The sequence below is a fragment of the Mesorhizobium sp. 113-3-3 genome (genome assembly GCF_016756495.1).
Lineage (GTDB): Bacteria > Pseudomonadota > Alphaproteobacteria > Rhizobiales > Rhizobiaceae > Mesorhizobium.
On record NZ_AP023243.1, the window covers coordinates 1,802,501 to 2,027,626 of the forward strand.

Annotated in this window: 226 protein-coding genes, 2 tRNA genes and 2 rRNA genes (2 of these 230 only partly in view); 109 read left to right on the forward strand and 121 right to left on the reverse strand. The window is 64.0% G+C overall.

Translation table 11 applies throughout. The annotated features are described in order from the left end of the window. The 3 genes from JG746_RS08735 to JG746_RS08745 all read left to right on the forward strand — a co-directional run. Window positions 1–1,322: ribosomal RNA gene (locus JG746_RS08735) — 23S ribosomal RNA — on the forward strand (it extends 1,476 nt beyond the left edge of the window). 147 nt (window positions 1,323–1,469) lie between these two features. Further along, a 5S ribosomal RNA gene (rrf, locus tag JG746_RS08740) occupies window positions 1,470–1,584 on the forward strand. 288 nt (window positions 1,585–1,872) lie between these two features. After that, window positions 1,873–1,949: transfer RNA gene (locus JG746_RS08745), tRNA-Met, on the forward strand. A gap of 218 nt (window positions 1,950–2,167) precedes the next feature. Here the strand turns inward: JG746_RS08745 and JG746_RS08750 are convergent. Next, window positions 2,168–2,995 (reverse strand): alpha/beta fold hydrolase, encoded by an 828-nt coding sequence (locus JG746_RS08750; RefSeq protein WP_202357769.1) that lies wholly within the window; start codon window positions 2,993–2,995, stop codon window positions 2,168–2,170. Between the two features lie 175 nt (window positions 2,996–3,170). Here JG746_RS08750 and JG746_RS08755 point away from each other — a divergent pair, with 175 nt between their 5' ends. Next, on the forward strand, window positions 3,171–3,908 hold the full coding sequence (locus JG746_RS08755) for a TetR/AcrR family transcriptional regulator (protein ID WP_202357770.1): 738 nt from the start codon (window positions 3,171–3,173) through the stop codon (window positions 3,906–3,908). A gap of 28 nt (window positions 3,909–3,936) precedes the next feature. On the opposite strand, the gene JG746_RS08760 is transcribed toward JG746_RS08755, so the two are convergent. Then, a complete protein-coding gene (locus JG746_RS08760) occupies window positions 3,937–4,854 on the reverse strand; it encodes a LysR family transcriptional regulator (RefSeq protein ID WP_202357771.1) in 918 nt (305 codons plus the stop codon). 126 nt (window positions 4,855–4,980) lie between these two features. On the opposite strand from JG746_RS08760, the gene JG746_RS08765 reads away from it, so the two are divergent. From JG746_RS08765 to JG746_RS08775, 3 genes are all read left to right on the forward strand, one after another. Then, window positions 4,981–5,631, forward strand: coding sequence for a DsbA family protein (locus tag JG746_RS08765; RefSeq protein ID WP_244730711.1), 651 nt, complete (start codon window positions 4,981–4,983; stop codon window positions 5,629–5,631). A 38-nt stretch (window positions 5,632–5,669) separates the two neighbouring features. Beyond that, entirely contained in the window at window positions 5,670–6,281 is a 612-nt protein-coding gene (locus tag JG746_RS08770; RefSeq protein ID WP_202357772.1) for an NAD(P)-dependent oxidoreductase, read from the forward strand. A gap of 179 nt (window positions 6,282–6,460) precedes the next feature. Further along, window positions 6,461–7,243 (forward strand): DeoR/GlpR family DNA-binding transcription regulator, encoded by a 783-nt coding sequence (locus JG746_RS08775; RefSeq protein ID WP_202357773.1) that lies wholly within the window; start codon window positions 6,461–6,463, stop codon window positions 7,241–7,243. A 17-nt stretch (window positions 7,244–7,260) separates the two neighbouring features. On the opposite strand, the gene JG746_RS08780 is transcribed toward JG746_RS08775, so the two are convergent. Both JG746_RS08780 and JG746_RS08785 read right to left on the reverse strand, forming a co-directional pair. After that, entirely contained in the window at window positions 7,261–8,706 is a 1,446-nt protein-coding gene (locus JG746_RS08780) for an ROK family protein (protein ID WP_244730713.1), read from the reverse strand. An 85-nt stretch (window positions 8,707–8,791) separates the two neighbouring features. Continuing rightward, window positions 8,792–9,700, reverse strand: coding sequence for a tagatose-bisphosphate aldolase (locus tag JG746_RS08785; RefSeq protein ID WP_202357775.1), 909 nt, complete (start codon window positions 9,698–9,700; stop codon window positions 8,792–8,794). A 272-nt stretch (window positions 9,701–9,972) separates the two neighbouring features. On the opposite strand from JG746_RS08785, the gene JG746_RS08790 reads away from it, so the two are divergent. From JG746_RS08790 to JG746_RS08805, 4 genes are all read left to right on the forward strand, one after another. Then, entirely contained in the window at window positions 9,973–10,872 is a 900-nt protein-coding gene (locus tag JG746_RS08790) for a sugar-binding transcriptional regulator (protein WP_202357776.1), read from the forward strand. Between the two features lie 411 nt (window positions 10,873–11,283). Then, complete coding sequence (locus tag JG746_RS08795) at window positions 11,284–12,261, forward strand: ABC transporter substrate-binding protein (protein ID WP_202357777.1); 978 nt, start codon at window positions 11,284–11,286, stop codon at window positions 12,259–12,261. Between the two features lie 93 nt (window positions 12,262–12,354). Beyond that, window positions 12,355–13,416, forward strand: coding sequence for an ABC transporter permease subunit (locus JG746_RS08800; protein ID WP_202357778.1), 1,062 nt, complete (start codon window positions 12,355–12,357; stop codon window positions 13,414–13,416). Next, window positions 13,409–14,164: an ATP-binding cassette domain-containing protein gene (locus tag JG746_RS08805; RefSeq protein WP_096450415.1), complete on the forward strand. Its 756-nt coding sequence runs from the start codon at window positions 13,409–13,411 to the stop codon at window positions 14,162–14,164. Before JG746_RS08800 ends, JG746_RS08805 begins: the two co-directional genes overlap by 8 nt. A gap of 75 nt (window positions 14,165–14,239) precedes the next feature. On the opposite strand, the gene JG746_RS08810 is transcribed toward JG746_RS08805, so the two are convergent. The 6 genes from JG746_RS08810 to JG746_RS08835 all read right to left on the reverse strand — a co-directional run bounded on the left by JG746_RS08810 (window position 14,240) and on the right by JG746_RS08835 (window position 19,985). Further along, window positions 14,240–14,746 carry an L-2-amino-thiazoline-4-carboxylic acid hydrolase gene (locus JG746_RS08810; RefSeq protein ID WP_202357779.1) on the reverse strand — a complete coding sequence of 169 codons (507 nt, stop codon included), beginning with the start codon at window positions 14,744–14,746 and terminating at the stop codon, window positions 14,240–14,242. Next, window positions 14,743–15,528, reverse strand: coding sequence for an ATP-binding cassette domain-containing protein (locus tag JG746_RS08815; protein WP_202357780.1), 786 nt, complete (start codon window positions 15,526–15,528; stop codon window positions 14,743–14,745). Before JG746_RS08815 ends, JG746_RS08810 begins: the two co-directional genes overlap by 4 nt. Continuing rightward, on the reverse strand, window positions 15,525–16,322 hold the full coding sequence (locus JG746_RS08820; RefSeq protein ID WP_202357781.1) for an ABC transporter ATP-binding protein: 798 nt from the start codon (window positions 16,320–16,322) through the stop codon (window positions 15,525–15,527). The genes JG746_RS08815 and JG746_RS08820 overlap by 4 nt, the downstream gene beginning before the upstream one ends. Then, on the reverse strand, window positions 16,319–17,149 hold the full coding sequence (locus tag JG746_RS08825) for an ABC transporter permease (RefSeq protein ID WP_202357782.1): 831 nt from the start codon (window positions 17,147–17,149) through the stop codon (window positions 16,319–16,321). Before JG746_RS08825 ends, JG746_RS08820 begins: the two co-directional genes overlap by 4 nt. Beyond that, window positions 17,146–18,132 (reverse strand): ABC transporter permease, encoded by a 987-nt coding sequence (locus JG746_RS08830; protein ID WP_202357783.1) that lies wholly within the window; start codon window positions 18,130–18,132, stop codon window positions 17,146–17,148. Before JG746_RS08830 ends, JG746_RS08825 begins: the two co-directional genes overlap by 4 nt. 242 nt (window positions 18,133–18,374) lie before the next feature. Then, a complete protein-coding gene (locus JG746_RS08835) occupies window positions 18,375–19,985 on the reverse strand; it encodes an ABC transporter substrate-binding protein (protein WP_202357784.1) in 1,611 nt (536 codons plus the stop codon). A 367-nt stretch (window positions 19,986–20,352) separates the two neighbouring features. On the opposite strand from JG746_RS08835, the gene JG746_RS08840 reads away from it, so the two are divergent. Then, window positions 20,353–21,705: a M24 family metallopeptidase gene (locus JG746_RS08840; RefSeq protein WP_244730714.1), complete on the forward strand. Its 1,353-nt coding sequence runs from the start codon at window positions 20,353–20,355 to the stop codon at window positions 21,703–21,705. Window positions 21,706–21,740: 35 nt separating this feature from the next. Here the strand turns inward: JG746_RS08840 and JG746_RS08845 are convergent, their stop codons facing one another. Genes JG746_RS08845 through JG746_RS08855 form a run of 3 tightly spaced genes read right to left on the reverse strand, consistent with a single transcriptional unit; the run spans window position 21,741 to window position 24,235 of the window. Then, complete coding sequence (locus JG746_RS08845) at window positions 21,741–22,157, reverse strand: cupin domain-containing protein (protein WP_202357785.1); 417 nt, start codon at window positions 22,155–22,157, stop codon at window positions 21,741–21,743. Between the two features lie 4 nt (window positions 22,158–22,161). Then, window positions 22,162–23,028: a phosphoenolpyruvate hydrolase family protein gene (locus JG746_RS08850; protein WP_202357786.1), complete on the reverse strand. Its 867-nt coding sequence runs from the start codon at window positions 23,026–23,028 to the stop codon at window positions 22,162–22,164. A 10-nt stretch (window positions 23,029–23,038) separates the two neighbouring features. Further along, window positions 23,039–24,235, reverse strand: coding sequence for a Tm-1-like ATP-binding domain-containing protein (locus tag JG746_RS08855; RefSeq protein WP_202357787.1), 1,197 nt, complete (start codon window positions 24,233–24,235; stop codon window positions 23,039–23,041). Between the two features lie 52 nt (window positions 24,236–24,287). Between JG746_RS08855 and JG746_RS08860 the strand changes: the two genes are divergently transcribed. The 7 genes from JG746_RS08860 (at window position 24,288) to JG746_RS08890 (ending at window position 31,001) form a co-directional block, all read left to right on the forward strand. Continuing rightward, the gene (locus tag JG746_RS08860) at window positions 24,288–24,983 is read left to right on the forward strand and encodes a TetR/AcrR family transcriptional regulator (protein ID WP_202357788.1); all 696 of its coding nucleotides are present in this window, start codon (window positions 24,288–24,290) and stop codon (window positions 24,981–24,983) included. A 359-nt stretch (window positions 24,984–25,342) separates the two neighbouring features. Continuing rightward, a complete protein-coding gene (locus JG746_RS08865) occupies window positions 25,343–26,659 on the forward strand; it encodes an ABC transporter substrate-binding protein (RefSeq protein WP_202357789.1) in 1,317 nt (438 codons plus the stop codon). Window positions 26,660–26,728: 69 nt separating this feature from the next. After that, a complete protein-coding gene (locus JG746_RS08870) occupies window positions 26,729–27,634 on the forward strand; it encodes a carbohydrate ABC transporter permease (RefSeq protein ID WP_202357790.1) in 906 nt (301 codons plus the stop codon). Between the two features lies 1 nt (window position 27,635). Beyond that, window positions 27,636–28,595: a carbohydrate ABC transporter permease gene (locus tag JG746_RS08875; protein ID WP_013892904.1), complete on the forward strand. Its 960-nt coding sequence runs from the start codon at window positions 27,636–27,638 to the stop codon at window positions 28,593–28,595. Then, complete coding sequence (locus JG746_RS08880) at window positions 28,592–28,816, forward strand: hypothetical protein (protein WP_140890314.1); 225 nt, start codon at window positions 28,592–28,594, stop codon at window positions 28,814–28,816. The genes JG746_RS08875 and JG746_RS08880 overlap by 4 nt, the downstream gene beginning before the upstream one ends. Beyond that, a complete protein-coding gene (locus tag JG746_RS08885) occupies window positions 28,813–29,916 on the forward strand; it encodes an ABC transporter ATP-binding protein (RefSeq protein ID WP_202357791.1) in 1,104 nt (367 codons plus the stop codon). The genes JG746_RS08880 and JG746_RS08885 overlap by 4 nt, the downstream gene beginning before the upstream one ends. Further along, window positions 29,916–31,001 carry an ABC transporter ATP-binding protein gene (locus tag JG746_RS08890; RefSeq protein WP_202357792.1) on the forward strand — a complete coding sequence of 362 codons (1,086 nt, stop codon included), beginning with the start codon at window positions 29,916–29,918 and terminating at the stop codon, window positions 30,999–31,001. Before JG746_RS08885 ends, JG746_RS08890 begins: the two co-directional genes overlap by 1 nt. A gap of 48 nt (window positions 31,002–31,049) precedes the next feature. On the opposite strand, the gene JG746_RS08895 is transcribed toward JG746_RS08890, so the two are convergent. The 3 genes from JG746_RS08895 to JG746_RS08905 form a co-directional block, all read right to left on the reverse strand. Then, a complete protein-coding gene (locus JG746_RS08895) occupies window positions 31,050–31,481 on the reverse strand; it encodes a DUF4437 domain-containing protein (protein ID WP_202357793.1) in 432 nt (143 codons plus the stop codon). A gap of 133 nt (window positions 31,482–31,614) precedes the next feature. Continuing rightward, a complete protein-coding gene (locus tag JG746_RS08900; RefSeq protein ID WP_202357794.1) occupies window positions 31,615–32,583 on the reverse strand; it encodes an AraC family transcriptional regulator in 969 nt (322 codons plus the stop codon). A 47-nt stretch (window positions 32,584–32,630) separates the two neighbouring features. After that, window positions 32,631–33,617 carry an AraC family transcriptional regulator gene (locus JG746_RS08905; RefSeq protein ID WP_202357795.1) on the reverse strand — a complete coding sequence of 329 codons (987 nt, stop codon included), beginning with the start codon at window positions 33,615–33,617 and terminating at the stop codon, window positions 32,631–32,633. 182 nt (window positions 33,618–33,799) lie between these two features. Between JG746_RS08905 and JG746_RS08910 the strand changes: the two genes are divergently transcribed. Continuing rightward, window positions 33,800–35,014, forward strand: a complete 1,215-nt coding sequence (locus JG746_RS08910; protein WP_202357796.1) for an MFS transporter — start codon at window positions 33,800–33,802, stop codon at window positions 35,012–35,014. Window positions 35,015–35,029: 15 nt separating this feature from the next. Here the strand turns inward: JG746_RS08910 and JG746_RS08915 are convergent, their stop codons facing one another. Beyond that, complete coding sequence (locus JG746_RS08915) at window positions 35,030–35,626, reverse strand: TetR/AcrR family transcriptional regulator (protein ID WP_244730715.1); 597 nt, start codon at window positions 35,624–35,626, stop codon at window positions 35,030–35,032. A 98-nt stretch (window positions 35,627–35,724) separates the two neighbouring features. Between JG746_RS08915 and JG746_RS08920 the strand changes: the two genes are divergently transcribed. Continuing rightward, entirely contained in the window at window positions 35,725–36,633 is a 909-nt protein-coding gene (locus JG746_RS08920; protein ID WP_202357798.1) for an SDR family oxidoreductase, read from the forward strand. Window positions 36,634–36,642: 9 nt separating this feature from the next. Here JG746_RS08920 and JG746_RS08925 read toward each other — a convergent pair whose 3' ends face one another. Next, window positions 36,643–36,990: a GFA family protein gene (locus JG746_RS08925; RefSeq protein WP_202357799.1), complete on the reverse strand. Its 348-nt coding sequence runs from the start codon at window positions 36,988–36,990 to the stop codon at window positions 36,643–36,645. A gap of 170 nt (window positions 36,991–37,160) precedes the next feature. On the opposite strand from JG746_RS08925, the gene JG746_RS08930 reads away from it, so the two are divergent. Beyond that, window positions 37,161–38,459: an amidase gene (locus JG746_RS08930; RefSeq protein WP_202357800.1), complete on the forward strand. Its 1,299-nt coding sequence runs from the start codon at window positions 37,161–37,163 to the stop codon at window positions 38,457–38,459. Between the two features lie 15 nt (window positions 38,460–38,474). Here JG746_RS08930 and JG746_RS08935 read toward each other — a convergent pair whose 3' ends face one another. From JG746_RS08935 to JG746_RS08955, 5 genes are read right to left on the reverse strand one after another with little or no spacing between them, the layout of a single operon-like run. Beyond that, window positions 38,475–38,864 (reverse strand): hypothetical protein, encoded by a 390-nt coding sequence (locus JG746_RS08935; RefSeq protein WP_202357801.1) that lies wholly within the window; start codon window positions 38,862–38,864, stop codon window positions 38,475–38,477. Between the two features lie 40 nt (window positions 38,865–38,904). Next, entirely contained in the window at window positions 38,905–39,897 is a 993-nt protein-coding gene (locus JG746_RS08940) for a hydroxyacid dehydrogenase (protein WP_446721193.1), read from the reverse strand. A gap of 2 nt (window positions 39,898–39,899) precedes the next feature. Then, window positions 39,900–40,619, reverse strand: coding sequence for a FadR/GntR family transcriptional regulator (locus tag JG746_RS08945; protein ID WP_202357802.1), 720 nt, complete (start codon window positions 40,617–40,619; stop codon window positions 39,900–39,902). Between the two features lie 2 nt (window positions 40,620–40,621). Further along, a complete protein-coding gene (locus tag JG746_RS08950) occupies window positions 40,622–41,791 on the reverse strand; it encodes a mandelate racemase/muconate lactonizing enzyme family protein (protein WP_202357803.1) in 1,170 nt (389 codons plus the stop codon). Between the two features lie 60 nt (window positions 41,792–41,851). Beyond that, window positions 41,852–42,739, reverse strand: a complete 888-nt coding sequence (locus tag JG746_RS08955; protein WP_150832139.1) for a sugar phosphate isomerase/epimerase family protein — start codon at window positions 42,737–42,739, stop codon at window positions 41,852–41,854. 401 nt (window positions 42,740–43,140) lie between these two features. On the opposite strand from JG746_RS08955, the gene JG746_RS08960 reads away from it, so the two are divergent. From JG746_RS08960 to JG746_RS08970, 3 genes are all read left to right on the forward strand, one after another. Further along, window positions 43,141–44,196, forward strand: a complete 1,056-nt coding sequence (locus tag JG746_RS08960) for a sugar phosphate isomerase/epimerase family protein (RefSeq protein WP_202357804.1) — start codon at window positions 43,141–43,143, stop codon at window positions 44,194–44,196. Window positions 44,197–44,250: 54 nt separating this feature from the next. Continuing rightward, window positions 44,251–45,438 (forward strand): Gfo/Idh/MocA family protein, encoded by a 1,188-nt coding sequence (locus JG746_RS08965; protein WP_202357805.1) that lies wholly within the window; start codon window positions 44,251–44,253, stop codon window positions 45,436–45,438. Between the two features lie 209 nt (window positions 45,439–45,647). Further along, a complete protein-coding gene (locus JG746_RS08970) occupies window positions 45,648–46,499 on the forward strand; it encodes a sugar phosphate isomerase/epimerase family protein (protein WP_096450366.1) in 852 nt (283 codons plus the stop codon). Between the two features lie 152 nt (window positions 46,500–46,651). On the opposite strand, the gene phnE (JG746_RS08975) is transcribed toward JG746_RS08970, so the two are convergent. From phnE (JG746_RS08975) to phnG, 13 genes are all read right to left on the reverse strand, one after another. Continuing rightward, window positions 46,652–48,019: a phosphonate ABC transporter, permease protein PhnE gene (phnE, locus tag JG746_RS08975; RefSeq protein WP_202357806.1), complete on the reverse strand. Its 1,368-nt coding sequence runs from the start codon at window positions 48,017–48,019 to the stop codon at window positions 46,652–46,654. 3 nt (window positions 48,020–48,022) lie between these two features. Beyond that, a complete protein-coding gene (gene phnE, locus JG746_RS08980; protein ID WP_202357807.1) occupies window positions 48,023–48,994 on the reverse strand; it encodes a phosphonate ABC transporter, permease protein PhnE in 972 nt (323 codons plus the stop codon). A 57-nt stretch (window positions 48,995–49,051) separates the two neighbouring features. Further along, window positions 49,052–49,960 carry a phosphonate ABC transporter substrate-binding protein gene (gene phnD, locus JG746_RS08985; protein WP_202357808.1) on the reverse strand — a complete coding sequence of 303 codons (909 nt, stop codon included), beginning with the start codon at window positions 49,958–49,960 and terminating at the stop codon, window positions 49,052–49,054. Between the two features lie 92 nt (window positions 49,961–50,052). Next, window positions 50,053–50,910: a phosphonate ABC transporter ATP-binding protein gene (gene phnC, locus JG746_RS08990; RefSeq protein WP_202357809.1), complete on the reverse strand. Its 858-nt coding sequence runs from the start codon at window positions 50,908–50,910 to the stop codon at window positions 50,053–50,055. Between the two features lie 233 nt (window positions 50,911–51,143). Beyond that, on the reverse strand, window positions 51,144–51,854 hold the full coding sequence (locus JG746_RS08995; RefSeq protein WP_202357810.1) for a DUF1868 domain-containing protein: 711 nt from the start codon (window positions 51,852–51,854) through the stop codon (window positions 51,144–51,146). 86 nt (window positions 51,855–51,940) lie between these two features. Continuing rightward, on the reverse strand, window positions 51,941–52,558 hold the full coding sequence (locus JG746_RS09000; protein ID WP_202357811.1) for a DapH/DapD/GlmU-related protein: 618 nt from the start codon (window positions 52,556–52,558) through the stop codon (window positions 51,941–51,943). Then, a complete protein-coding gene (gene phnL / locus JG746_RS09005; protein ID WP_202357812.1) occupies window positions 52,555–53,262 on the reverse strand; it encodes a phosphonate C-P lyase system protein PhnL in 708 nt (235 codons plus the stop codon). Before phnL ends, JG746_RS09000 begins: the two co-directional genes overlap by 4 nt. Before the next feature lie 2 nt (window positions 53,263–53,264). Then, on the reverse strand, window positions 53,265–54,041 hold the full coding sequence (phnK, locus tag JG746_RS09010) for a phosphonate C-P lyase system protein PhnK (protein ID WP_202357813.1): 777 nt from the start codon (window positions 54,039–54,041) through the stop codon (window positions 53,265–53,267). Next, the gene (locus tag JG746_RS09015; protein ID WP_202357814.1) at window positions 54,038–54,937 is read right to left on the reverse strand and encodes an alpha-D-ribose 1-methylphosphonate 5-phosphate C-P-lyase PhnJ; all 900 of its coding nucleotides are present in this window, start codon (window positions 54,935–54,937) and stop codon (window positions 54,038–54,040) included. Before JG746_RS09015 ends, phnK begins: the two co-directional genes overlap by 4 nt. Then, window positions 54,934–55,353, reverse strand: a complete 420-nt coding sequence (gene fosX, locus JG746_RS09020; protein ID WP_210383692.1) for a FosX/FosE/FosI family fosfomycin resistance hydrolase — start codon at window positions 55,351–55,353, stop codon at window positions 54,934–54,936. Before fosX ends, JG746_RS09015 begins: the two co-directional genes overlap by 4 nt. After that, window positions 55,350–56,462 (reverse strand): carbon-phosphorus lyase complex subunit PhnI, encoded by a 1,113-nt coding sequence (locus JG746_RS09025; RefSeq protein ID WP_202357815.1) that lies wholly within the window; start codon window positions 56,460–56,462, stop codon window positions 55,350–55,352. Before JG746_RS09025 ends, fosX begins: the two co-directional genes overlap by 4 nt. Window position 56,463: 1 nt before the next feature. Then, window positions 56,464–57,075: a phosphonate C-P lyase system protein PhnH gene (gene phnH / locus JG746_RS09030; protein WP_202357816.1), complete on the reverse strand. Its 612-nt coding sequence runs from the start codon at window positions 57,073–57,075 to the stop codon at window positions 56,464–56,466. After that, a complete protein-coding gene (gene phnG, locus JG746_RS09035; protein WP_202357817.1) occupies window positions 57,075–57,536 on the reverse strand; it encodes a phosphonate C-P lyase system protein PhnG in 462 nt (153 codons plus the stop codon). The genes phnH and phnG overlap by 1 nt, the downstream gene beginning before the upstream one ends. Before the next feature lie 121 nt (window positions 57,537–57,657). Between phnG and phnF the strand changes: the two genes are divergently transcribed. Beyond that, window positions 57,658–58,407: a phosphonate metabolism transcriptional regulator PhnF gene (gene phnF / locus JG746_RS09040; RefSeq protein WP_202357818.1), complete on the forward strand. Its 750-nt coding sequence runs from the start codon at window positions 57,658–57,660 to the stop codon at window positions 58,405–58,407. Between the two features lie 15 nt (window positions 58,408–58,422). Here phnF and JG746_RS09045 read toward each other — a convergent pair whose 3' ends face one another. From JG746_RS09045 to JG746_RS09070, 6 genes are all read right to left on the reverse strand, one after another. Next, complete coding sequence (locus tag JG746_RS09045) at window positions 58,423–59,439, reverse strand: zinc-binding alcohol dehydrogenase family protein (protein WP_202357819.1); 1,017 nt, start codon at window positions 59,437–59,439, stop codon at window positions 58,423–58,425. 64 nt (window positions 59,440–59,503) lie between these two features. Beyond that, complete coding sequence (locus JG746_RS09050) at window positions 59,504–60,472, reverse strand: ABC transporter permease (protein WP_019861267.1); 969 nt, start codon at window positions 60,470–60,472, stop codon at window positions 59,504–59,506. Continuing rightward, window positions 60,469–62,022 (reverse strand): sugar ABC transporter ATP-binding protein, encoded by a 1,554-nt coding sequence (locus tag JG746_RS09055; protein ID WP_202357820.1) that lies wholly within the window; start codon window positions 62,020–62,022, stop codon window positions 60,469–60,471. The genes JG746_RS09050 and JG746_RS09055 overlap by 4 nt, the downstream gene beginning before the upstream one ends. Before the next feature lie 152 nt (window positions 62,023–62,174). Further along, window positions 62,175–63,170: an ABC transporter substrate-binding protein gene (locus JG746_RS09060; RefSeq protein WP_202357821.1), complete on the reverse strand. Its 996-nt coding sequence runs from the start codon at window positions 63,168–63,170 to the stop codon at window positions 62,175–62,177. Between the two features lie 328 nt (window positions 63,171–63,498). Further along, a complete protein-coding gene (locus JG746_RS09065) occupies window positions 63,499–64,497 on the reverse strand; it encodes an aldo/keto reductase (protein ID WP_202357822.1) in 999 nt (332 codons plus the stop codon). 62 nt (window positions 64,498–64,559) lie between these two features. Further along, on the reverse strand, window positions 64,560–66,065 hold the full coding sequence (locus JG746_RS09070) for a UxaA family hydrolase (RefSeq protein WP_202357823.1): 1,506 nt from the start codon (window positions 66,063–66,065) through the stop codon (window positions 64,560–64,562). 254 nt (window positions 66,066–66,319) lie between these two features. Between JG746_RS09070 and JG746_RS09075 the strand changes: the two genes are divergently transcribed. The 6 genes from JG746_RS09075 (at window position 66,320) to gndA (ending at window position 72,179) form a co-directional block, all read left to right on the forward strand. Beyond that, the gene (locus JG746_RS09075; RefSeq protein ID WP_202357824.1) at window positions 66,320–67,222 is read left to right on the forward strand and encodes a GntR family transcriptional regulator; all 903 of its coding nucleotides are present in this window, start codon (window positions 66,320–66,322) and stop codon (window positions 67,220–67,222) included. A gap of 122 nt (window positions 67,223–67,344) precedes the next feature. Beyond that, complete coding sequence (locus JG746_RS09080; RefSeq protein ID WP_202357825.1) at window positions 67,345–67,701, forward strand: DUF2946 family protein; 357 nt, start codon at window positions 67,345–67,347, stop codon at window positions 67,699–67,701. Between the two features lie 97 nt (window positions 67,702–67,798). Beyond that, entirely contained in the window at window positions 67,799–68,338 is a 540-nt protein-coding gene (locus JG746_RS09085; RefSeq protein WP_202357826.1) for a copper chaperone PCu(A)C, read from the forward strand. A gap of 39 nt (window positions 68,339–68,377) precedes the next feature. After that, window positions 68,378–68,896: a YcnI family copper-binding membrane protein gene (locus JG746_RS09090; RefSeq protein WP_202357827.1), complete on the forward strand. Its 519-nt coding sequence runs from the start codon at window positions 68,378–68,380 to the stop codon at window positions 68,894–68,896. 55 nt (window positions 68,897–68,951) lie between these two features. Beyond that, entirely contained in the window at window positions 68,952–70,586 is a 1,635-nt protein-coding gene (locus JG746_RS09095; protein WP_244730716.1) for a copper resistance CopC/CopD family protein, read from the forward strand. A gap of 165 nt (window positions 70,587–70,751) precedes the next feature. Continuing rightward, window positions 70,752–72,179, forward strand: a complete 1,428-nt coding sequence (gene gndA, locus JG746_RS09100; protein ID WP_202357828.1) for an NADP-dependent phosphogluconate dehydrogenase — start codon at window positions 70,752–70,754, stop codon at window positions 72,177–72,179. Here gndA and JG746_RS09105 read toward each other — a convergent pair. After that, on the reverse strand, window positions 72,176–73,228 hold the full coding sequence (locus tag JG746_RS09105; protein ID WP_202357829.1) for a LacI family DNA-binding transcriptional regulator: 1,053 nt from the start codon (window positions 73,226–73,228) through the stop codon (window positions 72,176–72,178). The genes gndA and JG746_RS09105 overlap by 4 nt on opposite strands. Window positions 73,229–73,637: 409 nt before the next feature. On the opposite strand from JG746_RS09105, the gene JG746_RS09110 reads away from it, so the two are divergent. The 7 genes from JG746_RS09110 (at window position 73,638) to mgrA (ending at window position 81,043) form a co-directional block, all read left to right on the forward strand. Next, window positions 73,638–74,876, forward strand: a complete 1,239-nt coding sequence (locus tag JG746_RS09110) for an ABC transporter substrate-binding protein (RefSeq protein WP_202357830.1) — start codon at window positions 73,638–73,640, stop codon at window positions 74,874–74,876. An 87-nt stretch (window positions 74,877–74,963) separates the two neighbouring features. Further along, on the forward strand, window positions 74,964–75,857 hold the full coding sequence (locus JG746_RS09115; protein ID WP_202357831.1) for a carbohydrate ABC transporter permease: 894 nt from the start codon (window positions 74,964–74,966) through the stop codon (window positions 75,855–75,857). Beyond that, window positions 75,850–76,785, forward strand: coding sequence for a carbohydrate ABC transporter permease (locus JG746_RS09120; protein ID WP_202357832.1), 936 nt, complete (start codon window positions 75,850–75,852; stop codon window positions 76,783–76,785). The genes JG746_RS09115 and JG746_RS09120 overlap by 8 nt, the downstream gene beginning before the upstream one ends. A gap of 2 nt (window positions 76,786–76,787) precedes the next feature. Next, complete coding sequence (locus JG746_RS09125; protein ID WP_244730876.1) at window positions 76,788–77,891, forward strand: ABC transporter ATP-binding protein; 1,104 nt, start codon at window positions 76,788–76,790, stop codon at window positions 77,889–77,891. Between the two features lie 55 nt (window positions 77,892–77,946). Further along, window positions 77,947–78,693 (forward strand): sugar phosphate isomerase/epimerase family protein, encoded by a 747-nt coding sequence (locus tag JG746_RS09130; protein WP_202357833.1) that lies wholly within the window; start codon window positions 77,947–77,949, stop codon window positions 78,691–78,693. A gap of 11 nt (window positions 78,694–78,704) precedes the next feature. Further along, window positions 78,705–79,862 carry a Gfo/Idh/MocA family protein gene (locus JG746_RS09135; RefSeq protein WP_202357834.1) on the forward strand — a complete coding sequence of 386 codons (1,158 nt, stop codon included), beginning with the start codon at window positions 78,705–78,707 and terminating at the stop codon, window positions 79,860–79,862. A 134-nt stretch (window positions 79,863–79,996) separates the two neighbouring features. Next, window positions 79,997–81,043, forward strand: a complete 1,047-nt coding sequence (gene mgrA / locus JG746_RS09140) for an L-glyceraldehyde 3-phosphate reductase (RefSeq protein WP_202357835.1) — start codon at window positions 79,997–79,999, stop codon at window positions 81,041–81,043. 81 nt (window positions 81,044–81,124) lie between these two features. On the opposite strand, the gene JG746_RS09145 is transcribed toward mgrA, so the two are convergent. Then, a complete protein-coding gene (locus JG746_RS09145; RefSeq protein WP_202357836.1) occupies window positions 81,125–82,222 on the reverse strand; it encodes a S1 family serine peptidase in 1,098 nt (365 codons plus the stop codon). 402 nt (window positions 82,223–82,624) lie between these two features. On the opposite strand from JG746_RS09145, the gene JG746_RS09150 reads away from it, so the two are divergent. After that, window positions 82,625–83,719 (forward strand): trypsin-like serine peptidase, encoded by a 1,095-nt coding sequence (locus tag JG746_RS09150; protein ID WP_202357837.1) that lies wholly within the window; start codon window positions 82,625–82,627, stop codon window positions 83,717–83,719. 193 nt (window positions 83,720–83,912) lie between these two features. Then, the gene (locus JG746_RS09155; RefSeq protein WP_244730717.1) at window positions 83,913–85,697 is read left to right on the forward strand and encodes an MORN repeat-containing protein; all 1,785 of its coding nucleotides are present in this window, start codon (window positions 83,913–83,915) and stop codon (window positions 85,695–85,697) included. A gap of 60 nt (window positions 85,698–85,757) precedes the next feature. Here the strand turns inward: JG746_RS09155 and amrB are convergent, their stop codons facing one another. The 5 genes from amrB to JG746_RS09180 all read right to left on the reverse strand — a co-directional run bounded on the left by amrB (window position 85,758) and on the right by JG746_RS09180 (window position 93,881). Beyond that, window positions 85,758–87,443 carry an AmmeMemoRadiSam system protein B gene (gene amrB, locus JG746_RS09160; protein WP_202357839.1) on the reverse strand — a complete coding sequence of 562 codons (1,686 nt, stop codon included), beginning with the start codon at window positions 87,441–87,443 and terminating at the stop codon, window positions 85,758–85,760. Continuing rightward, complete coding sequence (locus tag JG746_RS09165) at window positions 87,440–90,418, reverse strand: caspase family protein (protein WP_244730718.1); 2,979 nt, start codon at window positions 90,416–90,418, stop codon at window positions 87,440–87,442. The genes amrB and JG746_RS09165 overlap by 4 nt, the downstream gene beginning before the upstream one ends. 56 nt (window positions 90,419–90,474) lie before the next feature. Further along, the gene (locus JG746_RS09170) at window positions 90,475–91,182 is read right to left on the reverse strand and encodes a DUF4760 domain-containing protein (RefSeq protein ID WP_202357841.1); all 708 of its coding nucleotides are present in this window, start codon (window positions 91,180–91,182) and stop codon (window positions 90,475–90,477) included. Further along, entirely contained in the window at window positions 91,179–91,559 is a 381-nt protein-coding gene (locus tag JG746_RS09175) for a hypothetical protein (RefSeq protein ID WP_202357842.1), read from the reverse strand. The genes JG746_RS09170 and JG746_RS09175 overlap by 4 nt, the downstream gene beginning before the upstream one ends. Before the next feature lie 120 nt (window positions 91,560–91,679). Beyond that, a complete protein-coding gene (locus JG746_RS09180; RefSeq protein WP_202357843.1) occupies window positions 91,680–93,881 on the reverse strand; it encodes a caspase family protein in 2,202 nt (733 codons plus the stop codon). Between the two features lie 245 nt (window positions 93,882–94,126). Here JG746_RS09180 and JG746_RS09185 point away from each other — a divergent pair, with 245 nt between their 5' ends. Then, window positions 94,127–94,531: a Fur family transcriptional regulator gene (locus tag JG746_RS09185; protein ID WP_202357844.1), complete on the forward strand. Its 405-nt coding sequence runs from the start codon at window positions 94,127–94,129 to the stop codon at window positions 94,529–94,531. A 178-nt stretch (window positions 94,532–94,709) separates the two neighbouring features. Here JG746_RS09185 and polA read toward each other — a convergent pair whose 3' ends face one another. After that, window positions 94,710–97,655: a DNA polymerase I gene (gene polA, locus JG746_RS09190; protein ID WP_202359300.1), complete on the reverse strand. Its 2,946-nt coding sequence runs from the start codon at window positions 97,653–97,655 to the stop codon at window positions 94,710–94,712. Between the two features lie 421 nt (window positions 97,656–98,076). Here polA and JG746_RS09195 point away from each other — a divergent pair, with 421 nt between their 5' ends. From JG746_RS09195 to JG746_RS09235, 9 genes are all read left to right on the forward strand, one after another. Next, the gene (locus tag JG746_RS09195; protein ID WP_202357845.1) at window positions 98,077–99,462 is read left to right on the forward strand and encodes a M20/M25/M40 family metallo-hydrolase; all 1,386 of its coding nucleotides are present in this window, start codon (window positions 98,077–98,079) and stop codon (window positions 99,460–99,462) included. A 78-nt stretch (window positions 99,463–99,540) separates the two neighbouring features. After that, window positions 99,541–100,161 (forward strand): ribonuclease D, encoded by a 621-nt coding sequence (locus tag JG746_RS09200; RefSeq protein ID WP_202357846.1) that lies wholly within the window; start codon window positions 99,541–99,543, stop codon window positions 100,159–100,161. 79 nt (window positions 100,162–100,240) lie between these two features. Then, on the forward strand, window positions 100,241–100,444 hold the full coding sequence (locus tag JG746_RS09205; RefSeq protein ID WP_202357847.1) for a hypothetical protein: 204 nt from the start codon (window positions 100,241–100,243) through the stop codon (window positions 100,442–100,444). 109 nt (window positions 100,445–100,553) lie between these two features. Beyond that, complete coding sequence (locus JG746_RS09210) at window positions 100,554–100,808, forward strand: GlsB/YeaQ/YmgE family stress response membrane protein (protein WP_095199549.1); 255 nt, start codon at window positions 100,554–100,556, stop codon at window positions 100,806–100,808. Window positions 100,809–100,833: 25 nt separating this feature from the next. Next, the gene (locus JG746_RS09215; protein ID WP_082525739.1) at window positions 100,834–100,980 is read left to right on the forward strand and encodes a hypothetical protein; all 147 of its coding nucleotides are present in this window, start codon (window positions 100,834–100,836) and stop codon (window positions 100,978–100,980) included. 93 nt (window positions 100,981–101,073) lie between these two features. Next, window positions 101,074–102,210, forward strand: coding sequence for a hypothetical protein (locus JG746_RS09220; RefSeq protein ID WP_244730719.1), 1,137 nt, complete (start codon window positions 101,074–101,076; stop codon window positions 102,208–102,210). Window positions 102,211–102,323: 113 nt separating this feature from the next. Beyond that, window positions 102,324–102,704 (forward strand): hypothetical protein, encoded by a 381-nt coding sequence (locus JG746_RS09225; RefSeq protein ID WP_202357848.1) that lies wholly within the window; start codon window positions 102,324–102,326, stop codon window positions 102,702–102,704. 307 nt (window positions 102,705–103,011) lie between these two features. Next, the gene (locus JG746_RS09230; RefSeq protein WP_202357849.1) at window positions 103,012–105,282 is read left to right on the forward strand and encodes a transglycosylase domain-containing protein; all 2,271 of its coding nucleotides are present in this window, start codon (window positions 103,012–103,014) and stop codon (window positions 105,280–105,282) included. A 90-nt stretch (window positions 105,283–105,372) separates the two neighbouring features. Continuing rightward, window positions 105,373–106,125, forward strand: a complete 753-nt coding sequence (locus tag JG746_RS09235) for an SDR family NAD(P)-dependent oxidoreductase (RefSeq protein WP_202357850.1) — start codon at window positions 105,373–105,375, stop codon at window positions 106,123–106,125. 9 nt (window positions 106,126–106,134) lie between these two features. Here the strand turns inward: JG746_RS09235 and JG746_RS09240 are convergent, their stop codons facing one another. Continuing rightward, on the reverse strand, window positions 106,135–107,055 hold the full coding sequence (locus JG746_RS09240) for a zinc-binding dehydrogenase (protein ID WP_202357851.1): 921 nt from the start codon (window positions 107,053–107,055) through the stop codon (window positions 106,135–106,137). Window positions 107,056–107,155: 100 nt separating this feature from the next. Here JG746_RS09240 and JG746_RS09245 point away from each other — a divergent pair, with 100 nt between their 5' ends. Beyond that, a complete protein-coding gene (locus JG746_RS09245) occupies window positions 107,156–107,962 on the forward strand; it encodes an AraC family transcriptional regulator (RefSeq protein WP_202357852.1) in 807 nt (268 codons plus the stop codon). On the opposite strand, the gene JG746_RS09250 is transcribed toward JG746_RS09245, so the two are convergent. The 3 genes from JG746_RS09250 to JG746_RS09260 form a co-directional block, all read right to left on the reverse strand. Continuing rightward, complete coding sequence (locus tag JG746_RS09250) at window positions 107,963–109,747, reverse strand: cation:proton antiporter domain-containing protein (protein WP_202357853.1); 1,785 nt, start codon at window positions 109,745–109,747, stop codon at window positions 107,963–107,965. A 214-nt stretch (window positions 109,748–109,961) separates the two neighbouring features. Continuing rightward, complete coding sequence (locus JG746_RS09255; RefSeq protein WP_202357854.1) at window positions 109,962–110,411, reverse strand: baeRF12 domain-containing protein; 450 nt, start codon at window positions 110,409–110,411, stop codon at window positions 109,962–109,964. A gap of 140 nt (window positions 110,412–110,551) precedes the next feature. Next, entirely contained in the window at window positions 110,552–110,809 is a 258-nt protein-coding gene (locus tag JG746_RS09260) for a hypothetical protein (protein ID WP_202357855.1), read from the reverse strand. Here JG746_RS09260 and cysG point away from each other — a divergent pair. From cysG to JG746_RS09295, 7 genes are all read left to right on the forward strand, one after another. Further along, entirely contained in the window at window positions 110,784–112,235 is a 1,452-nt protein-coding gene (cysG, locus tag JG746_RS09265; protein WP_202357856.1) for a siroheme synthase CysG, read from the forward strand. The genes JG746_RS09260 and cysG overlap by 26 nt on opposite strands. Further along, entirely contained in the window at window positions 112,232–112,525 is a 294-nt protein-coding gene (locus JG746_RS09270; RefSeq protein ID WP_032931682.1) for a DUF2849 domain-containing protein, read from the forward strand. Before cysG ends, JG746_RS09270 begins: the two co-directional genes overlap by 4 nt. 45 nt (window positions 112,526–112,570) lie before the next feature. Next, the gene (locus JG746_RS09275) at window positions 112,571–114,241 is read left to right on the forward strand and encodes a nitrite/sulfite reductase (RefSeq protein ID WP_202357857.1); all 1,671 of its coding nucleotides are present in this window, start codon (window positions 112,571–112,573) and stop codon (window positions 114,239–114,241) included. Beyond that, entirely contained in the window at window positions 114,216–114,980 is a 765-nt protein-coding gene (locus JG746_RS09280; protein WP_202357858.1) for a phosphoadenylyl-sulfate reductase, read from the forward strand. Before JG746_RS09275 ends, JG746_RS09280 begins: the two co-directional genes overlap by 26 nt. Window positions 114,981–115,152: 172 nt before the next feature. Continuing rightward, a complete protein-coding gene (locus tag JG746_RS09285) occupies window positions 115,153–115,686 on the forward strand; it encodes a DUF934 domain-containing protein (RefSeq protein ID WP_202357859.1) in 534 nt (177 codons plus the stop codon). Between the two features lie 95 nt (window positions 115,687–115,781). After that, window positions 115,782–117,389 carry a GMC family oxidoreductase gene (locus tag JG746_RS09290; RefSeq protein WP_202357860.1) on the forward strand — a complete coding sequence of 536 codons (1,608 nt, stop codon included), beginning with the start codon at window positions 115,782–115,784 and terminating at the stop codon, window positions 117,387–117,389. Window positions 117,390–117,573: 184 nt separating this feature from the next. Further along, on the forward strand, window positions 117,574–118,194 hold the full coding sequence (locus JG746_RS09295; RefSeq protein ID WP_202357861.1) for a DJ-1/PfpI family protein: 621 nt from the start codon (window positions 117,574–117,576) through the stop codon (window positions 118,192–118,194). A 49-nt stretch (window positions 118,195–118,243) separates the two neighbouring features. Here JG746_RS09295 and JG746_RS09300 read toward each other — a convergent pair whose 3' ends face one another. Beyond that, window positions 118,244–119,266, reverse strand: coding sequence for a fatty acid desaturase (locus JG746_RS09300; protein WP_202357862.1), 1,023 nt, complete (start codon window positions 119,264–119,266; stop codon window positions 118,244–118,246). A 90-nt stretch (window positions 119,267–119,356) separates the two neighbouring features. Next, on the reverse strand, window positions 119,357–119,557 hold the full coding sequence (locus JG746_RS09305; RefSeq protein WP_202357863.1) for a hypothetical protein: 201 nt from the start codon (window positions 119,555–119,557) through the stop codon (window positions 119,357–119,359). A gap of 237 nt (window positions 119,558–119,794) precedes the next feature. Here JG746_RS09305 and grpE point away from each other — a divergent pair, with 237 nt between their 5' ends. Further along, window positions 119,795–120,427, forward strand: a complete 633-nt coding sequence (grpE, locus tag JG746_RS09310) for a nucleotide exchange factor GrpE (protein WP_202357864.1) — start codon at window positions 119,795–119,797, stop codon at window positions 120,425–120,427. Between the two features lie 113 nt (window positions 120,428–120,540). Beyond that, entirely contained in the window at window positions 120,541–121,173 is a 633-nt protein-coding gene (locus JG746_RS09315) for a trimeric intracellular cation channel family protein (RefSeq protein WP_202357865.1), read from the forward strand. Between the two features lie 147 nt (window positions 121,174–121,320). Here the strand turns inward: JG746_RS09315 and JG746_RS09320 are convergent, their stop codons facing one another. The 6 genes from JG746_RS09320 to JG746_RS09345 form a co-directional block, all read right to left on the reverse strand. Further along, entirely contained in the window at window positions 121,321–122,196 is an 876-nt protein-coding gene (locus tag JG746_RS09320) for a GNAT family N-acetyltransferase (RefSeq protein ID WP_244730877.1), read from the reverse strand. Between the two features lie 286 nt (window positions 122,197–122,482). Beyond that, complete coding sequence (locus tag JG746_RS09325) at window positions 122,483–124,765, reverse strand: PAS domain-containing hybrid sensor histidine kinase/response regulator (RefSeq protein WP_202357867.1); 2,283 nt, start codon at window positions 124,763–124,765, stop codon at window positions 122,483–122,485. 141 nt (window positions 124,766–124,906) lie between these two features. After that, window positions 124,907–125,896, reverse strand: coding sequence for an acrylyl-CoA reductase (NADPH) (gene acuI, locus JG746_RS09330; protein WP_202357868.1), 990 nt, complete (start codon window positions 125,894–125,896; stop codon window positions 124,907–124,909). A gap of 58 nt (window positions 125,897–125,954) precedes the next feature. After that, window positions 125,955–126,452, reverse strand: a complete 498-nt coding sequence (gene lspA, locus JG746_RS09335; protein WP_202357869.1) for a signal peptidase II — start codon at window positions 126,450–126,452, stop codon at window positions 125,955–125,957. A gap of 13 nt (window positions 126,453–126,465) precedes the next feature. After that, on the reverse strand, window positions 126,466–127,323 hold the full coding sequence (locus JG746_RS09340; protein WP_202357870.1) for a TrmH family RNA methyltransferase: 858 nt from the start codon (window positions 127,321–127,323) through the stop codon (window positions 126,466–126,468). A 17-nt stretch (window positions 127,324–127,340) separates the two neighbouring features. Further along, the gene (locus JG746_RS09345; protein ID WP_202357871.1) at window positions 127,341–128,426 is read right to left on the reverse strand and encodes a class I SAM-dependent rRNA methyltransferase; all 1,086 of its coding nucleotides are present in this window, start codon (window positions 128,424–128,426) and stop codon (window positions 127,341–127,343) included. Window positions 128,427–128,560: 134 nt separating this feature from the next. Here JG746_RS09345 and JG746_RS09350 point away from each other — a divergent pair, with 134 nt between their 5' ends. From JG746_RS09350 to JG746_RS09360, 3 genes are all read left to right on the forward strand, one after another. Then, entirely contained in the window at window positions 128,561–129,250 is a 690-nt protein-coding gene (locus tag JG746_RS09350) for a helix-turn-helix transcriptional regulator (RefSeq protein WP_202357872.1), read from the forward strand. 77 nt (window positions 129,251–129,327) lie between these two features. Further along, window positions 129,328–129,723: a VOC family protein gene (locus JG746_RS09355; RefSeq protein WP_202357873.1), complete on the forward strand. Its 396-nt coding sequence runs from the start codon at window positions 129,328–129,330 to the stop codon at window positions 129,721–129,723. Beyond that, window positions 129,720–130,151 (forward strand): EVE domain-containing protein, encoded by a 432-nt coding sequence (locus JG746_RS09360; RefSeq protein ID WP_202357874.1) that lies wholly within the window; start codon window positions 129,720–129,722, stop codon window positions 130,149–130,151. The genes JG746_RS09355 and JG746_RS09360 overlap by 4 nt, the downstream gene beginning before the upstream one ends. Here the strand turns inward: JG746_RS09360 and JG746_RS09365 are convergent. The 4 genes from JG746_RS09365 to sppA all read right to left on the reverse strand — a co-directional run bounded on the left by JG746_RS09365 (window position 130,148) and on the right by sppA (window position 132,865). Further along, window positions 130,148–131,113: an ornithine cyclodeaminase family protein gene (locus tag JG746_RS09365; RefSeq protein ID WP_202357875.1), complete on the reverse strand. Its 966-nt coding sequence runs from the start codon at window positions 131,111–131,113 to the stop codon at window positions 130,148–130,150. The genes JG746_RS09360 and JG746_RS09365 overlap by 4 nt on opposite strands. 37 nt (window positions 131,114–131,150) lie before the next feature. Further along, window positions 131,151–131,507, reverse strand: a complete 357-nt coding sequence (locus tag JG746_RS09370; RefSeq protein ID WP_202357876.1) for a DUF1049 domain-containing protein — start codon at window positions 131,505–131,507, stop codon at window positions 131,151–131,153. A gap of 36 nt (window positions 131,508–131,543) precedes the next feature. Continuing rightward, window positions 131,544–131,828, reverse strand: coding sequence for an integration host factor subunit beta (locus JG746_RS09375; protein ID WP_006200394.1), 285 nt, complete (start codon window positions 131,826–131,828; stop codon window positions 131,544–131,546). 80 nt (window positions 131,829–131,908) lie between these two features. Continuing rightward, window positions 131,909–132,865, reverse strand: coding sequence for a signal peptide peptidase SppA (gene sppA, locus JG746_RS09380; protein WP_202357877.1), 957 nt, complete (start codon window positions 132,863–132,865; stop codon window positions 131,909–131,911). Between the two features lie 358 nt (window positions 132,866–133,223). On the opposite strand from sppA, the gene lptC reads away from it, so the two are divergent. The 6 genes from lptC (at window position 133,224) to ptsN (ending at window position 138,501) form a co-directional block, all read left to right on the forward strand. Beyond that, window positions 133,224–133,937 (forward strand): LPS export ABC transporter periplasmic protein LptC, encoded by a 714-nt coding sequence (gene lptC / locus JG746_RS09385; protein WP_202357878.1) that lies wholly within the window; start codon window positions 133,224–133,226, stop codon window positions 133,935–133,937. Next, window positions 133,924–134,526, forward strand: coding sequence for an LptA/OstA family protein (locus JG746_RS09390; protein ID WP_202357879.1), 603 nt, complete (start codon window positions 133,924–133,926; stop codon window positions 134,524–134,526). The genes lptC and JG746_RS09390 overlap by 14 nt, the downstream gene beginning before the upstream one ends. Then, window positions 134,526–135,344, forward strand: coding sequence for an LPS export ABC transporter ATP-binding protein (lptB, locus tag JG746_RS09395; RefSeq protein ID WP_019861197.1), 819 nt, complete (start codon window positions 134,526–134,528; stop codon window positions 135,342–135,344). Before JG746_RS09390 ends, lptB begins: the two co-directional genes overlap by 1 nt. Window positions 135,345–135,597: 253 nt before the next feature. Next, entirely contained in the window at window positions 135,598–137,124 is a 1,527-nt protein-coding gene (rpoN, locus tag JG746_RS09400; protein WP_202357880.1) for an RNA polymerase factor sigma-54, read from the forward strand. A 267-nt stretch (window positions 137,125–137,391) separates the two neighbouring features. Beyond that, the gene (hpf, locus tag JG746_RS09405) at window positions 137,392–137,976 is read left to right on the forward strand and encodes a ribosome hibernation-promoting factor, HPF/YfiA family (RefSeq protein WP_010911487.1); all 585 of its coding nucleotides are present in this window, start codon (window positions 137,392–137,394) and stop codon (window positions 137,974–137,976) included. Window positions 137,977–138,036: 60 nt separating this feature from the next. After that, window positions 138,037–138,501 carry a PTS IIA-like nitrogen regulatory protein PtsN gene (gene ptsN, locus JG746_RS09410; protein WP_010911486.1) on the forward strand — a complete coding sequence of 155 codons (465 nt, stop codon included), beginning with the start codon at window positions 138,037–138,039 and terminating at the stop codon, window positions 138,499–138,501. A gap of 69 nt (window positions 138,502–138,570) precedes the next feature. Here the strand turns inward: ptsN and JG746_RS09415 are convergent, their stop codons facing one another. Beyond that, window positions 138,571–138,825, reverse strand: a complete 255-nt coding sequence (locus tag JG746_RS09415; RefSeq protein ID WP_202357881.1) for a BQ00720 family protein — start codon at window positions 138,823–138,825, stop codon at window positions 138,571–138,573. A 64-nt stretch (window positions 138,826–138,889) separates the two neighbouring features. Further along, on the reverse strand, window positions 138,890–139,315 hold the full coding sequence (locus JG746_RS09420; RefSeq protein ID WP_202357882.1) for an Hsp20 family protein: 426 nt from the start codon (window positions 139,313–139,315) through the stop codon (window positions 138,890–138,892). 255 nt (window positions 139,316–139,570) lie between these two features. Between JG746_RS09420 and JG746_RS09425 the strand changes: the two genes are divergently transcribed. Beyond that, complete coding sequence (locus JG746_RS09425; RefSeq protein ID WP_202357883.1) at window positions 139,571–140,512, forward strand: nucleoside hydrolase; 942 nt, start codon at window positions 139,571–139,573, stop codon at window positions 140,510–140,512. 56 nt (window positions 140,513–140,568) lie between these two features. On the opposite strand, the gene JG746_RS09430 is transcribed toward JG746_RS09425, so the two are convergent. From JG746_RS09430 to JG746_RS09470, 9 genes are all read right to left on the reverse strand, one after another. Further along, on the reverse strand, window positions 140,569–140,892 hold the full coding sequence (locus tag JG746_RS09430) for a hypothetical protein (protein ID WP_202357884.1): 324 nt from the start codon (window positions 140,890–140,892) through the stop codon (window positions 140,569–140,571). A 104-nt stretch (window positions 140,893–140,996) separates the two neighbouring features. Next, complete coding sequence (locus JG746_RS09435) at window positions 140,997–141,611, reverse strand: LysE family translocator (protein ID WP_096450214.1); 615 nt, start codon at window positions 141,609–141,611, stop codon at window positions 140,997–140,999. 102 nt (window positions 141,612–141,713) lie between these two features. After that, window positions 141,714–143,159: an amidase gene (locus JG746_RS09440; RefSeq protein ID WP_202357885.1), complete on the reverse strand. Its 1,446-nt coding sequence runs from the start codon at window positions 143,157–143,159 to the stop codon at window positions 141,714–141,716. Between the two features lies 1 nt (window position 143,160). Beyond that, window positions 143,161–144,066, reverse strand: coding sequence for a ribokinase (locus JG746_RS09445; RefSeq protein WP_202357886.1), 906 nt, complete (start codon window positions 144,064–144,066; stop codon window positions 143,161–143,163). A gap of 185 nt (window positions 144,067–144,251) precedes the next feature. After that, window positions 144,252–144,734, reverse strand: a complete 483-nt coding sequence (locus JG746_RS09450; protein WP_202357887.1) for a hypothetical protein — start codon at window positions 144,732–144,734, stop codon at window positions 144,252–144,254. Next, window positions 144,709–145,236, reverse strand: coding sequence for a hypothetical protein (locus JG746_RS09455; protein ID WP_202357888.1), 528 nt, complete (start codon window positions 145,234–145,236; stop codon window positions 144,709–144,711). The genes JG746_RS09450 and JG746_RS09455 overlap by 26 nt, the downstream gene beginning before the upstream one ends. Beyond that, a complete protein-coding gene (locus JG746_RS09460; RefSeq protein ID WP_446721207.1) occupies window positions 145,203–145,523 on the reverse strand; it encodes a hypothetical protein in 321 nt (106 codons plus the stop codon). Before JG746_RS09460 ends, JG746_RS09455 begins: the two co-directional genes overlap by 34 nt. A 92-nt stretch (window positions 145,524–145,615) precedes the next feature. Next, the gene (locus JG746_RS09465) at window positions 145,616–146,086 is read right to left on the reverse strand and encodes a hypothetical protein (protein ID WP_202357890.1); all 471 of its coding nucleotides are present in this window, start codon (window positions 146,084–146,086) and stop codon (window positions 145,616–145,618) included. Between the two features lie 220 nt (window positions 146,087–146,306). Continuing rightward, the gene (locus tag JG746_RS09470; protein ID WP_202357891.1) at window positions 146,307–147,185 is read right to left on the reverse strand and encodes a methylated-DNA--[protein]-cysteine S-methyltransferase; all 879 of its coding nucleotides are present in this window, start codon (window positions 147,183–147,185) and stop codon (window positions 146,307–146,309) included. Between the two features lie 115 nt (window positions 147,186–147,300). Between JG746_RS09470 and JG746_RS09475 the strand changes: the two genes are divergently transcribed. After that, entirely contained in the window at window positions 147,301–148,116 is an 816-nt protein-coding gene (locus tag JG746_RS09475) for a class I SAM-dependent methyltransferase (protein WP_202357892.1), read from the forward strand. 2 nt (window positions 148,117–148,118) lie between these two features. On the opposite strand, the gene JG746_RS09480 is transcribed toward JG746_RS09475, so the two are convergent. Next, complete coding sequence (locus JG746_RS09480) at window positions 148,119–148,613, reverse strand: DUF2244 domain-containing protein (protein ID WP_202357893.1); 495 nt, start codon at window positions 148,611–148,613, stop codon at window positions 148,119–148,121. Window positions 148,614–148,635: 22 nt separating this feature from the next. On the opposite strand from JG746_RS09480, the gene nth reads away from it, so the two are divergent. After that, a complete protein-coding gene (nth, locus tag JG746_RS09485) occupies window positions 148,636–149,448 on the forward strand; it encodes an endonuclease III (RefSeq protein ID WP_202357894.1) in 813 nt (270 codons plus the stop codon). Window positions 149,449–149,455: 7 nt separating this feature from the next. Here the strand turns inward: nth and JG746_RS09490 are convergent, their stop codons facing one another. From JG746_RS09490 to JG746_RS09505, 4 genes are all read right to left on the reverse strand, one after another. Next, the gene (locus JG746_RS09490) at window positions 149,456–150,964 is read right to left on the reverse strand and encodes a tripartite tricarboxylate transporter permease (protein WP_202357895.1); all 1,509 of its coding nucleotides are present in this window, start codon (window positions 150,962–150,964) and stop codon (window positions 149,456–149,458) included. Window positions 150,965–150,973: 9 nt separating this feature from the next. Next, window positions 150,974–151,447: a tripartite tricarboxylate transporter TctB family protein gene (locus JG746_RS09495; protein WP_202357896.1), complete on the reverse strand. Its 474-nt coding sequence runs from the start codon at window positions 151,445–151,447 to the stop codon at window positions 150,974–150,976. An 87-nt stretch (window positions 151,448–151,534) separates the two neighbouring features. Continuing rightward, a complete protein-coding gene (locus JG746_RS09500) occupies window positions 151,535–152,506 on the reverse strand; it encodes a tripartite tricarboxylate transporter substrate-binding protein (protein ID WP_202357897.1) in 972 nt (323 codons plus the stop codon). A gap of 252 nt (window positions 152,507–152,758) precedes the next feature. Next, window positions 152,759–153,214: a DUF2214 family protein gene (locus tag JG746_RS09505; protein WP_202357898.1), complete on the reverse strand. Its 456-nt coding sequence runs from the start codon at window positions 153,212–153,214 to the stop codon at window positions 152,759–152,761. Between the two features lie 171 nt (window positions 153,215–153,385). Here JG746_RS09505 and JG746_RS09510 point away from each other — a divergent pair, with 171 nt between their 5' ends. Beyond that, a complete protein-coding gene (locus JG746_RS09510) occupies window positions 153,386–153,616 on the forward strand; it encodes a YdeI/OmpD-associated family protein (protein WP_202357899.1) in 231 nt (76 codons plus the stop codon). Between the two features lie 125 nt (window positions 153,617–153,741). After that, window positions 153,742–154,281 carry a GNAT family N-acetyltransferase gene (locus tag JG746_RS09515; RefSeq protein ID WP_202357900.1) on the forward strand — a complete coding sequence of 180 codons (540 nt, stop codon included), beginning with the start codon at window positions 153,742–153,744 and terminating at the stop codon, window positions 154,279–154,281. Window positions 154,282–154,304: 23 nt separating this feature from the next. Here JG746_RS09515 and JG746_RS09520 read toward each other — a convergent pair whose 3' ends face one another. Together JG746_RS09520 and JG746_RS09525 are read right to left on the reverse strand one after the other, a co-directional pair. After that, on the reverse strand, window positions 154,305–156,803 hold the full coding sequence (locus JG746_RS09520; protein ID WP_202357901.1) for an EAL domain-containing protein: 2,499 nt from the start codon (window positions 156,801–156,803) through the stop codon (window positions 154,305–154,307). 260 nt (window positions 156,804–157,063) lie between these two features. Further along, complete coding sequence (locus JG746_RS09525) at window positions 157,064–157,834, reverse strand: IclR family transcriptional regulator (protein WP_202357902.1); 771 nt, start codon at window positions 157,832–157,834, stop codon at window positions 157,064–157,066. 185 nt (window positions 157,835–158,019) lie between these two features. Between JG746_RS09525 and JG746_RS09530 the strand changes: the two genes are divergently transcribed. The 5 genes from JG746_RS09530 to JG746_RS09550 all read left to right on the forward strand — a co-directional run bounded on the left by JG746_RS09530 (window position 158,020) and on the right by JG746_RS09550 (window position 163,265). Further along, window positions 158,020–158,997: a Bug family tripartite tricarboxylate transporter substrate binding protein gene (locus tag JG746_RS09530; RefSeq protein WP_202357903.1), complete on the forward strand. Its 978-nt coding sequence runs from the start codon at window positions 158,020–158,022 to the stop codon at window positions 158,995–158,997. A 155-nt stretch (window positions 158,998–159,152) separates the two neighbouring features. Then, complete coding sequence (locus tag JG746_RS09535; protein WP_202357904.1) at window positions 159,153–159,689, forward strand: tripartite tricarboxylate transporter TctB family protein; 537 nt, start codon at window positions 159,153–159,155, stop codon at window positions 159,687–159,689. 4 nt (window positions 159,690–159,693) lie between these two features. Continuing rightward, window positions 159,694–161,217: a tripartite tricarboxylate transporter permease gene (locus JG746_RS09540; RefSeq protein ID WP_202357905.1), complete on the forward strand. Its 1,524-nt coding sequence runs from the start codon at window positions 159,694–159,696 to the stop codon at window positions 161,215–161,217. A 15-nt stretch (window positions 161,218–161,232) separates the two neighbouring features. Further along, window positions 161,233–162,417, forward strand: coding sequence for a CaiB/BaiF CoA transferase family protein (locus JG746_RS09545; RefSeq protein WP_202357906.1), 1,185 nt, complete (start codon window positions 161,233–161,235; stop codon window positions 162,415–162,417). Next, the gene (locus tag JG746_RS09550) at window positions 162,414–163,265 is read left to right on the forward strand and encodes a citryl-CoA lyase (protein ID WP_202357907.1); all 852 of its coding nucleotides are present in this window, start codon (window positions 162,414–162,416) and stop codon (window positions 163,263–163,265) included. Before JG746_RS09545 ends, JG746_RS09550 begins: the two co-directional genes overlap by 4 nt. 2 nt (window positions 163,266–163,267) lie before the next feature. Here the strand turns inward: JG746_RS09550 and JG746_RS09555 are convergent, their stop codons facing one another. After that, the gene (locus JG746_RS09555; protein WP_202357908.1) at window positions 163,268–163,744 is read right to left on the reverse strand and encodes an NUDIX hydrolase; all 477 of its coding nucleotides are present in this window, start codon (window positions 163,742–163,744) and stop codon (window positions 163,268–163,270) included. A gap of 124 nt (window positions 163,745–163,868) precedes the next feature. Next, entirely contained in the window at window positions 163,869–164,177 is a 309-nt protein-coding gene (locus tag JG746_RS09560; protein WP_244730721.1) for a hypothetical protein, read from the reverse strand. Between the two features lie 474 nt (window positions 164,178–164,651). Here JG746_RS09560 and JG746_RS09565 point away from each other — a divergent pair, with 474 nt between their 5' ends. Continuing rightward, on the forward strand, window positions 164,652–165,230 hold the full coding sequence (locus JG746_RS09565; RefSeq protein ID WP_096450172.1) for an invasion associated locus B family protein: 579 nt from the start codon (window positions 164,652–164,654) through the stop codon (window positions 165,228–165,230). A 64-nt stretch (window positions 165,231–165,294) separates the two neighbouring features. On the opposite strand, the gene coaBC is transcribed toward JG746_RS09565, so the two are convergent. From coaBC to ubiE, 5 genes are all read right to left on the reverse strand, one after another. Beyond that, window positions 165,295–166,527 carry a bifunctional phosphopantothenoylcysteine decarboxylase/phosphopantothenate--cysteine ligase CoaBC gene (gene coaBC / locus JG746_RS09570; protein WP_202357909.1) on the reverse strand — a complete coding sequence of 411 codons (1,233 nt, stop codon included), beginning with the start codon at window positions 166,525–166,527 and terminating at the stop codon, window positions 165,295–165,297. Beyond that, window positions 166,524–166,946 carry a type II toxin-antitoxin system VapC family toxin gene (locus tag JG746_RS09575; protein ID WP_202357910.1) on the reverse strand — a complete coding sequence of 141 codons (423 nt, stop codon included), beginning with the start codon at window positions 166,944–166,946 and terminating at the stop codon, window positions 166,524–166,526. The genes coaBC and JG746_RS09575 overlap by 4 nt, the downstream gene beginning before the upstream one ends. Before the next feature lie 2 nt (window positions 166,947–166,948). After that, the gene (locus JG746_RS09580; RefSeq protein WP_202357911.1) at window positions 166,949–167,206 is read right to left on the reverse strand and encodes a FitA-like ribbon-helix-helix domain-containing protein; all 258 of its coding nucleotides are present in this window, start codon (window positions 167,204–167,206) and stop codon (window positions 166,949–166,951) included. Window positions 167,207–167,289: 83 nt separating this feature from the next. Further along, window positions 167,290–168,864: a 2-polyprenylphenol 6-hydroxylase gene (ubiB, locus tag JG746_RS09585; protein WP_202357912.1), complete on the reverse strand. Its 1,575-nt coding sequence runs from the start codon at window positions 168,862–168,864 to the stop codon at window positions 167,290–167,292. A 67-nt stretch (window positions 168,865–168,931) separates the two neighbouring features. After that, complete coding sequence (gene ubiE / locus JG746_RS09590; RefSeq protein ID WP_202357913.1) at window positions 168,932–169,708, reverse strand: bifunctional demethylmenaquinone methyltransferase/2-methoxy-6-polyprenyl-1,4-benzoquinol methylase UbiE; 777 nt, start codon at window positions 169,706–169,708, stop codon at window positions 168,932–168,934. Window positions 169,709–169,842: 134 nt separating this feature from the next. Between ubiE and JG746_RS09595 the strand changes: the two genes are divergently transcribed. The 3 genes from JG746_RS09595 to JG746_RS09605 all read left to right on the forward strand — a co-directional run bounded on the left by JG746_RS09595 (window position 169,843) and on the right by JG746_RS09605 (window position 172,252). After that, the gene (locus JG746_RS09595) at window positions 169,843–170,817 is read left to right on the forward strand and encodes an adenosine deaminase (protein ID WP_202357914.1); all 975 of its coding nucleotides are present in this window, start codon (window positions 169,843–169,845) and stop codon (window positions 170,815–170,817) included. A 125-nt stretch (window positions 170,818–170,942) separates the two neighbouring features. Next, on the forward strand, window positions 170,943–171,572 hold the full coding sequence (gene upp / locus JG746_RS09600; protein ID WP_095199484.1) for a uracil phosphoribosyltransferase: 630 nt from the start codon (window positions 170,943–170,945) through the stop codon (window positions 171,570–171,572). Between the two features lie 116 nt (window positions 171,573–171,688). Next, window positions 171,689–172,252 carry a TIGR02281 family clan AA aspartic protease gene (locus JG746_RS09605; protein ID WP_202357915.1) on the forward strand — a complete coding sequence of 188 codons (564 nt, stop codon included), beginning with the start codon at window positions 171,689–171,691 and terminating at the stop codon, window positions 172,250–172,252. Here the strand turns inward: JG746_RS09605 and deoA are convergent, their stop codons facing one another. From deoA to JG746_RS09635, 6 genes are all read right to left on the reverse strand, one after another. Then, window positions 172,253–173,572: a thymidine phosphorylase gene (deoA, locus tag JG746_RS09610; RefSeq protein WP_202357916.1), complete on the reverse strand. Its 1,320-nt coding sequence runs from the start codon at window positions 173,570–173,572 to the stop codon at window positions 172,253–172,255. It lies immediately after the preceding gene. Further along, window positions 173,572–174,381, reverse strand: a complete 810-nt coding sequence (locus JG746_RS09615; RefSeq protein WP_202357917.1) for a purine-nucleoside phosphorylase — start codon at window positions 174,379–174,381, stop codon at window positions 173,572–173,574. Before JG746_RS09615 ends, deoA begins: the two co-directional genes overlap by 1 nt. A gap of 30 nt (window positions 174,382–174,411) precedes the next feature. Continuing rightward, complete coding sequence (gene cdd, locus JG746_RS09620) at window positions 174,412–174,804, reverse strand: cytidine deaminase (protein WP_202357918.1); 393 nt, start codon at window positions 174,802–174,804, stop codon at window positions 174,412–174,414. 61 nt (window positions 174,805–174,865) lie between these two features. Continuing rightward, complete coding sequence (locus JG746_RS09625) at window positions 174,866–175,837, reverse strand: ABC transporter permease (protein WP_202357919.1); 972 nt, start codon at window positions 175,835–175,837, stop codon at window positions 174,866–174,868. A 1-nt stretch (window position 175,838) separates the two neighbouring features. Further along, on the reverse strand, window positions 175,839–176,978 hold the full coding sequence (locus JG746_RS09630; RefSeq protein ID WP_202357920.1) for an ABC transporter permease: 1,140 nt from the start codon (window positions 176,976–176,978) through the stop codon (window positions 175,839–175,841). Next, the gene (locus JG746_RS09635; RefSeq protein ID WP_202357921.1) at window positions 176,975–178,507 is read right to left on the reverse strand and encodes an ABC transporter ATP-binding protein; all 1,533 of its coding nucleotides are present in this window, start codon (window positions 178,505–178,507) and stop codon (window positions 176,975–176,977) included. The genes JG746_RS09630 and JG746_RS09635 overlap by 4 nt, the downstream gene beginning before the upstream one ends. Window positions 178,508–178,724: 217 nt before the next feature. On the opposite strand from JG746_RS09635, the gene JG746_RS09640 reads away from it, so the two are divergent. Together JG746_RS09640 and JG746_RS09645 are read left to right on the forward strand one after the other, a co-directional pair. Beyond that, the gene (locus JG746_RS09640; RefSeq protein WP_202359303.1) at window positions 178,725–178,931 is read left to right on the forward strand and encodes a SlyX family protein; all 207 of its coding nucleotides are present in this window, start codon (window positions 178,725–178,727) and stop codon (window positions 178,929–178,931) included. Window positions 178,932–178,953: 22 nt separating this feature from the next. After that, window positions 178,954–179,346 carry a hypothetical protein gene (locus JG746_RS09645; protein WP_202357922.1) on the forward strand — a complete coding sequence of 131 codons (393 nt, stop codon included), beginning with the start codon at window positions 178,954–178,956 and terminating at the stop codon, window positions 179,344–179,346. A 64-nt stretch (window positions 179,347–179,410) separates the two neighbouring features. On the opposite strand, the gene JG746_RS09650 is transcribed toward JG746_RS09645, so the two are convergent. From JG746_RS09650 to JG746_RS09660, 3 genes are all read right to left on the reverse strand, one after another. Beyond that, a complete protein-coding gene (locus tag JG746_RS09650) occupies window positions 179,411–180,400 on the reverse strand; it encodes a BMP family lipoprotein (RefSeq protein ID WP_202357923.1) in 990 nt (329 codons plus the stop codon). A gap of 218 nt (window positions 180,401–180,618) precedes the next feature. Beyond that, window positions 180,619–180,942 (reverse strand): hypothetical protein, encoded by a 324-nt coding sequence (locus JG746_RS09655; RefSeq protein WP_202357924.1) that lies wholly within the window; start codon window positions 180,940–180,942, stop codon window positions 180,619–180,621. Between the two features lie 132 nt (window positions 180,943–181,074). Beyond that, on the reverse strand, window positions 181,075–181,791 hold the full coding sequence (locus JG746_RS09660) for a hypothetical protein (protein ID WP_244730723.1): 717 nt from the start codon (window positions 181,789–181,791) through the stop codon (window positions 181,075–181,077). 367 nt (window positions 181,792–182,158) lie between these two features. On the opposite strand from JG746_RS09660, the gene JG746_RS09665 reads away from it, so the two are divergent. Then, window positions 182,159–182,248 (forward strand) — tRNA-Ser (locus JG746_RS09665). 69 nt (window positions 182,249–182,317) lie between these two features. Here the strand turns inward: JG746_RS09665 and JG746_RS09670 are convergent. Next, window positions 182,318–183,820: a winged helix-turn-helix domain-containing tetratricopeptide repeat protein gene (locus JG746_RS09670; RefSeq protein ID WP_202357925.1), complete on the reverse strand. Its 1,503-nt coding sequence runs from the start codon at window positions 183,818–183,820 to the stop codon at window positions 182,318–182,320. A 930-nt stretch (window positions 183,821–184,750) separates the two neighbouring features. Here JG746_RS09670 and JG746_RS09675 point away from each other — a divergent pair. Then, on the forward strand, window positions 184,751–185,053 hold the full coding sequence (locus tag JG746_RS09675) for a DUF982 domain-containing protein (protein WP_202357926.1): 303 nt from the start codon (window positions 184,751–184,753) through the stop codon (window positions 185,051–185,053). A 150-nt stretch (window positions 185,054–185,203) separates the two neighbouring features. On the opposite strand, the gene JG746_RS09680 is transcribed toward JG746_RS09675, so the two are convergent. Beyond that, window positions 185,204–185,401, reverse strand: coding sequence for a hypothetical protein (locus JG746_RS09680; RefSeq protein WP_202357927.1), 198 nt, complete (start codon window positions 185,399–185,401; stop codon window positions 185,204–185,206). A 154-nt stretch (window positions 185,402–185,555) separates the two neighbouring features. Continuing rightward, window positions 185,556–185,792, reverse strand: a complete 237-nt coding sequence (locus tag JG746_RS09685; RefSeq protein WP_202357928.1) for a DUF6894 family protein — start codon at window positions 185,790–185,792, stop codon at window positions 185,556–185,558. A 223-nt stretch (window positions 185,793–186,015) separates the two neighbouring features. Between JG746_RS09685 and JG746_RS09690 the strand changes: the two genes are divergently transcribed. Beyond that, window positions 186,016–186,735, forward strand: coding sequence for a Crp/Fnr family transcriptional regulator (locus tag JG746_RS09690; protein WP_202357929.1), 720 nt, complete (start codon window positions 186,016–186,018; stop codon window positions 186,733–186,735). A gap of 78 nt (window positions 186,736–186,813) precedes the next feature. Here JG746_RS09690 and JG746_RS09695 read toward each other — a convergent pair whose 3' ends face one another. Further along, entirely contained in the window at window positions 186,814–187,311 is a 498-nt protein-coding gene (locus tag JG746_RS09695) for a YciE/YciF ferroxidase family protein (protein WP_202357930.1), read from the reverse strand. 431 nt (window positions 187,312–187,742) lie between these two features. Between JG746_RS09695 and kdpF the strand changes: the two genes are divergently transcribed. From kdpF to JG746_RS09730, 7 genes are read left to right on the forward strand one after another with little or no spacing between them, the layout of a single operon-like run. Then, a complete protein-coding gene (gene kdpF / locus JG746_RS09700; protein WP_019861144.1) occupies window positions 187,743–187,832 on the forward strand; it encodes a K(+)-transporting ATPase subunit F in 90 nt (29 codons plus the stop codon). A gap of 21 nt (window positions 187,833–187,853) precedes the next feature. Then, window positions 187,854–189,557 (forward strand): potassium-transporting ATPase subunit KdpA, encoded by a 1,704-nt coding sequence (gene kdpA / locus JG746_RS09705; protein WP_202357931.1) that lies wholly within the window; start codon window positions 187,854–187,856, stop codon window positions 189,555–189,557. A gap of 7 nt (window positions 189,558–189,564) precedes the next feature. Then, window positions 189,565–189,774 (forward strand): hypothetical protein, encoded by a 210-nt coding sequence (locus tag JG746_RS09710; RefSeq protein ID WP_202357932.1) that lies wholly within the window; start codon window positions 189,565–189,567, stop codon window positions 189,772–189,774. Continuing rightward, window positions 189,771–191,864 (forward strand): potassium-transporting ATPase subunit KdpB, encoded by a 2,094-nt coding sequence (gene kdpB / locus JG746_RS09715; RefSeq protein WP_202357933.1) that lies wholly within the window; start codon window positions 189,771–189,773, stop codon window positions 191,862–191,864. The genes JG746_RS09710 and kdpB overlap by 4 nt, the downstream gene beginning before the upstream one ends. Window positions 191,865–191,875: 11 nt before the next feature. Further along, a complete protein-coding gene (gene kdpC, locus JG746_RS09720) occupies window positions 191,876–192,439 on the forward strand; it encodes a potassium-transporting ATPase subunit KdpC (protein ID WP_202357934.1) in 564 nt (187 codons plus the stop codon). Between the two features lie 57 nt (window positions 192,440–192,496). Then, window positions 192,497–195,229 (forward strand): sensor histidine kinase, encoded by a 2,733-nt coding sequence (locus JG746_RS09725; protein ID WP_202357935.1) that lies wholly within the window; start codon window positions 192,497–192,499, stop codon window positions 195,227–195,229. Continuing rightward, window positions 195,226–195,915, forward strand: coding sequence for a response regulator transcription factor (locus JG746_RS09730; protein WP_202357936.1), 690 nt, complete (start codon window positions 195,226–195,228; stop codon window positions 195,913–195,915). Before JG746_RS09725 ends, JG746_RS09730 begins: the two co-directional genes overlap by 4 nt. A gap of 19 nt (window positions 195,916–195,934) precedes the next feature. Here JG746_RS09730 and JG746_RS09735 read toward each other — a convergent pair whose 3' ends face one another. The 8 genes from JG746_RS09735 to JG746_RS09770 form a co-directional block, all read right to left on the reverse strand. After that, a complete protein-coding gene (locus JG746_RS09735) occupies window positions 195,935–197,371 on the reverse strand; it encodes an MFS transporter (protein ID WP_202357937.1) in 1,437 nt (478 codons plus the stop codon). 180 nt (window positions 197,372–197,551) lie between these two features. Next, window positions 197,552–198,043 carry a DUF992 domain-containing protein gene (locus tag JG746_RS09740; RefSeq protein WP_202357938.1) on the reverse strand — a complete coding sequence of 164 codons (492 nt, stop codon included), beginning with the start codon at window positions 198,041–198,043 and terminating at the stop codon, window positions 197,552–197,554. Window positions 198,044–198,130: 87 nt separating this feature from the next. Further along, on the reverse strand, window positions 198,131–198,607 hold the full coding sequence (locus JG746_RS09745; RefSeq protein WP_202357939.1) for a DUF992 domain-containing protein: 477 nt from the start codon (window positions 198,605–198,607) through the stop codon (window positions 198,131–198,133). A gap of 209 nt (window positions 198,608–198,816) precedes the next feature. Then, window positions 198,817–199,671 carry a tetratricopeptide repeat protein gene (locus JG746_RS09750; protein ID WP_202357940.1) on the reverse strand — a complete coding sequence of 285 codons (855 nt, stop codon included), beginning with the start codon at window positions 199,669–199,671 and terminating at the stop codon, window positions 198,817–198,819. Window positions 199,672–199,814: 143 nt separating this feature from the next. Next, window positions 199,815–200,081 (reverse strand): 30S ribosomal protein S21, encoded by a 267-nt coding sequence (gene rpsU / locus JG746_RS09755; protein WP_010911429.1) that lies wholly within the window; start codon window positions 200,079–200,081, stop codon window positions 199,815–199,817. A 176-nt stretch (window positions 200,082–200,257) separates the two neighbouring features. After that, entirely contained in the window at window positions 200,258–200,644 is a 387-nt protein-coding gene (locus JG746_RS09760; protein ID WP_064981678.1) for an SET domain-containing protein, read from the reverse strand. Window positions 200,645–200,755: 111 nt separating this feature from the next. Continuing rightward, the gene (locus JG746_RS09765) at window positions 200,756–201,514 is read right to left on the reverse strand and encodes an SDR family oxidoreductase (RefSeq protein WP_202357941.1); all 759 of its coding nucleotides are present in this window, start codon (window positions 201,512–201,514) and stop codon (window positions 200,756–200,758) included. Between the two features lie 105 nt (window positions 201,515–201,619). Next, a complete protein-coding gene (locus JG746_RS09770; protein WP_202357942.1) occupies window positions 201,620–201,988 on the reverse strand; it encodes a DUF2568 domain-containing protein in 369 nt (122 codons plus the stop codon). Between the two features lie 215 nt (window positions 201,989–202,203). On the opposite strand from JG746_RS09770, the gene JG746_RS09775 reads away from it, so the two are divergent. The 7 genes from JG746_RS09775 (at window position 202,204) to JG746_RS09805 (ending at window position 209,618) form a co-directional block, all read left to right on the forward strand. Further along, on the forward strand, window positions 202,204–203,457 hold the full coding sequence (locus JG746_RS09775; protein ID WP_202357943.1) for a sarcosine oxidase subunit beta: 1,254 nt from the start codon (window positions 202,204–202,206) through the stop codon (window positions 203,455–203,457). Between the two features lie 64 nt (window positions 203,458–203,521). Beyond that, window positions 203,522–203,833: a sarcosine oxidase subunit delta gene (locus JG746_RS09780; protein ID WP_202357944.1), complete on the forward strand. Its 312-nt coding sequence runs from the start codon at window positions 203,522–203,524 to the stop codon at window positions 203,831–203,833. After that, a complete protein-coding gene (locus tag JG746_RS09785; protein WP_202357945.1) occupies window positions 203,830–206,823 on the forward strand; it encodes a sarcosine oxidase subunit alpha in 2,994 nt (997 codons plus the stop codon). Before JG746_RS09780 ends, JG746_RS09785 begins: the two co-directional genes overlap by 4 nt. Next, a complete protein-coding gene (locus tag JG746_RS09790; RefSeq protein WP_202357946.1) occupies window positions 206,816–207,400 on the forward strand; it encodes a sarcosine oxidase subunit gamma in 585 nt (194 codons plus the stop codon). Before JG746_RS09785 ends, JG746_RS09790 begins: the two co-directional genes overlap by 8 nt. Before the next feature lie 57 nt (window positions 207,401–207,457). Then, window positions 207,458–207,688, forward strand: coding sequence for a hypothetical protein (locus JG746_RS09795; protein WP_202357947.1), 231 nt, complete (start codon window positions 207,458–207,460; stop codon window positions 207,686–207,688). A gap of 78 nt (window positions 207,689–207,766) precedes the next feature. After that, entirely contained in the window at window positions 207,767–208,552 is a 786-nt protein-coding gene (locus tag JG746_RS09800; RefSeq protein ID WP_202357948.1) for a ThuA domain-containing protein, read from the forward strand. Between the two features lie 16 nt (window positions 208,553–208,568). Then, on the forward strand, window positions 208,569–209,618 hold the full coding sequence (locus JG746_RS09805) for a Gfo/Idh/MocA family protein (RefSeq protein ID WP_202357949.1): 1,050 nt from the start codon (window positions 208,569–208,571) through the stop codon (window positions 209,616–209,618). A gap of 50 nt (window positions 209,619–209,668) precedes the next feature. Here JG746_RS09805 and JG746_RS09810 read toward each other — a convergent pair whose 3' ends face one another. The 6 genes from JG746_RS09810 to JG746_RS09835 all read right to left on the reverse strand — a co-directional run bounded on the left by JG746_RS09810 (window position 209,669) and on the right by JG746_RS09835 (window position 214,025). Beyond that, window positions 209,669–209,917, reverse strand: coding sequence for a DUF680 domain-containing protein (locus JG746_RS09810; protein ID WP_202357950.1), 249 nt, complete (start codon window positions 209,915–209,917; stop codon window positions 209,669–209,671). 188 nt (window positions 209,918–210,105) lie between these two features. Beyond that, on the reverse strand, window positions 210,106–210,750 hold the full coding sequence (locus JG746_RS09815; RefSeq protein WP_202357951.1) for a TetR/AcrR family transcriptional regulator: 645 nt from the start codon (window positions 210,748–210,750) through the stop codon (window positions 210,106–210,108). Between the two features lie 114 nt (window positions 210,751–210,864). Then, complete coding sequence (locus JG746_RS09820) at window positions 210,865–211,641, reverse strand: SDR family NAD(P)-dependent oxidoreductase (protein ID WP_202357952.1); 777 nt, start codon at window positions 211,639–211,641, stop codon at window positions 210,865–210,867. Window positions 211,642–211,653: 12 nt separating this feature from the next. After that, window positions 211,654–212,688, reverse strand: a complete 1,035-nt coding sequence (locus JG746_RS09825) for a phosphotransferase (protein WP_202357953.1) — start codon at window positions 212,686–212,688, stop codon at window positions 211,654–211,656. Further along, on the reverse strand, window positions 212,685–213,170 hold the full coding sequence (locus JG746_RS09830; RefSeq protein WP_019861112.1) for a MaoC family dehydratase: 486 nt from the start codon (window positions 213,168–213,170) through the stop codon (window positions 212,685–212,687). The genes JG746_RS09825 and JG746_RS09830 overlap by 4 nt, the downstream gene beginning before the upstream one ends. Before the next feature lie 39 nt (window positions 213,171–213,209). Then, complete coding sequence (locus JG746_RS09835) at window positions 213,210–214,025, reverse strand: SDR family oxidoreductase (protein ID WP_202357954.1); 816 nt, start codon at window positions 214,023–214,025, stop codon at window positions 213,210–213,212. 114 nt (window positions 214,026–214,139) lie between these two features. Between JG746_RS09835 and JG746_RS09840 the strand changes: the two genes are divergently transcribed. From JG746_RS09840 to JG746_RS09865, 6 genes are all read left to right on the forward strand, one after another. Then, window positions 214,140–215,381, forward strand: a complete 1,242-nt coding sequence (locus JG746_RS09840) for an acyl-CoA dehydrogenase family protein (RefSeq protein ID WP_202357955.1) — start codon at window positions 214,140–214,142, stop codon at window positions 215,379–215,381. Window positions 215,382–215,433: 52 nt separating this feature from the next. Beyond that, window positions 215,434–216,471, forward strand: a complete 1,038-nt coding sequence (locus tag JG746_RS09845) for a zinc-binding dehydrogenase (protein ID WP_202357956.1) — start codon at window positions 215,434–215,436, stop codon at window positions 216,469–216,471. A 216-nt stretch (window positions 216,472–216,687) separates the two neighbouring features. Continuing rightward, window positions 216,688–217,869 (forward strand): glycosyltransferase family 87 protein, encoded by a 1,182-nt coding sequence (locus tag JG746_RS09850; RefSeq protein ID WP_202357957.1) that lies wholly within the window; start codon window positions 216,688–216,690, stop codon window positions 217,867–217,869. Next, window positions 217,862–218,845, forward strand: a complete 984-nt coding sequence (locus tag JG746_RS09855; protein WP_202357958.1) for a glycosyltransferase family 2 protein — start codon at window positions 217,862–217,864, stop codon at window positions 218,843–218,845. The genes JG746_RS09850 and JG746_RS09855 overlap by 8 nt, the downstream gene beginning before the upstream one ends. After that, the gene (locus tag JG746_RS09860; protein WP_202357959.1) at window positions 218,842–219,660 is read left to right on the forward strand and encodes a ChbG/HpnK family deacetylase; all 819 of its coding nucleotides are present in this window, start codon (window positions 218,842–218,844) and stop codon (window positions 219,658–219,660) included. Before JG746_RS09855 ends, JG746_RS09860 begins: the two co-directional genes overlap by 4 nt. Continuing rightward, window positions 219,657–220,067 (forward strand): GtrA family protein, encoded by a 411-nt coding sequence (locus JG746_RS09865; protein ID WP_202357960.1) that lies wholly within the window; start codon window positions 219,657–219,659, stop codon window positions 220,065–220,067. The genes JG746_RS09860 and JG746_RS09865 overlap by 4 nt, the downstream gene beginning before the upstream one ends. Window positions 220,068–220,070: 3 nt before the next feature. On the opposite strand, the gene JG746_RS09870 is transcribed toward JG746_RS09865, so the two are convergent. The 3 genes from JG746_RS09870 to JG746_RS09880 form a co-directional block, all read right to left on the reverse strand. Then, complete coding sequence (locus JG746_RS09870) at window positions 220,071–223,202, reverse strand: efflux RND transporter permease subunit (RefSeq protein WP_202357961.1); 3,132 nt, start codon at window positions 223,200–223,202, stop codon at window positions 220,071–220,073. Next, a complete protein-coding gene (locus tag JG746_RS09875) occupies window positions 223,199–224,359 on the reverse strand; it encodes an efflux RND transporter periplasmic adaptor subunit (RefSeq protein WP_202357962.1) in 1,161 nt (386 codons plus the stop codon). Before JG746_RS09875 ends, JG746_RS09870 begins: the two co-directional genes overlap by 4 nt. A 202-nt stretch (window positions 224,360–224,561) precedes the next feature. Next, window positions 224,562–225,126, reverse strand: partial view of a MurR/RpiR family transcriptional regulator gene (locus JG746_RS09880; protein ID WP_202357963.1) — the 3' portion only. Its footprint extends 263 nt past the window's final position; the window shows 565 of its 828 coding nt (coding positions 264–828); its start codon lies beyond the right edge, outside the window; the stop codon is at window positions 224,562–224,564.

Sequence of the window (225,126 nt, forward strand, 5' to 3'; positions counted from 1 at the left end):
CAATCTTATCGGATTGAACGGGCTGCTGCGTGGTTCCAGGAAATAGCTCCTCCTTATAAACCGTACCCGAAACCGACACTGGTGGTCTGGTAGAGTATACCAAGGCGCTTGAGAGAACTATGCTGAAGGAACTCGGCAAATTGCACGCGTAACTTCGGAAGAAGCGTGACCCTTTTCTGCGCAAGCAGAGGAGGGTGGCACAGACCAGGGGGTAGCGACTGTTTATCAAAAACACAGGGCTCTGCGAAGTCGCAAGACGACGTATAGGGTCTGACGCCTGCCCGGTGCTGGAAGGTTAAGAGGAGGGGTGCAAGCTCTGAATCGAAGCCCCAGTAAACGGCGGCCGTAACTATAACGGTCCTAAGGTAGCGAAATTCCTTGTCGGGTAAGTTCCGACCTGCACGAATGGCGTAACGACTTCCCCGCTGTCTCCAGCATAGACTCAGTGAAATTGAATTCCCCGTGAAGATGCGGGGTTCCTGCGGTTAGACGGAAAGACCCCGTGCACCTTTACTATAGCTTTACATTGGCATTCGTAGTGGCATGTGTAGGATAGGTGGTAGGCTTTGAAACCTGGGCGCCAGCTCAGGTGGAGCCACCCTTGAAATACCACCCTTATTACTATGGATGTCTAACCGCGGCCCGTTATCCGGGTCCGGGACAATGTATGGTGGGTAGTTTGACTGGGGCGGTCGCCTCCTAAAGAGTAACGGAGGCGCGCGATGGTGGGCTCAGAACGGTCGGAAATCGTTCGCTGAGTGCAATGGCATAAGCCTGCCTGACTGCGAGACTGACAAGTCGAGCAGAGACGAAAGTCGGTCATAGTGATCCGGTGGTCCCGCGTGGAAGGGCCATCGCTCAACGGATAAAAGGTACGCCGGGGATAACAGGCTGATGACCCCCAAGAGTCCATATCGACGGGGTTGTTTGGCACCTCGATGTCGACTCATCGCATCCTGGGGCTGGAGCAGGTCCCAAGGGTATGGCTGTTCGCCATTTAAAGCGGTACGTGAGTTGGGTTCAGAACGTCGTGAGACAGTTCGGTCCCTATCTGCCGTGGGTGTAGGAATATTGAAAGGATCTGTCCCTAGTACGAGAGGACCGGGATGGACGGATCTCTGGTGGACCTGTTGTGGCGCCAGCCGCATAGCAGGGTAGCTATATCCGGACGGGATAACCGCTGAAGGCATCTAAGCGGGAAACCCACCTTAAAACGAGTATTCCCTGAGAACCGTGGAAGACGACCACGTTGATAGGCCGGGTGTGGAAGAGCGGCAACGCTTGAAGCTTACCGGTACTAATAGTTCGATCGGCTTGATCGTTCTCATTCCTTATGCTCATCGTGAAATACGATGGATGGCACAACAAAGACCAGCGAACAGCCCGAGAGGCAACCCGACAGCGCTGCTGCCGATGTCTCTCTATGCTCCTTCGCTCAAAAGCTTCTCGAACAACGTGCGTTTTGCCGACCTGGTGGTTATGGCGGAGCGGCTGCACCCGATCCCATTCCGAACTCGGCCGTGAAACGCTCCAGCGCTGATGGTACTTCGTCTCAAGACGCGGGAGAGTAGGTCGCTGCCAGGTCTGCTAAACGCACGTTGAACTCACATCCAAGCGGATGTCAGTGAAATCTTCTCTCTACGACAAGGCCCGCCAAGGGACCACGGGCCGCGTAAGCGGCCCTTTCATTTGGTGAGCCATCTACCTATTTGTAGGCCAGCGTCGTCGTAGGCGTGCGCTTACGTCCAAAGCAAGCAAACGTTTGCCTAGTTCGGCAAGCAGGCGCTTGCCTGGTTCAGCAAGCAAATGCTTGCTTAGTTCGGCAAGCAAGCGCTTGCCTAGTTCGGCAAGCAAGCGCTTGCCGAGAGGTGACGCGGGGTGGAGCAGCCCGGTAGCTCGTCAGGCTCATAACCTGAAGGTCACAGGTTCAAATCCTGTCCCCGCAACCAACATTCAACGGCCCGCTAGGCTCAGCCAGCGGGCCGTTTTTGTATCCAGATCACAATGCTCGGCGATTTGCTCCGGCGCAGGCGCCCGCAAGGAGCCGAAGCCCCCGCAGGACAAAAACGCAAAGCCACTTAGTAAGTCATTGCTGACTGACTAATTGAAGCGGCTACCCGGCTTTTGCTGCGCTTTTTGCGCAGCAATGTTTGTCTCACCCTTCTGATCAGCGCTGCGAGAAGAACGGTCGCAAAATGTCGGCGACTCGCTCGGGCTGGCCGACATCGTCCGCCGCCAGATGACCAAGGCCAGGGAGTTCGATGCGCTTGGCGTTGGGCAAAACGCCGGCCAGCGCGTCCAGTGCTGGAGCCAGATAGGCGGCGCTTCGATCACCTCCGAGCAGAAGGATTTCCGTGTGTGCCGCTTTGAAGGTCTCGACGGTGTCGGCGATTTCCGCTGCCAGGCGAATATCGAAGTGAACGGAGCGGATGAGGACGTCCAGCGGGACGTTTCCGATTTTCCCGTCGCTCGCGCTGGTCCGGATCGCCAGCCGCATCAACAGGACCAAGATGAAACGCGGCACCTTGATTGTCGCGATATCACCGGTCCCCTCCATGCAGGAAACCATGGCAGCCGCCAGATCGCCCAGCGCCAGTTCCCTTTCGTAGCGCGGCGCCCAGGCCATGGGTGACGTTACGCCGGCGACCGCCAATGGCGGTTCGTAAAGCGCGACCTTGCGCAGGGTGGGCAGGAAGAGCGTTGCCTGGAGCGCGATCAGGGCGCCGGAGCTCAGGCCGAAGACGTCTTGCGCGCCGGTGCCAACCACGAGCGCCTGAAGATCCTGGAGCTCCTTCTCCATTCCGTGCTGGTAGCCAAATGGTCCGCTCATGCCACGCCCGCGCCGATCGGGGACATAGACAGTGAAGCTGTTTGAAAGCGCCGTCGCGAGCCGCATGAAACTCTGCGCGGCCTGCATGGCGCCATGCAGCAGGATCAGACCCGGGCCACGGCCGATCTGCCGATAGCCGATGGTGGTGCCATCGCGCGATGTCACGGAGCCGGTCGTGTAAGCTTTCGCGGTTGCGGTATTCATGGGCAGCGCTCCTGGTCCACGAACAATCATCCGCACAGGGCCGGCCAATGAGTTGGCCGGCCTATGAAACTCGGATACGATGTTCGCAGTATTGTTTCTGTAGAATATGCGAACGGTGTTCGCAATAGGTAGGCGCATGGCTTCAGGTGACAAGGCCCCGTCGGTGATCTGGATGCGGCCGTCGCGCGGCGCGCGCGGGCCCGAGCCCTCGCATGACCGCGAGGCGATCGCCCGGATAGCCATCGAGATTGCCGACCGTGAGGGGCTCGACGCCGTCTCCATGCGCCGCATCGCGACGGCGATCGGCAGCGGCACCAGCTCCCTCTATCGTTATTTCGCGCGCAAGGATGATCTGTTGAACCTGATGGTCGATGGCGCGCTGGGGCCGGGAACCTTTAGCGCTTCCGGCGATTGGCGCGCCGACTTCAGCGCCATCGGCTTGGCCACGCGGCAAACCTTCCTGGCTCATCGCTGGATGGTGACGGCGTTGGCCGGACGGCCAACGCTTGGACCCAACCGGTTGAAGCGACTCGAGGCAACGCTTGGCCTGTTGGAGGAGCATGGCCTGTCGGCGCGGGAGCGCCTCATCCTTATCGACACGCTGATCTCCTATGTGCGCGGCTTCGTCGCGTCCGAGATCGCCGACGACATCGCTATCGGCACTTCAGGGCTGTCCGCCGAGCAGTGGCGAGCGGACCAGGCTGCCTATGCCGCTTCTATCACCGGCTCCGGAGCCTATCCGCGGACCTCCGCATTGTTCGAGGAAAGGCGCGAAGGCGACGGAGACGCAATCCAGGATCAAAGCTTTGCAGCGGGCCTCGAACTGATCCTGGACGGCATTGCGGCCAAGCTGGCTCGGCTGCAGCCGGCATAATTGCGTCCGAGCCTGAGGGGGATCGGCTTCATCCCCTGGCGTTGCCACGCGTCCGCTTTCTCTCGGCCGCCGCGAGCAATTCGACGAAGGCGCGCACCTTGGCGGGCCGGAAGCGGGCTGGCGGGAACACCGCGTGGATACCACCGGTCGGCAAGGTCCACTTGTCGAATATCCGCACAAGCCGACCTGCGGCGATATCCTCATCGACCGCGTAGTCGGGGAATATGCCCAGGCCGATACCGGCGAGCACGCACGCGTAGGCGGCCGGGCTTTTGTCACAGACGACGACGGGATTGAGTTCGGTCAGCACCGTCTCGCCGTCCCTGGAAAACAGCCATTGGCCGACGCCGCGCAATTGGGTATTGCCGACCCAGGGCAGCGCTCGCGCCTGGTTCGGGTTCGCATCCGCGGGCAGGCTTGCCGCGAGAGCCGGACTGGCAACGACGATCTGCCGAATCGTGCCGAGGCGCCGCGCCTGGTTGGAGGAATCGGTAAGCCAGCCGACACGGATGCCGAGATCGATCTGCTCGTCGACCAGATCGCTCACCGCATCGTCGAAAATCGCTTCGACGCGCATCTGCGGATAGGCCTTCAGATATGCCGCCATGACCGGGGCCACCACCCTGGTGCCGTAGTCGAGCGGCGCGGTCAGCTTCAGCGTTCCGCTCGGCTCGGTCGCAGCGCGCGAGATCTCGCCATAGGCCGATTCCGCCTCGCGCAGGATGATCATCGCGCGATCATAAAAGAGCCGGCCCTCCTCGGTCGGGGTGACGCGCCGCGTCGTGCGCTGCAGCAGCGTCGCGCCCAGCTCCTCTTCAAGCCTGCCGACCTGATGGCTGACCACGGCCTTGGCGACGCCAAGCCGGTCTGCTGCTGATGTGAACGAGCCGGTTTCCATCACGGTGGTGAAGTAGACGAGCCGGTTGAGGTTGAGAAGGTCGGCCAAGGTAATTGCTTTTGTCTGATTTGATCAGACAGTTTGTATTATTGGGCACTATTTATCGCAAGACCTCCGCTTGCCACATACGGCCAAGAGATTTGGTGGCCTTTCAGCCGACAGGACGTACCAACAATGGTGGCGATCGTGAGCAATTCAGACGTGACTTACCTTTTTGATCCGCTCTGCGGCTGGTGCTATGGCGCCACGCCGATGCTGGACAGGCTGTCGGCCAGCGGCGTGCGCATCGAGCTGCTGCCGACCGGCCTGTTCTCCGGCACCGGTGCGCGGCCGATGGATGAAGGCTTTGCCGCCCACGCCTGGGCGAACGACCAGCGCATCGAGCGTCTGACCGGGCAGACGTTCACGCAGGCTTACCGAAACAATGTCCTCAATGTTCGCGGCACCCTGCTCGACTCGCATGCCGCCGCCCTCGGCATCAGCGCCGCCGGTCTGCAAGACCCCAGCTGCAGGCTCACCGCGCTTAAAGCGATCCAGCGTGCGCGCTATGTCGACGGCCGCGATATCGTGACTGTCGAAGGCGTGGCCGCCGTGCTCGCAGACGCCGGCATGGCGGGCGCCGCCGCAATGCTGAAGAAGCCGAGCGAAACCGTGCTGACGGCTCACCGCGAGTTGGTCGGTCGTGGCCGAGCGCTGTTCCAGCGCTTGCATGCCAACGGCGTGCCTTCGCTTGCGGTCGTCCGCAACGATGCGCCGCGCCTCATCGGATCGAACGCATTGTTCGGCAGCTTCGACAATCTCGTCGCCCATATCGCGGCGGCGTGATCTCCCCAACTGACCCCCAACAAGGACTGGAAAAAGACATGGCAAAAGTCGCTCTCATCGGCGCATCGGGCGCTGTCGGTTCGCGCCTGCTCAAGGAACTCTCCGACCGTGGCCATACCGTCACCGGTATCGCCCGCAACCCCGAAAAGATTGCCGCTCTGCCCGGCGTGACGGCCAGGAAGGGCGATGTCTTCGACAGGCAAGGCCTCGCCGATCTGATCCGTGGCCATGATGTGGTGATCAGCGCCGTGCATTTCCTGGACAGCGATCCCGACACGTTGATCGCCGCCGTGCGTGCTTCCGGCGTGAAGCGCTATCTCATTGTCGGCGGCGCGGGCAGCCTTGAGGTCGCGCCCGGCAAAAGACTGGTCGACACGCCCGAATTCCCGGCGATCTACAAGCCCGAGGCACAGAAGGGCGCCGACTTCCTCGACACGTTGAAGACGGTGGGCGATCTCGAATGGACGTTCCTGTCGCCCTCCGCCATGTTCGTCCCGGGCGAGCGCACCGGCAAATTCCGCCTCGGCAAGGATACGCTTCTCGCCTCGGACAAGGGCAGCAGCATCTCCTTCGAAGACTACGCCATCGTCATGGCCGACGAGATCGAGAAGCCGGCCCACATCAGGCAGCGTTTCACCGTCGGCTATTGATCAGACGGCGGCGGCCGTGCCTCGATCGAGGCCGGCCTACGCCAGCCGCATCAGGGCTTCGCGGACGCCGACGTGCCGATAGGTTTTGTGACCAGACCGTCCTGCCGAAGCGCCTTGCGAGACTCCTTCCCCATCAACGTCGGTATCGCTAATGTTCCAGGCTTCCTGGAGGACAGATCATGGAGCAGAGCCGGCTGTCGAAGAAGGAGCGGCATGAGCTCATCCTGTCGGAAGTGCGCCGCTCGGCCTCGATCCGTGTTTCCAGGCTCGCCCTGCGCCTTGGCGTCGCCGGCGAAACGATCCGGCGCGACCTTATCGAGCTCGGCGATGCGGGGTTGCTCAACCGAACCTATGGCGGCGCGACGATCTCGCTGATGACATCCGAGCCGGTGATTGCCGAGCGCAGCCAGACCATGATCGAAGAGCGGGCCCGGATCGGGCGTGGTGCGGCCGGACTGGTCGAGAAAGGCCAGATCGTGATGATCGATGGCGGCTCGACGACCTATGAGGTGGCGCGCAGCCTCTCGCAGATGAAGCGGGAGCTGACGATCATCACCAATTCCATCGGCGTCGCCTCGGTGGCCGGTGCCAGTCCGACCTTCCGGGTCATCCTGTGCCCCGGCACCTACGACAGCCGAGAAGCCAGCGTGGTCGGTGAGGATACGGTTGAATTCGTCAGGCGCTACAATGCCGACATTGCCATCATCGGCGCCTCGAGCCTCTCGGCGGACGGGCCGAGCGACATGATCTCGGGGGCGGCGGCGGTCAAGCGGGCGATGATTGCTCGCGCGCTGTCGACAGCGCTTGTGGTGACCAACGACAAGTTCGGCCGCAACAGCCTCGAACGCATCTGCGCTCTCAGCGCGCTTTCCGACATCGTCACGGATCGTGAACCGCTACCGGCGCTGCGCGCGGTCATCGCGGCGGCCGGAACGGAACTTCACGTCTGTAGTGGCGACTGACCGGGCCTTCCGGCCGTCTATGCGCCGCTGGCTATGGTCGCCCGCAGCCAGGCCGTGATGGCATCGAAGTCGATCGGCCTCGTCGTGTCGACGTCGAAGAGCGGTCCGCGCCGCAGCGGCTCGGCGCGCTTGGCGAGCTCGATCAGTTCGGGAATATAGGCGGCACCGGGATGGCCGGCGGGACGCTGGTCAAGCCGGGCGCCGTAGCGCTCGGCAAGGACTTCGCCGGGCGCGTGGCACCAGATTTCGAAAGTCTGCTCGACGCCAGCCTTTCGCAGATGATCCTCGAGAACCTCGCGCGGCTGGAAGCCGAACCAGGCATCGACGATGAAAGTGGTGCCGGCAGGAGCTTCGCCGACCACCGACCAGATCGCCTGGTAGCTGGCGCGGCCGAGCGTGCGGTTGAACAGGCGGTCGCCGCCGCCGAGCACTTCGAGAAAGGGATTCTTGATCGTATCGAGCGCCAGCAGCGGCCAGCCCATGCGATCGGCGATGCCGCGCGAGACGGTGCTCTTGCCGCTGGCGGGGATGCCGTTGACCAGCACGGCGCGCCTGGCGTGACCTGATGGCGCCGAGGATGCAACCGGAACGGCGTGTGGTTCCGCCGCCAGGGCCTGCAGGCCGGCGCCGATCACCCCGGCGTCGTCGCCGAGCTGCGCTGCTTCGACCTGGCATTGGTACCAGGGCGCCAGAGCCGGGGCTCGGTCGAGTGCTGCATGTGCCGCGCGGCCAAGGCCGCCGCCAAGCAGCACGAGATCGGGAGCGAGCATTGCAACGGCGGTGTCGATGGCGGCCCGCAGCGGTTTCGCCCAGGCGTCCAGTATGCCGCGCGCCTGGACGTCGCCGGCGGCATCGAGGGCAAAGAGCTGGTCGACCGAAATGTCGGCGCCGAGCCCGGCGCGCGCAATGTGACGGCCGAGCGCCGTGCCCGAACTGGTGGTCTCCACGCAGCCGCGCCGGCCGCAGGCGCAGACCTCGCCATTGACGTCGACGGTGATGTGGCCGAGCTGGCCCGCCGTTGCCGAACCACGCGTGATCCGCCGATCCTGGGCGACGGCGCCGCCAATGCCGGTGCCGATGGTGAACATGACGATGTTGCCATGGCCGCGCCCGGCGCCGAGCGCCATCTCGGCGGCCAGCGCCATGTTGCAGTCATTGTCGATGATGACAGGCTTGCCTGTCATGTCTTCCAGGCGCTGCGCCAGCGCAACCGAGGCGAGGTTGACATAGCCGCCCGACAGGACAGCGCCGCGCCGCGCATCGACGCGGCCGGGTACGCCGACGCCGATGGCCTTCACGTCAGGGGTGTCGAGAAGGCGCACCATGTCGGCGATGCGGCCCAGCACCAACTCCGGGTCAGGCGCGCTTTTTTCGGAAACGCGCTTGAGGATTTCACCGGTGCCGGAAATGCGGGCGGCACGCAGATTGGTACCGCCAATGTCGATTCCTATGCTGAGAGGCATGGCATCCTGCATTCGTTTTCACGCAATTCCGGACGCAAAACCGCTTCACACTTTTGCTGGAATGGCTCTAGTCCAAATTCGACTATCAGGCAGCAGCTTTCTGCCGGTAGTGTCCGATCACGGCCTGGATCTCACGCAATCGCGGCACTGCGATGGTCTTAAGCCTTTCGCGCTGGATGTCACGATCGAGCGAGATGCAGTCCTTCCACAGCGAACGGCCGGCGATGACACCCGAGGCGCCGTTCTGCATGGCGATCTCGACCTGGCCAAGGAAGGTGGCGTGGTTGACACCGGCCGAAAGCACCGCCCACGGCACATCGCCGGCCATTGCGGTGATGTTGGCGCAGGCCTCCGGCGTGCCGGGGTAGGGGAGCTTCAGCACCTTGGCGCCGCACTCGAGCGAAATCCTGGTACCTTCCTCGACAAGCCATGGCGTCTTGGCCGCATAGTCCTCGGGGCTTTCCCCGTCGAGCTGATAGGTCAGGAATTCGACGACCAGCAGCAGGTCCTCCTGCCCGAAATCAGCGATGCAATGGCGCAGGATGGCGATGTTGTGCTCGTTGGCCGCAGGCTTGTCGGCTCTGAGATACACCATGATCTTGCCGCCGGTGCCGCCCAGCGCGCGCACGCGGCGCGCGTCGATGCCGGGGACGAGGCGCGACAGGCGGTAGCCCTCGGGCGAGACGTCGAAACCGGAAGCGTCGAGGCCGATCAGCAGAGCCGTATCGCGGTTCAAGACCCCTTCATCGACAATGCGCGGCACCGCGCAGAGAGGGTCGAGCAACACGCAGGATGCCGCACTGGCGAGGTAACGCGTGATGTCGGCCTTGGTGTCGCCGAGCATGTCGTTGGTGATCCTGGCCTGTTCGTCCGGGTCCGACGCCAGCAAGGTCCGCATGCCGCCGCGCTGGTCACAGGCGATGGCGACCATGGCCCCGTCCTTGCCGCATATCTGCTGGTAGCCGCGCAGTTCCGCGGTGGTCATCTTGGTCATGGTCTCAATCCGATGTTGGCGCTCTCCAGACGAAGGGCGCGGATCCCGTGGAAACAACGATGTTCAGTTCTGCCCGCCTGCCGGCAGGACGCCGAGACGCGCCATCGCCCTCGAAGAATGCTCCTCGCCGACCTCGCGGCCTGGAACCGCAGGTTGCGGGTTGGCCGGATTTGCGCGATAACTCCCGTCGGCGTATACGTGTGTAACACGTTGCTGAAAGGAATTGCAAGCTGTCTGTTCCCCCCATCCAGGATGCGACCGCATCGCGGACGATGCTGCATACGGTGGCCAAGCTGCATTATGTGGAGGAGATGTCGCAGGTCGATATCGCCCGGCGGCTCGGAGTCTCCACCGCGACGATTTCGCGGCTGCTGCAGCGGGCGCGAACCGAGGGCATTGTCCGCATCGAGGTCCTCGACCTGGCAACGCCGGAGGACATCACCCGGCAGCTGATCGACGGCTTGAAATTGCGCGATGCCGCCGTGGTCGAGACGCCGGCGGCGGGCACGTTGGCAGCGCTCGCGGCACCGCTTGGCGGGCTGCTCAGGCAGGCGCAACTGGTGGCGGGCTCCGTCGTCGTCATCGGCTGGGGACGCGCCGTGCGCGAAGTCATCCGGGCCGGCCTGCCGCGCATGCCCGGCGTGCTGACCGTGGCCGCCACCGGCGGCATGCAGCAGCAGGCGGCGCATTTTCAGGTCAACGAATTCGTGCGGCTTGCCGCCGAGGAGTTCGGCGGCACACCGCATTTCATCCATGCGCCCTATTTGCCGTCTACCGAGTTGCGCGAGGTCTTCCTGCGCGACGCCGCCATTCGCGATGCCGTCGCTATGTGGGAGAGGACCGATGTCGCGATCGTCGGCATCGGCCTGCCGCATGCCATCAATGCTCCAGAGGCCAGTGCCGCCACGCCGAGCGAGCAGGCGCTGGTTCATGCCGCCGGCGACGTGCTTCGCCACTACTTCGATGCCGAGGGCACGCTGATCGCCTGGGAAGGCGAGAGCCGGATGATCGCCATGTCGCCGGCGCAGCTGCGCGCCGTGCCGCTGGTCATCGGCCTTGCCGCGTCGCCGGAAAAAGCGACGGCGATCATTGCCGCCGTTCGTGCCCGCCTCATCAACACGCTGGTGACGGACACCAAGACGGCGCAGGCCATCCTCGCGGCGCTCGCCTAGCCTTAGAACGGGCAGGACGCAGCAACGAAAACCAGTTGTGCCGCCGAAAGGCCCCGGTGATAGTTGACCGGGGCTCGGCGGAGCAATCGGATGTCGTACGGTGTGAAAAGCCCGGCGTTGCCGGCTCGGAAAAACCGAGTTGCAATTTATTTCTGCAAAGTGTTACAAGTTCGAACGCCCGTCGGCAAGGCGAGGCGGTTGGGCACAGTTTGCCGAACCTCGCGGAGGCCGAGGAACGGGGCTGTGGCCAGGTGCGCCGGCGACTGACCGGCCGACATATCGACTGGAGGGCGCTTGGGAGGAGCTGCCCGCGAAAGGCAAACAGGCGTTTCCGGCCGTCGCATCCGCAGGGATGACGGCCATTCCAATGTCACTTGCAACGGCAGATCTGCCAACAATGAGGAGGATGTCATGAAGAAGATTGTTGCCGCGCTCGCGGCGCTTGCCGTCAGTGCGACGGTGCTGATCGCGCCTGCGCAGGCGCAGGACAAGAAATACACCATTGCGCTCATTCCGGGCCTGACCACCGACGGCTTCTACATCACCATGCGCAAGGGCGCGCAGGCGGCAGCCGACGCGCTTGGCGTTAATCTGGTTTTCCAGGGTGCGCCGGACTTCAACCCGGTCACCCAGGTGCCGGTGCTCGACGCGGTCATTGCCAAGAAGCCGGACGCGATCCTGATCGCGCCGACCGACAAGGTCCAGCTGGTCGAGCCGCTGCGCAAGGCCAATGATGCCGGCATCCCGGTCATCACCGTCGACACCTTCATCGGCAGCGGCGTCTACCAGACCGGCGCCGGCGATGCCGACTTCCCACTGTCGTATATCGCGTCGGACAATGTGCTCGGCGGCGAAATTGCCGCGCGCGCGCTGGCCACCGCCATTGGCGACAAGGGCAAGGTCTACGTCTCGAACGTCAAGCCCGGCATCTCGACCACCGACCAGCGCGAGGAAGGCTTCAAGAAGGAGATGGCCAAGCATACGGGCATCACCGTGCTGGAAACCCAGTTCAATGACGACGACGCCAACAAGGCGGCTTCGCAGCTGCAGGCGGTGTTCGCCCGCAATCCCGACCTGGTCGGCGTGTTCGGCGCCAATCTGTTCTCCGCACTGGGTGCCGCCAATGGCGTCAAGCAGGCCGGACAGAGCGGCACCGTCAAGGTCGTTGCCTTCGATGCTCCGACCAGCATCGTCGACAACATCAACACCGGCCTGGTCGACGTGGCGATCGCCCAGCATCCGGCCGAAATCGGCTATTACGGCGTCGTTTCGGCCTATGCCCACCTGACCGGCCATTCGATCCCGGTCACCATCGGCACCGGCTTCACGATCATGGACAAGTCCAACATCGCGGACCCGAACATCTCGAAGTATCTCTACTCCGAGTAAGTCCAGACCAGCTTGGCTCCTCCCGGTCCGCCGGGAGGAGCCTGCATTGGGTCCTCGCCAATCGAGGCCTGTTGAAGGCGCCCCGGAGTATCCATGACCTCGACATCACCAGCCCAGCCTGCCGAGAAGCATGTCGCCCCTCAGGCCGATCACGGCGATCCGGCCAGGAGCCTGGTCGCACGCATCGCCGAAGGGCGCGCCTGGCTGTTCCTGGCCGGCCTGCTGATCTGTTTCGAAATCTGGTCGCGGCTCGCCTTCGGCGCGACCTTCGTGCTCAATCCGTTCAACCTGCAGTCCATCGCCATCTTCGCCGTGGCGCCGCTGCTGCTGGCGACCGGGCAGACCTTCGTCATCATTTCCGGCGGCATTGACCTGTCGCTCGGCTTCATCATGGGCCTGGCCGCCGTCATCGCCGCGCATGCCACCAACATGGCGGGTGCCGCCATTCCCCTGCCGCTGGCCATGCTGGCCGGCATCCTCGCCTCGGTGATCGTTGCCGGTGTGCCGGGCATCATCAACGGCCTGCTGATCTCGCGGCTCAAGGTGCCGCCCTTCATCGGCACGCTCGGCATGTTCGGCGTCGCGCGCGGCGCCGCCTTCCTGCTTGCCGGCGGCACCACCGTGCCGGTGCAGAATTCCTGGTTCGCGCTACTCGGCAACGGCAAGTTCTACGGCGTGCCCTATCTGGTGCTGATCACCGCTGTCTTCGTCATCGTCATGCACTATCTGCTCAGCCAGACCCGGTTCGGCCAGCACAATTATGCCATCGGCGCCAATGTGCAGGCGGCGCGGCGCGCCGGCATCGATATCAGAGGCCACATATTGCGGCTCTACGTGCTGTCGGCGATGTGCGCCGGCCTCGGTGGCGCGCTCTATGCGGCGCGCTTCACCGCGGGCGCCGCGCAGGCCGGCGAGCCCTTGCTGCTCGACAGCGTCGCGGCGGTGGTCATTGGCGGCGCCAGCCTTTTCGGTGGCTCCGGAACCATCTTCGGCACGGTGGCTGGCGCGCTGGTGATCGCGGTCATCCAGTACGGGCTGGTCTTCGTCAATGTCGAGCCGTTCTGGCAGTTCATCGCCGTCGGCGTCGTCATCATCATTTCCGTCCTTATCGACCAGGCGCAGCGCCGGTTCAGTGGAGCCCGTCAGGATGAATAGCACCAACCAGAACGGCCCCTTGCTGGAAGTCCGCAACCTGTCGAAGCACTTCGGTGCCGTGCGTGCGCTCAACGACTTTTCCATGGCCGTGCGGCCGGGCGAAGTCGTGGCGCTGGCGGGCGACAACGGCGCCGGCAAGACGACCCTGATCAAGGCGATATCGGGCGTGTTCCAGCCCACCGGCGGCGAAATCCTGCTCAGGGGTCAGCCGGTGACGTTCGCGACGCCGCAGGAGGCGCGCGAAAAGGGCATCGAGACGATCTACCAGGATCTGGCTTTAGCCGACAATCTGTCGATCGGCGCCAACATTTTCCTTGGCCGCGAACCGATGCGCAAGGCGTTCGGCTTCCTGCCGGTGCTGGACCGCAAGGCCATGGCCGAGGCGGCCAAGGCGACGATGGGGCGGCTCGACTTCCATGTCAGCCGGCTCGAGGCCCCGGTCAGCAATTTCTCCGGCGGCCAGCGCCAGGCGGTTGCCATCGGCCGCGCCGTCTATTGGGATGCGCAGATCCTGATCATGGACGAGCCGACGGCCGCCCTTGGCGTGCCGGAGCAGCGCAAGGTGATTTCGCTGATCCATCAGCTCAAGGCGCAAGGGCGCGGCGTGATCTTCATCTCGCACAATCTGCAGGACATCTTCGCCGTTTCGGACCGCATCGTCGTGCTGCGGCGTGGCGTCCAGGCCGGCGAGCGCAAGATCTCCGAGACCAACCATGATGAAGTCGTCAAGCTGATGGTCGGCGGCTAAGGCGTATTGATATTCAGCCGGCCTGCAAACCCTCGGCCTGGCCTGAACCTCAACACACCTTCAACTCCGAATTGCTTAGCTGGCATCGCGATTGGTCAATTCGATGTGGCAGCAGCCGGAGCCGTGGCCCGGCGTCCAGGTAACGTTGTCGAAACGCACGCCGGTCGCTTCGAACAGGCCGCGGTCGAAGACGCCGGCGATGCGGCAGAGTGTGGCGAGCTTTTCGTCGCCAACGCCCGCCTCGACCCAGGCGTCCTTCAGCGGGCAGCGCTTGACCTTGAAGGCGATACGGTCATCGCCGCGTTCGACATCGGTCGGATACATCAGGCAGCCATCCGGACTGACCGCCAGGAAGGCTTCGCCGATGGCGCGTGCATCGTTGGCGCCGAAGCTGGCGAAGGCGGCAGCCGCCACTTCCTTGCCGCGCTGCTCGATGGCGCGGATCATGATCGCCTCGGCCTTTTCGGCACCCAGCTCCCCGGTCAGTTCTTCGAGCAACAGCCGGTAGAGATCGGCACGGTTGCGGAAGGCGGAATCGAGTTCGCGCGATAGTTTCTCGGCTCTGGCTTCGGCGTCGGTCATGATGCGTCCTGCGTGGTTCTTTTGAGCCTTGGTGCTGCCGCCACCAACGCTTTGCCGATGGCTGACTGCGGGGCGTCGATGACGGCACGGGCATCGCCGCTCTCGGCGATCCGTCCGGCATCGAGAAGGATGACGCGATGGGCGAGCACGCGCACGACGCCGAGATCGTGGGAAATGAAGAGATAGGCGATCCGTTCCTGGCGCTGCAGGTCGAGCAGAAGCTCGAGGATCTGTCCGCGCACCGAGACGTCGAGCGCCGAGACCGCCTCATCGAGCACGATCAGCGATGGCTTTGTCGCGATGGCGCGGGCGATGGCGACGCGCTGCCGCTGGCCGCCGGAAATTTCGTGGATGGCGCGGGGCGCGAGATCGGCCGGCAGCCCGACGCGTTCGAGCAAGGCAGCGATGCGGCGCGGGCGCTCGGTACGCGAGGCTATGCCATGGATGCGCAAGGGATCGTCGAGGACACTTGCCACCGTGGCGCGCGGGTTGAAAGCGGCCAACGGATCCTGGAACACCATTTGCAGGCGCGCCCGGCGTGCGCGCAGCGTTGCACCACTCAAGACCAGGAAATCATCGCCTTCGAATTCAATGGCGCCAGCGTCCGGCTCGATCAGGCGCAGCACCAGCCGCGCGATCGTCGATTTGCCGCTGCCGGAAGGGCCGGCCAGCGCCAGTGTTTCGCCGGGCTCTATGTGAAAAGAGACATCGTCGACGGCGATGATAGTCTTGCCGCCGCGACGGTAGCGTTTGCTGAGGTTGGACACTGTGAGCAGGCTCATGCGGGGAGCCCGGCCCGGATCAGCAGTGGCACGGCGTCGAGGCCGATATGCGCGTCGAGCAGGGTGCGGGTGTAGGGCTGGGTCGGGGCGGCGACAATCCGCGCCGTCGAGCCAAGCTCGACCAACTGGCCATGGCGGAACACGGCGACGCGTTCGGCGAGTTCGGCCGCCAGCGCGATATCGTGGCTGATGAACAGCAGCGTCATGCCGTCCTCGGCCACCAGCCGCCGGATCAGGGCGACGATCTCGGCCTGCACGATGGTATCGAGCGCGCTGGTCGCTTCGTCGGCGATCAGCAGTTTCGGCCCGGCCGCGATTGCGGCGGCTATCGCCACGCGCTGCTTCTGGCCGCCGGAGAGCTGATGCGGGAAGGCATGCAGGGCAGAGTCCGGGTCGGGCAGGTGGACGCGTTCGAGCAGGGTCCTGGCCTTGGCGTAGGCCTGGGACCAGGTGAGGCCGAGATGGGTGCGCGCGACTTCGGCGATCTGTTTGCCGACGGTCATGACCGGATCGAGGCTGGCGGATGGGTCCTGGAAGACGAAGCCGATGTCGCGGCCGAGGAGGGGAGGTTGGCCAAGGCCGGGCCATTCAATTCTTCCGCCAACCGCTGAAGAAGCCGGCAGCAGCCCCGCAATCGCCAGCGCCAGCGTGCTCTTGCCGGAGCCGCTTTCGCCGATGATGGCAAGGCGCTCGCCAGCCACGATGTCGAGGCTGATGCTCCTCAGCGCCGCAACCTCACCGCCGTCGCGGCGGTACGTCACCATCAGGTCGCTGATCGAAGCCAGCACCGTCACGACAGGCCTCTCCGGACCGCCGTCGTCTCGACGATGCCTTCGCCGGCGAGATAGACGCCGAGCACCGTCAGCACCAGCGCGATGCCCGGGATGATCGACAGGAAGGGCGCGGTGCGCAGCACGGCGCGGCCTTCGGCGATCATCCCGCCCCAGGTGACAAGGTTGGGATCGCCGAGGCCAAGGAAGGATAGCGCCGCCTCGGTGAGGATGGCGGCGGCGACGATCACCGAGGACATCGCCAGCACCGGCGGCAACGCGTTGGGCAGCACTTCGCGGAAGGCGATCTCGATCGGGTGCATGCCGATGGCGCGCGCACTGGCGACGTAATCGCGCTCGCGGATGGAGAGGACTTCGGCGCGGGTAATACGGGCCGGTCCGGTCCAGGTGCCGAGCGCGATAGCGATCACGACGATGCCGAGCGATGGGCCGACGACGCTGACGAAGGCCAGCGCCAGCAGGAAGCTTGGCACGGTCTGGAAGGCGTCGGTGATGCGCATCAGCCCCTCGTCGACGAGGCCGCCGGCAAAGCCGGCCAGCGTGCCGACCACCGAGCCGATGGCGAGTGCCGCTGCGGCTGCGGCAAGGCCGACCGCGAGCGAGGTGCGGGCACCGTGGAACAGCTCGGCCAGCACGTCGCGGCCGAGCCGGTCGGTGCCGAGCGGCAGCGACCAGTCCTGGAAGGGCGGCAGCAGCGCCGGGCCGGCGATGGCTTGCGGGTCGCCTGGAAACAGCAGCGGCGCAATGAGCGCCATCGCAATCAGCGCGGCCAGCAGGATGGCGCCGGCGACCGCCTCGGGCGTGCGCAGAAAGCGGCGCAGCGGGCTCATGCGCCGGCCTCATTGGCGCCGACGCGCGGGTCGAGGAAGGCATAGGCGATATCGACGAGCAGGTTGATGATGACGACCAGGACGGCGCTGGTGAGGATGATGCCGAGCAGCAAAGGCGTGTCGCGCGAAGCCACCGCTTCCTGCGCCAGCCGCCCGAGGCCCGGCACGGAAAAGACGCTCTCGATGACGACGCTGCCGCCAAGCATCTGCGCCGATTGCAGGCCGAGCATGGTGACCAGCGGCAAGAGCGCGTTGCGAGCGACGTGCGCCAGCACGATGCGGCGGCGCGACAGCCCCCTGGCGCGGGCGGCGAGGACAAAATCCTGCCGCCAGGCCTCGGCCATGCCGGCGCGCATCATGCGCAGATAGAGCGCGAGGTAGATGAAGCCGAGGGCGGACACCGGCAGTATGAGATGGACGGCGATGTCGGCGGCGCGGTCGAGGCCGGTCTTGTCCGAGGCGAGCGTCTCGATGCCGCCGATCGGCAGCCAGCGCAGGTCGACGGCGAAGACGACGATCAGCACCAGGCCGAGCCAGAAACCCGGCACGGCATAGAGCGCCAGCGAGCCGATCGACAGGAAGCGGTCGCGAAAGCTGCCGGGCCTGGCGCCGGCAAAGATGCCGAGGGCGGAACCGAGCCCGAAGGACAGCGCGGTGGCGCTGACCATCAGGAGCAGCGTGTTGGGCAGGCGCTCGAGGATGACATCGCGGATCGGCCGGGAGAAGGTCACCGACTGGCCGAGGTCGAGATGCAGCAGCGCCCAGAGATAGTTGGCCAGCCGCGTCAGCTCCGACTGGTCGAGGCCCCAGCGATGGCGCAGCAATTCGATCATGCCGGCGTCGCCGCCGGTCGAGACGATATAGGCATCGACGGCGTCGCCGGGAGCGGCCTCGAGCAAAAGGAAGGTGCCGATGATGACGATCAAAAGCACGAAGACGCTGCCGACGAGGCGGCGGCGGAGGAGGGCGAGGGCGCGGGTCATGGCCACCTTACCCTCCCCCTCGTGGGGAGGGTCGATCCGCGAAGCGGAGCGGGGTGGGGGTCTTCAGGCTTGTGCCAATACCCCCACCCCGACGACTGGCTGCCGCTTCGCAGCATCCATTCGTCGACCCTCCCCACAAGGGGGAGGGTGAGGTCGGCGCGGTCCGGCGGAAGGGGCGCGAAGGAACTCTCATTCTCGAAGCTGAGCACCCGGATTTGCGATGCGCAAGCCTTCGAAGAACACTAACCCGCCAGATAGGTGTCCGCCCAGTTCGATACCGCCCAGCGCGGGTTGTTGGCGATATTGCCAACCGTGTCACGCGCGACGCTGATGAAACTCCATTCGGCGACGTTGATCAGCGGCAGGTCGGCGGCGACCTCTTTCTGGAACTCCTTGTAGAGGTCGGTGCGGGCCGATGTGTCGAGCGTTTCCGAGGCTTTGGCGATCAGCGCGTCGAGCGCGTCGTTCTTGTAGCCGCCCTGGTTGGAGAACGGCACGCCGTCGGGAATGCCGCTCTGAACCAGGATGGTGGTCGAGATCGCCGGGTCGCCACGGAACACCGGCGGGCCGACGGCGAGGTCGAAGGCGTGGTCCGTGTAGACGGCCTTGATGTGCGCGGCGGAGTCGTTGTTGACGAGCTGCGCGTCGATGCCGATGGCCGCGAGCGCCTGGCGCAGATAGTCGCCGAACTGCTTGGTCTCGTTGAAATAGGGCGCCGGCAGAAGTTTGAGCGAAAAGCGCTTGCCGTCTGCACCCTTCTTGTAACCGGCTTCGTCGAGCAGCGCGTTGGCCTTGCCGACGTCGAAGGCATAGGTCGGGACGTCGGCGGTGTAGAATTGCGGATCGTTCTTCGGCACCGGGCCGGTGGCGGTCGCGGCATAGCCGAGGAACACCGTCTTGACGACGAAGTCCTTGTCGATGGCGTGCGCGACAGCCTGGCGCACTTTCAGATCGGCCAGTTCCTTGCGGCGATGGTTGATCTCGACGACGAGCTGATAGGTCAGCCCCTCATAGCCCTTGGTGATCACCTTCAGGCCCGGCACCTTGGAGATACGGTCGAGGTCGGCCAGCGGCACGGCGGAGAAGGCGGCGAGCTGGATTTCCTCGGCTTCGAGCGCGCTGGCGGCCGAGGTGCGGTCGGGCAGCACCTGGTAGATGATCTCGTCGAGATAGGGCTCGTCCTTGCCCCAGTAGTCGGTGTTCTTCGTCAGTCGGTAATATTGGCCGGCCTTGTACTCGCCGAACTTGAACGGGCCGGTGCCGATGGGCGCGGTGTTGGCCGGGTTCTCCTCGATCTTGCCGACCTCGTAGATGTGCTTCGGCACGACGCTCGACAGCGCCGGCAGCGCGTTGCGGATGAGCTGGAACGGCGTCGGCTTGGCGAATTTGAACACGGCGGTGAGATCGTCCGGCGTTTCGACGCTAGCCAGATCCTTGAACACGGTGCGGCCGAGATTCTGCAGCGGCTTCCAGATCTGCAGCGCCGAGAAGGCGACGTCGGCCGAGGTGAACGGCTTGCCATCATGCCATTTGACGCCGTCGCGCAGCTTGAACGTCGCCGACAGCCCGTCGGCGGCACCTTCCCAGCTCAGCGCCAGGCGCGGCGCGAGCCCGTCCTTGCCGTCGAAGGAGGCTTCGGCCAGCGTCTCGACGATCTTGCTGGAGATGAAGAAGACGCCGTTGGAGGCGACGATCGCCGGGTTGAGGTTGCGCGGTTCGGAATCGGCTGCAAGCACCAGCCGGCCGCCCTTCTTCGGCGTCTGCGCCCAGCCCAGTGTCGGCATGGCGGTGGAGGCCAGCAGCATCGCCGAGCCGGCAAGCATCTTGCGTCTGGAAATCGTGAAACCTGACATGATCGAACTCCGTCCTCTGCGCGACCCCGATCGGCGCGACAACACCCCTCGAATGCCGGCACCGGCATCCTTGCGGCGGCGATTATGAGCCTTGCCGAGGGTTTCGCCAGAGACGGAATTGGCGCATCCTTGCTTGGCTTTGAAATTTTCGTCCGCTGGACCAGTTTGGGAGAACGGGTTCAATTCATCCTTCTGGTAGGACCAGATTTGATGAATACTCGGCGGATGACGACTTGGTGACCACTCCGCCGTGCTGTCGGCGCGTTTCTGGCTAGACCAGAGCGGGCAAAATGGTGCAGATTTGATCCACAGCCAAGGGATTGAGAGCGGAACAGCGTCAATCCCAGGCAAATTCAGGGAGAGAGAGATGAACATTGCGCCGGGCAAGAATGCCGTCAGCAATATCCCGTTCGACGAGGCAAGGGTCGACCGGCTGATGGAGGAGGCCGGCATCGATGTGCTGCTCGCGACCTCCAAGCACAACACGCAATATCTGCTGGGCGGCTACAAATTCATCTTCTTCGCCGCCATGGATGCGATCGGCCATAGCCGTTACCTGCCCATCGTCGTCTACGAAAAGGGCGGGCCGGATCACGCGGCCTATATCGGCAACCGCATGGAGGGCGGCGAGCACCAGAACAACCCGTTCTGGACGCCGACGCTGCATGCCGCCTGCTGGGGCACGCTCGATGCCGCCAACCTTGCGGTCGAGCATCTGCAAAAGATCGGCAAGGCAGGGGCGCGCATCGGCATCGAGCCCGGATTCCTGCCGTCGGATGCCTACACGCTGATCCGCAAGGCGCTGCCGGACGCCAAGCTGTTAGACGCGACCGACATGCTGGAGCGCATGCGCGCCATCAAGACCGACGCGGAGCTGGAGAAGCTGCGCATCGCCTCCGAACTGATCACCGATTCCATGCTGGCAACCATCGCCTGGGCGCGCGAAGGAACGACCAAGGTCGAGATGATCGAGCAGTTGCGGCGCGAGGAGACCAATCGCGGCGCGCATTTCGAATATTGCCTGCTGACGCTGGGCTCGAGCCACAACCGCGCCGCCTCGCCGCAAGCGTGGAAGAAGGGCGAGGCGATGTCGATCGATTCCGGCGGCAATTATCACGGCTATATCGGCGATCTCTGCCGGATGGGCATTCTCGGTGAACCGGATGCCGAGCTGGATGATCTGCTCGCCGAGGTCGAGACGGTGCAGCAGGCGGCGTTCTCGAAGGTCAGAGCGGGCACGCTGGGCGGTGACATGATTTCGCACGCCGAAGGCGTCCTGAAGCAATCCAAGGTCGCGCCCTATACCGATTTCTTCGCCCACGGCATGGGGCTGATCACGCATGAGGCGCCGTTCCTGATGACCAACCACCCGGTGGCCTATGAAGGCACTTACGCCGCCAAGCCGCTGGAGAAGAACATGGTGCTGTCGGTCGAGACCACGATGCTCCACCCGACGCGCGGGTTCATCAAGCTTGAGGATACGCTGGCGGTGACGGAGAGTGGTTATGTGATGTTCGGGGATCGCGGGCGCGGGTGGAACAGGGGTGGGACCGCCGAGCTGGTGTCGAAGGGCGCTGCCCCCTCACCCGGATTGCCATCCGAATTGCGAAGAGCAATTCGGGGCAATCCGACCTCTCCCCCGAGGGGAGAGGAGGTACCAGCGCCGGCGCCAGTCTCTTCTCCCCCACGGGGAGAAGGTGGCCGCAAAGCGGCCGGATGAGGGGGCGTCGCCGCAAACGAGGGAGGCGACGAGGATCACTTCCCCGCTGGAATCAGCCTGAAATCCGGCAGTTCCCGCAGCACCAGCTCCGGCCCGGCCGGCGAGTAGACAACGAACAGCTGCATCGGCGCATCCCCCGTATTCAGCGTCGAATGAAATCGGCTTTCCGGCACATAGATTGTGCAGCCGGGACCAACCTTGGCGACCACCGGATTGCCTTGCTCGTCCTCGACCATCTGCTCGCCATGGCCGGAGATGACGAAGATGATTTCCTCGGCGCCCGGGTGGTTGTGGCGGGTGTGGCCTTGGCCTGACGGCAGGTCGACGACGCCGCCGGAAAAGCGCTCGGCGCCATTCACTTCAGGCGCGACCGTCAGCGACAGTTTCCCCCAATCGAAGCCGAAGGCGCTGACGTCCTTTGGATAGACAAACACTTTGCCCTTGTCGGTCATGGTCTCATCCCTTCTTTTGCTTTGGCTTGGTCTTCTCACCGCCGAGCGTCACCGCCTTGAAATCGGCTGTCTGCCTGGCGATCGCGGCTTCCGCCGGCAGCCGTTCCATCGAGCTTGCACCATAGAAACCATGCAGGCCTTTGCAGCGGTCGAGGATGTAGCGGGCGTCGTCCGGCATGGAGATCGGGCCGCCATGGCAAAGCAGGATGACGTCCTTGCGCACCGAGCGGGCGGCATCGGCGATGGCGTCGATCGCGACCACGCAGTCGTCGAGCGACTTGGCCGAGGTGGCGCCGATCGAGCCGCCGGTCGTCACGCCCATATGGGCGACGACGATGTCGGCGCCGGCCTTGGTCATGGCGCGGGCCTCGTCGGGATTGAAGACATAGGGGGTGGTGAGCAGATCGAGTTTGTGCGCTTCGGCGATCATGTCGACCTCGAGCCCGAAGCCCATGCCGGTCTCCTCGAAACTCTGCCGCATGCTGCCGTCGAACAGGCCGATGGTCGGAAAATTCTGCACGCCGGAAAAGCCCATCGTCTTCAGCTCGGCCAGAAGCAGCGGCATGATGACGAAGGGGTCGGTGCCGTTGACGCCGGCAAGCACCGGCGTGTGCCTGACCACCGGCAGCACCTCATAGGCCATTTCCTTGACGATCTCGTTGGCATTGCCATAGGCGAGCAGGCCGGCGGCCGAGCCGCGCCCGGCCATGCGGTAGCGGCCGGAATTGTAGATGATGATCAGGTCGATGCCACCGGCTTCCTCGGCTTTGGCCGACAGGCCGGTGCCGGCGCCACCGCCGACGATCGGCACGCCCTTGTCGATCATTCCCCGGAATTTCTTCAGTATGTCCTTGCGCGGTATTGCGGGCATGTCTGGGATCTCACTGTCTGGCGATGTCAAGGAAGGCGGCGGTTGCCGCTTTGGCGAATTCGGGGTCGTTGATGTGCAGCGGCAGGCGTGTGACTCGGCGCGTCGCATTCGGCTTGATGGTCTGCTCGATGGCTTCGAACAGGACGGCGTCGGCCTGCGGATCGAAGAAGGCGCCACCTTCGATGTCGAGCGCCGAGACGCCCTTTTCGGGAATGAGAAAATGCACCGGCCCCTCGCAGAGCGCGAGCCTGGCGCCGATCCATTCGCCGATCTGGCGGCATTCGTCGGCGGTGGTGCGCATCAGAGTGACGTTGGGATTGTGCTCGTAGAACAGTCTTTCTCGATATTGTTCCGGTATGGTCGAGGGCGCCCAGAAATTGACCATGTCGAGCGCGCCGACCGAGCCGACATAGGGCAACCTGCTGCGGGCGATCGCGCCGAAGCGATCTTGCGTTGCCGGCAGCACGCCGCCGAACAGGAGGTCGCAGACCTCGGTCGTGGTGATGTCGATGACACCGGACAGCAAGCCGCTGTCGGCCAGCTTTTCCATGCTGCGCCCGCCAGTGCCGGTGGCGTGGAAGACCATGCAATCATATGCGGTGCGAAGCTGGTCGGCGATGGCGGTCACGCAAGGCGTGGTGACTCCGAACATGGTCAGCCCGATCGACGGCCTGCCGTCGGGCGGCGGCGCCGGCCTTGCCGCCATGCCCGATATGGCCTGGGCGGCGTTGTGCAGGACGACCCGGGAGAGCCGATTCAGCCCGGCCATGTCGGTCACTGACGGCATCATGATGATGTCGGAAACATCGACATAAGGCGACGTGTCGCCCGAGGCGAGCGTCGAGACCATGATTTTCGGCAGGCCGAGCGGCAAGACGCGCATGCCCGATGTGATGATCGAGGTGCCGCCGCCGCCGCCAATGCCGATCATGGCGGCGATGTCTTTTCGCGACTGGACGAAGCGGCTGAAGGCGACGCCCATGGCGGCTACCGCGGCGCCACGATCATCGCCGCCGAGCACGGCCGCGTGGCCGCGAGGATGGTGGCCGGCAATCTCCTTCGCCGCAATGTCGACCGGCACCGTTGCGTCGCGCGTTCCGACATCGACGCGGCAAACGGCGGCGCCGTTGGCGGCAATGGCATCGGCCAGGAAGGCGAGCTCCTCGCCCTTGGTGTCAGCGGTGCCCACAACATAGATGCGCTTCATTGGCGCCTTCCAAGGTTATTGCAAATTTTTGAGACGCGCGTATCATATTGACATGGATGTCTCACGTCAACGATCCACTGCAAGCGGCGACGCCGAGCATGGAAGCGGCCAGGCCGCCGAGCGCGGGCCGCGGGCGCGCACGAAACGGCTGATGCTGGAGACGGCGACGCGGCTAATGCAGGCGGGGGGCACGCCGTCGGTCAGCGAGGTGGCGGAAGCCGCGGAGGTTTCGCGTGCCACCGCCTATCGCTATTTCCCCAGCCAGGCGGCATTGGTGCAGGCTGTCGTCGACGAAGGGCTCGGACCGATCCTGACCTGGCAATCGACCTCGGCGGATGCCGAGCGCCGGGTCGCGGAGCTGTTCGACACGGCCATGCCGCGCATCGAGGCGTTTGAGGCGACGTTCAAGGCGGCGCTGAAGCTGTCGCTCGATCAGTGGGCGCAACGCCAGGCCGGCACGTTGGGGGGCGAGCCTGCCTTCACGCGCGGTCATCGCATCGATCTGCTGCAGGAAGCGATCGCGCCGCTCAAGGGCCATTTGCCGCCGCGCGATTTCAAGCGCCTGGCGCAGGCGCTGTCGCTGATCTTCGGCGTCGAGGTGCTGATCGTGCTCAAGGATATATGGGGCCTGGACAGCCGCAGGACGCGGTCTGTGGCGCAATGGGCGGCTAGCGCCCTGGTGCGCGCGGCGGTGGCGGAATCGATCGATGAAGGAGGTGGCGACGGTTCAGGGCTGGTCGTTGAGTAGGACCTATCTGGTTCGACCAGATTTGCATGCCGACTACCAATAATATCTCTGACGCGGGGGAGAGTGCAACGCCTACGCGTATCATTGAATAGGAAAAACATTGGAAAACAGGCAGATAAAGCTTGATTTCCGGCGAAATGGCCAGGCTCGCTTCCCAAGAAAGGGCTTGACGTCGGTGCAGAATTGGTAATACCAGATTAGAAAAGAAAAGTGGATCAAAAGTGAGGGCTGCGATCCATTTTCCGGCAGGGCGAGGAGGCCCGAAACCGGAAAGGTGCGATCACGGGAGGAACTACCGGAGCCGGCCCCTTTGCCGGCTCGTATGACAGGGTAGAATGCGCACAAGGGAGGAAATCATTATGCGCAAGTTAGTGACCAGCGTGCTTGCTGGTATCGGCTTAACGCTTGCCTGCGGAACGTCCGTTTACGCGCAGGAAAAGTCACTCACCATCTTCTGGGCGGAATGGGATCCGGCCAATTACCTTCAGGAGCTCGGCAACGAGTACGAGAAGGAAACCGGCGTCAAGATCACGGTCGAGACCACGCCCTGGTCCGACTTCCAGACGAAGGCCTTCACCGAGTTCAACGCCCATGGCGACGCCTATGACCTGGTCGTTGGCGACTCGCAGTGGCTGGGTGCCGGCTCGACCGGTGGTCACTATGTCGACCTGACGGACTTCTTCAAGAAGCACGACCTCGGCAATGTCATGGCGCCGGCGACGGTGAAATACTACGCCGAGTATCCCGGCAACAGCGGCAAGTACTGGGCCATACCGCTCGAAGGCGACGCTGTCGGCTGGTCCTACCGCAAGGACTGGTTCGAGGATCCCAAGGAGAAGGAAGCGTTCAAGGCCAAGTATGGCTACGACCTCGACGTGCCGAAGGATTTCAAGGCGCTGCGCGACATCGCCGAGTTCTTCTATCGGCCGGACCAGAAGCGCTACGGCATCGCCATCTACACCGACAATTCCTATGACGCCATGGCGATGGGCTTCGAGAACGCGCTGTTCTCCTATGGCGGCGAACTGGGTGACTATTCGACCTACAAGGTCGATGGCCACATAAATTCCGACAAGGCTATCGCCGCGCTCGACGCCTACAAGGAACTTTACAAGTTCACGCCTCCGGGCTGGGCCAAATCGTTCTTCGTCGAGGACAACCAGGCGATCACCGAAAACCTGGCGGCGATGAGCATGAACTTCTTCGCGTTCTTCCCCTCGCTGATCAACGAGGCGTCGAACCCGAACGCCAAGAACACCGGCTTCTTCGCCAACCCTCCGGGCCCGAACGGCGACCAGTTCGCCGCTCTCGGCGGTCAGGGCATTTCCGTCATCTCTTACTCGAAGAAGCAGGAAGAGGCGATGAAGTTCCTTGAATGGTTCATCAAGGACGAGACCCAGAAGAAGTGGGCGGCGCTTGGTGGCTATACCTGCAGCGCGGCGGTGCTCAAATCGCCGGAATTCCAGAGCGCCACGCCTTACAACAAGGCCTTCTATGAGACCATGTTCAAGGTTAAGGATTTCTGGGCCGTGCCGGAATACGCCGAACTGCTGCAGCAGCTCAACCAGCGCGTCTATCCCTACATGATCGGCGGCGAAGGCACCGCCAAGCAGACGCTGGACGCTCTGGCCGCCGACTGGAACGCGACGTTCAAGAAGTACGGCCGCGTTCAGTAACAACCATGCATCACGGAGGGGGCGTTTGTGCCTCCTCCGTTTCTTTTTCTGCAAACGGGAGCAGGGGTCTTGGCGACCACGATGATCACAACACTGGAGAGGTCCTCGCGGGCGGCCGCGCGCGGCCTGAGCGACATTTCGATCCGCAACCTTTTCATTATTCCGACGGTCCTGTTCCTGATCGTCTTCAACATCTTTCCGCTGATCTATTCGCTTGGCTATTCCTTCACCGACTTCCGCGCCTCGACCAACGCGCCGGCGAATTTCGTCGGGCTGCAGAACTATCGCGACCTGCTCAACGATCCCTATGTCTGGTCCAATTTCGCCATCACCGCGAAATACGTCATCATCTCCGTCGCCGGCCAGCTGCTTGTCGGCTTCGGCGTGGCGATGCTGCTCAACCGGGACATTCCGCTCAAGGGCCTTATCACCACGCTCCTGCTGCTGCCGATGATGCTGTCGATGGCTGTCGTCGGCTTGTTCTGGAAGCTGCTCTACGACCCGTCCTGGGGCGTCATCAACTATGCGCTCGGGCTCGGCAATTTCGAGTGGCTGGCCGATCCCAAGATGGCGCGCTACGCCGTCGCGCTGACCGACATCTGGATGTGGTCGCCCTTCGTCATGCTGTTGTCGCTGGCCGGTCTCTCGGCGGTGCCGAAACATCTCTACGAGGCCGCCGCGATCGACCGCGCCGGACCGTTCTACACCTTCTTCCGCATCACGCTGCCGCTGGTGGCGCCGATCCTGATGATCGCGGTCATCTTCCGCACCATGGAAGCGTTCAAGACCTTCGACCTCGCCTACATCCTGACCAGCCAGCCGACGGCCGAGCTGATTTCGATCCGGCTCTACAAGATGGCGTTCCAGGAATGGCAGACCGGGCGGTCCTGCGCGATGGCCTATATCGTGCTGATCATGGTGCTGGCGATCACCAACATCTACGTCAAATATCTCAACAAGGTGAAGGAGCGCTGAGATGGCCGCCGTCCGCACTTCTTCCGAAATCGGCTTCAACCGCGTCGCCATCGTCGCCGTGCTGTTGGTGACCATCATCTTCCTCGCCCCGATCTACTGGATCGCCTCGACGGCGTTCAAGCCGCGCAATCTGGCCACCACCATCCCGCCGACGGTCGTCTTCCAGCCGGAAATTTCACCTTTCGTGAAGTTGTTCACCAAGCGCTCGCAATTGCGCAGCCCGCCGACGCCGGAAGAATACGCGGCGGCGCCGTGGTGGGAGCGCGTCGTTTTCGACGGCGGCGAGAAGATCGTGCGCGATGGCAAAGGCCAGGTGCAGTGGTCGGGCTATCCGAGCCGCTTCCTGAACTCGCTGATCATCGCCATCACCTCGACGGTGCTGGCGGTCGGCATGGGCACGTTCACCGCCTATGGCTTCTCGCGCTTCAAGGTGAAGGGGGAGGCGGACCTTCTCTTCTTCATCCTGTCGACGCGCATGCTGCCGCCGGTGGTGGTGGCGATCCCGATGTTCCTGATGTACCGCGCTGTCGGCCTCAACGACACCCATGTCGGCCTGATCATCCTCTACACCGCCTTCAACCTGTCCTTCTCGGTGTGGCTGATGAAGGGTTTCATGGACGAAATCCCGAAGGAGTATGAGGAAGCGGCGCTCGTCGACGGCTATACGCGCATGGAAGCCTTCTTCAAGATCGTGCTGCCGGAGGCCGCCACCGGCATCGCCGCCACCGCCGTGTTCTGCTTCATCACCGCGTGGAACGAATATGCCTTCGCGCTGATCATGACCAATCGCCGCGCCCAGACAGCGCCGCCCTTCATCCCCAGCCAGGTCGGTTCCGGCCTGCCCGACTGGACGGTGATCGCCGCCGGAACCTTCCTGTTCCTGCTGCCGGTCGCGATCTTCACCTTCCTGCTCCGCAATCATCTGTTGCGCGGCATGTCCTTCGGAGCGATCCGCAAATGAGCTTTCGTGCCATCAATCAGAAATATCTGGAGCCCGGTTCGCAAGTGCTCATGGTGCTCGGCATCGTGGCGCTCTGCCAGCCCTGGAACATGGTGCTGCACACATATGGCCTGACCATCATCCTGATCGGGCTGATCGGCTTCAACATCACCTCGAAGATCGCGCCTGAGGAGGAGGCCGGCACCGGCCATGCCGCGCGGAATCCGGGAGCACAGCATTGACCCAGATCGAGCTTCGCGGCGTCCAGAAATTCTTCGGCGCCGTCCAGGTCATCAAGGACCTCAACCTCAAAATATCGGACAATGAGTTCATCGTGCTGCTCGGCCAGTCAGGCTGCGGCAAGACGACGACGTTGCGCGCGATCGCCGGGCTGGAAACGATCGACGAGGGCGACATCCTCATCGACGGCAAACCGGTCCAGCATCTGAAGGCGGCCGACCGCGACATTGCCATGGTGTTCCAGTCGTTCTCGCTCTACCCGCATATGAGCGTCTACGAGAACATCGCCTTCCCCTTGCGCGCCACGCGCAAGAGCAAGGCGGAGATCGACAGCGAGGTGCGCTCGGTCGCCAAGACGCTGCAGATAACGGATCTGCTCGGCAAGAAGCCGTCGGCGCTGTCGGGCGGCGACATGCAGCGCGTCGCCATCGGCCGGGCGCTGGTGCGGCGGCCAAAGGCGATGCTGATGGACGAGCCGATCGGCGCGCTCGATGCCAAGCTGCGCGAGGAGATGCGCGCCGAGATCAAGCGGTTGCATATCAAGCAAGGCTCGACCACCATCTATGTCACGCACGACCAGATCGAGGCGATGAGCCTAGCGGACCGCATCGTCATCATGCATGAAGGCGTGCTGCAGCAGGTCGGCTCACCGGACGAGGTCTATTCGCGCCCGGCCAATCTGTTCGTGGCGCAATTCGTCGGCAGCCCGGTGATGAATGTCGCCGACGCGGCGGTGGCCGAGAAAGCCTCGTCCGCATCGGTGACCGTCGGCGACGCGACCACCGGCTTCGAGTTTCCGCGCGCGCTGCTGTCGAAACTCAACGGTCATGCCGGCGGCCAGCTGGCGCTCGGTATCCGGCCGGAAGGCGTGCTCATTCGCCGTGAGGCGGCGGAGGGGTTCATGGCTGTCGAGACGCAGATCGTCGAACCGCTGGGCTCCTTCGACATCGTCGACCTGAAAGTCGGCTCCAAGATGCTGCGGGCTCGCACCAAGAGCGGCTTCATCTCGGGTCCCGGCGAGAAGGTCTTTGCCCGGATCGATCCCACCCAGGCGCATTTCTTCGACAAGGCAAGCGGCAAGTCGCTTGAGGTGAGGCTCTGATGGCCCATATCCAGCTCAAGAACATCTCCAAGAGTTTCGGCAACCACACTGCATTGACCGGGCTCGATCTCGACATCGCCGATGGCGAGTTCTTCGTGCTCCTGGGCGAGACGGGCGCCGGCAAGACGACGACGCTGCGGCTGATCGCCGGTCTCGAGAAACCCAGTGAAGGCCAGGTCCTGATCGACGGCGTCGATGTCGCCGACTGGGGCGCGGCCGAGCGCGACGTGGCGCTGGTGCTGCAGCAGTACTCGCTCTATCCGCGCTACACGGTGCGCGAAAATCTCGAATTCCCGCTGAAGCCGAAGATCCGCAGGCTGCCCGATGCAGAGATCAAGGATCGCGTCGACCGCGCCGCACGTACGCTGCGCATCGAGCATCTGCTCGACCGCAAGACCGACCGCCTCTCAGGCGGCGAGATGCAGCGCGTCTCGATCGGCCGGGCGATCGTGCGCAAGCCACGCGTGTTCCTGATGGACGAGCCGCTGTCGGCGCTCGACGCCAAGCTGCGCGAGGCGCTGCGCACGGAACTGAAGAACCTGCAGATACAGCTCGGCGCCACCTTCCTGTTCGTCACCCACGACCAGATCGAGGCGATGTCGATGGGCGACAAGGTCGGCGTCTTGAACCACGGCCGCATCGTGCAGACCGGCACGCCGCACGAGATCTACAACAATCCGCGCGACACCTATGTGGCGAGCTTCGTCGGCTCGCCGCCGATGAACCTCATCGACGGCAAGCTGGTGGACGGCCGCGCGGTGATGGCGCCGCTGAATTTCGAACTGCCTTTTTCTGGGGGAGCCAAGGCGAGTGGCGCGACCGACGGTCGCCCGCTCGTCTTCGGCATCCGTCCCGAAGACGTTTATCTCGAGAGCGGCGCGCCGGTCGAAGCACGCGTCCATGATGTCGAGAACCATGGCGTCGAAAAGATCCTGACGCTGCGTGTCGGCGACACGACGCTGCGCGCCACGGTGCCGGCAAGGACCGATGTCGCCATCGAGCAGCCGGTGCGCTTTGCCTGGAACCAGGACAAGGTGGTGCTGTTCGACAAGGGCAGCGGTGTCAGCTTGCGGCACGCCAGTTAGGGCGGTTCACCGTTTCACGGAAACGGCGAACCGCTCCAGAGCGTCGGGCTATTTCGCGAAATAGGTCTCGTAGGGCGTGTCGTTGATCAGCAAGATCACGCACTCCGTTTCGGACAGGCAAGCGTCGTCATGCATCTCATTGGCCTTCTGGGTCCAGTAGGATCCCGGAGGCAATTCGACCTTGGTCGCCTCGCCGCCTTGCATCTGCCAATGCGCCCACAGCCCCTTTATGACCACTGCGCGATAGTCGGCGGTGTGCGCGTGAACAGGAGCGCGCCAGTTGCCTGGGACTTTCAGCAGCGTTCCTGCAGGGCCCTTGGCCCTTTCGCCCCACAAAGGTCCAAGGCGGTGCGGCTGATCCGGCACTTCGGCGACGTAGGGGATCTTGTCGGCCGGCAGATAGCTGTCTTCGAGGGCGAAGGCCTGGCCGCAGACCATGAGCATGACGGCGAGCGTCAGGACCTTCAGATGATTTGGCATGGCTTTTCTCCCTTGATCGGCCCGCTCCTCGCTGGCAACGGCAAGCTATTGCATGCAGCCGGCCCGGCAATGACACCGCGTCCGGAAGACTTGGCAATTCATCCAGAATCCAGCACGGCAAGCTCCGTGCGGCTCAGCGTTCCTCTGAGATGCAGTCGACGGTGCGAAAATGGCTGGGAGCCATGCCGACGATCCGCTTGAATGCCCGGCTGAACGAAGCCTCGGACTCGTAGCCCAGCCGGGCTGCCACCACGGACACCCGCATTCGGTCTTCGATCAGCCACTGTCGCGCCTGGTGCATGCGCAGCCGGGCGACATATCTCGCCGGTGTCTCGCCGACGATCGCCGTGAACCGTTCGGCGAAGGCCGAGCGTGAGGCACCCATTTCGCGGGCGAGGGCGTCGACGGTCCAGTTCCGCTCGGGCTGGCGATGAATGGCCGCCAGCACGCGGCCGATGTCGCGATCCCTGATCGCCGCTGTCCAGCCGGTGGTGCCGCCGGCGTTCTCCACCCATGAGCGGATAATGCTTGCGGCCAATACGTCGGCCAGCCGCGCCAGCATGCCGCCCGAGCCGGCGCGATTGCCGGTCACTTCGCTGGCCATGGCTTCCAGAAGGTGCGGAATGCCCGGCTCGTCCGCCATCAAGTCCCGGGCGCGCATCATGTCCGGCATCATGGCGAGCACGGGATGCGATCCACCCAGATTGAAGTGCATGCTACCGCAAAACAGCAGGGTTTTCGCACCCTGGCCGCCGTTCGAGACGGCGTAGACATTGTCCTGCAAAGGCTCGACGCTGTAGCTTTCGATCGGCACGGCAGGAATGCCAGGCGCGCTGGCAAGGATGTGTTCGGCGCCGCGCGGCAACAGCAGCGCGTCGCCGGCTTTCAGCTCCAGCCATTGCCGGGATGGCGAAAACAGCCAGCAACCGAGCCGGCCGATGAAATGGAACCGTGCCGCCTCCTGGGCCGGAAAGAACACCGCCCACGGCTCGCCAAGGTCGCAGCGGCCATAATCGACGCCGTCAAGCCGCAAACCTCGCAGCATGTCGGTCAGCGGGCCGCCGGAAGCCGACGAGACACCCTCGGATGATGTGAGATCCATACCCGGATTCTAGCGTGCAATCGGCCGCCAGTCACGGCCAAGCCGCGTTACCCGGCCCGGCGGATGTCGGCCTGTTCCTCGGCGCGCAGATGGCTGGGCGCCGATCCGATGACGCGCTTGAAGGCACGGCTGAAGGCGGCGTCCGATTCATAGCCGAGGCGGGCGGCAACGACCGAGATCTTCATCCGGTCGCGGACCAGCCATTGCCGCGCCTGATGCATTCTGACCTGCGTGACATATCTTGCCGGCGTTTCGCCGACGATGGTGGCGAAGCGCTCGGCAAAGCCCGAGCGCGAGGCACCCATCATCCGGGCCAGCGACTCGACCGTCCAGTCATGGTCGGGTTCGAGATGGATTGCGGCCAGCACGCGGCCGATGTCGCGATCCCTGACCGCGGCGATCCAGCCGGAGGAATCGCCGCAGCCACGCTCGACCCATGAGCGGATGACGGTGGCGGCAAGCACGTCAGCCAGCCGCGCCAGGATGCCGCCGGAGCCGACGCGCTCCATCGTCACTTCGCGCGCCATGGCCTCTAGGAGATGCGGAATGCCCGGCTCGTAGGCTTCCAGCTCATGCGAGCGCATCACGTCCGGCATCATGCCGAGCAGCGGATGCAGGCCATCGAGGTTGAAGTACATCGCGGCGCAGAACAGCAGCGTTCCCGGCTGGCAATTCTTGTCGCACATCTCGGCGTTCGACGTGCAATAGACGTCCTTGCAGACTTCCTCGAGCTCATAGCCATGGATCGGCCAGGCCTTCGCACCGGGTTCGCTGGCCAGCACATGGGCCTCGCCGCGCGGCAAGAGCACCGCGTCGCCGGCATTGAGCTCAACCCATTCGCCGGAGGGCTGCTTCAGCCAGCAGCCCCTGCGGCCGATGAAGTGAAACCGCGCCCCTGGCTGAGCCGGAAACTGGATGCCCCAAGGCTCTTTCATCTCGCAGCGGCCATACTCGACGCCATCGAGACGCAGACCGCGCAATATGTCCGTCAGCGGGTCACCCGTGATCGGAATTTTGGACGAATAGTTAGGCATAATGGATTTTCTAGCATGGAAACTCCAAGCGGTCACTCCCTATGTTGCACTGCAGCCAAATGTTGCGCCGCAAACAAATCGCAGACCGGCCCATAGCCAAGCCCTGACGGCAAGGCATGGAACGGGTGGAGCCTCGGGCGGTCATTCCCTATGTGGCGCTGCAAATAGATCGGAGACTGACAATGGCCGAACCCGTAACTGATGTCATCGACGCCGCACTTCTGAACCCCGCAGACAACGATGAACGAACAGAACCGGCGTGGGGCGCGGTGGTTTCACTGGCGCTTGGCGTTTTCGGTCTTGTCACCGCCGAATTCCTGCCCGCCAGCCTGCTGACGCCGATGGCGCGCGATCTCGGCGTCACCGAAGGTGTCGCGGGGCAGGCGGTGACCGCAACCGCCATCGTCGGTGCCATTGCCGCACCCACCATGGCCATCATCACGCGGCGCATGGACCGCAGGCTGGTGATGTGGATGCTGACCTCGTTCCTCATCCTGTCCAACCTTCTCGCCACCTTTGCCGCGTCGCTGCCCATGCTTCTTTTGGCCCGCGTCGTGCTCGGCGTGGCGCTGGGCGGTTTCTGGGCAATGTCGGCGGCCATGGCGCTGCGGCTGGTGCCGATGCGGCTGATGCCGCGCGCCATGTCGATCATCCTGACCGGCGTTTCGCTGGCCACGGTCACCGCCGCCCCGGTCGGCGCCTATGTCGGCGACATCTGGGGCTGGCGCACGGCGTTCATGATCGCGACCATCGTCGGCGCCCTGGCGCTGCTGGTGCAATTGGCCACCATTCCGAAGCTGCCGCCAATGGGTGTCGCGAGCTTCCGCACCTTGCTCGAGGTGCTGGAGCGGCCGTCGATCCGTGTGGCCCTGCTGGTCGTGCTGCTGGTCGCGTCGGGGCATTTTGCCGGCTTCACCTATGTGCGCCCCTTCCTCGAAAAAGTGCCGGTGCTCGACATCGAGACGATCTCGCTGGTGCTGCTGGCCTATGGCATAGGCGGTTTCTTCGGCAACATCGCCGGCGGCTTCCTGGCCGAACGCAACCTCAAGATAGCCGTGGCGCTGGCACCCCTGCTGATCGCCCTGGCGGCCGCCTCGATGCTGATCCTTGGCGCCTCGCCGATGATCGCCGCGGCTGCCGTCGCCGCCTGGGGCTTTGCCTTCGGCGCGGTGCCGGTCGGGCTGCAGAGCTGGCTGGTGCGGGCAGCGCCTGACCAGGCCGAAAGCGCCGGCGGACTGATGGTCGCGACCTTCCAGGTGGCGATTGCGCTGGGCGCCGTCTTCGGCGGCCTGCTGGTCGACCATGCCGGCGTGGCCAGCGCCTTCGCCTATTGCGGCATCGCAACGCTGCTGGCGGCCATCGTGGTGTTCCTGCGCGGCCCGAAGCAGGCCGAATAGTGGTTCATCACCAACCTATCCAGCGGCTCGGGAACCGTCATGGTTTTCGGGCCGCTGTCTTGTGATGGCGGCAACGAAGCGGTTGAGACTGTCCTCGACATAGGCAGCCACTTCGATCGTCGGATTGAAACTCCACCACAGCAACGATCCCTGCCAATGCGACGCCATCAGCGGGCCGATATCCGGCGGGCCGGGCGTTGCCGCAAAGCAAGCCGCGAGTGCATTGCACAGCGCTGTCTTCCAGGCCGCACCGCGGGCCCTGAGCAAGGGGTCGCGCAGGTCCTCGCGCAGGACGAGCAGGCCCTCGGCGTAGGATTCGATGCCGCCATAGCCTTGCGACAGCGCCACCAGCAATTCGATCGCGCCGGCTGGCGTTTTGGGAACGGCGGCCGCCAACGTGCTGGTCTTGTCGTCGAGACCGTCCCAGGCATGCAACAAGGTGCGCTGCTTCAACCGCGCCTTGTTCCCAAAGCGCTGCACCAGGGTGGCACCGGCGAGGCCGCAAGCTTTGGCCAGGCGCTCGAAGGTGAGCGCTTCCGGGCCGTGCTCGTGGATCAATCGCAATGCGGCTTCCAGCACCTGCTCGTCGGATTGGGTTTTGGGCCGGGTCATCTTGACATCCTGATATAACCGAATGATCATTTATATATGATGCGAGCGGCGCAAGCCAGCTCGGGTTTCATCGATGGTGCCGTTCTTGGGAGAGTTCAATGATTTTGCAAGGAAAAGTTGCCCTGGTCGCCGGCGGCACACGCGGTGCCGGACGCGGCATAGCGGTCGAACTCGGTGCCGCCGGCGTGACGGTCTATGTCACCGGGCGGAGCACGCGTGCCCAGCAATCCGAATATGCGCGGCCCGAAACAATCGAGGAGACGGCGGAACTGGTCACGGCGAACGGCGGCAAGGGCATCGCCGTACAGGTCGATCACCTCGTGGCCGGCGATGTACGCGGGTTGGTCGAGCGCATCCGCACTGAGCAGGGCCGCCTCGACATACTGGTCAACGACATCTGGGGCGGTGAAAAGCTGTTCGAATGGGACAAGCCGGTCTGGGACCACAATCTGGACAATGGCTTGCGCATGCTGCGTCTGGCCATCGACACCCATCTGATCACCGCCCACCATGCACTGCCCCTCATGATCGAGCGGCCCGGCGGGCTGCTGGTGGAAGTCACCGACGGCACGGCCGAATACAATGCCGAGCACTACCGGCTGTCGCCCTTCTACGACCTTGCCAAGGTCGCGGTTAACCGCATGGCCTGGGCCCACGCCAAGGACCTTGCGAAACACGGGGCCACGTCGGTCTCCTTGACGCCCGGCTGGCTGCGGTCGGAGATGATGCTGGAGGCCTTCGGGGTGCGCGAGGAGAATTGGCGCGATGCAACGGCCACGGTGCCGCATTTCATCATTTCGGAGACGCCGCGCTTTGTCGGCCGTGCCGTTGCCGCTTTGGCCGCGGATCCGGATCGTTCGCGCTGGAACGGGCAGTCGCTATCCAGCGGCGGGCTGGCGCAGGTCTATGGCTTTACCGATCTCGACGGCTCGCGGCCCGATGCCTGGCGCTATGTGCCGGAGGTCCAGGACGCCGGCAAACCCGCCGATGCAACGGGTTACCGGTAGACAATCGCTTCAGGCTGAACGCCCGTCGAAATCGAAGATCGACAGAGTGGACGGGTCGATATCGGCGACGCAATTGAGGTTGATGTAGGCGCTGCGCTCTTCGCCTTCGCGGACGTCCTCAGCGAAAGGGTGGATGCCGCAGGTGCGGCAGAAACGGTGCGCCATGGCGTGATTGCCGAACGTATAGGTTCCCAGATCATCGCCCCAGGCCAGGACCGTCAGGTCTTTATGCGGGATGGCACACAAGAGCGCGCCCTTGCGCGAACAGATCGAACAATTGCACCGCACGGCGCCCGTCAGTTCCGCCTTGAACTGGAAGGCGACCTTGCCGCAGTGGCAGCTGCCTTTGTACAGCATCAGTATCTTCCTATCGCTGGCAGGTGCAACGCTGCCCGGGTTATCCCCTCCGCAAGCCCAAGCGGCCGCGTTAAGTCATTGTTTTTTCGCAATTCCGAATGGAAAACCGCTACACACTTTTCCTGGAATTGCTTTAAAGACGTTGCATCCTGGCGGAGTCCGACATCGACATGCAATCCATCCGCGACCATCTCGAAATCATCCTGTCACGTCTTGCCAATCGTGCGGCCGACGAGAAGGTCTTCACCAAGCTCTATGCCGAGGCTGCGCGGGCCGCGGCTGACGCCAGCGACGCCCGCGCCCGAGCCAGCGTCACGCTGGGACCACTCGACGGCACAATCGTTTCGATCAAGGATCTGTTCGATGTCGCCGGCGAGGCGACCACGGCCGGCTCGCTGATGCGCAGGACCGCAGCACCCGCGCTGCGCGACGCCGCCATCGTCAGCCGGCTTCGGCAAGCCGGCGCGGTCATCATCGGCAAGACCAATATGACCGAGTTCGCCTTCACCGCGATCGGCGACAACATGCATTACGGCACGCCGGGCAATGCGGTCGACGCCAGCCGTATCCCCGGCGGTTCGTCCTCGGGCGCCGGCGTTTCCGTCGGCGAGGGGACGAGCGACATCTCGATCGGGTCCGACACTGGCGGGTCGATCCGCATTCCGGCGGCGCTCAATGGTGTCGTCGGCTTCAAGCCCACGGCGCGGCGCGTGCCGCTGACCGGCGCCTACCCATTGTCCGCGACGCTGGATTCGATCGGGCCGCTGGGTCTGAGCGTTGCGGCGTGTGCGGTTGCCGATGCCGTCATGGCCGGCGAAGAACCGCCGCCGCTGCATCTGCCGCTCCCGCTTGACGGGCTTCGTGTCGGTGTCCCGCGCGGCCTTCTTTTCGAAGACACCGAAAGCGACGTCGGCGTGGCCTTCGATCGCAGCCTTGCCGGGATCGAGCGGAAAGGGGCGCGGTTGGTGGACATATCGATCGACGACTTCATTGCCGACATGCGCGCGGCCACCAAGCGTGGCTCGATCGCTGCCATGGAAGGCGCCGAGATCCATGCCGACTGGCTGGCGACCGGGGCATCTGTGCCGGTCGACCCGCATGTCAGCGGGCCTTTGTCGCGGGCGGCGATGCTGCCGGCGCCGGCCTATATCAGGGCCTTGCGCCGCCGCGGGGCGCTCGTCGCCGCCATGGACGAACGGCTGACAGCGGTTGATGTGCTGGCGCTGCCGACCACGCCGGTGACGGCGCCGACCATTGGTTCGATGGCCGAGGATGCCGAACTGCGCGATCGCGTGGAAGGCCTGCTGCTGCGCAACACGCAGGTCGCCAACCAGTTCGATCTCTGCGCGATCTCGCTGCCGATGCCTGATATGGCGCTGCCGGCCGGACTGATGCTGGTGGCGCGCAATGGCCGTGACCGGAATCTGCTGCGGATTGCCGCCGAGGTGGAGAGGCTGCTGGTCGGCTGATCGGCGATTGGCGGATCAGGGCGACGAACAGTGCTCGCGTTCGCTGTCCCTGGCAGTGCGCACGATGCGAGTCGCGACCAGCCAGGGCAGACTGTAATCCTTGCCGGTGATGCTCTCGGTACGCTGCTCGATCGAGCCTCTGACGACAATTTTCCCGCTGTACAGCACGTCGGACTGATCCACTATCGCCTTGTCGGCCTGCGGCAGCCCGCTGGCGTCGATCGACACACCCTTGATGATCTTGCCGGTGGCAAGATCGAGCGCGCTGTTTGACGGGCAGGGCGCCTTGAAGCAGCGCAGCCCATTGTCGCAATAGACATAGCTGCTTTCGGCCGCGGCGAATGCCGGCAATGTGCAGATGGACGAGGCTGCGGCAATCAAAAATGCGAGGCGAAGACCGGACATGTCCGCACCGTCGCGGAGAATTGGGGCGAAACCGCGATTGCTATAGGTCGAGCGGAAACCGCCGCCGATAGTGATCGACCACTTCTGGATTGCGCAGATTGACCGGCAGCTTGCCGGCCAGCACCAGCAGGGCCTCGCCCGCCGCGCCGACGCCCATGCGCATCATCGATTCCTCGGTAATCCCCGCCATATGCGGGGTGATGATGACATTGTCGAAGCCGAAATAGGGATGATTGGACGGCAGCGGCTGCGTCGAGAACACGTCGAGTGCGGCGCCGCCGATGCGGCCTTCTCGCAAGGCCGCGATCAGGGCGTCGTCGTCAACGACCGGTCCTCGCGAAACGTTGATCAAGAGCGCATTCGGCTTCATGCGGGCGATGCGCTCACGGCTGATCAGGCCGCGCGTCTCCGGCGTCAGGGGACAGCACAGCACGATGATGTCACTCTGCTCGACCAGCGCATCGATCGAAAGGAAGCCGACCTTTTCGGGCGCCGGCTGCATGCTGCGCGTCGTTGCCACCACCTTCAGGTCGAAACCGTGCGCGGCGATATGGCCGACGGCCTGGCCGACCGCGCCGAGGCCGACAATGCCGATGGTCTTGCCGGCAAGCTCGATGTTGGCGTTGGCATGCTCGCGTCCGGCGAGCCAGCCTTTGGCGCGCAGGTCGCGGTCGACCCTGCGGAATTGCCGCAGCAGCGAAAGTGCGGTGAACATCACGTGTTCCGCCACCGAACGGGCATTGACCGCCGGCACGTTGGCCACCAGCACGCCGGCCGCGGTCGCCGCCTCCATCGGGATCATGTCGAGCCCGGCGCCGTGACGGATTGCCGCCCTCAGCTTCCAGGCGCCCTCGAACAGCGCCGGCGGCAGGGGTGCGCGCACGATGACGATGTCGGCGTCCTTGGCCTCCCCGGCCAAGGTGGCAGGATCGAGCGCCGATGCGATGACAAGCTGGCCGGCGCCGGCGAGCTTGGCCGAGGCGCGCGGGTGCAGCGAATGGGTCGACAGAATCTTGGGCACGGTCTGGGCCACGCTCAGGCCTTTTCGAGCGCGGGGCTTGGCGGCGCAGCCGCATTGCCGCCCTCGATCAGGCCCTTCCAGTAGCTCTCCGCCCCTTGCAGATGGGCGCTCATCAGCGCCTGGGCGAGATTGCCGTCGCGGCGCAGCAGCGCCTCGTAGATTTGCACGTGCTCGGCATGCGAACGCACGCTGCGTTCGGGGTCGTTGAAGTAGATCGGCAGGCGCTGTTCGCCCATCAGATAGTAGACGCTGCAGATGTTGTGGAAGACGCTGTTCTTGGTGGCGCGCACGATCTCCAGGTGGAATTCGCGGTCTTCCTTGGCCAGACCTTCGCCCGCGGCGATGCGATCCTCGGAAGCCTTGAGGATCTCGCGCAGCCGCTCGAAGTTTTCCTCGGTGGCGCGCGAGCAGGCAAGCTCGGCGGCCTTGATCTCGTGGATCTTACGCAGCTCGACCGTCTCGTAGATCTGCAAGGGATCGAGCGGCAAGCCGGCGCGCGCGAACAGCGCCAGCGCCTCGACGCTCGCCTGCTTGGTGTCGATGTAGATGCCGGACTTGGCGCGCCGTTCGACGATGCGCATGGCCTCCAGGATGGCCAGCGCCTCGCGGATCTGGCCGCGGCTGACGGCGAAATGCTCCGCCAGCTCACGTTCGGACGGGGTGCGGCCGCTCTCCTTGTCCGAGTGGGAGAACAGATAGGCTGCGAGTTCCGCGAGAAGGTTCTTTTCTTTCATCGTCAATTGCGTTGCGCGTGCGCCTCCAGGAATCGCTCAGAAACCGTGAAACCCAACCCCGGCTTTTCCGGGATCGCTACCATACCGTCCTGTGCTTCGACAGTCTCTTCGATCAAATCGTGGATCATCGGGTTGGCGCCGAGCGAATATTCGACGGTGAAACTCGATGGCGAGGCGGCGCATACATGCAAGCCAGCGAAGAAGCAGGGCGCGCCGGCCCACAGATGCGGCGCAAAGCGTAGATTGAAGGCGCTGGCGATGGTGCCGATCTTCATCGCCTCGCTGATGCCGCCGCAAAAGGCGGGATCGGGCTGGAAGATGTCGGCGGCCTTGAGCACGGCGAGGTCGCGGAAGGCATAGCGCGTCGCCTCGCTTTCGCCGGTGGCGATCGGCACGGCGCCGGAGGCGCGCACTTCCGCCATGCCCGGCTTGTCGTCGGCGATCACCGGTTCCTCGAACCAGGCGAGGTCGAGGTCGTTGACGAGGTGGATGAAGCGCTTGGCCTCCGCCACCGTATAGGTGCCGTGCGCGTCGACCATCAGCTCGACATCGGGGCCGAGCGCCTGGCGCGCGGCACGCACACGGGCCGCCGAGATGTGCGCCGCGCCATCCATGGCGCCGACCCGCATTTTCAGCGCCTTGAAGCCGCCCCGGGCGATGTAGGATTTCAATTGCTCGCCGATCGCATCGGCGGCGGCCCATCCGCCCGAGGCATAGGCCTGCATGCGGTCGATCTTGCGGCCGCCGAGCAGCCGCCAGACCGGCTGGCCGAGCGATTTGCCGAGGATATCCCAAAGCGCGATGTCGACGGCGCTGATGGCGGCGATGCTCATGCCCCGGCGCGCCAGTTGCGGCATGGCGTGGCCGGCGCGCGCGGCGCTGTCATGGCGCACGCCATTGTAGAGCATCTCCCAGATGATGCCGATATCGGCCGGATCACGGCCGATCAACTGCGGCCCGACCTCATGGTTCAGCATGTGGACGAGGGCGCCGTAGCTGCCGGCGCTGCCGGCTGCGTTCTTGCCTTCGCCCCAGCCGACCAGCCCGTCATCGGTTTCGATGCGCAGGATGGCGGCGTCGAAGGTCGTTACCTGGCCGAAGTCGCTGCGGTGCTGCCGAGCGGCTTCGATCGGGATGCGGACCCACCAGGCTTGGACGGTCTTGATGCGCATGTCTTTCCCCAGCCCTGCCGCCGGTCAGGGCGAAAGGGCAAATTTCCCAACGGTCGTCGACTACTTGATCAGCGGCAGCAGCGTTTCGGCGGTGATGCGCATCTGGTCGGTGTAGAATTTCTCGGTCAGCACGCTGGAGCCGTGGTCCTGGATGAACTTCAGCTGCTCAGGCGAGATGTCGACCGGATGGCGCTCGACCATGTCGGGATAGGGCGCCGCCGGGGTGCGGTCGACCGGGGCGACGAACTCGTTGGTCAGCGCGCCGTCGTAGCCCACCTCCTTCAAGGTGGCGACGATCCTCGGCCAGTCGATCTGGCCAAGGCCGGCGGCGAAGCGGTTGTTGTCGGCGACATGGAAGTCGAACAGGCGCTTTCCGACCTGACGGATGGCGTCATGGACGTTAAATTCCTCCATATGGATGTGATAGGCGTCAAGGCAGACGCCGCATTCGGGGCTGACCGCATCGGCCAGCGCCAGCGCCTGGGCGCCGCGGTTGAACAGATAGGTCTCGAAGCGGTTGAGCGGCTCGACGGCGATCTTGACGCCGACCTTCTTGGCATGGGTGAAGCATTCGCGGGTCGCGTCGACCACCCACTTCCACTCCTCTTCCTCGGTGCCGTCAGGCACCACCTTGCCGACGGTGGCGGGCACCAGCGTGATGATCTCGCCATCCAACTCGCTGACCATGGTCAGCACGTCCTTGACGTACTGAACGGAGCGCTCGCGCTGGCCCTGGTTCTTGGCGGCCAGGTTGCGTTCGCCCAGCATCAAGGTCACAGCGCCCCAGCAACGAATGCCATGCTCCTTCAACAGCGCCCGCGTCTCCTTGGTCTTGTACTGCTCGGGTTCGCCAGAAATCTCGATCGACTCATAGCCGAACTTCTTGATGCGCTTGAGCGTCGTCTCCAGCGGTTCCGCCCGCATCCAGTTGTGCGTCGAAAGATGCATGGTCTGTCCTTCCCAAATTCGTCCGTATCGTTTGCCTTCGACATGCGTCGCCGAAAGACGGCGCAAGGGTTCCTCCCCAAGGCATCCCCAGCCTTTTTCCTACAAACTGGTTCGACCAATTGGCCCTGAAGTGAGGTCTACAGCAAATTGCCTGGAACGGCAAGAAGTGCGGAAGCGCAACTTTCCGTGCGAATTATTCCGTTGATTATATTGTGATATATGCCGATCCTTCGAGCCTGCGGAGGGATTGGCCGACGCATTGTCAGGCTTGACCAAATTCCCGTATTTGGTAATACCAGAATGGCAGTGCCTGCAAAGCGCCCGATGCGAAAGACCAAAATGGCTGGCCCTGCTTCCAATCGGCGCTATGCTTGGTCGCGACACAATGAGGGAGGATGCCGATGCCGACGACAATGAAGGGCCCTGGACTGTTTTTGGCGCAGTTCGCGGGTGACGCAGCGCCGTTCAATTCGCTGGCCGCGATCACCAAATGGGCCGCCGGTCTCGGCTATAAGGGCGTGCAGATCCCGACCTGGGACGCGCGCCTGTTCGACCTCGAGAAGGCAGCCTCTTCCAAGGCCTATTGCGACGAGGTGAAGGGCATCTGTGCCGATGCCGGCGTCGAGATCACCGAATTGTCGACGCATCTGCAGGGGCAGTTGGTGGCGGTGCACCCTGCGTATGACGCCCAGATGGATGGCTTCGCGCCGGCCTCGGTCCACAACAATCCGAAAGCGCGGCAGAAATGGGCGGTCGAGCAGATGAAGTTCGGCGCCAAGGCATCGCGCAATCTCGGGCTGAATGCTTCGGTGTCGTTCACGGGCTCGCTGGCTTTCCCTTACCTCTATCCCTTCCCGCAGCGGCCGGCCGGACTGATCGAGGAGGCCTTTGGCGAACTCGGCAAACGCTGGAAGCCGATCCTCGATGTCTATGAGGACAATGGCGTCGATGTCGGCTACGAAATTCACCCCTCTGAAGACGTTTTCGACGGCGCCACCTTCGAGATGTTCCTCGACGCGGTCGGCGGCCACAAGCGCTGCAACATCAACTACGACCCGTCGCACTTCCTGCTGCAGCAGCTCGACTATCTCGAATTCATCGACATCTACCACGAGCGCATCAAGGCCTTCCACGTCAAGGACGCCGAGTTCAACCCGACCGGCCGGCAAGGCGTCTATTCCGGCTATCAGAGCTGGACCAACCGCGCCGGCCGCTTCCGCTCGCTCGGCGACGGGCAGGTGGATTTCGGCGGCATCTTCTCCAAACTGACACAGTACAATTACGATTCCTGGGCGGTGCTGGAATGGGAGTGTTGCCTGAAGCACCCCGAGGACGGCGCGGCCGAAGGGGCGCCTTTCATCCAGCATCACATTATCCGCGTGACGGAAAGGGCGTTCGACGATTTTGCCAGCGGCACCACGGACAAGAAACTGCTGCGCGCGATGATGGGAATTTGACACGACTTTCCTCCTGCGCGAGGGGAGGAGCATCCAAGACACGAGGGAGAAAACATGGTCGGCGCATCGAAGTCGGAAACGGGAGGCGGCCCGATCCGCTATGGCATGGTCGGCGGCGGGCAGGGCGCCTTCATCGGCGCGGTGCACCGCATCGCGGCGCGCCTGGACAATGAGTTCGTGCTGGTGGCCGGCGCCCTGTCGGCGAACCCGGAGCGCGCCAAGGCTTCGGCCGCCGAACTCGGGCTCGATCCGGACCGCAGCTACGCCTCCTATGCCGAGATGGCCAAGGCCGAGGCCAAGCGCCCCGACGGCATCGAGGCGGTGGCCATCGTCACGCCCAACAATGTCCACGTGCCGGCTGCCAAGGCCTTCCTCGAGGCCGGCATCCATGTGATCTGCGACAAACCGCTGGCAACGACACTGGCCGAGGCGAAAAAGCTCGCCGCGGTCGTCGAGAAGACCGGCAAGGTGTTCGTGCTGACCCACAATTACACCGCCTATCCGATGGTGCGTCAGGCACGCGAAATGGTGGCCAAGGGCGTGCTCGGCGACATCCGCATCGTGCAGTCGGAATATCCGCAGGACTGGCTGACCGAGGATCTCGCCGCCACCGGCCAGAAGCAGGCCTCATGGCGCGGCGATCCCAAGCAGGCGGGCGCCGGCGGTGCGCTGGGCGACATCGGCACCCATGCTTACAATCTCGCTCGCTTCGTCTCCGGGCTGGAACTGGATTCCCTGTCGGCCGATCTCGATGCCTTCGTGCCGGGGCGGCTGCTCGACGACAATGTCAACGTCATGCTGCGCTTCAAGCCCACCGGCAAGACGCATCCAGCCAAGGGCATGATCTGGGCCAGCCAGGTGGCGCCGGGCCATGAGAACGGGCTGAAGCTGCGCATCTATGGCTCGAAGGGTGGGCTGGAATGGGTGCAGGCTGATCCGAACTATCTCTGGTACACGCCGTTCGGCCAACCCAAGCAGCTGATCACCCGCAACGGCGCCGGGGCGCTGCCTGTGGCGGGCCGTGTCAGCCGCGTGCCGTCAGGCCACCCCGAGGGCTATCTCGAAGGCTTCGCCAACATCTACCAGGAGGCGGCGCGCGCCATCCGCGCGGCGCGCAGGAAGGGTGGCAAGCCGGCAAAGGACGTCGTCTTCCCGACCATCCAGGATGGCGTCGAAGGCATGGCCTTCATCGAAGCCTGCGTGAAATCGTCGAAGAAGAATGGGGCGTGGACGAAGCTTTAGTCGCCCCTTCAACCGGATTGCCAGTCGAATTGTGAAGGGCAATTCGGGGCAATCCGACCTCTCCCCGAGGGGAGAGGAGGTGCCGGCGCCAACGCTAAATCTCTTCTCCCCTTGGGGAGAAGGTGGCCGCGGAGCGGCCGGATGAGGGGGAGTTTGCGCGAAGCTGGTGGGACAGCCAACACGCGCCATCAAATGGGGGAGGGGCGTCGATGAAAATCGGCATGTGCATGTTCTTGTGGACGACCAGCGTCTCGAAAAAACACGAGCCGCTGCTTCGCGACATCAAGGCGACGGGCTTCGACGGTGTCGAGATACCGATTTTCGCCGGGACGCCGGACGATTACAAAAAACTCGGCGACCTGCTCGATCGCATCGGGCTGGAGCGCACCGCGGTCTCGGCGATGGGCGATCCCTCGATGAACCTGATCTCGCCGGATGCCGCGACCCGCAAGGCCGGTATCGCCTACATGAAATGGGCTGTCGATTGCGCAGATGCGCTCGGCGCCAGGACGCTCAGCGGGCCGCTGCATTCGACGCTCGGCGCCTTTTCCGGCAGCGGGCCGACGCCCGCCGAGAAGAACCGTTCCGTCGCCTCGCAGCGCGCCATCGGCGACCATGCCGGCAAGCGGAATGTGACCATCGGGCTGGAGGCTCTGAACCGCTTCGAATGTTATCTTTTCAACACGATGGCGGACCTATCGGAGCACATCGATGCCGTCGGCCGACCACACATCAAGGCGATGTACGACACCTTTCACGCCAACATCGAGGAGGCCGATCCGATCGGTGCCTATACGAAGCACCGCAGGAATGTCGTGCACATCCACATATCGGAGAACGATCGCGGCGTGCCGGGGCGCGGCAACATCCCGTGGAAAGAGACGTTCGCGGCGATCCGCAAGAGCGGCTATGACGATTGGCTGACCATTGAGTCCTTCGGACGTTCGCTTAAGGACCTGGCGGCGGCGACAAAGGTGTGGCGCGATTTCGCGGAGACGCCGGAGGCGGTTTATCGCGAGGGGTATAAGCATATCAGGAACGGCTGGAAGAAGGCCGCTTAGGGCATGTCGATATTCGGGTGAGGCCGGCCTGCAAATGAAGGGTTCCTGCGCTTCCGGTGCTCACGTACCCAAAAGTACGCTCCGCTCTCGCAACCCCGCATTTTCGACTCGGCCCGACCCGAATCTCAACATGCCCTGAGACGCTGAAATCGCTACCCCTGCTCGGCCTGGATCCTGTTGTAGTCGTGGATCGTCCGGCTCAGCCGGCGGCGCAGGAAGTTCGAGATGTTGTCGAAGATGAAGACGACCAGCAGGATCAACAGCACCATGTAGAAGACGTTGGCCCAGTTGGAATTGGTGCGCATCGCTTCCCACAATTTCAGGCCGATGCCGCCGGCGCCGACGGCGCCGATGATGGTGGCGCCGCGTGTGTTGGATTCCCACTGGTAGAGCGTCTGGCTGATGAAGACCGGAATGACTTCCGGCATCACGCCGTAGCGCTGCACCAGAAGGCCGTTGGCGCCGGTCGACAGCACACCTTCGCGCGGCTTGTCGTCGATGTTCTCCAGCGCCTCGGAGTACGTTTTGCCGAGTGTGCCGATCTCGGTGAAGAAGATCGCGGCACTGCCCGCCAGCGGACCGGGGCCGAAGGCACGGGTGAAGAACAGCGCCCAGATCAGCATGTCGACCGAGCGCATGAAATCGAAGAAGCGTTTCAGGACCTGGCTGAGCACGCCGCTCGGCGTGATGTTGCGGGCGGCGAAGAAGGCGAGCGGGAAGGCGACGATGCCGCCGAGCAGCGTGCCCAGGAACGCCATGACGATGGTCTGCAGCAGCTTTGTCCAGACGTCGCCGTGCTGCCACTGGGCGTTGTTCCAGATGTTGTCGCCGGCCAGCGCCAGGTTCGACGTGCCCGGCTTCAACTCGGGCCCGGACACGATCAGCGAGATCACCTCTCCGGCTGGTTTGCCGAAGAAGGGCGAACGTGTGTCGAAGACGAAATTCGCCCAGCCGAGGAAGCGCTTGCGAACCTTGACGCGGTCGACGGTGACGCGCACCTCGCCGACGAAGCCCATCTTGGCGACCACTTCGTCGTCATGCGCGGTGATCCAGTCCGGCACCGGACCCGTGATCACAGGCTTGCCGCTGGTCAGCGCGACAGGCACGGTCTCACCGTTGGCCGTAAGCGTTGCCTGCGCCTTGTCGAAGGTAACGGATTTCGCCGGGCCATCGATCAGCACGGTGAAGGTACCGTCCGGCTTCTTGATCACCCAGTCGGGGTTGGGGTTCTCGCCAAGCGCGGAAAAGCGCGGGTATTTTGGCGTGATCTCAGGCTGGTCGAGGCGGAATTCCGGTTGCAGGTCGTAGCTGATCCATTGTGTCAGGAACAGCGGCAGACGCTCCCAGTGCGATTCCCGCAGCACCTGCGGCAGGCTGAAGAACCACAGCACATAGATGAGGTAGGTCAGGATGCCGAGGAACAGGAAGAGCGGGGCGAAGCGCTTGTACAGAGGCCGCCGGAACACCTGCGGATAGCGCTCCTCGATCGACAGTATCTCCTCGGCGGTCATGGTCGCCATGGTTCACGCTCCCATCATAAAGGCCTGTTCGCCGACCAGCTTGCGGCGCAGCCAGGCGGAGAACTGGTCGATGATGAAGATGGTCGTGAACAAGAGCAGCACCAGCGCCAGTGTCTTGGCGCCGAAGCCGCGCGAGATGGAGAGCTTCAACTCCTCGCCGATGCCACCGCCCCCGACGGCGCCGATGATGGTCGAGGCGCGGACATTGATCTCGACGCGCAGCAGCGTGTAGGACATGAAATTGGGCAGCACCTGCGGCAGGTCCGCGAAGCGCACGCGCTCGAACCAGTTGGCTCCGACCGCCCGCAGGCCTTCCTCTGCGCGCATGTCGATGTTCTCGTTGATCTCGTAGAACAGCTTGCCGAGCGCGCCGATCGAATGCAGGCCGATGGCGATGATGGCGGCGATCGGGCCGATGGAGACGATGGCCGCGAACAAGCCGGCAATGACGATCTCGGGGAAGGCCCGCAGGAGTTCCATGAGGCGCTTGACGATGAGCCTGAGCGCCGGGTGGGGCGTCAGGTTGCGCGCGGCGATGAAAGAAAAGGGCACCGCGAAGACGAAGCCGATGAAGGTCGAGACCAGCGCAACGTTCACCGTGGTCAGCATCAGCTCGAAATATTCGGGGATGTAAAAACCACCCCAGACATAAACGCGCCCGAGCGGGAAGTTGTATTCCTGGGTGCCGGTGTCATGCGGCGAGGCAATGTCGAACAGCGCCCGCCAGACGTCGTTCCAGTCCTTGGGGACCAGCCAGCTCAGGAAATCCAGAATATGCGGCAGCCGGTCGAAGAAGTGCCCGGCATTGGCTTCGTCGGCGAACCACATGCTGGCGAACATCGCGGCCAGCAGCAGGCCGACGCCGAGCACGGTATAGAACCGGCGCAGCGACGTCTGGCGTCGCCAGGCATCGGCCATCGGGTGGGTGGCGCCGGAGGCGGCTGTCAATGAGGGGGCTGTCACGGAAAGGGTCATGATCGGAGATGCAAAAAGGGCGGTGTTTCTTGAACACCGCCCTTTCCGATTTCGCCGTTAGCCGCCGATGGCTGCCTTACGGGCTTCGACGATGACGTTGTAGAAGTCCGGCTTCACCGGAACGTAGCCGGTGAAATCGCCACCTTCCACGCCCTCGAAGCAAGCCTTGTCCTTCTTCGGCAGATCGGTGAAGAAGGCGGCGAGTTTGGCGGTCATCTCGTCGCCCAGCGCGGTGCGCACGACCAGCGGGCCGTTCGGGATCAGGCCCGAGCGCCAGACTTCGACGAAGTCGTTCGGGTCCGCGGCGCCCTTGGCGACGACCTTGTGGAAGGAGCCGGAGGTGAAGCCGTTCTTGAAGTCGCCGATGCCGGAGGAATCGTCGACTGCGACATCGACCTTGCCGTCGCGCACGGCCAGGATGTTGTTCTCATGGCCGCCATTGAACTGGGTCGAGGCGAAGAAGGTTTCGTTCGAGGCGCCGGTTTCCTTCGGAATCTGGGTCAGCGGGATCAGGTAGCCCGAGGTCGAATCCGGATCGGCATAGCCGAGCTTCTTGCCCTTGGCCGACTTGATGTCGGTGATGCCCGAGGTCTTCAGTGCCAGGCCGATCGAATAGTAACCGGTGGAACCGTCGGTCTGCTTGGTGGTGAGGATCGGGGTCACCGCCTTGGGATCCTTGAGATAGACGCTGGCATAGCCGGAGGCGCCGAGTTCGGCGAAGTCGAGCGTGCCGCCGAGCAGGCCCTGGATAACGCCGTCATAGTCGGCCGCGGGGAACAGCGAGACCTTCTCGAAGCCGAATTCGGTCTTCAGATGGTCGGCAAGGCACTGGTAGTTGCGCAGCCGGTCGGTCTCGTTTTCACCGCCCAGAATGCCGACGCGGAATTCCTTCAGATCGGCGGCGTGGGCCATGCTGGTCGCCATGGCGAGCACCGAAACGGCGCTGAAAACCATCTTCCTGAACATTTGATGTCTCTCCTGTAAGTTCCGGCCCCGCGCCGGCAGCGTTCTTGATTTTGACAGGTGCCCTTGACGCGGGCTGGCGATCCCAACTGCTCTCAGTAACCCGGGAATGCGGGTTCGAGCGGTCCGGCGGATGCTGCGATCTTCTGCTTGAAGGCAACGCTGGTGGAGGTAATGGCCTCCGATATCTCCGCGCCATTGCTGTCGGCGCCGTAGACGAGGCGCACCGCCTCACGGTTGAGCTCTTCGGGCGGGCCGTCGAAGACGACCTTGCCGGCGGCCATGCCGATGATGCGGCTGCAATAGGCGCGCGCGGTGTCGAGCGTGTGCAGATTGGTGACGACGGTGATGCCCTCGCGCAGATTGATGTCCTGCAGCGAATCCATCACCACCTTGGCGTTGAGCGGGTCGAGCGAGGCGATCGGCTCGTCGGCGAGGATCACCTTGGGCTGCTGCATCAAAGCGCGGGCGATGGCGACGCGCTGCTGCTGTCCGCCGGAAAGGGTGCCGGCGGGCTGAAGTGCCGTGCGGGCTATGTCGAGCCGCTCGAGCGCTGCGACCGCCTCGGCGCATTCGGCGCGCGAGAACATGCCGAGAAGGTTGGACAGTGTCGAACGGTGGTTCAATTTGCCGAGCAGCACGTTGGTCAGCACGTCGAGGCGCGGCACCAGGTTGAACTGCTGGAAGATCATGGCGCAGTCGCGCTGCCATCGCCGCAGCGGCGAGCCGCGCAGCTGGGAGACCTCGGCGCCGTCAAAAAAAATCGACCCTTGGCTGGGGTCGACAAGACGGTTGATCATGCGAAGAAGGGTCGATTTGCCAGCGCCCGAACGGCCGATGACGCCAACCATCTGACCCTGCGGGATCGAGATGTTGACGTCGCTGACGGCGGTGTTCTTGCCAAATCGTCGGCTGACGCCGCGGATTTCGAGTGTGGCAGAGCTTGCTGACATGAGCAGGTTCCAGTCCCGACCTTGTTGATCGTCAGGCACTCGCCTAGCGCAGCCACATGAACCTGCCGTGTCGCCAGCATGTCAGTTTTGTTACGCTCCACAGGCGCGGTGAGTGAAGCGCGTCGCGCTGAAACGAATTCATGCGACGCGCTTCAGGTCTTTGTTCTTGTGCATGTCGTTCTCCCAAAACCGAGGTCACTTTCGGGCGACATGCACCGGCGCCTGGCTGGCGATCAGCCGAGCACCAGCAATTCCTCGAAATGCTTCATGTCGCGGAAAGCGCAGAAGGCGGGCGCCTTGATCTCGATTATCGGAGCCTGTCTTGCGAAAAGCGCCAGGCAGTCGCCGAACAGCGCCTGCCACGCTGCGACACGGTCGTCGGCAAGACGCTGGATCTGGTAGGCGAAGGTGATGTGGAAGACGTAGGTGTCGTGGTCGGGGTGCCGGTAGCCGAACCGCACCGCCAGCGCATCGCGCCATTGACGCATGATGCGCACGTCCTCGTCCGTTGCACCGGCAACGGTAAGACCGGTCGGCACGATTTCAACCACCTTGATGTTGAACGGGCCGAAGCCTCTGAACCCCTTCAAGCGTTCCAGATAGAGGCGGGTCATGGCGTCGATGCTGGTGTCGAGCGGCACGTCCTGCGGCCAGAAGGGCAAGCGGCGGCGATATTCTATGATGCCCTGGAACAGCGTCATGTGCAGGCTGGAGGCGGGCGTGAAGGCGAGCCGGTCGGCGTCGGGCATGGCGAGCATGCGCTCGCGGACCTCCAGAACCACCGCTTCGGAGGGCGATCCGCTGACGAGATGGCTGACGACGGTGTTACCCGGTTCGGTCAGGAAATTGCCCGCCGTGTCGTAGCGCGTGCCGAGATGCAACGGGGGCATCGGATTGGAGCCGGCAAAGAATCCGGCGAGCGAGGGTCTGATGGTGTCGAGCATGGCGATCTCCTTGGGGGAGATGGCGTCCTGTCCGAGTCCTGTGTCAGGGATATGAACAGGCTCTCTTATAACGATGATGTGAGGACCTATCCCTCGTATTTCTCCAGGAAGGCTTCGGCTGACAGCTCGCGAAAATCATCGAGCGAGGCGCGCAGCCTGGCGTGGTCCCAGTCCCACCAGGCAAGCGCCTGGTAGCGTTCGGCGGTGCGGCGGTCGAAGCGTTCGCGGATCGGTTTGGCCGGCACGCCGGCGACGATGGTGTAGGGCGCGACATCCTTCGAGACGACCGCGCCGGCGCCGACCGCCGCGCCATCGCCGACGCTGACGCCGGGCAGGACGGTCGAGCCGTGGCCGAGCCAGGTGTCGTGGCCGATGGTGACCCGCTTGGCGCGGCGCTGGGCAAAGAACGCGCTCTCGTGCTCGGCGTCGTCCCAATAGTCCGAGGCGCGGTAGGTGAAGTGGTGCAGCGTCGGCCGCCAGGTCGGGTGGTTGGTGGCGTTGAGGCGCACGCTTGCGGCGATGTTGGCAAACTTGCCAATCGTCGCGCACCAGACCGAGCAATCCTGCATCATGTAGGAATAGTCGCCGAGTTCAGATTCCGAAACCCGGCTGCGGTCGGCGATCTCGGTCCAGCGGCCGAGCGTCGAATTGTGCACCTCCGCCGTCGGGTGGATCAGCGGCGTCTCCGACAATTTCCTGGTCATGCAGCGAGCTTTCCCGGAGCAAAAGCGGTGACGTCGATGATGCGGTCGGCCACCGCCTCGCGCACGTCGTGGTCGTGGAAGATGCCGAGCAGGGCAACGCCTGCCGCCTTCTTGGCGGCGATGAGTGCGATCACCACGTCGCGGTTGGTGGCGTCGAGCGAGGCGGTCGGTTCGTCGAGCAGCAGGATGGGGTGCTCGGTGATGAAGCCGCGCGCGATGTTGACGCGCTGCTGTTCGCCGCCGGAGAAAGTCGCCGGCGGCAGCGCCCAGAGTTTCTCCGGCAGGTTCAACTGTGCCAGCAGGGCGCGTGCCTTGCCGCGTGCAACCTCGCGCTCCTCGCCGCGTTCGATCAGCGGTTCGGCGACGACGTCGAGCGCCGAAACGCGCGGCACGGTGCGCAGGAACTGGCTGACATAGCCGATCGTTTGCCGGCGAACGGCGAGCACGGTGCGCGGGCTGGCAAGGGCGAGATCGATCAGTCCATCCTCGTGCCTGACGATGATCTGGCCTTCGTCGACGGCGTAGTTGCCGTAGAGCATCTTCAGGATCGAGCTCTTGCCGGCACCGGACGGGCCGCCGAGCACGGTGCATTCGCCGGCCTTGATCGAGAACGAGACACCGGCGACGACCGGCAGCTTGATGCCGTCGCGCAGATGCATGGTGAAGCTCTTGGCGACGTCGGAAACAACGAGGGGCGTCGGCATGATCAGACCTGCAGAATCGAGGAAACGAGAAGCTGCGTATAGGGCGCGCGCGGGTCGTCGAGCACGCGGTCGGTGAGGCCGCTTTCGACGACGCGGCCGTCCTTCATCACCATCATGCGCTGTGACAAAAGCCGCGCCACGGCGAGATCGTGCGTGACGACAATGGCCGCGAGGCCGAGATCGGTGACCAGCCCGCGCAACAGGTCGAGCAGGCGCGCCTGCACCGAGACGTCGAGGCCGCCGGTGGGCTCATCCATGAACACCAGCCGTGGACCGGTGACGAGGTTGCGGGCGATCTGCAGGCGCTGGCGCATGCCGCCGGAAAAGGCACGCGGCTCGTCGTCGATGCGGTCCTGCTCGATCTCGACGCGCGACAGCCAGTCGACGGCCGTGGCGCGGATCCTGCCGTAGTGCCGGTCGCCGACCGCCATCAGCCGCTCGCCGACATTGGCGCCGGCCGACACCGTCATGCGCAGGCCGTCGGCCGGGTTCTGGTGGACGAAGCCCCAGTCGGTGCGCATCAGGAAGCGGCGCTCGGCCTCGCTCATGCGGTAGAGCTCGCGGAACTGGCCGTCGCGCATGCGATAGCTGGCGGTGCCGGAAGACGGCAGGAGACGCGTCGACAGGCAGTTGAGCAGCGTCGTCTTGCCGGAACCGGATTCGCCAACGACTGCCAGGACTTCGCCCGGCCACAGGTCGAAGGAGACGTTGTCGCAGCCGACGCGCGAGCCGTAGAATTTGGAAAGCGCCGAGACGCGCAGCAACGGTTCGTCGGTCATTGTGCCGGCTCCATTTTTTCCGAGGCAGGATGGGTCTCGGGGGCAAGGTGGCCGCGATGGCCATCCGCCCGCCGCTTCTCGCAGTGATCGGTGTCGGAGCAGACGAACATGTGGCCGCCATGATCGTCGAGGATGACCTCGTCGAGATAGACATTCTCGGCCGCGCACAGCGCGCAGGGCTGGTCGAAGGTCTGGACCTCGAACGGATGGTCTTCGAAGTCGAGGCTGACGACATCGGTGAAGGGCGGCACCGCGTAGATGCGCTTTTCGCGACCGGCGCCGAACAGCTGCAGCGCGGGCGAGCGGTGCATCTTGGGATTGTCGAATTTCGGCGTCGGCGAGGGGTCCATCACATAGCGGCCCTCGACCTTGACCGGATAGGCATAGGTGGTGGCGATGCGGCCGTGCTTGGCGATATCCTCGTAGAGCTTGACATGCATGAGACCGTACTCTTCCAGCGCATGCATCTTGCGCGTCTCGGTCTCGCGCGGTTCGAGGAAGCGCAGCGGCTCGGGGATCGGCACCTGGTAGACCAGCACCTGGCCCGCGGTCAGCGGATGCTCGGGGATGCGGTGGCGGGTTTGGATGATGGTGGCGCTGGCGGTGTCGGTGGTGACAGCGACGTTGGCGACCTTCTTGAAGAAGGCGCGGATGGAGACCGCGTTGGTGGTGTCGTCGGCGCCCTGGTCGATGACCTTCAGCACATCGTCGGGGCCGATGATCGAGGCGGTGACCTGGACGCCGCCAGTGCCCCAGCCATAAGGCATCGGCATTTCGCGCGAGGCGAACGGCACCTGATAGCCGGGGATGGCGATGCCCTTGAGGATCGCCCGGCGGATCATCCGCTTGGTCTGTTCGTCGAGATAAGCAAAGTTGTAGGTGGCGATGTCGGTCATGATGCGACCTCAAATCCCTTGGCGTAGCGCGTCAGCCGCTCTTCGAGCGTGCCGGTGTGCAGTTCGAACATGTGGTTGTCGTCGTCGTAGAAATAGATCGAACGGCCTTCACCCTCGACGCGCGGACGCGGCGGGCGCATGTCGAGGCCTAGCCTGCCGACGCGCTCGGCATAGCGGTCGAAATCGGCGTCATCGATTTTGAAGGCGATGTGGTTGTAGCTGCGCTCCGGCAGTGCCTCGCCTTGCATGATGGCGATCCAGAGGTCACCGATCAGGAAGAATTTTTCGCGTGACAGCGAGAACTGCTCGGCGTCGCTGGCATAGACCTCGCGCGCGTCGAAAATTTCGGTCAGGATGGCGGTCATCCGGTCGAGGTCGCGGACGATGAAGGTCAGGTGGGACAGGCCTTCGATCATTCCGCTGCCTCCCGCTTCTCGTCGATCTTGGCGGGGTTTTCGCGTGCCTCGTATTCGGCGCGCATGCGCCGCACCAGGTCGAGTTCGGCCTGGAAGTCCACATAGTGCGGCAGTTTCAGATGCTCGACGAAGCCGGTCGCCTGGACGTTGTCGGAATGCGAGATGACGAATTCCTCGTCCTGGGCGGCGGCGACAATGTCCTCGCCGAGCTCGGAGGCGCGCAGGGCGCGGTCGCAAAGCGCCATGGCCATCGCCTTGCGCTCGCTCTGGCCGAAGACGAGGCCGTAGCCGCGGGTGAATTGCGGCGGCGCCTTGGCCGAGCCCTTGAACTGGTTGACCATCTGGCATTCGGTGACCCGCACCGTGCCGAGGGGGGCTGCAAAGGGCAGTTCGGGGACGTCGAGTTCCAGCTCGACCTCGCCGATGCGGATCTCGCCGACAAAGGGATGGTTGCGGGCATAGCCGCGCTGGGTGGAATAGCCGAGTGCCAGCAGGAAACCCTCATCGCCGCGCGACAGCGCCTGCAGGCGGATGTCGCGCGCCATCGGGAACTCCAGCGGCTCGCGGGTGATGTCGCCGGGAACATGATCCCCCGGCATCTCGCCGTCCGGTTCGATCAGCCCTTCGCGAGCGAGGATCGCCGAAACGCGTGGCATGGCCTGCGCTTCCGTCTCGCGCCGCAAGGGCTCGGCGACATCGGCGCCGGCGGCAAGCTCGGGGTCGAGAAGCCGGTGCGTGTAGTCGAAGGTCGGCCCAAGCAACTGGCCGCCGGGCAGATCCTTGTAGGTCGCCGAGACGCGCCGTTCGACCAGCATGGCGCCGGTGTCGATCGGCTTGGTGTAGCCGAAGCGCGGCAGCGTGGTGCGATAGGCGCGCACCAGGAAGATCGCCTCGATCATGTCGCCGCACGCCTGGACGATGGCGAGTGCTGCGAGTTCACGGTCATAGAGCGAGCCTTCGCTCATCACCCGGTCGACCCCGAGCGCCAGCTGCTCGACGATCTGGTCGAGGCGCAGTGCCGGCACCGAACGGTCGCCGCGCCGGCGGTCGGCAAGCAGGCTGTGGGCGTTGGCGATTGCGGCTTCGCCGCCTTTTACCGCGACATACATCTTACGCCCCCATCGTCTTGATGCGCGTGGTGCGCGGCAGGCAAGCTATGCCTTCCGGCGTAGCGAGGATGATGTCGACGCCGCGTGGAAAGCGCTGGATGTTCTGCTTCCACTGCTCGATGAAGTGACGCGGCATCTGCGCCGGCGCGATCGTGGCGCTGGTTTCGATGCCGGGGCCTTCGAGCAGCAGGGGAACGCCTGAAGTGAAATCGCTGACCTGCAGGATCAGGGTGGTCGAGCGGTCGGGATAATCCTGCGTTCCCTGAGAAAAGCCGTCGAGCGCCATCATCTCGGCAGGCGTGGCGACGAAGGCGAAATGCGCGTCGGCAGGCGTGTTGGCGAGCGGCGCGCCGGTGTGGAAGCCAAGCCATGAGCCGATCGCGGCGGAGGTGTGCAAGGCGGGGTCGAGCCAGAGCGGCGTGTCGTTGTCGCACAGCGCCAATGCCACGGCGCCAGCAGTTCCCGAGAGCGGCGCGGGTGGGCGGGCCAAGGCCGGCAAAGGCTGCACGCTGCCCGGCCTTGCCATCGCATCCATGACCGCGCGGAAGACTGTCTGGGCGTTGAACACCGGGTCGGCGAAGCCGCCCTCGATCGATTGCGCTGCGATATCCATCAGTCTTCTCCGCGAACCATGGTGAAGAAATCCACCTTCGTTGCCGCCGTCTCGGCGCGACGTTTTTCCTGGGCAGTGGCGAGCGCCGACCTCAAAGGCGCGATCAGCCTGGTCTCGACCTCGGCGCGTCGGGCAGGGTCCTGCCACAGCGCGTCGGCTATCGCCGCCAGCTTCGCCTTCTGCTTGTCGCGGCCAAGCGCGTAGCAATGGCCGACCTGTCCCGACGGCAACCGGACGGTAGCGCGGGTGACGGTCGCCTCACCGACATTGAACGGCGCGCCGCCGCCGCCGATGCGGCCGCGCAACGTCACCAGCCCGGTCTCGGGGCCGCGCAGCAGCTCGGCCTGCGAGGGCAGGCCGGCCTCGTTCCAGAGCCGGACGATGTCGTCGCCGCTCGCTTGCGCCAGCGTCGCCATGGCGGCCTTGCGTTCGGCCTGGTCGCGGGCTTCCTGTCCTCGCATCGGTAGCATTCCTCTTTGCTAAATTTGTCTATTGATATAGACAACTATACAAATTATACATACTACGTAGCGCGAGTCCATGACGGGTGGATGACAGGGGCCAGATGGACGGGGGCAATTCATGATCGGGCGACAGGAAGCCGACAGCATCGAGCGGCGCAGCGGCGTTTCGCTGTGGCGGCAGATTGCCGACAGGATCCTGCAGGCAATCGCCATCGGGGATTTGGCCGAGAATGCCGCGCTGCCGCCGGAGGTGGCACTGGCCGAGCGCTATGGCGTCAACCGTCACACGGTGCGCAGCGCCATATCGGCGCTTGTGCAGGAAGGGGTGCTGCGGGCCGAGCAGGGACGCGGCACCTTCGTCCTGTCGCGCAAGCGGCTGTCCTATCCGATCGGCGCGCGCACGCGCTTTTCAACGGGCCTGCAGGGACAGACCTCGGAACGCCACATCGTGCTGCTCGCCTCATCGGTCGAGCCGGCCAGCCAGCGCGTCGCCGAGGGACTTGGGCTGGTCAGGGGCGCCGAGGTGATCCGGCTGGAGACACGCGGTGAGGCCGATGGACGGCCTGTGTCACGCGCTGCCGGCTGGTTCGATGCCAGGCGCTTTTCCGGCATCGACAAGGCGATGGCGGAGACCGGCTCGATCACTGCGTCGCTGGCCCGCTTCGGCATAGACGACTATCTCAGGCAATCGACCGTGCTGTCGGCGCGCCATGCCGATGCGGCCGATCTCGTCGACCTCGACCTGCAGCCGGGCGCCATCGTGCTGGTCACGGTGGCCGTCAACACCACGCCCGACGGCCAACCGATCCAGTTTTCGGAGTCGCGCTTTCCGGCGGAACGGGTGGAGCTGAAACTGTCGGCGCTGTGAGCCGGCTTCTGCCGACTATCCGATCTCGATCACGGCCTTGATCAGGCCGGATTTCTCGTGCGCCCAGCGCGCGAGATCGCTGGGCGTGCCGGCAAGCGTGGTGCGGTGGGTGACGAGCTTGGCCAAGGGCACGGCGCCGTTGCGGATCGAGGTTGCGACATGGTCGAAATCGGCACGCAGTGCATTGCGGCTGCCGACCAGCGTCATTTCGCGCTTGTGGAATTCAGGGTCGGAGAAGACGATGTCGTCCTTGACGACGCTGACCAGCACCAGTGTGCCGCCATGCGCGACATGGGCGAAGGCCGACTGCACCGACCGGGTGTTGCCGGTGGCATCGAAGACCACGTCGAAGCCTTCGCCTGATGTCGCTTCCCTGACCAGGTCGGGCACCGCGCCACGTGACCCGTCGAGTGTCTGGAAGCCGAGTTCGGTTTCGGCGAAGGCGAGCCTTTCACTGCTCATGTCGAGCAGCGTTACGTCGAGCCCGGCGATGCGGGCGAAGATGGCGGTGCCGAGACCGATCGGGCCGGCGCCGATGACAAGCGCGCGGGCGCCGGGATCGGCGCGGGCGCGACGCACAGCGTGCGCGCCGATGGCCAGGAATTCGACGGCGGCGGCGTCGGCCAGCGACAGGCCATTGGCCGGATAGAGATTCTGCGCCGGGACAAGAATGCGTTCGCACATGGCGCCGTCGCGATGGACGCCCAGCACCTCGATCCTGACGCAGCAATTCGGTTTGCCGTGCCGGCAGGCGATGCATTTGCCGCAGGAGAGATAGGGGTTGATGACGACCGGTTCGCCAATGGCAAGGTCGACGCCCTCGCCCGTCTCGATCACGGTGCCGGAGACTTCATGGCCCATGATGCGGGGGTAGGCGAGGAACGGATGCTTGCCCTCGAAAATGTGGTAGTCGGTGCCGCAGATGCCGACATGGCTGACCGCGACCAGCGCCCAGCCGGCAGCGGGTGCGCCGGGCGCGGGGCGGTCTTCCAGGACGAGTTCCCCGGGCGAGCGGCAGACAACGGCTTTCATGTTTCAGTCCAGTTGGGTTTCCGACCCGTCTTCACGCCGGGCCGGAGATCGATTTCAGCAGTGGTCACTTGCCGCCGCGGCGGCGCAGACCGTCGAAATAGACGATGACGATGATCAGCACGCCGGTGATGATGCGCTGCCAGAAGGCGTTGACGTTGAGCAGGTTGGCGCCGTTGTTGATGGTGGCGAGAATGAAGGCGCCGAGCAGCGGGCCATGCACCGAGCCGACCGCGCCGAACAGCGAAGTACCGCCGATGACCGAGGACGCGATCGCCTGCAGTTCCCAGCCCTCGGCCTGTGTCGGGTTGCCGATGCCGATGCGCGAGGCCAGGAGCACGCCGACAAAGGCCGCGCACAGGCCCGACAGCGTGTAGGCCATGTAGATGGTGCGCTGGACATTGACGCCGGACAGGCGCGAGGCCTCGGCATTTGAGCCGACCGAGAAGAGGTAGCGGCCCCAGCGGCTGTGATGCAGGAAAATATAAGCCGGAATGCCGACCAGGATCACCATCCAGAACAGATTGGGCACGCCGAGGAAGGAGTTGCGGGAGAACTCCTGGAAGGCATCATTGTTGATGGAGATCGAGTTGCCGTTGGTCATCAGAAGGCCGATGCCGCGCAAGGACGTCAGTGTCGCCAGAGTGATGATGAAGGGCGGCAGGCCCATCTTGACGATGCCGAAGCCGTGGAACAGGCCGATCGCAACGCCGACCAGAAGCGTGATCAGGATGGCGAGGAAGACGGGTATGCCGGCATTGATCAGCATCGCGGCAATGACGGTGGCGAAGCCGACCACCGCACCGACGGACAGATCGATGCCGCCGGTGATGATGACGAAGGTCTGGCCGACCGCCAGGATGGCGATCATCGAACCCTGACGCAGAAGGTTCGAGATGTTGTTGGCCGAGGCGAAGCTCGATGTCGACAGCGACAAGATCACCCAGAGCAGCACCAGCAGCGCCAGCAGTGTCAGCCCGAACAGGGCGTTGTAATTGCGCTTGGGTTTTTCGGCAGGAATCGCCTCGGTGCTCATATCTTTCCTCCCAGCTTTTCTTGTTTCTCGGCGAGCGCCTGTGTGAGAATTTCCTCGTGATCGGCGGTGCGGAATCCGTGTGTCGCCACCAGCTTGCCGCGGCGGAACACGTGCAGCGTATCGGCCAGCTCATAGACTTCCGGCAGGTAGGACGAGATCAGGATGATGCCGGCGCCCTTCGACAGGAGCGCGCCGAACAGGCGGTAGATCTCGGCCTTGGTGCCGACATCGACGCCGACGGTCGGCTCGTCGAAGATGAACAGCTTGGCGCCATGCGCCAGCCATTTGCCGATGACGATCTTCTGCTGGTTGCCGCCCGACAGGCTGGAGGCCAGCGCATGGCGTGTCGGCGTCTTGATGCGCAGATCGGCAATCTGGCGGTCGGCCTGGGTCTTCTCCTGCGCGCCGGAGATCAACATGTTCTTGGAGATGCGCTTGTAGATCGGCAGGTTGAGATTGAGGCCGACCGGCAGGTTGAGGCAGAGACCCTGGTCGCGGCGGCTTTCCGGCGCCAGCGCCATGCCGAGCTTGATCGCGTCATGCTCCGAATTGACCTGAACCGGCTTGCCTTCCCACAGGATCTGGCCGGCCGACTTGCGGTGGCGCCCGTAGAGCGTGGTGACGAATTCGCTGCGCCCGGCGCCGATCAGCCCGTAGAGCCCGACAATCTCGCCGGCGCGGACTGTCATCGAGACATTTTCGAAGCCCTTGCCCGACAGGTTCCTGGCCTCGACGATTGTAGCGCCCGGGGTGAAATGCTCCTTGTGATAGACCTGCTCGATCGAGCGGTTGATCATCAGCTTGACCAGTTCGGCATCGTTGGTCTCGGCGATGTTTCTGGTGCCGACCAGCGTGCCGTCGCGCAGCACGGAGACGCGATCGGCCAGCTCGAAGACTTCTTCCATGCGGTGGCTGATGTAGATGATCGTCACGCCCTCCGCCTTCAGCCGGCGGATCAGAGTGAAGAGCTGGTCGGCCTCCTTGCGGGTCAGGTAGGCGGTCGGCTCATCGAAGATCAGGAATTTGGTGCCGCGCACGGTGGCGCGGGCGGCGGCGATCAGCTGCTGCTGGCCGATGGTGAGGTCGCCGAGCACGACATGCGCCGGCAGATCGAAGCCGAGATCGTCGATGATCTTCTGCGCTTCCTTGACCATGGCGCGCTGCTGCAGGATGCCGAAGCGCGAATTCTCCTCGCCAAGGAACATGTTGGCGGCAACCGTCAAATGACGGCAGAGCACGACTTCCTGGTGCACCGCGTTGATGCCGAGCGCCATCGCTTCATGCGGGGTCGCCAGCGGCGCGGGCTTGCCTTCCCAGATGACATCGCCTGATGTGCGCGGCATGACGCCGGTCAGAAGCTTGATCAGGGTGGATTTGCCGGCACCGTTCTCGCCGACAATGGCGTGGATTTCGCCCGACTTGAAGGCCAGCGTCACCGGCTTCAGTGCATGGGTGCCGGGATATTTCTTCTCGAGGCCGCGCAGTTCGAGGATCGTTCTGCCGGGCTCCAGCACGGGGGCGGGGTGCAGGTCCTGCGCCGTCGATGTCATGACAATCCTCCCTGACTGGCCTTACGATCTGGCACGCGGCAGGCTTTTAAGTGCCTGCCGGAGCAACCTAGCTCAGGCTGGCGGATTTCCAAGCGATATCGCTGTCGTTTCCGGGGCACGAGGCCCCGGAAACTGTGCCTCTCTACCGTTGCTTAGTTGAGCTTCGGATTGAGCAGTGCGTCGATCTTGGGATCCTTCATATTGGCCTTGGTGACGAGGTTGGCGCCGGTGTCGACATTGGCCTCGACCTTCTCGCCCTTGGAGGCGGCGAGCGCGGTCTTGATGCCGTCATAGCCCATCCGGTAGGGATCCTGGACGACGAGGCCGGAAATGACGCCGTCATTCAGGAACTTGATCAGCTTCTCGTCGCTGTCGAAGCCGATCAGGCCGACCTTGCCGGCAAGCTTGTTCTCGGCGATTGCCTGGCCGACGCCCTGCGCCATGATCAGGTTGGAGGCGAAGATGCCCTTCAGGTCCGGATTGGCGGTGATCAGGTCGGTGGCGATGTTGAGGCCGGTGGTGGCCTGGCCGTCGGCATATTTGTCAGCGACCAGTTCGAGGCCGGGATACTTGGCCTTGAGCTGTTCCTTGAAGCCCTGGGCGCGCTGCTCGAGCGAGCCGGCGCCGGGCAGCGCGGTGATCAGGGCAACCTTGCCTTCGACCTTGCCGCCATTGGCCGCGCCGATGGCTGCTGCAAGACCGTCCGCGGCGACGCGTCCGCCCTGGACGTTGTCGGTAGTCAGGAACGAGGTGAAAGCCTTGGAGTCGGCGCCGGAGTCGATGCCGATAACCTTGACCTTGGCCGCTGCCTCGTCGATCGGCTTGCCGAGCGCCTTGGCTTCGGTCGGCGCGATGACGACGGCGGCCGGATTGCCGGCGACAGCATTCTCGAGGATGGAGATCTGGCCGTTGACGTCGGTTTCAGCCTGGGCGCCGAGTTCCGGCACGTTGACGCCGAGATCCTTGCCGGCCTTGCGGGCGCCGGCGAGCACGATCTGCCAGTAGAAGGACGTGGTGTCCTTGACGATGATCGGAATGGTCACGTCGGCCGCCGAAACCGGCGCCGAATGCATGACGCCGGCAAGCATCGATGCTGCTGCCAGGGCCATGACGGCGCGGCGGTTGAGATTGCTGGTTACGAATTTCATAGGATTCCTCCCTAAGTCGCCCGGTGAACGTTACGGAAGCTCCGTTCGGATAGGCGTGGCCCAAACAGAACTTTATCAATAAAAAACATTTACGCTGTTTTGATAGTGCATCGATCTGGACGATGCAAGCGGTGTTTCGCACCTGATCCCATGTCAGGCACAGACACATTCACGCACCGCTCCTCCCTGGATGCAGCCGAACGCTCCCGTCTCGTCAATACATGGAATATTAATTCCATGTATTAGTCAATATGGAACATTCATTCTTTCCGCGGAGTCGCGCATTTGTGAAGTCGAGCCCTCCTGTCAAGACCGGTGAACGCCGGCTTCACGCTAGGCTTTGCACCACCGTGTAGGGGCGATATTTGGCGTATTCCATCGCCGGCACGCTGGCGTCGAGCAGTTCGAGGTTGCGTGTCAGGTTTGCCAGCTTGGCGGTGCCGGTCAGCACAGTGGCAACCGTCGGCTCATGCAGGGGAAACTGAAAGGCGGCGGCAGCCAGCGGGTAACCGCCTTCGCCGGCGATCTTCTCCATGGCGTCGACGCGATCGAGAATATCGCGGCTGGCGGGCTGGTAATCGAAATGCGCGCCTTGCACCGGCCCCGTCGCCAATATGCCGGAGTTGAAGACGCCGCCGATGACCAGCGACGTCTGCTGCGCCCGGCACAGCGGCAGCAGTTCGGCCTCGGCGCTGCGGTCGAGCAAGGAATAGCGGCTGGCAAGCAGGATGCAGTCGAGCGGCGCCCGGCGCATGACGTCGAGGCAGATCTGGACTTCGTTGACGCCGAGGCCATAGGCGGAAATCGTGCCGGCCCGCTTCAGCTCCTCGAGCGCCTTGAGCCCGCCGTCCATGAACTGGCGAAGGTGCAGTTTGGTCTTCTCGACGCCATGCGTGTAGGCGCCGATGTCATGGACATACAGGATATCGATCTTGTTCAGCCCAAGCCGCGCATAGCTGAAATCGACCGAGCGCATGATGCCGTCATAGGAATAATCGTAGTCGAGCGCGAAGGGCAGCGGATCGACATAGGAGTGGTCGGGCACCTGGTCTTCCGGCACCGGACGGAACAGGCGGCCGACCTTGGTGGACAGCACGTAGGAATCGCGCGGCTTGTAGCGCAGGAAATCGCCGAAGCGTCGTTCCGACAGGCCGAAGCCGTAGAAGGGCGCGGTGTCGAAATAGCGCAAGCCCGCCTCCCAGGCGCCTTGCAGCGTTTCCATCGCCGCCTCTCGCGAACAGGCGCGATAAAGGCCGCCGATCGCGGCGCCGCCAAAGCTGACCTCAGTGACCTCGAGCGCCGTCTTGCCGATGCGGCGTTTTTCCATGCAAACCCTCCCCGTTGCCGGGCGTTGTCCAGCCCGGCAATTCTACCACATATGCGTTGAATTCAGAGTGTCGCGCCGAGATGCCAGGGCACGAACTCGTTGTCGCCGTAGCCGAAATCCTCGCTCTTGGTCTTGCGGCCAGAAGCCGTCTCGACGATCAGTTCGAAGATCTCGCGGCCCATGCCGGCGATGGTCTTTTCGCCCGAAGCGATGACGCCGCAATTGACGTCCATGTCCTCTTCCATCTGGTGATACATGGTCGAGTTGGTGGCGACCTTGATCGACGGCGTCGGCCGGCAGCCGAAGCAGGAACCGCGCCCGGTGGTGAAGACGATGACATTGGCGCCGCCCGCGACCTGGCCGGTGGCCGAGACCGGGTCGTAGCCTGGCGTGTCCATGAACACCAGCCCGTTGCCGGTGACCTTCTCGGCATAGCCGAACACGCCATTGAGCGGCGTCTGGCCACCCTTGGCGACCGCGCCCAGCGACTTTTCCAGGATGGTGGTGAGGCCGCCGCGCTTGTTGCCCGGCGAGGGGTTGTTGTCGATCGAGGCGCCATGCTTGGCGACGTGATCTTCCCACCACTTCACATAGCCATCGAGCTTCTTGGCGATCTCGGGCGTCGCCGCGCGGTAGGCGAGCAGATGCTCGGCGCCGTAGATTTCCGTGGTCTCGGAGAGGATGCCGATGCCGCCGACGCCGGCCAATATGTCAACGGCGGCCCCCAGCGCCGGATTGGCGGTGATGCCCGACATGCCGTCGGAGCCGCCGCATTGCAAGCCGACGACAATCTCCGAGACCGGGATAGGCTCGCGCTTCAGCTGGCCGACTTCCTCGGCGATTTCCGCCAGCACGCCCATCGCCTTTTCCACCGATTTGCGCGATCCGCCGGCGTCCTGGATGTTGAAATGGCGTTTTCCAGCGGCGGCGCCCTTCTGGCCGTAGAGGGTGAGCTGGTTGACTTCGCATCCCAGGCCGACCATCAGCACGCCGCCGAAATTCGGGTGGCGGGCATAGCCGGCAAGCGTGCGGTGCAGCACCATCATACCGTCGCCAGTGCCGCTCATGCCGCAGCCCTGACCGTGGACGATCGGCACGAAACCGTCGATGCCGGGATATTTCGGCAGCAAGGTCCGGTTGGCGGTGTCGGCGATGGAATGGCAGACCGTGGCCGAGCAATTGACGCTGGCGATGATGCCGATGAAGTTGCGCGTGCCGGCGCGGCCATCGGCCCGGCGATAGCCCATGAAGGTGCGGGCGCGGTCGGCCGCCGTCGCATGCTCGGCCTCGCTCGGCGGCACCACCGGCAGGCGGCCGGCCTCGAACACCAGATTGTGCGAGTGGACATGCTCGCCGGGTGCGATGTCCTGCGTGGCGCGGCCGATCGCCTGGGCGTACTTGACCACCGCTTCACCGGCGGCAATCGGCTTGATCGCCACCTTGTGGCCGGGCTCGATGATGGCGGTGGCAAGCGCGCCGCCCGGCAGGGCCGTGCCGATCTCGATGCGGCCATTGGCAACGGCGACATTGTCGGCGGGAGACAGAAGAATGGTGTTGGAGACGTTCACGGGCGGTTTCCTGGGTGATCCTGGGATGCGCGGATTGACACGCGCTCGTTAAGAGTTAATGTCTTTTATCGTGAAAAAACAGTTTTGCGTCAATTGTTTTTTCGCAGGCGTTTCGCATGCCGCTGGCTAGCGGTGGCGCTGCAAACAATGGACCATGCCCCGAGCGAAAGCGATTCCTGCTTTTCAGGGTCATGGGAACGTCATATTGCGCTTCAAGCCGGCCGCCGCAAGCGCCGGCATGAATGGGTCAGGGGATGTCCAAGAGCAACAACGTCTACAAGGACGCCTATAACAGGTGCCTCAGGCTGCTCGACGAAACGCGCAGCCTGCCGTCGGAACCGGAGCTGGGCACGCTGCTCGGCGTCAGCCGCACCACCGTGCGAAGCATCCTGGCGCGGATGGAGGAAACCGGGCTGATCGCCTGGAACAAGCGCGCCAAGACGGTGCTTCGCGACCCGCGTCCCGATGACTTCTTCCCCGAGGAAGAGACCGACACGCTGGCCGAGATCATCGAGCGTTCATTCATGCGCAGGCTGCTCGCCGGCGGCGCCGAGGCCGGCATGCAGATCAACGAGCTCGAACTGGCGCGCGAGATCGGCGTCGGCACCACCAGCGTGCGCGAGTTCCTGATCCGCTTCTCGCGCTTCGGCCTGATCGAGAAACGCCGCAACAGCCATTGGGTGCTGAAGGGTTTTACGCGGGCTTTCGCGCTCGAATTGACCGAGATCCGCGAGATGTTCGAACTGCGCTCGGCGGCCGCCTTCGCCGCTCTGCCGCAAGACAGCCCGGTCTGGGCCGATCTCGATCGCCTGGAGGACGAACATCGCCTGCTGGCACGAGAGATCGCCACGCGCTTCAATGCGTTTTCCGAACTGGACGAGCGCTTCCATCGGCTCATCCACAGGGCCTCGCACAACCGTTTCATCGTCGATTTCTACGACGTCATCGCCATGATCTTCCATTACCATTACCAGTGGAACAAGGCGCAGGAGCGCGAGCGCAACGAAGTCGCGGTCGGCGAGCACCTTGCCTATATCGAGGCGCTCAAATCGCGCGATCTCGGCAAGGTCGACGCCGCCTGCCGCAAGCACCTGAAATCGGCGCGCCAGACGCTTTTGACCTCCATCCCTGAAAGCCGGTCCTTGCAGAAGTCCTGATCGCGCCGCGTTGCCGCAGCATCGAATTGGCGATTTTCGACCTGCCGCTGCCATGATAGGTATCCTTCCAGGAATTGCTTGAAGAGGCAGATGGCTTGAACCGCCGGGGGAGACGCTGGAGCATGCCGACCGTGCTTGTCGCGGCCTGCCTGCTGTTGCTCCAGTCGACGCTCGGCGCCTTCGCCTTCGCTACCGGGCCGAATGCCGCGCAGCTCGACGCTTTCGGCAACATCATCTGTACCCGCGACGGCGCCACCCAGCTTCCCGGCAGCGACCAGCATCCGTCCCATCTGCCGGCCTGCTGCACGCTTGGCTGCAGCATGTTTTCATCCGCCTTTGCGCCGCCGCCCGATGCCGGGCCGGCCTTGGCCAACCTTTCCTTCGAAGCGGTCGCCTTCGTCTTTCCGGCGAGCATTCATCTCGACTTCGTGCGAGAACGCTCGCCGTCGAATCCGCGCGCGCCGCCGCCGGCGGCCTGAGCCTTTTTGCCCGGCGGAACCTTTCGCGGGCGCACCCATCCAACGACCAAACGGCTCGCGACCGGCGACGGCGCGATCATCACTTCATGGAGCAACCATGTACCATTTTTCCGATGTAGCGGCGGGCACTCTGCTCAGCCGCATCCTGCCCCACGTCCGGGAGCGTCTCGGCACCGCCGCGCTGGCCTTGGCGATCATGCTCGCCGGCGCCCAGTCCGTCCTGGCGCATGAGTTCAAGGTCGGCGATATCGAGATCGGCCATCCCTGGTCACGCGCCACGCCGGCCGGGGCCAAGGTGGCCGGCGGCTATTTTACCATTGCCAACGATGGCAGCGCACCGGATCGGCTGTTGTCGATTTCCTCCGATATCTCGGACAAGGCCGAACTGCATGAGATGGGTGTCAAGGACGGCGTCATGACCATGCGGCCCGTTGTCGGCGGCCTGGAAATTCCGGCCGGCGGCAAGGTCGTTCTGGGTCCCGGCAGCTATCACGTGATGTTCATGGATTTGAAGCAGCCACCCAAGCAAGGCGAGATGTTCGCCGCCACGCTGACCTTCGAAAAGGCCGGGACGGTGACGATCAAGTTCGCCGTGCAGGCCATGGGCAGTGCGGCGCCTCAAGAGGACAACGACTGAACCGGCCATCGTACCGATCAAGATTCTAGAGGGACCATCATGAACAAGTATCTTTTGTCGGCGGCAGCACTTCTGGTGCTGGGGACAAATGCCGCCTTCGCGCACATCACGCTCGAAACCCAGGAGGCGGCGGTCGGTTCGACCTACAAGGCAGTGCTGCGGGTGCCACATGGCTGCGACGGCAAGGCAACGACCGCCGTGCGCGTGCAGATTCCCGAAGGGGTGATCGCCGTGAAGCCGATGCCGAAGGCGGGCTGGACGCTGCAGACCAAGAAGGGCAAATATGAAAAATCCTATCAGCTCTATGGCCAAGCGGTGATCGATGGCGTCAAGGAAGTCGACTGGAGCGGCGGCAATCTGCCGGATGAGTTCTACGACGAGTTCGTCTTCCGCGCGACGCTGACCGCGGATCTGCCCGTCGACCAAAAACTCTATTTCCCGGTGGTGCAGGAATGCGGCGATGCCGCCGATCGCTGGATCGAGATTCCGGCGGCGGGGCAGGATGAAGACGCGCTGGAGACCCCGGCGCCCGGCATCAAGCTCACGCCGAAGAAGTAGGTTCTCCCCTGGCGCGCTCTGCTGGCCGGAGCGCGCTGCATCCTCGTGGCATGGCATGACCGCAATATCTTCCCGGATGGTCGATACCACCAGCGAGCGCGTCGGCCGGATTGCCGGCGGGCTGCTGGCTCTGCTCATGGCGTTTGTCGTCATGGCATCGACCAGCCAGGCCTTTGCCCATGCCGCGCTGATCAAGACCGACCCGGCCGACGGTGCGGTTCTCGATCAAGCGCCGACGCAGTTTTCGCTGACCTTCAGCGAGCCGGTTTCGCCTTTGGTGATGACGCTGGTGAAGCCCGACGGCACGCCGGTTACGCTGACATCCTTCCGCCTCACCGACCAGACGCTCGAGATCGACAATCCGCAGGCGCTCAAATCCGGCACGCATGTGCTGAGCTGGCGCGTGATTTCCGCCGACGGCCATCCGGTTGGCGGCTCGCTGCTGTTTTCCGTCGGCGCACCAAGCGAACCGCCTGCCGTGTCCGAGGCGGTCGACTGGCCGTCGCGATCGGCGATCTGGATCGGCAAGGTCTTTCTCTACATTGGTCTTTTCCTCGGCGTCGGCGGCGCCTTCGCCCTTGCCTGGCTGGCTGGCGACGGACGCGCCGGTCAGCGCTTTGTCACTGTCGCGATCCTATGCGGCCTGGTGGCGGCACCCTTGTCGCTCGGCTTTCAGGGGCTCGATGCGCTTGGAGCGCCGCTCTCCCATCTGGGGCAACCGGTGATCTGGCGGACCGCGCTCGGCACCAGCTTCGGCTGGACAGTGCTGATAGCCCTGATTTCTCTCGGGCTGGGCCTGCTGTCGCTGGCTGGGCCGCGTGTGCTCGCCAGGCCGTTTGCCCTTGCCGGGCTGGCCGGGGTCGGCGTCGCGCTTGCCGCCAGCGGCCACGCCAGTGCGGCCGAACCGCAATGGCTGACACGGCCGATGGTGTTCGTGCATGGCATGGGCATCGCCTTCTGGGCCGGCGCATTGGTGCCGCTTGGTCTCGCGTTGAAGCGCCAGACAGCCGATGCCGTCGCTTTCCTGCGCCGCTTCTCCTTAGCGATCCTGCCTGTGGTGGCGATGCTTGCCGCAGCCGGCATCGTGCTCGCGGTCATCCAGGTGCAGACGCCCTCGGCGCTGGTCGGCACCGCCTATGGCCGGCTGCTGCTGGTCAAGCTGGCGTTGCTGGTCTTCCTGTTCACGCTCGCCGCCGTCAATCGCTGGAAACTCACCGCCTCGGCCGAAGCGGGATCGACGGAAGTGCAACGCAGGCTCACCCGTTCGATCGGCGTTGAAATGCTGATCGTGCTGGCGATCTTCGGCGTTGCCGCGGGCTGGCGCTTCACGCCGCCGCCACGGGCGCTGGCGATCGCGGCGGCGCAGCCGGTCTCGGTCCACATCCACGCGCTGGAGGCGATGGCCGATCTCAGCATCACGCCGGGCCATACCGGGCCTGTCGCCGCCTCGATGATCATCATGACCGGTGATTTCGGGCCGCTCGACGCCAGGGAGGTAACGCTGGTGCTGTCGAAACCCGATTCAGGCATCGAGCCCATGAAGCGCGCGGCGACCAAGCCCGGCGACGGCAGCTGGCGCGTCGACAACCTCGTCATTCCGGTTCCCGGGCGCTGGACGGTGCGCATCGACATACTGGTCTCGGATTTCAAGATGGTGAAGATCGAGGCGCCTGTGGACATCAGGCCGTAGCAGCCGGATGTGATGGTTGTCGAACGGTCTGTATTGTGCAACTGCAACACAATTCGGCGAGGCGGTTGACGCGGCGCAAAAGGCCCGTCAATCATCTCGGGAAGAACGGGCATCCCGCCAAATCGCGGGCTCCAAGCAACAAGATCCGAAAGCAGGGATGAAACGATGGAAAAAGCCGAAATCGGCCTGATCGGCCTTGGCACGATGGGCTCCAACCTGGCGCTCAACATCGCCGAACACGGGCACCGCATCGCCGTCTTCAACCGCACCCGGGCACGCACCGACGCTTTCGTCGAGAATGCCGGCGCGCTGAAGGACATGGTCGTCCCCTGCTACAGCCTGGAAGAGCTTGCCGCGGCGATCCGGCCGCCGCGCCCGATCATCATCATGGTGCTGGCCGGCAAGCCGGTCGACGAACAGATCGAAGCCTTGCGCGGCGTGCTGTCCGGCAACGACATCGTCATCGATGCCGGCAACGCCAATTTCCGCGACACGATGCGGCGCTTCTCCGAACTATCCGGCTCGGGCCTGACCTTCATCGGCATGGGCGTCTCCGGCGGCGAGGAGGGCGCGCGACACGGCCCGTCGATCATGGTCGGCGGCACGGAAGACAGCTGGAAGCGCGTCGAAAACGTGCTGACCGCCATCTCGGCAAAATTCAAGGACGAGCCCTGTGCCGCCTGGCTCGGTACCGATGGCGCCGGGCATTTCGTCAAGACCATCCACAATGGCATCGAATATGCCGACATGCAGATGATCGCCGAGATCTACGGCATCCTGCGCGATGGGCTGGGCATGGGGCCGAAGGACATCGGCACGGTGTTTTCCAACTGGAACAAGGGCCGTCTCAACTCCTACCTGATCGAGATCACGGCCAAGGTGCTCGCCGCCGACGATCCCAAGACCGGCAAGCCGGTGGTCGACATCATCCTCGACCGCGCCGGCCAGAAGGGTACTGGCAAATGGTCCGTCATCGAGGCGCAGCAGCTCGGCATTCCGGCGACCGCGATCGAGGCGGCGGTGGCGGCGCGCGTCCTGTCGTCGATCAAGGACGAGCGGCTGGCGGCGGAAAAGGCCTATGGCAACATCGGCGTGACGAAGATTTCCGGCGACAAGGATGCGCTGCTGCACGATCTCGAACTGGCGCTGTTCGCCGGCAAGATCGCGGCTTACGCACAGGGCTTCGCGGTGATGAGCGGCGCCTCGAAGGAGTTCAACTGGAACCTGCCGATGCCGACCATCGCCAGGATCTGGCGCGCCGGCTGCATCATCCGCTCGCAGATGCTGGATACGATGGCCGAGGCGTTCAGCAGCGGCGGCGCTTCGACCAATCTTTTGATGGCGCCGGCTTTCATCTCCTTGATGCTGGAGGCGCATCCGTCGCTCAGGCGTATCGTGGCAAAGGCTTCCGAAGCCGGTGCGCCGGTGCCGGCGCTGTCTTCGGCGCTGGCCTATTTCGACAGCTACCGCCAGGGTCGCGGCACCTCGAACCTGATCCAGGCGCAGCGGGATTTCTTTGGCGCGCATGGCTTCGAACGCATCGGCGAGCAAGGTGCCTTCCACGGCCCGTGGGGCAGCGGCGCTGCCGGCTAGGACACTACGCGCTTGTAGGCCAGGACCTCGCTTGGCACGCTGAGACTTTGCAGCGAGCCGGGTGCGGCGCCGCCGATCCAGCCAAGTACCGAGCGGGCGAGCTCCGAGCCCGCCAGCCGGAAGTTCTCGTTGACGATCAGCAGCTCGGGCCGGAACAGATGCAAAAGGTCCGATGATTGCTTGGAGACGATGTCGACGTCGCGGCCAAGCTTGAGGCCGGCATCCTCGATGCCGGCGACGAGCGCAAGCGTCGCGGCGGCGGCGCTGCTGACAAAGCCGTCCGGCCTGATGTCGCGGCGCATCAGCTGCGCGGTCCTCGTGCGGATCTGTTCGATCGAATGGTCGATCGATACGGTGCTGAACGGGATCTCGCTGGCGCCGACCTCGCTCAGCGCATCGGCAAAGCCGTTGACCGTGTGGCTGTAATAGGTCAGCCCAACGGGTGGCGTCAGCAAAGCGAGCTTGCGGCGTCCCAAGCCCGCAAGGCGCCGGACGGCCTCGACCGCGAAGGCGTGATTGTCGAAATCATGATAGGGGTGGACCAGCCCCATCTCTGTGCGACCATGCGTTGCAAAGGGAATGCCGTGCTCCAGCATGTAGCGGGCGCGGGGATCGTTCGGCTGCGTGCGTGAAATGATGACGCCGTCGGCCGAGCCGGTTTCGACCAGGTAGCGTATGGGGTCGAGCGGATCCTGCGAGCGCGAATAGGGCGTGACGATCAGATGGTAGGGCGTGTCGGCAATGACCTCGGAGACGCCGTAGATGATGTCGGAGACGAAACTCATGATCTCCTGCTCGGTGTTGAGCACGAGGCTGATGACATTGGTCTTGCCGGTTCTGAGCCTGACGCCGGCGCGGTTCGGGCGGTAGCCGATCTGCTTGGCGACGAGCTGGACGCGGCGCCTGGTTTCGGCGCCGATCTCAGGGGCATCCTTCAAGGCGCGCGACACGGTGGTGACGCCGAGCCCGGTCATGAAGGCAAGCGTCTTCAGCGTTGGCCGCCCTTGCGCCGACGCTTCCTCGTTCTTTTGCGTATGCCGTCTGTCCATTCGTCCCGCCCGTCAGGCGCATTAGCAGCCGCAGGCCGGGTCGGCAATCGCGGTGATTGGCGGCTTGGCATGATTTGAAGCCCGGCAACCCGTCAATATACTGAAACGTTACAGATTGCCAATCGCACTGGCTGGCCGGCGAATTCGGGGGGGCGAGATGGAGCGAATGAATTCCCTTGAGAATCCAAGGCCAAACGCTGTCCCGTGGGCGCTCTTTACCGGCTTTCATCAATCGTTTCGTATTTTGCGCTGCACTTGCTCATATTGCGACGCACAACGACTCGGTCGGTCAACAGATTTTATTCGCGGCTCGAAAAAATATCGAACGGTCGCCACGCCCGGGGTTGCGCCATCCGCGCAATTGCCGTATCGAAAATCTGTAACGTTTCAGATTCTGGGAGGAACCGAAATGCGATACAAACTTTTGACCGCTGCCCTGGCGGCCACGGCCGCGCTGCAGTTCGCCGGCCCGGCCGCCGCGACGGACCTGGAAGTCACTCATTGGTGGACTTCCGGCGGCGAGGCGGCGGCGGTCGCGGAACTCGCCAAGGCTTTCGATGCCACCGGCAACCACTGGGTCGACGGCGCCATCGCAGGCTCCGGTGGCACGGCACGGCCGATCATGATCAGTCGGATCACCGGCGGCGACCCGATGGGCGCCACCCAGTTCAATCACGGCCGGCAAGCGGAAGAGTTGGTGCAGGCCGGCCTTATGCGCGACCTGACCGATGTCGCCACCAAGGGCAAGTGGACAGAGGTCGTGCGGCCGAAGAGCCTGCTCGACAGCTGCACCATCGGCGGCAAGATCTACTGCGTGCCCGTCAACATCCACTCCTGGCAGTGGCTGTGGCTCTCGAACGACGCCTTCCAGAAGGCCGGCGTGCCGGTGCCGAAGGACTGGAATGAGTATGTGGCCGCCGCCCCGGCGCTCGAGAAGGCAGGCATCATCCCGCTGGCGGTGGGCGGGCAGGCCTGGCAGTCGTCCGGCGCCTTCGACGTGCTGCTGGCAGCGGTCGGCGGCACCGACACCTTCCTCAAGGTCTACAAGGACAAGGACGCCAAGTTCGCGGCTGGCCCGGAAGTCGCCAAGGTGTTCAAGGCGGCCGACGATGCGCGCAAGATGGCCAAGAACACCAACGTGCAGGACTGGAACCAGGCCACCAACATGGTCATCACCGGCAAGGCCGGCGGCCAGATCATGGGCGACTGGGCGCAGGGCGAGTTCCAGGTTGCCGGCAAGACCGCCGGCAAGGACTATACCTGTCTTCCCGGCCTTGGTCTGAACGAGGTGATCGCCACCGGTGGCGATGCCTTCTATTTCCCGGTGCTCAAGGACGCCGACAAGTCCAAGGCGCAGGAAGTCCTGGCCGAAACCTTGCTCGATCCCAAGACCCAGGTCGCCTTCAATCTCAAGAAGGGCTCGCTGCCGGTGCGTGGCGACGTCGACCTCAACGCCGCCAATGATTGCATGAAGAAGGGTCTCGCCATCCTGGCCAAGGGCGCCGTCATCCCATGGACGGACCAGCTGCTTTCGCAGGACAGCCAGAAGCAGAAGGAGGACTTGTTCTCCGAGTTCTTCGCCAAGCCCGAGATGACCGTGGAAGAGGCGCAGAAGCGCTTCGCCGACATCATCGCCACGGCGGACTGATACCGCCGGCAAAGTCTCTTTCCTCCCGGTCCGGTGAACTCCAGGCCGGGAGGCCGCGCCCTTACCCGATCCAGCATGGCTGCACCGATGAGCAAGAGCGAACGCCCAAGCCGATTGTTTCGCAATCTCAATGCGAAGATCGCGTCGATCCCCATGATCCTCACCGCGCTGGTGGTTTTCGTCGGCGGCACGGCGTGGACGGTGCTCTATTCCTTCACCAATTCGAAGCTGCTGCCGCGGCTGAATTTCGTCGGCCTCGACCAGTATTACAGATTGTGGGCGACCCCGCGCTGGCTGATCTCGATCGAGAACCTGCTGATCTACGGCGTGATCTCGCTGGTCTTCTCGCTGGTGATCGGTTTCGTCCTCGCTGCCCTGCTCGACCAGAAGATACGTTTCGAAGATACGTTCCGCACCATCTTTCTCTATCCCTTCGCGCTCTCCTTCATCGTCACCGGCCTTGTCTGGCAATGGCTGCTCAATCCGGACTTCGGCATCCAGGGCGTGATAAGAAACCTTGGCTGGACGAGCTTCGATTTCGATCCGCTCTACAATTCCAGCATCGTCATCTACGGCATATCGATCGCTGCGCTGTGGCAGGGCACCGGGCTGATCATGTGCCTGATGCTGGCCGGCCTGCGCGGCATAGACGAGGATATCTGGAAGGCCGCGCGGGTGGACGGGATTCCGATGTGGAAGACCTACCTGTTCATCATCATCCCGATGATGCGGCCGGTCTTCATCACCACGCTCGTCATCATCGCGTCCGGCATCGTCAAGGTCTACGACCTCGTCGTCGCCCAGACCAGCGGTGGGCCGGGCATCGCCTCGGAAGTGCCGGCAAAGTATGTCTACGACTACATGTTCTTCGCCCAGAATCTCGGCCAGGGTTTCGCGGCCTCGACCATGATGCTGCTCTCGGTGATGATTGTCATCGTGCCGTGGGCCTATCTCGAATTCGGAGGCAGGAAGCGTGTCTGACCAAGCCGTTTCCCTGTCCGTACCGTCCGGCGCCGCCCATGCCGATGCAACGGGGCCGAGTGGACCGAAGCCGCGTCACATATTCTCGCGGCGCAACATCTTCCTCTACGGCACGCTCATCGTGGCAGCGCTCTACTACCTCTTGCCGCTCTATGTGATGATTGTCACCTCGCTCAAGGGCATGCCGGAAATCCGCCTCGGCAACATCTTCTCGCCACCGCTCGAGATCACTTTCGAGCCCTGGGTCAAGGCGTGGTCGACGGCCTGCACCGGCCTCAATTGCGACGGGCTTTCACGCGGCTTCTGGAACTCCGTTCGTATCACCGTACCATCGGTGATCCTGTCGATCGCGATCGCGTCCGTAAACGGCTACGCGCTGGCCAACTGGCGCTTCAAGGGCGCCGACACATTCTTCATCATCCTGATCGTCGGTGCCTTCATCCCCTATCAGGTGATGATCTATCCGATCGTCATCATCCTGCGCGAGATCGGCCTCTATGGCAGCCTCAGCGGCCTGGTGATCGTCCATTCCATTTTCGGCATGCCGATCCTGACACTTTTGTTCCGCAACTATTTCACCTCCATGCCGGAGGAGTTGTTCCGGGCGGCGCGCGTCGACGGCGCCGGCTTCTGGGGCATCTATCTGCGCATCATGCTGCCGATGTCGCTGCCTATCTTCGTCGTCGCCGTCATCCTGCAGGTGACAGGCATCTGGAACGACTTCCTGTTCGGCGTCGTCTACACGCGCCCCGACACCTATCCGATGACGGTGCAGCTCAACAACATCGTCAATTCCGTGCAGGGCGTGAAGGAATACAACGTCAATATGGCGGCGACCATCCTGACCGGGCTGGTTCCGCTCGTTATCTATTTCATTTCCGGCAGGCTTTTTGTGCGTGGCATCGCTGCCGGCGCGGTGAAAGGGTGATGATGGCAGAAATCGCGAACCCCAGCGTATCGATCCAGAACCTGTCGCTGAACTATGGCGCGGTGTCGGTTCTGCAGACACTCAATCTCGACATCGCCGAGGGCGAGTTCATCGTGCTCCTGGGGCCCTCCGGTTGCGGCAAGTCGACCTTGCTCAACTGCATTGCCGGGCTGCTCGACATTTCGAAGGGCCGCATCTTCATCAAGGGCAAGAACGTCACCTGGGAGGAGCCCAAGGATCGCGGCATCGGCATGGTGTTCCAGTCCTATGCGCTCTATCCGCAGATGACGGTGGAGAAGAACCTGTCCTTCGGCCTGCGGGTCGCGGGCCTGCCCAAGGAAGAAATCGCCAAACGCATCGCGCGCGCCGCGGAGATCCTGCAGATCGAACCGCTGCTGCAACGCAAGCCCTCCGCACTGTCCGGCGGCCAGCGCCAGCGCGTGGCGATCGGGCGGGCGCTGGTACGCGACGTCGACGTTTTCCTGTTCGACGAACCGCTGTCCAATCTTGACGCCAAGCTGCGATCCGAACTGCGCGTCGAGATCAAGCTGCTTCATCGCAGATTGCAGAACACCATGATCTACGTCACCCACGACCAGATCGAGGCGATGACGCTCGCCGACCGGATCGCGGTGATGAAGGGCGGCGTCATCCAACAGCTCGATGCCCCGCAAACCATCTACAACCGTCCGGTCAACCGCTTTGTCGCCGGATTCCTTGGTTCGCCGGCGATGAATTTCATCGAGGGTCAACTGGAAGCCGGCGATGTCGCGGCATTCACCGCCGAGGGGGTGTCGATACCGCTCGGCCGTTATGAGTTCGACAAGGATCGCGGCAGCGTGGGCAAGCCCTGTGTGTTCGGCATCAGGCCCGAGCACGTCGCCTTTGGGGATGCGGCCAAGGCCATGCCGTTCACCGCCGAGTCAGCCGTCGAGATCGTCGAACCGATGGGCTCCGACACGCTGGTGTGGACCAAGCTCGGCGGCCGCAATTTTTCCTTCCGCGTCGAGGCGGAAAAGACGCTGCGCACCGGCGATCCAATCCGGATCGGCTTTGACCCAGCCCGTGCCTCGCTGTTCGATACCCCATCCGGCAACCGCCTATAGCTCCCAAGCGCCATCCTCCCAAGACCCACCTTACCAAGCAGAACGGACAGAGACGATGAACTGGTCATTCCAACTTTACAGCGCCCGCAATTTCCAACCCTGGGAGGGCGTGCTCGCCACGCTCGGCAAGCTCGGCTACACCGAGGTTGAAGGCTTCGGCGGCGTCTATGAGAATCCCAAGGCCTTCCGCGCGGAACTCGACAAGAACGGGCTTTCGATGCCGACCGGGCATTTCTCCATCGATGCGCTGGAGAATGATTTCGACGGTGTGCGCAGAACGGCCGAAGCGCTCGGCATCAAGCTTCTGATCTGCCCCTATCTGATGGCCGAGGACAGGCCGTCCGATGCGGCCGGTTGGCGTGGCTTCGGCGAGCGCCTGGCCAAGGTCGGTGAGGTTGCCTCGAAGGCCGGCTACGGCTTTGCCTGGCACAACCATGACTTCGAGTTCAAGGCACTCGCCGACGGGTCGGTGCCGCAGGATCACATCCTGTCTTCGGCCCCCGGTATCGGCTGGGAGATGGACCTCGCCTGGGTGGTGCGCGGCGGCGCCGATCCACTGCCCTGGATCGAAAAGCACGGCAAGCGCATCGTCGCCGTGCATGTGAAGGACATCGCCAGGCCGGGCGAAGGGCTGGATGAAGATGGCTGGTCGGATGTCGGCCACGGCACGATCGACTGGGCCGGCCTTATCAAGCTGTTGCGGGCCAAGAGCGCGGCAAAGTACTTTGTCATGGAACAGGACAACCCCAACGACATCGAGCGCTTCGCCCGCCGTTCGATCGCATCCGTTAAGGCTTACTAGGAACAATCATCATGGCAAAGAAGCTAGATACTGGGAAACTGGGTATTGGCGTCATCGGCTGCGGCAACATTTCGAAGGCGTATTTCTCGCTGGCGCCGCTGTTTCGCGGCATCGAGATGCGCGCCTGCGCCGACATCAACATGGATGCAGCCAGGGCGCGGGCGAAGGAGTTCAAGCTGCGCGCCGAGACCGTCGAGGACCTGCTCGAGGCCGACGACATCGACATCATCGTCAACCTGACGATACCGGCGGTGCATTACGAGGTGTCGAAACGTGTGCTCGATGCCGGCAAGCACGTCTATTCGGAAAAGCCGTTCGTGCTTTCGCTCGAGGAGGGCCAGGACCTCAAGGCGCGGGCAGAGAGGAAAGGGCTGCGCATCGGCTCGGCGCCCGACACCTTCCTCGGCGGCGCGCACCAGCTGGTGCGCGAACTGATCGACGAGGGCAAGCTTGGCAAGATCACCAGCGGCACCTGCCATGTCATGGGTCACGGCATGGAGCATTGGCACCCCAATCCGGATTTCTTCTTCCAGCCGGGCGCCGGACCGGTGCTCGATATCGGGCCGTATTACATCACCAATCTGATCCAGCTGATCGGGCCGGTGAAACAGGTGGCGGCCTTTGCGACAACCCCGGCCAAGGAGCGGACGATTTCATCGAAACCACGCGCGGGCGAAAAAATCCCGGTCAATACACCGACGACCATCCATGGCCTGCTGGAGTTCGAGAACGGCGCCGTGGTGACGTTGAACACCAGCTGGGATGTCTGGGCTCATGGCCACGCGCCGATGGAACTCTATGGCGAAGCGGGCACGGTGTTCGTGCCGGATCCGAACTTCTTCGGCGGCGACGTGCGTTTCACCGAAGAGGGCAAGCCGGTCAAGAAGCTGCCGAAATGGAAGCACCCGCTTGGCGAGCCCAATGAAATGCATGGCCAGGGCATGATGGCCAACTACCGCACGGCGGGTCTCGCCGACATGGCATTGGCGATAGTCGAGGGGCGGCCGCATCGTTGCTCGATGGAACTGGCGCTGCATGCCGTCGATGTCATGACCGGCATACTGCGTTCCGGCGAGACGGGAAAATTCGTCGCCATGCAGACCACTTGCGAACGGCCGGCGGCACTTGGCGTCAAGGCGGCCAAGGAATTGCTGGCCAAGAAAAAGTAAGCCGCGGAGATTATCGATAATTTTGACTTGCCCCTCTCCCCGTTCGGCCGGGGAGAGGGTAAAAGGGCGCCGGGCCGGCTCGCCGCTTTTGCGATGAAGCTGCCCGGTCTGTTCAGCTTCGAGGATATTTCCCCATGCCCTATGTCGCCGCCGAAAATCGCTACGAAAAAATGATCTACAACCGCTGTGGCCGCTCAGGCCTCAAGCTGCCGGCGATCTCGCTCGGCCTGTGGCACAATTTCGGCAATGACACGCCGCACAAGACCAAGCAGGCGATCGTGCGCAAGGCGTTCGACCTCGGCATCACCCATTTCGACCTTGCCAACAATTACGGACCGCCGCCCGGCTCGGCCGAAACCGCTTTCGGCGAAATCCTGCGCACCGATTTTTCCGCCTATCGCGACGAGCTGATCATCTCGACCAAGGCCGGCTATGAAATGTGGGCCGGCCCCTACGGTGAATGGGGCGGGCGCAAATACATGCTGGCCAGCCTCGACCAGAGCCTGAAGCGGATGGGGCTCGACTATGTCGACATTTTCTACTCGCACCGCTTCGACCCCGACACGCCGCTGGAGGAAACCATGGGTGCGCTCGACCACGCGGTGCGTTCGGGCAAAGCACTCTATGCCGGCATCTCGTCCTACAACTCGCAGCGCACCCGCGAGGCCGCCGACATCCTCAAGCGGCTCGGCACGCCCTGCATCATCCACCAGCCGAGCTATTCGATGCTGAACCGCTGGGTTGAGGAGGATGGCCTGCTCGACACGCTGGAGGGGCTTGGCGTCGGTTCGATCGTGTTTTCGCCCCTGGCTCAGGGCATGCTGACCGACAAATATCTTGGCGGTATCCCCGAGGGCAGCCGCGCCTCCCAAGGCAAGTCGCTGAAGACGGCCTTCATCAACGACCGCACCATCGCCAACATCGAGGCGCTCAACGCGATCGCCGGCAAGCGCGGCCAGACGCTGGCGCAGATGGCGCTGGCCTGGGTGCTGCGCAAGGGCAAGGTAACGTCGGCGCTGATCGGCGCCAGCCGGCCGGAGCAAGTCGAGGACTGCGTCGGCGCCCTGAAGGTTCTCGACTTCAGCGATGCCGAATTGGCTGAGATCGACAGCTACGCGCGCGAATCCGACATCAATCTGTGGGCAGCCTCGGCCGAGCGCAAAGGCCCGCCGAGGAAATAGGCGCCAGCTCATGTGATATTCGGCAAATGAAAACGGCGGGAAGATTCCCGCCGTTTTAACGTCACCGTCGAGGTCGAACTGTCAGGGCGTTTTCGGTTTCTGCGCGGTGCCCAGCCCGGCTTTCGGCTTTTCCGGCGCGGGGGCAGGGGTCTTCATCTTCGCCTCGATCCAGCCGCCGTAGTTGGCCAGCCGCGTGTAGATGCCATAGGCGTCCTTGTGGCCGCAGGCCGCGCTGCCGTCGGCCGGGCCTTCACCCCAACTGACGACGCCGACCTGGACCGGCCCGTCGGCGCCGGTCATGAACAGGGGGCCGCCGCTGTCGCCATTGCAGGCATCACGCACACCGCTGGTGGTGCCGGCGCAGATCATGTTGCCGGTCAGCGGATCGGTCATGTCGGCGGCAATCGCATTGGCGGCCGCATCGATGCCCTTTTCCGAATAGCGCATGCGATGGGACAGATCGCCGAGCGCCGCCTTGAGGTCGTGCGCGTAGATGGCCTTGATGCCACTGTTGCAGGCGCTGTTGGGCTGCAGATCGAGATCCGCGACCATCAGCGTGGTCGGGAACGTCCCGTCCTGCATCTTGCCCCAGCCGGTGACGGTGGTCTTGCCGGTGTCGGGGGTCGCCTCGCGGGCAAGCTTGATGGTCGGCGCATCGGCCGGCTCGGCAAGCCGGAGCAGGCCGAGGTCGTTGTCGAGCGTCTGCTCGCTGTAGCCCTCGTTGATGATGACCTCCACCACCTTGTGGCGCTTGCCTTCGCTGAGGTCGGTGGCGCCGGTCAGCACGGTGACCGTATCCGGCGAGATCGGCCTGCCCTTGTCGTTGAGGCAGTGCGCCGCCGTCAGCACCCATTGCGGCGCGATCAGGCTGCCGCCGCAGAATTGCGCATTGGCCTGCGAGGCCGGGTTCTCGTCCAGCCTGGCGGTGGTGAGCAGCGCGACCTGGAACGGATAGGCGCCCTTTTCGGCCTGGTTGCCGCCATAGACCCGGTCGGCGCCGTCAGGGTTCTCCGCCGCCGCCTTGGCCCTGGCCTCGGTCACCCGCTGCATCGGCGAGACCGCCGCTTCGGGCCTTGCGGTGCCTTCATCCGCCCGGCCGTGGTTGGTCGATACAAAGGCAGCGGCAATGCCAAGCAGCGATGCGGCAACGATTGGCCCGAACCGATTTGTGATGTGCACCTGAAACCTCCTCAGACAATTCTCCCGCGCGGATCGACGCCGGGCATTGTGCAAGGAGGTGTTGCCGGTTCAGCGATCCGCACGCGTACCGTATCGAAAACGGCGCGCGACCGGTCACAAAACCGAATCCCACTTTTGCTAACCGTGCCCGCGAGCAGAACCCGCACAAAATCCTATAGCCCCCCACGGGCTACGTGGAAGCGATTTGTCATTGCCAATCTTGGATTATTTTAGGCAGTATACCGCCGCAGAGTTTTTTTGGCGGGGGCCTTGAAAATGACAGCCCAGAACAACGCTCGCGGGGAATGCCGATGAGCAAACTCATTTTTCGGCGTCACCACGATCTCGACAATATTTCTGTATTTTGATCCAGTCCTTGCTGACTTTTGGGAGAGTCTCACCATGACAAAACTGACAAACGCACTCATTGCGTCCGCATTGCTTTCCACCGCAATGTGGACGGTCCCGGTTTTCGCCGCCGACCCTGGCTCCGCCAGTGCCGGCAATGGCGAAAGCATGCGGGACGTTACTTCAGGCGACTTCAAGGCCGGTCGGGCAAAGCCGATCACGACACCGACGCTTACTGACGAAGACAACCGCGCCGCGCCGCTCACCGACGAGAAGGCGGCTGTTAAATCCTATGGCATCGTCGGGCGTTCCGCCGATGGCAAGGAGATCAAGATCGAGCCGAGCGAAGCACTGCGCGAGCTCATCATCAAGGAGCTGAACGCGCCGGCCAATGGCGCGGCCGGGGCTGAGCGCAAGACCGAGGACCCGGGACTGGGCGAAGGCGAAGCAGGGCGTCAGGTTTTCGGTCCCGACGATCGCGAGCAGGTCAAGAACACCAAGACCTATCCGTTCTCGGCCATCGGCTATCTGGAGGCCAAATCGCCGAAGACGGGCAGCTATGGCAGCTGCTCGGCAACGCTGATCGGCCCGCGCACCGTGCTCACCGCGGCGCACTGCCTCTACAGCCATGAGGACAAGGACTGGCTGTCCGAATATCTGTTCGTGCCGGGCCTCAACGGCAGCACCGCGGATGACGCACCGTTCGGCGCCTTCACCTTTGAAAGCGCCTATGTGCTGCAGGGCTTCATCGACAACTACCAGGGCTATTACGGCTCGGTGATCCCGTGGGATCTGGGCATCATCACGCTGAAGCAGGATGTCGGCACCAATCTGGGTTGGCTGGGCTACGCCAATTACGACGATCTCGGCGATTTCACCGCCAACCTCGTCGGGTATCCCGGCGACAAGCCGATGGGCACGATGTGGAAGGCAAGCTGCGAAGTGCATGCCGAGAACATCGCTCCGGAATATTTCCAGTACGACTGCGATACGTTCCCGGGGTCGAGCGGCAGCTCGGTCTATGCCTATGACACCAAGTCCAAGCAGCGCATCATCACCGGCGTCAACGTGGCGGAAAGCCCCGACGCGAACACCGCCGTGCGCCTCAACGCCGCCAACGTCCAGTGGATCAACAGCCTGTACAAATAAGCGCTACGGGTTCGCAGTGAAGACAAAGGCGGCGGGTCAATCCTGCCGCCTTTTTCGTGCCGATCCTTCCGCATGGCTTCCCTTGCACGAGGCCGGCGCCCCGACTACGCTTGGCTTGCCAAGGGGGCGAGGCGTCCAGGGGGCTCAAGGGATGGGGCGGACAAGGGCAGTATTCGGGATCGCGGCGGCATCGATGCTGGCCACGCTGATGGTTTCGACGGCTTTTGCCGATCCCGCCCCTGTCGGCGGCGCCTGGGCGGAGCGCGTGCAGATCCTCTATCAGGCCGACACACGCTCGGTGTTGCGCCGGACCGTGCGTGTCTGGGATTTCCATCCTGAGAAGAACCTCGATTTCGTCTGGGAGCCGGCGGCGGGCCAGTCGCCCGACCGGACGATCGCCGAGGACGGCACCATCAACGGCAAGGGCAGGCTGGTGTGGCGGGTGCGCGGCTCGGCGAGCTATGATCCGAAGACCGTCTATTCCAGCTATTTCGGTGACATCAGGAACGGCCGGCCTGACGGGCAAGGCCGGCTCGAACTGCGTTCGGGCGAGGTTTTCGATGGACATTGGTTAGCCGGAGACCTCAACGGCAAGGGCATCCACGTCGATGCCGACGGCAACCGCTATGAGGGGGAGTTCGTCGACGGCGTTCCGAATGGCGAGGGCCGGTTGCTTTCGAAGACCGGCGAGATCTTCGCCGGCTCCTTTGTCGGCGGGCTGAAGAACGGCAAGGGCCATACCCGGCTCGCCGGCGGCACTGTCTATGAATCGCAATGGGTGATGGGTAAGGAGGTCGGCGGCTCGCGTCCCGACGTTCTGGCCGATGCCAGGGTCGGCGGCCTGCTCAAGGCGCAGGCCGGCGGCGGCGATGCCGACAAGGTCGAGATCGGCGTTATCGTCGACCAGCGCATGACCCAGCAGGCCGACATGAAATACCAGCATCTGGTGCGCGACGAGGACGTTGCGATCTATCCGGAAGACAATCTCTACAACGACGCCTGGAACGGCACCGGAACGGTCAACACGACGAATGTCTATGGCGGCGCGGACTGGGAGAACACGCCGGCCTTTGCCGAGGTCGACCTGAAGACGACAGACGAATCCAGGGTCAAGCTCGACAGCCTGGAAATGAAGGTCGCTGCCAGCGATGCCTACCGCAAGCCGATGCTGTCGATCTCGGAGCATTTCGGCTGCATCGGCTTCCGGCCGGACTTCTCGATCGTCAACAATGGCTGGGGCGACGCCAAGGACATGAAGATGTCGATCCAGTTCACCACGGTGGACGAGGAAGGCAATCCGACCGGCCAGCCAAGCCGCATGTTCACCAAGGATATCGGTGGTTTCGGCGATGGCGTCGACGTGTCGATCAAGAGCGTGCTCGACGAGGCCGGCGTCGATACGGCGAGCCTTGAGACGGGACGTTTTCCCTGCCCCTCTGTCGACAGTCTCAATGTCTGCCGCAGCCAGCTCACCAACAAGATCAAGTTCGGCGAGGTCGGCGACTATCTCGGCAATTTCAATCAGGCGATGACGCTGAATGCGATCGGCAAATTCGACTATTCCTGGGCCGACGATCAGGGCAATGTCTACCAGCAGAGCGAGCCGTTTCGCGCCCAGATGACCATGGCGGTCTTCGAGACTCCCGAATCGATGGCCGAATGCGGCGATGGCGGCGGCGGCAGTCCGGAAGCCATGCGCTACCAGAACATCGAATTCCCGATCGGCAAACACGACTACACGATCGCCATGCCGATGCGCGGCAACAAGAATGTCAGCGCCTATACGGCGCGGCTGAAAATGTGGTCGGCGATGTCGTCGATCCACAGTTTCAGCATCGCCGCGCATTTCGCGGATGGCAGCGTGCGCGAGAGCAAGCCGGTGACCTTCTTCTATTTCCGCCCGAAGCAGTCGTTGTTCGAGACCAAGACAGAACCGGCGGCGTGCTATCTGCCGCGCCAGATGATTGGCTGTGGTTAAGGTGTATTGATATTCAGGTGTGCCGGCCTGACCTGTATCTCGACACAGCCTGGGGAGTGCCTACTTTCGACCCATCTCGAAATAGTTGGGCAGAGGGATCAGCCTGACAAAGACCGTGCCCTGGGCGAAGACGCGCAATTCCAGCATCGATCCTGACGAGCGCTCGGCGCTCTGGTCGAACAGGAAATTACCGAGCGAGTAGACTTCCGCCACATCGCCGCCGGCCAGCGGGACGATCGCCTCGCTCGACACGTGCGGATGGCCGCCGACAATGGCTGAAGCGCCGCGCAATCGCATCTCATCGGCAAGCATCTCTTCGCGCGCCGACGGTTCGGTCTTGTACTCGCGGCCCCAATGGACGAAGGCGACGACCGGACGCTGCGCATCCTCGTGCAGCAGCCGGTCGAGCAAGGCAGGGGTCAACAGATCGGTGTTCCTGGAGCCATTGGTGTCGATGTCGGTCAGGCCGACAAGGTCGAGGTCGTCGAGCGCCAGCGTTTCGCCCTGGCCGAAATGCGGGATGCCGGCCTCATCCAGCGCGCGCAGCGTCTCGGCATAGCCGGATGGACCGAGATCGTAGGCGTGGTTGTTGGCGAGGCTGACGCCGGCGACATGCAGCCGCTTCAGCATGCTGGCGGCGAGGTCTTCCGGCATGGCCAGCGTCATGTCGTCGATCGCTTCGGGCACGTTGGGCAGGATGACACCTTCGAGATTGACGATGAGCGGCCGCGATCCGGTCAGCGCCAGGATGCTGTCGACGATCTTGTCGGCCACGCCGTCGCGAACCAGGACCGTCTTCATGGCGCGACCGAAATTCACGTCGCCGGCAAGATAGTAGATCCTGTCCTTTGGCCGCGCCGGGTTGTTGAAACCTGGGCCGAAGGCGCCGAACAGCGCCACGACATAGCTGGTGGTGCGCTCGACATAATCCGAGGTGTGTTCCTGCGAGTTCTCGTTGGCGACCACCAGGGGCTGGGCGCCGAACAGTTCGCGCTGCAGCCGGGTCTGGATATAGAGCGCGCCGACGGAATCGGCATGATCGGGCTGGCGCAAGGCGGCGATGCCGTCGAGCGAGCCGGCTGCCAGCATGTTCAGCGTCTGCTGGTCGAAGCGCCTGGAATCGTGCTGGGGCAGATAGTGCGAGAAGTCGGTGGATTCGACGATCAGCGTGTCCCGGTCGACGATCGGTTTCAGCGCCTCTGCCAGCCTGTCCCAGTCGCCGCGCTTCGCCTTTACCGACATCGCGATCGGCACGATCTTCGCCTCGGGGAAATAGTGGTGCAGGAAAGGCAGCATGGCACGCACACCGTGCTCCTTGTCGAACAGGCAGGATTCCTCGACCATGTCGCCATTCTTCTCCAGAAGACGCACGGCATCGGCGTCGGCAGCCACCGGGCCAAGCACGGTGTCGAAGCCGCGCGTGGTTGTGGCGTAGAGCTTGTGCGTCCTGTGGAAATGGTCCGGCGACAGGATGACGATGCGCTTGTAGCGGAAGCCGGACGCGGCATGAAAACCCAACGCCACGAGATCGGCGGCCAAGAGATGATGCGGCACGGTGATGCCTGTCAGCCGCTGGTTGGACGGCTGAACATCGGCGACGCTGGCGATGGCATCCTTGAACAGGGTGGCGTCGTCGTAGAAGGGCGGGAAGTTTTCGGTGTGGGGTGGGCAGACGATCGGGGTGGGCTGTGCCGTGCCGCAGAGAACCAGAGAGACGATGATAAGCGTCAGCAGGCGGGTTATCACGGCTCGGCCAACACGATGTTCTCCACGCCGCCGACATAGTAGAACGGCTTCTGCTTCGACGCGGTCAGCCGCACCACCTCGCGCGAGATGAAATCAGCGAGCCCGAACAGCGTCACGCCGCCATCGGAGGTTTTGGCCTTGCCGCGCAGGCCTTCGAGGATCGAATAGGTGAAGACGCCGTGGCCGAGTTCCGGCAATTCGGCGGCGGTGTTGTTGGCGGCGGTCGCTGAGAACACGACGATGCGTGCGTCCTGCGCGTCCTTTTCCAGGCGCGGGTTGAAGGCGTTGGCGGCGTGGCAGGTGTCGAGGAGCATGAAGCGCATGCCCTTGGCCCGCTCGACCGATTTCTGGATGTCACCCCAGTCGACAAGCGAGGAGCGCTTCCAGCGATCGGCATCCTGTTTGCGGCCATCGGTCGGGATGAAATAGTAATCCTCGTCGATGTTGATGCCATGGCCGGCGACGAAGACGATGGTGGTGTCGTGCTCGCCAGGCTTGTCGAGGAAATCGGCGAGCTGATCGTCGATCGTGTGCGAATCCGGTTCCATGACGGTGTCGGCGCTGGCGACCGTGTAGGTCTGCTGGGCCTTGTCGGGGCTTTCGTCGAGCGCCTCGCGGTTGACCAGCACCAGCGTCTCCATCGACGAGAACAGCGGCGATGATTTCTGCGCAATGACGTTCAGGAATTCGGTGGCATCGTCGACGGGGTAGCGCAGGTCGCAGGCGTGGCCCGAACAGGCATCGGTCAGGAACGGATATTTGTCGACGCCGATGACCGCGACATAGAGCTTGCCCTTGGCCTCGGCCTTTTCGGTCTTCCTCGCCAGCGCGGTCACGCTGCGCTCGGTCAGATAGCCATATTCGTTGGTGCCGGTGATGCGGATGGTGTTCTGGCCGTCCTCGACCGGCACTTCGACTGTTGTCTTGTCGCCATCGGCCGAGCGCGTGGCGATGTCGCCGACATTGCGGCTGTTCGACAGGATCGAGAAGCCGGCGACATCGGTTCCGGCTTCCTCGGCGCCTGTGATCTCGACGGCGACATAACCGTCGCGGACCTTGCTCTGGTCGTCGGCAAGGCGGATGCCGAATTCCGGCGGCTTGCGCTGCAGAAGCTTCTGCAACTCGTTGTCGACGCCCGGCCGCATCTCTTGGACCGCCTGCCTGGCGCTGCGCAGGATGATGGCGCGGCGCACCATTTCCGGGCTCCAGAGGTATTTCTTCAACTGGCCGGCGCGGATGAAACGGCCTTCATGGTCGCGGCCCTGGTTGACGTGCCAGCCGATCAGCTTGTCGCCCTCGTCGGAGGAGTAATAATAGCCCTGCGGCATCCAGGCGATCCATTGCGAGCCGGCAAAGAACATCGACACGATCAGCTCGTGCGTCTTCAGGTTCCACAACCTCAACGTCTGGTCGGCGCTGCCGGTGACCAGCAGACCGGCCTTCTGCGAGGCGACCATTGCGTTGATTTCGCCGGTATGGCCGATGAATTCGCCGGAGACCCTGGCGGTCGCCGCCTTGTATTCCAGCAGCGTGCCGTCATTGCCGCCGGTGATCAGCCCAAGCCCGTTGTCGATCAGCGTGAAAGCGGAATGGGCAAAGCCGTTGGTGGCGTCGTTCTCGATCGAGCGCACCACCTTGCCGCCATTGGCGATCTCCAGCACCGCGTTTTCCAGCGCGTCCTTGCCGCCCGTTTTGGCGTGCAGCGACCATTCACCGTCGGCAAGTGCTGCGCGTGCAAACGAGCCGGGCTCGGTCAGGGGCTGCGGGTCGTCGAAGAACCGCTCGGTGGTGGGCAGTTCCAGCTTCTTGTCCAGCGCGCCCAGCTGTTCCGGGCAAGCCACGCGCTCCGGGCAGGGGTTGGCATTGCCCCAGGCGATGATGCCGTTTGCCGGATCGACGCCGACAGCGGTCACCGGCTCTCCAACCCCTTGCAGCAAGGCCTTGCGTTCGCCGGTTGCCGGGTCCCAGACCTGGATGGCGTTGCGGGTGCCTCCGGCGGTCGCCACAAGCGAGCCGTCGGCATTGGCGGCGCTGGCATAGACGGTGCCGTCATGGCCGGCGTAGTCGAGCAGTTTCTCGCCGCTGTCGGTGTTCCAGACGATGGAGCGGTGCTTGTCGGCGCAGCGATAGCCGCAGGATGCGACCAGACGCTCACCCTTGGCGAAGCTCAGCGAGCCGATGAGAAAAGCCTGCTTCGGCATGGCGCGCGCCAGCGTGCCGTCGGCGGCGCGCCAGAGCTGGACCTGCCCGTCCTTGCTGCCGGTGGCGAACAGGCTGCCGTCCTGCGAGATCGCCAGCGCGAGCACGCTGACGTCCCGCAAAGGCTCGGCCTCATCGGGCAAGGCGATTTCCTCGCCCTTGGCGACATCCCACAGCCGGATGCCGTTATCGGTCGTCGTCGCCGCCAGCCGGGTTCCTCCCGCGGCAAAGGCCAGCTTGTCGATGTGCCAGGAATCGGCGTCGAGCTTCTTGTCCTGCGTCCAGCCTGACGTGGCCTTGTCGTCCTGCTTCCACAAATAGACGACGCCGTCACCGCCGCCGGCAGCCATCATCTTGCCATCAGGCGAGAAAGCGATGTCATAGATCGCGTAGTCGGCGGCCTTGAGCACGGCCTTGATCTTGCCGGTGGCGAAGTCGAACAGCCTGATGTCGCCATAGGGCGGCTTGTCGCCGAGCCCGGCGCCGAAATAGCCGCCGGCGGCGATGGTCTTGCCGTCCGGCGAAACCGCGACCGCGAAGATCTTGCCGTCGTTGCCATTGCCGAGATAGCCGCGAATGGTGCGCAGCGTCACGCCGCTCTGCCAGTCCCAGATGCGGATGGTCTTGTCATCGGATGCCGAGACGAGGTCCTCGCCACCGGGCGTGAAGGCGAGGTCGGCAATCCGCGCGGTATGGCCTGATGTATCGAGGTCGAGATGGAAATCCGGGACATCGTCAGCGCGGGCGGCAGAGGCCGTGATCAAGGCTCCAGCCATGGCCAGCCACCGGCAGGCGCGCATGAGGCGGATGCTGATCCCAGCCTCTTCCATAGCTATTTGACTTCGGCCGCCGGTTGCCCGTTGCGCACATAGGCCTCGATCGCCGTGGCAAAGGTGGGTGAGCCCGCCTTGCGCTGCTTGTCGACATAGCCGGCAAAATAGCTCCAGAAGGAGACGGCGTAGTCGTGGAAATAGGCATCGCTCACCTTGCGCGAGCACAGGCCGCCGTCGACGCAGAAGGACAGGCGGTTGAGGAAATAGACGATGCGGTCGAAATTCTCGCTGAAGTCGGCGAGCGGCATGTCGCCGCCCGAAGCGCTCATCGCCTCGATGCCGATCCGCTGGCGGAACACCTGCTCCTCGGTCGGCGAAGGGCTGGCGCTGAGCAGCTTGTCGTATTTGGCGTTGAGGGCTGCAAGACGATCCTTGAGCGCCCGTTGTGCCTGCTGGTAGTCCTTGGTTTCCCAGAGCTCGACCAGGGACATGGTCTGTTCGACGCGCTTCTGCTCCTGGTTGGCCAGGAACTGGTAGACCGAGAATGCCAGGGTGAAGATGATGGCGAAACGCACCAGCAAGCCCGACCAGGCATAGATCAGCATGCGCCAGTCGCGATCGGTGAAGGGATTGCTTTCCTTTTTGATCTCGTGGCTGCTCGGCCAGGGGAAACCTTCGGTGGTTTCCGGCAGCCTCTCCTTCGCCGCCGGTGCCTTTGCGCGCGCGGCCACCGGTATATGCTTTGTCGTGCCCCCCGGCTTCTTCATTTGCAGCTGTCCAGCTCGATGGTGGCGGAGGGATCAAGCACCACGCCGGGCGCTTCAAGCTGCTTTTTCAGGCATGCCAGCTGCGGGCGCGAAACTATGAACTGCATATCCGGCTCCGCCGGCGCCTTGTTGGGTGAGGGCAAGGCTTCAACCACGCCGCGCGAGGCGCAGCTTGAGAGATCAACCACCACCGCGTCGCTGCTGGTCTTGGCGAACTGGTCGTACTGATCGAGGAAGCACGTTGCCAGTTCCGAATTGAGGACCACCTGCTTGGCGCAAAGGCCGCATGTGTCCTGCGCCGACGCATTGGCGATCAGCAACAGGCCGCCGGCAAGTCCGGCAACCGTTGCGCGCCAGGAGAAAAAAGACTTCTTCACAATCGATCCTATCTGCTTCGTCAGCCGCTAAGCCCTTTGGCTGCGGCTGGGGATGTTGTCATATCGCGCCGATCGCGCAAGAGCCGGATATACCAGGCCGTACGACCCTGGTGCGGGAGCTCAGGCGCGCGGCACCGTCTCCATCGGGAAGATCATCACCGCCCCCTTCGGGCCGCTCTTGTCGGCAAGCCGCATCACCGAACGGGTCGGCGGCGCCATGCCGATATCGGCGAGCATGTCGGAGAAGCTGGCGGGGCCAAGCCCGCGCGTCATCGACGCGACGCCGTCCTGCGCCAGGAAGCTCAAATCTTCCTTCTCGCTTTCCGGCGGTGCCTCGGTCAGCACCGCGATCATCCGCTCCATGCCGAAGCTGGTGTCGGTGAAGGCGAGCAGCCCTTCCTCCAGCGTGGCTTTTGGGGCGAGGCGTTCGGCAACGATATGGGTGATCGAATAGTCGCTGCCGACATAGAGCACGTTGATGTCGACCAGCTGGTCGGAGCTGTTCCTGGCCAGCACATGCACCTCGTCACCCGGCGAGACGCGCGGTACCGCGGAAGCCTGCAGGGGCTCAAGCCCATCCTTGTCGCGGCGCTTGACCTGGAACTGCACGTCGACATCCTCGGGCTTGTAGTCGGAGGCGGCCGCCAGCCGCGACAGGCCGGTGGCGCGGAAGATGGTGCGCAAATTCCTGGCCGTGGCGTCGACCAGCTTCTGGCGATCGTCGGGATGGATGATGATCAGCGGCGGCTTGCTGCCGTCCTTCAGCGTCACGTCGCCCGATGCCGGCAGGAACCACAGTGCCGGCTGTTCGGACGCGTCCTTGGCCGCGCCGGCGATGGCATTCTCGCGCATCACCGCGAAGCGCAGCTCTGCGCTCTTGCCGGGATCGACCAGTTCGATGTTGAAGCCGGTTTCCTTGGCCGTGGCCAGTTCGTCGAGAACCGAATTGACCAGCTCGGTTTCCTTCTCCAGTCCCTTGGCCGGGGCCGGCCGCGCGACAGCGAGCTTGTAGTCGACGGCGATCTCCGCCACCCGCGCATAGGCGTTGGCGGGAATGTCGGTGAGGTTGAGTGCCGGCTTCTTCTCGAACTCGACCGGTTTGACGCGGCTTTCCAGGTTCTTGGCCGATTGTACCTCGAGATAGCCGACGGCGTCGGTCAGTGACGACAGCGCCGAGGGCAGGATGGCGAGCTTGCTGCCCGGCGTGAGACGATGTAGCAGGCCGGCGCCGATCGTCGCCTCGCCGTCCTTGACGCTGATGGGCCACTGCATGACTGCGTCGGTCTTGTCGGTGCCGAAGACGCGCGCGTCGAGCTCGCCCTCGAACAGCGGCGTCGGCCGGGTGCGGCTGTCGGCCGAATATTGCTGCAGCACCGCCTGGCCGAGCTGGCGATAGGTGACGTTGGGGTTTTCGGCGAGTTTCGAGAGGATGGTGAAGGTGAACAGGCCAAAGCGCGGCGCATCCGCCGTGCCCTTGGGCAGCGGCATTTCCGGCGTCGTTTCCACCGTCTGGGCGGCATAGAAGGCGACCAGCTTGCCCTTGGTGATCGGCTCGCCGCCGGTCGGCGTCAGGTTGAAGGCGGGCTTGCGCGCGCCATTCTCGTCGAGGCCGCGCGAGGCGCTTGCGACCGTATCCTCATAGGTCTTGACGGCTGCCGCCCTGGCGGCCTCGTCGCCGCCCACCAGATCGGAGAATTCGACCTTGCGCTCCAGCTCGTCATCGACCTCGACGGCGCGGGTCGCGGTGCCGGAATGGCAGCAGTCGAAGACAGCCCAGACGAAAGCGCCCTTGTTGCGGATGGCGTCCAGCGCATCGCCGATCTCATTGTCGACCAGCGCGTTCGGCACGCCGGCGTCGCGATTGATCCATTTCTCGATGTCGACTGGCAGAAAAATCTCGTCGAGCCCGTCGGTCTCGTCGCCCTTGACCCTTTCGGGCTGCTGGGCGCCGTGGCCGGACAGATGCAGGTAGACGAAATCGTCGCGCTGGACCTTGGCGGCAAGGTCGGCGAGTGCCGCCTTGATCGCCGCATGGGTCGGCAGGCCCTGGGCGCCGGGCACGTCCTTGGCGAGCAGCGTGACGTTTTCGGGCGCGAAGCGCACCGGGTCAGGCACATTCTTCAAAAGATACTCGTGCACCAGGCCGGCATCGTTCTTCGGCCCGATCAGCCAGTTCCTTTGCGGCAGGGCAGGATATTCAGTGCAGGCCACCAGCAGCGCGTGATAGGTGCGCGATGCCGCCAGTGCCCGGAACGAGAGCGTACCGGCCGCCATCAGCGCGGACGTGCCGACAAGCAGCGTCCGGCGTGTCAATTTGATCATATTGCTTCCCCAAGCCCGATCGAATTTCCCAAGCGAAACCACCCTCGTCGAGGATTTTGTCGGTATTTTGAATGTTGCTGCATCATCAAGCCTGCCGTCCTTAAATGCGCCGATACGTTATCGATCGCCCCGGGACAACAACAGAAGAGTAGCAAAGACAACGGTTCGTCGCTATCTGAATGGGATCAGGCGGTTTGCGCGGGCAAACAGGCTGGAGATGGCGCAGGACAAGTTGGAACCGGAAAATGGCGGCAAGGGATGTGCTGACGAAAAACCAGCTGTGCGTGCTCGAGAAACTCGAGACCGCCAGCGGACCGCTCAGCGCCTACACCTTGCTCGACCAGCTGCGCGAACGCGGTTTTCGTGCGCCGCTGCAGGTCTATCGCGCGCTCGACACGCTGGTGAAGTCCGGCTTCGTGCACCGGCTGGAAAGCATCAATTCCTTCGTCGCCTGCGCCGAACCGCATGACCACAGTCATTCGATGACCGCTTTCGCCATCTGCGACACGTGCGGACAGGTGACCGAAATGTCTGACCACGACGTCGACCACCGGCTGAACGAATGGGTCAATTCCACCGGCTTCGCCGCCAAGAAGGCGGTGATCGAGTTTCGCGGTGTGTGTGCGAAGTGCAGGGCCGAAGCGGCTTAAGCCTTCGCTTCGTCATACTAGGGCGAAGCAAGGAGCGAAGCGACGCGCGCAGACCCTAGTATCCATTCCGTGACACGGACGTGTTGCAGCGATGCAGAACTCAAGCTCCGCCGCGATCTTCTTGTGAGGTCCCGGCATGGATCCTCGGGTCAAGCCCGAGGATGACGAAGCCTTGGCGCTAATGCGCCTCGTCCCAGTTGTTCGCCGCTCGTGCGTCGACATGCAGCGGCACCGACATCGATACGGCCGGCATCGCCGCGTTTTCCATGACGTGGCGCACGACGGGGATCGTCGCTTCGACTTCCGCTTCCACCGTCTCAAAAATCAGTTCGTCATGCACCTGCAGCAGCATGCGCGCCGACAGCTTCGCCTTGTCCAGCGCTTCCTCCATGCGCACCATGGCGCGGCGGATGATGTCGGCTGCGGTGCCTTGCAGGCGGGCGTTGATCGAGGCGCGCTCGTTGAACGCGCGCAGCGACGGGTTCGAGGAGCGGATGTCCGGGTAGTGGATGCGGCGGCCGAAGATGGTTTCGACGAAGCCGTGCTCGCGGGCATATGCCTTGGTCTCTTCGATGTAATCGCGGATGCCGGGGAAGCGCTCGAAATATTTCTTGATGTAGTTGCTGGCTTCCTCGCGCGGGATCGACAGCTGGTTGGCGAGGCCGAAGGCGGAGATGCCGTAGATGATGCCGAAATTGATCGCCTTGGCGCGCCGGCGGATCTCGGAAGGCATGCCCTCGACGGGCACGTTGAACATTTCCGACGCGGTGATGGCGTGGATGTCGGCGCCGTCGGCAAAAGCCTGCCGCAATTGCGGGATTTCGGCGACATGGGCAAGCACGCGCAGTTCGATCTGGCTGTAGTCGGCCGAGACCAGCCGGTTGCCCTTGTCGGCGATGAAGGCGGTCCTGATCTTGCGGCCTTCGGCGGTGCGCACCGGAATGTTCTGCAGGTTCGGGTCGGAGGACGACAGCCGGCCTGTCGTCGTCGCGGCGAGCGCATAGGAGGTGTGGACGCGTTTGGTGTCCGGGTGGATGAAGCCCGGCAGCGCATCCGTGTAGGTCGATTTCAGCTTGGTCAGCTGGCGCCAGTCGACGATCTTGCGCGGCAATTCGTGGCCTTCGGCGGCGAGGTCTTCCAGCAACTGCGCCGAGGTCGACCACTGTCCGGTCTTGGTTTTCGAGCCGCCGGGAAGGCCCATGCGGCCGAACAGTATGTCGCCGAGCTGTTTGGGCGAGCCGATGTTGATGCGCTCGCCGATGAGCTGGTAGATTTCCTCTTCCAGCCGGGCAGCGCCCTGCGCCAGTTCGCCCGAGAGCCTGGACAGGATCTGCCGGTCGACGGAAATGCCGCGCTGTTCCATGCGCGCCAGCACCGGCACCAGTGGTCGTTCCAGCCGCTCATAGACCGAGACCAGCCCCTTGGCGGCAAGCCGTGGTTTCAGCACCAGCCATAGCCGCAGCGTTACATCGGCGTCCTCGGCGGCGTGCGCCGTCGCCCTGTCGATGTCGACCTGGTCGAAACCGACGGCGCTCTTGCCGGAGCCGGTCACATCCTTGAGCACGAGCGGGGTGTGGCCAAGCCATTTCTCGGCCAGCGCGTCCATGCCGTGACCATGCGGGGTGCCGGCATCGAGCACGTAGGAGATCAGCATGGTGTCGTCGAACGGCGCGACATCGATGCCGTAGCGGCTCATGATGACGAGATCATATTTCAGGTTCTGCGCGACCTTGAGGACCGATTTGTCCTCGAGCAGCGGTTTGAGCTCCGCCAGCGCCTCGCGCAGAGGTATCTGGTTTTCGAGCGTGCCGCCGCCGAGCAGGTCACCATTGCCGCTCTTGTGGGCAAAGGGAATATAGGCGGCGCGGCCGGGCGCCGTGGCGATCGCCATGCCGATCAGTTCGGCCTGCATCGGATCGCCCGATGTCGCCCTGACGTCGAAGGCGGTGATTCCGGCCTCCCGCGCCTCTGCGACCCAGGCTTTCAAGGTCGCGATATCGCGAATGCAGGCATAGGCTGATGTGTCGATCTTGCCGGTGGCCGCGCGCTCCAGCCGCAAGGCTGAGAGCAGGGAAGGGGTGTCGCCTTGCCTGGCGGTGTCCGTCGTCGCCGCTTCGTTGGCCTGGCCCGACTCGGCACCGCTCCGGGCCGGCGCTCCGGCGCCGACATCGGGGCCGTGCGCATTGTCGGCGCGCTCTACGGTCACCGCGACAGCCTGGACGTCGCCGGCCTCGGTGCTGGTCGCTTCCGCGACGCGGCGGGTCAGCGAGGTGAATTCCATGGTCTTGAGGAAGCCGATCAGCTTCGGCCCGTCCGGCGCGTGCAGGACGAAATCGTCCAGCCCCTCGGTCACCGGCACGTCGTTCTTCAGCGTCACCAATTGGCGCGAGATCAGCGCCTTGTCGGTGTTGGCGATGATCGATTCGCGCCGCTTGTCCTGCTTGATCTCGCCGGCGCGGGCCAGCAGTCCGTCAAGGTCGCCGAATTGCTCCAGCAACTGCGCCGCCGTCTTCGGCCCGATGCCGGGCACGCCGGGCACATTGTCGACCGAGTCGCCCGTCAGTGCCTGCAGGTCGACCATTTTTTCCGGCGGCACGCCCCACTTCTCGATGACCTCGGGAATGCCGATCTGGCGGTCCTTCATCGGGTCGTACATGCCGACCGTATCGCCGACCAGTTGCATCAAATCCTTGTCGGAGGAGATGATGGTGGTGTCGCCGCCGGCCTCGCAGGCCAGCCTGGCATAAGTGGCGATGAGGTCGTCGGCTTCATAACCTTCGATCTCGATGCAAGGCAGGTTGAAGGCCTTTGTCGCCTGGCGGATCAGGCCGAATTGCGGGATCAGATCTTCCGGCGGTGCCGAACGGTTGGCCTTGTATTCGGGGTAGAGGTCGTTGCGGAAGGTTTTCGAGGAATAGTCGAAAATGACCGCGAAATGCGTCGGCACAATGCCTACATCGGTGTTGCGGGCATCCTGCATCAGCTTCCACAGCATGTTGCAGAATCCGGAAACGGCACCGACAGGCAGGCCGTCGGACTTGCGGGTCAGCGGCGGCAATGCGTGGTAGGCCCGGAAGATGTAGCCGGAACCGTCGACAAGGAAGAGATGATCGCCTTTTTTCATGCCGGCAGGGATAGCGCGGCGCGACGGCTTGGTCCATGCCAAAGGCACCGAGACCCTCCGGTTCCGGCAACACCCTGACAGAACGAAGTCGATCTGGCTGATCACGCCTACGTTACAAAAGTGTAACTTTAGTGCCCTTGAATCGCCACGTTCAGAGACCCAAATACACGTCATCGGCAGTTTTCGCCGAAGTCCGGAGCAAGGCCCGTCCCCCGCCTATCCCGGACAACTGCGGCAGCCTATCCCCCCTCTCCGGGCTGCCGCATCGTTTCGAGTATGAGGCCGCCGTGGTTCCCCCTCCACCACGGCGGCCTTTTTTTGGCCTGCGGCAGCAGATCGGCGCCGTGGTCCAATCGTCCCGGGCTTTTCGTTTCGCCGCTCAGCCTTTACGGTTCCGGCACTGAATCGAAAGGCTCCAAAAATGTCCGCAGTTTCCCCCGTCCTCGACCGTCTCGACCAGAATCTCGACCAGAGTCTCGAACGCCTGTTCGGCCTGCTCAGGATCAAGTCGATCTCCACCGATCCGGCCTATGCCGCCGACTGCCGCAAGGCGGCGGAATGGCTGGTGGCGGAGCTCAAGCTGATCGGCTTCGACGCCAGCGTGCGCGACACGCCGGGACACCCGATGGTGGTGGCGCATCATGAGGGGCCGGCCGGCGCGCCGCATGTGCTGTTCTACGGCCATTACGACGTGCAGCCGGTCGATCCGATCGAATTGTGGGAGAATGATCCGTTCGCGCCGGCGGTGAAGGAGGTCGGGCCCGACCACAAGGTGATCACAGGGCGCGGTTCGGCCGACGACAAGGGCCAGTTGATGACCTTCGTCGAGGCTTGCCGCGCCTGGAAACAGGTGCATGGCAATCTGCCGTGCCGCGTGACGATCCTGTTCGAGGGCGAGGAGGAGTCGGGCTCGTCGTCGCTGATACCGTTCCTGAAGGCCAATGCCGACGAACTCAAGGCCGATTTCGCGCTGGTCTGCGATACCGGCATGTGGGACCGCAACACGCCCTCGATCTGCGTTTCGTTGCGCGGGATGGTCGGCGAGGAGATCACGGTCAAGGCCGCCGAACGCGACCTGCATTCGGGCATCTATGGCGGCGCGGCCGCCAACCCGATCCGCATCCTGGCCAAGGTGCTGGCCGACATCCATGACAAGGATGGCCACATCACCATCCCGGGCTTCTACGACGGCGTCGAGGAAACGCCGACGCAGGTGCTGAAATCCTGGGAGACGCTAGGCGAAACGGCCGAGACCTTCCTCAGGCCTGTCGGCCTGTCCATCCCGTCCGGCGAAAAGGGCCGCTCGGTGCTGGAACTGACCTGGGCGCGGCCGACCGCCGAGTTCAACGGCATCATCGGCGGCTATACCGGCAAGGGGTTCAAGACGGTGATCGCCGCGGAAGCGTCGGCCAAGGTGTCGTTCCGCCTTGTCCACAAGCAGGATCCAGCCAAGATCCGCGCGGCCTTCCAGCAATTCGTGAAGGAGCGCATTCCGGCCGACTGTTCGGTCGAATTCCATCCGCATGGCGGCTCGCCGGCAATCCAGCTCTCCTACGACTCGCCGTTCCTGGCCAAGGCCAAGACCGCGCTGTCCGACGAATGGCCGAAGCCCGCGGTGACCACCGGCAGCGGCGGCTCGATCCCCGTGGTCGGCGACTTCCAGACCTATCTCGGCATGGAATCGCTGCTGGTCGGCTTCGGCCTCGACGACGACCGCATCCACTCGCCCAATGAGAAGTATGAGCTGTCCTCCTTCCACAAGGGCCAGCGCTCCTGGGCGCGTATTCTCGATGCACTGACACGCTGAGCGGCGGAAAAGACGTTTTCCTGTTGATTTTTCACCGGATCGCGGCGAGGACGGGGAACGCCGCGACCGGAGAAGACCATGGCCGACATCCGTTTCCACAAGCATGATTTGCCCGACCTCTCGCACTACAATGTCGAGGCTGTGGCCATCGACACCGAGACGCTGGGTCTGAACCCGCATCGCGACCGGTTGTGCGTGGTGCAGATATCGCCCGGCGACGGCAGCGCTGACGTCATCCAGATCGCACCCGGCCAGAAGAAGGCGCCGAACCTCGTCAGCCTGCTGAGGAACCGCAGCGTGACGAAGCTGTTCCATTTCGGCCGGTTTGACCTTGCCGTGCTTTACAACGCGTTCGGGGTGATGCCCGAGCCGGTGTTCTGCACCAAGATCGCCTCGCGGCTGACCCGCACCTATACCGACCGGCACGGGCTGAAGGACATCTGCTTCGAGCTTCTCGGCGTCGGCCTGTCCAAGGCGCAGCAATCGTCGGACTGGGCGGCCGAAACGCTGTCGCCCGAGCAGCTCGAATACGCCGCCTCCGACGTGCTCTATCTGCACCGGCTGCGCGATGTGCTGGCCGGACGGCTGGCGCGCGAGGGGCGGACCAAGGAGGCCGATGCCTGTTTCCGCTTCCTGCCGACGCGGGCCAAGCTTGACCTGATGGGCTGGGGCGAAGAGGATATCTTCGCGCACAGCTGACCGCCTTCGCGACAATCCGTGCCGGTCGGGAACCAGATGCCAGCCGTCGCGTTCTGTGGGCTGGAAAAGGGGGGATGACATGGCCGACAGAAAGCCGATCGCAACCGCGCCGACCGACGGCTCCAAAGTCACCGTCATGTGGAAGGACGGCGACGGCGTCGTCAACGAATCCATCGGGCAATATCGCGATGGCGGCTGGTGGGTCTACACCGACAGCCACACGCAAAAGAAGGTCGAGCCGACCAGCTGGCGACCCACCGCCAGCAACGACGACGATCAGTGAGCACCGCTGGCGGGGCCAGCAGCTTTCGAATAGCTTGAAGCCGTTGATATCGGGGCCGATTCGGAGCCTTCCGCTCCGCGCTCGCCCTCTTTGCTCGGAGGAAATCGCCATGGGCGTCGAAAGCCTGCTCGTCTTCATCATCATCGGTGCCATCGCCGGCTGGCTTGCCGGTCTCATCGTTTCCGGTTTCGGCTTCGGCCTGATCGGCAACATCATCGTCGGCATCGTCGGTGCGTTTATTGCCGGCTGGCTCTTGCCGCGGATCGGCTTTTCCATCGGCGGCGGCATTCTCGCCTCCATCATCCACGCCACGATCGGCGCCATCATCCTTCTGGTGCTGGTGAAGGTCCTGAAGCGAGCGTGAGGCTCGGCAACCGAAAGAGCGCGCCATGAAGCAGAACACACTCTATCTCCTCATTGGCGCGCTCGTCGTCGTGGTCATTGCGCTCGGCATCTATGTCTATCGCGAACAGACCAAGCCGAAAGGCGTCGAGCTCAAGATCGACGACAAGGGCATTTCGATCCAGCAGAACTAGCCTGCCGTCGACCGGCGGCGGGGCGCCGGCTGGCTGCATGTGACAAGACATTAGTGAGGGTCCCCGGCCTGTGGAGGGGAATTCCGTATTATCTTGACCGTCGAGGGCACGGTCAGGCTTAGTCCACAGCATCAAACAGGGGCAACAATCGTCAATGGGCCGGGGCATCAAGACGATTCTCGATTCTCTCCGCCGTTCGATCTCCTGAGCGGAGGACGGATGATCGCGGGGATCAACTTCAAGGCCAGCGCAGCGGTGCGGGCGGCGCTTTCGGCGATCGGACGCACGGAAGATTTACGCTTTTCACCGGACAACCGATTGCTGGCAATTGCCGGCTATGCGCGCAAGCGCTTGCTGGTCCTGCGCGTCGACATCACGGCCGGACCTGATGGTGCGGACGTCACGATCCATGATCACATGGAGCTGACATCGGACGACATGGGCGAGATCCATGGTCTGGATTTCATTGATGACCGCACCCTGGCGATCGCCAACCGCGACGGGGTGGTTGCGATCTTCAGCCTGCCGCGCGAGGAACCGGTCGGCCAGAGCCGCGCGATATCGGCCATTCGCCGGATCCGGGGCAAGCGGCCCTGCAAACTGAATTCGCCGGGTTCCATTGTCGTCAGGCGCGAGTCGCGCGGCGGGATCAGCCTGCTCGTCTGCAACAACTACACGCATCTGGTCACCCGGCACGTGATCAACCGGTGGCTTGGCTATCGCGCCACCAGCAATCAGCCGCTTCTGAAACATGGCCTCGATATCCCCGACGGCATCGCAATCAGCGGCAACGGTCAATGGGTCGCCGTCAGCAGCCACGGCACCAGGGACGTAAAGCTCTACCGGATGTCGGCGTCGCCTGGACCCGACACCGAACCTGCCGGCGTCCTGCAGCACGCCGGCTATCCGCATGGCCTGCGCTTTACGGGCGATGACCGGCACATCCTCGTCGCCGACGCCGGCAGTCGGTTGGTGCATGTCTATGGCGGCGACGGTGACTGGAACGGGCATCGCATGCCCGCGCGCTCGGTGACGGTGCTCGACGAGGACACTTTCCTGCGCGGCAGGGCCAGCCCAGAGGAAGGCGGCCCGAAAGGCCTCGACATAGACCGGTCGAACAGCGTCGTGGCGGTGACCTGCGAAGAGCAGACGCTGACCTTTTTCGCGCTGTCGTCGATACTCGGCGGAGTTGAAAATTGCCGGCAAGGCGTGGCCATTGCATCGGCGTAGTGCCGGAAGCACGCTTGCCCCGACAGGGAATTAGAATGACGGATCGACGCGTCGGCGCTATGATGTCGACACAGGGCGTTTGGGGTCAACCAACCTATTGTTAGGAGGTTGTCATGAAACACCAAACACTGGACCAGCTGCATGCAGTGGCCGAGGTCAACACCCAGCCGGTAATGAGCCGAACCCAGCGTCTCATACGTTGGGCCGAGCTTCTTGAACGTGAGCCCAGCCGGCTCCTGACCGCGCTTGCCGGGACCGAATACCGTGCGCTGCCGGAGCGCGACGTCATGCGAAGCGATGGCTCGCCGATAGCGGTTGCCTTCACGGACTCCATCTTGCACGACGAGGGTCTGAAAGACGACAGCTATGGCGAAGCCAAGCGCTTCTTCGAGCTGACCGACCACCAACTGCATGAGATCGTCTGCTACTGCCATGTCGGCGAGCTTATGCAATCGTCCAGGGCTGCGCTCTCGGTTCGTGCCGCGATCGGCTGACGCATGTCCACCAGGTGATCTCACCTGGTAACGGGTGATTTTGGGGCGCGGTCGAACGCGAGGCTGCAGCCATTTGCGATCGCGCCCCAGTGCGGAACATGTCCGCGACTGGCTGGGTCGCGGCAGAGAATGGTTTGGGACTGGCGCCCCGGACTGTTTCCTCAGGGTCTCGAACAGCGTGATCACTGCCGGACCCAGGCATTTGATTATCAATCGCCTTGAATTTTTCCGACTTAACCCGCCCTTAAATCGCCGCATCTACTCTGCAACCGGAGCGCCATAGGCACCGGGGACAGCAAGCGCAGGCATGGCGAACCGCAGAGACAGCCGCATCGAGCCCAGTTTCGAGGGACCGCCACAGGCGCGATCCCAGCCGGGTCTTTCGGTGAGCGAGGAGGACCGCGTCGTGCCGAGCAACCGCAAAGCCTCCGCCAAACGCAAATCGTCGAAGGCGAAATCGTCGCGCGGCGGGCGTGGCAGGAGCCGGCGCGGACTGTTCGGCGTGCTCGGCCGACTGTTCTACTGGTGCTTCGTGCTCGCCATCTGGGGCGGCATCGCGGTTGCGGGCGTCGTCATCTATTACGGCGCCAAGATGCCGGCGGCCACGACCTGGTCGATCCCCGACCGCGCCCCCAACATCAAGATCGTTTCGGCCGATGGCCAGTTGCTCGCCAATCGCGGCATGAGCGGCGGCGAAGCTGTCGGCCTGCACGAAATGTCGCCCTACATTCCCGAAGCTGTCATCGCCATCGAGGACCGCAGGTTCTATTCGCATTTCGGCGTCGATCCGATCGGCCTGTCGCGCGCCATGGTGACCAACCTTCTGGGCGGGCATTTTTCGCAGGGCGGTTCGACGCTGACGCAGCAATTGGCGAAAAACCTGTTCCTGAAGCCCGACCGCACGCTGGAGCGCAAGGTGCAGGAGGTGCTGCTGGCGCTTTGGCTGGAGCACAAGCACACCAAGGACCAGATCCTCGAAATGTACCTCAACCGGGTCTATTTCGGCTCCGGCGCCTTTGGCGTCGAGGCGGCTTCGCGGCGCTATTTCGGCAAGAGCGCGCGCGACGTAACGCTCTCGGAAGCAGCGCTGCTTGCGGGCTTGCTTAAAGCCCCATCGCGGCTGTCGCCGGCGCGCGATCCCAAGGCCGCGGAGGAGCGTTCGCAGCTCGTGCTCGCGGCCATGCGCGAAGAGGGCAAGATCAGCGACAAGGAGCTGAAGACGGCACTCAGCGCGCCGGCGACGCGCGCGCCGTCCTACTGGACCGGCTCGGAAAACTATGTCGCCGACACCATCATGGAAGAACTGCCCGACCTGATCGGCGACGTGCGCGGCGACATCGTGATCGACTCCACCGTCGACTTGAACCTGCAGAAGCTGGCCGAACAGTCGATCCGCCGGCTGATCGACGAAAGCGGCAAGAAGCTCAACGTCACCCAGGGCGCATTGGTGTCGATCGACGATTCCGGCGCGGTGCGCGCCATGGTCGGCGGCTACGACTATTCGACCAGCCAGTTCGACCGCGCCTCGGAGGCGCGCCGCCAGCCCGGCTCGGCGTTCAAGCCGTTCGTCTACATGGCGGCACTGGAAGCCGGCCGCACGCCCGACAGCATTCGCAACGACGCGCCGATCAAGATCGGCAACTGGACGCCGGACAATTACGGCGGCAAGTATTTTGGCAAGGTGACGCTGGCGACGGCGCTGGCCAAGTCGCTGAACTCGGTCGCCGCGCAGCTGACCATGGAGGTCGGGCCGAACGCGGTGGTGGAGGCGGCGCACCGCATGGGCATCCTGTCCGAACTGCAGGCCAACACCTCGATCGCGCTCGGCACCTCGGAAGTGACGCCGCTGGAGCTGACCTCGGCCTATGTGCCGTTCGCCAATGGCGGCTACAAGCCCGACATCCACTTCATCCGCCGCATCACGACCGCCGAGGGCAAGGTGCTCTACGACAGTGGCGGCGGCAGCGCGCCGCGTGTGGTGAAACCCGAGATCGTCGGCATGATGAATTCGATGATGACCGGCACCGTCGAGGTCGGCACAGCCAAGAAGGCGGCCTTCGCCTGGCCGTCGGCCGGCAAGACCGGCACCAGCCAGAATTCGCGCGATGCCTGGTTCGTCGGCTACACCGCCAATCTCACCACCGGGGTGTGGTTCGGCAATGATGACGGCACGGCGATGAAGAAGGTCACCGGCGGCGCGCTGCCGGCGCAGGCCTGGCACGAATTCATGGTCGCCGCCCACGAGGGCGTGCCGGTGCGGCCGCTGCCTGGCACCTGGAAGTCGACACCGGCCGATACGATCGTGCCCGACGACATACCCTCGGTCGACAACAACCAGCCGGCGCCGGTTCTGTCGGTGTCAGTCGGCCAGCCGGCGCCGACCGCGCAGGCAACCCAGGCGCCCGCGCCGGCCCGCGTGGCTCGGCCTTCCCAGACCGTCGATGCCGATGGCTTCAACATGCCGGCTGATGACGGCACCACCGCTTCGGTCGGCCATCCGGTGCCGCCGGGCGATGTTGGCGGTCCGCTGAAGAAGAAGAAACAGACCTCGATCCTGGATATTCTGGGCGGCGGCTGAGGGCGGTAGCCCTGGCGGTTCGCAGCGGCGTCAATCCGCCTCTCGCCAGCGCCACGGTGTTCGGCTACACCTCCGGCCGGAGACCGCGACATGGCTGAACTCGACACCAGAAAAACCATCGTGCTGACCGGCGCCAGCCGCGGCATCGGTCATGCCACGGTCAAGCGCTTTTCGCGCGAGGGCTGGCGCGTCATCACCTGTTCGCGCCAGGCCTTTGCCGAGGATTGCCCGTGGCCGGCTGGTCCGGAAGATCATATCAAGGTCGACCTCGCCGACCAGGAAGATGTCGGCATCGCCGTCTCGGAAATCCGTCACCGGCTGGAAGCGCATGGCGGCCAGCTCAACGCGCTGGTCAACAATGCCGGCATTTCGCCCAAGCTCAAGGACGGCAACAGCCGCATGAACTCGATCGACACGCCGATGCATGTCTGGCGCGACGTGTTCCAGGTCAATTTCTTCGCGCCGATCATGCTCGCGCGGGGGTTGTTCAAAGAGTTAGCCGCGGCCAAGGGCTCGATCGTCAACGTCACCTCGATCGCCGGCACCCGCGTCCATCCTTTCGCCGGCACCGCCTATGCGACGTCGAAGGCGGCTCTCGGCTCGCTGACGCGCGAGATGGCGCATGATTTCGGGCCGCACGGCATTCGCGTGAACGCCATTGCGCCCGGCGAGATCGACACGGCGATCCTGTCGCCGGGCACGGAAAAGATCGTCGAGACGATCCCGCTGCGGCGCCTCGGCACCACGGCGGAAGTCGCCGACATCATCTTCTTCCTGTGCTCGCAGCAGGCCTCCTATGTGACCGGCTCGGAAATCCACATCAATGGCGGCCAGCACGTCTGAACCGGTTGCTTATCCAGCGATGGTGAGAACGGCCTTGCCGCTGAAGCTGCGCTGCCGCAGGGCGTCCAGGGCTTGGGCGATGTCAATCCACGGCACCGTCAAGGCGACACGGGTTTCCAGCCGGCCGGCCGCGACCAGCGCGAGCAGCGCGGCGATATCGGCGCCAATGCCTGAGCCCGACGTGTAGTAGGCGAAGGTCTGAAGCCTCGCTCCCTCATGGCCCGGAACGAACTGGCGGAAGCCGACCGGCGTGAGTTCGCCACTGCTCGAGCCGAACATGACGATGGTGCCGCCAGGCGCGACGCGTTCGATCGCGCGGGCGAGACTTTCGCCGCCGACCGATTCGGTGATCAGCGAAAACGGCCCCTCGGCCAGCTCGATCGCCTCGACGACCTGCCCGGCTCCGAGATCGCGGAGAGCCGCGGCATGCCGGGCGGCGGCGACCACTGTCACCGAGGCGCCTTGTTCGCGGGCGATCTGGATCTGGAAACGGCCGACCGCTCCGCTTGCGCCGGTGATCAGCACCTTTAGGCCGGCGAGGTTACCGCCATGGCGCAACGTCCTCAGCGCCGTCGTGCCCGCCACGGGGAGCGTGGCCGCCGAGACGAAACCGACCTCATCCGGCAGGACGGCGAGACGGTCGGTCGGGACGGCGACACGTTCGGCCCAGCCGGTCTCGTCGACCAGCGCTGCGACCCTTGTGCCCACGGCCGGTCCGGAGCCGTCGGCTGCCGCTCGTTCGACAATCCCGACGACGTCCTGGCCAGGTATCCAGCCATCCGGGCGTATGGTGAGCAGGCGCAGTTCGCCGCGGTTCAACGAGGTCGCGCGGACGGCGACCAGCGCTTCGTGCGCGCCAGGCTGTGGCTCGTCCACCTCGGTGAGTTTCAACCTGGCGGCATTGTCGGAAGAGATGGTGAGGGCGAGCATGGGTACACCTTTGCCAATTGGCGAGAACGACCCGAGCCTATCGATCTACGCGATCGAATAATCTAGATATGAAATCAATTGATCGCTAAAAGTAGTCATCATGAGGCAACCCCTTCGCTACCCTTGGCTCGACTTCGATGTCGATGACGTCCTTGCTCCTGCGATCGCCGTGCGCGTCGAGGTCACCGAAACGAAGGCCGAGGTGTCGGATCATTGGCATCGCAAAGGGCAACTCGTCTTCGCGCTCAGCGGCGGTGTCACCTGCCGCGTTCCCAGTGGCCTGTGGATGGTGCCGCCGCATTGCGGCGTTTGGGTGCCGAGCCGCATGCGGCACAGCAACATCGCGACCGCCAATGCGCGGATTTTCTTCGTCTATATCGAGCCGGGTGCTGCCGAGCTGCCGGACCGGTGCTGCACGCTTTCGATCTCACCGCTGCTGCGCGAGCTCATCATCGAACTGTCGGATTGCGCGCCTGACGACCCGAGATGCGCTTTCCTGGGAGGCGTCCTGCTGGCCGAACTGCCCGATATGCCGGTCCAGCAACTGCATCTGCCGATCTCCTCCGAGCCGCGCCTGAAGCGGATCGCGGAGGCACTGGCGAACGATCCTGCCGACCGCAGCACGCTGTCGCAGTGGGCCAATCGTGTCGCGCTCAGCGAGAGCAGTCTTGCTCGTCTCGTCGTCAAGGAAACCGGATTGAGCTTCGGCCGCTGGCGCCAGCAATTGCATTTGATCGTTGCGATAAGGGAGTTGGCTTCGGGCGCGAGCGTTCAGCGGGTTTCGGGCGATCTCGGCTATGAGTCCGTCACCGCCTTCATCACCATGTTCAAGAAGGCGCTCGGCAAGCCGCCCGCACAGTATCTCAGCAGCATCGCACGCAATGGCGGTTCCGCATTCGCGGCGTGATCAGGCGGCGGACGGTTCGGTCGCGGATGGCTTGTGACCGAGCACCTCTTCCACGATGCCGCGCGCGATTTCGCGCTCGCCCATGATCACCGTGTCGGCGCCGAGCCCCTTGAGATGCTCGACCTCCGCATCGGAATGGGCGCGGGCGACGACGTTGATGCCGGGGTTGGCGGCGCGGGCCCTGAGCACGATCTGGCCTGCCTCGAACGCGTTGGGGATGGCGAGGATCAGCCGGCTGGCGCCTTCGGGATTGGCGGCGGCGAACACTTCGGCGTTGGCCGCATTGCCGGCGACGGTTTCGACACCGTCGGCTTTCAGCCTGGCCAGCGTCTTGTCGGCGTCCTCGATGACGAGGAAGGGTAGGGCTGCCTCTTTCAGCGCCGCGCCGACGAGACCGCCGACACGGCCATAGCCGATCAGGATGGCATGGCCGGCGAGTGCCGTCTTCGGCGGCGGGCCGTCTTCCTTTTTGGCTGTGGCTGCGACCGAAGCCACCTGGCCCGGTTCGGTCGCCGGACCGACCGGTTTGGCGTCCACCGGGGGCGCCGTCCTGGCGGCGCGGGCCTCCAGCCACGGCTTCATCCAGTCGATGACCATGAACATCAGCGGGTTGAGCACGATCGACAGGATGGCGCCGGCGAGGATCAGGTCGCGGCCCTGTTCGGGCAGAAGTTTTAGCCCGACGCCAAGCTCGGCCAGGATGAAGGAGAATTCGCCGATCTGGGCAAGGCTGGCGGAAATCATCAGGGCCGTCGCCAGGGGGTAGCCGAAAGCGACGACGATGACGAACGCCGCCAGCGACTTGCCGATGACGATGATGGCCAGCGTCGCCAGGATCGGCAGGCCGTTGCTGACCAGGCTGAACGGGTCGAACAGCATGCCGACCGAGACGAAGAACAGCACCGAGAAGGCATCGCGCAGCGGCAGCGATTCTTCGGCCGCACGGTGGCTGAGTTCGGATTCGCTCATGATCATGCCGGCGAAGAAGGCGCCGAGCGCCAGCGAGACGCCGAACAGTTTCGCCGCGCCGAAAGCAACACCGAGCGCGATGGCGAGCACCGAGAGACGAAACAGTTCGCGCGACCCGGTATGGGCAACGTAGTGCAGGATCCAGGGAATGACCCTTCGACCGACCACCAGCATGACGACGACGAAGGCGGCGACCTTGGCAAGCGTAATGCCGACGACGCCCCAGATGCCGTAGCTCGCGGGCAGCGACAGCAGGCCGCTTGCGTGCGCATCCGCTTGTTCCTGGCCGCCCAGCACGCCGGCAAGGGCCGGCAGCAGCACCAGCGCCAGCACCATGGCGAGATCCTCGACGATCAGCCAGCCGACGGCGATGCGGCCGCGTTCGGTCTCGATCAGCCGGCGTTCCTGGAGCGCGCGCAGCAGCACCACGGTCGAGGCGACCGACAGCGCCAGGCCGAACACCAGGCCAGCACCCATCGACCAGCCGAGCATCCAGGCAAGCCCGACGCCGAGCAGCGTGGCAAAGCCGATCTGGACGATGGCGCCGGGCACGGCGATGGCGCGGACCGACAGCAGGTCCTTCAGCGAGAAATGCAGGCCGACGCCGAACATCAAGAGGATGACGCCGATCTCGGCCAGTTCATTGGCAAGGCCGGCATCGGCGACGAAACCGGGCGTATTCGGGCCGACCAGAACGCCGGCTACGAGATAGCCGACCAGCGGCGGAATGCGGAAACGGTTGGCGAGAGCCCCGAAGACGAAAGCCAGCCCCAGACCGGCGACGATGGTGGCGATAAGGGGCGTGTCATGCGGCATTGTCTATGGGGCGCCTTTCAAGCTGGGGATGTCGGATATGCGCCGCCCGAAGCCGCCGCCTGTTTTGCAATATGGTGGAAGGGGTGACGGTGATGCAACCCGCAAGGGTGGGAAAATCGACCGTGCGGCGGCAAAATGCTGGACCGGCGGCCGAGAGGCTGCCGGTCCGGTTTGCGCGCACTGTGGCATTGGCCCCCGATAATGGGACCAGCGGTCAGGCTGCTTGCAGCATGGCCTCGATTTCGGGAATGGCGTGGTTGGTCATGGTTTTTGGAATTTCAGCCGTCACCTTGTCACCGACCACCTTATGCAGCTTCTTGCGCATGGCGCCGAGCATCACCGGCGGGGCGACAAGCACGATGCTGTCGAACTCGCCGCCATGGGCGAGCTTGTAGAGGCGGGCCGCGATCTCCTCCGCAAAGCGTTCCTTGCCGATCCGATGCCAGTCGGTATCCTCGACGGCACTGCGGTGCACCGACGGACCGTCATTGTACCGGCCGGGGCTGTCGCTTCCCTGTTCGCGGGTGGGTGGGTTCTCCTGTTCCATCACCTGCACGACCTCGAGGTTGGGAAATTTGTTGTCGCCGGCGTTCTTGAGCAAGAGCGCTTTTTCGCCGTCGGCCACCAGGACCCAGATGCCGTGCTTCAGTTTTATTGCGTCCATGAAAGCGCTCCTTTTGATGAGTGGCTACGCTTCGGAACGCGTTTCAACCCGGCAACGTTCCAATCCCCCGACGGTGGAACGACGATGGCTGAAGACGCGATCCGTGCGTGGGTGACTTTAATCTACCGAATTGGTAGAAATTAGAAAAAACTGTTTTGCGAAACAAAGGACAGGCGGCTAAAAGGACCTGAAATCAAGGCTTGTTTCAGCGGATTGACTCCGTCCATATCCTGGATGTGGAATATTTTTCTCCTGCCTTTCGCAGTTGCGAAAAAGCGATTGCCTGCCATCGCAGGATGCGCGAGTGCTTTGCTTCTGGTTTTTCGCGCCCGGGCGTAAAACTGCGACACTGTTCCCGGATTGCTTTTTCCTATGACGCAGGCCAATGCCAAGCTCAATGCCTTTCCCGTCTTCGTGCGGGTCGAGGGCGAAGCCGTGGCCATCGTCGGCGGTGGCGACGAGGCGCTCGCCAAGGCGCGGCTGATCGGACAGTCGAGCGCGGTGCTGCGCATCATTGCCGAAAATGCCGAGCCTGAACTGCTTGCCTTCATCGCTCAGTCCGGTGCCAGCCATGTCGCGGCGGCTTATGACGCCTCGCAGTTGGAAGGCGCGGTCATGGTGTTCGCCGCCAGCGGCGACGAGACGCTCGACCGCCGTGTGGCTGAGGACGCCCGCCGTCTGGGCATTCCCGTCAATGCCGTCGACCGGCCGGAGCTCTGCGATTTCTTCACGCCGGCGCTGGTCAATCGCGCGCCGGTCGCCATCGCCATCGGCACCGAAGGCGCCGGCCCGGTGCTTGCCCAAATGTTGCGCGGCCGCATCGACCAGATGCTGTCGCCATCGCTCGGTTCGCTGGCGACGCTCGCCGCTTCGCTGCGTGGCGCGGCCGAAAAATTGCTGCCGAAGGGCAATGCCCGCCGCCGCTTCTGGAGCAGTTTTTTCCAAGGCGCGCCTGCCCATGCCGTGGAAGCTGGCCAGCTGTCGCAGGCGCATGACGCCGCCGTGGATCTTCTGCTCTCGAACGCACCGGCTTCTGGCCACATCGCCCTGGTCGGCGCGGGTCCCGGCGCCGAGGATCTGCTGACGTTGCGGGCGCATCGCCTGCTGATGGAAGCCGATGTCATCGTCCATGACGCGCTGGTGCCGGAGGCCGTCGTCGCCATGGGCCGCCGCGATGCCGAGCGCCTGCCGGTCGGCAAACGCAAGGGGTGCCATACCAAGAGCCAGGCCGAGATCAACGCGTTGCTGGTCGAACTCGGCCAGCAGGGCAAGCGCGTGGTGCGGCTGAAGTCGGGCGATCCGCTGGTGTTCGGCCGCGCCGGCGAGGAGATGGCCGCATTGCGCGATGCCGGTATTGCCTATGAAGTGGTTCCGGGCGTCACCGCGGCCTTTGCCGCCGCCGCCGATTTCGAACTGCCGCTGACCTTGCGCGGCGTGTCCTCGTCGATGGTGTTCACCACCGGCCACGACCTCAAGGGCAATTCATTGCCCGACTGGGCCAAGCTTGCCATTTCCGGGGCCACCGTCGCCGTCTATATGGGCCGCTCGGTGGCGGCTGAAGTCGCCGGCCGGCTGATCGAGGCGGGCCTGTCGCCGGACACGGCGGTGGCCGTGGTCGAGAATGCCAGCCTTGCCAACCGTCGCCGCTTCCACGGCACGCTGGCCGACCTGCCGTCGCTGGAAGCGCGGGGCGATCTTTCCGGGCCGGTCATGACCATCATCGGCGACGCCGTCGCCGGCGCCAATTTTGAACGGTCCGAGCCGCTCGCGGCACACAGGCAAGAAGGCGCGGTCAAAGCCGCCACTGAGAAGGTTGAGCCATGAAGATACTGACCGCCAACCGCCTGACCGACGGCATCGCCGTCTGGTACGCCGATGGTGGCTGGGCCGAGACGGTGGGCCAGGCTGACCTTGCCCATGACAAGGCAGCCGAGGATCGCCTGGAGGCGATCGGCGCCAAGGCCTATGCCGACAATGAAGTGGTCGATGTCAACCTGATCGACGCGGAAGTGGTCGACGGTGTCGTCGAGCCGGTGCGGTTGCGTGAAAAGATCCGCGCCGCCGGCCCGACCATTCGCGGCGATCTCGGCAAGCAGGCCGAGCGGGCGGCATAGCCAGGATTTGAGTGAAACGGGCGGACGCGCCCTGAAAGACGAAGCATGTACCGTTACGATGAGTTCGACCACGATTTTGTCCAGGCCCGCGTCGCCGAGTTCAGCGACCAGGTCCAGCGCCGGCTGTCCGGCGAGATCACAGAGGACCAGTTCCGGCCTCTGCGGCTGATGAACGGCGTCTACCTGCAGCTGCACGCCTATATGCTGCGCATCGCGGTGCCCTACGGCACGCTGAACGGCAAGCAACTGCGCATGCTCGGCCACATCGCCCGCAAATACGATAAGGGCTACGGCCACTTCACGACGCGCCAGAACATCCAGTTCAACTGGCCGGCGCTGTCGGACATTCCGGCGATCCTGGCCGATCTCGCCAGCGTCGAGATGCACGCCATCCAGACCAGCGGCAACTGCATCCGCAACGTCACCGCCGACCATTTCGCCGGTGCCGCCGCCGACGAGGTCGCCGATCCGCGCCCCTATGCGGAAATCCTGCGGCAATGGTCCTCGGTGCATCCGGAATTCTCGTTCCTGCCGAGAAAATTCAAGATCGCGGTGACGGGCGCCGAGCGCGATCGCGCCGCCATCCAGACGCATGACATCGGCCTGCACCTGAAGAAGAACGCCGCAGGCGAGCTTGGCTTTGCCGTCTATGTCGGCGGCGGCCAGGGTCGCACGCCGATGGTGGCGAGGAAGATCCGCGATTTCCTGCCGGAAGCCGACCTTCTGTCCTACTGCACGGCGATCCTGCGTGTTTACAATCTCTATGGCCGCCGCGATAACAAGTACAAGGCGCGCATCAAGATCCTGGTGCACGAGACCGGCGTCGAGGAAATCACACGCCAGGTCGAGGCCGAGTGGCAGGAATTGAAGGACGCCGAACTGAAGCTGCCGGATGCCGATATCCGCGCCATCGAAGCCTATTTCGCGCCGCCAACGCTTGCTGACCGGCCGGAAGGCGACCAGGCGGTCAAGCTGGCGCGTCTCGATTCCAAGGGCTTCTCGGAGTGGCTCGACCAGAATGTGGTGACGCACCGCCATCCCGACTATGCGGCGGTGACGATTTCGCTCAAGGGCATCGGCGAGGTGCCGGGCGATGCTTCGGACAGCCAGATGGAGGCGGTTGCCGACATCGCCGAGAAATACGCCTTCGACGAGCTGCGCGTCAGCCATGAGCAGAACCTGATCCTGCCGCATGTGGCGCGCGCCGACCTCAAGGCGGTCTATGATGCGCTGGTCGACATCGGGTTGGCGACGGCCAACTCCAATTTGATATCGGACATCATCTCGTGCCCCGGCCTCGACTATTGCGCGCTGGCCACCGCGCGCTCGATCCCGATCGCGCAGGAGATCTCGCAACGCTTTGCCTCGCTGGAGCGTCAGCGCGAGATCGGCGAACTGAAGCTGAAGATTTCCGGCTGCATCAATGCCTGCGGCCATCACCATGTCGGCCATATCGGCATCCTCGGCGTCGAGAAGAAGGGCTCCGAGCTCTATCAGGTGACGCTGGGCGGTTCGGCCGACGAGAACACGTCGGTCGGCGAAATCATCGGCCGCGGCTTCTCGTCGGAGGAGATCACCGACGCCATCGAGCAGATCGTCGAGACCTATCTCGGCCTCCGGCTCAACCCACAGGAAAAATTCATCGACGCCTACCGCCGTGTCGGTCCCGCGCCGTTCAAGGAGGCGCTCTATGCTGGCGAAACCAAGGCCGCTTGACCATATCGCCGATGTCGATGACGGCGTCGCCGCCAAGGCGGCGGGGCTCGACGCGCTCTATGGCCATCTGAAGCCGCTCGAGATCATCGAACGCTCGGCTCGCGAACTGTTTCACGACGAGATCGCAGCGGTCTCGTCCTTCGGGGCGGATTCGGCGGTGCTGCTGCATATGATCGCCGAGATCGACCGCACGCTGCCGGTCATCTTCCTCGATACCGGCAAGCATTTCGAGGAGACGCTCGGCTACCGCGACGCGCTCGTCGCCGATTTCGGCCTGACCAACATCCAGGTGATCAAGCCCGAGGAAGCCGCGCTCGCCCGGATCGACCCGACGGGCAATCTGCACCAGAGCAACACGGATGCCTGCTGCGACGTGCGCAAGGTCGAGCCGCTGGCGCGTGGCGTGGCGCCGTTCCGCGCCTGGTTCACCGGACGCAAGCGCTTCCAGGCCTCGACGCGGGCGGCCCTGCCGGTGTTCGAGGCGGTCGGCCCGCGCATCCGCATCAATCCGCTGGCGCATTGGACGACCTCGGACCAGGCCGAATACATGCGCGCGCATGCGCTGCGCGAAAATCCGCTGGTCGCCTATGGCTATCTGTCGATCGGCTGCTTTCCGTGCACGCAGCCGGTGCAGCCGGGCGAGGATGCGCGCAGCGGCCGCTGGGCCGGTCATGCCAAGACCGAGTGCGGCATCCACCTGTCGGGACTGGAGAAGTCGCTGACCGACGCATCCCTTTAGGATATGCCGATATTCAGGTGAGGCTGGCCTGCAAATGGCAGCTTCATACGCTTCCGGTGCACACGTACTTCAAGTACGCTCCGCTCCGGTTCTCGGAAGCCGCCATTTTCGGCGCAGCCTGACCTGAATCTCAACACATCCTTGGCTCGTTTAGATATTTAGGACCTTTTTTATGACCGAAACGACGACACCGGAGACCCGGCTCTGGACCCCGCAGGGTTTTCGCGAGGACGAGTGGGCTCATGCCGAAAGTGCCGACGCGCTGTCGGGCAATGGCCGCTTCATCCTGCCGCTGCAGGCGTTCCTCGACCTTGATCCGGAGGTGCGCCGGTCGGCCAAAGAGCGGCTCGGCGTGGTGCTGCAGCCCGGCGATCAGCTCGAGAAGATAGTCGACCTGCTCGACCAGCTGTCGCTGGTGGCGCTGGTCTTCCCGGCCTTCAGCGATGGGCGCTCCTTCTCCAAGGCCGAACTGCTGCGCAGCCGTTATCATTTCGAAGGCGCCGTTCGCGCCACCGGCCAGGTGCTGGTCGACCCGTTGCCGCATATGATGCGTCTTGGCTTCGACGAGTTCGAGATCTCCAATCCGGTACTGCTGAAGCGCCTGGAAGAAGGCAACACCGGCGGGCTGGGGCTCTACTACCAGCCGACCGCCGTGCCTGAGCCCAAGGGCCCGAAATATTCCTGGCGGCGGGTTCGCAACAGCTGACGCAGCGGTAATTGCGCCCGTCTTTACATCGCTTGCGATCGGGCCTTCTCTGAGCTGTCCGGACGGAAACATCCGCCGGGTGCGAGGAGGAAATCATGGATTTCGACTATGTCATCGCCGGTGGTGGGTCCGCCGGCTGCACGCTTGCCGCGCGCCTGTCGGAAGATCCATCGAAAAGGGTCTGCCTGATCGAAGCCGGCGGCGCGGGCAGCAACCTGCTTATCCGCGCGCCGGCAGGCATCATCGCACTGTTGCCGGGCCGGCCGAAGATCAACAACTGGGCGTTCGAGACGGTGCCGCAGCAGGGTCTTGGCGGTCGCAAGGGCTACCAGCCGCGCGGCAAGGCGCTGGGCGGATCCAGTGCCATCAATGCCATGCTCTATACGCGCGGGCACCGCGGCGACTATGACGAATGGGCCGACCTCGGCTGCGACGGCTGGTCGTGGGACGAGGTGCTGCCCTATTTCCGGCGGGCGGAAGGCAATCAACGCGGCGCTGATGCCCTGCATGGCGGCGATGGGCCATTGCGGGTTGCCGAGCAGCAGGAGCCACGTCCGCTCTCCCGGGCCTTTGTCGAGGCCTGCGGCGAAAACCAGATCCGCCGCAACGATGATTTCAACGGCGTCGAACAGGAAGGTGCCGGACTTTACCAGGTGACGCAATTCTGGGGCGAACGCCGCAATGGCGAGCGCTGCTCGGCGGCCGCTGCCTATCTGCAACCGGTCTTGAACAGGTCGAACCTTACCGTCATCACCGGAGCGCATGCCACGGCGGTCATTCTCGACGGCAAGCGCGCCACCGGCGTGCGGTATCGCGTGGGGAAGGGCGAAGCCCTCGCGAAAGCCAGGCGCGAGGTGATCGTCTGTGGCGGCGCCTTCGGTTCGCCTCAGCTCCTGCTGCTGTCGGGCATCGGGCCGGCTGCCGAGCTTGCCATGCATGGCATTCCGGTCATTCATGAACTGCCCGGTGTCGGCAAGAACCTGCAAGACCACCTCGATTTCATCATGGGCTGGACGTCGAGGGATGCCGACATGATGGGCATCGGCCTGCGCGGCTTGCCTGGCCTGCTGCGGCACATGCTGCGCTGGCGCAAGGATGGCGGCGGTATGATCGCCACGCCCTATGCCGAAGGCGGTGCCTTCCTCAAATCCGATCCGGCGATAGAACGGCCCGACCTGCAACTGCATTTCTGCATCGCGATCGTGGATGACCATGGCCGAAAGCTGCATATGGGATATGGCTTTTCCTGTCATGTCTGCGTGCTGCGGCCGCATTCGCGCGGCGAGGTCGGGCTGTCGACCCATGATCCCATGGCGCCGCCGCGCATCGATCCACGCTTTCTTTCGGACGAACGCGATGCCGAACTTTTGCTCAAGGGGGCCAGGATGATGCGCTCTATTCTGGAGGCGCCGGCGCTGGCCAGATATCGCCACAAGGAAATCTACACCGCCGGTGTTTCGAGCGACGCGGAGTTGATGTCCCACATCCGTGCCCGCGCCGACACGATCTATCACCCGGCCGGCACCTGCAAGATGGGCGTCGACGAGATGGCGGTGGTCGATCCGCAATTGCGGGTCCACGGGCTCAAGGCCTTGCGGGTCGTCGACGCCTCGGTGATGCCGACGCTGATCGGCGGCAACACCAACGCGCCGACCATCATGATTGCCGAGAAGGCGGCGGACATGATCAAGGCGGCCGCCTGACTGCGGTTCTGGTCGAACCAGCGAAGCTATTTTCGTTTGCCGAGAAGCGCTTTCGGTTGAGAAGGAGGAGAGCTGGTCATACCAATTTTCCGATTTGCGCTTTCCCTTTAACCGTCCTGCCCTTAGGATAGGGAACATTATTTCGTGACCCGAAATAAATATGGCCACAAGGGAGGAACCGGGAATGGCTGGCAAGAAAATATTGATGCTCGTTGGCGAGTTCAGCGAGGAGTATGAGATTTTCGTCTTTGAACAGGCCATGCATGCCGTCGGCCACACCGTGCATGTCGTCTGCCCGGACAAGAAGGCGGGCGATGTCCTGAAGACCTCGCTGCACGACTTCGAAGGCCACCAGACCTATACGGAAAAGCCCGGCCACGACTACATCCTCAACAAGACGTTCTCCGAGGTGGATCCGGCCAAGTATGACGCCGTCTACGCGGCGGGCGGGCGCGGCCCGGAATACATCCGCATCGACAAGCGGGTGCAGGCACTGGTGCGGCATTTCCACGAGACCGGCAAGCCGATCTTCACCATCTGCCACGGCGTGCAGATCCTGATCGCGGTCGACGGTGTGGTGCGGGGCAGGGAAGTGGCGGCGCTGCACTATTGCGAGCCGGAAGTGACGCTGGCCGGCGGCATCTATATCGATGTCGCGCCGACCGGCGCCCATGTCGACGGCAATCTGGTTTCAGCCAAGGGCTGGCCTGGCCTGTCCAACTTCATCCGCGAATGCCTGAAGGTGCTTGGCACCGAAATCCGCCATGGCGAAATCCTGATGCGCGACGAGCGCCAGGCCGCCTGAACAGGACTTTTGTTCCCCGCCGCCGCGCCACGGCGCGGCGGTCGTCGGGCTACATCGTCGCTCGCGCTTCGCGGAACGACACCAGCTTGCGGCGGTTCTCGTCCCACAATGCAAGTTTGACGCAGCGCAGGCTGTCGAGCAGCGTGACACGGCCGATGCCGCGCAGCTCCGGATAATCCCGCAGCACTTCCTGAAGCCGGTAGCCCGGCACCTTGGCGGAGAGGTGGTGGACGTGGTGGACGCCGATATTGCCGGTGAACCAGTTCAGCACCGGCGGCAGGTCATAATAGGACGAGCCGTGCAGCGCGGCATGCTGGAACTCCCAGTCGTCGTCCTTGGCCCATTCCGTCTCCTCGAACTGGTGCTGGACGTAGAACAGCCAGATGCCGGCGGAGCCGGCGAGAATGACGATCGGCAGATGGACGACCAGGAAAGCGCCGGGCCCGACGGCCCAGATAAGCAGCGCCGCCGCAACCGCGATGGCGAGGTTGGTGGTCATCGATGACACCCAGGGCGTCAGACCGCCGCGCATCATGCCGATGGGCAGTCTTTGCGAGAAGATGAACAGCCAGATCGGCCCAAGGCCGAACATCACCAGGGGATGGCGATAAAGGCGATAGGCGAGGCGCCCGCGCCAGGACAATTGCCGGTACTCGGCAACGGTCAAGGTCGTGATGTCACCCATGCCGCGTTCGTCGAGATTGCCGGCGCTGGCATGATGGGTCGCGTGGGCGCGCCGCCAGCAATCGTAGGGCGTCAGTGTCAGGACGCCGAGCGCCCGGCCGATCCAGTCGTCGGCGTAGCGGTTGGCGAAGAAGGAGCCATGGCCGCAATCGTGCTGGATCATGAAGATGCGTACCAGGAACCCGGCCGCCGGAAGGATCAGGATCAGCCCCCACCAATGGCCATAAGAATAGGCGGCCGAGGAGAGCGCCCAGAGCGTGGCGAACGGAATGAGGGTGATGGCGAGTTCGACGGCGCTGCGTCGCCGGTCCGGCTTCTTGTAACGCGCCAGAATCTTCAGCCAGGCGCGCTTGCTGTTGGCGGCCGCATCGGGGGAAATCATGTTCATCAGGAAGCATAGGCATGGCATGTGGCGGCCGCAAGGCGGCCATCACGCAAAATTACTGTGCGTAATTGTCGCGTAAGCGCCTGACTGGAGTTACTGCCGCCGCAATCTGGTGTCGCCGTCCTCGACCCGGTCGAGGCGGTCGAGCAATTGCCTGAAGCGGTCGTGCGTATCGGCTTCGATACGGAAAGCCGGCAAGGTACGCAGAAAACGCGTCATCGCCTCGGCGCCGAACTGGCGCCTGACTTCGGCGGCGAGCCTTTCTCCTTTTTCAGCCTTGTCGCGGGTCATCATTTCAAAATCCTGTGTCGGCTCCGAAACTCCTCCAGCAGGGGAATGGTTCCCACATCACGCTTCCGTGGCAAGCCAAGGCGACAGTCTTGGTAAAATTTGAATTAAAATCGAAGGAGCGCTATTGGTCACCGCCCAGGCCCGGCCAAAGGCCCAATGGTGGCTTACCCCTTGATTTTTGGCTGCCAAACCTCGATATCGGGCGCAAATCCATACCATTCGAGATGACGGGAAACGGCGATGAGCGACCAGGCAAAAGACGAACGCGCGCCCAGTGAAGCCGAGGCGGCCGAGGCCAATGCCGAGCGCACGGAAGGCAGCATTGACGGCGACTATGAAGCGCTTGTGCGGCTGCTGAAGGAAAATGAAGAGCTGAAGGACCGCGCGCTGCGCGTCGCGGCCGAGATGGAGAACCTGCGCCGCCGCACCGCGCGCGACGTGCACGATGCGCGCACCTATGCGGTTGCAAATTTCGCTCGCGACATGTTGTCGGTGTCGGACAATCTGCGTCGGGCACTCGACGCCATTCCGGCGGAGGCCAAGGCGTCGGGCGATGCCGGCTTCAAGGCGCTGATCGAAGGCGTCGACCTGACGGAGCGCGCCATGCTGTCGGCGCTGGAACGGCACGGGGTCAAGAAGCTCGCGCCGGAAGGCGAGAAGTTCGATCCCAATTTCCACCAGGCGATGTTCGAAGTGCCCAATCCCGATGTCCCGGCCAACACGGTGGTCCAGGTCGTGCAGCCCGGCTATTCGATTGGCGAGCGCGTGCTGCGTCCGGCCATGGTCGGCGTCGCCAAGGGCGGCCCGAAGATAGCCGTCGAGGCGCCGGTCGAGCCGGGGCCGGTGAATGAGCAGGCGGAGAAGGATGCTTGATTAAGGGAGTGGGGCAGTAGGGCAGTAGGGAAACAGAGGAGCCGTACATTCATTCGGCTCTGTGTTATTCATTCTTCCCCTATTGCCTTACTGCCCTACTCCCCTGGTCTTCAATGCATCCCATCGCCCTTCTCGACTATGCCGGCGTCGCCGTTTTTGCGGCGACCGGGGCGTTGGCTGCCTCGCGCAAACAACTCGACATTATCGGTTTCCTGTTCCTTGCCAGCGTCACCGGCATTGGCGGCGGCACGTTTCGTGATCTCATTCTCAACGTGCCGGTCTTCTGGGTGGGAAATCGCGACTATGTGCTGATCTGTGCTGTCGTGGCGGTCCTGGTCTTCTTCACTGCGCATCGCGTCGAATCCCGCTACAAGCTGCTGCTTTGGCTCGACGCGATCGGCCTTGCCGCCTTTTCGGTGATGGGCGCGGCCAAGGGCCTGGCAATCACCGGTTCGCCGGTCGTTTCGATCATCACCGGCATGCTGACCGCGACCTTCGGCGGCATATTGCGGGATCTGCTTGCAGGCGAGCCATCGGTGCTGCTGAGGCCGGAAATCTACGTCACGGCCGCCCTGGCCGGCGCGGCCATCTTCACATTGGGCGACGTCGCCGGATTGCCGCAGATCGTCTCGGGGTTGGCTGGCTTCGTCGTGGCGCTCGCCGTGCGCGGCGGTGCGCTGCGCTTCGGCTGGTCGTTTCCGTCGTACAAGAGCCGGCCTGGCCGGCGGCCTGAGGATATTCCGTGAAAGGGAGCGAATAGCGAATAAGGATGACAGACCGCAGGATTGCGGCGTAGCTCTCGCTATTCGCTATTCGCTATTCGCTATTCGCTATTCGCTATTCGCTATCCGCTATCCGCTATTCGCTATTCGCTATTCGCTATTCGCTATTCGCTATGCCGCAAAGCGCTGCGCTTCCCCGCCATAATAATTGACGTAGCGGGCGCCGATTTCCTTGACCGGCATGACGACGAACACATCGACCGTCGAGAATTCGCGGTCGATGACGCAGCCATCGCCTATGCGGGCGCCGACCCTCAGATAGCCCTTGACCAGAGGCGGCATCGCCGCGATCGCCGCCTTGGTGTTGACCGCCTCGATCGGCATCAGGTCCATGGAGCAATAGCGTCCGGACACCGCGCGCACATCCCAGGCCGAGTTGGTGCGACAGTGATGGGCGAGATAGGTGAGCGCCTCGGCATGCGCCGCCGGCACGGTGCCGTGGAAGGAAGCACAGCCGGTCATCACGCCGATTTCGTAGTGATTGATGTAGGCCCAGATGCCTTGCCACAGCGCCTCGATGGTGCGCTTCGAGCGGTATTCCGGCAAAACGCAGGAACGGCCGAGTTCGAGGAAACGCTGGCCGGGATGGCGGGCGATGAGCTTGGTCAACTCGAATTCGCCTTCGGAATAGAAGCCTCCGGCGGCGGCCGCGATTTCTTGCCGCAGCAGCCGGTAAGTGCCGACGATGCGGCGGTGTTCGGGGCCGGAAATCGAATTGTCGAAGACGAGCAGATGATCGCAGAGCGGATCGAACCGGTCGGCGTCGCGGCGATCCTGCGCCTGGAACAGATCCTTGCGGGCGCCAAGCTCGTCGTAAAATACGCGGTAGCGCACTTCCTGCGCGGCCGCGATCTCGGTCTCGTTGCGGGCGAGCCGCACTTCGAGATTGCCGATACGACCGAGCGCTGCGCCTTTTATGACGGAATCGACATTACGTCCGGCGAGCAAGGCGCTGCTGGCGTTCGGCCGAGTGTCACATTCCGGCATAACTGTATGCACGAGTGATTCTCCTTCGAGCCATCCCTCTTGGCACGGGGATACGGTGTAGGTGCAACAGGATTGTGACAGTACCGTGATAAGGCGTCGCGGGCAATACTTCGTCGGCTGGCGAAAACGGTCAACCGGCTACGCTAGGTGAAGAGGGGTACGACGCGCCTCGTTTGCACGGATCAAGTCAACGTGCCTCAACCCCTTGTTTTCATGGCTGCCGCCCTCGGCGAACCGGGCGGCTTTGGGGCGACATACGTCAGCCGCGAGGTTGGAAAAAATCAGATCAAGCCGCAACCTGGCCCTCGACGGCGTTGACAAGTGCATCCGGGTCGAGCGGCTTGGTGACGAAGCCGCTGGCGCCGTGGGCAAGCACCGCGTGGCGGGTCTTTTCCTGGCTATCGGCCGACAGCACCATGATCGGCACGGGCGGCGCCGATGTCTCTTCCTCATGGCGGCGGATCGCGGCGATGGCGTCCAGCCCGTCCATGACAGGCATATGCAGGTCCATCAGCACCACGTCGAAGCGGTGCTTGTGCGCAGCACTGGTGACGGCCTCGACCGCGGCCTTGCCATTGCCGACGACCTTGACGCGGTGCCCCGCCTTCAACAGCGTGGCGCGGGCCAGCATGGCATTGATGTCGTTGTCTTCGGCGATCAGCACGGACAGGCCCTGCTGGCGGTCGCTTGAGGCGCGGCGCGTCGGCGCGCGGCGCTCTTCCGGCTGCGGCTGGGCAAGGGCCGGCGCGTGGCTGGTCAAAAGAACACGCAAAAGTGTTCCACCGCGCACCGGCCGGGCCAGGAAAGTCGCGTAGCCGCTGGCGCGGAACTCGCCAAGCATGCCGCGGTCGGTCGGCGCGATCAACGTGATGGCTTCGCAATCGGTGAAACCGCTCTGGCGCAATCGCTTGAGCACTCTCCCGTCGCTCTCCTCCATGGCGGCGTCGACCAGAAGCACGTCGCAGCCCTCCGCCAGGGGCGCTGCCTGCGCCACGGTGGTGGCGATGCCTGCCGTGCCGCCATTGGCGCGGATGGTGCGGGCGATGGCGTCGGCCTCGACGGCGTTCCTGGACAGGATCACCGCGCGCCTGCCGGCAAGCACGTTCTGGCGGCCCTGCGGCGCTCCGGTGGCCTCCGTGGCCGGAATTTCGAAGACGAATTCCGACCCTTGGCCAAGCCGGCTGGAGACCGAAATCGTACCGCCCATGGCAGCCACCAGCCGCTTGGAGATGGCAAGCCCGAGCCCCGCCCCGCCATGTGCACGCGTCGAGGTGCCGTCGGCCTGTTCGAACTCCTCGAAGATGCGCTCCATGTCCTCTTCGCGCAGGCCGGGACCGGTGTCGGTGATGGTGAAGCAGATGCGGTCGCTGGTCTCGGTGCGGGCACGCGCGATGCTGACCAGCACGCCGCCGCCATCGGTGAATTTGATGGCGTTGCCGATCAGATTGAGCAGCACCTGCCTGACCCGGCCGGGGTCGGCTGTGATCAATTGCGGTACATCCGGCTCGACGTGGCAGCCGAGGCCAATATCCTTGGCGAAGGCGCGGGCGGCGAGCAATTCGATGATGTTGTCGGCGATCTCGCGCACCGACATGGGCTGCGGCTCCGGATCGAAGCGACCGGCCTCGATCTTGGAATAGTCAAGCAGGTCCTCGATCAGGGCGAGCAGGGCGCTGGCCGAGGTCGAAACGGCGCCGACATAGGTCTGCTGCTCCGGCGACAGGCTGGTATCGGCCAAGAGCCTCGCCATGCCCATGATGCCGTTCATCGGCGTGCGGATTTCATGGCTGACCGTGGCGAGGAAGCGCGATTTGGCCTGGCTTGCATATTCGGCGCGCTCGCGCGCGGTGATCAGCGAGGATTCGGCGCGCTTGCGGGCGGTGATGTCGCGGGCGATGGCGCGATGCGAAACCGCACCGCTGTCCTTTTCGCGCACCGACAGTTCGATCCAGGAGAACCAGCGCGGGCCGCTCGGCGTGCGGATGGCGACGTCGGTGGAACTCAGGCACTCGTGATCGGAAAAGGCGGCGTCGGGGACGATGCCGACCTCGATGCCGAGTTCGGCCAGGGTCTTGCCGGCAAGATCGCGCTGATCGGTTTCAACCAGATCGGCGAACACCTTGTTGGCATAGACGATGTAACCGTCGCGATCGCGATGGATGACGAGGTCGCCAAGCGCGTCGATGAGACCGCGAAAGCGCTCCTCGCTTTCCTGCATTTCCCACATGCGGTCTGCCAGCGTCTCGATCTCGGCGCGGCTTCGGGCGGTGGTCTCGTCCAGCAGCACCACCGTGCGGTGGACGCTGCGACTGGCATGCAGATGCATGGCAAGGCCGGCGAGGCCGGTCGCCAGCAAGGCGAGACTGATGAAAATCGGCGCCCCGGTCAGATGTGCGAGGGCCGCCAGGATCAGGATGGCAACGAAAGTGAGCAGCGGCAGGCCTTGCCGCTTGGCCAATTGCTGCTCGGGCACCAGCGGCGGCGCAGCGATGAACCGCCGCGCCGGCGCGGCAACCGCATCGACATCGTCGCCCTTGTTTGCCTGTTGGCTGTCGGATTCCGCGATCATGCGAAACCCTTGCCAGACAGAGATTATGGAAAATTGCGGCGGATCGTTCGAATTTTAGCGGATAGGGCGTTTTTGCCCTGGCAGCGGCGGATTCGCCACTGCATTTGGCGATCCGTCCCTGCCTGCGGCCCGCAGGCGGGCCTACATGTCGACGACGACGCGACCGCGGATCTTGCCATCGACGATGTCGCGCGCGGCATCGATGATGCCGTCGAAGCCGATGGTGGTGGACAGGCTGGCGAGCTTGTGCAGGTCGAGATCGGCGCCGATGCGCCGCCAGGCCTCGAGGCGCACGGCCTTCGGCGCCATCACCGAATCGACGCCAAGCAGCGAGACGCCGCGCAGGATGAAGGGGGCGACGCTCGCCGGCAGGTCCATGCCGCCAGCCAGGCCGCAGGCGGCAACCGCACCGCCATAGGAAGTCATCGACAGTACATTGGCCAGCGTGTGGCTGCCAACCGAATCGATACCGCCGGCCCAGCGTTCCTTGGCCAGCGGCTTGGTGGGCTGGCTGAGCTCGTCGCGCGAGATCACCTCGGCGGCGCCGAGATTGATCAGGTAGGGGCTTTCGGCATTGCGGCCGGTCGACGCAATGACGTGATAACCCAGACTGGACAGTATGGAGACCGCGACCGAACCGACACCGCCGGCAGCACCCGTCACCACCACCGGGCCGCGATCGGGCAGGATACCGTGCCGCTCCAGCGCCATGACGCAAAGCATGGCGGTATAACCGGCGGTGCCGACCGCCATCGCGTCATGCGCACTGATGCCTTCCGGCAGCGGGACCAGCCAGTCGCCCTTGACGCGGGCGCGCCCGGCATAGGCGCCGAAATGCGTTTCGCCGACGCCCCAGCCGTTCAGGATGACCTTGTCTCCCTTGCGCCAGTCGGGATTGGAGGACGAGATGACCGTCCCGGCGAAGTCGATGCCCGGCACCAGCGGCCAGCGGCGGACCACCGGCGCCTTGCCGGTAATCGCCAGCCCATCCTTGTAGTTCACCGTGGTCGCCTCGACCGCGACGGTGACGTCACCCTCCATCAGTTCGGTTTCGGTAAGGTCGGTCACGGCGACGGACTGTTTCTTGTCGGCATCGCGCGAGACGAGGATGGCTTTGAAGGTTTCGGACATCTTTTTCTCCGCGAACTTGCTTGGCGTCCTGGAACTGTGCGGCGAAGGCCGCGCAGGGTCAATCTTTGGAAGGCTTGGCGTCCGAAGTCTTGGGCTCGCGGCGCCAGCCGATGAGTTCGTCGAAGACGACCAGGGCAGCACCCACGGAAATGAAGGCGTCGGCGAGGTTGAAGACGGCGAACGACCAGACCGGCGTGTGGAACAGGATGTAGTCGATGACGTGGCCGTAGACGGCGCGGTCGATCAGATTGCCCAGCGCGCCGCCGATGATCAGGGCAAAGCCGGTGCGGGCGATGACATGGCCCGATGGCGTGCGGGTGGCGAGATAGAGCACGAAAGCGACGACCAGAACGGCGATGACTACCAGGCCGGTGTCGCCGAAGGAGGAGAACATCGAGAAGGCGATGCCGGTGTTGTAGGTGCGAAACAGCGCCAGGAACGGCACCAGATCGAGCTTCTCCTGGAAGGGCAGGCCGATCTCTACCAGATGCTTAATCCACTGATCGAGCGCGATGGCCGCGACGACGAGCAGCGCGTAGGGGGACAACGATCTCACGGGCGGGCAACCTTCATTGCTGGTCGGCGATTGGTTCGAGCTTCAGCGCGCCACGTCGGATCTCGAACAGCATGATGCCGGTGGCGACGGCGAGATTGAGCGAATCGGCGCGGCCCGCTTGCGGAATCCTGAGCAGACGGTCGCAACTGGCCGCCAGGCTTTCGGGCAGGCCCTGCTGCTCATTGCCCATCATCAGCAGCACCGGACCACGGGAAAAATCGACCGAGCGGTAGTCGACCGCACCCTTCAGATGCGTGCCGGCGACGAGGCCGGAAAAGCCGCCGCGCCAGGCAAGAAAGGCCTCGGTCGTTGCCTTGGCCACCGGCACGGCAAAGATCGAACCCATTGTGGCGCGCACGGTCTCGACGGAAAACGGATCCGTGGTGTCGCCGACCAGGATGACACCCTTGGCGCCGACAGCATCGACGGTGCGGATGACGGTGCCGAGATTGCCAGGGTCACGCACCCGGTCGAGCGCCACCCAGACATCGCCATTGTCGGCGCGGATATCCCTGAGGGCGAGGAATTTCTGCGAAAAAACCCCGACCACCATTTGCGGATTGTCACGGCGGGTGATGGCGACAAGCACTTTTTCCGACACTTCGAGCACCGTCCCGCCCGCGGCAACCGTGCGCGCCGCGACCTTTTCCACCGCCGGGTTGCCGCGCCCGGCCTTGGCGAACACAAGCGTCCGGATCTGCCAGCCCAAATCGAGCGCATCGATGACCAGCTTCAGTCCCTCGGCCATGAAGGCATTCTGCTGGTCGCGGAATTTCTTCAAGGCGAGCGCCTTGATGTCCTTGATCAGCGGATTGGCGAGGCTGGTGACTTCCTTCACCTGGCCGGGTGCGCCCACATGCCGTTCGTTCATTCAGGACTCCGGGGCATTCAGGCCACCCAACGCGAAAACAACGAGGTCGAAAGCGCCCTGCCGGCGGACTTTTCGCGGATGATCAGCTCACCCGATTCAACCTTGCCGCCCATGCCGGCAAAAGTGTCGCGCATCAGAGCGTGGATGGCGAAGAAGGAAGCGCGGATCGAATAGGCGGTCAGCACCACGGCAAGCGGTTTCGGAGTCAGGATCGCGCGGCAGAGATCAGTCAGGGCCGGCAGGTCCTCGAACAATTGCCAGACCTCGCCCTTGGGACCGCGGCCATAGGCCGGCGGGTCGAACAGGATGATGTCGTAGCGGCTGCCGCGGCGCTCCTCGCGCTCGGCGAATTTCACGGCGTCGTCGACGATCCAGCGGATCGGCTTGCTGCCGAGCCCGGCCATCTCCTGGTTTTCACGCGCCCAGCCGATCGCCTTCTTCGAAGCATCGACATGGGTGACCTCGGCGCCGGCGCGGGCCGCCACCAGCGAGGCGAGCCCGGTATAGCCGAACAGGTTGAGCACCTTGACCGGCCGCCTGGCCGCCGCGATCAGCCCTGCCATATGGTCCCAGTGCGAGGCCTGTTCGGGAAAGACGCCGACATGGCGAAACGAGGTGAAACGGCCGAGATAGTCGATGCCGTCATGCTTCATCGGCCAGGTTTCGCCGAGTGGCGTCTTCGGGAAACGCCAGCGGCCGATGCCTTCCTCGTCGGTGTCGCCGGTGAAGATGGCGTCGGCGCGCTCCCAATCCTTCGCCGGCAAGGCTTTCTGCCAGATCGCCTGGCCCTCGGGCCGCACGATGCGGTAGGGGCCGTATTGTTCGAGCTTCTGGCCCGCACCACTGTCGAGCAGCGCGTAGTCGGCGTTGGGCGCCACTTCGAGGATCAGCGGAAGCTGCTCGGCTGGCAAGGCGCCGTCACGGCGGGCAAGGATGCGCGGGGCTGATTTCGGTTCGGCGCGATCATCGGTTCTGGTCTCAGGCCGCTCGCGTGGCTTGGCGTCTGGCCGTGGCGCGCCACGCGGCTCGTGCGGACGCGCCTCTCCGCTTCCGCCCTTCGCGGGCGGGCGGCTGTCGCGGCGTTTGTCGCGAAAAGACTTCAAGCGGGAGCATCTCCGAGCGGCGTGCCGCTTTTGGCATAGGGCAACCGGCTTCGCAACCAAGTCCGCCGCCGCTACCCTTCCATTCATGTCGGCCAGTGATGGACCAATGTCAAAGAAACAGGCAAATCTGCTTGATGTCCCGCTCAGAACGCCTGCTCGACCTCATCCAGTGCCTGCGCCGCCATCGCCGGCCGGTGAGCGGACAGGCGTTGGCCGATGAGCTTGGGATTTCGATCCGCACGCTCTATCGCGACATCGCCACGCTGCAGGGGCAGGGCGCGCCGATCGAGGGCGAGGCGGGGCTGGGCTATCTGCTCAAACCCGGCTTCATGCTGCCGCCGCTGATGTTCACCGACGAGGAGATCGAGGCCATCGTGCTCGGTTCACGCTGGGTCGCCAAGCAGCCGGACCAGCGTCTTTCGGCCGCTGCCGCCAATGCGCTGGCCAAGATCGCGGCCGTGCTGCCGGACGATCTGCGCGAGGATCTCGATGCCTCGACCCTGCTGGTCGGGCCGCCGATGACGGCCATTGAAGGCATAGACCTCGGCGTCGTGCGGCAGGCCATCCGCAACGAGCGAAAACTCGGTTTTCTCTACCGCGATGCCGGCGGTGCTGCTTCGCAACGCGTCGTCTGGCCGTTCGCGCTCGGCTTCTTCGACAAGGTGCGGGTGGTGGTGGCGTGGTGCGAGATGCGGCAGGACTTCCGGCATTTTCGCACCGATCGCATTTCCGGCCTCAATCCTATCGATACGCGCTATCCCAGACGTCGCCAGGCACTGCTCAAGGAATGGCGAACGACGCTCGACAAGCCGCGCGGGCCATGACGGCTACTGCCAGAATCTGACAGTAGCTTACCCTATGTCAGCCAAGTCGAAACGTTGAAACAGCTTGGAGAGCAGTCATGGCACCCCCGAATTTCGTCATCCTCTATGTCGACCAGCCGCTCAAGAGCGGCGCCTTCTACAGCGCGCTGCTGGGGCGCGAGCCGGTCGAAAGCGCGCCGACCTTCGTGCTGTTCGTGCTCGAAAACGGCTTCAAGCTCGGCCTCTGGTCGCGCCATACGGTCCAGCCAGCGGCGGCAGCCGCAGGTGGCGGCGGCGAGATCGTGTTCGCGCTGGAGACGCCGGATGCGGTCGACGCGACCCATGCCGACTGGTCCGGACGCGGCTTGAAGATCCTGCAGACGCCGACCGACCTGGATTTCGGCCGCACGTTCGTTGCGCTCGATCCCGACAATCACCGTCTGCGCGTCTACTGGCTGTTTGACGGGCAACAGGCCAATGGGGAACAGAAATGAGCGCGTATTGGATCGCGGTCGCGTCGGCTGAGCATGTCCGGCGCGGCCGCAAGGGCGGCTTCATGCAGGTCAATCACGGCAAGGCGGCGCCGCTGCGCCGCGCCAAGCCGGGCGACGGCATCATCTACTATTCGCCGACCACGATTTTGGGCGAAAAGGACGGCCTGCAGGCTTTCACGGCAATCGGCACGGTACGGGAAGGAGAGCCCTATCAAGGCGAAATGGGCGGCGGCTTCACGCCGTTCCGGCGCGATGTCGATTGGATGACGGCTGAAGAAGCGCCGATCAAGCCGCTGCTCGACAGGCTGGACTTCACCGCCGGCAAGTCGAACTGGGGCTATCAGTTGCGCTTCGGCCTGTTCGAAATCACCGATCACGATTTTCGTCTCATCGCGGAGGCGATGAGTGCACAGGCGGCGGTGAGCTAGGCCTTCAGCGCGTTATAAACGGCAATGCCGGCGGCGAGGTCCTCGAGTGCCGCGCCAACCGACTTGAACAGCGTGATCTCGTCGACGACCTGGCGGCCCTTACCCTGGCCCCGCGCCAGTTCGTGCAAATCGGCGACGATGGCGTCCGGCTTCAGCACGCCGGAGGCCAAGGGCTGGACGATGTCGCCGGCCTCCTTGGTGGCGCCGGCGCGGGTGTCGACATAGACGCGGGCGCGGACGATCGCGTCGTCGTCACTTTCACGCATCGTCGGGGTGAAGCCGCCGACCAGGTCGACATGGGTGCCTGGCCGCAACAGCGCTCCCTTGATCAGCGGCGTGGTGGTGATCGTCGCCGAGGAAACGATATCGGCCTCGCCAAGTTCGGTATCGAGGTCGGTCGCGGCGCTGGCCGGGAAGCCGTCGGCGCGCAAATCGGCCGCGACTTTCTCGGCGTTGGCCGGAGTGCGGTTCCAGATGCGGATGGTCTTGATCGGCCGCACGGCCGAATGCGCCTTGGCCAGGAACGGCGACAGGGCGCCTGCGCCGACCACGAGCAGCCGCGAGGCGTCGTCGCGGGCAAGGTAGGACGCCGCCAGCGCCGAGGCGCAGGCGGTGCGCCACTGCGTCAGCCGCTGGCCGTCGATCAGGGCTTCCGGCTCGCCGGTTGCGCCATTGAGCAGGAGATAGAGCCCCATCACGGCGGGCTTGCCGATGGCGTTGTTGTCAGGCGAGACGGTGACGATCTTGACGCCGATATGGCCACCCATCGAGGTCCCGGCGGCGTTGAAATCGGTCCATGCCGGCATCAGCAGCAAGGTCGAGGCGGCGCCATCGGGCCGTTCGACCGCGTGATGATGCCTGACTGGCTGCACCGCACCCTCGCGGAATGCCGTGCGCAATGTCTCGACCAGTCCAGGAAAGGTCAGTGCATGATCGACCTCGGCGGCCGAAATGATCAGCATGAATAGCTCCGTGGAACGAAAGCCGCCGGCCGGCGGCTCAACTGGTCGGCTTTGGCAATGCCGACCCCTGGGCCGACCCCTGGGCCGGTCCTTGCGGCGCTGACGGTGCGCGGCTGACCGCCTGGCGCAGGTTTTCCGCCTCGACGCCACGCTGGCGCGCCAGCTTGCGGTAGCGGCCCTGCTTGACCCAGGTCGCCAGGCTGCCGACGATCATGCCGATGGCGAGCGCCAGGAACAGGAAGATGAACAGCGGCAAGGTGAGCGTCAGCTTCGGATTGCCGGGGTTGAACGGGTCCAGCGTGAAAGCGACGAGTTCGCGGTTTGCGACGGCCAGCGCGATCAGGACGATCGCCAGGGGCACGAAGACCACGATGAGCATGAAACGATTGAGCATTGTGTTTTCCGTCGGAAGCTGGCGCTGAAACCGCGCCTACTTGCCGCCGTTCAGCCTTTCGCGCAGTTCCTTGCCGGTCTTGAAGAACGGCACCCATTTCTCCTCGACCTCGACGGATTCGCCGGTTCGCGGGTTGCGGCCGGTGCGGGCGGGGCGGTTTTTGACCGAAAACGCCCCGAAGCCGCGCAACTCGACCCGGTTGCCTTCGGCAAGGGCGTCGGTGATCTCGTCGAAGATCGCGCCGACGATGTTTTCGACGTCGCGCAGGAAAAGATGCGGATTGCGCGTGGCAATAATCTGCACAAGTTCAGACTTGATCATCAGACGGGTCCCCGTGAAAGCAGTTCGGTCGAAATTATGAGGATGATTTTATTGGCTTTTTCAGCTGTTCCAAACGGCGCTCAAGGGTGCCAGACAGAAACGAGGCCGTCAAGAAACAAGCGGTCGGCGCCAAGTTCGTGGATGACATCGCTGCTGTAGTCCGGCAGGCCGAGCGCGCTGCCGATTGTTTTCACCATGGCTTTTGACCAAAGGAAGCCGCCGCGGCTGTCCGTATTCTTCCATTCGACCACCTTGAGCTTGGCGTCGACACCCTTGGTCGCCAGCCAGTCGATCGCCTCGGTTTCGCCGCCGACGGCGTCGATCAGCCCGTTGGCGACACCCTGGCGGCCGGTGAAGATCGATCCGTCGGCAAGCGCCAGCGCCTGTTCGCGAGTCATCTTGCGGCGTTCGGCGACGATGCCGACGAACCAGTCGTAGCTGTCGAGGATGAGCTTGCGGACCATGGCGCGCTCGTCGTCATTGGTCGGCTTGAAAGGAGAGGGCGAAGCCTTGAGCGGCGAGGATTTCACCTCTTCCAGCTTGATGCCCAGCTTGTCCATCAGGCCGCTAACGTCAGGATACTGGATCAGCACGCCGATCGAACCGACGATCGAGGTCTTGCGGGCGACAATGTGGTCGGCGGCACTTGCGATCATATAGCCCGCCGATGCGGCGAGCGTGCCGACTTCGGCCACGACCGGCTTGTCGCCGGCGACCTTGCGCACTTCCTCGTAGATCGATTCACCGCCGACGGTGGTGCCGCCGGGTGAATCGATCGCCAGGATCACGCCCTTCACCTTCGACGATTTGCGGATTTCCTCCAGCCGCTTGATCAGTTCCTCGTCCTCGGTGATCGTGCCTTCGATCCTGACCTTGGCGATATGGTCGACAGCCGAGCCGCCAATATCGTCGCGATAGAACCAGGCCGACAGCGCGATCACGCCGAGGGCCACGATGCCGAGGGCTGCAACACGCCAGAATGTCAGCTTGCGCCGCAAACGGCGGCGGTCGATCAGGTCGTCGGCTCTCAATGCCATGGTCAGCCTCACAGTCGGCGGGAAGAGACGCTTTTAGACCATGATGTCTTCGCCGGGAAGCAGTTCCGTCTTGCCCATGGCGCGGCAATCCGCCCGCGTCGATCCCGACACTGTCAGTTTTGTGACTGGCCTGCGCAAGGTACGCGCGGTAAGGGGAGAAACGGCAGTGATGAAAAAACGGCGCAGGCGTGCCCATTTCTGCTATGAAGTACCGGCTGTTGTGCCGACCTCGTTTTCGTTTGTACAACCATTGTTGTCACATTTTTGCGGTTTTCGTGGGCTTGTGCTTGCTTGAGAGTGCCGGCCCCCCACCTATAGGCGGTGTTCCCTGGCGGGCAGGGTCTGGAAGAAAGCAGTCATGTTAGCGCGATCGAATGAACCGACCAGCCCCGAGACGGAGTTGGCTCCCCCGGCGGATGGCTGGACGCGGGGCGATGCGTTCGACCGCGCCCAGCGTCATTCGCGCCGCGTGCGCGTGCTCAAATTCGCCGTACCCCTGGCCGCGGCGCTGATCGCGGTCGCCTTCCCGGTCTATTCCTATCTGGCCGCCCCCGTCTCCGTCGCGGTGCAGTCGGAAGGTGCGGCCTTTTCCAACGGCAAGCTGGTCATGGCCAATCCCAAGCTCAACGGGTTTACCAAGCAGAAGCAGCCCTATTCGATGACGGCCCTGCGGGCGATCCAGGATGTCAACACGCAAGGCATCATCGAACTCGAAGGCATAGACGCCAAGGTCCCGGTCGGGCCGGACAATATCGCCGCGATCAAAGCCTCGCACGGTATTTACGACCGCGACGGCAATACGATGAAAATGACCAGCGACGTCATGATCACCACGACCGACGGTATGCAAGCCAAGTTCAAATCGGTCTTCCTCGACATGGGCAAAGGCACTATGAAGACGGACGATCCCGTCGACGTCAGCAGTGGCGGGTCGCAGATCACAGCGGATTCCCTGTCGGTCCAGGACAATGGCAAGATCCTGGTGTTCGAGAAGAGGGTGCGCGTCAACATCGATCCCGCCAGCGTGAAGGCGGCTGAGGCAAAGGGCGAAGAAGCGAATGTGGCACAATAGTTCGACACGGCTTGCAGCCGCAACTTCGGCGCTGCTCCTGCTGGGACTTGTGCCAGCGCTGGCGCAGTCGGGTGCCAGCAGCCAGGTGTCCGGGCTCAAACTGTCCGGCGACCAGCCGATCCAGATCGAAAGCGACAAGCTGGAGGTCCGGCAGGCCGAGAGTCTCGCCGTGTTCACCGGCAACGTTACCGTCGTCCAGGGGCCAACCTTGCTCAAGGCCGGCAAGATGATGGTCTATTACGTCAAGGATCCCAACGCGGCCGCCAAGGGTACCGAAGCGGCGGGTGCCGCGATGACCGGCTCCGCCAACATCGATCACCTCGAAGTCAGCAGCAAGGTCTACATCAAGTCGAACGACCAGGTTGCGACCGGCGACAATGGCACCTTCGACATGAAGACGCAGGTGCTGGTCCTGTCCGGCAAGGAAGTGGTGCTGTCGCAGGGCCCCAACGTGCTCAAGGGCTGCAAGCTGACCGTACAAATGAAGACTGGTCTTGCCAACGTCGACGGCTGCGGCGGCCGTGTGATCATGTCGATGACGCCGCCGCCGAAGTCGGATGCGCCGAAATCGGGAGCGACGAACCCCTGATGGCCAGCCTGTCATCGCTGACGGCGCGTCTCCCGGGACGGGCCGCGGCTAAGGTTTCGGCCCCGGCCACGATCACTGTCGACAAGGCGAAGTTCAAGGGAACCTTGATCGCCAAGGGCCTGACCAAGAGCTACAAGGGCCGCAAGGTGGTCAGCGGCGTCACGCTCGGCGTGCGTGCCGGCGAGGCCGTCGGGCTGCTCGGCCCCAACGGCGCCGGCAAGACGACCTGTTTCTACATGGTCACCGGCCTGGTGCCCGTGGATGAAGGCACGATCGAGATCGACGGCTTCGACGTCACCTCGATGCCGATGTACCGCCGTGCGCGCCTCGGCATCGGCTATCTGCCGCAGGAGGCGTCGATCTTCCGCGGCCTCAATGTCGAGCAGAATATCCGCGCCGTGCTCGAAGTGGTCGAAAAGGACCGCAAGGTGCGCGAGCGCAATCTCGACGAACTGCTCGAGGAATTCCACATCAGCCATCTGCGCAAGGCGCCATCCATGTCGCTCTCCGGCGGCGAGCGGCGGCGCCTGGAGATCGCGCGTGCGCTGGCGACCCGTCCGGCCTACATGCTGCTCGACGAGCCCTTTGCCGGCATCGATCCGATCGCCGTCGCCGATATCCAGCAGCTGGTGCGCCACCTCACGGCACGTGGCATCGGTGTCCTCATCACCGACCACAATGTGCGCGAGACGCTTGGCCTGATCGACCGTGCCTACATCATCCATGCCGGTCAGGTGCTGACCCATGGCCGCGCCGACGAAGTGGTAGCGAACCCGGATGTGCGGCGGCTTTACCTCGGCGAGGGTTTTACGCTCTGACGCTTTTTTCCTGCGCGGTCGCGGCGCGGGACCGTTCCCGGGAATATGCCATAAGCGTGAAATTTGTTTCCTGACACGATTTTTTGTGTGTGACGGCCCGATTTTCGGCGATTTTGCTCCGGGATAACGCTCCGGTAAGCGGCTTTTGCTAGGGTTTGCCTTGACAAGCAAAAGCCGGGCCAGTTTCTATGCCCGGCTGCCGAATTCATTTCGGCAAGCGCGGACGCGCAGAGGAGGCGTTTGAAACCGAACCATGGCCTTGGCGGCGAAACTACAGCTCAGACAGTCGCAGTCGCTGGTGATGACGCCGCAGCTGATGCAGTCGATTCGGCTGCTGCAGTTCACCCATGTCGAGCTCGAGCATTTCATCGACGAGGAGATCGAGCGCAACCCGCTTCTGGAGCGCGCAGAGCCGCAGGATGACGCCGCGAGCGACCAGGCGCAGAAGATCGACGCGGAGCCGCAGGCGGCCGCCGACGGCGACTGGTTCGAGACCGAGGCGGGGTGGAGCGCCGAGGCGATCTCGGAAAAACTCGATACCTCGCTGGAGAACCTGTTTCCCGACGATCCCGGTACAAGCGAGCGGCTCGGGCCTGACCTGACGGCGCAATGGAAATCGGCTTCCGGCAATGGCGGCGGCTCCTCGTCCGAGGGGCTCGATGCCGGCGACATGGCAGCCAGCGCCATCACCTTGCGCGACCATGTCGGCGAGCAGATCGCGCTCGCCTTCGTCGATCCCGCGGCACGGCTGATCGCAGGAGAACTCGCCGATGGCCTGGACGAGGCCGGCTATGTCAGGGCCGATCTTGAGGAGATCGCCACGCGTCTGGGCACCGATGCGGCGAGCGTGGCCAGAGTGCTGACGGTGTGCCAGACTTTCGAGCCGACCGGTCTGTTCGCCCGCGACCTTGCCGAATGTCTTTCGCTGCAGCTTGCGGCGCGTGACCGTCTCGACCCGGCGATGAAGGCCCTGGTCGCCAATCTCGAGCTTCTGGCGCGGCGTGATTTCCAGACGCTGAAACGGATCTGCGGCGTCGACGAGGAGGATCTGCTCGACATGCTGGCAGAGATCCGGGCACTCGATCCACGTCCGGGCATGGCGTTTTCGGGCGGTGCCAGCGACGCCATCGTCGCCGATGTCGAGGTGCGCGCGGCCAATGACGGCAGCTGGACGGTCGAACTCAACGCCGAAACGTTGCCGCGCGTGCTGGTCGACCATATTTATTTCGCCCAGGTGTCGCCACATGCGAAGAACCAGGCGGAAAAGGATTTCCTGGCGGAGTGTCTGCAAAACGCCAACTGGCTGACACGCAGCCTCGACCAGCGGGCAAAGACGATCCTCAAAGTGGCCTCCGAAATCGTGCGCCAGCAGGATGCTTTCCTGGTCCATGGCGTGCGCCAGCTGAAGCCCCTCAATTTGCGCACGGTGGCCGACGCCATCGGAATGCACGAATCGACTGTCAGCCGCGTCACCGCCAACAAATACATGCTGACGCCGCGCGGCGTGTTCGAGCTGCGCTATTTCTTCACCGCCTCGATCGCCGCATCGGGCGGCGGCGACGCGCATTCCTCGGAAGCGGTGCGTGACCGCATCAAGCAGCTGATCGACGAGGAGAAACCCGTCGATGTACTTTCGGATGACGCGATCGTCGACATGCTGAAGGAAAGTGGCGTCGATATCGCCCGGCGTACGGTCGCCAAGTACCGGGAAGGCATGAATATTCCGTCTTCCGTGCAGCGCCGGCGCGAGAAGCGGGCGCTCGCCAGCGCCGGGCGTTAAGGCGCTTACGATTTTCCACAGCTTTCGAGCTTCATTGACAAGCCGCGGGGAAGTGGCTAGAAGCCCGCCCGCATGAGACGGGCCCGATGCCCGCTAGCGGATGGTCCGTCACGACAATGGCCTCGGGACGGTCAAAAAGGCGGCTTGTGATCAACCGGAAAGTTCGGATTTAAATCGGCGCGAGTGACGCCGCAAAGCTTGTGCGCACGGATCACGAGTATAAACTCGGGCGAGTTTGAAGCCTGAGCAAGGAAGGTCAGTTTTCAGATGAATCTGCGCATATCGGGAAAACACATGGATATCGGCGATGCGTTCCGCACACGCATCAACGATCGTGTCGGCGAAGCGATCGGCAAATATTTCGATCGCGGCTTTGCGGGACACGTCACCGTCATCAAATCGGGCTCGCGCTATTCGGCGGATTGCATGATCCGGCTGGATTCGGGCGCCTCGCTGCAGGCCACGGGCGATGCCCAGGATCCGACGCTGGCCTTCGAGGCCGCGGCCGATCGGCTGGAGACCCGGCTTCGGCGCTACAAGCGCCGTCTCAAATCGCACAATTCGGGCAATGGCAATGGCGATTTGACCGACATCGCCTATACGGTGATGGCGCCGCTCGCCGATGACGACGAGGAGATCCCGGAGGATTTCGCGCCGGCCATCGTCGCCGAATCAACCATGACGCTGAAGACCATGTCGGTGGCCTCGGCGGTCATCGAGCTCGATACCAAGGACAGTCCGGTGTTCGTTTTCCGCAACGCCGGAACCGATCATCTCAATATCGTCTATCGCCGGCCCGACGGAAACATTGGCTGGATCGACCCGTCCACGACCAAGGTCGCACAGGGATAAACGCCAGCCGCACGAGGGGGTGGGGACTGGTGACGGCAGGCGAACAAGGGATTTTCAAGCATGGATCTGAGCGATCTTATCAGCGTTCCGGCGATTTTGCCGGCGTTGAAGGCGAACTCCAAGAAGCAGCTTCTGCAATTGCTTTCCGAACGGGCGGCGGCGATTTCGGGCATTCCGGAGAGGGAAGTGTTCGACACCATCCTGCAGCGTGAGCGGCTGGGCTCGACGGGCGTCGGCAATGGCATCGCCATTCCGCATGGCAAGCTCGCCGGGGTGAAGCGCATCGCCGGTGTTTTCGCCCGGCTGGAAACGCCGGTCGATTTCGAGTCGCTGGACGACCAGCCTGTCGATCTGGTGTTTCTGCTCCTGGCGCCGGAAGGGGCGGGCGCCGATCACCTGAAGGCCCTGTCGCGCATCGCACGCGTGCTGCGCGACGCCGACACTGTGGCTAAGATCAGGGGGACGCGCGACGCCACGGCGATCCACGCGTTGTTGTCGGACACGCAGGCCTCGCACGCCGCCTGAAGCCGGATTTTAAAGAGATTGCCAAGGGCCGCGGCGAGCGGCCCTTTTCGTTTCAGCCGACCGGCCGCTTTAATGAATGGCGACGGTGGTCAGGTCGTTTTCCATGGCGCCGGCCAGTGCGCGGTCACGCGCGTCGGAAAGCAGGATCGGCTGGCCGTTGGCGGCAAACAGTGCCCACAGCTCCATGCCGGGCGCGATTTCACCGATGTTCGGGAAGCGGCCGAGCAGTTCGTCGCTCGAGACCTTGCGCAGATAAGCGACCGAGCCTTCGCCGAGATGGGCGAATTCGCCATTGGTCATGGTGACAGTTTCAGTTCTGGTCATTTCAAGCCTCCTTGGCGCGAGGACGCCGCTCAAGGCCATCCCGCATGAGAGCCATCGGTAAAGATTAGTCTTTCACCGATATGTTTATTTTCCGTACCAGCCGTTCGGACTCCGGCCGATCCAGGTCGATCGACAAAAGGCCGTTCTTCAGCTCCGCCGCGATCACCCGCATGCCGTCGGCCAGCACGAAACAGCGCTGGAACTGGCGTGCGGCGATGCCGCGATGAAGGAACTCGCGCTCGGTATCGTCGGTCTGACGGCCGCGCACGACCAGCTGGTTTTCCTCCGTTGTCACATCGAGATCGCTTTCGGCGAAACCGGCGACAGCGAGCGTGATGCGCAGCCTTTCGGACTTGCCGTCGGCGCCGCTGAGGCGCTCGATGTTATAGGGAGGGTAGCTGTCACCGGACTTCGCCAGGCGCTCCAAGGTCTTTTCCATGGCGTCGAAACCAAGGAGAAGCGGGCTGGAGAAAGGCGTCATTCGGCTCATGTTACACTGTCCTCTCAAGAGCGACATAAACTGGAAAAACCCAGATGGCATTTTTCCCGATGCTCTTGATATGGTCCGCCCCGCGACCAAGTTCAAGCCACCACAAGACCCGCCCAAAAAGACCAGGCCTTGGACTCACAGGAATAATCGACATGGCGCTTGAAACGACGCGCGGATGCAAGGAAAAGCGCCGGGTCGTCCTTCAGGCGCGCGATCGATCCGGTGAGCTCACGGCCTCCCAAACAAGGAATTGAAATGCCCCAACCACGCAAGATCATCATCGACACCGATCCCGGTCAGGACGATGCCGTCGCCATTCTCCTGGCGCTTGGCAGCAGCGAACTGGAGATCGTCGGCATATCAGCCGTTGCCGGCAACGTGCCGCTGAAGCTTACCGAGAAGAATGCCCGCAAGATCTGCGAACTGGCCGGCCGCCCGGAGATCAAGGTCTATGCCGGCGCCATCCGTCCTTTGGCGCGCACGCTGGTCACCGCCGAGGAAGTGCATGGCAAGACCGGCCTCAACGGGCCGCAGCTGCCCGAACCGACGATGAAACTGCAGGAGCAGTATGCCGTCGACTTCATCGTCGAGACGCTGATGAAGGAAGAGAGCGGGAGCATCACGCTCTGCCCGCTCGGACCGCTGACCAACATCGCGCTGGCGCTGATCCGCGAGCCGCGCATCGCCTCGCGCATCAAGGAAATCGTGCTGATGGGCGGTGGCTTCTTCGAGGGCGGCAACGTCACGCCCGCGGCCGAATTCAATATCTACGTCGACCCGCAGGCCGCCGATCTGGTGTTCAAGTCCGGCATCCCGATCGTGATGATGCCGCTCGACGTCACCCACAAGGCGCTGACCACCACCAAGCGCACGCAGGCCTTCCGCGCGCTCGGCACCAAGGTCGGCATCGCCACCGCCGAGATGCTGGAATTCTTCGAGCGCTACGACGAGGGCAAATACGGCACCGATGGCGGCCCGCTGCACGACCCCTGCGTCATCGCCTATCTCCTGAAGCCGGAGCTGTTCAAGGGCCGCAATTGCAATGTCAGCGTGGAGACCGCCTCTGAGCTGACCATGGGCATGACCGTGATCGACTGGTGGGGCGTGACCAAGCGGGAAAAGAACGCCATGGTGATGCGCGACATCGACCATGACGGCTTCTTCGCGCTGCTGGTGGAGCGGCTGGGGCGGCTGTAACACTTCCACCCCCGATGCAAATGGTTAGCCCAGAGCATAGAGCTTTTGGGCATGTCTCACTCGGGAAACCGGTAGAAGACGGCGCCATTGTCGCGCGTGACGCGTTCGATGCTCGCATCTGACCCAATCAGATGCGAGCGGTCGTCGTCGATGAGCACGTACGAGCCATCATTGAGAGCAAGCACATAGCGGATGTACCTACCGTCTCTCCATTGGGCACTTTTAATCGTTGCATCGATGGCACCAACTGACCGGATCGGGCTTGCGTCGTTGGCCCATTGGTTTGCCGCCAACATGAGCATAACAGCAAACGCACCGATGAAAAGGATCACGCTAGGCGCGTTCTTCTTCAAACCATCCCAAGTCCAAAAGACAGGCATGAATCCCCCGATGCAGATTCATGTGGTAGTGGGCGAGCACGGTTTCAATCGGTTGCCATTCCAGGGCGCTGCAACTCTTTGCGGCGCCGGCCTAGCGGCCGCCTTTACTTCGATCTTGAAAACGCCAGCCACAGGCCGCCGCCGACCAGGAAGCTGCCGCTGATCCTGGACATGAGCTTGATGCGGCTGGCCGACAGCAGGCGTCCGGCGCGGCTGGCAGCGAGCGCATAGCTCGAATCCGACAGGGCGGCGAAGATCATGGCGGTGAGGCCCATGACGACGATCTGCAGCGTGTAATTGCCCTGCGGCGCGATGAACTGCGGAAAGAAGGCGCCGAAGAACACCAGCGTCTTGGGATTGCTCAGCGCCACCAGCAGACCCTGCAGGAAGAAGCCGCCGCGCGGCTTCCTAGCGGTGCCGTCGGCATTCAGCGTGCCCTTGGAGCGGAACATCTGCACGCCCATCCAGATCAGGTAGGCGGCACCGATCAGCCGCACCCATTCGAACCAATGGCCCATGCCCGCGATCAGCGTGTTGAGGCCGATGCCGACGATCGCGATCATGATGGCAAGCCCGGCCTGCGTGCCGGCGACATTGGCAAGGCCGGCGCGGGCGCCATGGCGGATGCTGTTGGCGATGATCAGCGTGACGGTCGGGCCGGGCACCAGGATGATGACGATGCAGGCAAGGACATAAGCGGCGTAGAGTTCGAGCGACATGATTTTTCCCTTGGAATGCTGTCGATCCAGCAGGCGACAATCAATGCATGGCGACAGGCTCCGCGCAAGCCATGCGCGAAGCGCCGGGCCGCTACACGCGCGTCAGGCGCCGGCCTGCCAGGGCAGTGTCGCCTCATAGGCGGCCGCCGCCCTCAGCACGGCGAGGTCGCCGCGCGGCCGGCCGATCAGCTGCATGCCCATTGGCCGGCCCCTGTCGTCGAAGCCGACCGGCACGTTGACCGCCGGGCAGCCGCCCAGCGTGGCGAAGGCTGAAACCTGCATCCAGCGGTGATAGCTGTCCATCGGCCGTCCAGCGACCTCGCTTGGCCAGTGATTGCCGATCTCGAAGGGGAAGACCTGCGCGGTCGGCAGCGCGATCAGATCGAAGCGGTCGAAGATCGACAGCAGCGTGCGATGCCAGGAGGTACGGATCACCGAGGCGGCGCGGATCTGCGGCGCCGTCAGCCGCATGGCATTCTCGATCTCCCAGATCGCTTCCGGCTTCAGCAGGCCGCGCCTGGAAGGGTCGTCGTAATGGACCTTGAGGGCGCAACCGCTGCTGGCCTGGCGCAGGGTGACGAAGGCCTGCCACAGCGCCTCGAAATCGAAATCCGGGAGCAAGGGTTCAACCGTGAAGGACTGGTCCGCGAACCGGTCGAGTGCCGCCTGGCACAGATCGAGAATGCCCGCTTCGATCGGCAGATGACCGCCGAGGTCGCCGAGCCAGGCGACGCGGCCGCCAGTCGAGGGCGGTGTCAGCCCTTCGAGGAACGAGCCCGGTTTCTCATAGGACAGGGGCGCCTGCGGATGGTAGCCCGCCTGGACGTCGAGCAGCAACGCCATGTCGGCGACGTTGCGGCCCATCGGGCCCTCGACGCCCATCTGCGCATGGAAGACCTCAAGATCGGGTCCGGCGGGCACAAGCCCTTGCGACGGCCGGAAACCATAGACATTGTTCCAGCCTGCCGGATTGCGCAGCGAGCCGCCGAAGTCGCTGCCGTCGGCGACAGGCACCATGTCGAGTGCCAGCGCCACTGCCGCACCGCCGCTCGAACCCCCGGCGGTGAGCGCCGGATCGAAAGCGTTCAGCGTCGGCCCGAAGACGTTGTTGTAGGTGTTGGATCCCAGCCCGAATTCGGGGACATTGGTCTTGCCGATGATGATGGCGCCGGCGTCGCGGATGCGCTCGACGAAGAAATCATCTTCCTGCGGCACGAAATTGGCGAAGATCGGCGAGCCGAAGGAGGTCCTGAGCCCGGTGGTCGAGGCGAGGTCCTTGATGGCGATCGGCAAGCCGAAGAGTGTTCTGGTTTCAGCTTCCCGCCTGCTGTCGGCGGCATCGGCCTCATGCAGGATGTCACCGCGGTCTCGCAGCGAGACGATGGCGTTGACCAGCGGGTTGACCGCTTCGATGCGGTCGAGGAAGGCCGTCACCACCTCGCGCACGGAGAGTTTCTTGCAGCGGATCGCGCCGGCAAGCTCGATGGCGGACAGGCGGCAGATATCGCCGGCCGGCGGCACGGCATGTTTCGTCTCAGGGCGCATCATTTCAACTGACTTCCTGCAAGGCCTGGTCGACATCCCTGGCCTGCGGGATCGCCGGCTGCGCGCCGGGTTTGAGACATGCGAGTGAGCCCGCCGCACCGGCGCGCGCCAGCGCCTTGTCGAGCGCAAGGCCGGATGACAGGCCGGCCGCGAAGTAGCCGCAGAAGGTGTCGCCGGCGCCGACCGTGTCGACAGGCGTGATCTTCATGGCCGCAACGGTCAGGAAATCGCTCGGCGTCGCTGCCATGACGCCGTCGCCGCCGAGCGTGACGACGATGGTGCGGCCGGTTTTCGCGGCGAAGTCGCGCATGCGTGCCGCACGGTCGCGGCCGTTCAGCGCCAGCGCCTCGCCATAGAGGTCGAACTCGGTCTCGTTGGCGACCGCATAATCGGCCTTGCCGAGGAAAGCCGCGGCGTCGCCTTGGAAAGGGGCGGTGTTGAGCACCGTGATGGCGCCGGCGGCCCGCGCCTGGTCGAGCGCCGCATCGATGGTCGCCAGCGGAATCTCGTGCTGGAGCAGCACGACATCGCCCTTTTTCAGGAAGGTCTTGGAAAGGTCACCAGGCACTACGGAAGCATTGGCGCCGGGGACCACGGCGATGATGTTCTCGCCGTCGTTACCGACCATGATCAGCGCCGTTCCGGTCGAGGCAAAGGTTTCCGCCACGCCGGACAGATCGACCTTGGCCTCGCGCAGCAATGCCAGCGCCTCGGTGGCGAAACTATCCTTGCCGACGGCGCCGACCATGCGGACCGGGACACCGGCGCGCGCGGCGGCCAGCGCCTGGTTGGCGCCCTTGCCGCCGGGCGCCGTGGAGAAACCGGAACCGCTCACCGTTTCGCCGGGGCTCGGCAAGCGGTCTACTCTGGCGATAAGGTCGAGGTTGATCGAGCCGACGACGACTATCAAGAAAGCACCTCCCTGCCACCGCTGGCCGGAAATCAGGATCGACTTTCGGAGAGCACGATGTGGATCGAATATGGGCGAACTTGTGCATCAGTATGAATGCGCCGTCACCCCGGTTGCGCGGGAAGCTAGCGCGTCATGCGATGACTTGCCAGACCATGTGGATATCAAAGAGGCGATTTGTCGTCTCACTCGCAGCGCACGGTGACCGTGCCCTGATAGGTGCCGGCGGGAAAGATACCGCTCGACTTGGTGGCGGTGAGATCGATCTGCATGGGGTGGGTGCCGTTGACGACCCTTTGCGGCACGCTGCCATTGATGTCGGCCCCCGAGCCGTCGAGGCGGAAGACCGAGACGAAGGTAACGTTGGTGCCGCCGCCGCTTGGCGCCGACGAGAACGATGCGGGCGCCGGTGCGGACACGGAATAACAATCGAGCAGGTTGAGCAAGGTGCAAAGCAGCGAACTGGCGGTGATGGTTGCGCCCGCGCTCGATCCGCCTGCCTGCTTGGAGCCGAACACGTTAAGGCCGGGATTTGCCTTCATCGTTCCCGACGCCCCGACCACGATGGTGCAGGTGCCGATGATTGCCGCGGACGCAGGCTGGCTGAGGCCGGCAAGGGCTGCCATCGCAAGCCACGCGCGGCTATTTCCTCTTCTTTTTCTTGCCATCGCTGTTTCCGGTCCTGATGGTCCAGCCTTCGTTGGCCCATCCCGGCGATGCTGCCGCGGTGGCGGCAGCGGGAGCGCTGGTGGCCACGCTTCCCGTCGGGCCGTCGCCGCCGAGACCCATTTTGAGCAGTTTCAACTCCAGTTGCAGGCGCTGGACCTCAAGTTCGTAGAGGCGGCTGCAGTCGAGACGCGTCGGCGTACGTCCGATCGGGATCACCACCCGGCCATAGGTCGCGACGCCATTGTCCGTCTGGTTGTTGCCTCTGATGACGCCGAGATCCATATAGGCACCGGAACCGGAAACGGCGGAACGGCAAGTGGTGCCGTCCGCGGCATGGACCTCGTCCTGGCCCTGGGGCAAGGTGACACCGGGCAAATTGAAGCCGTTCTCGTTCTGGTTGAGATTGTAGATCTGGTCCTGGGCCTGGGTTGGAACGGTGCTTGTCACAGCAGCCGCGAGTGCCAGCGTCAGGATTTGCGATGTCCAAAGAACTTTCCGCATATCTGCGCCCTTATCTGCGTCTGCTGGTTGGGAAAGGGGATGCTTTCGGTACAGATACGCACTTTACGCTCGGCAGCACCGCCGAAGGGCACGACCACAAGGACAGGGCGGGAGGCCTGGGCGCCGAGTTGGAAGGCAGCCGGTGCTATCCTGGCGTCTACCGGCTGGAAATCCTGATCGTAGACGTGGATTTCGACCTGGATCTTCTGGTCGTAGGGATTGGCGGGGAAGACGCGGACAGCAAAGACGTCGGTGAAACTGTTGACCTCGCCTCGCATCGGCGACATCGACTGGGCCGCCGCGGCAGCAGGGATCAGGCCGGCGGCCAGAGCCGCCGCCAGGGTTCGAAAAAGTGTCACGGATGCCTCCTTTCCGGGCGCTACTCGCAGCGAAGCGTTACCGTTGCCTGATAGTTTCCGTTGGCGAAGCGGTTGCTGCCGCCCTTGGTGCCGGCGAGATGGACCGAGACAAGGTCGGCGCCCGGTGTGCTGATGGCGGTCGCAGAACCGGTCTCGACGATGGAGTGGGCACCGGCGGAAGAATAGGTTGGCGTCCAGGTGGTCGATGTCGTGTCGGCTGACGGCACCGTCGTTGCGGTGACCGGATCGACGCTCAGCGACACCCCGCCCGTCGTCGTCAGCGTGACGGTTCCGGCAGAGCCGCCGCTGTTGTGGGAACTGAGGGTCTGTAGGTCGGGGCTGACCGTCATCGTGCCATTGGTGGCGATGACAAGCGTGCAGGTCGGGGTGATCGTGCCATTGAAAATGACATTTTGCGTCGTAGCCAATGCAGGCTGGCCCAGACATGCGACCAGCAAGGTTGCACCGAAGGCGGTGCGAAACAACTTCATCGAGACCTCCTATTAAGTCGGATTGCCCGAATTAACAGGAGTCATGATCGCTTTATCGTGGTTAATTTAGCGTAAACTCAAATAACGTTGCCGAAATAACCCCATATAAAAACCGAAGGTTGTCCCCGGTTGTATCGCCAATTTTCCGACAAAATCCAAGTAATACTTAATACGGATAGAGTTCTGTAAATTTCTTCGCGGAAAACTGGAAAAACGATATTTACGACGACACTTGTCCCGCCTCCCAGCCAAGGATGGCGCGCTTGCGGGTCAGGCCCCAATGGTATCCGGTCAGGTCGCCGGACTTGCCGATGGCGCGGTGGCAAGGCACGACGAAGGACAGCGGGTTGGCGCCATTGGCGGCGCCGACCGCGCGGCTGGCGCTTGGCGCGCCGATGCTGGCGGCGATCGAGGAATAGGTACGGGCCTTGCCCATCGGAATCTGCAGCAGCGCCTCCCAGACGCGGACCTGGAAGTCGGTGCCGATCATGACGACATGCAGCGGCTGGTCGGGACGCCACAGCGTCGGATCGAAAATGCGCGCGGCGTAAGGACCAGTGGCAGTCATATCCTCGACATAGATGGCGTTCGGCCAGCGGCTGGACATGTCGGCGAATGACGCACGTTCCTCGCCGGGATCGCTGAAGGCGAGGCCGGCAAGGCCACGGTCGGTGGCCATGATCAGGGCGGTGCCGAAAGGCGAGGGGTGATAGCCGTAGCGGATGGTGAGGCCGGCGCCGCGCGTCTTGTAGTCGCCCGGCGACATCGCCTCATGGGTGACGAACAGGTCGTGCAGCCGGCCGGGACCGGACATGCCCAGTTCGAAGGAGGTTTCGAGCAGCGGCATGCCGGAATCGAGCAGCCGTCGCGCATGGTCGAGCGTCACCGCCTGCAGGAAGGCTTTCGGCGACAGGCCGGCCCAGCGGGTGAAGAGTTTTTGCAGCCCTGTCGGCGTCTCGCCAACCTCTTCCGCAAGCTCCTCGAGCGAAGGCTGGTCGCGATAGTCGAGGCTGATCTTCTCGATGGCGCGGCGCACGATCTCATAGTCGCTGCCTTGCGGCGTGATGTCCTTCTTGAGGACGGCTGTCTGTGTGCTCATCGAACTGTCTCCTTGGTCAGGAATATCGCCCCTTGGGGCGGCGATCGCCACCCGAAACTTGCCTTCTTGCCGCGCATACCCAGATAGACTCGGGGTTTCGTGCCAGGAGTCGCTCATGGCTGGCGAGAAAGTGCATCTGACAGGGGCAAAGGAAACCTTGCTGATGACGCTCTATGGCAAGGCGCTGGAGAGCCGGCTGGCGCATTCGCTGCTCGGGGATCATTTCGCCGATGAAGCGGTGCGCAAGATCGACTATGATTTCTCCAGGCTCAAGGTCGACGAGAATCTCGGCATCGGCCTGGCGATCCGGGCCAAGACACTGGACGTTCGTGTCGAGGACTTTCTGGTCAGGAATCCCGGCGCCATCGTGCTGCATCTGGGCTGCGGGCTCGATACGCGCATCTTCCGTGTCGATCCGCCGCCGGGCGTGGACTGGTTCGATGTCGACTATCCGCAAGTCATCGAACTCAGGCGCAAGCTCTACCCATCCCGCGACCACTACCATCTCATCGCTTCGTCGGTGACCGAGTCCGGCTGGCTGGCCGACGTGCCCCGCAACCGCCCGGCCATCGTCGTGGCGGAGGGGCTGACGCCCTATCTACCCGCCGACGAAGGGCTGCGCCTGGTTTCGCGGCTTGTCTCGCATCTTGCCGGCGGCGAGCTGATATTCGACGCCTACAGCCATTTCGGCCTGACGCTGCTCCGCCTCCATCCGTCCTTGCGGGCGACGGGCGCCGAGGTTCATTGGGCGATCGACGATCCGCACGAGCTGGAACTGGCGGTTCCGAAGCTGCGCTTCATAGAGGATATTTCGGCCTACAAGCCTGAACACGCCGCCCGCATGGGCTGGTCCGCCAAATTGTTCGTTCGCCTGTGGAAACACATCCCGGCGCTGCGCAAGATCGGCAGGCTGCTGCGCTACCGGTTCTAGATTCAGCGCGCCTTGGCGGTCGCCAGCGCTCGCGAAAAGGCGGTGGCAAAACTCTCGCGGGACTCGGGATCGAGAAAACCGCCGATCGGCACGTTCTGGCCCTGCGCTTCCACCGTCATCCGGGTGATGCCGATCTCGGCGTGACGGGCGACCGAAAACCGCGCCCAGAACGGGTTGAAGCGATGTGCTTCCGACTTTCCCGAGGGGGCTGTCTTGCGGATGTCGAGGCTGGTGTGTGAGACCGACACTTCCTCTCGGGCACGGGCGGCCCGGTAATTGGCGCGGAAGGCGATGTAGACGGCGACCACGTCGAGGCCGAAGAAGCCGAACACCGGCCAGGCGCCCCGCGATAGGAAAAACGCGCCGGTCACCAGCCAGCCGAACGACAGCGCGCCCATCAGGATCAGGAAGCCTGTCCTGCCCAGCGAACGGTGTGGGGTCAGCAATGCGTGAAAGAAGGGCTCGTCAGCCTGGAACGAGGCGTTTGTGTCGCTCATGACGGGATATTATAGGAGGGAAATGGCGAGCCCCAAGTCGAAAGATTCTTCCATGCCCAAAAATGAGCCGTTGCCGGGCCGGCGCGATGGTTCGAACGCCAAGCCGCGCCCCAGGCCGGTGCGGCGGACTTCGCGCTACAGTCCGGCCGAAGTGCACGAGATATTCCGCCGCTTTTCGGTGCAGCGGCCGGAGCCGAAGGGCGAGCTCGAACATGTCAACGCCTTCACGCTGCTGGTGGCGGTGGTGCTGTCGGCGCAGGCGACGGATGCCGGCGTCAACAAGGCGACGCGGGCGCTGTTCCAGGTTGCCGATACGCCGCTGAGGATGCTGGCGCTGGGCGAGGCCAAGGTCGGCGAGTACATCAGGACCATCGGTCTTTGGCGCAACAAGGCCAAGAACGTCATCGCGCTGTCGGAAGCGCTGATCCGCGACCATGGCGGCGCGGTGCCCGATGACCGCGACGAGTTGGTCAAACTGCCCGGCGTCGGGCGCAAGACTGCCAATGTCGTGCTCAACATGGCGTTCGGCCAGCACACGATGGCGGTCGACACCCACATTTTCCGCATCGGCAACCGGCTTGGCCTGGCGCCTGGCAAGACGCCCGAACAGGTCGAGCAAGGGCTGCTGAAGATCATCCCGGACGAATATATGCGCCATGCGCATCACTGGCTGATCCTGCATGGCCGCTATGTCTGCAAGGCGCGCAAGCCGGATTGCCCGGCCTGCGTCATTGCCGATATCTGCAAGGCTGCGGAGAAGACCACCAGCACTCCAGCACCGCTGGTGCCGATCGCTCCGCTCGATCCGGTGGACGAAATCCAGGCCCAAGCCTGACTGGGCTTCAACTCTCCTCCACGAACACCTCTTCGCGCTTCTTCTTGACCGACGGCAGGAAGACGACGACCAGCACGGCCAGTGCGACGAGCAGCAGGCCGGTGCTGATCGGACGCGTCACGAAGGTCGAGGGGTCGCCGCGCGACAGGATCATGGCGCGGCGCAAATTTTCCTCGAGCAGCGGGCCGAGCACGAAGCCAAGCAGCAGCGGTGCCGGTTCGCAGCGCAGCTTGGTCAGGACGTAGCCGAGCAGACCGAAGAAGGCGACGGCATAGAGGTCGAAAGCATTTGTGTTGACGCTGTAAACGCCGATCGAACAGAACGCCATGATGATCGGGAACAGCACGTAGTAGGGGATCGTCAGCAGCTTCACCCAAAGCCCGATCAGCGGCAGGTTGAGGATGATCAGCATCAGATTGCCGATCCACATCGAGGCGATGATGCCCCAGAACAGCTCCGGCTGTTCGGTCGCCACGTTGGGGCCGGGCACGATGCCCTGGATGATCATGGCGCCGATCATCAGCGCCATGACAGGATTGGCCGGAATGCCCAGCGTCAGCATCGGGATGAAGGAGGTCTGGGCGCCGGCATTGTTGGCCGATTCCGGTCCCGCGACGCCGGCGATGGCGCCCTTGCCGAATTCCTGCGGGTTTTTCGACACGCGCTTTTCGACCGTGTAGGAGGCAAAGGCCGCAAGCACCGCGCCGCCGCCGGGCAGGATGCCCAGCGCCGACCCTATGATGGTTCCGCGCACGATGGGCGCGGCCATTTGCTTGAAGTCGTCGCGGGTCGGCATCAGCCCGGAAACCTTGCTGATCAGCACCGAGCGCTCATGCTCGTTTTCGAGGTTGCGCAGGATTTCGGCGACGCCGAAGACGCCGACCGCCACCGCGACGAAATTCAGCCCGTCGGCATATTCGCGGATGCCCAGCGTGAAGCGCGGCACGCCGGTGTAGATGTCGGTGCCGACGATGCCTAACAGCAGGCCGAGCACGACCATCGCCAACGCCTTGACGATCGAGCCGTGGGCGAGTGCGATGGACGAGACGAGGCCGACGATCATCAGCGAAAAATACTCCGCCGCGCCGAATTGCAGGGCTATCGCCGTCAGTGGCGGCGCAAAGACGGCGACGAGGAAGGTCGACACCGTGCCGGCGAAGAACGAGCCGATCGCGGCGATCGCGAGCGCCGCCCCGGCGCGGCCCTGGCGGGCCATCTGATAGCCGTCGATGGCGGTGACGGCGGAGGATGATTCGCCGGGCATGTTGATCAGAATGGCGGTGGTCGAGCCGCCATACTGGGCGCCGTAATAAATGCCGGCGAGCATGATGAGGGAGGAAACCGGATCGCCGATCTGGAAGGTGATCGGCAGCAGCATGGCGATGGTTGCCGTGGCACCGATGCCGGGCAGGACGCCGATCAGCGTGCCGAGCAGGACGCCGATCAGGCAGAAACCGAGATTGGCCGGCGTCGAGGCCGTCGAAAAGCCGAGCGCGAGGTTGTGGAGGAGGTCCATCTCAGCGCCTCACAATGCCGGCCACCGGGGCAGCCAAGGGCCGAAGCGCTGGAACGGCAGGCCGAGCGCGTAGCTGAAGACGAGGACCGAAAACAGGGTCAGGCCTGCCGACAGCAGGAGCGCGGTCAGCGGCTTCATGCGGCTGCTGGCGAAGGCGGCGATCAGCGCCGTCAGGAAGATAGACGGCACGAAGCCGAGGCCGCGCACGGTCAGGCCGAAGAAGATCGGCGCGGGCAGGATGAACAGCATGCCACGCCACGCCATGGGGCCGATCGGCTCGCCCTCGACGCGTATCGCCTGGACGAGAATGATGGCGCCCAGCACGATCAACACGATCGCCAGGACCAGCGGGAAATAGCCCGGTCCCATGCGCAACGCTGTGCCGATTTCGAGGCTAAGCGACTGCAGCGCGAAAAACGCGCCGAAAAAGATGAACAGCGCCGCGCACAGGCCGTTTGTCCTGTCGATTGCGAAAGGTTTCATGGCGGTCCTCCCTGACCCTCGGAGCGGGCCTGCCGTTGGAAATGTGAAAAGCGAAGACGGGGCGCCAGCGGCGCCCCGTTCAAGCCATCAGTCGGCGTACTGGCCGGCGGCTTCGATGATCGGCTTCCAGCGCGTGATCTCGCTTTCCAGCTTGGCCTTCAGCGCCGCCGGTGTCGCGTCGGCCTCCGATGACGGCTTGGTGCCGAGTTCGGCGAAGCGGGCGACGACGTTCGGGTCCTTCAGCGCGACCTGGAGCGATTTCGACAGGCGGTCGGTGATCCCGGCCGGCGTGCCCTTCGGCGCATAGAGGCCGTGCCAGATGCCGACCTGCACTGCGGGGAGGCCGGCTTCGATGGTCGTCGGGACATCCTTCAGCACGTCGAGGCGCTCCGGCGCGGTGACGGCATAGGCCTTGATCGTGCCGCCCTGGATCTGCTTGGTGGTGTTGGTCGTCTGGTCGCACATGATGTCGACCTGGCCGCCGAGAAGATCGGTCATGGCCGGGCCGGTGCCCTTGTAGGGCACGGTGACCAGCGGCGTGCCGATGGCGCTCATGAACAGCATGCCGCACAGATGCGAGGCCGCGCCGATGCCGGCATTGGCGACGGTGATGCTGTCCTTGTTGGCCTTGGCGTATTCGACAAGCCCTTTGAGATCGGTCGGCTGCAGGTCCTTGCGTGCGACGATGGTCATCGGCACCTCGGTCACCAGACCGACATATTCGAAGGCGTTCAGCGTGTCGTAGGCGAGCTTTCTGTAGAGCGTGGCGCTTGTCGCCATGCCAATGTGATGGAGGAGCAGCGTATAGCCGTCGGGATCGGCATTGGCGACGCGGCCCGCGCCAAGCGTGCCGCCGGCGCCGCCGACATTCTCGACGATGACCTGCTGGCCGAGATCCTTCGACATGGCTTCGGCGACGAGGCGGGTGACCGTGTCGGTCGGGCCGCCTGCCGCAAACGGCACGACCACGGTGATGGTACGTTCGGGATAGGATTGCGCGGTGGCGGTGAACGAATAAAGCGTGACGGCGGCGGCCAGAGCGGCAACAAATTTTCGCATCGTAATTCTCCTCCCGGTATATGGATAAAACCGCTGTGCGGAACTCCTCTCAACGCCGGCCGCGGATGAAACAACAACCGGCGCAGGCCAATAGATTGCAATCGGACTCAAATGGCAAACTGAGATTACCCGCTGTGGCCGGCGTTCAACGGATAGATGTTTGAGCCCGGAGCGGGATGCAAAATGGTTAGAAGTAGACAGCTTCGGCAAATGCCGATTGCCGAGCTCTGCCCGCCTCAGGTCTATTCTGGATCAGTAGCCATAACCGCGCGCCATCGCCGCCGCGAAGACCGGGATCAACAGGAAGACGAAGGCCTCGGCGCGGATATAGGTCTTCACCGAGGCCAGTTCGTTCGAGGGCACCGCGAAGGAAGGATTGGCTCCGGCCTGCCGGTTCCAGGAAATGAAGCGCATGGTCGGGGTGATCGACAGCAGGCCGACAATGCCGAAGGCCGCCATCTTGGCCCAGAACACCCAGTTGTAGACGTAGAACTCCCAGCCCTTGAGGCCCCAGAAGACACGGCCGATGCCGACGATGATGATGAGCGCGGCGATGATGCCATAGTGGCGGTCGATGCCGGCGAGCCGCTTCAGCGTCTCGGCGGGCAGGTCGCCGCGGATCAGCACGAATTCGGCGCCGATGATCCCTGCCAGGGAAAACACCAGCAGATGATGGACAATGGCAAGCACAAGGTCGGTCGTGTCCATGCTTCTTCCCTTGGGTTTGAGCACCGGCCCGCGCCTGAAAAGGTCGCGTTGCGATGTGCTGAATCAGCCTGCCGGGAAAATAACACCGTCGGACAGAATTCCCATAGCGGAGCTCATACCTGGCCAGAGGCAGCGTTGACGCAGAGTCGTGGCAGGTTAGGATTGCAGGGCATGACCGGACTGAAACGCGCCTTGAATCCGATCCCTGACCTGATCCGCGACACCTTGGCGGAGCGTGGTCTGATGAAGGCCTATGAGGCCCGGCCGGACTACCAGAAGAACGACTATCTCGGCTGGATTGCCCGCGCCAAGCGCCCGGACACCAGGCAGAAGCGGCTCGACCAGATGCTGGACGAATTGCAACGTGGCGGTGTCTACATGAACATGGTTTGGCGCGGCTGAAGATCTGCTTCGGGTCGCTGCTGAACCTTGCACACGACGGTTCTGGATGATGCCTCGTCTTTCGCTGGCCCTTGCAGCGCAGGGGCGATTTGCTAAGCGCGGGCACCAGCAGCGAGGCAAATTCCATGAACAATAGCCGAGTGACCGTCGCCCCCGTCATCGAGACGCACCGAACCATCCTGCGGGCGCATCGGATTGAGGATTTCGACGCCTATGCCGCGATGTGGGCCGATCCGGCCGTCACCCGTTTCATCGGCGGCAAGCCGCGCACTCGCGAGGAAAGCTGGATGCGCTTCCTGCGTCATGCCGGTCTGTGGTCGTTGCTGGGCTACGGCTTCTGGGCGATCGAGGAGAAGGCGACGGGCCGCTTCGTCGGCGAGGCCGGTTTTCACGATCTGAAGCGCGACATGGAACCGTCGATCGAAGGCATTCCCGAGGCCGGATGGGCGCTGGCGCCGGCCGTGCATGGGGCGGGCCTCGCCACGGAGGTCGTCGGCCGTGTGCTGGCCTGGGGCGAAGAGACCTTCGGACGGGTGAAAACCGTCTGCATCATCGATCCCGAGAATACCGCCTCGTTGAATGTCGCCGGCAAGGTCGGCTATCGCGAAGTGTTGCGGACCACGTATCATGACGCCCCGACCGTGCTGCTGGAGCGGCTGTCCTGAACCGGGATTGCAGTTCCCGTAAACTAGCCCGCCTTGCGGCGCAGCTTCCGCGCCAGATCGGCCCATGGATCGACGCTTTCGGCGGCCGGCGTGGCGCCCCGGCCTAGCAGCACCGTCGAGGCATCGAACGGCGTCGGCCTGGCGATCCCATAGCCTTGGGCATAGTCGACGCCGATCGTTTTGAGGGCGGCGGCGATACCGTCGCTCTCGACGAACTCGGCGATGGTACGCTTGCCCATGACCTTGCCGATGTGGTGGATCATCTCGACCATGGCGCGGTCGATGCGGTCGTCGAGCATGTCCTTGACGAAGCTGCCGTCGATCTTGAGGTAGTCGACCGGCAGGTGCTTCAGATACGCGAAGGACGACATGCCGGAGCCGAAATCGTCGAGTGCGAAACGGCAGCCCAGCCCGCGCAGATCGGCAATGAAGCGCATGGCGTTGGTGAGATTGGCGATGGCGCTGGTTTCGGTGATCTCCAGGCAGATCATGGAGGGCGAAATGCCATGGATGAGGAATTGCTCTCGCAGGAAGCCGAGAAAGGTCTCGTCGCCGAAAGTCGCGCCCGAAAGATTGATGGCGCATGTCGTTATCGGCGGCATACGCGGATCGGCCTGACGAACCGCCAGGATGCGGAAGGTGTTGCGCACCACCCAGCGGTCGATCGACGGCATCAGGCCGTAACGCTCGGCCGCGGGAATGAAGCTCTGCGGGGTGACGAAGCTGTCGTCTTCGTCGGTCAGCCGCAACAGGATCTCGATATGCGCTCCCGCCTCGGCGACGTCATCGTTGAGCGGCCAGATTTCCTGGGCATGAAGCCTGAAACGATTTTGCTCCAATGCGGCGTGCAGGCGCTGCACCCAGGCCATCTCGCCGAAGCGCTCGCGCAAGGCCATGTCACCGTCGCTGTGGATCTGGACGCGGTTGCGGCCCTTTTCCTTGGCCATGTAGCAGGCGACATCGGCGGCCCGCAGCGCTTCCTCGATCGTCACTTGCGCATCGGCGATCTGCACCATGCCGATGCTGACGCTGGTGTTGAAGGGTCTGCCATCCCAGGCGAAATGCATGTCCTGCACGGCCGCGCGCAGCCGTTCGGCGATGTCGGCGGCGGTTTCGCAGTCACTGTCCACCAACAGCACACCGAATTCGTCACCGCCCAGCCTGGCCAGCACGTCGCCCGGCCGCAATTCGTGGGTCAGCAGCGCGGAGATCTGGCGCAGCAACTGGTCGCCTGCGGCATGGCCGCAGGTATCGTTGACCAGCTTGAACTGGTCGAGATCGAGATACATCAAGGCGTGCTGCCGGGGCTGGCCCTGCAATTCGACGATCGTCCTTTCCAGCCGGCTTTCGAAATCGCGCCGGTTGGCGAGCCCGGTCAACGCATCGTGCGAAGCCTGCCATGACAACCGCTCGATGTAATCCTCTTCGCGCGTCATGTCGTGGAAGGCCAGCACCGCGCCGACGACCTCGCCGGAGACGAGCAGCGGCGCGCCGGTGAGCGCGACGGGAACAACGGAGCCGTCCGGCCGCTGCAGCACTTGCGGCCGGGCACTGGAACGGCGCGCCTCGCCGGCCAGGAGACGCTCGACCAACTGCGTTTCTTCAACGCCGGTGTCCTTGTCGACGAGGCGAAACAGCGACGCGACCGGCTTGCCCCTGGCTGTGCCGAGCGGGCAGTCCAGCAGCTTCTCGGCAACCGCATTCATGTAGTCCAGCCGCCCGTCGCGACCGGTGCTGATGACGGCCTGGCCGATCGAAGCCAGTGTGACCTGCGCGCGCTCGCGCTCGGCATTGAGCGCCAGCTGGAAGGCCTGGCGCTGCGCCAGGAGCTTGCGGGTGCGCCACACGGCAAGCAGGATCAAAGATGCGGCGGTGACGAGATTGGCAAAGGTGAGCAGCATCCGGATGAAGCGCGATCCCTCGCCGAGACTGTCCGAGAAGGCCTTGGACAAGGGGGTGATCTGACGATCGAGCTGATGGATTTCCGCTTTCCAGGCGCTGATCTCTGCTGCCGATGCCGGCCCCTTGGCCAGCGTCGCATGCATCGTGTCGCCGAGCTGCTGGATGGCGAGGATCATCGCGTCAGCGGCGGTCCAGTGCCGAATAGCGGTGTCGAGGTAGATGAAGCCGCGGAAATTCTGGAACAGCCAGATCATCCCGGTCACGTCGTCAGGGTGGTTTCTGCCCTGCAGAAAGCCTGCGCGCGCCGCCTCTGTATCGGGGTCGGGCTGCTCAAGCGCCAGGCGGGCCGAGCGGTCGGCCAGCGGAACGGCGATCGCTTCGCGATACTCGCCGAAGAACTCCTCATTGCCGGTGTCGGCATAGAGGCTGAGGAAATAGATGGCGTGCTTTTGCCCCTTGGACCACTGGCTTTCGCCGCCGACATAGGCGCGAACCGCCGAAAGCGTGTAGAGGCTGAGGCTGGCGACCAGCGCCTGGACGAGAACGACGGCAATGAACGGCCAGACGAGCCCGAGAAGACGGGGGCTGGCGTTCCTCGATGACGGCTTCTTCGAATTCACGGACGTGCCATGATCCTGTCAGCGCGTCTGTCCGACTGTTTCACCCGTCGGTTGAGACGATTTTCTTCCCTCATGTCGCGCAAATGGCGACAACAACCGGGTATCACGAGGGACTTAACAGCAAATAAATAGCTGGGTTCTCTATGGAGTCTTTTCTTGATTTGGCGGTTGAATATTACGTAACGTCAAGTGATTGCTTCAAGTTGAATCAGTTTGTATTCGAAGCTTGTCGGCCTTTTTCTGGCTCGCAATCGCGTCGGCTAAGGCAACGCCTCCGCCGCAAGACTTGCCTGTTCCAGCATCGAGGCATCCTCGCCGAAGGCGCGGGTGGCGCGGGCCGCCGCCTCGAGCAATGGCCGTTTCATGCGCTCAAGGAAGGCGGCATCGACGCGCGTGCTCGGCCCGGCCAGCGTCAAGGCGCCGAGCAGGACGCGCCCAGGCCCGAATACCGGCGCCGAGATGCCCGCCGTCTCGGGATCGCGGTCGCCGACGGCGAGGCAGTTGCAGGTCCTCCGGATGGTCTCGTAGGGCTCGCCCGGCTGGCCGGAAAACGCCGCCAGCACGCGGCCGCCCGAACCGACGAGCAAAGGCAACACGTCACCCTCGCGTATGGTGTAGCGGATCGGATGCTTGGATTCGACGCGGTAGAGACAGGTGCGGACGTCGCCCGAGCGGACATAGAAGGCGACGCTCTCCCAACTGCGCTCCGAGAGGTCGCGCATGATCGGCAGCAGGATGTCGACCGCCACGACCGAGCGCTGGTAGAGCGCGCCCAGCCGGAAGGCCGCGGGCCCGACACGGTAGCGCCCATCGTCGAGACGCTCGAGCAGTTGCCCACGCAGCAGCGAATTCGCCAGCCGCAGGATCGTGCTCTTGTAGAGGCCGGTGCGCGTCGCGATTTCAGCCAGGCTGAGCGAGCGGTCTGCCGTGGTGAAGGAATCGAGGATGGCAATCGCCCGATCAAGGGCCGCAACGCCTTCGACCGAAGCGCGCCGGCTTTCCACATCAATCGATCTGCCTGGCAAGTCCATTGCAATTCCCAGTTCGGAGAATCCGGAGCGGAGCCACTCTGTCGCGCCCGTGTATCGTTCTGTCCAGCAGAATATCGTTCCCGTTGACAGAACTTGGTAACATCTGCTTGAACTCGATCACGGGTCTGTGAATGCAGGCGCGTTTGGCAGGCACCGGAGGAGGTGTCGTGATCTGGAGGAATCCCATGCTGAACAGACGCAGATTTTTGATGAGCACGGCGGCTGCAGGCGCTGCCGGCCTTGCAGGACTTCATCTCACGCCAGCTTTCGCCGAAGGCGCACCGCAGATCCAGATTTTCGTGCCGGCGGCCCCCGGGGGCGGCTGGGACCAGACAGGGCGCACGATGGATCAGGTGATGCGCGCGGAGAAGCTGATCTCCGGCTCGCAGATCACCAATGTCGGCGGCGCTGGCGGCACGGTCGGGCTGCCGCAATTCATCAGCCAGTGGAACGGCAAGGGCAATTCGCTGATGGTCGCCGGCATGGTCATGGTCGGCGCCATCATCGCCAACAAGGCCGCCAACAATCTGACGCAGGTCACGCCGATCGCCCGTCTCACCGGCGAATTCGAGGCGCTGGTGGTGCCGGCGGAATCGCCGTTCAAGACCGCCGCCGATTTCGTCGCCGCGCTCAAGGCCGATCCGACAAAGGTTCCCGTCGCCGGCGGTTCGGCCGGTGGTTCCGACCACATCCTGTTCGGCCTGATCGCCAAGACGGTCGGCGTTCCGGCGACCAATCTGTCCTATGTGCCGTTCGCAGGTGGCGGTGAAGCCTTGTCGGCACTGCTCGGCAACCAGGTGGCGGCCGGCATTTCCGGCTATGGCGAATTCTCCGAACAGGTCAAGGCGGGCGCGCTCAGGCTGCTCGCCATCTCGGCCGACAAGCGCCAGGACGGCATCGACGCGCCGACGCTGAAGGAAGCCGGCATCGATGTCGAATTGTTCAACTGGCGCGGCGTCTTCGCACCTCCCGGCGTGTCCGACGCCGACAAGGCGGCACTGATCACCATGGTCGAGACCATGGCCAAAAGCGATGCCTGGGCGGCCGAATGCAAGAACCGCAACTGGACGCCCATCCTGCTCACCGGCGACGACTACGCGAAATTCGTCGCCGAGGATTCGGCGCGCATCGAAGCCATCCTCAAGGATCTCGGCCTCGCCTGATTTTCCCCAGGGGGACCGCGCGAGCCGTCCCTCATCTTTCAGTTCCAGCCGATCGCAGAGGAGCGCGGTCTGGCAACAAGTGAAGGTGCGTGAGGCCGGCAGCGGCTGCCGGCCGCCTTGGTCGATCAACGGGCCACCTACCGGGGAGGAAATTCATGAGCACCATCCACCAGCCGGCGACGCCCTCGCGCCTTGCCGTGCCGGAGTTGCTGATCGGCATCGGCCTTCTGGCCTGTGCCGGCGCCGTTGCCTGGCAAACGTTGGCGATCCCGGTGTCGCCGCTCTATTCCAAGGTCGGCCCGACCGTCTTTCCCTATCTCACCATGGTCGGCCTGATTGTGCTTTCGCTGCTGCTCATTCTCGCCGCATTTCGCGGCGGCTGGCAGCCGGAAGAGGAAAAGGAAACGCCGACCGACTGGAAGGCGATGGGCTTCGTCGTCATTGGCCTTCTGGCCAATCTGCTGCTTATCCGTCCGCTCGGCTTCACCGCGGCATCGGTCATCATGTTCGTTCTTGTCTGCTACGGCTTCGGCAGCAGGCATACGCTGCGCGACGCGCTTACCGGCCTTATCCTGGCGCTGGCCGCCTATTTCGGTTTCGCCAGGGCACTCGGCGTCAACATCGGCGCCGGTTTCATCGAGAACCAGCTGAACACGGTGATCGATGCGATCATCGGCGCGTTTGGAGCGTGAGGCCATGAACACGCTCACACAGCTCGCCCACGGCTTCTCGGTCGCCTTCACCCCGGTCAATCTTCTGTGGTGCCTGCTCGGCACCACGCTTGGCACTGCCATCGGCGTGCTGCCTGGGCTGGGGCCAGCGCTGACCATCGCGCTGCTTCTGCCGATCACTTACCAGGTCGCGCCGGAGGCCTCCTTCATCCTGTTCGCCGGCATCTATTACGGCGCCATGTATGGCGGCTCGACGACCTCGATTCTGCTTAACACACCTGGCGAAAGCGCCACCATCGTCACCGCGCTGGAGGGCAACAAGATGGCGCGGTCCGGCCGTGGCGGAGCGGCCCTCGCCACTTCGGCGATCGGCTCCTTCGTCGCCGGCACGCTCGGCACGCTCGGCGTCGCCTTCCTGGCGCCGGTGGTGGTCAAGTTCGCGCTGGCCTTCGGTCCAGCGGAATATTTCTCGCTGATGGTGCTGGCCTTCATCACGGTCTCGGCCGTGCTCGGCTCGTCCTCGGTGCGCGGGCTCACCAGCCTGTTTGCCGGCTTCGTCATCGGCATGATCGGGGTCGATCTGCAGACCGGCCAGCCGCGCTTCACCTTCGGCTCGACCGAACTGCTCGATGGCGTCGACGTCATCATCGCCGCCGTCGGCCTGTTCGCGGTCGGCGAGACGCTCTACATGGCCTCGCGCCGCTATGCCGGCAAGGACGAGATCGTGCCGCTGAAAGGCTCGCTCTACATGACGGCCGCCGAATGGAGCCGGTCATGGAAGGCCTGGCTGCGCGGCGCCGCGATCGGCTTCCCGATCGGGGCCATGCCGGCCGGCGGCGCCGAAATCCCGACCTTCCTGTCCTACGCCATCGAGAAGAAGCTGTCGAAGCACAAGGAGGAGTTCGGCACGGTCGGCGCCATCGAGGGCGTCGCCGGCCCCGAGGCCGCCAACAATGCATCGGCCGCCGGCGTGCTGGTGCCGATGCTGACGCTCGGCCTGCCGACCTCGGCGACAGCGGCGATCATGCTGTCGGCTTTCCAGAGCTACGGCATCAACCCCGGGCCGCTGCTTCTGACGACGCAGGCCAATCTGGTCTGGGGCCTGATCGCCAGCCTGTTCATCGCCAACGTTATCCTCGTCATCCTGAATTTGCCGCTGATCGGTCTGTGGGTGCGGCTGTTGAAGATCCCGGCGCCGCAGCTTTATGCCGGCATCCTGGTGTTCGCGACCGTCGGCACCTATGGCATCTCGCAGTCGCCGATCGACCTCGTCATCCTGTATTTGCTGGGGGCGGCGGGCTTCCTGATGCGACGCTTCGATTTCCCGACCGCGCCGGTCATCATCGGCATGATCCTGGGGCCGCTCGCCGAAACCCAGTTCCGCCGGGCGATGACCATCTCGAATGGCGACTGGTCGGTGTTCTACAAGCATCCGCTGTCGCTGACGCTGCTGACGCTCGCCTTCATCGGCCTGGTCGGGCCGCATATCTGGGCCTTCATAGAGCATCGCCGGAGGCGCGGACCGGAACATGTGCCGGGCGATGCCTGACCGATTTGAGAAGACATGACTGACCTGCTTTCCGGCATCCGCGTTCTCGACCTGACCAATGTTCTGGCCGGGCCCTATTGTGCCTATCAGCTGGCGCTGCTGGGGGCAGACGTGATCAAGGTCGAGGGACCGCAAGGCGGCGACCTGGCGCGCCAGCTCGGCGGTTCGCTAGAGCTCAACCAGGCCGGCATGGGCGTCTCGTTCCTGGCGCAGAACGCCGGCAAACGATCTGTCATGCTCGACCTCAAGACAGAAGCCGATCGTGAGCGCTTCCTCGACCTGGTCGCCAGTGCCGACGCGCTGGTGGAGAATTTCCGCCCCGGCGTGATGGATCGGCTTGGCCTCGGCCATGAGGCACTGAAGGCGGTCCGCCCGGGCCTCGTCTATTGCGCGATATCGGGTTTCGGACAGACCGGGCCGATGCGGGACAATCCCGCCTACGACCAGATCATCCAGGGCCTGTCGGGCATTATGAGCATCACCGGCACGCCGGAAACGGCGCCGCTGCGTGTCGGCTATCCGGTCGCCGATACGTTGGGCGGACTGGTCGGCGCGTTCGCGATCGCATCGGCGCTGGTCAGGCAGAAGATCTCGGGCAAGGGCGCCTTTCTCGACGTCTCGATGCTCGAATGCACGCTTTCCGCGCTTGGCTGGCCGGTGTCGAACTATCTGACCGCAGGGGTCGATCCCAAGCCTATGGGAAATGAGAACATGACGGCGGCACCCTCCGGAGCGTTCCGCACCGGCGATGGGTTGCTCAACATCGCCGCCAACAAGCAGGAGCAGTTCGTGACGCTTTGCCGGCTGATCGGACGGTCGGAACTGGCGTCGGACACGCGCTTTGCCGAGCGTGAAACACGCAAGAAGAACCGCGCGGCGCTGAAAGCCGAGATCGAGGAGGCCCTGGCAGGTGCCTCTGCGGCCGTGTGGGAAGAGACGCTCAACCGCGCCGGCGTGCCGGCGGGCAGGGTGCTGACCATCCCGCAAGTGCTGGCAGAGCCGCAGGTGCTGGAACGCCAGGTGACAGCCAATTTCGATGATGTTGCCGGGATGGACAGGCCGCTGACCGTGCTGCGCGGCGGCTTCATGGTTGACGGCGTGGCGCCTTTGCCAACGAAGCCGCCACCGGCGCTCGGCGCGCATATGGACGAAGTGTTCGCCGCCCTGCCTCCGCGCGCCAGGGCAAAGGCGCGGGCATGAGCGATACGCAGAAGAAGTCAGGCCGTGAACGCGGCGAGGAATGGTGGCAGACCGGTATCATCGAGATGAGCCCCGGCGTCATCCGGCTGCGCGGCTACGAGATCCAGGACCTGATCGGCCGTGTCTCCTTCCCCGCGATGATCTGGCTGATGCTGCGTGGCGACTTACCAAGCGAGGACCAGGCGGCACTGCTCGGCATTGCTCTGGGCGCGGCGGTCGATCATGGGCCGCAAGCGCCGTCGATCGCCATTGCCCGCATGGCGGCGACCTGTGGGGTCGGCATCAACAGCGCCATGGCCTCGGCCATCAATGTGCTCGGCGACGTGCATGGCGGCGCCGGTGAGCAGGCGCTATCCTTCTACGGGGATATCGCCGTGGCGATCGATGGCGGGATGGCGCTGGGGGAAGCGGTCTCGACCTGGCTCGACCGGTTCTTCGTCGAGGAGAAGGGTTATGTGCCGGGGCTCGGCCACCGCTTTCACCCGGTCGATCCGCGTGCACCGCGCCTGCTGGAACTGACCCGCGAATTTGCCGTGCGTGGTGTCATCAATGGACGGTTCGCCGACATCGCCGAGGCAATCGAGGCGGAGGTCGCCCGCCGGAAGGGCAAGAAGATCCCGCTCAACATCGATGGCGCCACGGCCGTCATCTATGGCGAACTCGGCTTTCCGCCGCCGCTGACGCGCGGGCTCTTCGTGCTGTCGCGCTCGGTCGGCATACTGTCACATGCCTGGGAGCAGTCGCAGCAGAGCGAGCGAAACAAGGGACCGCTGCCGCGCGAATGGCTGTGGGCCTATACCGGCACGCCGCCGCGGCCGTATCCCGGAGAGGACGAGGCCGGCGATTGAGCCTATGTCGCGCTGAGCGGCATAGGCCCGGGAAGCGTCAGGGTCTTCACCAGCGTCGACAGGTCGGGTTCATCGATAAGCATCGCGGCATCGACCGGGGCCAGCCAGGCTCGCTGCCGACGCTTGGCTTCCTGCCAGTCGGCAAGCTCTTCGGTCACTTCAAGCAGGTAGACGATAACGTCGACGCGGACAAAGCGATTGGCCAGCCGTTTCCAGTAGGAATAGGTGCCGGCCGGCCGCTTCAGCGCCTTGCCAAGCACGCCGGCTTCCTCCTGCGCCTCGATCGTGGCCGCCTTGCGCCCGCTCTTGCCCTTCATCGGCCAGCCCTTGGGAACGATGAAGCGCTTGGTCGTTCTCGACGTGACCAGCATCACCTCGATGCCGCCATGCTCGTTCAGCCGAAAGGGGATCGCCGCCACCTGGCGGATCCTTTCCCCTTTCTTGGCCCGGCGTACGGCCTTTTTCTTCGTGGCTGTCATTTGCAATAGTCCAGTCGGTCAGTGCCCCATAGCGTGATGTGGCGCCTTTGAAAACCCAAACTGCCGCAGGGGCACCCTGAAGGTCCCTATCATGTAAGTCGGCTAAATAAAAGAAGCTCGCCTGTCAGCGGCAGGTGCTCACGGCCGTGGTGCCGATGATCTGCATCTGGCAGCCTGACCTGACCTGCGGCACGACCGGCGGTGGCTGCTGGACGATCACGCGGTCCTGGTCGCGATACTGCTGTTGCTGCTGCTGGAACTGCTGTCGCTGAATGCGGCTCTGCAAGGCCTGCAGATCGTTCTGCTGGATCAGCGCGTTGTTTTGAGCCGCAGGATTGAGCACTTGCGCGCAAACGGGCAGCGCAAAGCCGGCCACAAAAGTCGCGGGCAGCATCGCCGATGCAAGTTTCCTAAATAGCCGACGCGCCAGCATCGGCGCGTTCCTGCGAAAAATCCTGTTCATTCCCGCAATATAGGGTGTTTGTCCGGCGATGCCATGGCTGGTCCATCGGCCTCTTGAAATCAATCGCGCCTCAGCCCCGTCCCGGCATCCGGTCCGCGGCTGTGGATTGCCGGCGATGCCAGCGCTTGAGCCCGGCACGGACATCGCGCTCCGCGACGCCGGGGCATCCGCTCCATGGAAGGCCAGGTGGGAGTTGCCCCAATAAAGGTCGCTTCTCAGTGGCGCAGAATCTGCCCGGCAACCCCGCATTGCACTTGACGCAGGCGGTCGATTCGCCGCTCTATCGGGTCGGCGCTGGCCTCGAGCTGAATGGCGTCAATGGCGTCGGCATGCCCGTCAGGGGCAACCGCGCTTTCGGGGAACGGTCAAACAGAATGCAGTCAGCGCGTCTCTCAAGGTCAGCTTCCAGCTGGCTCGGGACGGAGCCCGGCGGGAGAGGTCTTTATGAGGAAATACGCGTATTTGGTTGCGATGCTGGGTGCGGCCTGCATCGCGGGTGTGCCGGCCGTGGCCGCGCAGACCAAGGGCGACAAGGTGGCGGCACCGCCCGCGGCCGCTGACGCGCCGCAATTGCCCGGCGGGGCATCGGCTCTGTCCGAAACCCATGGCGACTGGACGGTCAATTGCCAGATATCGGGCACGAACAAGGTCTGCAGCCTGTCGCACCAGCAGTTCAACAAGCAAAGCAACCAGCGGCTGCTGGCGATCGAACTGTCGAGCAAGACCGGCGAAGATGCGACCGGCACCCTTGCCCTGCCGTTCGGACTGGCGCTCGCCAAGGGCGTCACCCTGACCATCGACGACCAGAAGCTTGACGGCAGCCTGGCGTTCAACACCTGCCAGGTGGTCGGCTGCCTGGTGCCGGTGGCGTTCGACGCCAATGTCACGCCGCTGCTCAAGAACGGCACCACGCTGAAGATCGACGCCTTCGCGGCGGACACCGGGCAAGCGGTGAGCTTTTCCATTCCGCTCAACGGGTTCGGCGGGGCGCTCGCCCGCACGGCGGAACTCTTGTCGAACTGACCGGCTCAGATCGGAGTCTGATGCGCGGCGGCCAACGGGTGCCACGTATCTTGTCCAATGCGAGTCAAACGACTGTTGTTTTCAGCCGCTCGGCGATGAGGGCGGCGAGCCGCGCCGCCACCTCGTCCTTGGTCATCTCGGGCCATTCCTCGACGCCGGCCTTCGATACGATCCGCACCCGGTTGCGGTCGCCGCCCATGACGCCTGAAGGGCCGATGCCGCTTTCGTGCGACACGTCGTTGGCGACGATGAAATCGGCGCCCTTCTTCTTCAGCTTGGCCTCGGCATTGGCAATCAGATCCTGCGTCTCGGCGGCGAAGCCGACGACCAGGCCGGGTCGCTGGCTGTGATGGCCGACGCCGGCAAGGATGTCCGGGTTCTCGACCATGCGCAGCACCGGTGGGCCTTCGCCTGCGACCTTCTTGATCTTTTCGCCGGCCGAATTCTCAGTGCGCCAGTCGGCGACGGCGGCGACGAACACCGCGGCGTCGGCTGGCAGAAGCTGTTCGACCGCATCGCGCATTTCCTGCGCGCGCTCGACATGGATGGTCTTCACGCCGGTCGGATCGGCAATGCCGACAGGACCGGAGACGAGGCGCACATCGGCGCCAAGCCTTGCCAATGCCGCGGCGATGGCGTGGCCCTGCTTGCCCGACGAACGGTTGGCGATATAGCGCACCGGGTCGATCGGCTCGTGTGTCGGGCCGGAGGTCACGATGATCTTGCGCCCCGCCAGCGGCTTGGGGCCGGCATCGAGCAGCGCCTCGACCGCGGCGGCGATCTCCAGCGGTTCGGCCATGCGGCCTTCGCCGGCCTCATTGCTTTCCGCCATCTCGCCTTTGGCAGGGCCGACGAAAGTGACGCCGTCCTTGCCCAGGGTCGCGCGGTTGCGGCGGGTGGCCGGATGTGACCACATTTTCGGGTTCATCGCCGGCGCCATCAGCACCGGCTTGTCGGTGGCCAGCAGCACGGTCGAGGCAAGATCGTTGGCATGGCCATTGGCGAGCTTGGCCATCAAATCGGCGGTGGCGGGCGCCACCACCAGAAGATCGGCCTCGCGCGACAGCCTGATATGGCCGACATCGTGCTCGTCATTGCGGTCGAACAATTCGGTGAAGACATGGTCGGCCGAGAGCGCACCGACTGACAGGGTGGTGACAAATTCCTGTGCGGCCGCTGTCATCACCACCCGTACCGCCGCCCCGCGCTCACGCAACCGGCGGATCAGGTCGAGCGCTTTGTAGGCGGCAATACCGCCGCCGATGATGAGCAGGATGCGCTTGCCGGAGAGGCTCATGCACCCTCCCAAGGATTGACTATGTTGATATCGCAGTCGGAAAAGTCAGCAACATTTCTAGTCACTACCGCAAAGCCTCGTGAGCGAGCAACCGAAGCGATCTGTGCGTCAAATTCGCGGATAGGGCGCCCCAGAAATCGTCTCTTCGAAACAATCTCTGCGTATGCTTCGGCCTCACGGTCTCCAAACGCGAGCACTGGGGTCTTGAGCCACGTGGTGAAGAAGGCCCCGATGACACTGCCCAGTGCAGCTTTACGCTTTCCATCGGGCATGTTCGCAAGTCCGACAAGCAGCTCTGCCTTGGTCATCGCCGTGACATATGAGCGGGTCGCGAGCGAGCTATCCATCCAGGTAGCCACCCCTGCATCCGGCCGTGGTTTGAAGGTTTCGGAAATAACATTCGTATCCAGCACGAACATGGTTAGTCAAATTTCAGTGGTTCGCGCGTAGGGCCGCGCTCCGGCAACTCGATATCGAAACCGCCATGGGGCTCAACCAGCCTACGAATCGCGGCGTAAAGGGACTCGCCCCGAGGGTCTTGGTCCACACCGTCCGAAAGGACACTCTTGGCAAGAACGCTGCGCGCTTCCTCTTCCATTGAGACTCCCCTCACGGCAGCTCGCTCACGCAATTTCTGCTTCACGTTGGCATCGAGATTGCGGATGGTAAGTGTGCTCATGTTTTTGCTCCTACCCTCAACGTAGTCCATGAAAGCGTTGCTTTCAATGACAGCAATGCCTGCATTGCTGTCATTGAGGGTGCTCAGAGCAGTTTCCAGGCGATATAGATCAGCGTCAGCGCGATCACCCACAGCGCCATACGGCCGGAGCGGCTGTAGCGCGCCTCGGCCTTGCCGATGGCGCGCGCCGTGGTCTCGTCGAAGCGCAGGCCGTGCTCGGCCATCAGGTCGATCTCGCGCGACAGCCGGTCGGTGCGCGCGGCAAGCTCAGGCGCCTGGCGGGCGAGGGTCAGCAGCGCCTTGGCGCCGTCGCGCGCATCGATCATCATGCCGCGCGGGCCGAGGTTTCCGGCGATCCAGCCGCCGACCACCGGCTCGGCCGTCTTCCACATGTTGAAGGCCGGATCGAGCGTGCGCGCCACGCCCTCGACCACCACCATGGTCTTCTGCAGCAGGATCAGTTCCGGCCGCGTCGCCATGTCGAAGAGTTCGGTCACCTCGAACAGCAGCGTCAGCAGCTTGGCCATGGAAATGGTTTCGGCCGGCTGGCCGTGGATCGGCTCGCCAATGGCGCGGATCGCTTGCGCGAAGGCCGCGACATTATGCTGGCGCGGCACGTAGCCGGCCTCGAAATGCACCTCGGCGACGCGCAGGTAGTCGCGCGTGATGAAGCCGTAGAGGATTTCGGCGAGGAAGCGGCGCTCCTTCTTGCCGAGACGTCCGGCAATGCCGAGATCGACGGCGACGATGGTGCCGTTGGCTTCGACGAACAGGTTTCCCGGATGCATGTCGGCATGGAAGAAACCGTCGCGTAGCGTATGGCGCAGGAACGACTGGATGAGATTGGCGGCGATCGCCTTCAGATCATGGCCGGCCTCCTCCAGGCCTGCGATGTTGTTCATCTTGACGCCGTCGACCCATTCCATGGTCAGCACGTCGCGGCCGGTGCGCTCCCAGTCGACGGATGGCACGCGGAAGCCGGGGTCGTCCTTGGTGTTCTCCCCAAGTTCGGAGAGTGCCGCCGCCTCGAGGCGCAGATCCATCTCGATCTTGGTGGTCTGTGCCAGCGTTTCGGTCACCTCGACAGGCCGCAGCCGGCGCGAGGACGGGATGTATTTCTCCTGCAGGCGGGCGGCGAGGAAATAGCTTTCGAGATCCTGGAAGAAGCGGCGGCGCACGCCGGGCCGGATGACCTTCACCGCGACCTTGGTGGCGGCGCCGTCATGGATGGCTTCGGCGGCATGGACCTGGGCGATCGAAGCGGCGGCGACCGGGTCGCCGAACTCGGCGTAGAGATCGCCCACCTTGCGCCCGAGCGAGGCTTCGATGGCCGCTACCGCCTCGGCTCTCGGGAAGGTGTGCATCTTGTCCTGCAGCATGGCGAGATCGAGCGCCATGTCGTTGCCGACGACATCGGGCCGCGTCGCCAGGAACTGGCCGAGCTTGACGTAGGACGGGCCGAGCCGGACCACGGCCTTGGCCAGCCGGTCGCTGCGCTCATAGGCGAGCGCGCGGCGGCGGGTGAACAGCCGCGCCAGCCGCCAGCCGAATTTCGGCAGGCCGGAGAGTTCCTCGCCCGGCAGAGCGGCGATGACGCCCTCGCGCACCAGCACCCAGCCGGCCCGTGCGAGCCTGAAACCGGCGCCGACGCTGCTCATGGCCGCACCCCGGCCGGTCCTTGAGACCGGCACGAGCCATATCCATGATGGGAAATGCGGGCCAGAATCAAAGCTTCCAGCCCGAATGAAGCGCGGCAATGCCGCCGGAATAGTTGCGGAACGAAACGCGGTCGAAACCGGCGCGGGAAATCATCGCCGCGAAATTCTGCTGGTTGGGGAATTTCGCGATCGATTCGACCAGATAGGAATAGGGCTCGCCGTCGCCGGTGACCATCTTGCCGATCCTGGGAATGGCGTTGAACGACCAGGCTTCATAGGCCTTGTCGAGCAGCGGCATTTCGACCTCGGAAAATTCCAGGCACAGGAACCGGCCGCCCGGCTTCAGCACGCGGAACGCTTCCGCGAGCGCGACATCGATGCGCGGCACGTTGCGGATGCCGAAAGCGATGGTGTAGGCGTCGAATGTGGCATCGGCAAAGGGCAGTTCCTCGGCATTGGCCTCGACAAAATCGGTGTTGCCGGACAGGCCCTTCTTTTGCGCCCTATCGCGGCCGACACCGAGCATCGAGCCGTTGATGTCGAGCACCGTGGCGTGCGCGTTGCCATGGCTGGCATCGATGATGCGGAAGGCGATGTCGCCGGTGCCGCCGGCCACGTCCAGGACCTTCCAGCCCGGCCGCTTCGGCGGATTGAGCCAGGTGACCATGGCATCCTTCCACAGCCGGTGCAGGCCGGCCGACATCAGGTCGTTCATCAGGTCGTAGCGGTTGGCGACCTTGTGGAAAACATCGTTGACCAGGGACTGCTTCTCGCCTTCCCCTACACGCTTGAAACCATAGGAGGTTTCCATGCCGCCCGCGGCCGTGGTTCTCTCAACTGACATTTTTTTGATCCGTCATAAAACCGGCGGGACCATAGCCGATCGATGCTGTGGGCGCTATTGTTTAAGGCGCGGTGTTCAGCCGCGCTTCCAGGTGGTGGGTTTTCAAGACCTGGACTGACCGACGGGATGTTTGAATGCCTTTGAAAGCGGAACTGCACTGCCATATTGAAGGGGCAGCGGCGCCCGAACTCGTCATCCGGCAGGCGCAGAAATACGGCAAGGATACCTCACCCTATATCCAGAACGGTTCCTTCGTCTGGCACGATTTCACGTCCTTCCTCGCGGCTTACGATTTTTCCGCCGATCTGTTCCGCACCGAGGAGGACTACGCCCGGCTGGCCGACCACTATCTGACCAGCCTTGCCCGCGACGGCGCCATCTATTCCGAAGTGTTCACCTCGCCGGACCATGCGACGAAAGCCGGCCTGTCGCCCAAGGCCTATACCGACGCGCTCGGCGAAGGCATGCTGCGCGCCAAGGCCAAGACCGGCATTGAGGGCCGCATGATCGTCACCGGCGTGCGCCATGTCGGCGTCGAGTCGATCGAGCAGGCGGCGCGCTTCGCGGCGCGTTGCGGGCATCCGCTGGTCACCGGCTTCGGCGTTGCCGGCGACGAGCGCATGGGCGAGATGGAAGACTATGTCAGGGCTTTCGAGATCGCGCGCGAGGCCGGGCTCGGCATCACCATCCATGCCGGCGAACTGACGGGCTGGGAGACCGTGCAGGCGGCGCTCGACCATATCCGCCCCTCGCGCATCGGCCATGGCGTGCGCGCCATCGAGAATCCGGACCTTGTCCGGCGCATCGCCGACGAAGGCATCGTTCTGGAATGCTGCCCTGGTTCCAACATCGCGCTCAAGGTGTTCGATAGTTTTGCCGACCATCCGTTTCCGACCTTGCAGGCGGCCGGCTGCAAGGTGACGCTCAACTCCGACGACCCGCCCTATTTCTGGACCTCGCTGAAGCGCGAATACGATATCGCGGCGGAGCATTTTGCGATGAACGAAAAGGCGCTTGCCGCCGTCACCAGAACCGCCATCGAAGCCGCCTTTGTCGACAGGAAGACCAAGGCGGCACTTCTTGCGCGGCTGAACGGCGCGGCGCGCTGATTTTCTCCGACAAAGCTGTGGTCGGTTGCCGCCAGGCGGTTCCTTGGCCGCTTCATAGCCGCTAGGGTCGTTCCAACTGCCTGAAGCGCGTCCGCGCGCCGGGCGACACGCATCAGGAGAGCACCATGAAGGGCGTCACCGTCGTCGACCACCCGCTTGTCCAGCACAAGCTGACCATCATGCGCAAGAAGGAGACGTCCACGGCCGGCTTCCGGCGGCTTTTGCGCGAGATATCGCTGCTACTCGGCTACGAGGTCACCCGCAATCTCGAACTGACCACCACCACCATCGAGACCCCAATCGAGGAAATGGAAGCGCCGACGCTGGAGGGCAAGAAGCTGGTGTTCGCTTCGGTGCTGCGCGCCGGCAACGGCCTGCTGGAAGGCCTGCTCGACCTGGTGCCGGCGGCGCGCGTCGCCCATATCGGCCTCTACCGCGACCATGAGACGCTTGAGGCGGTCGAATATTTCTTCAAGGCGCCGAGCGACCTCGCCGACCGGCTGGTGATCGTCGTCGACCCTATGCTGGCGACGGCCAATTCGGCGATCGCGGCGATCGACAAGCTGAAAGGGCGCGGCGCCACCAACATCCGCTTCCTCTGCCTTCTGGCGGCGCCCGAGGGTATCGAGCGCTTCACCAAGGCGCATCCGGACGTTCCGGTCTTCACGGCGTCCATCGACCGCCAGCTCAACGAGAAGGGCTACATCATGCCCGGCCTCGGCGACGCCGGCGATCGCATGTACGGGACGAAATAGCACGAGCTGGCTCGGTGCGATTTACCGAATGTTTACGCAACGGCGCGGTTTTGGCGCCCGTTAAAGCGGCAAACACCATCCGGCGCTAAAGGATCGACCGTAACAAAGGCCGATCCATGCTGCGCAAGCTTCTCATCCTCAGCGTCTTTGCCGGGACATCGGCATCGATCCCTGTCGTCTATCAATCGAATCCGCAGATCTTCGAAAACCTGCTGAAATCGACGGTGACGGCCAGGCCCGAGGTCGAGGCACAACCGCAAGTCAACCTGGCGTCGGTTCCCGACAAGCCGGTGGCGCCGCTGCCGACCGGCCGCAAGGTTGTCGTCGCCGCGGACGGGCGCGGACATTTCTCGTCGACCTTCAAGTTAAACGGCCGTCAAGTCGACGGCATGATCGACACCGGCGCCACCCTCGTGGCGGTCAACACGTCGACGGCACGCCGGATCGGGCTGTCGCTCAATCCGTCGGATTTCAGCTATGAGGTGAACACCGCCAACGGCTCGATCAAGGCGGCGGTGGTGACGATCGATCGCCTGCAGATCGGCAGCATCAGCGTCGACGGCGTGCAGGCCATCGTGCTCGACGACAAGGCGCTGCAAACCAATCTGATCGGCATGAGCTTCCTCAGCCGGCTCGGCAAATTCCAGGCCGAAAACGGCACGCTGCTGCTTGTCCAATAATCAACCGCGCGGCAGGATCCGCCGGATGACGGTTTTGTCCGCCGGTGGTTTCGAGGCGCCGATCGCATAGGCCGAAACCACGGCGGCTGCGGCCGCCTCGGCATCGGCGGGCGAGCGGGCATGGATCAGCGCCAGCGCGTCTCCGGCATGGACTTCCGCGCCTATGGGCAGCAGCCTGGTGATGCCGACGCTGGGGTCGATCTTGTCGTCAGGCCTCGTGCGCCCGCCGCCCAGGCCGACCACCGCAAGGCCGATGTCGCGCGTGGCGATGCCGGTGACGAAACCGCCCGTCGTCGCCTTGACCGGCAATTCCGTTGGCGCGTCGGGCAGATATTTTTCCGGCTTCTCGATGAAATCCGCGGGGCCGCCTAGCACCGCCACCATGCGCGCGAAGGTGGCGGCGGCGCGGCCGCTGGCGAGCGTCTCGGTGGCGCGCCGCAAACCGTCCTGGTTGGACGACACCAGTCCCGTCGACTGCAGCATCTCGGCGGCCAGCGCCAGCGTCACGTCCTCCAGCCGCCGGTCGCGCAGGCGGCCGGTGAGGAAATCGACGGCGTTGCGCACCTCGACGGCATTGCCGGCGGAAGAGGCCAGCGGCTCGTTCATGCCGGTGATCAGCGCCGAAACCTTCAGCCCGGCGCCGCTGGCGACTTCGACGAGGCTGTTGGCGAGCGCGGTCGCGTCCCGCGACTTCTCCATGAAGGCGCCGTTGCCGACCTTGACGTCGAGCACCAGCGAACCCAGGCCGGCGGCCAGCTTCTTCGACAGGATCGAGGCGGTGATCAGTGGCACCGATTCCACGGTGCCGGTGACGTCGCGGATGGCATAGAGCCGGCGGTCGGCGGGCGCCAAATCGGCGGTCTGGCCGATGATGGCGCAGCCCGTTTCCAGCACCGCCTGGCGAAACAGCGCGATATCGGGCTGGCTGGCATAGCCGGGGATCGCATCCATCTTGTCCAGCGTGCCGCCTGTATGGCCAAGGCCACGGCCCGAAATCATCGGTACATAGGCCCCGCATGCGGCCACGATCGGGGCCAGCATCAGCGAGACATTGTCGCCGACGCCGCCGGTCGAATGCTTGTCGGTGACCGGGCCGGGCAGGTTCGACCAGTCGAGCACATCGCCGGAATCGCGCATGGCCAGCGTCAACGCGACGGCCTCGTCGCGGTTCATGCCATTGAAGAACACCGCCATGGCGAAAGCCGCGGCCTGGCCATCGGTGACGGCGCCCGAGGTCAGGCCGTCGATGAAGGCTGCGATTTCACCGGCCGATAGCCTGTGGCCGTCTCGCTTGTGGCGGATGATTTCCTGCGGAAGCATCAGGTCTCCAGCAGTCCGTCGCGGAACACCCTGTGCAGGACCGTGGCCAGCCGCGACCCGCCGACCGGCGCCATGTCCTTGGTCTCCTGGTGCGAAAGTTCGGCTCCGGTCATGCCGGCCGCCAGATTGGTGATGACCGAGCAGGCAGCGACACGCAAGCCAAGGAAGCGGGCGAGAATGACTTCCGGCACGGTCGACATGCCCACGGCGTTGGCGCCCATGATGCGCGCCATGCGGATTTCGGCCGGCGTTTCGAAACACGGGCCGGAAAACCACATATAGACGCCCTTGTGCAGCGCGGTGCCGGTCGCCTTCGCGGCGCCTTCGATCGCCTTGCGGATGCCTGCGTCATAGGCTTCGGTCAGGCCGACGAAGCGGCGGTCGCTCGGCTCGCCGATCAGCGGGTTGCTGCCGGAGAAATTGATGTGGTCGGTGATCATCATCACCGAGCCCGGCGGCATGTCCGGGTCGACCGAACCGGCGGCATTGGTGAGGATCAGCTTGGTGATGCCGATACCGGCGAGCACCTCCAGCACCGGCCGCATCGCCGCCGCGTTGCCGTGCTCGTAGTAATGGGCGCGGCCGGACAGCATCAGCACCGGCGTGCCGGCAAACAGGCCCGCCACCACTTCGCCAGCATGGCCGCTGACGCCGCTCCTGGGGAAACCTGGCAGGTCGGCATAGGGGACGCGGATCGGGTGCTCGATCCGGTCGACAAGGACGCCGAGGCCCGATCCCAGCACCAGCGCCGTCGTCGGCGCCAAGCCGTCCAGCCTTTCGATCAGATGGTCCACGGCCTTTTCGGTCATTGCAGCCCGCTCTTCATTTCAGCCAATTCTTCACTTGAGAATATCGCCGCGGAAGCCACAGGGCAGCATGTCGCCCATGGTGACGGTTTCGGCGACGCCCGTATTGTCGCAGAGGTAGAGTTTTGTGTCCGGCTGGCAGAATTCGGCCAGCCGCTGGCGGCAGCCGCCGCAAGGCGAGCATTTGGCCATGCGTTCGGCGAGGACCGCGATTTCCACGATCTTGCCACCGCCGCCCATGATGTAGTGGCCAAGCGCGGTGGTCTCGGCGCACCAGCCTTCGGGATAGGAGGCGACTTCGATGTTGGCCCCGGCGAAGACGCGTCCGTCCTCGGTGCGCAAGGCAGCGCCCACCGGGAATTTCGAGTAGGGCGCGTAGGCCTTGGCCATGGCGGTCCTGGCCGCTTCGAACAGATCATGCGACATGTCAGTTGTTCTCTCCGATGATCGTGTCCAAAACCCGGCGCTTTCGCTGGGCCGCCGACGTTCAGCGTTCCTTGACGTAGGGCACGCCACCGGCACGCGGCGGGATGGCCTTGCCGATGAAACCGGCAAGCAGGATGACGGTGAGGATATAGGGCAAGGCCTGCATGAACTGCACCGGCACCTTGCCGATGATCGGCAGCGGCGAGCCCTGCAGGCGGATCGCCGCCGCATCGAGGAAGCCAAACAGCAGGCAGGCGAACATGGCGTTGACCGGCTTCCATTTGGCGAAGATCAGTGCTGCCAGCGCGATGTAGCCCTTGCCGGCGGTCATGTCCTTCACGAAGCCGCCATTCTGCACCATCGACAGGTAGGCGCCGGCGACGCCGGTGAGGATGCCGGTGCAGATCAGGGCGCGGTAGCGCAGCCAGGCGACCGAAATGCCGGCGGTGTCGACGGCGGCCGGATTCTCGCCGACGGCGCGCAATCTGAGGCCGAAGCGGGTGCGGAACAGCACCCACCAGGTGAACGGCACCATCAGGAAGGCGACGTAGACCAGCAGCGAATGGCCCGAGATCAGTTCCGCATAGATCGGCCCGATGACGGGCACGTCCCTGACCGCTTCGGCGCCGGGCCAGACAATCGCGTCGAACCGCTCGCCCGGCTGCAGCGCCGGCGTGCGCCCGCCCTGCTGGAACCAGGCCTGGCCGAGGATGATGGTCGAGCCGGCGGCGATGAAATTGATGGCCACGCCAGACACGATCTGGTTGCCGCGGTGGGTGATCGAGGCGAAGCCGTGCACCATGGCGAAGGCGACAGAGATCAGGATGGCCATGCCGAGGCCGATAAAGGCCGAATGGAAGACGGAAGCAGCCGCCGCGCCGGCGAAGGCGCCGACCAGCATCTTGCCTTCCAGCCCGATGTCGAAGATGCCGGAACGCTCGGAAAAGAGGCCGGCGAGGCATGCGAGCAGCAATGGCACCGACAAGCGGATGGTCGAGTCCAGTATCTGCACGATGGCGATAAAGACATCCATCTCAGGCGCCCTTTCCCTTGACCGCTTCCATGCCGACCGACCGCGGACTGAACGAGGCGAACAGCGCCTGGATGTAAGGCCTGAACATGTGTTCGAGCGCACCGGCGAACAGGATCACCAAGCCCTGGATAATGACGATCATGTCGCGGCTGATCGCCGGCATCTCGAAGGCGAGTTCGGCGCCGCCCTGATAGAGCATGCCGAACAGGATCGCCGCCAGTACGATTCCGACCGGGTGCAGACGTCCCATCAGGGCCACGGCGATACCGACGAAGCCGGCGCCGGAGACGAAGTCGATCGCGACATTGTGCTGGTCGCCCATCACCGGATTGAGCGCCATCATGCCGGCGAGCGCGCCGGAGATCATCATCGCGGTGATGATGATGCGGGTTTCCGAAATGCCGGCATAGCGCGCCGCCTTGGGGCTGTGGCCATAGGTGCGCATTTCATAGCCGAGCTTGGTGCGCCAGATCAGCAGCCAGACCAGGAAGGCCATGAGCAGCGCCAGCAGGAAGGTGACGTTGAGCGGCGCCGAGCGGATCTTGGCGCCGAACAGTTCGATGATCCAGTTGAGTTTTGGCAGTTCGGCGCCGGCAAGGAAGTTGCGGGTCTGCGGCGCCTGCGACCCCGCCGGCTTCAATGGCCCAACCAGCAGATAGACCATGATCGACGCGGCGATGAAGTTGAACATGATGGTGGTGATGACGATGTGCGAGCCGCGCCTGGCCTGAAGGTAGGCGGGGATAAGCGCCCACAAGGCGCCCACAAGCGCCGAAGCGACGATGGCCATCGGAAATGTCAGCCACCAGGGCAGCGTGCTGTCGAAGGACAGGCAGACGATGGCGATGCCGAGGCCGGCTATGTAGGCCTGTCCCTCGGTGCCGATGTTGAACAGGCCGCAATGCGCCGCCACTGCCACCGAAAGTCCCGTGAAGATGAAGGTGGTGGCATAGAAGAGGGTGAAGGCGATGCCTGTCCCCTTGCCGAAGGCGCCCTCGACCAGGACGACGGCGGCGCGGAACGGGTTCTCGCCGACCAGGAGCACGACGAAGCCGGCGACGATGAAGGCCACCGCCAGGTTGATCAGCGGGATCAGCCCATAATCGGCCCAGGCCGGCAGTTTGGCGTATGGCGTGCTCAAAGTGCTGCCTCCTGGCGCTCGACACCCGCCATCAGCAGGCCAAGCTCGCCCTCGGTCGCTTCCGGACCGCGCTCACCGACGATGCGGCCGGCAAACATCACCAGGATGCGGTCGGACAGCGAACGGATCTCGTCGAGTTCCACCGAGACCACCAGCACGGCCTTGCCCTGGTCGCGCATGGCGATGAGGCGCTTGTGGATGAATTCGATGGCGCCGACATCGACGCCGCGTGTCGGCTGGCCGACGATCAGCACGCCGGGATCCTGCTCCATCTCCCGCGCGAGCACGATCTTCTGCTGGTTGCCGCCGGAGAAATTCGCGGTCTTAAGGCGCGGATTGCCGGGACGGATATCGTATTTCTCGATCTTGTCCTTGGCATCGGCCATGATGGCCTCGACGTTGAGGAACGGCCCTTTGAGATAGCGGGGGTCGTCGTGATAGCCGAGGATGGAATTCTCGTTCTCCTCGAAGGCCAGCACCAGCCCGACATGATGGCGATCCTCCGGCACATGCGCCAGCCCGCGGTCGCGCAGTTCGCCGGGGTCGGCGGCGCCCGTGAGGTCGATCGGCTTGCCATCGAGCATGACCGAGCCGGAAACCGCGCGCCTGATGCCGGAAATCGCCTCGAGCAGCTCGGACTGGCCGTTGCCGGCGACGCCGGCAATGCCGACGATCTCGCCGGCGCGCAGGTCGAAGGAAATATCGTCGACCATGGTGACGCCACGCGAATCCTTCACCGTCAGGTTCTTGACCGCGAGCTTGACGGCGCCGGCTTCCGCTTCGCCCTTTTCGACCCTCAGAAGCACGCGGCGCCCGACCATCAGTTCGGCCAGTTCGCCCACCGTCGTCTTGCTGGTTTCGCGCGTCGCCACCATCGTACCCTGGCGCATGACCGAGACATTGTCGGTAATGGCCATGATCTCGCGCAGCTTGTGGGTGATCAGCACCACCGTCTTTCCCTGTTCCTTCAACTGCTTGAGGATGCGGAACAGGTGGTCGGCCTCGGCCGGCGTCAAGACGCCCGTCGGCTCGTCGAGAATGAGGATCTCGGCGCCGCGATAGAGCGCCTTGAGGATTTCGACGCGCTGCTGCAGGCCGACCGGCAACTCCTCAATGATGGCGTCGGGGTCGACTTCGAGCCCGTATTCGCGCTCCAGCCGCTCGAGTTCCGAGCGCGCCTTGGCGATGCTGCTTTTCAAGAGCGCATCGCTTTCGGCGCCGAGAATGATGTTTTCGAGCACCGAGAAATTGTCGACCAGCATGAAATGCTGGTGCACCATGCCGATGCCGAGCGCGATCGCGTCATTGGGGGTCTTGATCGACGCCGGCTTGCCGCCGACGCGGATCTCGCCGCTGTCGGCCTGGTAGAAGCCGTAAAGGATCGACATCAGCGTCGACTTGCCGGCGCCGTTCTCGCCGACGATGCCGTGGATGGTGCCGCGCGCGATCTCCAGATTGATGTCGCGGTTGGCGCGCACGGCGCCAAAACTCTTGTTGATGCCGATCAGTTCGATTGCGGCTTGCGCCATGCAGCCAGTCCCACTTTTATTTTTTATCGCTTGGTCAAAATGCCTAGCATGACGCCCCGCCCGTGCCAATTGGCCGGAGCAGTATCCACTCTCGGCAAATCCCGGTGTGCTTGTCAATTTCCAACGTGTCCGCAGGCTTCATATTCGCTAATATGACGACATCGAAATTCGCAGCACGATGCAAGGCATTGTGGTGCAACATCAGGAACTGCGAATGATCATGCCCGCCGACCGGCTGACGACGCTGGAAATCCGCGCCGCCGAGCAGGAAAAGACCATCGAGGAACTGTCGGGGCAGATCGCCGAGCAGTGGACGGTGATCGAGCGCCTGCAGCGCAAGCTCGACGCGCTGACCGACCGCTTCCTGGCGCTGGAGGAGCAGGCGGCGCCCGATGTGCCGATAACCAAGCCGCCGCATTGGTAAGGACGAGGGGAGGGCACAAGCCATGGTCGGTGAAAGGGATCGCATCGCTCGGGCTGGCGACTATGTGCTCGGCCTGATGAACGATACAGACCGCGAACGGGCCGAGCGCGATCTGGAGATAGACCCTGCCTTCCGCGACGCCGTGCTGCAGCTTGCCGAACGTATGCACATGTTCGACCGGGCCGAAAAGCCTGCCTTGCCCGCCAATCACTGGGCGCTGGTTACGCAACGCCTCGCCGAATTGCCGCAGATGCGCAGCGTTGGGCTGGGCAATGATGTCAAGCCGGTGATCCGAAGCCTGTCGCGCCCGCCCTACGGCGTGGGCGTGCATTCGCCTGGCGGCCGGCGCGGATTTGTCGTCGCCGTCGTGCTGATCGCTGTTTTCGCGTTAGGCTATCTGGTGGGGAAATTATAGGCCGACGCAAAACCGCCGGGCTTTCACCCGGCGGCTGCAAATCATGGCTGTATGGTGCTGCCGATCAATAGGGGCAGGCGTTGTCAGCCGTGTAGTCGTGCACCTGGATCTTGCCGGCAATGATGTCGGCCTTGGCCTTCTCGACCGCCGCCTTCATCTCGTCCGTCACCAGCGCCTTGTTGTTGTCGTCCATGGCGTAGTCGACGCCGCCTTCCTTGAGGCCGAGATTCTGCACGCCGCCCTTGAAGGTGCCGTTCTTGCCGTCCATGAAGGCGGTGTAGACGGCAACGTCGACGCGCTTAAGCATCGAGGTCAGCACCTTGCCGGGCTGCAGGCCGTTCTGGTTGGAATCGACGCCGATGCCGAGCTTGCCGGCATCCGCGGCCGCCTGCAGCACGCCGACGCCGGTGCCGCCGGCCGCGGCGTAGACCACGTCGGAACCCTGGTCGATCTGCGTCTTGGCGATCTCTCCGCCCTTGGCCGGGTCGTTCCAGGCAGCCGGCGTGTCGCCGGTCATGTTCTGGATGACGTCGGTCGCACCGGCGGCCTTGGCGCCGCCGACATAGCCGCATTCGAACTTGCGGATCAGCGGGATGTCCATGCCGCCGATGAAGGAGACCTTCTTGGACTTCGAGGCCATCCCTGCCAGGATGCCGACCAGATAGGAGCCTTCATTCTCCTTGAACACCAGCGAGCGGACATTGGGCATGTCGACGGCGTCGTCGATGATGGCGAAGTTCAGGTCGGGATAATCCTTTGCGACCGCCTTGAGGGCATCTTCCCAGGCAAAACCGGCCATGACGATCGGGTTACGGCCATCCTCGGCGAAGCGGCGCAGCGCCTGCTCGCGCTGTGAAGCGTTGGACACTTCGAACTCGACATAGGCGACGCCGGTCTCGGTCTTGAACTTCTCGGCGCCATGGAAGGCGGCCTCGTTGAAGGATTTGTCGAACTTGCCGCCCAGATCATAGAGGATGGCCGGCTGGACATCCGCGGCGAAAGCCGGAAGAACCATTGCGGTTGCGGCCAGGAGGCCGAGAACGATACGTTTCATGTGATCCACACCCTGTCAGTTATTTTTTCCGTTACGCACCGCCTGCCTGCCCGGTTCTCCGGCAGGCATGCGACGTCAGCCAGGAGTGTATTCCCCTCCCGCTCCTGGGCAATCTGGCACGGCCCGAAACAAAATTCACGCGGAATTTTGACCTTTTGGAAAAGCGTGCCACGGTCGGACCGCGCCGCAACTTGATCTTTGCCGATTGCCCCTGCCGATCAGTTGGCGGCGAATTGGCCCGTGCGCCGCTGGCGCCTGTAGCCGATGGCGTAAAGCAGGAAGGCCAGCACCGCGAACACGGCAAATCCCGGCTGGTTGAGCACCCAGGCGATGAAGCCGTCCCACAAAAGCGGACTGGCCTTGGCGCGGATGAAGGTTTCGAAGGCGGCCCGCGTGTCCGGCGAGACAGCCAGCCAGCTGGCATTGAGCGGGGTCAGCACGAGCGCCGAAGCCGCCACCGTGCGGGTCGTGTCGAGCACCGCCATGATGACGGAGACCGACAGCGCGATCATGGCGGCAAGACGGAAAATGAAGCGAAACATCAAGCTCTCCCCTGGCCGATCCTGGATGCTTCCCAAGGGATCTCCGGCACGTGTCCCGAAACGAGAAATAGAATTTGTCCGGCTTGCCCGCAACCGCGATACGCGAATTTGAATACTCGCGCGTTCCCGTCCCTATGCCACAGGCTTGCGCCTGCGCCGATGAACGAGCCAGACGGCGAGAATGCCGCCGCCAATGGCGCCGACCACCAGCCCGGCCAGGCCGATGAAGGCGGCGAAATAGCCGCAGCCGCCCTCAAAGCAGCTCACTTCAGCGACATCGGCGATCACCGAGCCGGCGAAGAAGCCAACCAGGGCGCCGATGACGGCGCCGAGAATGATGCCGAGCAGGGCGGCGATGATGGAAACGAAGACCGGCGGCGCCTCTGTTTGCGGCCTGGCGTAGACGGTCCCGGCGCCGGAGCCGGGGCGCAGCAGGTAGATGCAAAGCAGGCCGATGCCGATCTCGATGGCGGTGATGCCGAGGCTCCTGGCGGTGAAGACGAATTCCGGCACGGTCAGCATATAGGCCTGTCTCGCCAGCACCCAGACGATGGTGGCGATCTGCCAGATGGTGAAATGGCGGGGGAAGCGCCCCGAACGGCCAAAGGCGAGGCCGAGCAGGTATAGCCCCCACAGGATGGTGATGACGTTGGCGACGAGCCCGCCAAAAAAGAAATAGAAGACCTTGTCCGGCAGGTCGGAATTGCCGACCAGCCACCAGGCCGACGTAAGGCCGTAGACCGACCACGCCATGACGAAGATGAGCCAGCCCACCGGGACGTAGAAAAGGTCGCCTGGGCGGCCGGCTGGCGCCTGCCCACTGCCCGGTTGTTCGCTGCTTGATGTCATGTCCGGACAATGCCCCCGCATGGCCTCTGCTTCACTCGACGCGCGACCAGCAGGGAAGTCAAGCGCGGCCGGCCCTGCTGCCTTGCCTGTGCACATCATTCGGGGCCGACACCCCGCAAACAGGCGCGGCGGCGGGATTGCGAACACCATGTGGCCGGCAAAGCGAATAGACTGCGCTTATGGCTTGGCATTCGGCGCGGGATCGACTAGATGAGCCCCGCGCCTGTTGCTTCGACGGCTCAGGTGCCGGGGAAGGATGTCCGCTGGTTGGGCGGCATCCAGGCGCGGACATCCCGCGCCGCAGCCCAAAGGAGATGCATCTCCCCAACCCGCGCGGCGAAACCGGCCGGCGCGACATGCAAAGGACGGAGAGGTGGCCGAGTGGTTGAAGGCGCACGCCTGGAAAGTGTGTTTACGGGAGACCGTAACGCGGGTTCGAATCCCGCTCTCTCCGCCAGTTTTTTCGCCTAACGTATCGATTTTGTAAGATAGTTGTCGACGTCGCTTGCCTCCTTCCCAATGCGTCTCACGCGGGAAAACCGGCCTTTCTGAAGCCTGACGTGAAAAGTTCGAGGGCGACTTGGTCGGCGAACGGTAGACCTGAAATCAGCCGGACGGTCAGGTCGTGTTTCCTCGTCAGTGCTTCCTCGACTGCGGCACGCGCCTTCTGCGTCTCGCCCAGATGTGCGTACGCCGCTGCGAGGAAGGCATGAATGAAGAAATGGTCACCAGCCTTCTGATACGAAGCGACGGCTTCCGAGTATCTGCCAAGCAGGAAGAGGGAGCTGCCCTTCACCTCCCAGAACCATATCGGAGGTAAGGGGTCGCGCAGGAGCGCGGTTTCGAGCACGTTCAGCGCCATCTCGGCCCGTCCGCCGTAGTTGAGCCAGCTTGCGTAATCCCCCGCTATGTTCACGTCCAGCGGGTTCAGCGAGCGCGCTTGCTCGAAATGCACTCCGGCATCGCCGTGCTGGCGCATGTGCGTAAGCACCAGCCCCATGCTCTGGTGACAGACGCCATCGCTCCTGTCGAAAGCGAGCGCCGTTTGTGCCGCGTTCCAGGCCTTCTGCAGCGTCCGCGGATCGTTGTCGTACCAAAACCTGCCGACGAGGGCCTGCGCGAGGAAGGCGTGGCCTTGAGCGAACGTCGAATCGAGCTCGACACACCGGACGAACAGGGGCTCGGACATGTCCATCTCATAACGGTGGAAGTGCGCGCGCCCCTGCAGGTAGTAGTCGTATGCGTCCCAATCGGCCGGAAGCTTGCGCCTGGTCCGGCTCGCCGAATCGGCCTCCGCCTGGCCTTCGACCATCGAGGCGATAAGGGCCGCAACCTCGTCCTGCAAAGCGAAGATGTCGTCGAGGCCCCGATCGTACCTTTGAGCCCACAGGTGGGTGCCGGTGGCGGCGTCAATCAACTGTGTGGTGATCCGAATGCGATCACCGAGCTTTCGGATGCTGCCTTCGACGAGGTAGCGAACGCCCAGTTTGCGATGGACTTCGGCAATGTCCAATGCCGGATGGCGAAACTGAAAAGATGAATTGCGGGCGATGACGAGGAGGGAGCGGAACCTGGCCAGCTCCGTAATTATGTCCTCGGTTATGCCGTCGCTGAGATACTGCTGGTCCTGATCGCCACTCAAATTGGCAAAAGGCAGCACTGCAATCGACGGCTTGCCGGCCGGTGGTATCTGTCTGGGGGATGCGCTCGCCACCGGCTCGACAGTCCCGGTGAAGCGGTAGCCGACGCGGGGCACCGTGGCGATCCACTCGCCGCCTTTGTCAGCCGGACCGAGTGCCTTTCTCAGTGCCGCGATTTGGACGGTAAGGTTGCCTTCCTCGACGGCGGTGCCCGGCCAGGCAGCGTCCATCAGCTCGGCCTTGGTCAGGATCTCACCGGGCCGGGCCGTAAGCGCGGCAAGCAGTGTCAGCCCACGATGCCCAACAGCGATCGGGACCTGCTCCTTAAGGAGCGTCCCGATGTCGGGATCGAGTAGGAACGGACCAAAAGCGACGCGAGTGCCCTGCATATGGGCATACTAGACGTTTCGGAGCTTTTCGGAACAGGTTTGGCACCGCCTCCAGAGCCAGAAACCGTTGCGACGGTTGTCGAGCCAAGGCCTGGCCGGTTTTCTTCAAAGAGAGCCGACACGCCTATCTCTCCATGAAGCATGTGAGGCAAGCGTGGCACGGTTCTTGCTGCCACAGCTCCAGGCACTGCCGGGCGCTAGGACGCTGTTTCATATCGACACCGGCGTGTGAGGTTGGGACAATGATGTCGCGTAAGCTTCTGTTCGGGCTTGTGGCAGTGTTATTGGCCATCGCCCTGGGGGTGGCCGCCCCCGTGCCGCACTCGTGGCGGTTTTTGACTGCGGCTCAAAACAATTCGGTCTTCTGCTCAAGCGCTCCACCAGCCGAGACCTTATCGGCGGCGGCTTCAGCGTCGCGGATTTTGCGATCATGTCCGCCGGCCATCACACGATCATAGGGAACCACCTCGATGGCGACGAGACTGTGGATCGGAATCGAACAGCCTCATGCAGCGGCTTCTTGCAGAGATTGGGTCACAGGACGTCTGGCTGTAATCAATCGGTTGGCATCAGCCTTTCGCGAATTCATTGCACCGCACTACCGACCAGAGCTTCACTATATGCGCGGCCCTGGACCCGCCTGCGCGCGCCGCGCGAGCGCGGGTTTCCTTGCCGACCGCTCTCCTGCAAAGATGAGGCGTTGCCGCCGGTAGCCCGCACGACGCATTGATGAGCCGTGCTACGGGAAAGGCCTTCCTGCTTGTCGTGCCATGGGCCGAAATCGCCGTGCGGCAATGCCCCTTGTTGCGGAGCAGCCAGGAATAGAAGCGTCCATCCGGAACCTCCGCCCCCTCCGCGCGTTTCACGGCGTCCCGTCCGTGGACCAGCCCGGATATTTCTCCTGGCGCTGCGATAATCAGGAGCCGTTTCATGTACGACAAGCTGTTTCATTCGCCTGTGGCGCTCACCGTCGGCCTTGGCTTCAAGCGCGAGATTGCCTCGCTGGCCGAAATGCACGATTTCCTGACCGATTGGACGACCTCGCGCCGTGGCCCGCTTTATCGCAATGCCGTCGAGGCGTGTGGGCTTGCGCTGGAGGGCTGCATCACCCGGGACGAGGCGCGCCATGCGCTCGTCGAGTTCGCGCGGGCGACCGGCATCCTCTGGCCAGAGATCGAGCCGGTCATCGTGGCGCGCGCCGTCGCGCGCGGTTATGGCGGCTACGCCGCCTGAGTTTTTGGGACTATCTCGCGTCTCGGCGGCCAACGCCGCCATCACCGAAAGCCCGGCTTGGCCTCCCCGAGCCGGGCTTTCGCCTTATTGCAAGACGATCGCAGGGATCACGTTGTCCACCGGTGATGTTTGCCCAGCGGTTGTGGGCGATCAACCTTTCGAAGGCGTGCGCCGACGTGTCGGCTTGGGCCTCGCCACGTCGGCCTCTTGCGATGACTGCGCTGCGAGGCGCAGCTCTCTCAGCCTGGCTGTCTTTGCTTCGCGGGCCGCCCGCTCGGCGTCGATCACGATCTGCGATTCACGTTTGGCGCGTTCGTCGCGCTGGGTGTCTACTTTTGCACGGACCATGTGCTGCTAGCTCCATTCCGAAGCGGCGTTGGTTGCGAACAAACCGCCGCCTCCATCATCTTCCGGCCCCGCATGGTGCAGCGTTGCGGCGGGGGCGGCGATTACAAATGATGTTCGGAAAACTTTTGTCATCGATGTCCGGGATGGAGAAATGTCAGTCACACCAGCCTGACGAGACGACGAGCGACGCCTGGAATATCTGGCGCCCGTCCTCGTCGCGTACCTTCACGGTGATGGCGGTGTGGTCGTTTTCGATGATCTCGTCGCGGACGATGTCAGGCAGGATGCGGATGGCTTCGCGCCGCATGCGCTCGCGCGTCTCGAAGACCTGGCCGTCATCATCGACCGTCAGACCGTCGCCATTGTAGAGGTCAAGATAATATCGAGGCATGATGGGCTGAACCTCAGGCTGCTGAAATGGCGAGATATTCAACCGACAATTCGCAGGCCACGCAGTTGTTCCATAAATGGTGGCATTCGCCGTGGAACAAGCAGGCTCTAACAAATGTTAATGCTTATCAGCGGCGAAAGGGCTTAGTGCAGCCGCAGCCGCCTTTGCTTGCGACAGAACAAGATGGCGATCGGCTGCCGAAGCCCTTTCGCCGGAGATTGCGGTGCTTGAATCCCTCTATCTGAACCTGGGCCAGCATGACTCGCTGTCGGACGCCGAGAAGGCGCTGCTGGCCGGGGCGATGACCTTCGAGAGGCACTTCGCCACCGGCCAGGACATCGTCGCATCGGGGTCGCGGCCGACCTATTCGACGCTGATCCTCGACGGGCTGGCGGCGCGCTACAAGGTGCTGGAGAATGGCGGCCGGCAGTTCACGTCGTTGCAGGTGCCCGGCGACTTCGTCGATCTCCACGCCTTCCTGCTGAAGACCATGGATCACGGCATCGTCGCTCTGTCGCCTTGTCATGTCATGTTCGCGGACCATAGCCGGCTTCGCGCCATCACCGAGCAGGCGCCGCATCTGACACGGTTGTTGTGGCTGGATACGCTGGTCGACGGTGCCATCCATCGCGAATGGATCGTCGCCATGGGTCGGCGCTCAAAGACCTCGCATCTGGCCCACCTCGTGTGCGAACTCTTCGTCCGGCTCCAGGTGGTGCAGCGAACCAACGGCATGAGCTTTCACCTGCCGCTCTCGCAGGCTGAACTGGCCGATGTTCTCGGCCTGTCCGTGGTCCACATGAACCGGGTCATCGGCGCCCTGCGCAAGGTCGGCGTCGTCAGCTGGGCAAACCACACGGTGACCATTCTGGACTGGCACCGCCTGCAGGAAATCGCCGAGTTCGACCCGACCTATCTCAGCATGATGCGGGAGCCACGCTAAAGGTGCGTTGATATTCAGGGGATGACGGCCTGACCTGAATCTCAACACACCTTAGGGCGGCTACCGATCTCTACAGATTTACGCCGCTTCGGCGGCGATGTTCACTGCCGACTCGGCGATCGTGGTCAGCGCCTCGTCCGTGGCCTTCTCTTCCTTCAGCGTCGCTTCGAGAAGCGTCACGGCGTCGTTCAGGCCGAGTTCACCGGCCCAGGTCCTCAGCGTGCCATAGCGTGAGATCTCGTAGTGCTCAACCGCTTGCGCGGCGGCCAGCAGGCCGGCGTCGAGCGCGGGAGATCCCTTGTATTCCTCCATGATCTCGGCGCCTTCCTCGGTGATGCCCATGATGGCCGCGCAGGTCTTGCCGACCGGCTTCTTGCCGATCACACCGAAGACTTTTTCCAGTCTCGCGACATGGCCCTCGGTCTCGGTGCGGTGCTTTTCGAAAGCAGCCTTCAGTTCGGCGCTTTGCGCGGCCTTTGCCATTTTCGGCAGCGTCGCCAGTATCTTTTTTTCGGCGAAATAGATGTCCTTCAGCGTGTCGTGAAACAGGTCGTCGAGCATTTTCTGCTTTGCCATGGTCGTATCCTTTGATGCGTGAACCCTCAGGCCGACAATCTCCTGCAGGATGATTTGTTCCATTCGCGCCGCACAGCGCGGTCGAGCGGCCCAACCCAGCAAATCCTCAGGAGACGCCATCTCGCCCAACAGCGACGGCCTGGCAAAAACCTTTATAAAATTCCTATTTCTTTCCGCCCCGCGCCGTCTCGAACCTTTATGGCGATCGGGTCCATATTCCACCTGGGAAAAACGTCGGACGCCGCCAATCGCAATGCGGCGCGCGGTTTTCAGGTAATTGCCGACCTGCCTCCGGCAGGCGCGAATAGCAAAGTGAAAGCAAGGAACAAGCACAATGGACATCATTGTTCTCGTGATAGGGGTTTTGTTTTTTGTCCTGTCCTTGGTTTACGTCAAAGCCTGCGACAGAATTTGAACTGAAGGATCGAACCATGCTTTTCGATTACATCCTCGGTGGTGGCGTGACCTTGTTCCTGCTCGCCTACCTCACATACGCCCTCGTTCGTCCAGAACGCTTCTGAAGGCACGGGAAAGCCACAGCCATGACACTGAACGGTTGGATACAGATCCTGGTCTTCTGCGGGATCATCGTTTTGCTGACGAAGCCACTGGGCTTCTACATGCACCGCGTCTTCAACGGCGATCGCACGCTGCTTTCACCGATCTTCGGCCCGCTCGAGCGCGGGCTCTACCGCATTTGCGGCACCAGCGAGCGCGAGGAACAGCACTGGACCGCTTATGCGGTGGCTTTGCTTTTGTTCAACCTTGCAGGGTTCCTGGTGCTTTACGCCCTGCAGCGCCTGCAGGGCGGTCTGCCCTACAATCCCGCCGGCATGGGCGCGGTCGACCCGGCGCTCGCCTTCAACACCGCCGCCAGTTTCGTGACCAACACCAACTGGCAGAACTATGGCGGCGAGAGCACGATGTCGTATCTCCTGCAGATGGCCGGGCTGACTGTCCAGAATTTCGTCTCGGCGGCCACCGGCATCGCCATCGCCGTCGCACTGATCCGCGGCTTCGCCCGCGCCTCGGGCAAATCGATCGGCAATTTCTGGGTCGATATGACCCGCTGCACGCTCTATGTGCTCCTGCCGCTCTGCATCGTGCTGACGCTGGTCTATGTCTGGCTCGGCATGCCGCAGACGCTCGGGCCTTACGTCGACGCCACCACGCTGGAGGGCGCCAAGCAGACCATCGCGCTCGGCCCTGTCGCCTCGCAGGTGGCCATCAAGATGCTCGGCACCAATGGCGGCGGCTTCTTCAATGCCAATGCCGCGCATCCCTTCGAAAATCCCGACGCCATCTCCAACCTGATCCAGATGGTGACGATCTTCGCGCTGGGTGCCGCGCTGACCAATGTCTTCGGCCGCATGGTCGGCAACCAGCGCCAGGGCTGGGCGATCCTGGCGTCGATGGGCGTCCTGTTCATCGCCGGCGTCGCCGTCTGCTACTGGGCGGAGGCCGCGGGCAATCCGCTGGTGCATGCGCTGGGCATCGACGGCGGCAACATGGAAGGCAAGGAAAGCCGCTTCGGCATCGCTTTGTCGGCGCTGTTCGCCGTCATCACGACGGCCGCTTCCTGCGGCGCCGTCAATGCCATGCATGACAGCTTCACCGCGCTCGGCGGCATGATCCCGCTGATCAACATGCAGCTTGGCGAGGTCATCGTCGGCGGCGTCGGCGCCGGCTTCTATGGCATCCTGATGTTCATCGTCGTCGCCGTCTTCGTCGCCGGCCTGATGGTTGGCCGCACGCCCGAATATCTCGGCAAGAAGATCGAGGCCAAGGAGGTCAAGATGGCGATGCTGGCCATCCTGTGCCTGCCGCTCGCCATGCTGATCTTCACGGCGATCGCCGTCGTCCTGCCGAGCGCCGTGGCCTCGATGGCCAATGGCGGTCCGCACGGCTTCTCCGAGGTGCTCTATGCCTACACGTCGGCGGCGGCGAACAACGGTTCGGCCTTTGGCGGCCTCAGCGGCAACACGCCCTGGTACAACATCACCATCGGCATCGGCATGCTGATGGGCCGCTTCCTGGTCATCATCCCGGCGCTCGCCATCGCCGGCTCGCTGGCGGCGAAGAAGACCGTGCCGGCGTCGGCCGGAACGTTCCCGACCGATGGGCCGCTGTTCGTCGGCCTGCTGATCGGCGTCATCGTCATCGTCGGCGGCCTCACCTTCTTCCCGGCGCTCGCCGTCGGCCCGATCATCGAGCACCTGGCGATGATCCACGGGCAAACCTTCTGAGGCGGCCATGCCCTTGTTCAGCCCGATGCGTCGCAAGGCCCGGCCGCCGGCCGGCAGCGAGGGGGAGGCAAAGCCTCCTCCCTTCCCGACCGTGTCCACATTCCTGGGCATCGCCGCAGTCATGATCGTGATCTGGCTGCTGGTCTACGGCCCACCCTTTTCGGCATCCAAACACCCGGTGCCGCCCGACAACACCGAAGCCGGAGCTCCAAAATGAGCCAGTTAAAGTCAACCGCCATCATGGATGCCCGCATCCTGTGGCCCGCCATCGGCGGCGCCTTCCGCAAACTCGACCCGCGCACGCTGGCCCGCAATCCGGTGATGTTCGTCGTCGCCATCGTCTCGGCGCTGACGACAGTGCTGTTCGTCAGGGACCTCGTCACCGGCGGCGGCGACCTGCGCTTCACCTTGCAGATCATCATCTGGCTGTGGTTCACGGTGCTGTTTGCCAATTTCGCCGAGGCCGTCGCCGAGGGGCGCGGCAAGGCGCAGGCGGATTCGCTGCGCAAGGCGCGCACCGAGACCCAGGCCAAGCTCCTGGCCGGCGAGGACAGGAGCAGGTTCAAGCTCGTACCCGGCACCAGCCTGAAGGTCGGCGACATCGTCCTGGTCGAAGCCGGGGACATCATCCCGTCCGACGGCGAGGTGGTGGAAGGCGTGGCCTCGGTCAACGAGGCGGCGATAACAGGCGAGTCGGCCCCCGTCATCCGCGAATCCGGCGGCGACCGCTCGGCGGTCACCGGCGGCACGCAGGTTCTGTCCGACTGGATCCGCGTGCGCATCACCGCCGCCGCCGGCCACACTTTCCTCGACCGCATGATTTCGCTCGTCGAAGGCGCCGAGCGCCAGAAGACGCCCAACGAGATCGCGCTCAACATCCTGCTCGTCGGCATGACGCTGATCTTCGTGCTGGCCACCGCGACGATCCCGAGCTTTGCCTCCTATTCGGGGGGCTATATCTCGGTGACCGTGCTCGTCGCCCTGTTCGTCACCTTGATCCCGACCACCATCGGCGCGCTGCTGTCGGCCATCGGCATCGCCGGCATGGACCGCCTGGTGCGCTTCAATGTTCTGGCCATGTCGGGTCGCGCCGTCGAGGCGGCCGGCGACGTCGACACGCTGCTGCTCGACAAGACCGGCACCATCACGCTGGGCAACCGCCAGGCTACGGAATTCCGCCCGGTCAAGGGCGTCACCGAACAGGAACTCGCCGACGCCGCGCAACTCGCCTCGCTTGCCGACGAAACGCCGGAGGGCCGTTCGATCGTCGTGCTGGCCAAGGAGAAATACGGCATCCGCGCCCGCGACATGGCGACGTTGCACGCCACCTTCGTGCCCTTCACCGCGCAGACCCGCATGAGCGGCGTCGACATCGACGGCTCCTCGGTGCGCAAGGGCGCGGTCGAGTCCGTGCTCGCCCATGTCAATCAGGCGACCGTGGCCAGCCACGCGACGCGGCCGAACAGCGATACGATCAGGGACCTGCAGGCGATCGCCGACGAGGTCGCCAAGTCCGGCGGCACGCCGCTGGCGGTCGAGCGCGACGGGCGGCTGCTTGGCATCGTCCACCTCAAGGACATCGTCAAGGGCGGCATCCGCGAGCGTTTCGCCGAGCTGCGCAAGATGGGCATCCGCACCGTGATGATTACCGGCGACAACCCGATGACGGCCGCGGCCATCGCGGCGGAAGCCGGCGTCGACGATTTCCTTGCCCAGGCCACGCCCGAGGACAAGCTCAAGCTGATCCGCGACGAGCAGGCCAAGGGCAAGCTGGTCGCCATGTGCGGCGACGGCACCAACGACGCGCCGGCGCTCGCGCAGGCCGATGTCGGCGTCGCCATGAACACCGGCACGGTCGCCGCGCGCGAAGCCGGCAACATGGTCGATCTCGACAGCGACCCGACCAAGCTCATCGAGATCGTCGAGATCGGCAAGGCGCTGCTGATGACGCGCGGCTCGCTGACCACCTTCTCGATCGCCAATGACGTGGCCAAGTATTTCGCCATCATCCCGGCCATGTTCGCCGTCTTCTATGTCGCGCCGGGCCAGACCACCGGCCCGCTGCAGGCGCTCAACATCATGCATCTGGCGACGCCGCAGAGCGCCATCCTGTCGGCCATCATCTTCAACGCGCTGATCATCATCGCGCTGATTCCGCTGTCGCTGCGCGGCGTCAAATACCGGGCGATCGGCGCCGGCGCGCTGCTCAGCCGCAACCTTCTCGTCTACGGCCTGGGCGGCATCATCGTGCCGTTCGTCGGCATCAAGATAATCGACATGGCCGTCACGGCCCTTGGCCTTGCATAAGGATCCTTCCGATGCTCAAGCAAATCAGACCCGCGATCATCATGATCGTCTTCTTCACCGTACTGACCGGCCTGGTCTATCCGCTGGGCATGACCGGCCTGGCGCAGGCGCTGTTCCCGCGTCAGGCCAATGGCAGCCTGATCGAGAAGGACGGCAAGGTCATCGGCTCCGAACTGATCGGCCAGGCCTTCGCCAGCGACAGATATTTCCATGGCAGGCCTTCGGCCGCCGGCAACGGCTATGACGCCGGCGCCTCCGGCGGCTCCAATCTCGGCCCGACCAACCCGAAGCTGATCGAGCGCATCAAGGGCGATGCCGAGAAACTGAAGGCGGAGAATCCGAACCAGCCCGTGCCGATGGACCTGGTGACGACGTCGGGCAGCGGCCTCGATCCGCAGATCAGCCCGGAGGCCGCCTATTTCCAGGTTCCGCGTGTCGCCAAGGCCAGGGGCATCGACGAAGCCAAGGTCAAGGCGCTTGTCGACAGCCAGGTCGAGGGCCGGGAACTCGGCTTCATGGGAGAGCCTGTTGTCAACGTGCTGGCGCTCAACCTGGCGCTGGACGCCGCTAAATAGTTGACGGCGAGGTCCGGGGATCGACAGCATCCCCGGACCTCTCCATGATCGATCCCGATGCCGGAAGACAGAAGCAACGAAAACAGGCCTTCCCCCGACGCGCTGCTCGAGCATGCCGAGCGGGAGGGACGCGGCCGTCTGCGGATATTCCTCGGCGCCGCTCCCGGTGTCGGCAAGACCTACGAAATGCTGATGTCGGGCCGTGCCAGGCTGGCCGACGGCATCGATGTGGTGATCGGCGTCGTCGAGACGCATGGCCGCCGGGAAACCCAGGCACTGGTCGAGGGTTATGAAGTCATCCCCCGCCGCAAGGTCGACTACAAGGGGCGCGTCCTCGACGAGATGGATATCGATGCTATCCTCGCGCGGCGCCCTGCACTGGTCCTGGTCGATGAGCTCGCCCACACCAACGCGCCCGGGAGCCGCCACCCCAAGCGCTATCTCGACGTCCAGGAGATCCTAGCGCGCGGCATCGATGTCTACACGACGCTCAACATCCAGCATGTCGAGAGCCTGAACGACGTGGTCGCGCAGATCACCCGGGTCAGGGTGCGCGAGACGGTTCCCGATTCCATCATCGACCAGGCCGACGACGTCGAGATCATCGACCTGACGCCCGACGACCTGATCAAGCGGCTGGAAGAGGGGAAGGTCTATTTCCCCAACACCGCGCAGCGCGCAATCGAGAACTATTTCTCGTCGGGCAACCTGACGGCGCTGCGCGAACTGGCGCTGCGCCGCACCGCCCAGCGCGTCGACGAGCAGTTGCTCAATCACATGCAATCGCATGCCATCCAGGGGCCGTGGGCCGCGGGCGAAAGAGTGCTCGTCTGCGTCGACGCGCGTCCGGGCGGCGCGGCCCGCATTCGCTACGCACGCAGGCTGGCCGACCGGCTTCGCGCGCCATGGACGGCGCTGCATGTCGATACGCCACGCTCTGCCGGCATGTCCGAGGAGGACAAGGACCGGCTCGCCACGCTGATGCGCCTTGCCGAGCAGCTCGGCGCGGAGGTGACGACCATTCCCGGCCAGAATGTCGCGCAGGACATTGTGCGCCATGCGACGGCGAACAATTTCACCCATATCGTGGTCGGCCGACCGACCCGGTCGCGCTGGCGCGAACTGATCGAGGGCTCGCTCACCTATGATCTGATCCGCAATGCCGGCGACATCAGCGTCCACGTCATTTCGGGGACCGAGCGAAATACCGAGGCGGCGTCGAGGAACGTAAGGACCGCGAACGAGCAGACGCAATTCCAGATCTGGCCGTATCTCCTGGCCACGGCCTATGTCGTCGGGTCGCTCGCCTTCGCCGTCCTGCTCGACCAATTTCTCGACGTTCGCAACCTCGCGATCATCTTCCTCATCGGGGTTCTGGCTTCGGCGGTGACCGGCGGTCTGTGGCCGGCTCTGTACGCCTGTCTCGCCAGCGCCCTTGCCTTCAACTATTTCTTCCTGGAGCCGCGCTACACGCTGACGATCCGGGATCCGGAGAGCATTGTCGCGCTCGGCGTGTTTCTGGTGGTCGCCGTGATTGCCAGCAATCTGACGGTGCGTGTGCAGCGACAGGCCATCGCCGCCCGCTCGCGGGCACGGGCCACCGAGGACATCTACCTCTTCTCCAAGAAGCTCGCCGGCGCCGGCACGCTCGACGATGTGCTGTGGGCCACCGCCTTTCAGATCGCCTCGATGCTGAAGCTGCGTGTGGTGCTGCTTCTGCCCGAAGACGGAACCATCACCGTCAAGGCAGGCTATCCGCCGGACGACACGCTGGCCGAGGCCGACATTGCCGCCGCCCGCTGGGCCTGGGAGCACAACCGCGCCGCCGGGCGCGGCGCCGACACACTGCCCGGCGCCAAGCGTCTCTATCTGCCTTTGCGGACGGGACGCACGGCGATCGGTGTCGTCGGGCTCGACAATGACAAGCAGGGCCCGCTGCTGACGCCGGAGCAGCAGCGCCTGCTCGACGCGCTGGCCGACCAGGCGGCGGTGGCGATTGAACGTATCCAGCTCGTCGCCGATGTCGACCGCGCCAAGCTCGCCGCCGAGGCCGACCGGCTGCGCTCTGCCCTGCTGACCTCGATTTCGCATGATCTGAAGACGCCGCTTTCGGCCATCATGGGAGCGGCCGGCACGCTCAAGGAATTCGCGCCGGATCTGCCCGAGCAGGACCGGGCGGAGCTTTTGTCGACGGTGATTGACGAATCGGAACGGCTGAACCGCTTCATCGCCAATCTGCTCGACATGACCAAGATCGAGTCCGGGGCAATGGAGCCGAACTATGCGCTGCATTATGTCGGCGATATCGTCGGCACGGCGCTCAACCGCGCCCGCAAGATCACCAGCGAGCACAAGATCGCGGTCGATATTCCGCCCGACCTGCCGATGCTGAAGCTCGATCCCGTGCTGTTCGAACAGGTTCTGTTCAACCTTCTCGACAATGCATCGAAATACTCGCCGGCCGGCTCGACGATCCGCGTGCAGGGATGGGCCGACAATGGGTCCGTCATCATGCAGATCATGGATGAGGGGCCGGGCATTCCGGCGCATGATCTGGAACGAGTGTTCGACACGTTCTACCGGGTGCGCAAGGGCGATCAGGTGCGCGCCGGCACCGGCCTTGGCCTGTCGATCTGCCGCGGCTTTGTCGAATCGATGGGCGGCGCCATCTCGGCCGCCAACCGGACCGACCGTCCAGGGGCGGTGTTCACCATCAGGATGCCGGTGCCGGCGGAAGCGCCCGATGTCGGCAATCGCGGCGAAGAGACCAGCGTGGATCGGCCTTCATGACAAATTCGAATGTCAGGATACTGGTTGTCGATGACGAGCCGCCGATCCGCAAGCTGCTTCGGGTCGGCCTCGGCAGCCAGGGCTATGCGATTAGCGAAGCGCCGAACGCCAAGGTGGCGATTGAGCAGATGGAACAGGAAAAGCCGGACCTGGTGCTCCTCGATCTCGGCCTGCCTGGCATGAGTGGCCATGAGTTGCTGCGCAAATGGCGTGGCGAGGGCCTCGACATCCCGGTCGTCATCCTTTCCAGCCGCACCGATGAGGCCGGCATCGTCAGCGCGCTCGAGCTCGGCGCCGATGACTATGTCACCAAGCCGTTCGGCATGAACGAACTGGTGGCGCGCATCCGCGTGGCGTTGCGGCACAAGTTCCAGCAGCAGGGCGAGAAGCCGGTCTTCCAGAGCGGCGACCTCAGCGTCGATCTGGTCAAGCGTATCGTCAAGGTCGAAGGCAAGGAGATAAAACTCTCGCCGAAGGAATACGACATATTGCGCATCCTGGTGCAGCATGCCGGCAAGGTGCTGACCCACCATTTCATCCTGAAGCAGATCTGGGGCGATTCGACCGACGTGCAATATCTTCGGGTCTATGTCAGGCAGCTCCGGCAGAAGATCGAGAAGACCCCCGACCAGCCGCGCTACATCACCACCGAGACCGGTGTCGGCTACCGCCTGCGGGTCGACTGAAGCCCCGATTGAGCCTGCGTCAGCCGATGGCTTCCAGCGGCCGGTTTGGCGCAGCTGACGCCCGCAAGGCGGCGAGGCAGCCGAGGATGCCGAGGGGCACGAAGGCGAGGAACAGCCAGCTCGCGACATTGGCCGCCGCGTCATGGTTCAGCCCTTGCGAAAAGCCGCTGGCATTGGCGACGATGCCGGCGAGGGCGGCACCCACGGCATAGCCGATGCGCTGCATGGTCGGCACCGCAGCCGACGCGATGGTCTGCTCATCATCCGGGGCGGAGGCGACGATGACGCGGGTCAGGAACGGCCAGGCAATGCCGAAGCCGCCGCCCTGCAGCAGGGCGCAGACCAGGATCAGCGGGATCGAGCCCAGGGGTATCGTATAGGCAAAGCCGGCGATGCCCGCCGCGATCATCAGCGCACCGACGACAATGATCAGCCGCTCGCGCTGCGGCGGTGCGTTGGCGACGAGGATCGAGAGGATCGACCAGGCGATCGATTCGGCGGCTATGATGTAGCCGGTGGTCAAAAGCGGAATGTCGTGCAGGCTGGTCAAAAGCAGCGGCCCGTAGACGCCGAAGGAGCAGGTCGCGACGGAAAAAGCGGCGACCATGGTCATGCCGGCGCCGACCGGCGTGCGCCAGGAGAACAGCCGCGCCGGAAACAGCCGCGAGCGCGGCTTCAGCGCGTCGATATAGAAGAACAGCGCGAGCCCGGCGAGGCCCAGCACGATCAGCAGCGAAGAGCGCAGCAAGGCGATGTCGACGCCGGCCGAGGCGATCAGCACCACGGCGACGGCAAGGCAGGCAAGGGCGGCGAAGGGGAAAGGCGGGGCCTTGCCTGCGCTTGTGATGGGTCTCTTCGCCGCCGGCGTGTTCAGGACAAGAAAGCTTGCCAGCGCCATGGTTGTGCCGCCCAGGGTGAAGACGCCGAAGGCCCAGCGCCAGGACAGGAGTTCGGTCATGATCGCGCCCAGCAACGGGCCGCTGAAGGCGGCGACGCCCCAGATCGCCGACATGATGCCGAAAAGCTGCGGCCAGATGGCGCGCGAAAACAAACGCTCGACCGAGACGAAGGCGAGCGACACCAGCGCGCCGCCGCCAAGCCCCTCGATCAGCCGGCCAGCCAGGAACAACTGCATGGAAGGCGAGGTGGCACAGATCAGCGCTCCTGCGGCGTAAAGCAGCGCCGCGACCACCATATTGGTGCGCAACGCCACATAGCTCACCAGCCGTCCGGCGGCAGCGCCGGCGACGATGGCGCCGAGCTCGTAGATCGCCAGCGACCAGCCGACGAGCTGCACGCCGGCCAATTCGCCGACCATGGCCGGCATGACGGTCGCCACCATCGTCTCGTTGGTGGCGTGCAGCAGAATGCCGAGGCTGATGAAGCAGAACCGCGCCAGGTCGCCGCTCGCCCACAATGCGCGCCAGTCGACCCTGTTTGTGCTGATTTCAATCATGTCCGTCCCATGCTTTTGCATATCTCGATGCCGGCGCACGGCACCAGAAGCCAGCAAGGCTTTCCGGCAGGACCATGCGCGGCAATAGCGTCGGACAGCGTGCCCATCTGGGTGCGGTCCGGTCGGGATGGGCTTGTAGGACCTCAACCGCGGTTGAGCTCAAGCGGTTTTTTCAAGAGGTCAGTTCTCGGTGCTGCGCAGCTGGAATTGGCTGACGCCGATGGCGAGATTGATGCCGGTCTGCGTCTGCAGGCTGAGCGGCTGGAGGGTGAAAGCCTGCGAGGAGCCGCCGACCAGCAGATTGGCGCCGGCGCCGACGGCCGCCGTCACCTCGGCGCTTGCGCCGATATAGTCACCCGCCAGCGCGCCGGGCGCGTAGATGTTCTTCAGCGGCGTCAGCACCAGCCAGCGCATCACCGCCTGTTTTGTCGTGCCGATGTCGAGGCCGTATTTGTTGACGGCGCCGAAATAGGCTTCCGGCGCGAAGCTCTTGTCGGCCGGGGTGAAGGTGCAGCTCAGATCCTTGCTCGACCCGAAGATGAAGCCGGTGCCCCCGCCTATGGCACATTCAAGGGTGCCGAGCTCGATGCCCCTGTCCTGGGCCTGTGCCGGTGTCTGTAAAAAGCCAAGCACCATGGCAATCACGGCAGCGGCAATGGCTGTCTTCGGCATGGCGGTCCCCCCAAAACACAAACGGCGCGGAACCATCCTATATGGTTCCGCGCCGTAAGGTAGAGAGGAGCGCGTGGCTCCGTTCGATCACTTCAGCGAATGGATCAGCTGAAGCGAGGTCACGGCCACGGCGAGATTGACGCCGGTCTGCGCCTGGACGCTGAGCGGCTCCAGCATGAAGGCGCCGTCGAAGCCGCCGACCAGCAGGTTGGCGCCGCCGCCGGTGACGACGCTCGCCTCGGCGTTGACGCCATAATAGCTGCCGGCAAGGTCGCCCGCGTCGCGGTCACGGGTCGCGGCAAGAACCGCCCAGACGAGCTGGCCCTGATGCGTCTGGCCGAGATCGACACCGATCTTGGAGATGACGCCGGTGTAAATCTCCGACGGTCCGTGATGGTAGGGACGGAAGACGCAGGACACGCCCTTGTTGGAGGCGACGATGTAGGCGGTGCCGCCATCGATGGTGCAGTCGAGCGTGCCGAGCTGCAGCTTGCCGGCGCTGGCCGGGACGGCGGCGAATACGGTCGTTGCAAGAGCAGCGGCGCAGACGAGTTTCTTGATCATGGGAGGGTCCTTTCGCAAATCGCCTGGAAATAACGGCTTGGGTGGCCAGACCGTTCCGCTGAAAACTTGGCGCGAACAAGGCAAGGGTTAACGGCTTGCAGCAGGGGTTAACGCGCGGTTGCCGGATTGGCGGCGATCTTCATCGCGGCGTGTCCTTTCGGACACGCCGACGTCCCCATAAAGCTTAGCCGGATCTACCGAAGCCTATATCAGCTGGCGCTGCCACCGACGCGCGACAAGCCGTCCTTGGCCGGCTGGTAGGTGGGGTTGAGGCGCACGGCTTCCTTATAGGATTTCGCTGCCTTTGCCTTGTCGCCGCGACGCTCGTAGATCAGCGCCTGATTGGCCCAGGCCTCGGCGTTCTTGCCGTCGAGCTTGATGGCCATGTTGAAGTCGGAGAAGGCGTTGTCCTCGTCGCCCGTCGCCAGATAGGAGAGGCCACGGCCGTTGTAGGGCTCGGCGGCATCCGGGGCCAGCGAGATTGCGGTCGAGAAATCCTCGATGGCGAATTTGTGCTGGCCCTGGCTCTGATAGATCAGGCCGCGATTATGGTAGGCGCGGGCGTCCGTGGTGTCGAGCTGGATCGCCTTCTGGAAATCGTTGAAGGCATCCTGGGTGCGGCCCGCCTTGCGGTAAAGGTTGCCGCGGCCGATGTAGGCGGCGTCATAATTGCCGTTGATCTGGATCGACTTGTTGTAGTCGTCGAGCGCGGCGGCCTGATTGCCGAGGAAGCGCTGGATAAGCGCGCGGTTCGAGTAGGCCTGGTAGAAATTCGGATTGAGCTGAATTGCCTGGTTGAAGTCCTTGAGTGCCGCCTGGTACTGGCCGCCACGCCCATAGGCCGAGCCGCGCACATTGTAGCCTTCGGGATCCTGCGGATTGCGCTGGATCACCGCCGACAGCGAGGAGATGTTCTCGCTCGATCCCTGCGCCTTGTCGATGTTGTTGAACTCGCCGGTCGGGCCCGATGTCTGGCAGCCGGCCAGAACCAATCCGGAAAGCAGGGCCGCCGTCAGGGCGAAACCACGCAATGCGGCCCCGCGCTCCACGCTTGTTGCGTTCATGTCTGCCCTGTCCTCACTTCAAGCGCGTCGTTCAGGTCCGGATCCCCCCTCCGGGCCGGGTCATATCAAAAATAAAAAGGTGGCGGCGATTCCGCATCGCGCCACCTCAGTATCCTTCGAAAAGGACGAAATATTGGCGATAATCAGCGCGGCGGACGCGCTGCGCCAGCGGCACCGCCGGCAGCCACCGGACGCGGGGTCATCGGCAGCAGGCCTTCGCGCTGGGCGCGCTTGCGGGCCAGCTTGCGGGCGCGGCGGACAGCCTCGGCCTTTTCACGGGCGCGCTTCTCGGACGGCTTCTCGTAGTGACCGCGCATCTTCATTTCGCGGAAAATGCCTTCGCGCTGCATCTTCTTCTTGAGCGCGCGAAGCGCCTGATCAACGTTATTGTCGCGGACGAGTACCTGCACGGGCAATCCTGTCTTTCGGGTTTGATATCAACAGGCAAGTGGCCATAGCCACTAGCCTCCGCGGCGGTCGACACCACGAATTGTGGCGGCTGATAGCAGAATCAGGCCGCGCTGTCCACAGTCGAAATGAAGGACGTCTGCCAAATTGCCACGGTAGGGCCGAGATAGGGCGCCAGCTAGGCGGTGGCCAGGTGCAGCCGCTCGAAATCCTCGAAGAATTCGCCGTAGTCGCAGGTGATCTCCTCTCCCGCGGCAATGTCGCGGGTCGCGGTGGCGCCGCCATATTGCGAAAAGTCGGTGTTCGGCGTCGCCGAATGGTTCATGAAGCGGCCATTGTCGACTTCATAGACCATGAAACCCGGCCGGTCCGGGCTGGGATAGGCATAACGGTCGAGCAATTCCTTCAGGGGCTGGGGTGCGGCCTCGTATTTGTCCATCGGGATCAGCCGGTCGAAATCCGGGTCGAGCCGCCAGATCGAGGCGCCCTTGCGGATCGGCTCGGCGGCGAACATGCCAACGCCCTCGATCGCGCTCGCGGCCACATAGGTGCGGATCAGCATCATGGTTTGGGGACCCGTTTCGACAGGAAACGGAATCGCCAAATCGCGCGGAAAAAGCAAGACCGGCCGGCTGCGTCAAAGCGGCAAACCGACCTGTTGGTCGCGAAAAAACCTTCACGTCCGGTTGATCGAGACGCCGCCATCGGCAAACAGCGCGGTTCCCGTGGTGAAGCTCGATGCGTCGGAGGCGAGGTAAAGCGCCGAGCGGGCGATCTCCTCCGGCTGCGCCATGCGCTTCAGCGCATGGATGCCTTCGACGAAGGCGCGGGCCTCGGGTGTCGTTGTCGTCGCGCCCGGTGTGTCGGTGCCGCCTGGCAGCAGCGCGTTGACGCGCAGGCCCTTCGGCCCGTATTCGGCGGCCAGAACCTGCGTCAGGCCGATCAGTCCGGCCTTGGCGGCGGCGTAGGCGGCCATGCCCGGCATGCCGGCAGTGTAGCCGACAAAGCTCGACGTGAAGATCAGCGAGCCGCCGCCGCGCTCCAGCATGGCCGGTATCTGGTACTTCGCGCCGAGAAAGGCGCTGGTCAGATTGATGTCCATCGTCTCGTGCCATGTCTCCGGCATCATGTCGGGCAGGGGCGCCATCAAGCCGACGGCGCCGGCATTGTTGAAGGCGATGTCGAGACCGCCGAAACTTTCGATCGCCAGATCGACTAGGGCCTTCGCATAGGCTTCGTCCCTGACGTCCCCGGCAAGCGCGGTGGCCGTACCTTCCGTGTCCGATATTTCGGCGACAAGCGTATCCAGTTCGGCCTGGCGGCGGGCGGAGACGACGATCCTGGCCCCTTCCTCGGCGAAGAGTTTTGCCGTGGCGCGGCCGATGCCGGAACTGGCGCCGGTGACGATGGCGATCTTGTTGGCGAGTGCGAGCATTTTTGGCATCCTTTTTCGCGCCGGTCTCGCCGGCAACCGGATGCTTGGTCGCAGATGGGGCGGTGAGGAACCACCCGATACCTGCGAAGGCGTCGTCGATCCGAATTATTGCTTCAGCAGCCAGCCCAGCCGGTCGAGCGAAAATGCGTAGCTGATCGCGATGAGCAGAGCGACGACGATGCCCGTGGTGATGTAGCCCGCGGCATAGAATCCGGCAGCCCCGCCGAACAGGATGATCAGTTCGAGCGCCAGCCGCACCGTACCCGGCACCGGTATCGGTGCGCGGCCTGACCGGCTTGGGTCGTTGAGCACCGCGAAAGTACCCCACAGCACGGCCGCAACGAGCGGCAAGGCCAAAGCGAGCATCCAGCGCCACCATCCGTCGGAGAAATGCCAGCCGGCGATGCCGAGCCCAAGCAGGGCGGCAAGCTCCAGCAGGAAGCGCAATGTCAGATTCCACCAGGCATTGCCCATTTTCGTCCTCCCGAATCTCGCGACGAACAATGTGGCTGAACGCAACCACGGCAGCCAGCCCGCACGGGTCTTTTTCGTCGTGGCGCAAAACGGCAAGCGCCGTCGCAAACAGCGCAAGGGTGGAAGCGCTGTTTCGCTAGTGATACACCTCGCGCGCCGGACCGAACAAAAGCCCGGCTGCAATCCGCGAGATCCGTTGGCGCGAGGCTGGGACGTTGAAAAAATATTCGGTATTCGCCATCGCCCGAGAGGCCATGCGCGGCCATAAGGGCTGGGAGGAGCAATGGTCCTCGCCGGAGCCCAAGAAGGAATACGACGTCATCATCGTCGGTGCCGGCGGCCATGGGCTGGCCACGGCCTATTATCTCGCCACGGTCCATGGCATCACCAATGTCGCGGTGCTGGAAAAGGGCTGGCTCGGCGGCGGCAACACTGGCCGCAACACCACCATCATCCGCTCCAACTATCTCTATGACGAGAGCGCCGGCATTTACGACCATGCGCTGAAGCTGTGGGACGGGCTCTCCCAGGAGCTCAACTACAACGTCATGTATTCGGCGCGCGGCGTCATGATGCTCGCCCACAACGTGCATGACATCCAGGTGCTGAAGCGCCATGTCCATGCCAACCGGTTGAACGGCATCGACAATGAATGGCTGTCGCCGGAGCAGGCCAAGGAATTCTGTCCGCCGCTCAACATCTCGCGGGATGCGCGCTATCCCGTTGTTGGCGCCGCGCTGCAGCGGCGCGGCGGCACGGCGCGCCATGATGCCGTCGCCTGGGGCTATGCGCGCGGCGCTTCGGCGCGCGGCGTCCACATCATCCAGAATTGCGAGGTCACCGGCGTCAAGCGGGCGGCCAACGGCGCGGTCATGGGCGTCGACACGACGCGGGGCTTCATCGGCGCCAAGAAGGTCGGCGTCGTTGCCGCCGGCCATTCCTCGGTCATCATGAACATGGCCGGCGTGCGCATGCCGCTGGAAAGCTATCCGCTGCAGGCGCTGGTGTCGGAGCCGGTCAAGCCGGTGGTGCCATGCGTGGTCATGTCCAACACGGTGCACGCCTATATCTCGCAGTCCGACAAGGGCGAGCTGGTGATCGGTGCCGGCACCGATCAGTATGTCTCCTATTCGCAGACCGGCGGCCTGCACATCTTGCAGCATACGCTGGACGCCATCTGCGAGATGTTCCCGATCTTCACGCGCATGAAGATGCTTCGCTCCTGGGGCGGCATAGTCGACGTGACACCCGACCGCTCGCCGATCCTGGCCAAGACGCCGGTGCCCGGCCTCTACGTCAATTGCGGCTGGGGCACGGGCGGCTTCAAGGCGACGCCCGGTTCGGGCCATGTCTTTGCCCACACCATCACCAGGGACGATCCGCATCCCATCAACGCACCCTTCACCATCGAGCGCTTCCGCACCGGCCGGCTCATCGACGAGGCGGCGGCGGCGGCAGTGGCGCACTGATGGCTGCCGAGAGGCTTTGCGAGCAACCGGCCTTCGGCCACGGCGAATTGTAGGAACGAACAGAATGCTTCTCATCCGCTGCCCCTATTGCGAGGAAGAGCGCCCGGAACTCGAATTCCGCAACGCCGGCGAGGCGCATATTGCGCGCTCGGCCAACATTGCGGGGGAGAGCGACGACGACTTCGAAAAGTTCTTCTTCATCCGCTCTAACCCCAAGGGCATCATCTATGAGCGTTGGCGGCACATGCATGGCTGCGCGCGCTTCTTCAACGCGGTGCGCGATACCGTCACCGACAAGTTCGTCATGACCTACAAGGCCGGCGAACCCCAACCCGCCAAGCTGCCCAAAAACTCCAACGAAGTGGTTGCCAAATGAGCGGCGCGTTCCGCATCCCGAGAGCCGGTCGCCTCAGCCAGGCCAGGACCGCGCGGTTCAGCTTCGACGGCCAGTCCTATACCGGCATCGAGGGCGACACGCTGGCCTCCGCACTGCTTGCCAATGGCGTGCATCTGGTCGGCCGCTCGTTCAAGTACCACCGGCCACGCGGCTTCCTGTCGGCCGGTGCGGAAGAGCCCAACGCGCTGGTGCAGATCGTGCGTGACGATGCGCGCAAAACGCCGAATGTGCGCGCCACCGTGCAGGAGCTCTATGATGGGCTCGCCGCCAATTCGCAGAACCGCTGGCCGTCTCTGTCCTTCGACGTCGGCGCGGTCAACGACATCGCATCGCCGATGTTCTCGGCCGGCTTCTACTACAAGACCTTCATGTGGCCGAAGGCGGCCTGGAAGAGCCTTTACGAGCCCAAGATCCGCGAAGCCGCCGGCCTTGGCGTTTCGCCCGACAAGCCCGATCCCGACCACTATTCCTCGCGCTACGCGCATTGCGACGTGCTGGTGCTGGGCGGCGGCGCGGCCGGCCTCGCGGCGGCCCTGGCGGCGGCCGAGACCGGCGTGCGCGTCATCCTCGCCGACGAGCAGGCCGAATTCGGCGGCAGCCTGCGTTTCGAGACGGGTGCGAAGATCGATGGCCAGGACGGTTTCGTCTGGGCGCAAGCGGCAATCGCAAAGCTCGCCGCCATGGGCAATGTCCGTGTGCTGTCGCGCACAACTGCTTTTGGATATTACGCGCAGAATTTCGTCGGGCTGGTCGAGCGCGTCAGCGATCATTTGAAGGCTCCCGGGCATGATTTGCCGCGCGAGCGGCTGTGGCAGGTGCGCGCCAAGCGCGTGGTGCTGGCCTCCGGCGCCATCGAGCGCCATATGGTGTTCGCCAACAATGACCGGCCCGGCATCATGCTGGCGGGCGCGGCGCGCACCTTCCTCAATCATTATGGCGTGGCTGTCGGCAGGAATGTCGGTGTCTACACCGCCAATGATTCAGCCTATGCGGCTGCGATCGACCTGAAGAAGGCCGGCGTCAACATCGCGGCGATCGTCGATCTGCGCGACAACCCGACCGGGCCTGTGATCGATGAGGCACGGGCGCTCGGCATCGAGATCAATTTCGGCCGCGCGGTGATCCGCGCCGGCGGCAAATTGCGGGTATCGTCGATGACCGTGCAGCCGAAAAATGGTGGCGGCGAACGCACCATCGCGGTCGATGCGATCCTGATGTCGGCCGGCTGGACCCCTTCGGTGCATCTGTTCTCGCAGTCGCGCGGCAAGGTCGCCTTCAACGACGAGACCAAGCGCTTCGTGCCGGGCACCTATGCACAGGACTGCGTTTCGGTCGGCGCCTGCAACGGCACGGACGGGCTGGCGGCGACGGTGGACGAAGCCTATGCGGCTGGCGCCAAGGCGGCCAAGGATGCCGGCGCCAAGACCGCCAAGGGTGTGAAGCCGAAGGTCGATGCATCGGAAAGCTGGTCGCGCGGCATGCTGGGTGCGGCGCCCGGCGCCGGGCCGGACACGACGGTCAAAGCGTTCGTCGATTTCCAGAACGACGTCACCGCCAAGGACATCCGCCAGGCGGTGCATGAAGGCATGCGCTCGATCGAGCACGTCAAGCGCTTCACCACCAACGGCATGGCAACCGACCAGGGCAAGACCTCCAACATGCATGGCCTGGCGATTGCGGCGGAAACGCTGGGCAAGCCGATCCCCGAGGTCGGCCTGACCACCTTCCGCGCGCCCTACACGCCGGTCACCTTCGGGGCGATCGTCAGCCATGCGCGCGGGCCGCTGTTCGACCCAACGCGCAAGACGGCGACGCATCCCTGGGCCGAAGCGCAGGGTGCTGTGTTCGAGGATGTCGGGCAGTGGAAGCGCGCCTGGTATTTCCCGAAGGCCGGCGAGGACATGCATGCCGCGGTCGACCGCGAATGCGTCGCGGTCCGCACGACGGCCGGCCTGTTCGATGCCTCGACGCTCGGCAAGATCGAGGTGGTCGGGCCAGATGCGGCCAAGTTCATGGAGCTGCTCTACACCAATCCGTGGGAGAAGCTGGAGCCGGGCCGCTGCCGTTACGGCATCATGCTGCGCGAAGACGGCTTCATCTATGATGACGGCGTCGTCGGCAGGCTGGCGCCGGACCGTTTCCATGTGACGACGACGACGGGCGGCGCGCCGCGCGTCATGAACCACATGGAGGATTATCTCCAGACCGAGTTCCCGCATCTCAATGTCTGGCTGACCTCGATCACCGAACAGTGGGCTGTTATCGCGGTGCAAGGTCCCAAGTCGCGCGACATCATCGCGCCGCTGGTCGAAGGCATCGACATGTCGGATGAAGCGCTGCCGCATATGTCGGTGCGCGAAGGCAAGATCTGCGGCGTGCCGACAAGGCTGTTCCGCATGTCGTTCACCGGCGAGCGCGGCTTTGAGGTCAACGTGCCGGCCGACTATGGCCAGGCCGTCTGGGAAGCGCTGTGGGCCGAAGGCCAGAAGCATGGCGCCACCGCCTACGGCACGGAGTCCATGCACGTGCTGCGCGCCGAGAAGGGCTACATCATCGTCGGCCAGGACACGGACGGCACGGTGACGCCGAACGACGCCGGTCTCGACTGGGCGGTCGGCAAGAAGAAGACCGATTTCGTCGGCATCCGCGGCATGGCGCGACCGGACCTGGTGGCCAAGGGCCGCAAGCAACTGGTTGGCCTGAAAACCAAGGACCCGAAGGTGGTGCTGGAGGAGGGCGCGCAGATCGTCGCGGATCCCAAGCAGGCGATCCCGATGAAGATGATCGGCCATGTCACCTCGAGCTACTGGTCGCAGAATTGCGGCCGTTCGATCGCACTGGCGCTGGTCGCCGGCGGCCGCGACCGGATGGGCGACACGCTCTACGTGCCGATGCCGGACGGGGTGATCGAAGTGGAGGTTACCGGCATGGTGTTCTTCGACGAGACGGGAGGCCGCCTCAATGGCTAAGGCTGCTGCAAAGAAGACGGCTGCGGCCGCATCGCCCTCGGTCGACCGCCGCCCGGCGCTGGCCGGCCGCGCCACATCGGCGACCGGCGTGAAGGTTGAAGTGCTGCCGCCGGCCGAGCGCATCTCGCTGCGCGCCCCGGAAGCCTCGGTCGCGGCGCTGTCGAAAGCGCTTGGCCTGACCTTGCCGAAGAAGCCGAAGACGTCCGCGTCGAAGGGCGGGCGCACCGCTCTGTGGCTCGGCCCCGACGAGTGGCTTGTCATCGACGAGGTAGGCAACGATCCGCTTGCCGATAGCGCAGGGGTCACCGCGCTGCATTCGGCGGTCGGCATTTCACACCGTAACATCGCGATCTCCGTCGCCGGTCCGGCGGCCGAAGCCACGGTCAATTCGGGCTGCCCGCAGGACCTGTCACTCGATGCCTTCCCGGTGGGCGCCGCTTCGCGCACCATCCTCGGCAAGGCCGAGATCGTGCTGTTGCGCACGGCCGCCGACACGTTCCGGGTCGAATGCTGGCGTTCCTTCTCGGACTATGTCTTTACTTTCCTGTCCGAGGGAGCCCGCGACGCGGCCGGCTGACCCGGAACGTTTTGCCGCCCGCGTCCGTTGTGCGGCAACAGGTCGAGGAGAGTGCCGATGCCGTCAAAGTCCGCGCCGAAATCGCCGGTGAAAAAGACGCCGGCCGTCCGCTCGCTCGAACATGAGCAGCACGAAGCGCCGAGCGCCGAACAGGAACTCGAGGAAGGCCTCGAGGACACGTTCCCGGCCAGCGATCCGGTGTCCATCACCAGTTCGGCGATCCCCGGCGCACCCGCCAGGCCTGGCAAGGCCAAGACCGTCCCCGGGCGAAAATCCCGCAAGCCCTGATTTCCCGCAATTTTGGTCGAAAGGCATCTTTCCAAGGCATCGCCAGTTGAGATATTCAAAGCGCTTTGGAGAGGAAAAATGCCGATAAAAGCTGTTGTCTGGGGCGAGAACGTCCATGAACAGACCAATGCCGCCGTGCGCGACCTCTATCCCTTGACCATGCATGGCACGATCGCGGCCGCGCTCAACCAGGACAAGGGCATCGAGGCGACCACCACCACCTTGCAGGAGCCCGAGCACGGCCTGAGCGAGAAGCGCCTGGCCGCCACCGACGTGCTTTTGTGGTGGGGTCACGCCGCGCATGGCGAGGTCAAGGACGAGATCGTCGAGCGGGTGCAGAAGCGGGTCTGGGAAGGAATGGGGCTGATCGTGCTGCATTCCGGCCACTACTCGAAGATCTTCAAGCGGCTGATGGGCACGCCCTGTTCGCTGAAATGGCGCGAGGCGGGCGAGCGCGAGCGCGTCTGGGCGATCAACCGTGGCCACCCGATCGCGCAAGGCATCGGCGAATGCCTGGAGATCGGCGAGACGGAGATGTATGGCGAGCCGTTCGCGGTGCCGGAGCCGATGGAGACGGTGTTTGTCTCCTGGTATGAGGGCGGCGAGGTGTTCCGCTCGGGGCTGACCTACCAGCGCGGCGCGGGCCGCATCTTCTATTTCTCGCCCGGCCACGAAACCTATCCGATCTATCACAATGAAGGCGTGCAGCAGGTGCTGCGCAATGCCGTGCACTGGGCGCACAACCCGGCGCCCGCATGGTCGGGCATCACCAATGCGCCGAACGTGCCGACGGACAAGGCCAAGGAGAAGATCGTGCAGAAGGGCCTGCGGCTGCATGCCGACGGCGACAAGGGGTTGAGTTGATGGGGGACCTGATCTGATGCATCGCCTGCTCCTGCTCGGCACCGGCTGGATCGCCGGACATCATATCGAAGAGTTCGCAAAGGTCCCCGGCTGCAGTATCGTCGCCTGTGTCGATCAACTGCCCGGCCGCGCGGCGGCGTTTGCTGCTGCCAACGAAATCGGTGCTTCTTTCGAGAGCCTTGAAGCGGCGATCGCCTGGGGCGATTTCGACGCCGCCATCAATGCGACCCCGGACGGCGTGCACAAGGCGACGACGCTGGCGCTGCTTGCCGCAGGAAAACATGTCTTTTGCGAAAAGCCGCTGGCGCCGAACCATGCCGATGCGCTTGCCATGACCGAAGCGGCCGAGGCCGCCGGCCTCGTCAACATGGTCAATCTCACCTACCGCAATTCACCGGCGATCCAGGAGGCACGGCGTCTGGTGCTGGCGGGCGCGATCGGCGAATTGCGCCATGTCGAGGCGAGCTACAAGCAGAGCTGGCTGGTCAGCAAGTCCTGGGGTGACTGGCGCGTCGAGGACAAATGGCTGTGGCGCCTGTCGAGCCGGCACGGGTCGACCGGCGTGCTGGGCGATGTCGGCATCCACATCCTGGATTTCGCCACCTATGGCGCGGCCCAGGACATTGTCAGCCTGCATGCCGATCTGGTGACGTTTCCGAAGGCCGAGGGCGACCGGATCGGCGACTATGTGCTCGACGCCAATGACAGTGTGGCAATGACGGCGCGGCTTGCTTCTGGCGCGCTGGGGACGATCATGGCGAGCCGCTACACGACCGGCCATGGCAATGACCTGTCGCTGACGCTGCATGGCACCAAGGGAGCGCTCAAGGTCGAGACCGACGGCAAGGCGGCGCGGCTGTCGGCGTGCCTGGGCGAAGACGTGGATGTCCAGCTCTGGCGAGAGCTGGGCCTGCCGGACGTCAAGCGCAATGCCCGGCGTTTTGTCGACGCGCTGGATGCCGGGCAGAACGGCGATCCGTCCTTCCGGCGCGCCGCCGACATGCAGAAGCTGATCGACGCCGCCTTCGAGAGTTCGGCGGCCAGGCTGCCGGTTACGCTCGGCTGACATACGCGCCTGGCCGGCTTGTGCCGGCCAGAAGAACTTCCAAGTCGATATTAGAACGCGCTCGGCACGATCCAGGGATTGATGCTGATGCCGAGGCGCGGGCCCTTGCCTTCAGCGGTGTTTTCCGTGGCGCTCTTCTTCTCGACCGAGCCGGTCGAGGCGCAATCCAGCTTCACATTGGTCTTGGTGTCGACGCAGGTCGCGGCCGGCAGGTGCTTGACCGGGTGGGTGGTGTTGGCGGCGAAGGCCGAGCCGGAAAGGGCCAGAACGGCGGCGAGGGTGAGGAGGGTCTTTTTCATTGTGAGTCTCCGCTTTCGACGGTTGAATTTCTTCCGTACATGTACGGTGCCGCGTACAGATACGTCCGCCAATCGCGAAGTTCAAGTCAAGATCGTACGCGTACGATAAATTTTCTGTTAACCAAGAATTTGCCCTCGGGCTGGTTCGGAAGGGCGGCGAGGAAGCGTGGAAACGAAGGAGATGTCGTTCAGCAGTTGACCGGTGTGTCGGTCAATGGCGGCACATTCTGCGTGCTGAGTGCGGCCAGTTGGAAATCGCACATGCGTTTCACGAAAGCATGCGGGTCGCCGAAGGGGTAGAAGGGAAAGGTGATCAGCAGCGAGATCGTGCCGTGGCCGACCGCCCACAGCATCGTGGCGATGGCGCGCGGATCGCCTTGCAGTTTTCCGGCGGCGACGCAGGCTTCGACCCGCGTGATCAGTGCCTTCATCGCCGGGTTGGCCTCGTGCATTTCTTGAAAACTGCGACCTTCCGGCGGCCGCGTCTTTTCGGTCATGAAAACGGTGCGGTACTCATTGGGATTGCCGAGGCCGAAGGCGGCATATTCGGTCATCACGGCCTGCAAGGCCTCGATCGGATCGTCGGACGGATGCTCCTCGATGCGGCGGGCAAGCGTTTCGAAGGCGTCTTCGGCCAGCGCGAAAAGGATGTCCTGTTTGTCGGCGAAGTAGGAATAGACCGACATCGGCGCATAGCCGACCCGCTTGGCCAGTTTGCGGATGGTCAGGCCCTCATAGCCTTCTTCCTGGACGAGCTTGTGCGCGGCCGCGACCAGCTCGGAACGCAGTTCGGCCTTCTGTTTTTCGCGGCGTTTCTGGACGCTCAGCGGCAAGCCCGGTGCCTTTCGGTGGTGTCTGGGGCAGTTGTATCTGGCTAAACTATATACACTGTACGGAAACGGACAAGGCCACGGGAAGTTCCCAAACGGCATGGTAGGATCGCGGTGTCAGATCGCTCCGACGCCGCCGTCTATGGCCAGCGCATGACCGGTCATGAAGGAGTTGGCCGGGTCGGCGGCAAACAGGACGGCGGCGATGATTTCGTCGACTTCCGCCACGCGTTTCATAGGCACGCCGCGTGTCAGTTCGGTCAACGCCTCCGCCTCCGGCGCACCGGAGGCGCGCACGAAGCTGTCCACCATTGCCGTCCTGGTGTGGGCCGGGCAGACGGCGTTGATGCGCACACCCTTGGTTGCATATTCGGCGGCCGCCGATTTGGTCAGCCCGACGACGCCATGCTTGGCGGCGGCATAGACCGAAAGTTTCGGCGCCCCGACCAGTCCGGCAACCGAGGCGATGTTGACGATGGCGCCGCCCCTGGCCGCAGCCTTGAACTGCCGCTCCATCTGCGGGATCTGGTGCTTCATGGCGTAGAAGACGCCAAGCAGGTCGATCTCCAGCACGCGGCGGGCCTCATCCGACGGAACCTGCGGCAGGCGCACGAAACTCTGGACGATGCCGGCATTGTTGACGGCGACATCCAGCCGGCCGAATCTTTCGACCGCCAGCCTGACCAGATCCTCGGACAGTTGCTCGTCCGCCACGTTGCCGGCGAGGATCGCCGTTTCGGCGGGCAAGGTTTCAGCAAGATCGGCGAGCGCCTTTTCGTCGATGTCCGATAGGACCAGCCGCGCGCCCTCGGCGGCAAAGCCTTTCGCGGCGCCACGGCCGAGGCCGCCGGCGGCACCCGTGATCAGCACCGTTGCTCCGTCAAAGCGGCCCATCCCGTCTCCCCATCAATTCTGCTTTTCGATCAGTCTGGCGGCGAGATGCGAAAGCAGCTTCACCGCCTCGCCATAGGTCCTGGCCTTCTCGGGATTGGAGGCATTGCCGTCCAGCGCGCGCTTGTAGACACCCTGACAGATCGCCGCCAGGCGGAAGAAGGAGAAGGCAAGGAAGAAGGTCCAGTTGCCGATGCCGGTGAGTCCGCGCCGCCGGCAATAGGCGGCGACATAGTCTTCTTCCGAGGGCAGGCCGAGCGCGGCGCGGTCGATGCCGCCCAGGCCGCGAAAGCCCGAGGCATGCGGCAGGCGCCATTGCATGCATTGGTAGGCGATGTCGGCAAAGGGGTGGCCTGATGTCGACAACTCCCAGTCGAGCACCGCGATGACCCTTGGCTGGTCCGGCGCGAAGATCAGATTGTCCAGCCGGTAGTCGCCATGCACCAGCGATATCAGGCCGTCATCGGCCGGCATGTGCGTTTCCAGCCAGGCGATCAGTTGATCCATGTCGGCAATGGTGCCGGTTTCCGAGGCGCGGTACTGGCTGGTCCAGCGCGCCAGCTGCCGTTCGAAATAACTGCCCGGCCGACCGAAATCGCCGAGACCCACGGCGTCGACATCGACATCGTGCAGCGCCGCGAGCGTGCCGTTCATGGCGTCATAGATGGCGGCGCGCTCGGCATTGTCGCGTGCCTCGGGCAGAACCGGATCCCAGAAGATGCGGCCGTCGAGGAAATCCATTACGTAGAACATGCGGCCGATCGGCGAGTCCTCCGCCGACAGATGCAGCATTTTGGGGACCGGCACGGCGGTGCCGGCAAGCGCCTTCATCACGCGGAATTCGCGATCGACCTGATGCGCCGATTTCAGCAATTGCCCCGGCGGCTTGGCGCGCAGCACGTAACGGCCGCTGGCCGCGGTGATGAGATAGGTCGGGTTGGACTGGCCGGATTTGAATTTTTCTATCGAAACAAGCCCGGAAAAGCCGGGGATTTCCGCCTCGAGGTAAGGCGCGAGCGCTGCCTGGTCGAGCGCGTTGGGGTCGTTCATGCGGTCTCGGGCTGGCGTTCGATCAGCGTCAGCGTCAGCCAGCGGGCGGTCAGCGCCGGTTTCTTCGAGCCCTCGATCTCGATCGTCACGTCGTGCGCCGTCTGCACCCAGCCCGATGGTCTCACCTTGACGTCGGCCAGCACGAAACGAGTGCGGATGCGCGCGCCGGTCTTCACCGGCGCCAGGAAACGCAGCGAATCGAAGCCGTGGTTGACGCCCATCTTGCCGTTTTCCAGCGGCGGCATGGTCTCGAACGTCATTGCCGAGAGCAGCGACAGCGACAGGAAGCCATGCGCGATGGTGCCGCCGAACGGCGTCTCGCGCTTGGCCCGCTCGGGGTCGCAGTGGATGAACTGGTGGTCGTCGGTGGCGTCGGCGAACTGGTCGATCATGCGCTGCGTCACCACCCGCCACGGCGACACGCCAACTTCCTTGCCGACACTGGCCAGAAGCACATCGAGACTGATCGGTTCCACGCTCATGTCCTCCAGTTCACCTCCGGCTTCTACGGCCGGAAAATGTCATTCCTTGAATAAGGTCAATCCATGCTGCACCGACTGCCCGCCGTCGATCGGCAGGATGGCGCCGGTGACATAGCTGCCCGCACGGCTGCACAAATAGAGCGTTGCGCCGGCAATGTCATCCGGTGCGCCGATACGGCCGATCGGAACATGGCCGCCGACATGCCTGGCCTGCTCATCCGTACCGGTGGCAAAGGCCGTCATGCGGCTCTGGAAAGGGCCGGGGGCAAAGGCGTTGACGGTGATGCGGCGGGCCGCGAATTCGAGCGCGAGCGTGCGGGTCAGATGGTGAACCGCGGCCTTGGACGCGGTGTAGGAATAGGCGTCGTCGGCCAGCGGCTGCGTGCCCATCACCGAACCCAGATTGATCACCCGGGCCGGATCGGCGTCGCTGGCGGCGGCTTCGAGCAGCGGCAGCAATTCGCGGGTCAGGTGGAAGACGGCGGTGACATTGACGCCAAGCACCTTGGCCCATGCCGAATAGGGAAAACTCTCGAGCGGCGCGCCCCAGGAAACGCCGGCATTGTTGATCAGGATATCGAGTTTGCCGGTCCGCGCCTTGACCTCGGCGACGAGTGCGGCGATGCCAGCCTCGCTGGAGACGTCGCCGGCGAAGCCCTCGGCGCGGCCCGGGGCGCCGAACGCGTTCAATTCATTGGCGACCTTGACGCAGTCCTCGCCCTTGCGCGACGCGATCATGACGCTGGCGCCGGCCTTGACCAGCGCTGTCGCCGCCATGCGGCCGATGCCGGTCGCCGCGCCCGTCACCAGCGCGGTCTTGCCGGCCACCGAAAACAGCTCGTCCAGATAGGCCATTCCGATCCTCCGCGCTTTGCCCTGGGCAAAGAGTTCGCGTTGACAAGGCTATCCGAAGTACGGTCATCCTTGCCACGGGTAAATTGCCGGGCCTCTATGAAGGGTTAGCGACCGATGACGGAGATGAATCTCGGCATGACCGAGCGGCTGAAGCCGATCCACGCGCGCGTCGCGGCCATGGTGCGCGACGAGATCATGCCGCTCGACAAGGAATTCTTGGGCGAGGTGGGCAAGGCGGGCGACCGCTGGATCTACACGGCGCGGCAAACCGAGATCCTCGAAGGGTTGAAGAAGACGGCACGAGAGCGCGGCCTGTGGAACTTCTGGCTGACCGGCTCGGAACGCGGCTATGGCCTCTCCACCGTCGAATATGCCTATCTCGCCGAAGAGATGGGCAAGGCGCATCTCGGCGCCGAAACCTTCAATTGCTCGGCGCCCGACACCGGCAATATGGAGGTGCTGGAGCGCTACGGCTCGGCCGACCACAAGAAGGCGTGGCTGGAGCCGCTTCTAGATGGAAAAATCCGCTCGGCCTATCTGATGACCGAGCCTGATGTCGCCTCGTCCGACGCCACCAACATTGCGATGCGCTGCGAGCGGCAGGGCGACGACTATGTGCTCAACGGCGAGAAATGGTGGGCCTCTGGCGCTGGCGACCCGCGCTGCGCCATCTACATCGTCATGGTGCGGACCGGCGGCGACGACGAGCCGCAGCACCGCCGCCATTCGATGATCCTGGTGCCCGCGGACACCAAGGGCGCGACCAAGGTCCGCGCCATGCAGGTCTATGGCGACGATGACGCGCCGCATGGCCATATGCACCTGCGCTTCGACAATGTCAGGGTCCCGGCAACAAACCTGATCCTCGGCGAGGGCAGGGGCTTCGAGATCGCGCAAGGGCGGCTCGGCCCCGGCCGCATCCATCACTGCATGCGCGCCATCGGCCAGGCCGAGATGGCGCTGGAGATGCTGTGCCAGCGTTCGGTGCGCCGCGAGGCCTTCGGCCAGAAGCTGGCGAAACTCGGCGCCAATTTCGACATCATCGCCGAATGCCGCATGGAGATCGAGATGGCGCGGCTGCTCTGCCTCAAGGCGGCCTGGATGATCGACCAGGGCGATGCGCGCGCCGCTGCCCCCTGGATCAGCCAGATCAAGGTCATCGCGCCGCGTGTCGCGCTGAGGATCACCGACGAGGCGGTGCAGATGTTCGGCGCGCAAGGCATCAGCCAGGACACGCCGCTGGCGCGGTCGTGGACGCATCTGAGGACATTGCGCCTCGCCGATGGGCCCGACGCCGTGCATCGCCGGCAGGTGGCGCGGACGGAGCTGAAGAAGTACACGCAGGAGAAGCTCTGAGCGGCGGCCGCTGCACCACGGGCCTTCTGTCAACAACCAAGGAGTGTCACCGATGACCATTCCCTCCGAAATGAAGGCGTTGCTCCTGGTCGGCGACGGCTACACCAAGACGCCGAGCGGCAGTGCGCTAGAGGCGATGGAGCCGTATCTCGTGCCGGGCATCATCGCGGTGCCGGCGCCCGGACCGAGCCAGGTGCTGATCAAGGTCAGCCTGGCTTCGATCAACCCCTCCGATGTCGCCTTCATCAAGGGCCAGTACGGCCAGCCGCGCGTCAAGGGCCGGCCGGCCGGCTTCGAGGGCGTCGGCACGATTGTCGCCGGCGGCGACGAGCCCTATGCCAAAAGCCTTGTCGGCAAGCGCGTCGCCTTCGCCACCGGGCTCAGCAACTGGGGCTCGTGGGCTGAATATGCCGTTGCCGAAGCGGCGGCCTGCATTCCGCTGCTCGACACGGTGCGCGACGAAGACGGCGCGGCGATGATCGTCAATCCGATCACCGCGATCGCCATGTTCGACATCGTCAAGCAGGAGGGCGAAAAGGCCTTCATCATGACCGCCGGCGCCAGCCAGCTCGGCAAGCTGATCATCGGCTTGGCCAAGGAGGAAGGGTTCCGGCCTATCGTCACCGTGCGCCGCGATGAGCAGATCGCGCCGCTGAAGGAGATCGGCGCTGCCCATGTGCTCAACGAGAAGGCGCCGGATTTCGAGGCCACGCTGCGCGAGGTCATGAAGGCGGAACAGCCGCGCATCTTCCTCGATGCGGTCACCGGGCCGCTGGCTTCGGCCATCTTCAGCGCGATGCCGAAACGGGCGCGCTGGATCATCTACGGCAAGCTCGACCCGGACGCCACCATCATCCGCGAGCCTGGCCAGCTGATCTTCCAGCACAAGCACATAGAGGGTTTCTGGCTGAGCGAATGGATGCGGCAATTCAAGGATCGCCGGGGTCCGGCTATCCTGGAAGCGCAGAGGCGTTTTTCCGACGGGCGCTGGTCGACCGATGTGACGGCCGTCGTGCCGCTTGCCGAGGCCATCGCGCGGGTGCCGGCCGAACTCGCCAAGCCCAACGGCAAGGTTTTCATCCGGCCTTGATGCTGTTCCAAGCGGTGCCGGAAGGCCGAGTACGAGGCTTTCGGGGCCATTTCCGGTTAGGACGCCCGGGCGTCTAGTCATCTGCAGCGGCCCGCCGAGATCATAACCGCGTCCTTCACCCCCTATGCCTCGCCGCTTTGTCCGTGATATGCCGCCGCCATCGAATGCCGGGACAGTGCTGGACTGAGCCTGTTCCGGGTGTCGCGGGGTGTCTTGATGACGATGTCCAAGCCGGTTTTCGACCGTTTGGGGTTTGGCCTGTGGATCGGGGCGTTCCTGATCGTTCTTGTCCTGGTCCTGTGGTCTCCCCACACGCGGACGGTCTGGCAAGCCTATATCGATGGCAGCGAGGCGCTACTGGCCCGCCAGCCGCTCTACAACACCCAGTCCGAGATGGGGTATCTCTACGCGCCGGCCTTTGCCGCGCTCTATGTTCCGATGGTGAAGCTCGGTCCGCATCTGGGCGGCTTGGTGTGGCATAGTATCGGCTTCGGGGTGCTGACCTTTGCCGCGATGCGGCAGGTGCGCAAGCTCGGCGGCGGTGAATTGCCTTGGCTGCTTTCCTTCGGGCTGTTCCTGGCCCTGCCGATGGCGCTGGGGGCGATCCGCAATGGCCAGGCGACGATCCTGTTGACCGGCGCCTGCTGGCTGCTCACCTTGTCGGCGCTCGAAGGGCGGCGTGCCGAAACCTTCTTCTGGGCCTCCGTCGCTATCATCGCCAAGCCGACCGCGATCATCATGCTTTTGCTGGTCGGCGCCCTGCGCCTGCGGCTGATACCGGTGCTGGTGCTGGCGGTGCTGTTCGTGCTCGCCTTGCCCTATGCGTTTGTTCCCGCAAGCTATCTCAACGAGCAATATCGTGTTTTTGGCGGGATGTTGACCTCGATGGCTGTCGACAACACCAGCCACTTTGTTCCCACCGACTTCACGGCGCCCTTCACCAGGATCGGACTGCCCATCCCGGAATTCGGCGCCACGATCATTCGCATCGTCATGGCCCTGTTCACGCTTTCATTCGTCATCTGGTTCGACCGCAGGCTCGAACGCGGAAGAGCTGATCTCGCCATCTTCCTGACGGCGACGTTCTACATGTGCGTCTTCAACCCGCGCGTCGAGCCCAACACCTATGCCATGATCGCCGTGCCTGCCGGTCTCGCTATCGCCTTGTTGTGGCGCGAGGAACGCGGCGGTGTCCTGGCTTCGGTGCTGTCGTTGGCGCTGTTCCTGACGGGGCTGACCGGGGTCGAGCGTCATATCCAGGAGTTCACGTACCCGTGGTTCCGGCCGATCGCGGTCACCCTCGTTGCCGGTTCCCTGATCTGGTGGTTCTGGGCCAAGGCGCAAGGCAAGGTGACGCGAGACAAGGTGATGAATGAAAGGCCTGTCGCACATGGCTGAGTCGCGGCCCGTCCTCGATATCGTCGCGCCGTTCTTGAACGAGGCGCAATCGGCATCGGCCTTTGCCGCATTGCTCGACAAGCTCGAAGTCGAGGTGTCGCAGCGCTTCGGCATGAAAGTCCACAAGATCCTGGTCGATGACGGCAGCAGCGACGATGGCGCCGAGCGGTTTTCGCGGGCACTGTCGGGTTCCTGGGAGATCGTGCGGCTCAGCCGCAATTTCGGCAAGGAGGTCGCGGTGCTCGCCGGCCTCGATCAGTCGCGCGGCGACATGGCGCTGGTCATGGACGCCGACCTCCAGCATTCCATGGACACCAGCCTGAGGATGATCGCCGAGTTGGTGGAAAATCCCGATATTGACGTCGTCTTCGCGCAGAACGACCGCCGCGAGGCCAGCTGGCGGCGCAGCCAACTGGCGAAGCTGTTCTACAGCCTGATCAACAGCAGCCAGCGTTTCGACATTCCGGAGAATGCCGGTGACTTCCGCGTCATGCGTGGCGCGGTGGTGCGCGCGCTGACCAGCCTGCGCGACAAACGGCGCTTCAACAAGGGCCTGTTCGCCTGGGCCGGCTTCCGCCAGAAAGCCATGCCCTATTCGCCGGAGAACCGTGTCACCGGCACGTCGAAATGGAGCCGGCTCAACCTGATCGCCTTCTCGCTGGAGGGGTTTACGTCCTTTTCCGTCATCCCGCTGCGCATCATCAGCCTGAGCGGGATGCTGGCGGCGTTGGCGGGCATCGTCTATGGAGCCAAGGTGTTCTTCGAGGTGCTGTTCTACGGCATCGCCGTCCCCGGCTATCCCAGCCTCATGGTCGCCGTCGTCCTGCTCGGCGGCCTCAACCTCACCTTGCTCGGCCTGATCGGCGAATATGTCTGGGTCACGCTTTCGGAAAGCAAGGATCGGCCGGTCTATATCGTGCGCGATGTCGTGCGCGGCGGCGTTCCGGAAGGTCCGCCAGGCGCGTCCGGCGCATGACGCGGCGCATCCGCCTGATCGCCGACGACTACGGCCTGGCGCCCGGCGTCTCGGCCGGGATTCTCGACCTGCTCGATCGCGGCCGCCTGACCGGTACCAGCTGCATGACCGGCTTTCCGGAATGGCCTGATGCGGCAGCGGGGATCAAGCCGCTGTGCGGCCGCGCGGCGGTCGGATTGCACCTGACCCTGACGGACCAGCCAGCCATCACCGGCCGATCGAGCCTGGCGCCGGAAGGCCGGCTGCCGCCGATGCGTTCGCTTGCATTGCCGATCCTGCGCGGCAAAATCGACGAGCGGGATGTCCATGCGGAGCTCGACGCGCAGTACAGCCGCTTCGTCGAGGCGCTTGGCCGCCGACCCGACTTCATCGACGGGCACCAGCACGTGCATTTCCTGCCTGTCGTGCGTACATGGCTGCGGACGCGTTTCCCCGAAGCGGGCGACGTGCCGGCGCTGCGCGGCGCGCCGGCGCTGGGCAATGCCGCCGTGGCGCCGAAAGTCGCGGCAATCGCTGCCGTGGCCGCCGGCTTCAACCGCTCCATGACGCGCGCCGGCTTCACCCTTTTCGAGCCGCTCGCCGGCATCTATGACTGGCGGCAGCCCGAGAGATTTGCTCCGGTTTTGCAGGCCGCAGTCGAGGCGTTGCCGGAGCGAGGCCTGTTCATGTGCCACCCCGGCCATGTCGATGAGACGCTGCGGGCGCGCGACCCGATGCAAGGCGTGCGCGAGGTGGAATTCGCGGTGCTGGCCTCGGACGATTTCGGCGCGAGCCTCGCCCGCGCCGGCGTCGAGATCATGGGCGGCAAGGGATGAGCGGCGCCGACCAGCCCCGGCGTTCGACCGGCAGCAAGATCGTGCGCTTTGCGATTGTCGGGCTGGCGAACACGGCTATCGACCTTGCCGGCTTTTTCCTGCTGCTGAAGCTGCATGTCCCGCCGCTGCCGGCCAATGTCATCTCGTGGTCGATCGCCGTCGTCTTCTCTTTCGTGGCCAATGGCTTCTGGTCGTTCGAGCGCAACCAGGCCATCCGGCTGCATGACGCCTTCCTGCGTTTCGTCTCGCTTGGGGCGCTGATTTCGCTCGGCGTCTCCAGCCTGTCGATCGCGCTGTTCGCCGGCATCGCCGGTGTGTGGCCGGCGAAGATCGGCGGTGTCATCGTGGCGGCGGTGCTGAATTTCCTTGCCGCGCGCTGGTCGATCGAAGGCCGGCTGCTGAAATAGCGGCTACTGCGCCGGCTCCACACCGACATAGGCGGCTTCCTCGAGCTCGCGCTTCAGGCGTGTTTCCTCTTGGGTCTTCGGCGTGACGAAACGGCCAAGCAGGAGATAGGCGACCGGCGTCAGGAACAGCGTCGAGATAGTGGCCAGGCCTAGCCCGCCGACGATCACCCAGCCGAGCGCCACGCGGGCCTCGGCACCCGCGCCGGCGGCCAGCACCAGCGGCACACCGCCAAGTATGGTGCAGATCATCGTCATCATCACCGGCCGCAGGCGGATGATCGAGGCCTGCTCGATCGCCTCACGCACGCCCAGCCCGCGATCTCGCAGCTGGTTGGCGAATTCGACGATCAGGATGCCGTTCTTGGCCATGACACCGACCAGAAGCACCAGGCCGATCTGGCTGTAGGCGTTGAGGCTGGTGCCGGACAAGAGCAAGGCGAAGATGGCACAGGCGAGCCCAAGCGGCACCGTGGCCATGATGATGACGGCGCTGACGAAGCTTTCGAACTGCGCGGCCAGCACCAGGAGGATGATGACCAGCGCGAAGCCGAAGATGGTGATCATGGCGCTGTTGGTTTCGCCCAGGGTTGCTGCTTCGGCCAGCGGCAGGATGCGGCTGCCCGGTGGCAGGAACGGCGTCGCGATCTCCTCGGCGCGGCTCAGCGCGTCGCCAAGCGCGAAATTGCCCGAGAGGTTGGAAGTGATGGCCACCGATGGCTGCTGCTGTTCGCGCGACAGCGATGGCGGCACGGCGCGCTCGGTCAGCGTGGCGATGGTCGACATCGGCACGAAGCGGCCATCTCCCGTCTTCAGGAAGACATTTTCCAGATCGGTCGGATCGTTGATCGGATTGGTCGTCGAGACCAGCTTCACGCCATAGCTGCGGTCGGCGATGTAGACGTCGACGACATCATTGCCGTCGAGCATGGCCTGCATGGTGTTGGCCAGGCCCGTGATGTCGATGCCGAGGTCGGAGGCGCGCTCGCGGTCGATGGCGACGGCCAGCTGCGGCTGCGTCGGGTCGATCGACAGGCGCGGCGTCTGGAAGCGCGGGTCCTTCTGCATTTCGGCGATGATCTTCACCGCCGCGTCGCCGAGCGCCTTGCGGTCGTTGCCGACCAGCGCGAATTGCAGGCCGTTGCCGGCGCCGCGGATGCCGAGGCTGTTGGGCTGCACGGGGAAGATGCGCACGCTCGGCACCTGTTTGGTCAGCTGGCTGATCTCGGCCATGATCTCCTGCTGGCTGCGGCTGCGCTCGTTCCAGGGCGCCAGCGTCATCACCATGAAGCCGGAATTGTAGGAGCCGTTCTGGCCGGCATTCTCGAAGGTCGAGCGGATCTCGCCGGAATCGCGCATCGGCTGGATCAGCTTCTCGATCTTCTGCATCTGCTGCGTCGTGTAATCGAGGCTGACGCCTTGCGGGGCATTGATGCGCAACAGCACGGCCGCGCGGTCCTCGGTCGGCGTCAGTTCCTGGCGAATGGTGCCGAACAGGGCGAAGGCGGTGCCGGCAAACAGCACCGCGACCAGAACCACGATCCAGGGCGCCTCGAGGCAAGCGTGCAGGGTCCGCTTGTAGGCGGTATTCAAGGCGCCGCCGATACGGGCGCCGATGCCGCGGCCGCTCTCGTGATGGAGCGAGGCCCCGGTCAGCATGCGCGAGGCGAGCATCGGGCAAAGCGTCAGCGCGACCACGCAGGACAAAAGCACCGACATGGCGAGCACGAAGCCAAATTCGCGGAACAGGCCACCGGTCTGGCCGGGCAGGAAGGAGATCGGCACGAAGACGGCAACCAGCGTCAGCGTCGTGGCGACGACGGCGAAGAACACTTCCTGCGCGCCGAGCACGGCGGCGGCGCGGGGTCCCATGCCTTCGTTGCGCCGTCGCACGATGTTTTCAAGCACCACGATGGCGTCGTCGACGACAAGGCCCGTCGCGAGCACCATGGCGAGCAGCGTCAGGATGTTGACCGAGAAGCCGGCGAGATAGATGGCGGCGATGGTGCCGATCATGGCGACCGGCATCGACAGGCCCGGGATCAGCGTGGCGCGCCAGTCGAGCAGGAAGATGTAGATGACGATCAGCACCATGGTCACCGAAAGGCCGAGCGCGATCTCGACCTCGTGCACGGCGCCCTTGACGAAGACGGCGTCGTCGCTGGTGATCTTGATCGCCATGCCCTTGGGCAGGTTCTCCTGCAGCTTGGCGACGGCGGCCTGAACGCCGGTCGAAATGTCCAGTGTGTTGGATTCCGCCTGACGGATGATGCCGATGCCGATGCCGGTCTTGCCGTCCGAGCGCAGCGTGGTCTGGCCGACATCGGGGCCGAGCGTTACGGTTGCGACATCGCGGATGCGCGTCGTGCCGCCGATGACGATGTTCTCAAATTCCCCGGGCGTGGTCACGTCGGCGGTCGTGCGGACGATCAGGTCCTGGTTGGTCGTGGTGATCGACCCGGCAGGCGAATCGAAAGCGACGGATGCCAGGGCTTTCCTGAGGTCGGCCACCGTGAAGCCGAGGCTGGCGAGCTTGTTCTGGTCGACGTCGATGCGGAAGATCTTATCACGGTCGCCATAGACCTGGACGTCGGCAACGCCGGGCACGGCGGCCAGTTCGTCCTCGATCTGGTCCTGCACCACGACGGTCATGTCCTGGATCGACATGTTGTCCGAGGTCACCGCCAACCGCATCACCGCGTCGGAATTGGCATCGGCCTTGACGATGCGCGGCGGATCGGCGGTGTCCGGCATCTGGTTGGCGACGCGGCCGACGGCATCGCGCACGTCGGAGGCGGCGACATTGAGGTCGACGCCGTCGTTGAATTCGATGGTGACGCGACTCTGGCCGAAGGAGGAGGAAGACGAGATCGACTTGACGCCGGAGACACGGGCCACCGCGCCCTCGATCGTGTCGGTCAGTTCGCGGTCGACGGTCTCGGCGGCTGCCCCCGCGAAGGTGGTCGAGACCGTGACGACGGCGCGGTCGACGTCGGGCAGTTCGCGGATCTCGACGCCATAGAAGGCGGCAAGGCCGGCAACCGCGATGAGGACGTTGAGCACGAAGGCCATGACCGGCCTGCGGATGAAGAGCGCGGTGAAGCCGGTATCGCTGGCGGCGTTGACAGATCCGGTCATGAGCCTTCGGCGGCGTTGGCGGGGCGCGGTTCCTGGCCGGCGATGCGGACCTCGCCGCCCTCGCTGACGCTCTGCGTGCCTTCGGTTACCACCATGTCGCCGCTGTCGATCGCGGCGTCGATCAGCACGGTCTCGGTGTTGCGCTGGATGATGCGCACCGGCACGCGTTTGGCCTTGCCGTCCTCGATCTGCCAGACATAGGCGCCGTCCGAGCCCCACAGGATCGCCAGCGGGCTGACGGCCGGGTAGGTCTCACCGGGGAATTTCATGGTGATGGAGAAGGACATGCCGGCACGCAGCGAATCGGCGGGATTGGCGATCTTGGCCTTGACCAGCAGCGTGCGGCTCTTCTCGTCGATGTGGTTGTCGATGGCCGAGACCGTGCCGGTATAGGCGTTGCTCGGATTGGCAATCGGCGTCGCGGTCAGTTGCGCGCCGACCTTGACGGCGGCGGCGAAGCGTTCGGGCACCTGGAAGTCCACCAGGATCGAGGAGCGGTCGTCGAGCGTGGCGATCGCCGACTGGTTTGTCACGTAGTTGCCGGCGGAGATCGGCAGGATGCCGACAGTGCCCGATATCGGCGCCAGGATAGACCGGCGCTGCAATGCAAGTTCCGCATCCTGAAGCGCGAGCTTGGCGCCTGCCAGAACCACCTCGGCGTCGGCAACGGCGACCGGCGTCGCCGCATTGGAAGCGCGCAGCGATTTGACACGATCAAGCTTGGATTGCGCATCCTGCAAAGCGAGCTTGGCGCGATCCTGCGAGATGATCTCGGTTTCGGAATCGAGCGTCGCGATAATCTGCCCCTTGTCGACATGGCTGCCGGATTCGACCAGCAGCTCGGCAAGGCGGCCCGAACTGTAGGGATTGACGGTCACCGAAGCATTGGCACGGCCGGTGCCGATCGCCTGCAGCCGGTCGTTGATGACAGCCGAGGCGGCCGGGGATGCAACGATGGTGGCAATCCGGGCGCCGTTGCGTTTTGCCTGCCCGGAACCGGCCGTGGCCGTGTCTTTCGCGGGAGGTGTTGCGCCATAGGCCCAGTCGATACCCCAGCGCGCCAGCACTTGCGGAGCGCCGGGGTAGAAGCGCGCCCACGCGGCCGCGGCGGCGACCACGATCACAAACGCAAGGACAATCTGTTTCCAGCTCGGCATCGACACTCCAGCGGCAAGAATCGCCTGCCGGTTCCAGGTGGAAGCGGATGCAGCGACGATACGGGCTGGCGGCGAAAACCGGCCACGCCACATCCCGGTATCACCGGTTTATGGCAATTATCACGCAATCGTGCACATTAAATCTCGGTAACGTGAACTCCGCCCGCTCGGTTTGGGCCGGATGCGATTGCTGGAGGGCTGCTTAACGCAGGCCTTCCATCTCGCGGATGCGCCGGGCGCCGTCGGCCTCGAGTTGTGTTGTGACGGCGCCGATCAGTGTTTCGGCGACGACGAAGAGCGCGGCCGAGGAATCCCACGCGGAAGGCACCGCGGTCCGTCCGGCAATGACGTGGCGGGCAAACCGGGCGATCGGCGACAGCCACTGATCGGTGAACAGCACGATCTGGACGCCGCGCTGATGCGCCTTCTCGGCGAAGCGCACGAGACTGTCCTGGTAGCGCCTGATGTCGAAGATCACCAGCACGTCGCGCTTGCCCATGTCGATCAGCCGGTCGCGCCACATGCTCTCCTGGCCGGCGAGGTGAAAGACATCGGGCTGGATGACGGCGAGGTGGGCGGCCATGTAGCGCGCCAGCGGATCGGTGAAGCGGCCACCGATGAGGAATGTCTTGCCGCGCCGGTCGGCAAGCCGTGCGGCAATGTCCTCCAGCTGCTTGTCGGAGAGGTGGCGGAAGGTTTCGCGCATGTTGTCGAGCGTCGCTTCCAGGATCGGCGACACGGTGCCGCCGCCGGGTGAGGGCGGGTTG

Coding starts and splice junctions, on each gene's coding strand:
- JG746_RS09200 (WP_202357846.1), top strand. CDS start 99,541: ATGGCCGACATCCGTTTCCACAAGCATGATTTGCCCGACCTCTCGCAC.
- JG746_RS08860 (WP_202357788.1), top strand. CDS start 24,288: ATGGATGTCTCACGTCAACGATCCACTGCAAGCGGCGACGCCGAGCAT.
- JG746_RS08775 (WP_202357773.1), top strand. CDS start 6,461: ATGGAGCAGAGCCGGCTGTCGAAGAAGGAGCGGCATGAGCTCATCCTG.
- phnE (WP_202357807.1), bottom strand. CDS start 48,994: ATGACCCTTTCCGTGACAGCCCCCTCATTGACAGCCGCCTCCGGCGCC.
- JG746_RS09550 (WP_202357907.1), top strand. CDS start 162,414: ATGAGCGATACGCAGAAGAAGTCAGGCCGTGAACGCGGCGAGGAATGG.
- JG746_RS09275 (WP_202357857.1), top strand. CDS start 112,571: ATGTACCGTTACGATGAGTTCGACCACGATTTTGTCCAGGCCCGCGTC.
- JG746_RS09130 (WP_202357833.1), top strand. CDS start 77,947: ATGAACTGGTCATTCCAACTTTACAGCGCCCGCAATTTCCAACCCTGG.
- phnE (WP_202357806.1), bottom strand. CDS start 48,019: ATGGCGACCATGACCGCCGAGGAGATACTGTCGATCGAGGAGCGCTAT.
- JG746_RS09170 (WP_202357841.1), bottom strand. CDS start 91,182: ATGAAGAAGCCGGGGGGCACGACAAAGCATATACCGGTGGCCGCGCGC.
- JG746_RS09670 (WP_202357925.1), bottom strand. CDS start 183,820: ATGCAGGGCACTCGCGTCGCTTTTGGTCCGTTCCTACTCGATCCCGAC.
- JG746_RS09855 (WP_202357958.1), top strand. CDS start 217,862: ATGGCTGAGTCGCGGCCCGTCCTCGATATCGTCGCGCCGTTCTTGAAC.
- JG746_RS08805 (WP_096450415.1), top strand. CDS start 13,409: ATGAATAGCACCAACCAGAACGGCCCCTTGCTGGAAGTCCGCAACCTG.
- acuI (WP_202357868.1), bottom strand. CDS start 125,896: ATGTCCGAAACCTTCAAAGCCATCCTCGTCTCGCGCGATGCCGACAAG.
- JG746_RS09210 (WP_095199549.1), top strand. CDS start 100,554: ATGGGCGTCGAAAGCCTGCTCGTCTTCATCATCATCGGTGCCATCGCC.
- JG746_RS09415 (WP_202357881.1), bottom strand. CDS start 138,825: ATGACCAGAACTGAAACTGTCACCATGACCAATGGCGAATTCGCCCAT.
- JG746_RS09195 (WP_202357845.1), top strand. CDS start 98,077: ATGTCCGCAGTTTCCCCCGTCCTCGACCGTCTCGACCAGAATCTCGAC.
- JG746_RS09730 (WP_202357936.1), top strand. CDS start 195,226: ATGACAAATTCGAATGTCAGGATACTGGTTGTCGATGACGAGCCGCCG.
- JG746_RS09000 (WP_202357811.1), bottom strand. CDS start 52,558: ATGACCAGGAAATTGTCGGAGACGCCGCTGATCCACCCGACGGCGGAG.
- JG746_RS09790 (WP_202357946.1), top strand. CDS start 206,816: ATGGCTAAGGCTGCTGCAAAGAAGACGGCTGCGGCCGCATCGCCCTCG.
- JG746_RS08855 (WP_202357787.1), bottom strand. CDS start 24,235: ATGAAGCGCATCTATGTTGTGGGCACCGCTGACACCAAGGGCGAGGAG.
- JG746_RS09225 (WP_202357848.1), top strand. CDS start 102,324: ATGAAACACCAAACACTGGACCAGCTGCATGCAGTGGCCGAGGTCAAC.
- JG746_RS09695 (WP_202357930.1), bottom strand. CDS start 187,311: ATGGCAAAGCAGAAAATGCTCGACGACCTGTTTCACGACACGCTGAAG.
- JG746_RS09290 (WP_202357860.1), top strand. CDS start 115,782: ATGGATTTCGACTATGTCATCGCCGGTGGTGGGTCCGCCGGCTGCACG.
- JG746_RS08865 (WP_202357789.1), top strand. CDS start 25,343: ATGCGCAAGTTAGTGACCAGCGTGCTTGCTGGTATCGGCTTAACGCTT.
- JG746_RS09340 (WP_202357870.1), bottom strand. CDS start 127,323: ATGAACGAACGGCATGTGGGCGCACCCGGCCAGGTGAAGGAAGTCACC.
- JG746_RS09025 (WP_202357815.1), bottom strand. CDS start 56,462: ATGTATGTCGCGGTAAAAGGCGGCGAAGCCGCAATCGCCAACGCCCAC.
- JG746_RS09735 (WP_202357937.1), bottom strand. CDS start 197,371: ATGATTGAAATCAGCACAAACAGGGTCGACTGGCGCGCATTGTGGGCG.
- JG746_RS08900 (WP_202357794.1), bottom strand. CDS start 32,583: ATGGATCTCACATCATCCGAGGGTGTCTCGTCGGCTTCCGGCGGCCCG.
- lptC (WP_202357878.1), top strand. CDS start 133,224: ATGTTAGCGCGATCGAATGAACCGACCAGCCCCGAGACGGAGTTGGCT.
- JG746_RS08795 (WP_202357777.1), top strand. CDS start 11,284: ATGAAGAAGATTGTTGCCGCGCTCGCGGCGCTTGCCGTCAGTGCGACG.
- JG746_RS09080 (WP_202357825.1), top strand. CDS start 67,345: ATGCCGACCGTGCTTGTCGCGGCCTGCCTGCTGTTGCTCCAGTCGACG.
- JG746_RS09785 (WP_202357945.1), top strand. CDS start 203,830: ATGAGCGGCGCGTTCCGCATCCCGAGAGCCGGTCGCCTCAGCCAGGCC.
- JG746_RS09155 (WP_244730717.1), top strand. CDS start 83,913: ATGCTGGCCACGCTGATGGTTTCGACGGCTTTTGCCGATCCCGCCCCT.
- JG746_RS08825 (WP_202357782.1), bottom strand. CDS start 17,149: ATGAGCCCGCTGCGCCGCTTTCTGCGCACGCCCGAGGCGGTCGCCGGC.
- JG746_RS09095 (WP_244730716.1), top strand. CDS start 68,952: ATGACCGCAATATCTTCCCGGATGGTCGATACCACCAGCGAGCGCGTC.
- JG746_RS09235 (WP_202357850.1), top strand. CDS start 105,373: ATGGCTGAACTCGACACCAGAAAAACCATCGTGCTGACCGGCGCCAGC.
- JG746_RS09835 (WP_202357954.1), bottom strand. CDS start 214,025: ATGGCCTATCTGGACGAGCTGTTTTCGGTGGCCGGCAAGACCGCGCTG.
- grpE (WP_202357864.1), top strand. CDS start 119,795: ATGAGCGACCAGGCAAAAGACGAACGCGCGCCCAGTGAAGCCGAGGCG.
- phnC (WP_202357809.1), bottom strand. CDS start 50,910: ATGTCAGCAAGCTCTGCCACACTCGAAATCCGCGGCGTCAGCCGACGA.
- JG746_RS08790 (WP_202357776.1), top strand. CDS start 9,973: ATGCTGCATACGGTGGCCAAGCTGCATTATGTGGAGGAGATGTCGCAG.
- JG746_RS09625 (WP_202357919.1), bottom strand. CDS start 175,837: ATGGATGTCTTTATCGCCATCGTGCAGATACTGGACTCGACCATCCGC.
- JG746_RS09205 (WP_202357847.1), top strand. CDS start 100,241: ATGGCCGACAGAAAGCCGATCGCAACCGCGCCGACCGACGGCTCCAAA.
- JG746_RS09280 (WP_202357858.1), top strand. CDS start 114,216: ATGCTGGCGAAACCAAGGCCGCTTGACCATATCGCCGATGTCGATGAC.
- JG746_RS09540 (WP_202357905.1), top strand. CDS start 159,694: ATGAACACGCTCACACAGCTCGCCCACGGCTTCTCGGTCGCCTTCACC.
- JG746_RS09810 (WP_202357950.1), bottom strand. CDS start 209,917: ATGAAAAAGACCCTCCTCACCCTCGCCGCCGTTCTGGCCCTTTCCGGC.
- JG746_RS09510 (WP_202357899.1), top strand. CDS start 153,386: ATGACCGGACTGAAACGCGCCTTGAATCCGATCCCTGACCTGATCCGC.
- JG746_RS08995 (WP_202357810.1), bottom strand. CDS start 51,854: ATGCTCGACACCATCAGACCCTCGCTCGCCGGATTCTTTGCCGGCTCC.
- JG746_RS08935 (WP_202357801.1), bottom strand. CDS start 38,864: ATGTCCGGTCTTCGCCTCGCATTTTTGATTGCCGCAGCCTCGTCCATC.
- JG746_RS09865 (WP_202357960.1), top strand. CDS start 219,657: ATGAGCGGCGCCGACCAGCCCCGGCGTTCGACCGGCAGCAAGATCGTG.
- JG746_RS09320 (WP_244730877.1), bottom strand. CDS start 122,196: ATGCCGGAATGTGACACTCGGCCGAACGCCAGCAGCGCCTTGCTCGCC.
- JG746_RS08845 (WP_202357785.1), bottom strand. CDS start 22,157: ATGACCGACAAGGGCAAAGTGTTTGTCTATCCAAAGGACGTCAGCGCC.
- JG746_RS09680 (WP_202357927.1), bottom strand. CDS start 185,401: ATGGTCCGTGCAAAAGTAGACACCCAGCGCGACGAACGCGCCAAACGT.
- kdpF (WP_019861144.1), top strand. CDS start 187,743: ATGCTTTTCGATTACATCCTCGGTGGTGGCGTGACCTTGTTCCTGCTC.
- JG746_RS09860 (WP_202357959.1), top strand. CDS start 218,842: ATGACGCGGCGCATCCGCCTGATCGCCGACGACTACGGCCTGGCGCCC.
- JG746_RS09740 (WP_202357938.1), bottom strand. CDS start 198,043: ATGCCGAAGACAGCCATTGCCGCTGCCGTGATTGCCATGGTGCTTGGC.
- JG746_RS08950 (WP_202357803.1), bottom strand. CDS start 41,791: ATGCGCATCAAGACCGTCCAAGCCTGGTGGGTCCGCATCCCGATCGAA.
- JG746_RS09365 (WP_202357875.1), bottom strand. CDS start 131,113: ATGCTGATCATTTCGGCCGCCGAGGTCGATCATGCACTGACCTTTCCT.
- JG746_RS09440 (WP_202357885.1), bottom strand. CDS start 143,159: ATGATGCGCCCTGAGACGAAACATGCCGTGCCGCCGGCCGGCGATATC.
- JG746_RS09760 (WP_064981678.1), bottom strand. CDS start 200,644: ATGATGCTGATCCGCACCTATGTGGCCGCGAGCGCGATCGAGGGCGTT.
- JG746_RS09295 (WP_202357861.1), top strand. CDS start 117,574: ATGGCTGGCAAGAAAATATTGATGCTCGTTGGCGAGTTCAGCGAGGAG.
- JG746_RS09285 (WP_202357859.1), top strand. CDS start 115,153: ATGACCGAAACGACGACACCGGAGACCCGGCTCTGGACCCCGCAGGGT.
- ubiE (WP_202357913.1), bottom strand. CDS start 169,708: ATGTCAGTTGAGAGAACCACGGCCGCGGGCGGCATGGAAACCTCCTAT.
- cysG (WP_202357856.1), top strand. CDS start 110,784: ATGACGCAGGCCAATGCCAAGCTCAATGCCTTTCCCGTCTTCGTGCGG.
- JG746_RS09575 (WP_202357910.1), bottom strand. CDS start 166,946: ATGTTCGTGCTGGATACGAATGTTATTTCCGAAACCTTCAAACCACGG.
- JG746_RS09185 (WP_202357844.1), top strand. CDS start 94,127: ATGGCGGCAAGGGATGTGCTGACGAAAAACCAGCTGTGCGTGCTCGAG.
- JG746_RS09135 (WP_202357834.1), top strand. CDS start 78,705: ATGGCAAAGAAGCTAGATACTGGGAAACTGGGTATTGGCGTCATCGGC.
- JG746_RS08755 (WP_202357770.1), top strand. CDS start 3,171: ATGGCTTCAGGTGACAAGGCCCCGTCGGTGATCTGGATGCGGCCGTCG.
- fosX (WP_210383692.1), bottom strand. CDS start 55,353: ATGATCGAAGGCCTGTCCCACCTGACCTTCATCGTCCGCGACCTCGAC.
- JG746_RS09850 (WP_202357957.1), top strand. CDS start 216,688: ATGACGATGTCCAAGCCGGTTTTCGACCGTTTGGGGTTTGGCCTGTGG.
- JG746_RS09450 (WP_202357887.1), bottom strand. CDS start 144,734: ATGGCAAGAAAAAGAAGAGGAAATAGCCGCGCGTGGCTTGCGATGGCA.
- JG746_RS08925 (WP_202357799.1), bottom strand. CDS start 36,990: ATGCTGTACAAAGGCAGCTGCCACTGCGGCAAGGTCGCCTTCCAGTTC.
- ubiB (WP_202357912.1), bottom strand. CDS start 168,864: ATGAGCAGCGTCGGCGCCGGTTTCAGGCTCGCACGGGCCGGCTGGGTG.
- sppA (WP_202357877.1), bottom strand. CDS start 132,865: ATGGCATTGAGAGCCGACGACCTGATCGACCGCCGCCGTTTGCGGCGC.
- JG746_RS09800 (WP_202357948.1), top strand. CDS start 207,767: ATGCCGATAAAAGCTGTTGTCTGGGGCGAGAACGTCCATGAACAGACC.
- JG746_RS09765 (WP_202357941.1), bottom strand. CDS start 201,514: ATGCTCGCACTCGCCAACAAGATCGCCATCGTCACCGGCGCCAGTTCC.
- JG746_RS09325 (WP_202357867.1), bottom strand. CDS start 124,765: ATGATCGCGGAATCCGACAGCCAACAGGCAAACAAGGGCGACGATGTC.
- phnD (WP_202357808.1), bottom strand. CDS start 49,960: ATGTTCAGGAAGATGGTTTTCAGCGCCGTTTCGGTGCTCGCCATGGCG.
- JG746_RS09475 (WP_202357892.1), top strand. CDS start 147,301: ATGGCTGGCGAGAAAGTGCATCTGACAGGGGCAAAGGAAACCTTGCTG.
- nth (WP_202357894.1), top strand. CDS start 148,636: ATGGCGAGCCCCAAGTCGAAAGATTCTTCCATGCCCAAAAATGAGCCG.
- JG746_RS09820 (WP_202357952.1), bottom strand. CDS start 211,641: ATGGGCCGCTTTGACGGAGCAACGGTGCTGATCACGGGTGCCGCCGGC.
- JG746_RS08880 (WP_140890314.1), top strand. CDS start 28,592: ATGAGCTTTCGTGCCATCAATCAGAAATATCTGGAGCCCGGTTCGCAA.
- kdpA (WP_202357931.1), top strand. CDS start 187,854: ATGACACTGAACGGTTGGATACAGATCCTGGTCTTCTGCGGGATCATC.
- JG746_RS09710 (WP_202357932.1), top strand. CDS start 189,565: ATGCCCTTGTTCAGCCCGATGCGTCGCAAGGCCCGGCCGCCGGCCGGC.
- kdpC (WP_202357934.1), top strand. CDS start 191,876: ATGCTCAAGCAAATCAGACCCGCGATCATCATGATCGTCTTCTTCACC.
- JG746_RS09490 (WP_202357895.1), bottom strand. CDS start 150,964: ATGGACCTCCTCCACAACCTCGCGCTCGGCTTTTCGACGGCCTCGACG.
- JG746_RS09230 (WP_202357849.1), top strand. CDS start 103,012: ATGGCGAACCGCAGAGACAGCCGCATCGAGCCCAGTTTCGAGGGACCG.
- JG746_RS09725 (WP_202357935.1), top strand. CDS start 192,497: ATGCCGGAAGACAGAAGCAACGAAAACAGGCCTTCCCCCGACGCGCTG.
- JG746_RS08840 (WP_244730714.1), top strand. CDS start 20,353: ATGAACATTGCGCCGGGCAAGAATGCCGTCAGCAATATCCCGTTCGAC.
- JG746_RS09110 (WP_202357830.1), top strand. CDS start 73,638: ATGCGATACAAACTTTTGACCGCTGCCCTGGCGGCCACGGCCGCGCTG.
- JG746_RS09355 (WP_202357873.1), top strand. CDS start 129,328: ATGGCACCCCCGAATTTCGTCATCCTCTATGTCGACCAGCCGCTCAAG.
- JG746_RS09350 (WP_202357872.1), top strand. CDS start 128,561: ATGTCCCGCTCAGAACGCCTGCTCGACCTCATCCAGTGCCTGCGCCGC.
- JG746_RS09535 (WP_202357904.1), top strand. CDS start 159,153: ATGAGCACCATCCACCAGCCGGCGACGCCCTCGCGCCTTGCCGTGCCG.
- phnK (WP_202357813.1), bottom strand. CDS start 54,041: ATGACCGACGAACCGTTGCTGCGCGTCTCGGCGCTTTCCAAATTCTAC.
- JG746_RS09165 (WP_244730718.1), bottom strand. CDS start 90,418: ATGGCTGGAGCCTTGATCACGGCCTCTGCCGCCCGCGCTGACGATGTC.
- JG746_RS09060 (WP_202357821.1), bottom strand. CDS start 63,170: ATGAAATTCGTAACCAGCAATCTCAACCGCCGCGCCGTCATGGCCCTG.
- ptsN (WP_010911486.1), top strand. CDS start 138,037: ATGGATCTGAGCGATCTTATCAGCGTTCCGGCGATTTTGCCGGCGTTG.
- polA (WP_202359300.1), bottom strand. CDS start 97,655: ATGAAAAAAGGCGATCATCTCTTCCTTGTCGACGGTTCCGGCTACATC.
- JG746_RS08960 (WP_202357804.1), top strand. CDS start 43,141: ATGCCGACGACAATGAAGGGCCCTGGACTGTTTTTGGCGCAGTTCGCG.
- JG746_RS08815 (WP_202357780.1), bottom strand. CDS start 15,528: ATGAGCCTGCTCACAGTGTCCAACCTCAGCAAACGCTACCGTCGCGGC.
- JG746_RS09250 (WP_202357853.1), bottom strand. CDS start 109,747: ATGCCGCATGACACGCCCCTTATCGCCACCATCGTCGCCGGTCTGGGG.
- JG746_RS08835 (WP_202357784.1), bottom strand. CDS start 19,985: ATGTCAGGTTTCACGATTTCCAGACGCAAGATGCTTGCCGGCTCGGCG.
- JG746_RS09645 (WP_202357922.1), top strand. CDS start 178,954: ATGGTCGGTGAAAGGGATCGCATCGCTCGGGCTGGCGACTATGTGCTC.
- JG746_RS09840 (WP_202357955.1), top strand. CDS start 214,140: ATGACGGAGATGAATCTCGGCATGACCGAGCGGCTGAAGCCGATCCAC.
- JG746_RS08920 (WP_202357798.1), top strand. CDS start 35,725: ATGATTTTGCAAGGAAAAGTTGCCCTGGTCGCCGGCGGCACACGCGGT.
- JG746_RS09305 (WP_202357863.1), bottom strand. CDS start 119,557: ATGATGACCCGCGACAAGGCTGAAAAAGGAGAAAGGCTCGCCGCCGAA.
- JG746_RS08945 (WP_202357802.1), bottom strand. CDS start 40,619: ATGAAAGAAAAGAACCTTCTCGCGGAACTCGCAGCCTATCTGTTCTCC.
- phnL (WP_202357812.1), bottom strand. CDS start 53,262: ATGCCGACGCCCCTCGTTGTTTCCGACGTCGCCAAGAGCTTCACCATG.
- JG746_RS09635 (WP_202357921.1), bottom strand. CDS start 178,507: ATGGCGCAAGCCGCAATCGAACTGATCGGCATCAACAAGAGTTTTGGC.
- JG746_RS09065 (WP_202357822.1), bottom strand. CDS start 64,497: ATGGAAAAACGCCGCATCGGCAAGACGGCGCTCGAGGTCACTGAGGTC.
- JG746_RS08850 (WP_202357786.1), bottom strand. CDS start 23,028: ATGCCCGCAATACCGCGCAAGGACATACTGAAGAAATTCCGGGGAATG.
- JG746_RS09495 (WP_202357896.1), bottom strand. CDS start 151,447: ATGAAACCTTTCGCAATCGACAGGACAAACGGCCTGTGCGCGGCGCTG.
- JG746_RS09050 (WP_019861267.1), bottom strand. CDS start 60,472: ATGAGCACCGAGGCGATTCCTGCCGAAAAACCCAAGCGCAATTACAAC.
- JG746_RS09845 (WP_202357956.1), top strand. CDS start 215,434: ATGACCATTCCCTCCGAAATGAAGGCGTTGCTCCTGGTCGGCGACGGC.
- rpoN (WP_202357880.1), top strand. CDS start 135,598: ATGGCCTTGGCGGCGAAACTACAGCTCAGACAGTCGCAGTCGCTGGTG.
- JG746_RS08965 (WP_202357805.1), top strand. CDS start 44,251: ATGGTCGGCGCATCGAAGTCGGAAACGGGAGGCGGCCCGATCCGCTAT.
- JG746_RS08955 (WP_150832139.1), bottom strand. CDS start 42,739: ATGCATCTTTCGACGCACAACTGGATGCGGGCGGAACCGCTGGAGACG.
- JG746_RS09180 (WP_202357843.1), bottom strand. CDS start 93,881: ATGATCAAATTGACACGCCGGACGCTGCTTGTCGGCACGTCCGCGCTG.
- coaBC (WP_202357909.1), bottom strand. CDS start 166,527: ATGAGCCTCTCCGGCAAGCGCATCCTGCTCATCATCGGCGGCGGTATT.
- kdpB (WP_202357933.1), top strand. CDS start 189,771: ATGAGCCAGTTAAAGTCAACCGCCATCATGGATGCCCGCATCCTGTGG.
- JG746_RS09615 (WP_202357917.1), bottom strand. CDS start 174,381: ATGACCGAAAAGGCCGTGGACCATCTGATCGAAAGGCTGGACGGCTTG.
- JG746_RS09245 (WP_202357852.1), top strand. CDS start 107,156: ATGAGGCAACCCCTTCGCTACCCTTGGCTCGACTTCGATGTCGATGAC.
- JG746_RS09420 (WP_202357882.1), bottom strand. CDS start 139,315: ATGAGCCGAATGACGCCTTTCTCCAGCCCGCTTCTCCTTGGTTTCGAC.
- JG746_RS09150 (WP_202357837.1), top strand. CDS start 82,625: ATGACAAAACTGACAAACGCACTCATTGCGTCCGCATTGCTTTCCACC.
- JG746_RS09115 (WP_202357831.1), top strand. CDS start 74,964: ATGAGCAAGAGCGAACGCCCAAGCCGATTGTTTCGCAATCTCAATGCG.
- JG746_RS09745 (WP_202357939.1), bottom strand. CDS start 198,607: ATGATCAAGAAACTCGTCTGCGCCGCTGCTCTTGCAACGACCGTATTC.
- cdd (WP_202357918.1), bottom strand. CDS start 174,804: ATGTCGCATGATCTGTTCGAAGCGGCCAGGACCGCCATGGCCAAGGCC.
- JG746_RS08800 (WP_202357778.1), top strand. CDS start 12,355: ATGACCTCGACATCACCAGCCCAGCCTGCCGAGAAGCATGTCGCCCCT.
- JG746_RS09525 (WP_202357902.1), bottom strand. CDS start 157,834: ATGGACTTGCCAGGCAGATCGATTGATGTGGAAAGCCGGCGCGCTTCG.
- JG746_RS08875 (WP_013892904.1), top strand. CDS start 27,636: ATGGCCGCCGTCCGCACTTCTTCCGAAATCGGCTTCAACCGCGTCGCC.
- JG746_RS08765 (WP_244730711.1), top strand. CDS start 4,981: ATGGTGGCGATCGTGAGCAATTCAGACGTGACTTACCTTTTTGATCCG.
- JG746_RS09390 (WP_202357879.1), top strand. CDS start 133,924: ATGTGGCACAATAGTTCGACACGGCTTGCAGCCGCAACTTCGGCGCTG.
- JG746_RS08780 (WP_244730713.1), bottom strand. CDS start 8,706: ATGCCTCTCAGCATAGGAATCGACATTGGCGGTACCAATCTGCGTGCC.
- deoA (WP_202357916.1), bottom strand. CDS start 173,572: ATGCTTCCGCAGGAAATCATCCGCCACAAGCGAGACGGCCACAGGCTA.
- JG746_RS09875 (WP_202357962.1), bottom strand. CDS start 224,359: ATGCCGAGCTGGAAACAGATTGTCCTTGCGTTTGTGATCGTGGTCGCC.
- JG746_RS09660 (WP_244730723.1), bottom strand. CDS start 181,791: ATGACATCAAGCAGCGAACAACCGGGCAGTGGGCAGGCGCCAGCCGGC.
- JG746_RS08890 (WP_202357792.1), top strand. CDS start 29,916: ATGGCCCATATCCAGCTCAAGAACATCTCCAAGAGTTTCGGCAACCAC.
- JG746_RS09750 (WP_202357940.1), bottom strand. CDS start 199,671: ATGAACGCAACAAGCGTGGAGCGCGGGGCCGCATTGCGTGGTTTCGCC.
- JG746_RS09530 (WP_202357903.1), top strand. CDS start 158,020: ATGCTGAACAGACGCAGATTTTTGATGAGCACGGCGGCTGCAGGCGCT.
- JG746_RS09455 (WP_202357888.1), bottom strand. CDS start 145,236: ATGCGGAAAGTTCTTTGGACATCGCAAATCCTGACGCTGGCACTCGCG.
- JG746_RS08910 (WP_202357796.1), top strand. CDS start 33,800: ATGGCCGAACCCGTAACTGATGTCATCGACGCCGCACTTCTGAACCCC.
- JG746_RS09580 (WP_202357911.1), bottom strand. CDS start 167,206: ATGAGCACACTTACCATCCGCAATCTCGATGCCAACGTGAAGCAGAAA.
- JG746_RS09300 (WP_202357862.1), bottom strand. CDS start 119,266: ATGAACATGATTTCCCCCGATGCGGCCGCCAACAGCAAGCGCGCCTGG.
- JG746_RS08970 (WP_096450366.1), top strand. CDS start 45,648: ATGAAAATCGGCATGTGCATGTTCTTGTGGACGACCAGCGTCTCGAAA.
- JG746_RS09470 (WP_202357891.1), bottom strand. CDS start 147,185: ATGAGCACACAGACAGCCGTCCTCAAGAAGGACATCACGCCGCAAGGC.
- JG746_RS09650 (WP_202357923.1), bottom strand. CDS start 180,400: ATGAAACGTATCGTTCTCGGCCTCCTGGCCGCAACCGCAATGGTTCTT.
- JG746_RS08915 (WP_244730715.1), bottom strand. CDS start 35,626: ATGACCCGGCCCAAAACCCAATCCGACGAGCAGGTGCTGGAAGCCGCA.
- gndA (WP_202357828.1), top strand. CDS start 70,752: ATGGAAAAAGCCGAAATCGGCCTGATCGGCCTTGGCACGATGGGCTCC.
- JG746_RS09770 (WP_202357942.1), bottom strand. CDS start 201,988: ATGGGCAATGCCTGGTGGAATCTGACATTGCGCTTCCTGCTGGAGCTT.
- JG746_RS08895 (WP_202357793.1), bottom strand. CDS start 31,481: ATGCCAAATCATCTGAAGGTCCTGACGCTCGCCGTCATGCTCATGGTC.
- JG746_RS09805 (WP_202357949.1), top strand. CDS start 208,569: ATGCATCGCCTGCTCCTGCTCGGCACCGGCTGGATCGCCGGACATCAT.
- upp (WP_095199484.1), top strand. CDS start 170,943: ATGAAGGGCGTCACCGTCGTCGACCACCCGCTTGTCCAGCACAAGCTG.
- JG746_RS09045 (WP_202357819.1), bottom strand. CDS start 59,439: ATGAAAGCCGTTGTCTGCCGCTCGCCCGGGGAACTCGTCCTGGAAGAC.
- JG746_RS08930 (WP_202357800.1), top strand. CDS start 37,161: ATGCAATCCATCCGCGACCATCTCGAAATCATCCTGTCACGTCTTGCC.
- JG746_RS09085 (WP_202357826.1), top strand. CDS start 67,799: ATGTACCATTTTTCCGATGTAGCGGCGGGCACTCTGCTCAGCCGCATC.
- JG746_RS08830 (WP_202357783.1), bottom strand. CDS start 18,132: ATGACCCGCGCCCTCGCCCTCCTCCGCCGCCGCCTCGTCGGCAGCGTC.
- JG746_RS09430 (WP_202357884.1), bottom strand. CDS start 140,892: ATGCCTGTCTTTTGGACTTGGGATGGTTTGAAGAAGAACGCGCCTAGC.
- phnF (WP_202357818.1), top strand. CDS start 57,658: ATGATCGGGCGACAGGAAGCCGACAGCATCGAGCGGCGCAGCGGCGTT.
- JG746_RS09595 (WP_202357914.1), top strand. CDS start 169,843: ATGCCTTTGAAAGCGGAACTGCACTGCCATATTGAAGGGGCAGCGGCG.
- JG746_RS09215 (WP_082525739.1), top strand. CDS start 100,834: ATGAAGCAGAACACACTCTATCTCCTCATTGGCGCGCTCGTCGTCGTG.
- JG746_RS09105 (WP_202357829.1), bottom strand. CDS start 73,228: ATGGACAGACGGCATACGCAAAAGAACGAGGAAGCGTCGGCGCAAGGG.
- JG746_RS08785 (WP_202357775.1), bottom strand. CDS start 9,700: ATGACCAAGATGACCACCGCGGAACTGCGCGGCTACCAGCAGATATGC.
- JG746_RS09370 (WP_202357876.1), bottom strand. CDS start 131,507: ATGCTCAATCGTTTCATGCTCATCGTGGTCTTCGTGCCCCTGGCGATC.
- hpf (WP_010911487.1), top strand. CDS start 137,392: ATGAATCTGCGCATATCGGGAAAACACATGGATATCGGCGATGCGTTC.
- JG746_RS09015 (WP_202357814.1), bottom strand. CDS start 54,937: ATGACCGACATCGCCACCTACAACTTTGCTTATCTCGACGAACAGACC.
- JG746_RS09555 (WP_202357908.1), bottom strand. CDS start 163,744: ATGACAGCCACGAAGAAAAAGGCCGTACGCCGGGCCAAGAAAGGGGAA.
- JG746_RS09870 (WP_202357961.1), bottom strand. CDS start 223,202: ATGACCGGATCTGTCAACGCCGCCAGCGATACCGGCTTCACCGCGCTC.
- JG746_RS09560 (WP_244730721.1), bottom strand. CDS start 164,177: ATGCTGGCGCGTCGGCTATTTAGGAAACTTGCATCGGCGATGCTGCCC.
- JG746_RS09685 (WP_202357928.1), bottom strand. CDS start 185,792: ATGCCTCGATATTATCTTGACCTCTACAATGGCGACGGTCTGACGGTC.
- phnG (WP_202357817.1), bottom strand. CDS start 57,536: ATGCGAGGACAGGAAGCCCGCGACCAGGCCGAACGCAAGGCCGCCATG.
- JG746_RS08905 (WP_202357795.1), bottom strand. CDS start 33,617: ATGCCTAACTATTCGTCCAAAATTCCGATCACGGGTGACCCGCTGACG.
- JG746_RS09825 (WP_202357953.1), bottom strand. CDS start 212,688: ATGAACGACCCCAACGCGCTCGACCAGGCAGCGCTCGCGCCTTACCTC.
- JG746_RS09125 (WP_244730876.1), top strand. CDS start 76,788: ATGGCAGAAATCGCGAACCCCAGCGTATCGATCCAGAACCTGTCGCTG.
- JG746_RS09655 (WP_202357924.1), bottom strand. CDS start 180,942: ATGTTTCGCTTCATTTTCCGTCTTGCCGCCATGATCGCGCTGTCGGTC.
- JG746_RS09605 (WP_202357915.1), top strand. CDS start 171,689: ATGCTGCGCAAGCTTCTCATCCTCAGCGTCTTTGCCGGGACATCGGCA.
- JG746_RS09545 (WP_202357906.1), top strand. CDS start 161,233: ATGACTGACCTGCTTTCCGGCATCCGCGTTCTCGACCTGACCAATGTT.
- JG746_RS09435 (WP_096450214.1), bottom strand. CDS start 141,611: ATGTCGCTCGAACTCTACGCCGCTTATGTCCTTGCCTGCATCGTCATC.
- JG746_RS09480 (WP_202357893.1), bottom strand. CDS start 148,613: ATGAGCGACACAAACGCCTCGTTCCAGGCTGACGAGCCCTTCTTTCAC.
- JG746_RS09270 (WP_032931682.1), top strand. CDS start 112,232: ATGAAGATACTGACCGCCAACCGCCTGACCGACGGCATCGCCGTCTGG.
- mgrA (WP_202357835.1), top strand. CDS start 79,997: ATGCCCTATGTCGCCGCCGAAAATCGCTACGAAAAAATGATCTACAAC.
- JG746_RS09240 (WP_202357851.1), bottom strand. CDS start 107,055: ATGCTCGCCCTCACCATCTCTTCCGACAATGCCGCCAGGTTGAAACTC.
- JG746_RS09795 (WP_202357947.1), top strand. CDS start 207,458: ATGCCGTCAAAGTCCGCGCCGAAATCGCCGGTGAAAAAGACGCCGGCC.
- JG746_RS09505 (WP_202357898.1), bottom strand. CDS start 153,214: ATGGACACGACCGACCTTGTGCTTGCCATTGTCCATCATCTGCTGGTG.
- JG746_RS09255 (WP_202357854.1), bottom strand. CDS start 110,411: ATGGACGCAATAAAACTGAAGCACGGCATCTGGGTCCTGGTGGCCGAC.
- JG746_RS08810 (WP_202357779.1), bottom strand. CDS start 14,746: ATGACCGACGCCGAAGCCAGAGCCGAGAAACTATCGCGCGAACTCGAT.
- phnH (WP_202357816.1), bottom strand. CDS start 57,075: ATGGATATCGCAGCGCAATCGATCGAGGGCGGCTTCGCCGACCCGGTG.
- JG746_RS09425 (WP_202357883.1), top strand. CDS start 139,571: ATGCCCCAACCACGCAAGATCATCATCGACACCGATCCCGGTCAGGAC.
- JG746_RS09500 (WP_202357897.1), bottom strand. CDS start 152,506: ATGCGAAAATTTGTTGCCGCTCTGGCCGCCGCCGTCACGCTTTATTCG.
- JG746_RS09360 (WP_202357874.1), top strand. CDS start 129,720: ATGAGCGCGTATTGGATCGCGGTCGCGTCGGCTGAGCATGTCCGGCGC.
- JG746_RS09780 (WP_202357944.1), top strand. CDS start 203,522: ATGCTTCTCATCCGCTGCCCCTATTGCGAGGAAGAGCGCCCGGAACTC.
- JG746_RS08770 (WP_202357772.1), top strand. CDS start 5,670: ATGGCAAAAGTCGCTCTCATCGGCGCATCGGGCGCTGTCGGTTCGCGC.
- JG746_RS09515 (WP_202357900.1), top strand. CDS start 153,742: ATGAACAATAGCCGAGTGACCGTCGCCCCCGTCATCGAGACGCACCGA.
- JG746_RS09565 (WP_096450172.1), top strand. CDS start 164,652: ATGAGGAAATACGCGTATTTGGTTGCGATGCTGGGTGCGGCCTGCATC.
- JG746_RS09090 (WP_202357827.1), top strand. CDS start 68,378: ATGAACAAGTATCTTTTGTCGGCGGCAGCACTTCTGGTGCTGGGGACA.
- JG746_RS09055 (WP_202357820.1), bottom strand. CDS start 62,022: ATGACATCGACGGCGCAGGACCTGCACCCCGCCCCCGTGCTGGAGCCC.
- JG746_RS09075 (WP_202357824.1), top strand. CDS start 66,320: ATGTCCAAGAGCAACAACGTCTACAAGGACGCCTATAACAGGTGCCTC.
- JG746_RS09675 (WP_202357926.1), top strand. CDS start 184,751: ATGTACGACAAGCTGTTTCATTCGCCTGTGGCGCTCACCGTCGGCCTT.
- JG746_RS09830 (WP_019861112.1), bottom strand. CDS start 213,170: ATGAGCGTGGAACCGATCAGTCTCGATGTGCTTCTGGCCAGTGTCGGC.
- JG746_RS09375 (WP_006200394.1), bottom strand. CDS start 131,828: ATGATCAAGTCTGAACTTGTGCAGATTATTGCCACGCGCAATCCGCAT.
- lptB (WP_019861197.1), top strand. CDS start 134,526: ATGGCCAGCCTGTCATCGCTGACGGCGCGTCTCCCGGGACGGGCCGCG.
- JG746_RS09315 (WP_202357865.1), top strand. CDS start 120,541: ATGCATCCCATCGCCCTTCTCGACTATGCCGGCGTCGCCGTTTTTGCG.
- JG746_RS09460 (WP_446721207.1), bottom strand. CDS start 145,523: ATGTCGCCGATGCGAGGCGAGGTCAACAGTTTCACCGACGTCTTTGCT.
- JG746_RS09465 (WP_202357890.1), bottom strand. CDS start 146,086: ATGAAGTTGTTTCGCACCGCCTTCGGTGCAACCTTGCTGGTCGCATGT.